This is a genomic window from Streptomyces sp. NPDC046805 (assembly GCF_040645355.1).
Taxonomy (GTDB): Bacteria; Actinomycetota; Actinomycetes; order Streptomycetales; family Streptomycetaceae; genus Streptomyces.
The window spans coordinates 1-224233 of record NZ_JBEYYC010000001.1 but is presented as its reverse complement, the minus strand read 5'-3'; the positions used below and the strand labels follow the sequence as shown (position 1 = coordinate 224233).

The 224233-nt window shown below is 70.8% G+C and carries 229 protein-coding genes, 7 other RNA genes and 6 pseudogenes (1 of these 242 cut by a window edge); 110 read left to right on the top strand and 132 right to left on the bottom strand.

Annotated elements, in window-relative coordinates:
* From ABZ910_RS01210 to ABZ910_RS01195, 4 genes are all read right to left on the bottom strand, one after another.
* On the bottom strand, nt 1-20 hold the start of the coding sequence (locus tag ABZ910_RS01210) for a M20/M25/M40 family metallo-hydrolase (RefSeq protein ID WP_361357245.1). 1285 nt of this gene lie to the left of the window's left edge; the window shows 20 of its 1305 coding nt (coding positions 1-20); its start codon is at nt 18-20; the stop codon falls past the left edge of the window.
* Nucleotides 13-846, bottom strand: a complete 834-nt coding sequence (locus ABZ910_RS01205) for a M55 family metallopeptidase (RefSeq protein ID WP_361357242.1) — start codon at nt 844-846, stop codon at nt 13-15. Before ABZ910_RS01205 ends, ABZ910_RS01210 begins: the two co-directional genes overlap by 8 nt.
* Nucleotides 847-880: 34 nt before the next feature.
* Entirely contained in the window at nt 881-1030 is a 150-nt protein-coding gene (locus ABZ910_RS01200; protein WP_361357241.1) for a hypothetical protein, read from the bottom strand.
* A 287-nt stretch (nt 1031-1317) separates the two neighbouring features.
* Nucleotides 1318-1812 (bottom strand): PaaI family thioesterase, encoded by a 495-nt coding sequence (locus ABZ910_RS01195; protein ID WP_361357240.1) that lies wholly within the window; start codon nt 1810-1812, stop codon nt 1318-1320.
* 93 nt (nt 1813-1905) lie between these two features.
* On the opposite strand from ABZ910_RS01195, the gene ABZ910_RS01190 reads away from it, so the two are divergent.
* The gene (locus ABZ910_RS01190; RefSeq protein WP_361357238.1) at nt 1906-2373 is read left to right on the top strand and encodes a helix-turn-helix domain-containing protein; all 468 of its coding nucleotides are present in this window, start codon (nt 1906-1908) and stop codon (nt 2371-2373) included.
* A 50-nt stretch (nt 2374-2423) separates the two neighbouring features.
* Here ABZ910_RS01190 and ABZ910_RS01185 read toward each other — a convergent pair whose 3' ends face one another.
* The 4 genes from ABZ910_RS01185 to ABZ910_RS01170 form a co-directional block, all read right to left on the bottom strand.
* The gene (locus tag ABZ910_RS01185; RefSeq protein ID WP_361357236.1) at nt 2424-3146 is read right to left on the bottom strand and encodes a class I SAM-dependent methyltransferase; all 723 of its coding nucleotides are present in this window, start codon (nt 3144-3146) and stop codon (nt 2424-2426) included.
* A gap of 172 nt (nt 3147-3318) precedes the next feature.
* Nucleotides 3319-5772, bottom strand: coding sequence for a SpoIIE family protein phosphatase (locus ABZ910_RS01180; RefSeq protein WP_361357233.1), 2454 nt, complete (start codon nt 5770-5772; stop codon nt 3319-3321).
* Nucleotides 5773-5956: 184 nt separating this feature from the next.
* Nucleotides 5957-8353, bottom strand: coding sequence for an MFS transporter (locus ABZ910_RS01175; RefSeq protein ID WP_361357230.1), 2397 nt, complete (start codon nt 8351-8353; stop codon nt 5957-5959).
* A 150-nt stretch (nt 8354-8503) separates the two neighbouring features.
* Complete coding sequence (locus ABZ910_RS01170; protein ID WP_361357227.1) at nt 8504-8947, bottom strand: SRPBCC family protein; 444 nt, start codon at nt 8945-8947, stop codon at nt 8504-8506.
* A 158-nt stretch (nt 8948-9105) separates the two neighbouring features.
* Between ABZ910_RS01170 and ABZ910_RS01165 the strand changes: the two genes are divergently transcribed.
* Together ABZ910_RS01165 and ABZ910_RS01160 are read left to right on the top strand one after the other, a co-directional pair.
* Complete coding sequence (locus ABZ910_RS01165; RefSeq protein WP_361357225.1) at nt 9106-10197, top strand: Rv2578c family radical SAM protein; 1092 nt, start codon at nt 9106-9108, stop codon at nt 10195-10197.
* A gap of 135 nt (nt 10198-10332) precedes the next feature.
* Nucleotides 10333-11919 carry an alpha/beta hydrolase gene (locus ABZ910_RS01160; protein WP_361357222.1) on the top strand — a complete coding sequence of 529 codons (1587 nt, stop codon included), beginning with the start codon at nt 10333-10335 and terminating at the stop codon, nt 11917-11919.
* A 176-nt stretch (nt 11920-12095) separates the two neighbouring features.
* Here the strand turns inward: ABZ910_RS01160 and ABZ910_RS01155 are convergent, their stop codons facing one another.
* Nucleotides 12096-12671, bottom strand: a complete 576-nt coding sequence (locus ABZ910_RS01155) for an adenylosuccinate lyase (RefSeq protein ID WP_361357220.1) — start codon at nt 12669-12671, stop codon at nt 12096-12098.
* Between the two features lie 375 nt (nt 12672-13046).
* On the opposite strand from ABZ910_RS01155, the gene ABZ910_RS01150 reads away from it, so the two are divergent.
* A complete protein-coding gene (locus ABZ910_RS01150) occupies nt 13047-14852 on the top strand; it encodes a 3-hydroxyacyl-CoA dehydrogenase family protein (RefSeq protein ID WP_361357217.1) in 1806 nt (601 codons plus the stop codon).
* A 217-nt stretch (nt 14853-15069) separates the two neighbouring features.
* Nucleotides 15070-15888 carry a TetR family transcriptional regulator gene (locus ABZ910_RS01145; protein WP_361357214.1) on the top strand — a complete coding sequence of 273 codons (819 nt, stop codon included), beginning with the start codon at nt 15070-15072 and terminating at the stop codon, nt 15886-15888.
* Nucleotides 15889-15898: 10 nt separating this feature from the next.
* Here ABZ910_RS01145 and ABZ910_RS01140 read toward each other — a convergent pair whose 3' ends face one another.
* Nucleotides 15899-16792 carry an FAD-binding oxidoreductase gene (locus ABZ910_RS01140; RefSeq protein WP_361357211.1) on the bottom strand — a complete coding sequence of 298 codons (894 nt, stop codon included), beginning with the start codon at nt 16790-16792 and terminating at the stop codon, nt 15899-15901.
* A gap of 363 nt (nt 16793-17155) precedes the next feature.
* On the opposite strand from ABZ910_RS01140, the gene ccrA reads away from it, so the two are divergent.
* From ccrA to pssA, 7 genes are all read left to right on the top strand, one after another.
* Nucleotides 17156-18493: a crotonyl-CoA carboxylase/reductase gene (gene ccrA / locus ABZ910_RS01135; protein WP_361358086.1), complete on the top strand. Its 1338-nt coding sequence runs from the start codon at nt 17156-17158 to the stop codon at nt 18491-18493.
* An 18-nt stretch (nt 18494-18511) separates the two neighbouring features.
* A complete protein-coding gene (locus ABZ910_RS01130) occupies nt 18512-20560 on the top strand; it encodes a protein meaA (protein WP_361357208.1) in 2049 nt (682 codons plus the stop codon).
* The gene (locus ABZ910_RS01125; protein WP_361357205.1) at nt 20557-21522 is read left to right on the top strand and encodes a CoA ester lyase; all 966 of its coding nucleotides are present in this window, start codon (nt 20557-20559) and stop codon (nt 21520-21522) included. Before ABZ910_RS01130 ends, ABZ910_RS01125 begins: the two co-directional genes overlap by 4 nt.
* A 2-nt stretch (nt 21523-21524) precedes the next feature.
* Nucleotides 21525-22037, top strand: a complete 513-nt coding sequence (locus tag ABZ910_RS01120) for a MaoC family dehydratase (protein WP_307624278.1) — start codon at nt 21525-21527, stop codon at nt 22035-22037.
* Entirely contained in the window at nt 22037-23242 is a 1206-nt protein-coding gene (locus ABZ910_RS01115; RefSeq protein WP_361357202.1) for an acyl-CoA dehydrogenase family protein, read from the top strand. The genes ABZ910_RS01120 and ABZ910_RS01115 overlap by 1 nt, the downstream gene beginning before the upstream one ends.
* A gap of 173 nt (nt 23243-23415) precedes the next feature.
* Complete coding sequence (locus tag ABZ910_RS01110) at nt 23416-24075, top strand: phosphatidylserine decarboxylase (protein ID WP_361357200.1); 660 nt, start codon at nt 23416-23418, stop codon at nt 24073-24075.
* 22 nt (nt 24076-24097) lie between these two features.
* The gene (gene pssA, locus ABZ910_RS01105; RefSeq protein WP_361358083.1) at nt 24098-24916 is read left to right on the top strand and encodes a CDP-diacylglycerol--serine O-phosphatidyltransferase; all 819 of its coding nucleotides are present in this window, start codon (nt 24098-24100) and stop codon (nt 24914-24916) included.
* Nucleotides 24917-25237: 321 nt separating this feature from the next.
* Here the strand turns inward: pssA and ABZ910_RS01100 are convergent, their stop codons facing one another.
* Nucleotides 25238-26407: a glycerate kinase gene (locus ABZ910_RS01100; protein ID WP_361358080.1), complete on the bottom strand. Its 1170-nt coding sequence runs from the start codon at nt 26405-26407 to the stop codon at nt 25238-25240.
* A 196-nt stretch (nt 26408-26603) separates the two neighbouring features.
* Between ABZ910_RS01100 and ABZ910_RS01095 the strand changes: the two genes are divergently transcribed.
* The 3 genes from ABZ910_RS01095 to ABZ910_RS01085 all read left to right on the top strand — a co-directional run bounded on the left by ABZ910_RS01095 (nt 26604) and on the right by ABZ910_RS01085 (nt 29128).
* On the top strand, nt 26604-27677 hold the full coding sequence (locus ABZ910_RS01095) for an ADP-ribosylglycohydrolase family protein (RefSeq protein WP_361357197.1): 1074 nt from the start codon (nt 26604-26606) through the stop codon (nt 27675-27677).
* A gap of 74 nt (nt 27678-27751) precedes the next feature.
* A complete protein-coding gene (locus ABZ910_RS01090; RefSeq protein WP_361357194.1) occupies nt 27752-28246 on the top strand; it encodes an NUDIX hydrolase in 495 nt (164 codons plus the stop codon).
* A gap of 144 nt (nt 28247-28390) precedes the next feature.
* Nucleotides 28391-29128 carry a Sir2 family NAD-dependent protein deacetylase gene (locus ABZ910_RS01085; protein ID WP_361357192.1) on the top strand — a complete coding sequence of 246 codons (738 nt, stop codon included), beginning with the start codon at nt 28391-28393 and terminating at the stop codon, nt 29126-29128.
* 43 nt (nt 29129-29171) lie between these two features.
* Here the strand turns inward: ABZ910_RS01085 and ABZ910_RS01080 are convergent, their stop codons facing one another.
* A complete protein-coding gene (locus tag ABZ910_RS01080; RefSeq protein ID WP_361357189.1) occupies nt 29172-30602 on the bottom strand; it encodes a selenium-binding protein SBP56-related protein in 1431 nt (476 codons plus the stop codon).
* A gap of 228 nt (nt 30603-30830) precedes the next feature.
* On the opposite strand from ABZ910_RS01080, the pseudogene ABZ910_RS01075 reads away from it, so the two are divergent.
* Nucleotides 30831-30981 (top strand): annotated as a pseudogene (locus ABZ910_RS01075) (NAD-dependent deacetylase); the annotation flags it as partial.
* A 48-nt stretch (nt 30982-31029) separates the two neighbouring features.
* Here the strand turns inward: ABZ910_RS01075 and ABZ910_RS01070 are convergent.
* Nucleotides 31030-32250 (bottom strand): MFS transporter, encoded by a 1221-nt coding sequence (locus ABZ910_RS01070; RefSeq protein ID WP_361357186.1) that lies wholly within the window; start codon nt 32248-32250, stop codon nt 31030-31032.
* Between the two features lie 90 nt (nt 32251-32340).
* On the opposite strand from ABZ910_RS01070, the gene ABZ910_RS01065 reads away from it, so the two are divergent.
* Complete coding sequence (locus ABZ910_RS01065) at nt 32341-33330, top strand: helix-turn-helix domain-containing protein (RefSeq protein ID WP_361357183.1); 990 nt, start codon at nt 32341-32343, stop codon at nt 33328-33330.
* A 203-nt stretch (nt 33331-33533) separates the two neighbouring features.
* A complete protein-coding gene (gntA, locus tag ABZ910_RS01060) occupies nt 33534-34217 on the top strand; it encodes a guanitoxin biosynthesis heme-dependent pre-guanitoxin N-hydroxylase GntA (RefSeq protein ID WP_361357180.1) in 684 nt (227 codons plus the stop codon).
* 48 nt (nt 34218-34265) lie between these two features.
* On the opposite strand, the gene ABZ910_RS01055 is transcribed toward gntA, so the two are convergent.
* From ABZ910_RS01055 to ABZ910_RS01030, 6 genes and pseudogenes are all read right to left on the bottom strand, one after another.
* Nucleotides 34266-34586 carry an SHOCT domain-containing protein gene (locus tag ABZ910_RS01055; protein ID WP_361357177.1) on the bottom strand — a complete coding sequence of 107 codons (321 nt, stop codon included), beginning with the start codon at nt 34584-34586 and terminating at the stop codon, nt 34266-34268.
* A gap of 23 nt (nt 34587-34609) precedes the next feature.
* On the bottom strand, nt 34610-35056 hold the full coding sequence (locus ABZ910_RS01050) for a DUF6325 family protein (RefSeq protein WP_361357175.1): 447 nt from the start codon (nt 35054-35056) through the stop codon (nt 34610-34612).
* Between the two features lie 164 nt (nt 35057-35220).
* Nucleotides 35221-35412, bottom strand: a pseudogene (locus ABZ910_RS01045) (MGMT family protein); the annotation flags it as partial.
* Between the two features lie 36 nt (nt 35413-35448).
* Nucleotides 35449-36612, bottom strand: coding sequence for an NAD-dependent formate dehydrogenase (locus tag ABZ910_RS01040; protein ID WP_361357172.1), 1164 nt, complete (start codon nt 36610-36612; stop codon nt 35449-35451).
* 175 nt (nt 36613-36787) lie between these two features.
* Complete coding sequence (locus tag ABZ910_RS01035) at nt 36788-37270, bottom strand: methylated-DNA--[protein]-cysteine S-methyltransferase (RefSeq protein WP_361357169.1); 483 nt, start codon at nt 37268-37270, stop codon at nt 36788-36790.
* Nucleotides 37271-37283: 13 nt separating this feature from the next.
* The gene (locus ABZ910_RS01030; RefSeq protein ID WP_361357167.1) at nt 37284-38819 is read right to left on the bottom strand and encodes an AlkA N-terminal domain-containing protein; all 1536 of its coding nucleotides are present in this window, start codon (nt 38817-38819) and stop codon (nt 37284-37286) included.
* A gap of 97 nt (nt 38820-38916) precedes the next feature.
* On the opposite strand from ABZ910_RS01030, the gene ABZ910_RS01025 reads away from it, so the two are divergent.
* On the top strand, nt 38917-40107 hold the full coding sequence (locus ABZ910_RS01025) for an MFS transporter (RefSeq protein ID WP_361357165.1): 1191 nt from the start codon (nt 38917-38919) through the stop codon (nt 40105-40107).
* 34 nt (nt 40108-40141) lie between these two features.
* Here the strand turns inward: ABZ910_RS01025 and ABZ910_RS01020 are convergent, their stop codons facing one another.
* The 6 genes from ABZ910_RS01020 to ABZ910_RS00995 all read right to left on the bottom strand — a co-directional run bounded on the left by ABZ910_RS01020 (nt 40142) and on the right by ABZ910_RS00995 (nt 46401).
* Nucleotides 40142-40756: a GPP34 family phosphoprotein gene (locus ABZ910_RS01020; RefSeq protein ID WP_361357162.1), complete on the bottom strand. Its 615-nt coding sequence runs from the start codon at nt 40754-40756 to the stop codon at nt 40142-40144.
* 274 nt (nt 40757-41030) lie between these two features.
* Entirely contained in the window at nt 41031-41414 is a 384-nt protein-coding gene (locus tag ABZ910_RS01015; protein ID WP_361357159.1) for a lactococcin 972 family bacteriocin, read from the bottom strand.
* A gap of 193 nt (nt 41415-41607) precedes the next feature.
* Nucleotides 41608-42117 (bottom strand): O-acetyl-ADP-ribose deacetylase, encoded by a 510-nt coding sequence (locus ABZ910_RS01010; protein WP_361357156.1) that lies wholly within the window; start codon nt 42115-42117, stop codon nt 41608-41610.
* Entirely contained in the window at nt 42114-43523 is a 1410-nt protein-coding gene (locus ABZ910_RS01005) for an NAD(P)/FAD-dependent oxidoreductase (RefSeq protein ID WP_361358077.1), read from the bottom strand. Before ABZ910_RS01005 ends, ABZ910_RS01010 begins: the two co-directional genes overlap by 4 nt.
* Nucleotides 43524-43628: 105 nt before the next feature.
* Nucleotides 43629-44474 (bottom strand): inositol monophosphatase family protein, encoded by an 846-nt coding sequence (locus ABZ910_RS01000; RefSeq protein ID WP_361357154.1) that lies wholly within the window; start codon nt 44472-44474, stop codon nt 43629-43631.
* Between the two features lie 91 nt (nt 44475-44565).
* Entirely contained in the window at nt 44566-46401 is a 1836-nt protein-coding gene (locus ABZ910_RS00995) for a gamma-glutamyltransferase (RefSeq protein WP_361357151.1), read from the bottom strand.
* Nucleotides 46402-46637: 236 nt separating this feature from the next.
* Here ABZ910_RS00995 and ABZ910_RS00990 point away from each other — a divergent pair, with 236 nt between their 5' ends.
* A complete protein-coding gene (locus ABZ910_RS00990) occupies nt 46638-47306 on the top strand; it encodes a hypothetical protein (protein WP_361357148.1) in 669 nt (222 codons plus the stop codon).
* Nucleotides 47307-47411: 105 nt separating this feature from the next.
* Here ABZ910_RS00990 and ABZ910_RS00985 read toward each other — a convergent pair whose 3' ends face one another.
* The 8 genes from ABZ910_RS00985 to ABZ910_RS00950 all read right to left on the bottom strand — a co-directional run bounded on the left by ABZ910_RS00985 (nt 47412) and on the right by ABZ910_RS00950 (nt 58459).
* Nucleotides 47412-48950, bottom strand: a complete 1539-nt coding sequence (locus tag ABZ910_RS00985; protein ID WP_361357146.1) for an NCS1 family nucleobase:cation symporter-1 — start codon at nt 48948-48950, stop codon at nt 47412-47414.
* 157 nt (nt 48951-49107) lie between these two features.
* Nucleotides 49108-50127, bottom strand: coding sequence for a TIGR03842 family LLM class F420-dependent oxidoreductase (locus ABZ910_RS00980; RefSeq protein WP_361357143.1), 1020 nt, complete (start codon nt 50125-50127; stop codon nt 49108-49110).
* Between the two features lie 71 nt (nt 50128-50198).
* Nucleotides 50199-51599, bottom strand: a complete 1401-nt coding sequence (gene hydA, locus ABZ910_RS00975; protein ID WP_361357140.1) for a dihydropyrimidinase — start codon at nt 51597-51599, stop codon at nt 50199-50201.
* A gap of 133 nt (nt 51600-51732) precedes the next feature.
* Complete coding sequence (locus ABZ910_RS00970; protein ID WP_361357137.1) at nt 51733-52575, bottom strand: nitrilase-related carbon-nitrogen hydrolase; 843 nt, start codon at nt 52573-52575, stop codon at nt 51733-51735.
* Nucleotides 52576-52730: 155 nt separating this feature from the next.
* Nucleotides 52731-54314 carry a PucR family transcriptional regulator ligand-binding domain-containing protein gene (locus tag ABZ910_RS00965; protein WP_361357135.1) on the bottom strand — a complete coding sequence of 528 codons (1584 nt, stop codon included), beginning with the start codon at nt 54312-54314 and terminating at the stop codon, nt 52731-52733.
* A gap of 127 nt (nt 54315-54441) precedes the next feature.
* Nucleotides 54442-55725 (bottom strand): aspartate aminotransferase family protein, encoded by a 1284-nt coding sequence (locus ABZ910_RS00960; protein ID WP_361357132.1) that lies wholly within the window; start codon nt 55723-55725, stop codon nt 54442-54444.
* Nucleotides 55722-56564: a nitrilase-related carbon-nitrogen hydrolase gene (locus ABZ910_RS00955; protein ID WP_361357129.1), complete on the bottom strand. Its 843-nt coding sequence runs from the start codon at nt 56562-56564 to the stop codon at nt 55722-55724. The genes ABZ910_RS00960 and ABZ910_RS00955 overlap by 4 nt, the downstream gene beginning before the upstream one ends.
* Before the next feature lie 158 nt (nt 56565-56722).
* Complete coding sequence (locus tag ABZ910_RS00950; protein ID WP_361357126.1) at nt 56723-58459, bottom strand: hypothetical protein; 1737 nt, start codon at nt 58457-58459, stop codon at nt 56723-56725.
* Nucleotides 58460-58911: 452 nt separating this feature from the next.
* On the opposite strand from ABZ910_RS00950, the gene ABZ910_RS00945 reads away from it, so the two are divergent.
* Entirely contained in the window at nt 58912-61602 is a 2691-nt protein-coding gene (locus ABZ910_RS00945) for an ATP-dependent Clp protease ATP-binding subunit (protein ID WP_361357123.1), read from the top strand.
* A 47-nt stretch (nt 61603-61649) separates the two neighbouring features.
* Here the strand turns inward: ABZ910_RS00945 and ggt are convergent, their stop codons facing one another.
* Nucleotides 61650-63464 carry a gamma-glutamyltransferase gene (gene ggt, locus ABZ910_RS00940; protein WP_361357120.1) on the bottom strand — a complete coding sequence of 605 codons (1815 nt, stop codon included), beginning with the start codon at nt 63462-63464 and terminating at the stop codon, nt 61650-61652.
* A 165-nt stretch (nt 63465-63629) separates the two neighbouring features.
* Between ggt and ABZ910_RS00935 the strand changes: the two genes are divergently transcribed.
* Together ABZ910_RS00935 and ABZ910_RS00930 are read left to right on the top strand one after the other, a co-directional pair.
* On the top strand, nt 63630-64388 hold the full coding sequence (locus tag ABZ910_RS00935) for a hypothetical protein (RefSeq protein WP_361357117.1): 759 nt from the start codon (nt 63630-63632) through the stop codon (nt 64386-64388).
* Between the two features lie 134 nt (nt 64389-64522).
* On the top strand, nt 64523-66091 hold the full coding sequence (locus ABZ910_RS00930; RefSeq protein ID WP_361357114.1) for an alpha/beta fold hydrolase: 1569 nt from the start codon (nt 64523-64525) through the stop codon (nt 66089-66091).
* 49 nt (nt 66092-66140) lie between these two features.
* Here ABZ910_RS00930 and ABZ910_RS00925 read toward each other — a convergent pair whose 3' ends face one another.
* From ABZ910_RS00925 to ABZ910_RS00850, 16 genes are all read right to left on the bottom strand, one after another.
* Entirely contained in the window at nt 66141-67019 is an 879-nt protein-coding gene (locus ABZ910_RS00925; protein WP_361357110.1) for an amino acid ABC transporter permease, read from the bottom strand.
* A complete protein-coding gene (locus ABZ910_RS00920) occupies nt 67016-67660 on the bottom strand; it encodes an amino acid ABC transporter permease (RefSeq protein ID WP_361357107.1) in 645 nt (214 codons plus the stop codon). Before ABZ910_RS00920 ends, ABZ910_RS00925 begins: the two co-directional genes overlap by 4 nt.
* A gap of 11 nt (nt 67661-67671) precedes the next feature.
* Nucleotides 67672-68595 (bottom strand): glutamate ABC transporter substrate-binding protein, encoded by a 924-nt coding sequence (locus tag ABZ910_RS00915; RefSeq protein ID WP_361357104.1) that lies wholly within the window; start codon nt 68593-68595, stop codon nt 67672-67674.
* Between the two features lie 18 nt (nt 68596-68613).
* Nucleotides 68614-69357 carry an amino acid ABC transporter ATP-binding protein gene (locus ABZ910_RS00910; RefSeq protein ID WP_361357101.1) on the bottom strand — a complete coding sequence of 248 codons (744 nt, stop codon included), beginning with the start codon at nt 69355-69357 and terminating at the stop codon, nt 68614-68616.
* Nucleotides 69358-69492: 135 nt separating this feature from the next.
* The gene (locus tag ABZ910_RS00905; protein ID WP_361357098.1) at nt 69493-69912 is read right to left on the bottom strand and encodes a DUF6278 family protein; all 420 of its coding nucleotides are present in this window, start codon (nt 69910-69912) and stop codon (nt 69493-69495) included.
* A 74-nt stretch (nt 69913-69986) separates the two neighbouring features.
* Nucleotides 69987-70766 carry an exodeoxyribonuclease III gene (locus tag ABZ910_RS00900; protein WP_361357095.1) on the bottom strand — a complete coding sequence of 260 codons (780 nt, stop codon included), beginning with the start codon at nt 70764-70766 and terminating at the stop codon, nt 69987-69989.
* A 55-nt stretch (nt 70767-70821) separates the two neighbouring features.
* Nucleotides 70822-71457: an MBL fold metallo-hydrolase gene (locus ABZ910_RS00895; protein WP_361357092.1), complete on the bottom strand. Its 636-nt coding sequence runs from the start codon at nt 71455-71457 to the stop codon at nt 70822-70824.
* Nucleotides 71458-71513: 56 nt separating this feature from the next.
* Nucleotides 71514-72833, bottom strand: a complete 1320-nt coding sequence (gene pcaC, locus ABZ910_RS00890) for a 4-carboxymuconolactone decarboxylase (RefSeq protein WP_361357089.1) — start codon at nt 72831-72833, stop codon at nt 71514-71516.
* A 136-nt stretch (nt 72834-72969) separates the two neighbouring features.
* Complete coding sequence (locus tag ABZ910_RS00885; protein ID WP_361357087.1) at nt 72970-74988, bottom strand: SWIM zinc finger family protein; 2019 nt, start codon at nt 74986-74988, stop codon at nt 72970-72972.
* Nucleotides 74985-77834: a DEAD/DEAH box helicase gene (locus tag ABZ910_RS00880; RefSeq protein WP_361357084.1), complete on the bottom strand. Its 2850-nt coding sequence runs from the start codon at nt 77832-77834 to the stop codon at nt 74985-74987. Before ABZ910_RS00880 ends, ABZ910_RS00885 begins: the two co-directional genes overlap by 4 nt.
* Before the next feature lie 99 nt (nt 77835-77933).
* Nucleotides 77934-78515, bottom strand: coding sequence for a sugar kinase (locus ABZ910_RS00875; protein ID WP_361358075.1), 582 nt, complete (start codon nt 78513-78515; stop codon nt 77934-77936).
* A gap of 17 nt (nt 78516-78532) precedes the next feature.
* On the bottom strand, nt 78533-79678 hold the full coding sequence (locus ABZ910_RS00870; RefSeq protein WP_361357081.1) for an ROK family glucokinase: 1146 nt from the start codon (nt 79676-79678) through the stop codon (nt 78533-78535).
* 116 nt (nt 79679-79794) lie between these two features.
* On the bottom strand, nt 79795-80586 hold the full coding sequence (locus ABZ910_RS00865; RefSeq protein ID WP_361358072.1) for an ATP-binding cassette domain-containing protein: 792 nt from the start codon (nt 80584-80586) through the stop codon (nt 79795-79797).
* A gap of 14 nt (nt 80587-80600) precedes the next feature.
* Nucleotides 80601-81647 (bottom strand): ABC transporter permease, encoded by a 1047-nt coding sequence (locus ABZ910_RS00860; protein WP_361357079.1) that lies wholly within the window; start codon nt 81645-81647, stop codon nt 80601-80603.
* Entirely contained in the window at nt 81644-82657 is a 1014-nt protein-coding gene (locus tag ABZ910_RS00855; RefSeq protein ID WP_361357076.1) for a sugar ABC transporter substrate-binding protein, read from the bottom strand. Before ABZ910_RS00855 ends, ABZ910_RS00860 begins: the two co-directional genes overlap by 4 nt.
* Before the next feature lie 209 nt (nt 82658-82866).
* Nucleotides 82867-83604, bottom strand: coding sequence for a GntR family transcriptional regulator (locus tag ABZ910_RS00850; RefSeq protein WP_361358069.1), 738 nt, complete (start codon nt 83602-83604; stop codon nt 82867-82869).
* Nucleotides 83605-83734: 130 nt separating this feature from the next.
* Here ABZ910_RS00850 and ABZ910_RS00845 point away from each other — a divergent pair, with 130 nt between their 5' ends.
* Entirely contained in the window at nt 83735-84865 is a 1131-nt protein-coding gene (locus tag ABZ910_RS00845; RefSeq protein WP_361357073.1) for a Gfo/Idh/MocA family oxidoreductase, read from the top strand.
* Between the two features lie 31 nt (nt 84866-84896).
* Here ABZ910_RS00845 and ABZ910_RS00840 read toward each other — a convergent pair whose 3' ends face one another.
* Both ABZ910_RS00840 and ABZ910_RS00835 read right to left on the bottom strand, forming a co-directional pair.
* Nucleotides 84897-86081 carry a cytochrome P450 gene (locus tag ABZ910_RS00840; RefSeq protein ID WP_361357071.1) on the bottom strand — a complete coding sequence of 395 codons (1185 nt, stop codon included), beginning with the start codon at nt 86079-86081 and terminating at the stop codon, nt 84897-84899.
* A 133-nt stretch (nt 86082-86214) separates the two neighbouring features.
* A complete protein-coding gene (locus tag ABZ910_RS00835; protein WP_361357068.1) occupies nt 86215-87417 on the bottom strand; it encodes a TIR domain-containing protein in 1203 nt (400 codons plus the stop codon).
* A gap of 361 nt (nt 87418-87778) precedes the next feature.
* On the opposite strand from ABZ910_RS00835, the gene ABZ910_RS00830 reads away from it, so the two are divergent.
* The 5 genes from ABZ910_RS00830 to ABZ910_RS00810 all read left to right on the top strand — a co-directional run bounded on the left by ABZ910_RS00830 (nt 87779) and on the right by ABZ910_RS00810 (nt 96694).
* Nucleotides 87779-88939, top strand: a complete 1161-nt coding sequence (locus tag ABZ910_RS00830; protein WP_361357065.1) for an FxsB family cyclophane-forming radical SAM/SPASM peptide maturase — start codon at nt 87779-87781, stop codon at nt 88937-88939.
* Between the two features lie 264 nt (nt 88940-89203).
* On the top strand, nt 89204-90487 hold the full coding sequence (locus ABZ910_RS00825; RefSeq protein ID WP_361357063.1) for a hypothetical protein: 1284 nt from the start codon (nt 89204-89206) through the stop codon (nt 90485-90487).
* A complete protein-coding gene (gene fxsT, locus ABZ910_RS00820; protein ID WP_361357060.1) occupies nt 90484-94431 on the top strand; it encodes an FxSxx-COOH system tetratricopeptide repeat protein in 3948 nt (1315 codons plus the stop codon). The genes ABZ910_RS00825 and fxsT overlap by 4 nt, the downstream gene beginning before the upstream one ends.
* On the top strand, nt 94424-95470 hold the full coding sequence (locus ABZ910_RS00815; RefSeq protein WP_361357057.1) for a hypothetical protein: 1047 nt from the start codon (nt 94424-94426) through the stop codon (nt 95468-95470). Before fxsT ends, ABZ910_RS00815 begins: the two co-directional genes overlap by 8 nt.
* A 36-nt stretch (nt 95471-95506) precedes the next feature.
* Nucleotides 95507-96694: a hypothetical protein gene (locus ABZ910_RS00810; RefSeq protein ID WP_361357054.1), complete on the top strand. Its 1188-nt coding sequence runs from the start codon at nt 95507-95509 to the stop codon at nt 96692-96694.
* Between the two features lie 15 nt (nt 96695-96709).
* On the opposite strand, the gene ABZ910_RS00805 is transcribed toward ABZ910_RS00810, so the two are convergent.
* The 4 genes from ABZ910_RS00805 to allB all read right to left on the bottom strand — a co-directional run bounded on the left by ABZ910_RS00805 (nt 96710) and on the right by allB (nt 100913).
* Nucleotides 96710-97357 carry a dihydrofolate reductase family protein gene (locus ABZ910_RS00805; protein ID WP_361357052.1) on the bottom strand — a complete coding sequence of 216 codons (648 nt, stop codon included), beginning with the start codon at nt 97355-97357 and terminating at the stop codon, nt 96710-96712.
* Nucleotides 97358-97455: 98 nt separating this feature from the next.
* Nucleotides 97456-98271, bottom strand: a complete 816-nt coding sequence (locus ABZ910_RS00800) for an AIM24 family protein (RefSeq protein WP_361357049.1) — start codon at nt 98269-98271, stop codon at nt 97456-97458.
* 101 nt (nt 98272-98372) lie between these two features.
* A complete protein-coding gene (gene alc / locus ABZ910_RS00795) occupies nt 98373-99491 on the bottom strand; it encodes an allantoicase (RefSeq protein ID WP_361357046.1) in 1119 nt (372 codons plus the stop codon).
* Nucleotides 99492-99575: 84 nt separating this feature from the next.
* A complete protein-coding gene (gene allB / locus ABZ910_RS00790) occupies nt 99576-100913 on the bottom strand; it encodes an allantoinase AllB (RefSeq protein WP_361357043.1) in 1338 nt (445 codons plus the stop codon).
* Between the two features lie 254 nt (nt 100914-101167).
* Here allB and ABZ910_RS00785 point away from each other — a divergent pair, with 254 nt between their 5' ends.
* Entirely contained in the window at nt 101168-101959 is a 792-nt protein-coding gene (locus ABZ910_RS00785) for an IclR family transcriptional regulator (protein ID WP_361357040.1), read from the top strand.
* Between the two features lie 49 nt (nt 101960-102008).
* On the opposite strand, the gene ABZ910_RS00780 is transcribed toward ABZ910_RS00785, so the two are convergent.
* Nucleotides 102009-102323, bottom strand: coding sequence for a DUF5955 family protein (locus ABZ910_RS00780; RefSeq protein ID WP_361357038.1), 315 nt, complete (start codon nt 102321-102323; stop codon nt 102009-102011).
* A 186-nt stretch (nt 102324-102509) separates the two neighbouring features.
* On the opposite strand from ABZ910_RS00780, the gene ABZ910_RS00775 reads away from it, so the two are divergent.
* Both ABZ910_RS00775 and aceB read left to right on the top strand, forming a co-directional pair.
* Nucleotides 102510-103109, top strand: a complete 600-nt coding sequence (locus ABZ910_RS00775; RefSeq protein WP_361357035.1) for a nucleotidyltransferase family protein — start codon at nt 102510-102512, stop codon at nt 103107-103109.
* A 94-nt stretch (nt 103110-103203) separates the two neighbouring features.
* Nucleotides 103204-104829, top strand: coding sequence for a malate synthase A (aceB, locus tag ABZ910_RS00770; protein WP_361357032.1), 1626 nt, complete (start codon nt 103204-103206; stop codon nt 104827-104829).
* A 16-nt stretch (nt 104830-104845) separates the two neighbouring features.
* Here the strand turns inward: aceB and ABZ910_RS00765 are convergent, their stop codons facing one another.
* Genes ABZ910_RS00765 through ABZ910_RS00755 form a run of 3 tightly spaced genes read right to left on the bottom strand, consistent with a single transcriptional unit; the run spans nt 104846 to nt 107639 of the window.
* Nucleotides 104846-105157, bottom strand: coding sequence for a SelT/SelW/SelH family protein (locus ABZ910_RS00765; protein WP_361357029.1), 312 nt, complete (start codon nt 105155-105157; stop codon nt 104846-104848).
* The gene (locus ABZ910_RS00760; protein ID WP_361357026.1) at nt 105154-106068 is read right to left on the bottom strand and encodes a HipA family kinase; all 915 of its coding nucleotides are present in this window, start codon (nt 106066-106068) and stop codon (nt 105154-105156) included. The genes ABZ910_RS00765 and ABZ910_RS00760 overlap by 4 nt, the downstream gene beginning before the upstream one ends.
* Nucleotides 106069-106091: 23 nt before the next feature.
* The gene (locus ABZ910_RS00755; RefSeq protein WP_361357023.1) at nt 106092-107639 is read right to left on the bottom strand and encodes an IucA/IucC family protein; all 1548 of its coding nucleotides are present in this window, start codon (nt 107637-107639) and stop codon (nt 106092-106094) included.
* Nucleotides 107640-107827: 188 nt separating this feature from the next.
* Here ABZ910_RS00755 and ABZ910_RS00750 point away from each other — a divergent pair, with 188 nt between their 5' ends.
* Genes ABZ910_RS00750 through ABZ910_RS00740 form a run of 3 tightly spaced genes read left to right on the top strand, consistent with a single transcriptional unit; the run spans nt 107828 to nt 111540 of the window.
* Entirely contained in the window at nt 107828-109387 is a 1560-nt protein-coding gene (locus tag ABZ910_RS00750) for an IucA/IucC family protein (protein ID WP_361357020.1), read from the top strand.
* A gap of 9 nt (nt 109388-109396) precedes the next feature.
* Nucleotides 109397-110716 carry a VWA domain-containing protein gene (locus ABZ910_RS00745; RefSeq protein ID WP_361357017.1) on the top strand — a complete coding sequence of 440 codons (1320 nt, stop codon included), beginning with the start codon at nt 109397-109399 and terminating at the stop codon, nt 110714-110716.
* Nucleotides 110716-111540 (top strand): hypothetical protein, encoded by an 825-nt coding sequence (locus ABZ910_RS00740; protein WP_361357014.1) that lies wholly within the window; start codon nt 110716-110718, stop codon nt 111538-111540. The genes ABZ910_RS00745 and ABZ910_RS00740 overlap by 1 nt, the downstream gene beginning before the upstream one ends.
* A gap of 82 nt (nt 111541-111622) precedes the next feature.
* Here ABZ910_RS00740 and ABZ910_RS00735 read toward each other — a convergent pair whose 3' ends face one another.
* Entirely contained in the window at nt 111623-112282 is a 660-nt protein-coding gene (locus tag ABZ910_RS00735; RefSeq protein ID WP_361357011.1) for a helix-turn-helix domain-containing protein, read from the bottom strand.
* A gap of 81 nt (nt 112283-112363) precedes the next feature.
* Here ABZ910_RS00735 and ABZ910_RS00730 point away from each other — a divergent pair, with 81 nt between their 5' ends.
* Entirely contained in the window at nt 112364-113572 is a 1209-nt protein-coding gene (locus tag ABZ910_RS00730; RefSeq protein WP_361357008.1) for a pyridoxal phosphate-dependent aminotransferase, read from the top strand.
* A 69-nt stretch (nt 113573-113641) separates the two neighbouring features.
* Here ABZ910_RS00730 and nadE read toward each other — a convergent pair whose 3' ends face one another.
* Entirely contained in the window at nt 113642-114472 is an 831-nt protein-coding gene (nadE, locus tag ABZ910_RS00725) for an ammonia-dependent NAD(+) synthetase (protein WP_361358066.1), read from the bottom strand.
* Between the two features lie 301 nt (nt 114473-114773).
* Here nadE and ABZ910_RS00720 point away from each other — a divergent pair, with 301 nt between their 5' ends.
* Genes ABZ910_RS00720 through ABZ910_RS00710 form a run of 3 tightly spaced genes read left to right on the top strand, consistent with a single transcriptional unit; the run spans nt 114774 to nt 116220 of the window.
* Nucleotides 114774-115295: a hypothetical protein gene (locus ABZ910_RS00720; RefSeq protein ID WP_361357005.1), complete on the top strand. Its 522-nt coding sequence runs from the start codon at nt 114774-114776 to the stop codon at nt 115293-115295.
* Nucleotides 115296-115346: 51 nt separating this feature from the next.
* Complete coding sequence (locus tag ABZ910_RS00715; protein WP_361357003.1) at nt 115347-115769, top strand: thioesterase family protein; 423 nt, start codon at nt 115347-115349, stop codon at nt 115767-115769.
* A gap of 34 nt (nt 115770-115803) precedes the next feature.
* The gene (locus ABZ910_RS00710; protein ID WP_361357000.1) at nt 115804-116220 is read left to right on the top strand and encodes a nuclear transport factor 2 family protein; all 417 of its coding nucleotides are present in this window, start codon (nt 115804-115806) and stop codon (nt 116218-116220) included.
* Between the two features lie 17 nt (nt 116221-116237).
* On the opposite strand, the gene ABZ910_RS00705 is transcribed toward ABZ910_RS00710, so the two are convergent.
* The 6 genes from ABZ910_RS00705 to ABZ910_RS00680 form a co-directional block, all read right to left on the bottom strand.
* A complete protein-coding gene (locus ABZ910_RS00705) occupies nt 116238-117626 on the bottom strand; it encodes an 8-oxoguanine deaminase (protein WP_361356997.1) in 1389 nt (462 codons plus the stop codon).
* Between the two features lie 16 nt (nt 117627-117642).
* The gene (pucL, locus tag ABZ910_RS00700) at nt 117643-118542 is read right to left on the bottom strand and encodes a factor-independent urate hydroxylase (RefSeq protein WP_361356994.1); all 900 of its coding nucleotides are present in this window, start codon (nt 118540-118542) and stop codon (nt 117643-117645) included.
* 5 nt (nt 118543-118547) lie between these two features.
* Complete coding sequence (gene uraH / locus ABZ910_RS00695) at nt 118548-118901, bottom strand: hydroxyisourate hydrolase (RefSeq protein ID WP_361356991.1); 354 nt, start codon at nt 118899-118901, stop codon at nt 118548-118550.
* 3 nt (nt 118902-118904) lie between these two features.
* Nucleotides 118905-119417, bottom strand: coding sequence for a 2-oxo-4-hydroxy-4-carboxy-5-ureidoimidazoline decarboxylase (uraD, locus tag ABZ910_RS00690; RefSeq protein ID WP_361356988.1), 513 nt, complete (start codon nt 119415-119417; stop codon nt 118905-118907).
* Between the two features lie 125 nt (nt 119418-119542).
* Nucleotides 119543-119911 carry a helix-turn-helix domain-containing protein gene (locus ABZ910_RS00685; RefSeq protein WP_361356985.1) on the bottom strand — a complete coding sequence of 123 codons (369 nt, stop codon included), beginning with the start codon at nt 119909-119911 and terminating at the stop codon, nt 119543-119545.
* Nucleotides 119908-120216, bottom strand: coding sequence for a hypothetical protein (locus tag ABZ910_RS00680; protein WP_361356982.1), 309 nt, complete (start codon nt 120214-120216; stop codon nt 119908-119910). The genes ABZ910_RS00685 and ABZ910_RS00680 overlap by 4 nt, the downstream gene beginning before the upstream one ends.
* A 255-nt stretch (nt 120217-120471) precedes the next feature.
* Here ABZ910_RS00680 and ABZ910_RS00675 point away from each other — a divergent pair, with 255 nt between their 5' ends.
* From ABZ910_RS00675 to ABZ910_RS00605, 15 genes are all read left to right on the top strand, one after another.
* Complete coding sequence (locus ABZ910_RS00675; RefSeq protein WP_361356979.1) at nt 120472-121560, top strand: lytic murein transglycosylase; 1089 nt, start codon at nt 120472-120474, stop codon at nt 121558-121560.
* Nucleotides 121561-121662: 102 nt separating this feature from the next.
* Nucleotides 121663-122700 (top strand): sigma-70 family RNA polymerase sigma factor, encoded by a 1038-nt coding sequence (locus ABZ910_RS00670; RefSeq protein WP_361356977.1) that lies wholly within the window; start codon nt 121663-121665, stop codon nt 122698-122700.
* A gap of 149 nt (nt 122701-122849) precedes the next feature.
* Nucleotides 122850-123794 carry an ABC transporter ATP-binding protein gene (locus ABZ910_RS00665; protein ID WP_361358063.1) on the top strand — a complete coding sequence of 315 codons (945 nt, stop codon included), beginning with the start codon at nt 122850-122852 and terminating at the stop codon, nt 123792-123794.
* A complete protein-coding gene (locus ABZ910_RS00660; protein WP_361356974.1) occupies nt 123791-124561 on the top strand; it encodes an ABC transporter permease in 771 nt (256 codons plus the stop codon). The genes ABZ910_RS00665 and ABZ910_RS00660 overlap by 4 nt, the downstream gene beginning before the upstream one ends.
* A gap of 3 nt (nt 124562-124564) precedes the next feature.
* The gene (locus ABZ910_RS00655; RefSeq protein ID WP_361356971.1) at nt 124565-125389 is read left to right on the top strand and encodes an ABC transporter permease; all 825 of its coding nucleotides are present in this window, start codon (nt 124565-124567) and stop codon (nt 125387-125389) included.
* Entirely contained in the window at nt 125389-126636 is a 1248-nt protein-coding gene (locus ABZ910_RS00650; protein ID WP_361356968.1) for an MCE family protein, read from the top strand. Before ABZ910_RS00655 ends, ABZ910_RS00650 begins: the two co-directional genes overlap by 1 nt.
* Complete coding sequence (locus ABZ910_RS00645) at nt 126633-127670, top strand: MlaD family protein (protein ID WP_361356965.1); 1038 nt, start codon at nt 126633-126635, stop codon at nt 127668-127670. The genes ABZ910_RS00650 and ABZ910_RS00645 overlap by 4 nt, the downstream gene beginning before the upstream one ends.
* A complete protein-coding gene (locus ABZ910_RS00640) occupies nt 127667-128851 on the top strand; it encodes an MCE family protein (RefSeq protein ID WP_361356963.1) in 1185 nt (394 codons plus the stop codon). Before ABZ910_RS00645 ends, ABZ910_RS00640 begins: the two co-directional genes overlap by 4 nt.
* Nucleotides 128848-130008, top strand: coding sequence for an MCE family protein (locus tag ABZ910_RS00635; RefSeq protein ID WP_361356961.1), 1161 nt, complete (start codon nt 128848-128850; stop codon nt 130006-130008). Before ABZ910_RS00640 ends, ABZ910_RS00635 begins: the two co-directional genes overlap by 4 nt.
* Nucleotides 130005-131285, top strand: a complete 1281-nt coding sequence (locus ABZ910_RS00630; RefSeq protein ID WP_361356958.1) for an MCE family protein — start codon at nt 130005-130007, stop codon at nt 131283-131285. Before ABZ910_RS00635 ends, ABZ910_RS00630 begins: the two co-directional genes overlap by 4 nt.
* The gene (locus ABZ910_RS00625) at nt 131282-132553 is read left to right on the top strand and encodes an MlaD family protein (protein WP_361356955.1); all 1272 of its coding nucleotides are present in this window, start codon (nt 131282-131284) and stop codon (nt 132551-132553) included. The genes ABZ910_RS00630 and ABZ910_RS00625 overlap by 4 nt, the downstream gene beginning before the upstream one ends.
* Nucleotides 132526-133056, top strand: a complete 531-nt coding sequence (locus ABZ910_RS00620; protein ID WP_361356952.1) for a hypothetical protein — start codon at nt 132526-132528, stop codon at nt 133054-133056. The genes ABZ910_RS00625 and ABZ910_RS00620 overlap by 28 nt, the downstream gene beginning before the upstream one ends.
* A 22-nt stretch (nt 133057-133078) precedes the next feature.
* Nucleotides 133079-133891, top strand: a complete 813-nt coding sequence (locus tag ABZ910_RS00615; protein WP_361356949.1) for a hypothetical protein — start codon at nt 133079-133081, stop codon at nt 133889-133891.
* 86 nt (nt 133892-133977) lie between these two features.
* On the top strand, nt 133978-134217 hold the full coding sequence (locus ABZ910_RS00610) for a hypothetical protein (RefSeq protein ID WP_361356946.1): 240 nt from the start codon (nt 133978-133980) through the stop codon (nt 134215-134217).
* 55 nt (nt 134218-134272) lie between these two features.
* Complete coding sequence (locus ABZ910_RS00605) at nt 134273-135103, top strand: hypothetical protein (protein ID WP_361356943.1); 831 nt, start codon at nt 134273-134275, stop codon at nt 135101-135103.
* A 13-nt stretch (nt 135104-135116) separates the two neighbouring features.
* Here ABZ910_RS00605 and ABZ910_RS00600 read toward each other — a convergent pair.
* Nucleotides 135117-136019 (bottom strand): annotated as a pseudogene (locus ABZ910_RS00600) (AMP-binding protein); the annotation flags it as partial.
* 33 nt (nt 136020-136052) lie between these two features.
* Between ABZ910_RS00600 and ABZ910_RS00595 the strand changes: the two are divergent.
* Nucleotides 136053-137468 carry a recombinase family protein gene (locus ABZ910_RS00595; RefSeq protein ID WP_361356941.1) on the top strand — a complete coding sequence of 472 codons (1416 nt, stop codon included), beginning with the start codon at nt 136053-136055 and terminating at the stop codon, nt 137466-137468.
* Nucleotides 137469-137550: 82 nt separating this feature from the next.
* On the opposite strand, the gene ABZ910_RS00590 is transcribed toward ABZ910_RS00595, so the two are convergent.
* The 35 genes from ABZ910_RS00590 to ABZ910_RS00420 all read right to left on the bottom strand — a co-directional run bounded on the left by ABZ910_RS00590 (nt 137551) and on the right by ABZ910_RS00420 (nt 149518).
* On the bottom strand, nt 137551-137739 hold the full coding sequence (locus ABZ910_RS00590) for a hypothetical protein (RefSeq protein ID WP_361356938.1): 189 nt from the start codon (nt 137737-137739) through the stop codon (nt 137551-137553).
* A complete protein-coding gene (thyX, locus tag ABZ910_RS00585; RefSeq protein ID WP_361356934.1) occupies nt 137736-138449 on the bottom strand; it encodes an FAD-dependent thymidylate synthase in 714 nt (237 codons plus the stop codon). The genes ABZ910_RS00590 and thyX overlap by 4 nt, the downstream gene beginning before the upstream one ends.
* Nucleotides 138446-138754 (bottom strand): hypothetical protein, encoded by a 309-nt coding sequence (locus tag ABZ910_RS00580; RefSeq protein ID WP_361356932.1) that lies wholly within the window; start codon nt 138752-138754, stop codon nt 138446-138448. The genes thyX and ABZ910_RS00580 overlap by 4 nt, the downstream gene beginning before the upstream one ends.
* The gene (locus tag ABZ910_RS00575) at nt 138755-139090 is read right to left on the bottom strand and encodes a hypothetical protein (RefSeq protein ID WP_361356929.1); all 336 of its coding nucleotides are present in this window, start codon (nt 139088-139090) and stop codon (nt 138755-138757) included.
* Nucleotides 139087-139215 (bottom strand): hypothetical protein, encoded by a 129-nt coding sequence (locus tag ABZ910_RS00570; RefSeq protein WP_361356926.1) that lies wholly within the window; start codon nt 139213-139215, stop codon nt 139087-139089. The genes ABZ910_RS00575 and ABZ910_RS00570 overlap by 4 nt, the downstream gene beginning before the upstream one ends.
* Before the next feature lie 139 nt (nt 139216-139354).
* Nucleotides 139355-139861, bottom strand: coding sequence for a hypothetical protein (locus ABZ910_RS00565; protein WP_361356923.1), 507 nt, complete (start codon nt 139859-139861; stop codon nt 139355-139357).
* On the bottom strand, nt 139858-140130 hold the full coding sequence (locus ABZ910_RS00560; RefSeq protein ID WP_361356920.1) for a hypothetical protein: 273 nt from the start codon (nt 140128-140130) through the stop codon (nt 139858-139860). Before ABZ910_RS00560 ends, ABZ910_RS00565 begins: the two co-directional genes overlap by 4 nt.
* Nucleotides 140127-140333 carry a hypothetical protein gene (locus ABZ910_RS00555; protein WP_361356917.1) on the bottom strand — a complete coding sequence of 69 codons (207 nt, stop codon included), beginning with the start codon at nt 140331-140333 and terminating at the stop codon, nt 140127-140129. The genes ABZ910_RS00560 and ABZ910_RS00555 overlap by 4 nt, the downstream gene beginning before the upstream one ends.
* A 12-nt stretch (nt 140334-140345) precedes the next feature.
* Complete coding sequence (locus ABZ910_RS00550) at nt 140346-140918, bottom strand: hypothetical protein (RefSeq protein WP_361356914.1); 573 nt, start codon at nt 140916-140918, stop codon at nt 140346-140348.
* A gap of 1 nt (nt 140919) precedes the next feature.
* Nucleotides 140920-141222 carry a hypothetical protein gene (locus ABZ910_RS00545; RefSeq protein WP_361356912.1) on the bottom strand — a complete coding sequence of 101 codons (303 nt, stop codon included), beginning with the start codon at nt 141220-141222 and terminating at the stop codon, nt 140920-140922.
* Nucleotides 141215-141505: a hypothetical protein gene (locus tag ABZ910_RS00540; RefSeq protein WP_361356909.1), complete on the bottom strand. Its 291-nt coding sequence runs from the start codon at nt 141503-141505 to the stop codon at nt 141215-141217. The genes ABZ910_RS00545 and ABZ910_RS00540 overlap by 8 nt, the downstream gene beginning before the upstream one ends.
* Before the next feature lie 2 nt (nt 141506-141507).
* Nucleotides 141508-141834: a hypothetical protein gene (locus ABZ910_RS00535; RefSeq protein ID WP_361356906.1), complete on the bottom strand. Its 327-nt coding sequence runs from the start codon at nt 141832-141834 to the stop codon at nt 141508-141510.
* Between the two features lie 16 nt (nt 141835-141850).
* Nucleotides 141851-141914: hammerhead ribozyme type II (locus tag ABZ910_RS00530), an RNA gene on the bottom strand.
* A 15-nt stretch (nt 141915-141929) separates the two neighbouring features.
* Nucleotides 141930-142661: a DUF2786 domain-containing protein gene (locus ABZ910_RS00525; protein ID WP_361356904.1), complete on the bottom strand. Its 732-nt coding sequence runs from the start codon at nt 142659-142661 to the stop codon at nt 141930-141932.
* 17 nt (nt 142662-142678) lie between these two features.
* Nucleotides 142679-142744, bottom strand: an RNA gene (locus ABZ910_RS00520) — hammerhead ribozyme type II.
* A 15-nt stretch (nt 142745-142759) separates the two neighbouring features.
* Nucleotides 142760-143149 carry a hypothetical protein gene (locus tag ABZ910_RS00515; protein ID WP_361356901.1) on the bottom strand — a complete coding sequence of 130 codons (390 nt, stop codon included), beginning with the start codon at nt 143147-143149 and terminating at the stop codon, nt 142760-142762.
* Complete coding sequence (locus ABZ910_RS00510; protein ID WP_361356899.1) at nt 143146-143430, bottom strand: hypothetical protein; 285 nt, start codon at nt 143428-143430, stop codon at nt 143146-143148. The genes ABZ910_RS00515 and ABZ910_RS00510 overlap by 4 nt, the downstream gene beginning before the upstream one ends.
* Complete coding sequence (locus ABZ910_RS00505; protein ID WP_361356897.1) at nt 143427-143639, bottom strand: hypothetical protein; 213 nt, start codon at nt 143637-143639, stop codon at nt 143427-143429. The genes ABZ910_RS00510 and ABZ910_RS00505 overlap by 4 nt, the downstream gene beginning before the upstream one ends.
* 3 nt (nt 143640-143642) lie before the next feature.
* A complete protein-coding gene (locus ABZ910_RS00500; protein ID WP_361356894.1) occupies nt 143643-144011 on the bottom strand; it encodes a hypothetical protein in 369 nt (122 codons plus the stop codon).
* Nucleotides 144012-144131: 120 nt separating this feature from the next.
* Entirely contained in the window at nt 144132-144557 is a 426-nt protein-coding gene (locus ABZ910_RS00495) for a hypothetical protein (RefSeq protein ID WP_361356891.1), read from the bottom strand.
* Nucleotides 144558-144574: 17 nt separating this feature from the next.
* On the bottom strand, nt 144575-144718 hold the full coding sequence (locus tag ABZ910_RS00490; protein ID WP_361356888.1) for a hypothetical protein: 144 nt from the start codon (nt 144716-144718) through the stop codon (nt 144575-144577).
* 79 nt (nt 144719-144797) lie between these two features.
* Nucleotides 144798-145052: a hypothetical protein gene (locus tag ABZ910_RS00485; RefSeq protein WP_361356885.1), complete on the bottom strand. Its 255-nt coding sequence runs from the start codon at nt 145050-145052 to the stop codon at nt 144798-144800.
* Complete coding sequence (locus ABZ910_RS00480) at nt 145049-145258, bottom strand: hypothetical protein (RefSeq protein ID WP_361356882.1); 210 nt, start codon at nt 145256-145258, stop codon at nt 145049-145051. The genes ABZ910_RS00485 and ABZ910_RS00480 overlap by 4 nt, the downstream gene beginning before the upstream one ends.
* The gene (locus ABZ910_RS00475; RefSeq protein WP_361356880.1) at nt 145255-145590 is read right to left on the bottom strand and encodes a hypothetical protein; all 336 of its coding nucleotides are present in this window, start codon (nt 145588-145590) and stop codon (nt 145255-145257) included. The genes ABZ910_RS00480 and ABZ910_RS00475 overlap by 4 nt, the downstream gene beginning before the upstream one ends.
* A gap of 17 nt (nt 145591-145607) precedes the next feature.
* An RNA gene (locus tag ABZ910_RS00470) (hammerhead ribozyme type II) lies at nt 145608-145672 on the bottom strand.
* 16 nt (nt 145673-145688) lie between these two features.
* Nucleotides 145689-146306 (bottom strand): hypothetical protein, encoded by a 618-nt coding sequence (locus tag ABZ910_RS00465; protein WP_361356877.1) that lies wholly within the window; start codon nt 146304-146306, stop codon nt 145689-145691.
* Nucleotides 146307-146324: 18 nt separating this feature from the next.
* An RNA gene (locus ABZ910_RS00460) (hammerhead ribozyme type II) lies at nt 146325-146406 on the bottom strand.
* 300 nt (nt 146407-146706) lie between these two features.
* Nucleotides 146707-147087, bottom strand: a complete 381-nt coding sequence (locus tag ABZ910_RS00455) for a hypothetical protein (protein WP_361356875.1) — start codon at nt 147085-147087, stop codon at nt 146707-146709.
* A gap of 17 nt (nt 147088-147104) precedes the next feature.
* An RNA gene (locus ABZ910_RS00450) (hammerhead ribozyme type II) lies at nt 147105-147167 on the bottom strand.
* 129 nt (nt 147168-147296) lie between these two features.
* Entirely contained in the window at nt 147297-147518 is a 222-nt protein-coding gene (locus tag ABZ910_RS00445; RefSeq protein WP_361356872.1) for a hypothetical protein, read from the bottom strand.
* Nucleotides 147515-147691, bottom strand: a complete 177-nt coding sequence (locus ABZ910_RS00440; protein WP_361356869.1) for a hypothetical protein — start codon at nt 147689-147691, stop codon at nt 147515-147517. The genes ABZ910_RS00445 and ABZ910_RS00440 overlap by 4 nt, the downstream gene beginning before the upstream one ends.
* 19 nt (nt 147692-147710) lie before the next feature.
* An RNA gene (locus ABZ910_RS00435) (hammerhead ribozyme type II) lies at nt 147711-147774 on the bottom strand.
* A 2-nt stretch (nt 147775-147776) separates the two neighbouring features.
* Nucleotides 147777-147846: hammerhead ribozyme type II (locus ABZ910_RS00430), an RNA gene on the bottom strand.
* Between the two features lie 28 nt (nt 147847-147874).
* The gene (locus ABZ910_RS00425) at nt 147875-148252 is read right to left on the bottom strand and encodes a hypothetical protein (RefSeq protein WP_361356866.1); all 378 of its coding nucleotides are present in this window, start codon (nt 148250-148252) and stop codon (nt 147875-147877) included.
* A 1071-nt stretch (nt 148253-149323) separates the two neighbouring features.
* Complete coding sequence (locus tag ABZ910_RS00420; RefSeq protein ID WP_361356863.1) at nt 149324-149518, bottom strand: hypothetical protein; 195 nt, start codon at nt 149516-149518, stop codon at nt 149324-149326.
* Nucleotides 149519-149957: 439 nt separating this feature from the next.
* Here ABZ910_RS00420 and ABZ910_RS00415 point away from each other — a divergent pair, with 439 nt between their 5' ends.
* The 26 genes from ABZ910_RS00415 (at nt 149958) to ABZ910_RS00290 (ending at nt 171918) form a co-directional block, all read left to right on the top strand.
* Nucleotides 149958-150272 (top strand): HNH endonuclease signature motif containing protein, encoded by a 315-nt coding sequence (locus ABZ910_RS00415; protein WP_361358060.1) that lies wholly within the window; start codon nt 149958-149960, stop codon nt 150270-150272.
* Between the two features lie 125 nt (nt 150273-150397).
* Entirely contained in the window at nt 150398-150637 is a 240-nt protein-coding gene (locus ABZ910_RS00410) for a hypothetical protein (protein ID WP_361356860.1), read from the top strand.
* Nucleotides 150556-150894, top strand: coding sequence for a thioredoxin family protein (locus ABZ910_RS00405; protein WP_361358058.1), 339 nt, complete (start codon nt 150556-150558; stop codon nt 150892-150894). The genes ABZ910_RS00410 and ABZ910_RS00405 overlap by 82 nt, the downstream gene beginning before the upstream one ends.
* A gap of 109 nt (nt 150895-151003) precedes the next feature.
* Nucleotides 151004-151342, top strand: a complete 339-nt coding sequence (locus ABZ910_RS00400; protein ID WP_327424350.1) for a hypothetical protein — start codon at nt 151004-151006, stop codon at nt 151340-151342.
* An 11-nt stretch (nt 151343-151353) separates the two neighbouring features.
* Nucleotides 151354-153003, top strand: a complete 1650-nt coding sequence (locus ABZ910_RS00395; protein ID WP_361356857.1) for a terminase — start codon at nt 151354-151356, stop codon at nt 153001-153003.
* Between the two features lie 33 nt (nt 153004-153036).
* A complete protein-coding gene (locus ABZ910_RS00390) occupies nt 153037-154524 on the top strand; it encodes a phage portal protein (protein WP_361356854.1) in 1488 nt (495 codons plus the stop codon).
* Nucleotides 154521-155627, top strand: coding sequence for a hypothetical protein (locus ABZ910_RS00385; protein ID WP_361356851.1), 1107 nt, complete (start codon nt 154521-154523; stop codon nt 155625-155627). The genes ABZ910_RS00390 and ABZ910_RS00385 overlap by 4 nt, the downstream gene beginning before the upstream one ends.
* A 2-nt stretch (nt 155628-155629) precedes the next feature.
* Nucleotides 155630-156157, top strand: coding sequence for a hypothetical protein (locus tag ABZ910_RS00380; RefSeq protein ID WP_361356847.1), 528 nt, complete (start codon nt 155630-155632; stop codon nt 156155-156157).
* Between the two features lie 65 nt (nt 156158-156222).
* Entirely contained in the window at nt 156223-157269 is a 1047-nt protein-coding gene (locus ABZ910_RS00375; RefSeq protein ID WP_361356844.1) for a hypothetical protein, read from the top strand.
* 74 nt (nt 157270-157343) lie between these two features.
* Complete coding sequence (locus tag ABZ910_RS00370) at nt 157344-157844, top strand: hypothetical protein (protein ID WP_361356841.1); 501 nt, start codon at nt 157344-157346, stop codon at nt 157842-157844.
* Nucleotides 157845-157849: 5 nt separating this feature from the next.
* On the top strand, nt 157850-158182 hold the full coding sequence (locus ABZ910_RS00365) for a phage head-tail adapter protein (RefSeq protein ID WP_361356838.1): 333 nt from the start codon (nt 157850-157852) through the stop codon (nt 158180-158182).
* A complete protein-coding gene (locus ABZ910_RS00360) occupies nt 158182-158643 on the top strand; it encodes a DUF5403 family protein (protein ID WP_361356835.1) in 462 nt (153 codons plus the stop codon). Before ABZ910_RS00365 ends, ABZ910_RS00360 begins: the two co-directional genes overlap by 1 nt.
* Nucleotides 158643-159140, top strand: coding sequence for a hypothetical protein (locus tag ABZ910_RS00355; protein WP_361356832.1), 498 nt, complete (start codon nt 158643-158645; stop codon nt 159138-159140). Before ABZ910_RS00360 ends, ABZ910_RS00355 begins: the two co-directional genes overlap by 1 nt.
* A 12-nt stretch (nt 159141-159152) precedes the next feature.
* Nucleotides 159153-159890, top strand: a complete 738-nt coding sequence (locus tag ABZ910_RS00350; RefSeq protein WP_361356829.1) for a hypothetical protein — start codon at nt 159153-159155, stop codon at nt 159888-159890.
* A 130-nt stretch (nt 159891-160020) separates the two neighbouring features.
* Complete coding sequence (locus ABZ910_RS00345) at nt 160021-160362, top strand: phage tail assembly protein (protein ID WP_361356826.1); 342 nt, start codon at nt 160021-160023, stop codon at nt 160360-160362.
* A 65-nt stretch (nt 160363-160427) separates the two neighbouring features.
* Nucleotides 160428-160751, top strand: coding sequence for a hypothetical protein (locus ABZ910_RS00340; RefSeq protein WP_361356823.1), 324 nt, complete (start codon nt 160428-160430; stop codon nt 160749-160751).
* A gap of 3 nt (nt 160752-160754) precedes the next feature.
* Complete coding sequence (locus tag ABZ910_RS00335) at nt 160755-164837, top strand: hypothetical protein (protein ID WP_361356821.1); 4083 nt, start codon at nt 160755-160757, stop codon at nt 164835-164837.
* Between the two features lie 22 nt (nt 164838-164859).
* Nucleotides 164860-165699, top strand: coding sequence for a phage tail family protein (locus tag ABZ910_RS00330; RefSeq protein ID WP_361356818.1), 840 nt, complete (start codon nt 164860-164862; stop codon nt 165697-165699).
* A complete protein-coding gene (locus ABZ910_RS00325) occupies nt 165700-166914 on the top strand; it encodes a siphovirus ReqiPepy6 Gp37-like family protein (protein WP_361356815.1) in 1215 nt (404 codons plus the stop codon).
* A gap of 3 nt (nt 166915-166917) precedes the next feature.
* Nucleotides 166918-167223, top strand: coding sequence for a hypothetical protein (locus ABZ910_RS00320; protein ID WP_361356812.1), 306 nt, complete (start codon nt 166918-166920; stop codon nt 167221-167223).
* The gene (locus tag ABZ910_RS00315) at nt 167223-168842 is read left to right on the top strand and encodes a hypothetical protein (protein ID WP_361356809.1); all 1620 of its coding nucleotides are present in this window, start codon (nt 167223-167225) and stop codon (nt 168840-168842) included. The genes ABZ910_RS00320 and ABZ910_RS00315 overlap by 1 nt, the downstream gene beginning before the upstream one ends.
* Nucleotides 168843-168853: 11 nt before the next feature.
* Complete coding sequence (locus tag ABZ910_RS00310; RefSeq protein ID WP_361356807.1) at nt 168854-169240, top strand: hypothetical protein; 387 nt, start codon at nt 168854-168856, stop codon at nt 169238-169240.
* Between the two features lie 18 nt (nt 169241-169258).
* On the top strand, nt 169259-170533 hold the full coding sequence (locus tag ABZ910_RS00305) for a tail fiber domain-containing protein (RefSeq protein WP_361356804.1): 1275 nt from the start codon (nt 169259-169261) through the stop codon (nt 170531-170533).
* Nucleotides 170533-170871, top strand: a complete 339-nt coding sequence (locus ABZ910_RS00300; RefSeq protein WP_361358055.1) for a DUF2746 domain-containing protein — start codon at nt 170533-170535, stop codon at nt 170869-170871. The genes ABZ910_RS00305 and ABZ910_RS00300 overlap by 1 nt, the downstream gene beginning before the upstream one ends.
* Nucleotides 170872-170890: 19 nt before the next feature.
* Nucleotides 170891-171709: a CHAP domain-containing protein gene (locus ABZ910_RS00295; protein WP_361356801.1), complete on the top strand. Its 819-nt coding sequence runs from the start codon at nt 170891-170893 to the stop codon at nt 171707-171709.
* On the top strand, nt 171706-171918 hold the full coding sequence (locus ABZ910_RS00290) for a hypothetical protein (protein WP_361356798.1): 213 nt from the start codon (nt 171706-171708) through the stop codon (nt 171916-171918). Before ABZ910_RS00295 ends, ABZ910_RS00290 begins: the two co-directional genes overlap by 4 nt.
* 54 nt (nt 171919-171972) lie before the next feature.
* On the opposite strand, the gene ABZ910_RS00285 is transcribed toward ABZ910_RS00290, so the two are convergent.
* Nucleotides 171973-172299, bottom strand: coding sequence for a hypothetical protein (locus tag ABZ910_RS00285; protein ID WP_361356796.1), 327 nt, complete (start codon nt 172297-172299; stop codon nt 171973-171975).
* A gap of 117 nt (nt 172300-172416) precedes the next feature.
* Between ABZ910_RS00285 and ABZ910_RS00280 the strand changes: the two genes are divergently transcribed.
* From ABZ910_RS00280 to nrdJ, 18 genes are all read left to right on the top strand, one after another.
* Nucleotides 172417-172875 carry a hypothetical protein gene (locus tag ABZ910_RS00280; protein ID WP_361356793.1) on the top strand — a complete coding sequence of 153 codons (459 nt, stop codon included), beginning with the start codon at nt 172417-172419 and terminating at the stop codon, nt 172873-172875.
* A 258-nt stretch (nt 172876-173133) separates the two neighbouring features.
* Nucleotides 173134-173436, top strand: a complete 303-nt coding sequence (locus ABZ910_RS00275) for a hypothetical protein (protein ID WP_361356790.1) — start codon at nt 173134-173136, stop codon at nt 173434-173436.
* Nucleotides 173433-174377 (top strand): hypothetical protein, encoded by a 945-nt coding sequence (locus ABZ910_RS00270; protein ID WP_361356787.1) that lies wholly within the window; start codon nt 173433-173435, stop codon nt 174375-174377. Before ABZ910_RS00275 ends, ABZ910_RS00270 begins: the two co-directional genes overlap by 4 nt.
* A 137-nt stretch (nt 174378-174514) precedes the next feature.
* The gene (locus ABZ910_RS00265) at nt 174515-174994 is read left to right on the top strand and encodes a hypothetical protein (RefSeq protein WP_361356784.1); all 480 of its coding nucleotides are present in this window, start codon (nt 174515-174517) and stop codon (nt 174992-174994) included.
* 76 nt (nt 174995-175070) lie between these two features.
* Entirely contained in the window at nt 175071-175508 is a 438-nt protein-coding gene (locus tag ABZ910_RS00260; protein ID WP_361356781.1) for a hypothetical protein, read from the top strand.
* Between the two features lie 74 nt (nt 175509-175582).
* A complete protein-coding gene (locus ABZ910_RS00255) occupies nt 175583-176056 on the top strand; it encodes a deaminase (RefSeq protein WP_361356778.1) in 474 nt (157 codons plus the stop codon).
* The gene (locus ABZ910_RS00250) at nt 175993-176871 is read left to right on the top strand and encodes an AAA family ATPase (RefSeq protein WP_361356776.1); all 879 of its coding nucleotides are present in this window, start codon (nt 175993-175995) and stop codon (nt 176869-176871) included. The genes ABZ910_RS00255 and ABZ910_RS00250 overlap by 64 nt, the downstream gene beginning before the upstream one ends.
* A gap of 62 nt (nt 176872-176933) precedes the next feature.
* Nucleotides 176934-177311: a hypothetical protein gene (locus ABZ910_RS00245; RefSeq protein ID WP_361356773.1), complete on the top strand. Its 378-nt coding sequence runs from the start codon at nt 176934-176936 to the stop codon at nt 177309-177311.
* The gene (locus tag ABZ910_RS00240; protein ID WP_361356770.1) at nt 177308-177460 is read left to right on the top strand and encodes a hypothetical protein; all 153 of its coding nucleotides are present in this window, start codon (nt 177308-177310) and stop codon (nt 177458-177460) included. The genes ABZ910_RS00245 and ABZ910_RS00240 overlap by 4 nt, the downstream gene beginning before the upstream one ends.
* The gene (locus ABZ910_RS00235; RefSeq protein ID WP_361356767.1) at nt 177457-177888 is read left to right on the top strand and encodes a CHC2 zinc finger domain-containing protein; all 432 of its coding nucleotides are present in this window, start codon (nt 177457-177459) and stop codon (nt 177886-177888) included. The genes ABZ910_RS00240 and ABZ910_RS00235 overlap by 4 nt, the downstream gene beginning before the upstream one ends.
* Nucleotides 177889-177902: 14 nt before the next feature.
* The gene (locus tag ABZ910_RS00230; protein ID WP_361356764.1) at nt 177903-178565 is read left to right on the top strand and encodes a toprim domain-containing protein; all 663 of its coding nucleotides are present in this window, start codon (nt 177903-177905) and stop codon (nt 178563-178565) included.
* 2 nt (nt 178566-178567) lie between these two features.
* Nucleotides 178568-178897 (top strand): hypothetical protein, encoded by a 330-nt coding sequence (locus ABZ910_RS00225; RefSeq protein WP_361356761.1) that lies wholly within the window; start codon nt 178568-178570, stop codon nt 178895-178897.
* Entirely contained in the window at nt 178894-179082 is a 189-nt protein-coding gene (locus ABZ910_RS00220; protein ID WP_361356758.1) for a hypothetical protein, read from the top strand. Before ABZ910_RS00225 ends, ABZ910_RS00220 begins: the two co-directional genes overlap by 4 nt.
* A gap of 207 nt (nt 179083-179289) precedes the next feature.
* On the top strand, nt 179290-180480 hold the full coding sequence (locus ABZ910_RS00215) for a hypothetical protein (RefSeq protein WP_361356755.1): 1191 nt from the start codon (nt 179290-179292) through the stop codon (nt 180478-180480).
* Nucleotides 180477-180836, top strand: coding sequence for a hypothetical protein (locus tag ABZ910_RS00210; protein WP_361356752.1), 360 nt, complete (start codon nt 180477-180479; stop codon nt 180834-180836). The genes ABZ910_RS00215 and ABZ910_RS00210 overlap by 4 nt, the downstream gene beginning before the upstream one ends.
* Entirely contained in the window at nt 180833-181222 is a 390-nt protein-coding gene (locus ABZ910_RS00205) for a hypothetical protein (protein WP_361356749.1), read from the top strand. Before ABZ910_RS00210 ends, ABZ910_RS00205 begins: the two co-directional genes overlap by 4 nt.
* On the top strand, nt 181215-181598 hold the full coding sequence (locus tag ABZ910_RS00200; protein WP_361356746.1) for a hypothetical protein: 384 nt from the start codon (nt 181215-181217) through the stop codon (nt 181596-181598). The genes ABZ910_RS00205 and ABZ910_RS00200 overlap by 8 nt, the downstream gene beginning before the upstream one ends.
* Nucleotides 181599-181691: 93 nt before the next feature.
* Entirely contained in the window at nt 181692-183758 is a 2067-nt protein-coding gene (gene nrdJ / locus ABZ910_RS00195; protein ID WP_361356743.1) for a ribonucleoside-triphosphate reductase, adenosylcobalamin-dependent, read from the top strand.
* 100 nt (nt 183759-183858) lie between these two features.
* Here nrdJ and ABZ910_RS00190 read toward each other — a convergent pair whose 3' ends face one another.
* The 5 genes and pseudogenes from ABZ910_RS00190 to ABZ910_RS00170 all read right to left on the bottom strand — a co-directional run bounded on the left by ABZ910_RS00190 (nt 183859) and on the right by ABZ910_RS00170 (nt 188151).
* Nucleotides 183859-184098 (bottom strand): hypothetical protein, encoded by a 240-nt coding sequence (locus ABZ910_RS00190; RefSeq protein WP_361356740.1) that lies wholly within the window; start codon nt 184096-184098, stop codon nt 183859-183861.
* Complete coding sequence (locus ABZ910_RS00185; RefSeq protein WP_361356737.1) at nt 184095-184343, bottom strand: hypothetical protein; 249 nt, start codon at nt 184341-184343, stop codon at nt 184095-184097. Before ABZ910_RS00185 ends, ABZ910_RS00190 begins: the two co-directional genes overlap by 4 nt.
* Before the next feature lie 93 nt (nt 184344-184436).
* Complete coding sequence (locus tag ABZ910_RS00180; RefSeq protein ID WP_361356734.1) at nt 184437-185666, bottom strand: helix-turn-helix transcriptional regulator; 1230 nt, start codon at nt 185664-185666, stop codon at nt 184437-184439.
* Between the two features lie 86 nt (nt 185667-185752).
* Nucleotides 185753-186487, bottom strand: a pseudogene (locus ABZ910_RS00175) (AMP-binding protein); the annotation flags it as partial.
* Nucleotides 186484-188151, bottom strand: a complete 1668-nt coding sequence (locus ABZ910_RS00170) for an AMP-binding protein (RefSeq protein ID WP_361356731.1) — start codon at nt 188149-188151, stop codon at nt 186484-186486. The gene ABZ910_RS00170 and the pseudogene ABZ910_RS00175, both read right to left, overlap by 4 nt.
* A 152-nt stretch (nt 188152-188303) precedes the next feature.
* Here ABZ910_RS00170 and ABZ910_RS00165 point away from each other — a divergent pair, with 152 nt between their 5' ends.
* From ABZ910_RS00165 to ABZ910_RS00155, 3 genes are all read left to right on the top strand, one after another.
* Complete coding sequence (locus ABZ910_RS00165; RefSeq protein ID WP_361356728.1) at nt 188304-189140, top strand: helix-turn-helix transcriptional regulator; 837 nt, start codon at nt 188304-188306, stop codon at nt 189138-189140.
* 236 nt (nt 189141-189376) lie between these two features.
* A complete protein-coding gene (locus tag ABZ910_RS00160) occupies nt 189377-192277 on the top strand; it encodes an AAA family ATPase (protein WP_361356725.1) in 2901 nt (966 codons plus the stop codon).
* 189 nt (nt 192278-192466) lie between these two features.
* Nucleotides 192467-193258, top strand: a complete 792-nt coding sequence (locus tag ABZ910_RS00155; protein ID WP_361356722.1) for a serine protease — start codon at nt 192467-192469, stop codon at nt 193256-193258.
* A 134-nt stretch (nt 193259-193392) separates the two neighbouring features.
* On the opposite strand, the gene ABZ910_RS00150 is transcribed toward ABZ910_RS00155, so the two are convergent.
* The 8 genes from ABZ910_RS00150 to ABZ910_RS00115 all read right to left on the bottom strand — a co-directional run bounded on the left by ABZ910_RS00150 (nt 193393) and on the right by ABZ910_RS00115 (nt 200996).
* Nucleotides 193393-194361, bottom strand: a complete 969-nt coding sequence (locus ABZ910_RS00150; RefSeq protein ID WP_361356719.1) for a sensor histidine kinase — start codon at nt 194359-194361, stop codon at nt 193393-193395.
* Nucleotides 194358-194711, bottom strand: a complete 354-nt coding sequence (locus ABZ910_RS00145; RefSeq protein ID WP_361356716.1) for an STAS domain-containing protein — start codon at nt 194709-194711, stop codon at nt 194358-194360. The genes ABZ910_RS00150 and ABZ910_RS00145 overlap by 4 nt, the downstream gene beginning before the upstream one ends.
* 106 nt (nt 194712-194817) lie before the next feature.
* A complete protein-coding gene (locus tag ABZ910_RS00140) occupies nt 194818-197610 on the bottom strand; it encodes a BTAD domain-containing putative transcriptional regulator (RefSeq protein WP_361356713.1) in 2793 nt (930 codons plus the stop codon).
* Nucleotides 197611-197734: 124 nt separating this feature from the next.
* Nucleotides 197735-197932: a DUF397 domain-containing protein gene (locus tag ABZ910_RS00135; RefSeq protein ID WP_361356710.1), complete on the bottom strand. Its 198-nt coding sequence runs from the start codon at nt 197930-197932 to the stop codon at nt 197735-197737.
* On the bottom strand, nt 197919-199112 hold the full coding sequence (locus ABZ910_RS00130) for a helix-turn-helix transcriptional regulator (RefSeq protein ID WP_361356708.1): 1194 nt from the start codon (nt 199110-199112) through the stop codon (nt 197919-197921). The genes ABZ910_RS00135 and ABZ910_RS00130 overlap by 14 nt, the downstream gene beginning before the upstream one ends.
* A 58-nt stretch (nt 199113-199170) precedes the next feature.
* Complete coding sequence (locus tag ABZ910_RS00125; protein ID WP_361356705.1) at nt 199171-199686, bottom strand: ATP-binding protein; 516 nt, start codon at nt 199684-199686, stop codon at nt 199171-199173.
* A 183-nt stretch (nt 199687-199869) separates the two neighbouring features.
* Complete coding sequence (locus tag ABZ910_RS00120) at nt 199870-200343, bottom strand: TIGR03668 family PPOX class F420-dependent oxidoreductase (RefSeq protein ID WP_361356702.1); 474 nt, start codon at nt 200341-200343, stop codon at nt 199870-199872.
* Between the two features lie 11 nt (nt 200344-200354).
* The gene (locus tag ABZ910_RS00115; RefSeq protein ID WP_361356699.1) at nt 200355-200996 is read right to left on the bottom strand and encodes a phosphoribosyltransferase family protein; all 642 of its coding nucleotides are present in this window, start codon (nt 200994-200996) and stop codon (nt 200355-200357) included.
* A gap of 126 nt (nt 200997-201122) precedes the next feature.
* Between ABZ910_RS00115 and ABZ910_RS00110 the strand changes: the two genes are divergently transcribed.
* Nucleotides 201123-201563 carry an SRPBCC family protein gene (locus ABZ910_RS00110; RefSeq protein WP_361356696.1) on the top strand — a complete coding sequence of 147 codons (441 nt, stop codon included), beginning with the start codon at nt 201123-201125 and terminating at the stop codon, nt 201561-201563.
* Here ABZ910_RS00110 and ABZ910_RS00105 read toward each other — a convergent pair.
* From ABZ910_RS00105 to ABZ910_RS00085, 5 genes and pseudogenes are all read right to left on the bottom strand, one after another.
* Nucleotides 201550-201714 (bottom strand): annotated as a pseudogene (locus ABZ910_RS00105) (XdhC/CoxI family protein); the annotation flags it as partial. The gene ABZ910_RS00110 and the pseudogene ABZ910_RS00105 overlap by 14 nt on opposite strands.
* Nucleotides 201715-201720: 6 nt before the next feature.
* A pseudogene (locus tag ABZ910_RS00100) lies at nt 201721-201837 on the bottom strand (XdhC family protein); the annotation flags it as partial.
* Nucleotides 201837-204218, bottom strand: a complete 2382-nt coding sequence (locus tag ABZ910_RS00095) for a molybdopterin cofactor-binding domain-containing protein (RefSeq protein WP_361356693.1) — start codon at nt 204216-204218, stop codon at nt 201837-201839. The gene ABZ910_RS00095 and the pseudogene ABZ910_RS00100, both read right to left, overlap by 1 nt.
* A gap of 2 nt (nt 204219-204220) precedes the next feature.
* Nucleotides 204221-204781: a (2Fe-2S)-binding protein gene (locus tag ABZ910_RS00090; protein ID WP_361356690.1), complete on the bottom strand. Its 561-nt coding sequence runs from the start codon at nt 204779-204781 to the stop codon at nt 204221-204223.
* On the bottom strand, nt 204781-205680 hold the full coding sequence (locus tag ABZ910_RS00085; protein WP_361356689.1) for a xanthine dehydrogenase family protein subunit M: 900 nt from the start codon (nt 205678-205680) through the stop codon (nt 204781-204783). Before ABZ910_RS00085 ends, ABZ910_RS00090 begins: the two co-directional genes overlap by 1 nt.
* Nucleotides 205681-206022: 342 nt before the next feature.
* On the opposite strand from ABZ910_RS00085, the gene ABZ910_RS00080 reads away from it, so the two are divergent.
* Both ABZ910_RS00080 and ABZ910_RS00075 read left to right on the top strand, forming a co-directional pair.
* Nucleotides 206023-207705 carry a PucR family transcriptional regulator ligand-binding domain-containing protein gene (locus ABZ910_RS00080; RefSeq protein WP_361356687.1) on the top strand — a complete coding sequence of 561 codons (1683 nt, stop codon included), beginning with the start codon at nt 206023-206025 and terminating at the stop codon, nt 207703-207705.
* Nucleotides 207706-207846: 141 nt separating this feature from the next.
* Nucleotides 207847-208641 carry a hypothetical protein gene (locus tag ABZ910_RS00075; protein WP_361356684.1) on the top strand — a complete coding sequence of 265 codons (795 nt, stop codon included), beginning with the start codon at nt 207847-207849 and terminating at the stop codon, nt 208639-208641.
* A gap of 87 nt (nt 208642-208728) precedes the next feature.
* On the opposite strand, the gene ABZ910_RS00070 is transcribed toward ABZ910_RS00075, so the two are convergent.
* Complete coding sequence (locus ABZ910_RS00070; protein ID WP_361358053.1) at nt 208729-209493, bottom strand: GntR family transcriptional regulator; 765 nt, start codon at nt 209491-209493, stop codon at nt 208729-208731.
* Nucleotides 209494-209758: 265 nt separating this feature from the next.
* Between ABZ910_RS00070 and ABZ910_RS00065 the strand changes: the two genes are divergently transcribed.
* Together ABZ910_RS00065 and ABZ910_RS00060 are read left to right on the top strand one after the other, a co-directional pair.
* Nucleotides 209759-210637 (top strand): (2Fe-2S)-binding protein, encoded by an 879-nt coding sequence (locus ABZ910_RS00065; protein WP_361356681.1) that lies wholly within the window; start codon nt 209759-209761, stop codon nt 210635-210637.
* A 212-nt stretch (nt 210638-210849) separates the two neighbouring features.
* Entirely contained in the window at nt 210850-211896 is a 1047-nt protein-coding gene (locus ABZ910_RS00060; protein WP_361356678.1) for a DUF2637 domain-containing protein, read from the top strand.
* A 48-nt stretch (nt 211897-211944) separates the two neighbouring features.
* On the opposite strand, the gene ABZ910_RS00055 is transcribed toward ABZ910_RS00060, so the two are convergent.
* From ABZ910_RS00055 to ABZ910_RS00045, 3 genes are all read right to left on the bottom strand, one after another.
* Complete coding sequence (locus ABZ910_RS00055; protein ID WP_361356675.1) at nt 211945-212397, bottom strand: ATP-binding protein; 453 nt, start codon at nt 212395-212397, stop codon at nt 211945-211947.
* 205 nt (nt 212398-212602) lie between these two features.
* Nucleotides 212603-214345 (bottom strand): pyruvate dehydrogenase, encoded by a 1743-nt coding sequence (locus tag ABZ910_RS00050; protein ID WP_361356672.1) that lies wholly within the window; start codon nt 214343-214345, stop codon nt 212603-212605.
* Nucleotides 214346-214427: 82 nt separating this feature from the next.
* On the bottom strand, nt 214428-215741 hold the full coding sequence (locus ABZ910_RS00045) for a protein phosphatase 2C domain-containing protein (RefSeq protein WP_361356669.1): 1314 nt from the start codon (nt 215739-215741) through the stop codon (nt 214428-214430).
* Nucleotides 215742-216079: 338 nt separating this feature from the next.
* Between ABZ910_RS00045 and ABZ910_RS00040 the strand changes: the two genes are divergently transcribed.
* Together ABZ910_RS00040 and ABZ910_RS00035 are read left to right on the top strand one after the other, a co-directional pair.
* Nucleotides 216080-217096, top strand: a complete 1017-nt coding sequence (locus ABZ910_RS00040) for a helix-turn-helix transcriptional regulator (protein ID WP_361356666.1) — start codon at nt 216080-216082, stop codon at nt 217094-217096.
* Between the two features lie 36 nt (nt 217097-217132).
* A complete protein-coding gene (locus tag ABZ910_RS00035) occupies nt 217133-217615 on the top strand; it encodes a DUF456 domain-containing protein (protein WP_361356663.1) in 483 nt (160 codons plus the stop codon).
* 4 nt (nt 217616-217619) lie between these two features.
* On the opposite strand, the gene ABZ910_RS00030 is transcribed toward ABZ910_RS00035, so the two are convergent.
* The 5 genes from ABZ910_RS00030 to ABZ910_RS00010 form a co-directional block, all read right to left on the bottom strand.
* Nucleotides 217620-218864 (bottom strand): SGNH/GDSL hydrolase family protein, encoded by a 1245-nt coding sequence (locus ABZ910_RS00030; RefSeq protein ID WP_361356660.1) that lies wholly within the window; start codon nt 218862-218864, stop codon nt 217620-217622.
* A gap of 150 nt (nt 218865-219014) precedes the next feature.
* On the bottom strand, nt 219015-219530 hold the full coding sequence (locus ABZ910_RS00025) for a methylated-DNA--[protein]-cysteine S-methyltransferase (protein ID WP_361356657.1): 516 nt from the start codon (nt 219528-219530) through the stop codon (nt 219015-219017).
* On the bottom strand, nt 219527-220966 hold the full coding sequence (locus ABZ910_RS00020; protein ID WP_361358052.1) for an AlkA N-terminal domain-containing protein: 1440 nt from the start codon (nt 220964-220966) through the stop codon (nt 219527-219529). The genes ABZ910_RS00025 and ABZ910_RS00020 overlap by 4 nt, the downstream gene beginning before the upstream one ends.
* Nucleotides 220967-221078: 112 nt before the next feature.
* A complete protein-coding gene (rsgA, locus tag ABZ910_RS00015; protein ID WP_361358049.1) occupies nt 221079-222173 on the bottom strand; it encodes a ribosome small subunit-dependent GTPase A in 1095 nt (364 codons plus the stop codon).
* Between the two features lie 1043 nt (nt 222174-223216).
* Nucleotides 223217-223438: a hypothetical protein gene (locus ABZ910_RS00010; protein ID WP_361356655.1), complete on the bottom strand. Its 222-nt coding sequence runs from the start codon at nt 223436-223438 to the stop codon at nt 223217-223219.
* Nucleotides 223439-223640: 202 nt separating this feature from the next.
* Between ABZ910_RS00010 and rpoA the strand changes: the two genes are divergently transcribed.
* The coding region (rpoA, locus tag ABZ910_RS00005) for a DNA-directed RNA polymerase subunit alpha (protein ID WP_361356652.1) at nt 223641-224233 on the top strand (593 nt) is incomplete at its 3' end.

Genomic DNA, 224233 nt, shown 5'->3' with positions numbered 1-224233 from the left:
AGTGCCAGCTCGTCAGCCATACTGCTCCTCCACGGCGGCCGAGACGATCGTGGTGACCGCCTTGAACGTGCGGATCGCCTCGTACATGGTGTCGCTGGTGTACGCCACCTTCCGCTCCCCGATCCGCTCGACCCCGGGCACGACGGTGGCGGACAGGGCCAGGTGCTCGGCGTCGAACTCAACGGCGACGGTGAACGGCCCGCCCTCGACGGGCCGGTGGCGCACCGCCAGCGCGGCCGCCTCCTTGGCGGCGGCCCGGACGTCGGCGGCGGTCCTGGCCGGGGTACGGCACACGGCCGTGTACCGCGACACATGGTCCTTGACCGCGACCTTGAGCGCCTCGGGCGCATAGCCGAGCGCGTCCTCGCAGGCCAGGTCGTCGCCGGTGACGAGAACGACGGGCACCCCGTACTCGGCGACGACGTGCGCGTTGAGCAGGCCCTCGCTCGCCCGTACGTCGTTCAGCCACACCCCGGTGATCGAGTTGGGCAGGTAGGTGTGCGCGAGCACGCCCTCCATGCCGGCGCCCGTGTGGTAGCCGATGAACGCGACGCCGTCCACGTCCCCGTGCTGCACGCCTTCGACCATGGACAGCGACTTGTGCCGCCCGGTGATCATCTGCACCCGGTCGTCGAGCTGCTCCAGGAGCAGATTGCGCATGCTCCAGTGGGCCTCGTTGACGAGCACCTCGTCGGCGCCGCCGTCGAAGAAGCCGAGCGCGGCGGCGGCCACGTCCGAGGTGAACATCGACCGGCACCGCTCCCACTGCGGCGTCCCGGGCAGCACGTCGGCCGGCCAGGTGACGCCGGTGGCACCCTCCATGTCCGCACTGATGAGGATCTTCATGGTGCTTCACGTTACGCGTCGACGAGGGAACTTCCTACGAGCCGGAGCGGAGCGGTCTCGGGTCAGGCCGGGCCGAGCGGCGCCACAGCAAGGCCCTGGCCATCAACGCCACTTCCACATCCATCCGGCCCTCGGTCAACGGCCGGCCGCGCAGTTGCTCGGCCTTGCGGATGCGGTAGTGCACGGTGTTCTTGTGCAGGTGAAGTCGCGCCGTGGCCTGGGTGTAGCTGCCCCCCCGATTCCAGGAACACCCGTACGGTGTGGCGCAGTTGAGGATGACCTGGGTCGTCGGCCGCGAGGCTGCCGAGTACCCGTACGATCCAGCGCTCGAGGTCCTCGGACTTCTGGGTGAGCGACGATGTCAGCACGAGGGACACCAGGTAAGGGCGCCGTCGGGGCCGGTGGCTGCCTGGCCGCGGGGCCCGGCCGCCGTCCGGCGCCGCGGCGCGGCCTGGGCGGCGCAGCCTCTCCTCAGGCGGCGGGCATCGGGAACAGCATGCAGCTGCTGGTGGCATGGGCCAGCAGGCGGTCGTTCGCGTCGACCAGCCGGGCCTCGGCGAGCGCGGTCTGGCGGCCCCGGTTGAGCACCGTGCCGATGGCCCGCACCCGGCCCGTGTCCACCGTGATCCGCTTCAGGAACTTCACCGTCAGGTCGAGCGAGGTGTAGCCCATGCCCGGCGGCAGCGTGGAGTGGACCGCGCAGCCCGCCGCCGAGTCGAGCAGCGTGGCGTAGACGCCGCCGTGCACGCTGCCGATCGGGTTGTAGTGCTCCTCGCCCGGCAGCAGGGAGAACACAGCGCGGCCCTCGTCCACCTCGTCAAGGGTGAAGTCCAGGGTGGCCGCGACCGGCGGCCCCGGCGTACGGCCCGCCTGAATCTCACGCAGCAGGTCCAGGCCGGAGGAGAGTCCGACGGCCGCCGCCGTGACCGCGGGGTCCTCCCACTCGTACGTCCGTGTGCGTCCCATGCCCTCGCTACCTCCCGGCTGACTTCGACGATCGAAGCTAGCCGGGCGGTCATCTGACTGTCAACGGCGAAGCCAGGCCCCTACCATGGCGGGATGGAGTGGCTTGAGGTGAGCACGGACACCTGCAGCGTCCAGCGCACGCTCGAGGTGGTCGGCGAGAAGTGGACCTTCCTGATCCTGCGCGACGCCGCCAACGGCGTGCGCAGGTTCGACGACTTCAGGCGCCACATCGGCCTGTCGGAGGCGGTCCTGAGCGATCGGCTCCGGAAGCTGACCGCCGCCGGCATCCTCACCACCGTCCCCTACCGGGAGCCGGGCAGCCGCTCCCGCAAGGAGTACCGGCTGACCCGCAAGGGATGGGACCTCTGGCCCGTGCTCATCGCCCTGCGCCAGTGGGGCGAGACGTACGCCCCCAGCCCCGAGGGCCCCGTCCTGGACATACGCCACGCCGAGTGCGGAGCGCCGGTGCGGGTCGTCGTCGAGTGCGCGGAGGAGCACCTAGCGCTGACCCCGAAGGACGTCTCAGCTCGGCCGGGGCCCGGCGCCCGCCGCCGGACCTGACGGGCCTACGGGCTCACAGGCTGATCTCACCCCAGGCTCACGGGCGGATCTCAGCCCACCCCCGCCACCAGCCACTTCGACGGCAGCTCGATGAGTGTGCCGTCCGGCGCGAACTCGGTGGTGACCAGGGGCAGTTCGCCGCTCGCCAGCACCGTGAGCCCGGCCGCCTCCAGGTACTTGGGCACGGCGGCGTCGGCGACCTCGCCGGGGGCGATGCCGTGCCGGAAGATCGGCGCGAGCTTGGGCGGGGGGCCGGCCGGGCTCTGGGCCAGGCCCAGCAGGACGGGGCGGGCGGCCTCCGACAGCTCGACCAGGAGGGCTCGGCCGCGTTCGCCGACCAGGGCCGCGAGGCCGTCCACCAGCGACTGGCGGTCGTCGGGCTCGGTCTGGTGCAGCACGCCCCGCATGTAGACGTTGGCGTCGCCGAGCTCCGCGTGCAGCAACTGGGCCTCGCTCGTCTCGGCGGCGTCCAGCAGCCGGTACGTCGCCAGGCGCGCGGGGTCGGCGTGCCGGGCGTGGTCGAGGGCCGCCTCGGCGATGTCGGCGCCGAGGACGCGCGTGAAGCGGCCGGCGAGGAACCGGGTCTGGGTGCCGTTGCCGCAGCCGAGGTCGACCAGGGGCAGGCCGGGGTCGGCTAGGCGCGGCTCGAGGAGACCCAGGTGGATGCCGGCCGTCAGCGCGGGCTCGGCATCCCAGAGGACGGCCCCCGGCTCGTCGGGCGCCTCGCGCCAGAATCCCTCCCAGGCCTGCCGGTACCGACTCGTCACGCTCATGCCCAACTCCTCGGGGTGCGACGCCGATCCGCCATCAGTGACGGGACAGTACGGTCTATCGCGCGCCGGTGTCGGCCACAAGCGCCCGGGGTGTTCCTTCGCCCCACCCTTTACCGCGCGTTCGATACGCGTACGCCGGCGCGCGAGGCGACACGGCACGCTCCGTCCACGGTCAGCGTCGCCGCGAACTCAGCTCGAACCAGACCGTCTTCCCGGCGCTCGTCCGGCTGGCGCCCCACTCCCGAGCCAGGGTGCTGACCACGCGCAGCCCTCGCCCGCACTCGGCGCTGAGCAGCGTCGGCAGGGTCTGGTCCTCGTCGTCCACCTCGCACAGCAGCGTGTCGCCCCGCACCAGCCGCAGCTGGACGTGACGGCCGTGTGCGTGCCGTACGGCATTGGTGACCAGCTCGCTGACCATCAGCTCCGCGGGGTCCGTAAGCCGGGCGAGATCCCAGTCGTGCAGCTGCTCGCGGACCACCGCGCGCGCCCGGCCGACCTCGATCGGGTCGCGGGCGAGCCGCCACTCGGCGACGTCCTCGGGCGCGATGCCTCCCAGGCGGGCCATCAGCAGGGCCACGTCGTCCTTGCGGCCGCCGCGCGTGTTGAGGGCGCGGATGATCGTGTCGCAGGCGTCGTCCATGGACGCGGCCGGATGGGCGGCGGACTCGCACAGGGTCGCGAGGCCGACGCCGATGTCCTCGCCGCGCACCTCCACCAGGCCGTCGGTGCACATGACCAGCCGGTCGCCGGGCTCGACCCGCACGCACACCGACTCGAAGGGCACCCCGCCGACGCCGATGGGGGCGCCGGTCGGCAGGTCGAGCAGGCCGCTGCGGCCGTCCGCGGCGCGCACCAGCACGGGCGGGATGTGACCCGCGTTGGCGAGGTGCAGCTCGCTCCCGATCGGGTCGTAGACGGCGTACAGGCAGGTGGCGAGGTAGGTGTCGCCGAGGCGCTGGGCCAGATCGTCGAGGCTGCGCAGGAGTTGGGCGGGCGGCAGGTCGAGGGCCGCCATGGTCTGTACGGCCGTACGCAACTGGCCCATCATGGCGGCCGAGTTGAGGCCGTGGCCCATGACGTCGCCGACGACGAGGGCGGTGCGGGCGCCGGGCAGCTTCACCGAGTCGAACCAGTCGCCGCCGACCCGGCCGAGCAGCGTGCCGGGGAGGTAGCGGGTGGCGATGTCGCAGCCAGCCATGCGCCGCGGGATGTGCGGCAGCATGCTGTCCTGGAGGGTCTCGGCGACGCTCTCCTGGTAGGTGTACATGCGCGCGTTGTCGAGCACGAGGCCCGCGCGGGCGGCGAGTTCGGCGCCGGTGACCCGGTCCATGTCGTTGAACACGGGGCGCTCGGGGTGGCGCAGCAGGATCATGAAGCCGAGGACGACGTCGCGCGCCTTGAGCGGGACGACCAGCATCGAGCGGCCCGTGATCAGCGGTCTGATGTCGCGCTTCTCGAACTGCGCGGCGATGGCGTGCCCCGCCTGCTCGCTGATGCGCGGTACGAGCACGGGCTCGCCGCTGGTCATGCACTGGAAGAACGGGGTGTGCGCCGGAAACGGCATGGCCTCGCCGACCGGGACGACGTCGTCCCAGCGGCCGGGTTCGTCGGTGTGCTCGACGGCGACCCGGTGCCACAGGGTGGTGGTGTCGGGCACGCCGTCGGGGAACCCCTCGCCGGCGACGACCTGTTCGCGCAGGTAGGTACCGGCGACATCGGTGAAGCGCGGTACGACGGCCCGGCTGACCTCGGTGATCGTCTGCGCCAGGTCGAGGGAGGTGCCGATCTTTCCGCTGACCTCGTTGAGGAACTCCAGGTGTTCGCGTACGGCGGCGTACTCGAGGTCCTCGCCCTCGTCATCGGCGGCGAGTTCCTCGGGCAGCGGCAGGCCCTGCGCCAGGGCCCGTGCGGCGCGCTCGCGGCGCGCCTTGCGCTCGGTGCGCCGGGCCACGCCCCAGTCGGGGGTGACGGGAACCCGGTCGCTCTGGCTGAACTCCAGGACGGGATAGCCCAGTTCGAGGACCTGCCCGACGATGCGGGCGCCGTCGTCGACGCTCATGCTGGGCAGGATCTCGGGGAGCTTGCGGGCGAGCTCCTCGGCGCCGGGGAAGTCGGTGTGCAGCGCGAAGCCGGGCGCGATGCGCTCGAACGCCTCCGCTGTCCGGTCGTCCGGAGCGTCCGGCATGTCCGGGCGCAGTCGCTCGGCGTCGGCGGCCAGCACCAGCAGGCGCTCCTGCCCCGGGCCCACCAGCGGGTACGCCCACCACAGCACGTCGACGCGGTCGCGGCCGGGCACGGTGAGCCGGGCGCGGCCCGCCGCCGGGTAGTTCAGCCGCCCGTCGAGGGAGGACTCCAGGCCGGGCCCGAGACCGTCGTAGGCCGCGTACGCCCCGTACGGGGTGATCTCGTCGTCCTCCGGGAGCGCGCCGGAGACGGGCAGCAGGTCGAGCGCGGGGCGGCCGATGGCCTCGCTTTTGGCGGCGCCGAACAGCCGCCGGGCGCCGCTGCTCCAGTGGGACACGAGGCCGCCGCGGTCGACGACGACCACGGCCAGCGGGATCCGGCCCGCCGCGTCGCCCCCGGCTCCGCCACCGGGAGGCGCGTCCGTCTCAGTGCCACGATCCATGGCCCCGGCCCTCCCTCCCCACGGCTCCGCGCTGACGCGATGATCTGTGCCGCCCTCACTACCGTACGGCTGCGGCCGGTTGCGATGTGTGGCAATTCTGGAATTGATTCCACTGGTTCGCACCGGTTCGCAGGTCAGCGCCTCAGGGGGACCGGGTGGGCTCCGGGCCGACCCGGCGGGCCCCTCAGTCCTCGTGTCCCAGCTGGAGGTCCCGCTCCGTCCGTCCCCCGCCCGCGACTTGAAGGACGGTGGCGACGGGCGGGTAACCGGCAGCGATGACGGTGTACTCGCCCGAGGACAGGTCGATGAACCGGAACGTTCCGTCGGCTCCGGTGGTGAGCGTGTCCACGACGTTCCCGGCCGCGTCGAGCAGCGTCACGCGCGCGTCCTCGACGGGCCGTCCGCCGCCGGCCCGCACGGTGCCGCGCAGCACGGCGCCGCCCGCGAGTTCGACGTCCTGGCGGGTCTCCCGGGCCGCCTGCACGCTGACGGGGAGCGCGGCGGGGCGGAAGGCGGGCGCGCTGGCGGCGAGGGTGTACTCGCCCGCGACCAGTTCGGAGATGACGTAGCCGCCCTCGCGCCCGCTGCGGGTGGTGGAGACGACCTCGCCGTGCACGTTGGTGAGGGTGACCGTGGCATCCCGCACGGGGCTGCCGTCCGCGGTCAGCACGGTGCCCGCGAGGCGTCCGGCGCCGCCGAGGACGACGTCGAGTTCGACGGGCCGCTCGCCGACGGTCACGGAGACGGCTTGCGGCTGGTGACCGCCCGCGGCGGCGATCAGCACGTACGACCCCGAACCGGGCGTGGACAGCGCGTATCGCCCGTCCTCGCCGCTCGCGCCCCGCCCGATCTGCTGCCCGGCGACGTCGATGAGGGTGAGCGCCGCGCGGGGCACCACGGTCCCGTCGGGGTGCTGCACCGTGCCGCAGACGGGCACTCCGGCGGCATACGGCGAACGGGCTTGCGGGATCGAGGCGTGCGCGCTCGCGGGCTCTGTTGCGGCGGCGTTGTGGGACACCAGCGGTCTCTCCTTGAGGAAGAAGGCGATGAGCAGGCCGAGGACGAGCACCGGAACGAGGTACAGGAAGATCCGGGGCATCGCGTCGGCGTAGGCGCGGATGTAGGCGTCACGCAGGGCGGGCGGCAGGGCGTGGACGAGCTGCGGGGTGAGCGACTCGGGGTCGGGGAGCACGGCGCCCTCGCGCGCGGGCAGCCGCTGCCGCAGGGCGTCGGCGAGCCGGTTCGCGAACAGGGTGCCGAAGACGGCGGCGCCGACGCTGCCGCCGATCTGCCGGAAGTAGTTGTTGGCGCTGGTGGCGGTGCCGAGGTCGGAGGGGCGCACGGAGTTCTGCACGGCGAGGATCAGGACGGGCATCACCAGGCCGATGCCGGCCCCGAGGACGGCCATCCAGATGCTGTAGTGCAGCCGGGGCGTATCGATCGAGAGCCGGGAGAGCAGCCACATCCCGGCCGCGGAGAGCGCGCCCCCGACGATCGGATACACCTTGTAGCGGCCCGTGCGGCTGATGAGCTGCCCCGAGATGATCGACGCGCCGACGATGCCGCCCATCATGGGCAGCATCAGCAGGCCCGACGCGGTGGCGGAGGCCCCGTCGACCATCTGCAGGAACGTCGGCAGATAGCTGGCCGCGCCGAACAGGGCGACGCCGACGACGAGTCCGACCAGGCCGGTGACGTTGAAGACGGGGTCCCTGAACAGCCGTAGCGGGATGAGGGGTTCGACCGCGAAGTGCTCGACGACGAGGAAGAGGACGGCCGCGGCCGCCGCGCCCGCGCCGAGGCCGAGGATCTCGCGCGAGCCCCACGCGTACTCGGTGCCGCCCCAACTGGTCAGCAGCACCAGGCAGACGGAGACCGCCGCGAGCAGCAGCGCGCCGAGGACGTCGAACCGGCGCCGGATCGCGGGCCTCGGGAGTTTGAGGACGGCGCTGACGACGGCCAGGGTGACCAGGCCGAAGGGGACGTTGATGTAGAAGCACCAGCGCCACGAGACGTGGTCGGTGAAGTAGCCGCCGAGGAGCGGTCCGGCGACGGAGGCGAGGCCGAAGGCGGCACCGATCAGGCCCATGTAGCGGCCGCGCTGCCGGGGCGGCACGATGTCCGCGATGATCGCCTGCACGCCGATCATGAGCCCGCCCGCGCCGACGCCCTGCACGGCGCGGAAGACGATCAACTCGTCCATGTGGTGCGCCCGTCCGGCGAGCGCGGAGCCGGCCACGAACACGAGGATCGCGAACTGGAAGACGCCCTTGCGGCCGAGGAGGTCGCCGAGCTTGCCGTAGAGGGGCAGACCCACCGTGGCCGTGAGCAGATAGGCCGTGATCGCCCACGACATCCGGTCCAGGCCGTGGAGTTCGCCGACGATCTTCGGCAGCGCCGTGGCCACGATCATCTGGTCCAGGGCGGCGAGGAGCAGGGCGAGCATCAGCCCGAAGAAGACCAACCGGACCCGGCGCGTGCCGAGTTCGGGGTCCGGGGCGGCCGGCGGGGCCGACGGCGGCTGCCCGGCGTCCGGGGGCGCCGTGTCCGGTTCGTCCTTCACCAGGGTGATCCCGCCCACGTACCGCTCCCCTCGTCGCGCTGCCGCACAGTTCCCGCGTAAGGCGAGAACTACCTGCGAGCGCGACGAGTTACGGCGATATGCCGGAGGGCGCGGAGATCCACTCGAACCGGTGAGGGATCAACGCGCCTTCGTCAGCTGCCCTTTGGGCTACTTCTCGACCTCGGCGGCGAGCTTGGCGAGCACCGCGTCGTAGATCCGGCCGAGGCCCTTGGGGGCGAAGGTCCGCTCGAAGAAGCCGCCGATGCCGCCGGCGCCCTTCCAGGTGGTGGTCACGACGACCCGGGACCTGCCCTCGTCGGCCGGGGTGACGCGCCAGGTGGTGACCATCGTGGAGTTGCGGTCCTTCTCGACCAGCTCGCCGTCGGTCGGCTCGGTGACGTCGAGCAGGCAGTCGCGGACCCGCTTGCTGGTGGCCTGGAGCTTCCAGTGGACGAGGGTGCCCTCGCCGTCGCCTCCCTCGCGCACCTCGTACTCGCTGAAGTGCTCGGGCAGCAGCTTCGCCCGCGTGCCGGTGTAGTCGGCGAGGGCGTCGAACACATCCTCCGCGTTCGCCGCGACGATCCGCTCCGTAGTGGCCTCGACCTGCGCCATTGCGTTCCTCCAGCACGTGGGTTCTCGGGGTCGGCACAAGCCAACCACCCCGGCCCCAGGCCTCCCAAATCGGGGTGCCGGAAGTGGTCGGAAACCGTCTTGCACGATCATGCGAACAGTTGTTCTATTGTGTGGGTCGACGCTACCGAGGAGGCGTGATGCGCTGGGAGAACCTCACCGCGGAGACCACGGAAACCGTGGATACTGCAGAGACCGCGGGGTCCGGGCACGGCCGGACGGCCGACGCCGCACTGTTCGGCGCGGACGCCGTGACCACTCGTACGTTCGACACACCCGAATTCCGTGGAATCACCTTCCACGAGGTCCGGGCCCGCTCGATCCTCAACCGGGTGCCGGGCGCCTCACGGATGCCGTTCGAGTGGACGGTCAACCCGTACCGCGGCTGCACGCACGCGTGCGTCTACTGCTTCGCGCGCAAGACGCACAGCTATCTGGACCTCGACACGGGCATCGGCTTCGACAGCCAGATCGTGGTCAAGGTGAACGCGCCCGAGGTGCTGCGCCGCCAGCTCGGCTCCCGCCGCTGGCAGGGCGAGCACGTCGCCATGGGGACGAACGTCGACTGCTACCAGCGCGCCGAGGGCCGCTACCGCCTGATGCCGGGCATCATCTCCGCCCTGACCGACCACGCGAACCCCTTCTCGATCCTGACGAAGGGCACGCTGATCCTGCGCGACCTCGACCTGCTGAAGCAGGCGGCCGAGGTCACGGACGTCGCCGTCTCGGTCTCCGTCGGCTTCACCGACCCGGACCTGTGGCGCACCGTCGAACCCGGCACGCCCGCGCCCGAGCGGCGCCTGGACGTCGTACGGACCCTCGGCGAGCACGGCATCGGCTGCGGTGTGCTGATGGCGCCGGTGATCCCCTTCCTGGGCGACGACCCGGCCCAACTGCGGGACACCGTACGGTCGATCGCGGCCTCCGGGGCCACCTCCGTCACACCGCTGGTGCTGCATCTGCGGCCCGGGGCCCGCGAGTGGTTCATGGCGTGGCTCGGACAGCATCACCCCCACCTCGTGCGCCGCTATGAGCGGCTGTACGCGGAGGGCGCGTACGCGCCCAAGTGGTACCAGCGCCGGATCACCCGCCAGGTGCACGACCTCGCCCGGGAGTACGGGATCGGGCCCACGCGCGCGAGCGAGCACCGCCGGATCCGCCCGCCCGCTCGGGCAGAGCGGCCCGCGCACGGCACGGACACGTCGGAACCGACTCAACTCACGCTGATCTGAGCGCGTTCGAGGGCATCCCGCGGCCCAATCGGGTCAAGTGTGGCCAGAACGCGTTCCTCCGGATGCTCTTGCCGGGACTATGCGGCCGAGACCGTGACCCTCGCGGTCCGAAGCCCCGCCGTCCTGGGAGGACCGATGAGAACACGCGCAGCCGTGCTGTGCGGTGCCGCCGTCGTCGTGGCCGGGTCGCTGGCGACCGCCCCCGCCGACGCGGGCACGCGGCCCAGCGCTCCGACCGCCGGGACCACCCGGGCCGCGGGCCTCGCCTGGAAGAAGTGCGGCACGACCGAGTACCCGACGCTGCAGTGCGCGTCCCTCAAGGTGCCGCTCGACCACGCGGCCCCGGACGGCCGGCAGATCACGCTCGCCCTGTCCCGCGTCCGGCACACGGCCAAGACGTCCCAGGGCCCCCTGCTGGTCAACCCCGGTGGACCGGGCGGCAGCGGTCTCAAGCTCGCCGGATTCGTCGCGTCCGCACTGCCCAAGACGGTCGCGGCCCAGTACGACGTCATCGGCTTCGACCCGCGCGGCGTCGGCAAGAGCACCCCCGCCCTGGACTGCTCCCCCGGCTACTTCGGCCCGGTGCGCCCGGACTCGGCCGCGGGCACGCCCGCGCTCGAACAGGCGGGCCTCACGCGCGCGAAGTCCTTCGCCGCCGCCTGCGGCAAGAAGTACGCGAGCGTGCTGCCATACCTCGACACCCGCAACACCGCGCAGGACATGGACGCGATCCGGAGGGCCCTCGGCGCGCGGAAGGTCAGCTACTTCGGCTACTCGTACGGCACCTATCTCGGCGCGGTCTACGCCCGGCTGTTCCCGGAGCGGGTGCACCGCCTGGTGCTGGACTCGATCGTCGACCCGACCGGCGTCTGGTACGACGACAACCTCGCGCAGGACTACGCCTTCGACGCCCGCCACCGCGCCCTGATGGCGTGGATCGCCAAGAACGACACGAAGTACAAGCTCGGCACCGATCCGGCGAAGGTCGAGGCCAAGTGGTACGCGATGCGGGCCGCGCTCGCCAAGAAGCCGGCGGGCGGCAAGGTCGGCGCCTCCGAACTGGAGGACACCTTCATGCCGGGCGCCTACTACAACGGCTACTGGCCCTACCTCGCCGACGCGTTCGCCTCGTACGTGCGGGGCAAGAAGTCCGACGCGCTGGTCGACGCGTACGAGAAGTTCGCCGCCGTCGACGCCTCGGGCGACAACAGCTACAGCGTCTACACAGCGGTGCAGTGCCGCGACGCCTCCTGGTCGCGCGACTGGAAACAGTGGCGCGCGGACACCCGTGCGGTGCACGCCAAGGCACCCTTCATGGCCTGGAACAACGCCTGGTACAACGCGCCGTGCGCGTTCTGGCCGGTGCCCTCGCTGGAGTCGGTGAACATCGCCAACGGCGAGCTGCCGCCGGCGCTCCTCTTCCAGGCCACGGACGACGCGGCCACCCCGTACGAGGGCGGCACCCGGGCCCACCGCCTGCTGCACGGCTCCAGCCTGGTCGTCGAACAGGGCGGCGGAAACCACGGCATCACACTGAGCGGCAACTCCTGCCTGGACAAGCACCTCGCCGCCTACCTGACCAACGGCAAGGTGCCCCACGGCACCGGCGAGATCGACGCGGTCTGCGCAAAGACCCCCGACCCGAAACCACAGACCCCGAAGGCGGCGCGCACGTCGTCCCGCGGCACGACCTTGCACACTCTGCTGGGCTTCCGCGACTGAGCGGGGGCCGACGGCACGGCGACCGGCCGTGGTGACCGGATAACGACCGGGCACCACGGCCGGTCGCTCTCCAAGGTGCCGTCATGGACGACACGCGCCTTCGGATCCGCCCTTCGCGGTGGACGGCGTGAGCGTGCCCGAGGTGCGGTACGTGAAGGAGGCGGCCCGTTGACGGGTCACCTCTGCTTCGGGATGCGGGCCAGTGCGTTCACCGCCGCCTCCGCCAGCGCCGGGTGGGCCAAGGCCTCGTTCAGGACGCGGCGGGCGCGGGTGTCGCCGAGTGTGCCGAGGCCCTCCACGCAGGCGAGGGCCACCCTGCGGTAGGGGTCCTGCGGGCGCAGTCGGCGCTCCAGGGTGGTGATCAGGGCGGGCACGGACTCGGGGGCGCGCAGTTCCACCAGGAGCCGCACCGGGTGCAGGGCGTAGGCGACGCGCAGTTCGTTGGTGGCGAGGGCGGCGGCCGCGCGGGCCGTGCGGGGGTCCTGGAGGCGGGCCAGGGCGTACGCGGCCGAGGCGCAGCGCGGCGGATCGCGGTGGTTGAGCAGCAGCACGAGGGCCTCGAAGGCGCGCCGGTCCCCCGCCACGCCCAGCCGGAACGCGGCCAACTCCCTGGCCCACAGCGGCTGTCCGACGGCGGTGAGCACGTCCGCCAGTTCGTCGTGGTCCCCGGTCGCGGCGAGGCGCTCGTACGCCGCCGTGCCCTGGGACTCCTGCCGTAGACGCTCCGTGAGCGATCGCAACTCTTCGTCCACGAAGCCCAGCCTAGAGGCGTCGTCCTACGACCGGGTCCCGGATCACAAACTCCGGGGGCTGGCGCGCTCGTTACTCACCGGTTAAGCTCATACGAGCGAGTGACCCACTCGCACATCTGCTCGCGACGGTTTGGTGACGCAGCCGTCGTGAGTGCTGGTCGGTTCGGTACACCAAGTACCGCAGTACGACCCGGCTTCGGGACAGAGCCGGTCGGTCTCACCGCACTCGGGCGTGTGCACGCCCGCGGCAATCACCACCGGGCGTGTGCGCTTGCAGCCCGGAGACACCCGCACTCCATTCCGCACCCCGTGCGCCCCTCGGCGCACCCCCGGGGCGCGTTTCCAGTCGTCACCCTCATTTCCTGGAGTCCCGCGATGGCCGCTCCCCAGTCCGACACCCCTCTGTCCCCCTTCACGACCGTCGCCGTCGTCGGCCTCGGCACGATGGGCACCGGCATCACCGAGGTCCTCGCCAAGGCCGGCCGCGAGGTCATCGGCATCGACGTCAGCGAGGCCGCCGCCGCGCAGGCGGTCGACATCCTGAAGTCCTCCACCGCCCGTGCGGTGGAGCGCGGGCGGCTGACCGAGCAGGAGCGCGCGGACATCCTCGCCCGCGTGCGCACCGGCACCGATCTGCGGGCCGCGGCCGACGCCGACCTCGTCATCGAGGTGGCCCCGGAGTCGTACGAGATCAAGCAGCAGATCTTCCGCGAACTCGACGGCATCGTGCGGCCGGAGACGATCCTCGCGACCGGCACCAACGCCCTCTCCGTGACCCGCCTCGCCGCCGACTCGGCCCGCCCCGAGCGCGTGCTCGGCCTGCACTTCTTCAACCCGGCCCCGGCCATGCGGCTCGTCGAGATCGTCTCCTCCGTGCTGACCGGACCCCAGGCCGTCGCCGCGGTCACCGACCTCGCGCTCGACCTCGGCAAGGAGCCCGTCGCGGTCGGCGACCGCCCCGGATTCGTCGCCGACGGGCTGCTGTTCGGCTACCTCAACCAGGCCGCCGCGATGTACGAGGCCAAGTACGCCTCCCGCGAGGACATCGACGCGGCGATGAAGCTGGGCTGCGGGCTGCCGATGGGGCCGCTCGCCCTGCTCGACCTGATCGGCGTCGACACCGCGCGGACCGTCCTGGAGGCCATGTACGCCGCCTCCCGCGACCGGCTGCACGCCCCGGCCCCGATCCTGAAGCAGCTCAGCGGGGCCGGCCTGACCGGCCGCAAGTCCGGCCGCGGCTTCTACACGTACGACGCCCCGGGCAGCGCCACCGTCGTGCGGGACGCGCTGACGCCGCTGGAGGGCGGCGCGCTGACGCCCGGCCGCAGCGTCCGCTCCGTCGGTGTGGCCGGTTCCGGCACGATGGCGTCCGGCATCGCCGAGGTCTTCGCCAAGGGGGGCTACGACGTCGTCCTGGCCGCCCGCAGCGAGGAGAAGGCGCAGGCTGCCAAGGCCCGTATCGGCAAGTCGCTTTCGCGCTCTGTCGACAAGGGGCGGATGACCGCCGAGGCCGCCGCCCAGACCCTGGACCGGATCACCCCGGCGGGCTCCTACGACGCCTTCGCCGACGTCGATCTGGCCGTCGAGGCCGTCGCCGAGGACCTGGAGATCAAGCGGCAGCTGTTCGCCACGCTGGACAAGGTCTGCAAGCCGGGCGCGGTGCTGGCCACCACGACCTCGTCGCTGCCCGTCGTCGCCTGCGCCCGCGCCACCTCGCGCCCGCAGGACGTGATCGGCATGCACTTCTTCAACCCGGCGCCGGCGATGAAGCTGGTCGAGGTCGTCCGTACGGTGTTGACGGCGGACGACGTCCACTCAACGGTCCGCGAGGTCTGCGTCAACATCAAGAAGCACGCCGTCGACTGTGGTGACCGTGCGGGCTTCATCGTCAACGCGCTGCTCTTCCCGTACCTCAACAACGCGATCAAGATGGTGCAGGAGCACTATGCGTCTCTTGACGACATTGACGCGGCGATGAAGCTGGGCGGCGGCTACCCGATGGGCCCGTTCGAGCTCCTGGACGTGGTCGGACTCGACGTCTCCCTGGCGATCGAGAAGGTTCTGCACCGCGAGTTCCGCGACCCGGGGCTGGCGCCCGCGCCGCTCCTGGAGCACCTGGTGGCCGCGGGCTGCCTCGGCCGCAAGACCGGCCGTGGCTTCCGCGAATATGCCCGCCGCTGAGCATCCCGGCGACTGGTTCGCCGGGAACGGCCGGGGCGGCCGGAACGGCGGAGACGGCGGAACCGACGTGACTGACGCGTCCGACGCGATCGACGGGACCGCCGGGGACAGCGAATGGGGCGGACTGCTCGACCCCGCGGGAGGCCCCCCGCTCTTCCGGAGCGGGGGAAACCCCAGGCCTGCGCATCGCACTGCGCGTATGCAGTACGTTCGGGTCATGTCCCAGCCCGCCAAGTCCTCACGTACACCCACCAGGCCCGACGCGCCGGAAAGTGCCGCAGGCAGTCGTGCCGCCGCCCAGCGGCTGAAAATGCGCAGAGAACTGGCGGCCGCCGCGATGGAGCTCTTCGCGACGAAGGGGTACGAGGCGACCACCGTCGACGAGATCGCGGCCGCGGCCGGGGTCGCGCGCCGCACCTTCTTCCGGCACTTCCGCTCCAAGGAAGAAGCGATCTTCCCGGACCACGACGACACGTTGATCCGGGCGGAGGCCGTGCTCAACGCGGCGCCCGCGCACGAGCACCCGCTCGACACCGTGTGCCGCGGCATCAAGGAAGTCATGAGGATGTACGCGGCCAGGCCGGAGATCTCGGTCGCCCGCTACAAGCTCACGCGGGAGGTGCCCACCCTGCGCGAGGCCGAGATCGCCTCGGTGGCCCGCTACGAGCGCCTGTTCACCCGCTATCTCCTCGGCCACTTCGACGAGCACGCGCACGACGACGACGCCAACGACGACCCGCTGCTCGCCGAGGTCGCCGCGTCCGCCGTCGTCACCGCCCACAACCATGTGCTGCGGCGCTGGCTGCGGGCGGGCGGCCAGGGCGATGTGGAGGCCCAGCTCGACCACGCCTTCGCCATCGTCCGCAAGACGTTCGGCAGCGGGATCGGAGCCGGCCGCAGCACCGCGGGCCAGCCGGCCGCGACCCCGGCGACGGTCTCCCACCAGGGCGAGGTCCTGGTGACGGTGGCCCGCACCGACGCCCCGCTCGACGAGGTCATGCGCACGATCGAGGAGGCCCTGAAGGAGCGGTCGTAGGGGGCTCGCCTCACGCGGCTCTCCCCAGCCCGATCCCGGCGCGGCCGGGCTCGAAGAGGGCCGCCAGGGCCCGGTCCGCCTCGCCCGTGAGCAGCCCGGCCACCAGCCGTCCCGCGGCCGGGGCCAGCATCAGGCCCAGCATGTTGTGGCCGGTGGCGAGGAGGACGCGGCGGTGACCGGGGAGCGAGCCGATCAGGGGCAGGCCGTCCGGGGTCATCGGGCGCGGGCCCATCCACTCCTGCTCGCGCCGCTCCCAGTCGGCGCCGGGCAGATACGGCCGCGCCGCCGCCACAATGGCGTCCACGCGGCCCTGCCGCAAGCGGTCGGGGTCGCGGTCGAACTCCATGGTCCCGGCGACCCGCACGCCCTTGCCGAGCGGCGTCAGCACCGCCTTCGCCGTCCCCAGGTGCACCAGTCGGCGCGGCAGCGGATCGGCGGCGACGCAGAAGCCGTAGCCCTTTCCGGCCGCGAGATCGAGCCGTGCGCCCAGCGAGCGGCAGACCTCGCGTGACCACACCCCGGCGGCGACCACGACCGCGTCCGCGCCGTACGTCCCGGCGCTCGTCCGCACCTCGACGCGCCCCGGCTCCTCGCGCACGCCGGTGACCCGGGCGCCCTCGACCAGCTCGGCCCCGTCCCGGCGCAGCCGCTCGGCCAGCGCGTCCACGAACCGGCCGGGGTCCAGGGACCACTGGCGTTCGACGAGGAATCCGGCGCGGGCGGCGGGCCCGAGGGCCGGTTCGAGCTCGGCCAGCGCGGGACCCCGCAGGACGCCCTCGGCCGCGACCGGGGCACCGAGCCGGCAAAAGCCCGCGAGCCCGTGCGCCGCGTCCTCGTACGACGGGTAGGCGAACAGGAAGCCGTTCTTCTCGGCCCCGCCGTCGAAGCCCACAAGACCGGCCATTTTCCCCCATCCGACGGGCACTTTGATCGATCATCGCTCATTTGTTACGTAAAGATTTCATCTGAGGCGAACTTCTGGCACTCAGTGCCTTGTCAGCTGACACGCGGTGTCATACGTTGAAGGTGTCCGGGCGGTCGGCGCGCAGAGAACATTCGCGCGTCGGCTGTCCCCGCAAGCCTCGGCCTGCGCGCCCGGACGCCTGCGTCACAGGCAACCTCCTGCGCCACAAAGCGCTGCCGAAGCACCATCCGCCGAACCGACGGCACCACCCTCACGCAAGACCTCAAGCGCTCTTCCAGCACCGACGAACCCCCAAGCGCCCCTCCCTCAGGGCGCTTCACCGCCGGAGGCAACACCGTGACCGTGAAGGAAATCCTGGACGCGATCCAGTCGCCGGACTCCACGTCCGCCGACTTCGCCGCTCTGCCGCTTCCCGACTCGTACCGCGCGATCACCGTGCACAAGGACGAGACGGAGATGTTCGCGGGCCTCGAGACTCGCGACAAGGACCCGCGCAAGTCGATCCACCTGGACGAGGTGCCCGTGCCCGAACTGGGTCCGGGCGAGGCCCTGGTGGCCGTGATGGCCTCCTCGGTCAACTACAACTCCGTGTGGACCTCGATCTTCGAGCCGCTGTCGACCTTCGGTTTCCTGGAGCGCTACGGCAAGCTCTCGGAGCTCACCAAGCGCCACGACCTGCCGTACCACATCATCGGCTCCGACCTCGCGGGCGTCGTCCTGCGCACCGGCCCCGGCGTCAACGCCTGGAACCCCGGTGACGAGGTCGTGGCCCACTGTCTGTCGGTCGAGCTGGAGTCCTCCGACGGCCACAACGACACGATGCTCGACCCCGAGCAGCGCATCTGGGGCTTCGAGACGAACTTCGGCGGTCTCGCCGAGATAGCCCTCGTCAAGTCCAACCAGCTGATGCCGAAGCCCAAGCACCTCAGCTGGGAGGAGGCGGCGGCCCCCGGCCTCGTCAACTCCACCGCGTACCGCCAGCTGGTCTCGCGCAACGGCGCCGGCATGAAGCAGGGCGACAACGTGCTCATCTGGGGCGCGAGCGGCGGGCTCGGCTCGTACGCCACGCAGTTCGCGCTCGCGGGCGGCGCCAACCCGATCTGCGTGGTGAGCAGCCCGCAGAAGGCGGAGATCTGCCGCGCCATGGGCGCCGAGGCGATCATCGACCGCAACGCCGAGGGCTACAAGTTCTGGAAGGACGAGCACACCCAGGACCCGAAGGAGTGGAAGCGCTTCGGCAAGCGCATCCGCGAACTCACCGGCGGCGAGGACGTCGACATCGTCTTCGAGCACCCGGGCCGCGAGACGTTCGGCGCCTCGGTCTACGTCACGCGCAAGGGCGGCACGATCGTCACCTGCGCCTCGACCTCGGGCTACAACCACGAGTACGACAACCGCTACCTGTGGATGTCCCTGAAGCGGATCATCGGCTCGCACTTCGCCAACTACCGCGAGGCCTGGGAGGCCAACCGGCTCATCGCGAAGGGCAAGATCCACCCGACGCTGTCGAAGGTCTACTCCCTGGAGGACACCGGCCAGGCGGCCTACGACGTGCACCGCAACCTCCACCAGGGCAAGGTCGGCGTGCTGTGCCTGGCCCCCGAGGAGGGCCTGGGCGTGCGCGACGAGGAGATGCGCGCCAAGCACGTCGACGCCATCAACCGCTTCCGGAACATCTGAGGACAGCGGAGGTCATAGATGACAGAGCGTCAGAATTCCGATGGTGTGCGCGAGAAGGACCGGCCGTGGCTCATGCGCACGTACGCCGGTCACTCCACGGCCGAGGCGTCCAACGAGCTGTACCGGCGCAACCTCGCCAAGGGCCAGACGGGCCTGTCGGTCGCGTTCGACCTGCCGACGCAGACCGGCTACGACCCCGACCACATCCTCGCCCGCGGCGAGGTCGGCCGGGTAGGCGTCCCCGTCTCGCATCTCGGTGACATGCGCCGCCTCTTCCAGGACATCCCCCTGGAGCAGATGAACACCTCGATGACGATCAACGCCACCGCCATGTGGCTGCTGGCGCTCTACCAGGTCGTCGCCGAGGAGCAGGGTGCGGACATCACCAAGCTCCAGGGGACGACCCAGAACGACATCGTCAAGGAGTACCTGTCCCGCGGGACGCACGTCTTCCCGCCGGGGCCGTCGCTCCGCCTGACGACGGACATGATCGCGTACACGGTCTCCCACATGCCGAAGTGGAACCCGATCAACATCTGCAGCTACCACCTGCAGGAGGCCGGGGCCACGCCGGTACAGGAGATCGCGTACGCGATATCCACCGCGATCGCCGTGCTCGACGCCGTACGCGACTCCGGCCAGGTGCCGCAGGAGCGCATGGGCGACGTGGTGGCCCGCATCTCCTTCTTCGTCAACGCGGGCGTCCGCTTCGTCGAAGAGATGTGCAAGATGCGGGCGTTCGGCCGCATCTGGGACAAGATCACGCGCGAGCGGTACGGCATCGAGAACCCCAAGCAGCGCCGCTTCCGCTACGGCGTCCAGGTCAACTCCCTGGGCCTGACGGAAGCCCAGCCGGAGAACAACGTCCAGCGGATCGTCCTCGAGATGCTGGCCGTGACCCTCTCGAAGGACGCACGCGCGCGTGCCGTACAACTCCCGGCCTGGAACGAGGCACTGGGCCTGCCCCGTCCCTGGGACCAGCAGTGGTCGCTGCGCATCCAGCAGGTGCTGGCGCACGAGAGCGACCTGCTGGAGTACGAGGACATCTTCGAGGGCTCGCACGTCATCGAGGCGAAGGTGAGCGCCCTCGTCGAGGAGTCCCTCGCCGAGATCGACCGGATCCAGGAGATGGGCGGCGCGATGGCCGCCGTCGAGTCCGGCTACCTCAAGTCGCAGCTCGTCTCCTCGCACGCCGAGCGCCGGGCCCGTATCGAGTCCGGTCGAGAGAAGATCGTCGGCGTCAACATCTTCGAGACGACCGAGCCGAACCCGCTGACCGCGGACCTGGACACGGCGATCCAGACGGTCGACCCGGCCGTCGAGGCCCGGGTCGTGTCCGCGCTCGGCACCTGGCGCGACACGCGCTACCAGCCGCCCTTCAACCATCCGCGCCCGTGCAAGGCGCTGGAGCGGCTGAAGGAGGCCGCCAAGGGCACGGGCAACCTCATGGATGCCACCCTGGAGTGCGCCCGCGCCGGCGTGACGACCGGCGAATGGGCCGGCGCGCTGCGGGAGGTGTTCGGCGAGTTCCGGGCGCCGACCGGTGTGTCGTCCGCGCCCGTCGCCGTACCGGCGGAGGAGGGCTCGGCGCTGGCCGACGTACGCCGCAAGGTGGAACTGACGGCCCGCGACCTGGGCTCCGGCAAGCTGCGCTTCCTGGTCGGCAAGCCCGGTCTGGACGGCCACTCCAACGGCGCCGAGCAGATCGCGGTACGCGCGCGTGACGCCGGTTTCGAGGTGGTCTACCAGGGCATCCGTCTGACGCCCGAGCAGATCGTGGACGCGGCCCTCGCCGAGGACGTGCACGCGGTCGGCCTGTCCATCCTCTCCGGCTCGCACGCCCAGCTGGTGCCGGACGTGCTGGAGCGACTCCGTGTGGCCGGTGCCACAGATATACCGGTGATCGCCGGTGGCATCATCCCGAATGGTGACGCCGAAGAACTGCGGGCCGCGGGAGTGGCCGCGGTCTTCACCCCGAAGGACTTCGACATCACCGGGATCATCGGCCGCATCGTCGACGAGATCCGGAAAGCGAACAAGCTCGACCCCCTGGAGGTCCCCGCATGACCACCCCTGTCAACCGCCTTCGCCCGCGGCGTTCCTGCCTGGCGGTACCTGGCTCGAACCCCCGCTTCCTGGAGAAGGCGCAGGGCCTCCCCGCCGACCAGGTCTTCCTCGACCTGGAGGACGCGTGCGCGCCGCTCGCCAAGCCCGAGGCGCGGCACACCATCGTCAAGTTCCTCAACGAGGGTGACTGGACGGGCAAGACGCGTGTCGTGCGCGTCAACGACTGGACGACCGAGTGGACGTACCGCGACGTCGTGACCGTGGTCGAGGGTGCGGGCCAGAACCTCGACTGCATCATGCTGCCGAAGGTGCAGAACGCCGAGCAGGTCGTGGCGCTGGACCTGCTGCTCACCCAGATCGAGAAGACGATGGGCTTCGAGGTCGGCCGCATCGGCATCGAGGCGCAGATCGAGAACGCCCAGGGCCTCAACAACGTCAATGAGATCGCTCAGGCCAGTCCCCGGGTCGAGACGATCATCTTCGGCCCGGCCGACTTCATGGCGTCGATCAACATGAAGTCGCTCGTCGTGGGCGAGCAGCCGCCCGGCTACCCGGCGGACGCCTACCACTACATCCTGATGAAGATCCTGATGGCCGCCCGCGCCAACAACCTCCAGGCGATCGACGGCCCTTACCTGCAGATCCGCAACGTCGAGGGCTACCGCGAGGTCGCCCAGCGTGCCGCGGCCCTCGGCTTCGACGGCAAGTGGGTGCTGCACCCGGGCCAGGTCGAGGCGTCCAACGAGATCTTCTCGCCGTCGCAGGAGGACTACGACCACGCCGAGCTGATCCTGGACGCGTACGACTACTACACGTCCGAGGCGGGCGGCAAGAAGGGCTCCGCGATGCTCGGCGACGAGATGATCGACGAGGCCAGCCGCAAGATGGCCCTGGTCGTCTCGGGCAAGGGCCGCGCCGCCGGCATGCAGCGCACCAGCAAGTTCGAGATTCCGGAGGCGTGAGCATGCAGTTCGGGCGCACCTACGAGGAGTTCGAGGTCGGGGCGACGTACAAGCACTGGCCGGGCAAGACGGTCACGGAGTACGACGACCACCTGTTCTGTCTCCTCACCATGAACCACCACCCGCTCCACATGGACACCAACTACGCCGAAAAGACAACGGACTTCGGCAAGAACGTGGTGGTCGGGAACTACATCTACTCCCTCCTGCTCGGCATGTCCGTCCCGGACGTCTCCGGCAAGGCGATCGCCAACCTGGAGATCGAGTCGCTCAAGCACGTGGCGCCGACCTTCCACGGCGACACGATCTACGGCGAGACGACCGTCCTCGACAAGTGGCCGTCGAAGTCGAAGAACGACCGCGGCATCGTCCACGTCGAGACCAAGGGCTACAAGCAGGACGGCACCCTGGTGTGCGTGTTCCGCCGCAAGGTGATGGTGCCGACCGAGACGTACATCAAGGAGCGCGGCGGCGAGCAGCCGGGCCGCCCGGAGCTGAAGGCGCAGGAGAAGTAATGGCCCGTCTCGCCCAGACCGCCGGTCTGAACGAAGTCCAGCAGGAGATCGTGTCGACCGTCCGCGACTTCGTGGACAAGGAGATCATCCCGGTCGCGACCGAGCTGGAACACCGCGACGAGTACCCGCAGCAGATCGTCGACGGCCTCAAGGAACTCGGCCTCTTCGGCCTGATGATCCCCGAGGAGTACGGCGGCCTGGGCGAGTCCCTGTTGACATACGCCCTGTGCGTCGAGGAGATCGCCCGCGGCTGGATGTCGGTCTCCGGCATCATCAACACGCACTTCATCGTGGCGTACATGCTCAAGCAGCACGGCACGCAGGAGCAGAAGGACCACTTCCTGCCGCGCATGGCGGCCGGCGACATCCGCGGCGCCTTCTCGATGTCGGAGCCGGGCCTGGGTTCCGACGTGTCGGCGATCACGTCGAAGGCGGTCAAGGACGGCGACGAGTACGTCCTCAGCGGCCAGAAGATGTGGCTGACGAACGGCGGCACGTCCTCGCTCGTGGCCGTTCTGGTCCGCAGTGACGAAGGCCACCCGGAGGGCACGGCCCCGCACAGGTCGATGACGACCTTCCTCGTCGAGAAGGAGCCGGGCTTCGGTGAGGTCCGCCCGGGCCTGACCATCCCCGGCAAGATCGAGAAGATGGGCTACAAGGGCGTCGACACCACCGAGCTGATCATGGACGGCCTGCGGATTCCGGCCGACCGTGTGCTCGGCGGCGTCACGGGCCGAGGTTTTTACCAAATGATGGACGGGGTCGAGGTCGGCCGCGTGAACGTGGCGGCGCGTGGCTGCGGCGTCGCTCAGCGTGCTTTCGAGCTCGGCGTCTCCTACGCCCAGCAGCGCCACACGTTCGGCAAGCCGATCGCCCAGCACCAGGCGATCCAGTTCAAGCTGGCGGAGATGGCCACCAAGGTCGAGGCCGCACATGCGATGATGGTGAACGCGGCACGTAAAAAGGACTCCGGGGAACGAAACGACCTTGAAGCAGGGATGGCGAAGTACCTCGCCTCCGAGTACTGCAAGGAGGTCGTCGAGGACGCCTTCCGGATCCACGGCGGCTACGGCTTCTCCAAGGAGTACGAGATCGAGCGCCTCTACCGTGAGGCCCCGATGCTGCTCATCGGCGAAGGTACCGCCGAGATCCAGAAAATGATCATCGGGCGACGGCTGCTCGAAGAGTATCGATTCCAGGGCTGATTGTCCGGATACGGGGTGTTTCCTTCGAGAAGAAGATCACACCCCGTAGGTACACTTCAGCCGCCGACTCGGCTTCCTGGCTTGCCCAGTTGTGGCCCGCGACCGGTACGATCCCCGGAAAAGCCGCCGTCCCCGAACAGTCAGCGCGGCATCATCCGCTACGAAGGTCATCCATGCCCCACAGCCAAACCTCTGCACCTCGCGACAGCCTGGTCGGCGGCGTACGCCTCGCGCGCGGAGCATCGCCGTGGCTTCTCCCGACTGTCGCCACCGCAGCACTCAGCCTGGCCCGCGCGCGCCGCTCCGGCGCCGCCAAGGCCATCGCCGTGCCCGCCACCGCGCTCGCGGCGGGCATGCTGTGGTTCTTCCGCGACCCCGAGCGTGAGATCGCCCCCGGACGAGTCATCTCGCCCGCTGACGGTGTGGTGCAGAGCATCATGCCGTGGAAGGACGGCCGCACCCGCGTCGCGATCTTCATGAGCCCGCTCAATGTCCACGTCAACCGCGCGCCCATGGCCGGCACGGTGACGTCGGTGGAGCACATCCCCGGTGGCTTCGTTCCCGCCTTCAACAAGGAGAGCGAGAACAACGAGCGCGTAGTCTGGCATTTCGACACCGAACTCGGCGACATCGAGATGATCCAGATCGCCGGCGCGGTGGCCCGCCGCATCGTCCCGTACATCCCGCGGGGGACGAAGGTCGAGCAGGGTGACCGGATCGGTCTGATCCGCTTCGGTTCGCGTGTCGACATCTACCTGCCCGAGGGCGTGGAGGTCGACGTCGAGGTCGGACAGAAGACCGTGGCTGGGGTGACTCGAATTGACCGTGATTGATCCTGAGACACAGGCGGGCTGGGTGCCCGAGGCGGAAGAGACGCACGAAGAAGAGGAGATGCCCCTCTCTCTGCGCCTGTCGATAGCCGACACCCTCACCCTCGGCAACGCCACGTGCGGCTTCATGGCGGTGTACTTCACCACCACCGGCATCCTGATCCCGCACCTCGTCGGCAGCCAGGAATCCGGCATGGCCCGCCACAGCGCGGCCACGGCGGTCATCCTCATGCTGTGCGCCGCGGTCTTCGACCTGTTCGACGGCCTGGTGGCGCGCAAGCTGCGCTCCTCCCCGATGGGCGCGGAGCTGGACAACCTCTCCGACCTGATCAGCTTCGGCCTGGCCCCGGCGTACTTCGTCCTCGTCTACGGCATGGTCGCGGACGACGCGCACCAGAGGATGGCGGCACTGGGCGCGATCGTGGTGCTGCTGGCCGTGGTGCTGAGACTGGCCCGCTTCTCGTGCGTGACGCTGAAGGACGGCATGTTCCAGGGCATGCCCTCGCCCTTCGGCGCGCTGACGGTCGTCTCGATCGTCCTGCTGGAGCTCCCCTTCGTGGCCACGCTCCTGGCGATCCTGGGCACGGCCTGGCTGATGGTGAGCCGGGTGGAATACCCGAAGCCGCAAGGCCGCCTGGCGGTGGCCATGCTGTCCTGGATCGTTCTCTCGATGGGCCTCCTGGCGGCCTGGGCCTTCGACGCCCCCAGCGGCAAGCTCCTCCTCCAGACGGGCTGCGCCCTGCAGCTGGTCATGGGCGCGGTGATCCCGCTGTTCGCCACGGCCCGCCGGGTGAACAACTTCCGCGACAACCGACGCGAGGCACGGGCCGCGCAGGTGCCGTAGAAGCGGCGGCTGGACAGAGCAAAAACGGAGGGCGCCGAACCTGATGGGTTCGGCGCCCTCCGTTTTGCGTGGTTCGGGTGGTGCGTTGCGTGAGGACGCGGCGCTGGAGGCCCGCCTCCCCGGGGTGCGGGTGCGGAGCCCCGCCGGGGTCTTGGGGCAGAGCCCCCGGGGGGCGCAGGGGGCGGGAGCCCCCAGGGGTGCAGGGGCGGGAGCCCCCAGGGGTGCAGGGGCGGGAGCCCCAGGGGTGCAGGGGCGGGAGCCCCCAGGGGTGCAGGGGGCGGAGCCCCCGCCGGGGTCTGGGGCGGAGCCCCAGGGGTGGGGTCAGCTCTCTGCCGACCGAGACGGGTGGGTGGGCGGGCAGACGAAGTCCCGCGCGATCCGCGAAGCGACCCGCTCCAGGATCGCCCCCGCCTCCGCCATGCAGGCCGCCACGTCCGGCTCGACCTCCGTCAGCGGGTACGCCCGCCGGATGCCGGCCCCCTCCAGCGCCTCCGGCGTGAGGGCCAGCCGCCCGCACACCGCGACGACCTCCTTCCCCGCCGTACGAGCCGCCGCGGCCACCCCCGCCGGCGCCTTGCCGTGCAGGGTCTGCTCGTCCAGCGAGCCCTCGCCGGTGATCACCAGCGACGCCCGTTCCAGCGCGGGCGCGAAGCCCAGCACGTCCAGCATCACCTCGATCCCGGGACGGAACCGCGCGCCGAGCAGCAGCGCGCCGAAACCGATCCCGCCCGCCGCACCGGCCCCCGGCGACTGCGCGTACCGCGCCGCCCCCGGACCGACGACCCCCGCCAGCACGTCCGCGAAATGCGCCAGCGCCGCGTCCAGCACCGCCACGTCCTCCGGCGAGGCACCCTTCTGCGGCCCGTACACCGCCGGCGCACCCTTCGGCCCGGTCAGCGGATTGTCCACGTCGCTCGCCAGCACCAGCTCGACGGACGCCAGTCGCGGATCCAGCCCGGACAGATCGGCCCGCGCGAGACCGGCCAGCCCACCTCCGCCCGGCGCCACCGGCTCCCCGTGCTCGTCCAGGAACCGCGCCCCCAGCGCGGCCAGCATCCCGGCCCCGCCGTCCGTCGTGGCGCTGCCGCCGACACCGAACACGATCGTCCGCGCACCCGCGTCCAGCGCGGCCCGCAGCAGCTGCCCGGAGCCGTACGTGGATGCCGTGAGCGGCGCGAAGACTCCGGCCGGCAGCCGCTGCAGCCCGCTCGCCTCCGCCATCTCCACCACCGCGGTGTCACCGCGCAGCGCGAACGCCGCGGTCACCTCCTCGCCCAGCGGCCCCGCGACCCGCACCTCGCGCCGCTCGAACCCGGCGGCGACGGCCGCGTCCACGGTGCCGTCGCCACCGTCGGCGACCGGCAGCGCCTCCACCTCGATCCCGGGCACGATCCGGCGCAGGCCGGCCGTCACCCGCTCCGCGACCTGCACGGCCGTCAGCGAACCCTTGAACTTGTCCGCGGCGATGAGCACCCGTCGGGTCTCGTCCACTCCAGCGTCCGTCACCTTGCGTCTCCTCGATCAGCAGGCCCTCGTACGTCCGGGCCAGTAGCGCCGCAGCGACCTTAACCGGAGCCCACCCCGGGCGTCATGCCCCGCCCAACCCCGCGGTTGGCCTGGTTGACCTGGCAGAACCAAACCCGGAACGACCGGCTCTCGGCCCGCGGAACCGGGGTAGGTGGAGGGCATGACCCCCTGGGACACCGACCCAGCACTCGCCGACCGCATTCTCGGGGGCTGGCTGGGCCGGATCGCCGGCAACATGCTCGGCAAGCCGGTCGAGCAGGGCGACCTGTGGACGCGCGACCGCATCGACCGCTACCTCCGGAAGGCCTCCGCCCTCCCGCTCACCGACTACCTCCCCGAGCCCGCCGACGAGAACGACGCCGTCGAGCTGCGCCCCGAGTGGCGCAGCTGCGTCCGCGGCCGCATCCAGGGCAGCTGCCGCGACGACGACGTCGACTACGCGATCCTCGGCCTGCACCTCCTGGAGACCCACGGCTTCGGCTTCAGCACCGAGCAGGTCGGCGACCTGTGGCTGCTCCGCCTGCCGTACCTGCAGACCTTCACGGCGGAAAGAGCCGCCTACCGCAATCTCGCGGGCGGCCTGAAGCCGCCCGTCACCGCGACGTACGACAACCCGTACCAGGAGTGGATCGGAGCCCTGATCCGCGCCGACATCTACGGCTGGACCTGCCCCGACGACCCACGCCGCGCCGCGGCCCTGGCCCGCCGGGACGCCGTACTGTCGCACACCGGCAACGGGGTGTACGGCGCGATGTGGGCGGCGGCGCTGATCTCGGCGGCGTTCACGGCCCCGACCGTACGGGCCGCCGTGGACACCGCGCTCACCGTGATCCCGGCGAGCAGCCGCCTGGCCCGCACCGTACGCCGGGTGGCCTCCCTCCACGAGACCCGCCTGAGCTGGGAGGACACACTCAGCACCATGGCCGAGGAGACCGCCCGGCTCGGCTGGATCCACACGATCCCGAACGCCGCCGTCCTGACCGCCGGCCTCCTGTACGGCGACGGCGACTTCACCCGGACGGTCGCCCTCACCGTCCGCGCCGGCCTGGACACCGACTCCAACGGCGCGACGGCGGGCTCGGTGGCCGGAGTCCTGACCGGTGCGGCGGCGATCCCGCCCCAGTGGAAGGACCCGCTGGAGGACACGGTCCGCAGCGCCGTGTTCGGCTTCGACGGCGTACGGATCACCGACCTCGCCGAACGCACCCTCCGCCTGGCGCAAGCGGAACACTGAACACTGATCGCCGGTGAGCCGCGGGCCCGGCCTGGCGCGGAGAGCGACCGCGCACACTGACTACCCTTCCTTGAATGACCACCACTCAGGACTTCGCCACGTACATCGCGGGCCTCCCCCGCGTCCTCGCCGGAGCCGCGGCCCTGTTCCGGGACGCCGAAGGGCAGGTGCTGCTCGTCGAGCCCAACTACCGTGAGGGATGGGCGCTTCCGGGCGGCACGATCGAGTCCGACGACGGGGAGACCCCGCGTCAGGGCGCGCGCCGCGAGACGGCCGAGGAGATCGGCCTCGACCGCGAACTCGGCCGCCTGCTCGCCGTGGACTGGGTGCACGGGACGGCACGGCCGCCCCTGGTGGCGTATCTGTACGACGGCGGCGTCCTCGGCGACGACGACTTCAAGGCGATCCGCCTCCAGGAGGAGGAACTGCTGTCCTGGCGCCTCGTACCGCGCGCAGACCTCCCCACCTACCTGCCCGACGCCCTGGGCCGCCGCGTCCAGGCCGCCCTGGACGTCCTGACCCAGGACACGGGAACGGCCGAGCTGGAGAACGGCCACCGGGTGGCCTGACGGGATGTCCCGGACGCCGACGGCACGCACCGGGCACGGTGATCCGCTCGGTCATGGGCCCCCGCATGGCAGCACAACCGCTGGTCGAGGGGTGCGCTCCGATATCCGTTCGCTCCGAGCAAGCAGGCGTCCTACGCTCGGCCCATGAACAGGCCTCTCGTCGCCATCCTCAGTGGCGCCGGCATCTCCACCGATTCCGGGATACCTGATTATCGCGGGCCGAACGGCCTGTGGCGCAAGGATCCCGAGGCCGAGAAGCTCGTGACGTACGAGTACTACATGGGTGATCCGGAGATCCGGCGGCGGTCGTGGCAGATGCGGCGCAAGAATCGGACGCTCAAGGCCCAGCCGAACGCCGCGCACCGGGCCGTGGCCGAGTTGGAGCAGTCCGGGGTGCCCGTGCGGGTGATCACGCAGAACGTGGACGGACTGCACCAGCTCGCCGGGATGCCCGCCCGCAAGGTGCTCGAACTGCACGGCAGCGCACGGCAGTTCGTGTGCACCCAATGCCATGCCCGCGGGCCGATGGAGGACGCGCTGGCGCGCGTCGAGGCCGGTGACGAGGATCCGCCGTGCCTGGAGTGCGGCGGCATCCTGAAGTCGGCGACCGTGATGTTCGGGCAGCGGCTCGACCCCGTCGTCCTCGGTGAGGCCGTCGCCATCACCAAGGCCTGCCAGGTCTTCATCGCCGTCGGCACCAGCCTTCAGGTCCAGCCCGCCGCCGGGCTCGCCGGTGTCGCCGCCGACAACGGCGCCCGCCTGATCATCGTCAACGCCGAGCCGACGCCGTACGACGAACTCGCCGACACAGTCGTACGGGAACCGATCGGCACCGCGCTGCCCGGAATCCTGCGCAGGATCAGCACTGAGGGCACCCTCTAGCCTCGACCCCGCTCGCGGAGCGTAAGCGGTCAGCGGTCAGCGGTCAGCTGCGGTAGCAGTAGGAATCCGAGGATGCGTCGCCGCCCTGGAGGCGCGTCTGGTGCACGCGCAAGTCGAGGAAGTCCGGGCCGTGCGGGAAGAATCGGCTGTCGACGGAGAGCCCTCCGTGCGTGGTGTCGGCGTCGAGTTTGACCATCCACGGGTCGATTCCCGCGGGAAAGAGCTGCGCGTCCCAGGCGGCGTACAGGGAGTTCGTCAGATACACACGCCGCCCGTCGCGGCTGACCTCGACCATCTGTGCTCCGCCGGTGAGCGGCATGTCCGGCTCGGCGGGGTGCGGCTGTGGGCCGACGACGCCGCCGACACGCACGGACGCGGTCTGCCTCGGATGGAACGGGTCGCTCACGTCGTACTGGAGCAGGTCGCCGGTTCCCCAAGCGGATACGTACAGCCACTGGTCGTCCACCGAGAGGTCGATGTCGGTGATGAAGGGGGGCACGGCGCCGAACGGCTGAAGCGCCGGGGGCAGGTCCTCCGTCCGCGCGGGCTCGGCAGGGATGGTGATCACCTTGCGGACCACGTAGTCCTCGCCCTCCCGGTTCCACAGCCACACAGACGCCGAGAGGTCCTCCACGTCGACCACGGTGCTAGCGAACCCCCACGTCGCCTCGGGGTCATGCGCGGGACGCAGTTCCAGCACCATCTGGTTCTCGTCCCCCAGATCGACGCGCTGCAGATGCCGGCCGGAGTCCAGCTCCCAGAAGTGCAGTGAGTGGCCGTATTGGCGACCCAACAGCAGTTCGGGTACGAGGCCGTCCTCGATCATCGAGGGGGTACCCCACTCGCTGGTCACAGCGATGTTCTGGCGCAGGTGCCACCAGACGTCGTAGGCGAGCCACTGTGGTCCGCGGTCGCTCTCCCAGGCGCGCAGCACTTCGAAACTCTCATGGTCCAGCAGCGCGATGCCGCCGGGCCCGTCCGCGCCGTCCGCGCCGCCCAGGCAGGACAGGAACATTCCGTCGGGGCCGCAGTGGAGTGTGTGGGGACGCGAATATCCGGCCTTGGCGGCCAACTCCTCGGCCTCGACCACCTTGACCAGGCGGGGGCGGGCGGGATCGGGGCTGGTGTCGAGGACGTGCAGCCGGGAGGAGCGCAGTCCCGGGACGATGAGGTAGCGCCGAGCGGCGTGATGATGACCGGCGTGCGCCAGCGCGCTGGAGCAGGCGTTCCAGCCGAAGTGGTGCAGTTCGTTGCCCAGGTCGGGCAGCTCGGTCCGGGAGATCACACGGCCGTATGCGGGGGATTCGGGGTCGGTGTCGACGGTGAACAGCGCGTCCGCGCGCTGTGCGGTCGGGGAGAAACCGACGACGTAGGCGAGCTTCTCCGGGGGTGCGGCGACGGCGTCCGCCGGAGTGCGGTACAAGGTGGGGTCACTGTGGTCGCCGCGGTCGTGAGGCTGATCGGTCGTCGTCATCGCTGTTCCTTCTCCCGAACGGGAGCCAGGAATCTGGGGATTCCCTGGAGGCAGCCGGGCTCACCCGTTCAAGATCGATGTACAGATGCCGGACGTATACGCCGTAAAACCAGCGTTTCACAGCGCCGAAACAATGCCAACGCGGCGGCGCGGCGGCGCGGACCGCCTCAGTGTGGGGCGCGTCCGCGGCACGCCCGAGAGCGGCGGCGCCGAGCGCAACCGGGCCTTCCGGCCGCCGTGCCGGGGCTCGCTGGCGTCGCCGCCGGCCACGACGCGGTTGATCATCGCCAACGCCGAGCCGACGCCGTACGACCAACTGGCCGACGAGGTGATCAGAGAGCCGATCGGCACCGCGCTGCCGCACTGCTGCACCGGCTGAGCGCCGGAGGCGGCCACTGCGAGATCCCCTGCTGACGGGCCCCGGGTCCTAGTCCGTGGCGGCGGGTTCCGACAGGGCGTCCCGGCGCGTGCCGGGGGCGGTCGGCTGTCGTTCCTCGTGTCTGCCCAGCGCCGCGAGGGTCAGGGTCACGGTGACCGATGCGGCCGCCATCAGCGTCATCGCCGTGGCGGGGGAGGTCAGTTGGGCCATCGTGCCCGCCAGGGCCGCGCCGACGGCCTGCAGGGTGGACATGCCGACGAAGTGCAGGCCGAGGGCTTGGCCGGCGAGGTCGTCGGGGGTGAGGGACATCAGGCGCTCCTGCAGGACCAGGCTCGCCGCGAAACCGACGGAGGCGACCGCGGTGGCCACGGCCGACAGCGCCACTCCCGGCCGTAGGACGAAGAACAGGTACGGCGCCGCCAGCAGCAGGCGCAGCGGGACCGCGAGACGGGGGCGCACCGCGGGCGGTACCAGGCGGCCCACCGTCACGTCGCCCACGAACATGCCCACCGCCCCGCACGCGAACAGCGCCCCGGCCGCCCGTGGGTTGTAGGAGACGAAGAGCGAATCGCAGCCGACCACCAGGCCGTTGGGGACCCACAGGCCCAGGTACGTCAGGCGGCGGGGGCGCGAGGACCACAGAAGGGCGTTGGTGCGCCAGGTCGCCGAGACGGACGGGCGGCCGGAGGAGCGCGGCGGGCGGGCCGTGAGGCCCAGGCGGGTGACGAGGGTCGACAGCACGTACAGCGCCGCCGCCAGGAGCAGACACGTCCTCGGGGTCAGGAGCGTCAGCAGTGCGCCGCCCGTCGCGAAGCCGGCCACCTGCATCAGGCCCCAGAGCATGTTGAACACGGAACGGCCCAGGACATAGCCGTCTTTCGAGAGGATCTCGTTCATCAGTCCCGCGCGCACTCCTCCGCCCAGGGACGCGATCAGGCCTTGCGTCAGGACGACCGCGAAGACCGCGGCGACCGGCAGGGCGGGCAGCGCCAGCAGCGCCGTACCGGCCGCGAAGGCGAGGTCGAGGCCGGAGAGGATCGCGCGCGGGGGCAGGCGGTCGGCGCCCGAGAGCAGGAACGTGGCCCCCAGCAACTGCGCCAGCTGCGGGCCGAACATGCTCAGCGCCGTCAGCAGCGGGGAGCCGGTGGCCCGGAAGACCAGCGTGCCGAGGGCCAGGCTGCCGATCGTCTGGGCCGCGGCGTGGGCGGCGAAGGCGAGGAGGAACGGGGTGAACTCCGGGGTGCGGAACAGGGTTCGGTAGCTGCGCATGCATCGGAGTCTCGGAGCGGCCCGGGGGCCGTGGTTATTGTTTCGCCGACACGCGAAAGGCCGAAGGCCGGAAGGTGGAAGGTCATACGCATGGGCTTATGGCAGATCGACACCGACACCCTCGCCCGTAGTCGGTTCGTGCTCTCGCCGTTCGCCGAGACCTTCGCGAGCCTGAAGCTGCTGTACGCCGGGACCGGTACCCATCCGGGCGAGGAGGCCTGGCTGCGCGCGCACCTGCCCGGCTACCGCGCGCGCCTCGCGGCCGACCCGGTGACCGCGCTGCTCGTGCGGGCGGCGATCAGCACGTCCTGGATCGCCGACTTCTTCTGCCCCACCTCGTGCGTCGGGGAGAACTTCGAGGAGACGGTGGCCCGGGTGCGGGCGGCCGGGGCCGGAGAGGCGCGCGCCAACCTGCGCGTATCTATCCAGGGCCCGCTCCCCACCGCCCTGGAGCGGGACGACCTGCCCGAGCGGGGAGCCTCGCTCCTGACATACGTCTGGGAGGAGACCGTACGGCCGTACTGGCAGCGTCGGCGGCGCGTCCTGGAGGCCGACGTGGTCGCGCGGACGGCGCGGGTGAGCCAGGGCGGCTGGGCGGCGGTGCTGGACTCTCTGCAGCCTGGCACGCGGTGGCTCGGGGCGAGCCGGTTCCAGGTCAATCCGCACGCGTATCCGCCGCGGGAGATCGCCGCCGGGGCCGAGTTGCTGTTCATGCCGGTGACACCGAGGACCGGATGGGTGTCGTGGGAGGGACGGGAGCGGTACGCCGTCGTCTACCCGTGTCTCGGGGTGCTCGCCGAGGACCACGACCGTCGCCCCGTCCCGGCCGGACTCGGGGTGCTCATCGGGACCGCGCGGGCCGGAGTGCTGGTGCTGCTCGGGACTCCCCTGAGCACGACCCAGCTGGTCGCCGTGACCGGGCAGGGGCTCGGGTCGGTGGGCCGGCATCTGCGGGTGCTGCTGGACGCGGGGCTGGTGGAGCGGCGGCGGGCCGGGCGGTCGGTGCTGTACGTGCGGACGGCGGCCGGGGAGGTGCTCGTGGAGGCGTCGGGGGCCGGTACCGGAGAGCGGTACCGGTGAGCGGGAGCCGGAAGCGGTGATCCCCTGCCCAGGGCGTCCTTGTCACCGTACGCAGCGGAAACGGAGGGGCGGATTTCGTCGATCGGCCCGTCACCGCGACAATCACCGGGGCGCCTCTCCTCTCTCCCGGGACGGAGGCCGTCGACATGTGTGCACGAGCCGATCTCCCTCGGAGAGGGATGCAGCAGGAAGGAGGGCCGGCCATGACTGCGCATGCACGTGGTGAGGTCGAGAAGTTCATTCTGGGAGACAGGTTCTCCTGTCTGGCGGGCCGCTCCGCTTGGCGTCAGGGCGGCATCACGCACCGTCACTACACCCACATGGGCAGCGACGACTCGGCCCGGCTCATGGCTCAGGATCTCGAGGCGTACGTGCAGTCGGCGGACTGGGGCGCTCGGTCGTTCACCAGCTTCATCGCGACGTTCGAGGAACCTCGCGGCGTCGACGAGCTGGAGTTCGAGCGGCTGCTCTGGCAGCAGCTGCAGTTGCTGCACGAGTACGACACGGAGTCGCACCGCTGGGCCGAGGGCTACTCCTCCGACGCCCAGTCCGGAGAATTCGCGTTCAGCGTCGCGGGGCATCCGTTCTTCGTGATCGGGCTGCACGAGACCCATGTCCGGCTCGGCCGACGGCCTCCCTTTCCGATGCTGGCGTTCAACTCCCACCGGCAGTTCTCCCGCATCAAGGGTGCCGGGATGTGGGAGCGGCTGGTGGACAAGATACGTAAGCAGGACATCAAGCTTCAGGGTGACATCAACCCCAACCTGCACGAGTACGAGCAACTCTCCGAGGCCCGCCGCTACTCCGGCCGCCCGAAGCCCGCGGACTGGCAGTGCCCGTTCGCGGCGCGCGAGGCGGAGCGGGAACTGAGCGCCGCCAGAGGCTGAGCACGCAGCACGGGAGGCCCTGGCGGCTGTGCGCACGTTCCCTCGGCGTCAGCCGATGATGCGGCGCTTCTGGACCTCGAACTCCTCATCCGTCAGGACTCCTTGGGCTTTCAGTTCGCCCAACTGCTTGAGCTGCTCGATCTTTTGGCCCATGTCATCGGCCGCACCGGGCGGCGGTGCAGCGGGCGACGGTGCCGGCTGAGCGGGTGCCGCCGCCTGCATACCCGCCTGAGCTCGTTCTCTTTCCTGCATCTCTGCGTCCTGCTGCGCCCACCGGCCCGCCTGGCGCCGAGACACGCGGTTCGACACCGCGGTGGCAGTGCCGGAGATGACCGCGGTGCGGGCGACACCGCGAAGCAGTCCGGGCATGTCCACTCATCTCCCTCGGGTGTTCACCGCGCCGGAGGTGCGGCCTCGACGGCCTCCAAGGAGGCCAGCAGCGCCTGTACGGGAATGCGTCCGCTCGCGACCATGCGGGCGCCGCTGCGCCTCAGCTCGCGTGCCAGAGGCGCGGCCCAGGTGTTCTCGTAGACGAGGATCGCGGCGGAGTTGCCCGGTTCCAGCACGGCTCCGGCTTCGTCGATGTCCGCCTGGTCCATCAGACCGGAGGAGGCGCCCTCGAAGACGGACAGGTCGACCTCGTCCCCGAAGTCCGTCAGCTCCGCCATGGCCACCGATCCGTCCTCGTCCTTGCGGACGAAGAGGAGGTCGAGGACGCGGATGATGCCGCGGTCGACGAGGTCGACGAGCAGCGGGAGGCCCTCGCCTGTCATCCGGTTTCCGGGGAACTCGAGGACGAGATAGTCGACGGGGCCCATCTCTTCCAAGTCGTCACTCATGGTCACTCCTCACGGGCGGAGGGAGACCGGGACCCCGTCGGGGGCTGTCGGCAGGCGGCCGACGCGGCCCCATGCACACCGCCTCACGCTCCATTCCACCACCGTGGTGGACAGGGCGCACATCGGCTGTGGCGGCCGGGAGGCGGAGGGCGTGAGAAGCCCAACTACCGTGTGGACCGGGCGGTTACCGAGCGAGCTGGAACAGCGACGCCCCTCGCTCGAAGTCCAAGGGCCTCGGCGAGTTCGCCGTACGAGTGGGTCTCGCCGCAGGGAATGCGGCAGAGCCGTTCCCAGACGCTGCGCTGGAACGGGGTCCCGTGCAGGCGCAGTTCGAGGGAGAACTCCTTCAACTCGCCGGGGTGAGGAGGCCGTACCAGTCTCCGCGGTACACCTCACCCGGCGACCGTGTAGGACCGCGCTCCCGAGCCGGCGAGGCCGCCGCCCTCGACGATCAGGTACTCCTGGCGGATGGGGCGCCCGTCGAGCCAGCACTCCAGGATCTCCCGGGCGCCGGCCGCGTAGCGGGCCTGCGCCGAGAGGGTCGAGCCGGACACGTGGGGCGTCATCGCCTCGTGGGGCATGGTGCGCCACGGGTGGTCCTCCGGCGGCGGCTGCGGATACCAGACGTCACCGGCGTAACCCGCCAGTTGCCCGCTCTCGAGCGCCCGTACCACGGCGTCCCTGTCGACGATGAGCGCGCGTGCGGTGTTGACGATGTACGAACCACGCTTCATGGCGCCGATCAGTTCCTCGTCGAAGAGGTTCTGCGTCTGCGGATGCAGCGGAGTGTGGATCGACAGCACGTCGACCGCAGCGGCCAGCGACTGCGGGTCGGGGTGCCAGATCAGCCCCAACTCCTCCTCGACCTCCTCGGGCAGCCGGTGCACGTCGTGGTAGTGCAGGCGTACGTCGAACGGCTTGAGGCGGCGCAGTACCGCCTGGCCGATACGGCCCGCGCCGAGGACGCCGATGTCCATGCCCTCGATGTCGTACGAACGCGAGACGCTGTCCGCGATGTTCCAGCCCTTCTTGCTGGTCACCCACTCGTGGGCGGGCATGTAGTCGTGCACGAGGGTGAGGATCTGCATCACGGCGTGCTCGGCCACGCTGATGCTGTTGCTGTACGTCACCTCCGCCACGGTCATGTCGTGGGCGATGGCGCTCGGCAGGTCGACGTGGTCCGACCCGATCCCCGCGGTGATCGCGAGGCGGAGCCGGGGGGCCGCGTCGATCCGCTCGGCCGTCAGATAGGCGGGCCAGAAGGGCTGCGAGATCACCACGTCGGCATCGGCCAGTTCGCGGTCCAGGGTGGAGTCGGGGCCTTCCTTGTCGCTGGTCACGACAAAGGTGTCGCCTCGGCTCTCCAGGAAGTCGCGCAGTCCCAGGCCTCCCGAGACGCAGCCGAGGAGCTCGCCCGGGTTGAAGTCCACGGCTTGCGGGGTCGGCGCGGTCTGTCCGCCCGGATAGCCGGTGACGCGGGGAATATCGTCGCGGGCGTAATTCGGAGGGTAACCGCCCACGGGGTCGGGATAGAGCACCGCAAGAATCTTCGCCATGGCCGTCCTCCATCGGCGAGGTGGCTGATCCGCTGAACCGGAACGAACACCGATGATCTTGTAAGTTTAGTCGCGGATGCGTCGGCCCTGCAATCTCCGCAGATAATGCGACATGGGGGGCGCTGATATAGACGCGGAAGTGCAACAACGGAGGTACGACGCAGGTCGTAGGCGCTCAGAACAGTGACGTGCCCCGCTCGAAATTCAGCAGCCGCTGCTTGCGGTCCAGGCCGCCGCCGTATCCCGTGAGGCTGCCGTTGGCTCCGACCACGCGGTGGCACGGCACGATGATGCCGATCGGGTTCTTGCCGTTCGCCAGGCCCACGGCCCGCGAGGCGGCGGGGTTGCCGAGAGCCTCGGCGAGTTCGCCGTACGAGCGGGTCTCGCCGTAGGGGATGCGGCAGAGCTGTTCCCAGACGCTGCGCTGGAACGGGGTGCCGTACAGGCGCAGTTCGAGGGAGAACTCCTTCAACTCGCCCGCGAAGTAGGCCGCGAGCTGTTCTTCCGTCTCACCGAAGGGGGTGTCGTCGCGGTCACCGAAGGTCTCCTCGGGTGGGCGGTGGCGCTGCTCGGTCATGTAGAGGCCGCACAGGGCACCGTCGTCGGCGACGAGGGTGAGGGGACCGTACGGGCTCTCGATCACGGTGTGCTGCTTCATGGACGTTCCTGCCTTACACGGGAAGGAAGTTGATCGGGTGGCCGTCCGTCGCCCACAGGTACTGGACCGCGTACGCCCGCCAGGGGCGCCAGGCCGCCGCGCGTGCGGTGAGGGCGGCCGGTGTGGAAGGCAGGCCCAACTCCCGGGCCGCGCGGCGGATTCCGAGGTCGGTGGGGAGGAAGGCATCGGGGTCGCCGAGGGCGCGCATGGCGATGACGTCGACGCTCCAGGGGCCGAAGCCGGGCAGTGCGAGGAGACGGCTGCGGGCCTCCGCCCAGTCGCTCTCGACGCCCAGATGGAGGGAGCCGTCGGCGAGTTGGCGTACGAGCGTGGTGAAGGTGGTCCGGCGGGTGCGCGGCATCGCCAATGACTCCGGGTCGAGGTCCGCGAGTGCCTCCGGTGCCGGGAACAGGTGAGTGAGGCCGCCCTCGGGGTCGTCCACGGGCTTGCCGTGCGCGGTGACCAGCCGGGCGGCGTGGGTACGGGCGGCGGCCGTGGAGACCTGCTGGCCGAGTACGGCACGGACGGCGAACTCGGCCTCGTCGACCGTGCGCGGAACGCGTCGGCCCGGGGCCTTGTCGACCAGGGGTGCGAGCAGCGGATCCGTGCGCAGCTGGTCGTCGACGGCGACCGGGTCGGCGTCCAGGTCGAGCAGCCGGCGGCAGCGGCTGATGGCGACGGTCAGGTCGCGCAGGTCGCTGAGGGTGAGGCGGCAGGCGACGTGATCGGGCTGCGGGGTCAGCGCGACGATGCCATGGCCGTACGGCAGCCGCAACGTCCGCCGGTAGGCGCCGTCCCGCCACTCCTCCACGCCCGGTACGGCGGTCGCCGCCAGGTGGCCGAAGAGGTTGTCGGGGTTGAGCGGGGCGCGGAAGGGGAGCCGCAGGGACAGCGCTCCCGGAGTGCCGCCCGGGGCTCCCGCCGATCCCGCCGCTCCCGCTGGGGCGCTGCGCGGGGTGTCGCCCGGGCTTCTCCTCGGCGCCCGGGTGCGCAGTTCGCTCGGGCTCAGGGCGAACACCTCGCGCACGGTGTCGTTGAAGGTGCGGATCGAGGAGAAGCCGGCCGCGAAGGTGATCTCCGCCATGGGCAGCGCGGTCGTCTCGATGAGGAGCCGGGCGGTCTGGGCACGCTGGGCGCGGGCGAGCGCGAGGGGGCCCGCGCCCAGCTCGGCCAGCAGCTGGCGTTCGATCTGCCGGGTGCTGTAGCCGAGGCGGCCGGCGAGTCCGCCGACGCCCTCGCGGTCCACGACGCCGTCGGCGATCAGCCGCATGGCACGGGCCACCAGGTCGGCGCGCTGGTTCCACTCCGGGGAGCCGGGGCTGGCGTCGGGCCGGCAGCGCTTGCAGGCCCGGAACCCGGCCTGCTGGCACGCGGCCGCGCTCGGATGGAAGGTCATGTTCTCCGCCTTGGGCGGCACGACCGGACAGCTGGGCCGGCAGTAGATGCGCGTGGTCAGAACGGCCGTGAAGAACCATCCGTCGAACCGCGCGTCCTTGGACTGCACGGCACGCACACACCGCTCCCGGTCGAGGTGCATCCCTTTCTGCATGCGTCCAGCATCGGTGACGGCGGGAGCGGCCGCTGGCGGGAATCCGACACGTAGGTGGGGGGAGCGGCCCGCCGCGTGCGATGAGTACGCTGCGCCCATGGCGCAGCGAGCGGTCCGCCGGTCCGCAGGTCCACAGGTGTGGCCGCTGTACGCGGCCGGTTTCACGACCGCGTTCGGCGCGCACGGCGTCGCGGCGAGTCTGGGCGCACGCTCCGCGGACGCGGTCACCTCGCTCCTCGTCCTCGGCGGTCTGCTCGCGCTGTACGACGGCGCCGAGGTGGTGCTGAAGCCGGTGTTCGGCACGCTCGCCGACCGGGTCGGCGCGCGTCCGGTCCTGCTCGGCGGGCTGGTCGCCTTCGCCGCCGCGTCCGCGCTGTACGCCGTCGCGGGCAGCTCCGGCTGGCTGTGGGCCGCGCGTCTCGGCCAGGGCGCGGCAGCCTCCGCGTTCTCCCCCGCCGCCTCCGCCCTGGTGGCGCGGCTCAGCCCGCCCGTCGGGCACGGGCGGGCGTTCGGCCGTTACGGCTTCTGGAAATCCGTCGGCTACACGCTGGGTCCGCTGCTCGGCGGCGTGCTCGTCTGGGCCGGCGGGCTGCGACTGCTGTTCGCCGTGCTGGCGGTGACCGGCGCGGTGGTGGCGGGGTGGGCGCTGGCCGCCGTACCGCAGGTGCCCCCGCTCCCCCGTGCCCGGCAGACCCTGCTCGACCTGGCGCGGCGCCTGGCCGACCCGGTGTTTCTCGTACCGACGGGGGCGCTGGCGGGGGCCACCGCCGCGCTCTGCGTCGGCGTCGGTTTTCTGCCCGTCTCGGGGGCGGCGGCGGGGCTCGGCACGGTGGCGACCGGTGCGGCCGTGTCGGTGCTGGCGGCCTGTGCGGCCGTGGTCCAGCCGTATGCCGGGCGGGCGCTGGACGCGGGGCGTCTGACGGCCCGCGTCGGGCTGTCCTGCGGGCTCCTGGTCGCGGCGGCCGGGCTCGCGTGCGCGATGCTGTCGGGCCTGACCGGTGTCCTCCTCGCCGCCGCCCTGATCGGTGTCGGCACGGGCCTGATCACTCCCCTGGGCTTCGCGGCCCTGGCGTCCGCCACGCCCCGGGAGCGGCTGGGACAGACCATGGGCGCGGCGGAGCTGGGGCGCGAACTCGGCGATGCGGGCGGGCCGTTGCTGGTCGCGGGCGTGGCTTCGGCGGCGGCCCTGCCGTACGGCTACGCGGTGCTCGCGCTCCTCCTCGCGGCCGGGCCCGCGGTGGCGGCGGTGGCGACCACGGTGGCGTCGGCCCGGCGATCCACCACGTGAGCGGCCCCTGGCCTCTGCTCGCAGACCACCGTGGTCACTCGCCCCGCCAGATGTTGTCGAAGGCGGCCTCTTCGATGGCTCGGCGTTGCCGTGCGGCTTCCAGCTCCATCACCGCGTCGTTGACGGCGGCCAGCACGGTCACGACAGCCTCGTCGGCGAGCCCCGTGAGGTCTTCGGTCGATTCGTCGCGGATGCCGACGGCGACCGCGAGCCCGGCGAGGACGGGCTCGCCCGACGCCCAGCGCTCCGCCGCGTGGCGACGGTCCGGCGAGTCGGCCAGCGCCGTCGGGGCGGTCGGGGCCGTCCGCAGCGGGAACCAGCCGTGGCGTTTCCGGGTGACCTGGCCTTCCGCCTCCAGGGCGGCGAGGTAGGTCGCCGCCAGGCCACGGCCGCGACGCCACAGCCAGTCGTCGACGGTCTCGTACGGCTCCTGCCGGACGAACGACGACACGGCGTGGTCCAACAGGCGGTCACCGGTGGCCGGTTGGAGGTTGGGCAGGATGCGGTCGCCGTCCAGGGTGACGGCCTCGGCTTCGACGAGGTCCACCAGCTCGGCCCCGGCGAGGGCGAGCGAGAGGTCTCCCTGCTCGACGGGATGGTCGGGGGAAACGTCCAGGGTGGCGATCAAGAGGTCGCGCGGGGTGGTCATGTCGGGCTCCACGTCAGAGACGGCTGGGGCGCTGCCCGCAAGTGCGGGGTGTCGCACCGGCGAGACATGTCGCACCACCACCATGTGCCGCGGGAAGCCCGAGCGCAGCCCGGCGGCGAGCGGTCCGGCCGGCCACGAGGACCGGGACGGAGTCCGGGATCGGTACGTGGCGGCGCAATCCTGCGGGCGCGGCCGGGCCGCGCCCGCAGGAATCAATGCTGACTCGCTTTGCTCGTCGACCTACTCGTCCTGCTCGTCGACTTGATCAAACGACTTACTCGTCGACGCTCCAGAACGCGTAGCACTCGTACGCGGCGCCCGCCGTCCTGCTGGCCTTGGCCGTCTGTCCGGCGAAGCCGTAGGCCGAGGTGGAGGCGTTGGCGATCTTCGCGGTCGCGTGGTGCATCTTCGAGCCGTGGAAGTAGTACGAGAAGCAGCGCTTGCCGCCGGTCGTCAGCTCATAGCCGTACGTCCACGAACCGCCGCCGACATCCTTGGTGGTCTTCACCGAGGGCCTGGACGGGTCGACCTTGATGGCGACCACACCGCTCTTGGGCTGGGCGACGGCCGCGCCGGCCGACGTGGCGGGAGCGAGGACTCCCGCGGCCAGGGCCGCGGTCGCGGCGGCGAAAGTGAACGATTTACCGAGAAACTTCATGGTGTCGAATTCCCCCAACTGATCTGTTGCTGATCTGTTCTGAGCTGTTTGGTCGAACAGCAAGCAAGATCCTGGAAGGTTTGCGCTCACGAAGTAAAGACATCGTGGCGGTAATGGCTCAAAACCATTACCTGGGCTGACCGGATGACCGGATCCGGGCACGGCCGTCAGCGGCCTTGGCCAGCGGTCCCTGTCAGCCGACCTGCCGGGCGAACGCTCCGTACGCCGCCTCGTCGAAGAGGACGAACCGCACCTCTTCGACCGCGGTCGGAGTGTCGCGCACCGTCTCGACCGCGATGCGGGCCGCGTCCTCCATCGGCCACCCGTACACGCCACTGGAGATCGCCGGGAACGCCACCGTCCGGGCACCCAGCTCGTCGGCCACGCGGAGCGCCTCCCGGTAGCAGGACGCCAGCTGCGCCGAGCGGTCGTCGGCGGACGACCAGACCGGGCCGACCGTGTGGATCACCCAGTCGGCGTCCAGTTCGCCGGCCGTCGTGGCGACCGCCTGGCCGGTGGGCAGGCCCTTGCCGTAGCGCGAGTCGCGGAGCTTTTGGCAGTCCTCCAGGATCGCCGGGCCGCCGCGCCGGTGGATCGCGCCGTCCACACCTCCGCCACCGAGGAGGGAGGAGTTGGCCGCGTTGACGATCGCGTCGACCGACTGCCGGGTGATGTCCCCCTGGACGAGCGTGATGGTGGTCATGCCTGTCTCAGCCTCCTCCATACGGCCTTCGCCGCGTTGTGCCCCGACATGCCGTGCACGCCGGGGCCCGGCGGCGTGGCCGACGAGCAGATGAAGACCGCGGGATGCGGCGTGCCGTACGGGAACAGGGACAGCTTGGGGCGCAGCAGGGTCTGGAGCCCGGAGACCGCGCCGGTGCCGATGTCGCCGCCGACGTAGTTGGCGTTGCGTGCGGCGAGTTCGGGCGGGCCTGCCGTGGCGCGGGCGAGGACGCGGTCGCGGAATCCAGGGGCGAAGCGCTCCAGCTGGCGCTCCATGACGTCCGTGAAGTCGCCCGTCCAGCCGTTGGGAACGTGGGCGTACGCCCAGAAGACCTGCTTGCCCTCGGGGGCCCGGGTGGGGTCGGCGACGCTGGGCTGCACGGTGATGAGGAACGGCGGCTCGGGCGCCCGGCCCTTGCGGGACGCCGCGCGCAGGGCCGCGCCGATCTCCGCGCTGTCCGCGCCGATCTGGACGGTCCCGGCGATGCGCGCCTCCGGCGCCGTCCAGGGCACCGGGCCGTCGAGGGCGTAGTCGATCTTGAAGACACCGGGTCCGTAGCGGTAGTTCTCGTAGTAGTTGCCGAGGCCGGCGATGCGGGCCAGGGCGGTGGGCGAGGTGTCGAAGACGTACGCGCGCGCGGGCGGCAGGTCGTCCAGGCGCTTGACCTCGTAGTCGGTGTGCACGGTGCCGCCGAGGTCCTCGAGGTAGGCGGCGAGGGCGTCGGAGATCGACTGGGAGCCGCCGCGGGCCACGGGCCAGCCGCGGGCGTGCGCGGCGAGGGCGAAGACCAGGCCGATCGCGCTGGTGGCGATGCCGCTGAGCGGGGCCATGACATGGGCCACGAGGCCGGCGAAGAGCGTGCGGGCCCGGTCGTCATGGAAGCGGCGCATCAGCCAGGTGGACGGCTGCAGTCCGGTCAGACCGAACCGGGCGAGGGTGCCCGGGTCGCGGGGCAGCGCGGTGGCCGGCAGGGACATGAAGTCGCGGGCCAGGGTGTCCCAGTGCGCGAGGAACGGCTCGACGAGCCTGCGGTACGTCCCCGCGTCGCGCGGCCCGAACGACGCGGCCGTCTCGGCGACGGACCGGGCCAGCACGGCGGCCGTTCCGTCCGGGAACGGGTGCGCCATGGGCAGGTCGGCGTGCAGCCACTCCAGGCCGTACCGCTCCAGGGGCATCGCGCGGAACGCGGGCGAGTTGACGCCGAGGGGGTGGGCCGCGGAGCAGGGGTCGTGGCGGAAGCCGGGAAGGGTGAGCTCTTCGGTGCGGGCTCCCCCGCCCACCGTGTCGCGGGCTTCGAAGAGGGCGACGGAGAAGCCGCGGCGGGCCAGCTCCACGGCAGCGGTCAGTCCGTTCGGCCCTGCTCCCACCACGACCGCATCGAGCATCGACGGCACCTCAGGACTCCTTCGTCAGCCGATGGCCACTCGGAAGCAGCATATGCCGGGGCACCGACGGCGCCCCGGCTCGGGTCGGACCCGATCCGCGCCCGGTCAGGCCGCCTTGTTCAGCAGCTCCACCACCCGTCGGGCGGTCTCCTCGTCCCGCGCCGCCGTGAACGGAAGGGCGTTGCCGCCGGTGATGCGGAACGGCTCGCCCGTGAGCGTGCGGTGGGCGCCGCCCGCCTCCTCGACCAGGAGTATGCCCGCGGCATGGTCCCAGGCGGCCTCCCAGGAGAACGCGGTGGCGTCCAACTCGCCGCGGGCGATGGCGAGATACTCCAGACCGGCGGAGCCGCAGGGGCGTGGGGCGACGCTTTCGGTCCGCAGGCCGAGCAGCGCGCGCTTCTGCTCGTCCGTCGTGTAGTCCGGGTGGGAGTGGGCGATGCGCAGGTCCGCGCCGGGCGCGGGCGAACCCGCGGTGAGCCGCTCGCCGTTGAGGTACGCGCCCTGGCCCCGCACGGCCGTGGCGAACTGGTCGGGCACCGGCGCGTACGTCCAGGAGGCGAGCGGGACGCCCCGGTGGGCGAGCGTGACCAGCGTGCAGAAGCCGGGGTCGCCGTGCACGAACTGCCGTGTGCCGTCGACCGGATCGACGATCCACACCGGCGCGTCGCCCCGAATCGCGTCGTACGTCGCGGGGTTGGCGTGCACCGCCTCCTCGCCGACCACGACGGAGCCGGGCAGCAGGTCGCCGAGCGTCTCGGTGAGGTACTGCTCCGCCAGGCGGTCGGCGTCGGTCACCAGGTCGTGCGGGCCGCTCTTCTGGTCCACCTCGTGTGCGGCGAGGCTGCGGAAGCGGGGCATGATCTCGGCCGCGGCGGCCTTGCGGACCGCCTCCTCCACATCGGCCGAGTGCTGGGCGAGAAACTCCTCGATGGTTTCCATTTCCTCGATCATGCCTCCATAAGAGCACGCGCCACTGACAATCCCCACCCAGCCGGTGAACGGCACATGGAATCGGGATGAAGAACGGGATTCGGGCGACCGCTCAGCGCCCCACGGCGTACCCCTGCATCCCGCGCGGATTCGCGGCCGCGGACAGGACGCCGGTCTCCGGGTCCCGGGCCACCGCGCACAGGCGCCCCTCGGACCAGCCGTGGGCGACCGTGACGTCGTGGCCGCGGCGGCGGAGCTCCTCGACGACCTCCGGGTCCATGCGCGACTCCACGGTGACGCTGCCGGGATGCCGGCCGCGCGGGTAGAAGGAGCTGGGGAAGCTGTCGTTGTGCCAGTTCGGGGCGTCGATCGCGCCCTGGAGGTCGAGTCCGCCGCGGACCGGGCCGCGCAGGGCGACGGCGAGGAAGAAGTGCGTCTGCCACTGGTCCTGCTGGTCGCCGCCGGGTGTGCCGAACGCCATGACGGGTGTGCCGTCCCGCAGCGCGATCGACGGCGTGAGGGTGGTGCGGGGGCGGCGCCCGGGGGTGAGGGAGTTCGGCAGGCCCTCCTCCAGCCACGTCATCTGCAGCCGTGTGCCGAGCGGGAAGCCGAGTTCGGGCACGACCGGGTTGGACTGGAGCCAGCCGCCGCTGGGCGTGGCCGCGATCATGTTGCCCCAGCGGTCGACGACGTCGAGGTGGCAGGTGTCGCCGCGGGTGCTTCCGTCGGCGGCCACCGGGGGCTCTCCGGGAAGCCTCGCCACGGTCGGCTCGCCGACGCCCATCGGGTTGAAGCCGTCGCTGCCCGCCGGGTTGCAGCCCGAGTCTCCGTCCGCCACCACGCGCGCATGCTCGGGCAGTCGCGGAGTGCGACCACCGGGGCTGCCGGGACGCAGCTCGTACGAGGCCTTGGCGCCGACAAGCGCCCGCCTCCCGGCGTTGTACGACTCCGAGAGCAGGTCGGCGAGGGGCACCTCGGCCGCGTCCCCGTACCAGGCCTCGCGGTCGGCCATGGCGAGCTTGCAGCCCTCGATCAGCAGATGCACGTAGTCGGCGGAGCCGTACGCGGGCAGCTCGGGCGGGAGCAGGGCCAGCTGCTGGAGGAACGCCGGGCCCTGGCTCCAGGGGCCCGCCTTGCACACGGTCCAGCCGTTCCAGTCGTACGTCGCGGGGGTCTCGTAGGTCGCGGACCAGCCGGCCAGGTCGGCGGCGCCGAGCGTGCCGCTGTGCCGCTCGCCGCTGGTGTCCATGGTGGGCTGCCGGGCCTGCCGTACGAGCGCCTCGGCGATGAATCCGGAGCGCCACACCTCCCTGGCGGCCTCGATCCGCGCCTCCCGGTCCCCCGCGCCCTCGGTCTCGGCGAGCAGCCGCTTCCAGGTGGCGGCGAGGGCGGGGTTGCGCAGCAGCCGGCCGGGCCTGGGCGCCTCTCCGTCCGGCAGGTACACCTCCGCCGACGAGGTCCACTCGGTCTCGAACAGCTCCCGCACGCTCTCGACGGTCGCGCCGACGTTCTCCACGGGCGCGTGCCCGTGCTCGGCGTACCCGATGGCGTACTTCAGCACGTCGGCGAGCGACTTCGTGCCGTAGTCGCGCAGGAGCAGCAGCCACGCGTCGAAGGCGCCGGGGACGGCGGCGGCGAGCGGACCGGTGCCGGGCACGAGATCCAGGCCGAGCCCCCGGTAGTGGGCGACCGTCGCGCCCGCCGGTGCCATGCCCTGCCCGCACAGCACGCGCACCTCGCCGCCCACCGGGGCGAGGAGGATCGGCACCTCGCCGGCGGGCCCGTTGAGGTGCGGCTCGACGACGTGCAGCACGAACGCGCCCGCCACGGCGGCGTCGTAGGCGTTGCCGCCGTCCTCCAGCACGGCCATCGCCGACTGCGAGGCCAGCCAGTGCGTGGAGGACACCATGCCGAAGGTGCCCTGGAGTGTGGGGCGGGTGGTGAACATGCGGTTTTCCGTCCTTCGGAGAGGTGAGGTACGTGCGGACACTGACTACCTGTACCCACCATCGGGGCCGTTGCCCTGCCATGAGCCGGCCCTGACGCGCACAGTTCTTCAACAACACTCCACCGTCATCACACAGGTCCACGCCGGGTTGGCACTTCCGCCCCACAGGGAGTCATGTGACACTGGCGTCCCGCCCTCAGTGCGGACCTCCTCCGCCGACCCTGACGAGAAGTGCCGTGCGTGATCTTCCTCTGCCGCTCGCTCTCACCGCGCGTCTGTCGCCGGTGGCCGTGCTGGCCACAGCCGGCTGGGTGCTGACGTCCGGTCCGGCCGCAACGTCCGCCGCCGAGCAACAGCCGAGCGAGGCGTCGGCCGGCCAGCCGGCCTCCGTCCCGTCGGCGTCGGCCGCGGCGAAGACGTACGCGAGCCCGCCCGCCCCGTGCGGCAGCATCAACGTGGCGACCGTCAAGTCCCTTGTGCCGGGCGCCAAGACGGCCGGCAAGGAGATCCCCTCGACGGACACGAAGCGGCGCCGCACCTGCTCCTGGAACGCGCTCGACGGCTACGACTACCGCTGGCTCGACGTCTCCTTCGAGATCACGGACTCGAACCAGGCGGCACAGAAGGAATACAAGAAGCGCATCACGGAGAAAAGCGGCGGAGGGAGCGTTCCGGGCGTCGGCACCAGCGGCTACTCGGTCGTGAACCTCACCACCGAGGACAAGCAGCAGACCCGTGAGGGCATGGTGCTGATCCAGGACGCCAACGTGCTGGTGATCGTCACGTACAACGGCAGCAACTTCGAGACGAAGAAGGCGCCGGACACGGACGAGATCAACAAGGGCGCCATCAAGGCCGCCAAGGACGCGGTGGCCAAGCTCGAGAGCGGCCCGAAGAACGGCTGACCGGCCCTCGCCGCACCGGCGGGGCGTCCCCGTGCGAGTGGAGGAGCGGAACGGGGCCGAGTACGGCAACCGACACGGCCCCACCGCCGACCAGCTCTACGCCGATCAGGACGCCGCGCGGCTGCCTGCCCGCGCCGCGCCCGTCGCCGCCATCAGCACCAGGTACAGCACCAGCGAGGTCCCGAGCCCCACGGCCCACCCGTAGTCGGCCAGCGGCGCCAGCGCCGGAACGGGCCTGCCGTCGACCAGCGGCCGGAAGCTGGCGCCGCCCACGGCCAGCACGCCGCCCACGACGAAGGCCACGACCGCCCGCCAGTTCCAGCCGCCCGCGTACCAGTAGCGGCCGCCCGTGCGGTACAGGTCGGTCAGGTCGAGGCGGGTGCGGCGCAGGAACCAGTAGTCGGCGATGAGGATGCCCGCGACCGTGCCGAGCAGGCCGCCGACCAGGCCGAGCCAGGTGAAGATGTAGCCCTGCGGGTCGGCGTACAGCTTCCACGGGAAGATCAGGACGCCGAGCACACAGGTGATAAGGGCTCCGGTGCGGAAACTCACCTTCCGGGGCGCGATGTTGGAGAAGTCGAAGGACGGCGAGACCAGGTTGGCCGCGATGTTCACCGACAGCGTCGCCACGAGGACGGTCACCAGGGCGTACAGCAGTCCGACCACGTTGTCCGTCCGGGCCGCCAGCTGCACCGGGTCCCAGATCGGCTGGCCGTACACCGCCTGCGACCCGGACGTGACCAGCACGGACAGGAAGGCGAACAGGGTCATGGTCGTCGGCAGGCCGAGGGACTGGCCCCAGGTCTGGGCCTTCTGGCTCCTGCCGTAGCGGGTGAAGTCCGGGATGTTCAGCGACAGGGTAGACCAGAAGCCGATCATGCCCATGAGCGAGGGCCAGAACAGCTTCCAGAAGGACTCGCCCCAGCCGAGCTTGGAGGGCTGGCCGAACAGCGGGCCGAAGCCGCCGGCCTTGCTGCTCATCCACCACAGCATCACGAACGCGCCGACGAGCACGAAGGGCGCCGCCCAGTTCTCGAAGCGACGGATCGTCTCCATGCCCCGGTAGATGATGGCGACCTGGATCGCCCAGAAGATCGCGAACGACAGCCACATCGTCCAGGCGTAGCCGCCGACATGGGACGCGTTCGACCAGCTGCCCCCGATCAGCTTCCCGGCGAGGAAGAAGATCGCCTCGCCGCCGATCCAGGTCTGGATGCCGAACCAGCCGCACGCCACCAACGCCCGTACGACGGCGGGCAGGTTGGCGCCGCGCACGCCGAAGGACGCGCGAGCGAAGACCGGGAACGGGATGCCGTACTTGGGTCCCGCGTGCCCGGTGAGCAGCATCGGGACGAGCACGACCAGGTTGGCCAGGGCGATGGTGAACACCGCCTGCTTCCAGTCCATGCCCACGGCGATCAGACCCGAGGCGAGGGTCCAGGAGGCGGTGTTGTGGGCCATGCCGACCCACAGCGCGGAGAAGTTGTACGTCGTCCAGGTGCGCTTCTCGACCGGGACCGGGAGCAGGTCCTGGTTGGCGTACGGGCCGCTGGGCTGCGGGGTGCCAGGGGCGATCTCCACCCGGCCGTCGGCGAGGGTGACTTGGGAACTCGGCGGTATGGCCGTGGGAGCGGTGTCGGTCATGGCAGGCCAATCGGATGAGGTGGGACGGGAGAGGCCGTGCGGGTGGCGCCGATGGGGGGTGCGCCCCTGGCGGAGGAACAGGGAGCAGCGGGGAGCGTCCTGGGCCTCCTTCCCCCCCGGGACGAGGGGAAGGTGGCGATCAAGGTACAGAAGGCGGTCAGCTGTTGACGGCCGGGATCACCTTCGTGCCGTAGGCGTCGATCGTCGCCTCCTGGGCGTCGTGCATGTCGTAGACCGCGAACTGGTCGACGCCCAGCTCGCGCAGGGCGTTCAGTTTCTCGATGTGCCGCTCGGCCGGGCCGATGAGGCAGAAGCGGTCCACGATCTCGTCCGGGACGAACTCGGTGTCCGGGTTGCCGCTGCGCCCGTGGTGGGAGTAGTCGTAACCCTCGCGTGCCTTGATGTAGTCGGTGAGTTCGTCGGGTACGGCGACCGAGTGCTCCCCGTACTTGGCGACCAGGTCGGCGACGTGGTTGCCGACCATGCCGCCGAACCAGCGGCACTGGTCGCGCGCGTGGGCGAGCGCCTCGGGCGAGTCGTCCTCGGTGACGTACGCCGGCGCGGCGACACAGATCGTCACCTCGGCGGGGTCACGGCCCGCGGCCGCGGCCGCGTCCCGTACCGCCTTGACCATGTACGCGGTGAGGTAGGGGTCCGCCAGCTGGAGAATGAAGCCGTCGGCCTCCTCGCCGGTCATCTTCAGGGCCTTGGGGCCGTACGCCGCCATCCACACCGGGAGTTCGGCGCCCGGCTTGGTCCACGGGAACCTGACGACCGTGCCGCCGAGGTCGGCCTCCTCCCCCCGGCCCAGCGCCCGGATGACCTTCATGGCCTCGCTGATCCGGGCCAGCGTGTTGGGCTTGCGGCCCGCGACGCGCATCGCCGAGTCGCCGCGGCCGATGCCGCAGACGGTGCGGTTGCCGAACATGTCGTTGAGCGTGGCGAAGGTGGAGGCGGTAACCTCCCAGGTGCGGGTGCCCGGGTTGGTGACCATCGGGCCGACCTTCAGCTTCGACGTGTTGGCCAGGATCTGGCTGTAGATCACGAAGGGCTCCTGCCAGAGCACGGCGGAGTCGAAGGTCCAGCCGTACGTGAAGCCGTTACGCTCGGCCCGCTTCATCAGGCTGATGACGCGGGAGGCCGGGGGGTCGGTCTGCAGGACGAGTCCGAAGTCCATGGCACCACTCCTGGTCGGTCGGAGAAGCTCGGGGATGGTCGGAGACAGCGGTCGGAGAGAACGCGGAGAGGTCAGAGGAGGTACTGGCAGGTGGAGCGGGGCGTGTAGGCCCCGTGGCCCGCTCGGCCGGTGAACTCCCGCTCCGTGATGACCGGTTCGCCGCGCGACAGCACGGTCTCCACCCGGCCGGTGACGCGCTTGCCCTCGTACGCCGAGTAGTCGACGTTCATGTGGTGCGTCTCGACCGACATGACCTGCTCGGCGTTCGGGTCGTAGATGACGATGTCCGCGTCGGCGCCCGGGGCGATGGTGCCCTTCGTCGGGTACAGGCCGAACATGCGCGCCGGGGTGGCGCAGGCGATCTCGATCCAGCGGCGGCGGGAGATGTGCCCGTCGACGACGGCCTGGTGGAGCAGGTCCATGCGGTTCTCGACGCCCGGAAGGCCGTTGGGGATCTTGGAGAAGTCGCCGCGGCCGAGCTCCTTCTGGCCCTCGAAGCAGAAGGGGCAGTGGTCCGTCGACACGACCTGGAGGTCGTTGGTGCGCAGGCCCCGCCACAGCGCCGCCTGGTGCTCCTTGGGGCGAAGGGGCGTGCTGCACACGTACTTCGAGCCCTCGAAGTCGGGCTCGGCGAGGTTGTCGGTGGACAGGAAGAGGTACTGCGGGCAGGTCTCGCCGAAGACGTTCAGCCCCTCGTCGCGCGCCCGGGTCAGCTCCGCGACCGCCTCCGTCGCCGAGACGTGCACGACGTACAGCGGGGCGCCTGCGACCTGCGCGAGCTTGATGGCGCGGTGGGTGGCCTCGGCCTCCAGGAGGGCCTTGCGGACCTCGCCGTGGTAGCGGGGGTCGGTCTCGCCGCGGGCCAGGGCCTGCTCCACCAGGACGTCGATGGCGATGCCGTTCTCGGCGTGCATCATGATCAGGCCGCCGTTCTCGGCGGAGCGCTGCATGGCGCGCAGGATCTGGCCGTCGTCGGAGTAGAAGACGCCGGGGTAGGCCATGAACTGCTTGAAGGAGGTGACGCCCTCCTCCACCAGCAGGTCCATCTCCTTGAGCGTCTCCTCATTGACGTCGGAGACGATCATGTGGAAGCCGTAGTCGATCGCGCAGTTGCCCTCGGCCTTGGCGTGCCAGGCGTCCAGGCCCTCGCGCAGGGTGTGGCCGACGCTCTGGACGGCGAAGTCGATGATCGTGGTCGTGCCGCCCCAGGCTGCGGCCCGGGTGCCGGTCTCGAAGGTGTCGGAGGCGAAGGTGCCGCCGAACGGCAGCTCCATGTGGGTGTGGGCGTCGACCCCGCCCGGGATCACGTACCTGCCGGAGGCGTCGATGACCCGGTCGGCGGTGAAGGCCTCGGCGGCCGGGGTGCCCGAGGCGGCGAGGGCGGCGACACGTCCGTCCTCGATCAGGACGTCGGCGTGGATCTCGTCGGACGCGGTGATGACGAGGCCGCCACGGATGACGGTACGGCTCATGCTCCCTCTCCTTCCGGTCATGCGTGCGCTGCGGTGAACTCGTTGTTCATGCAGGGGACTTGGCACTGGTAGGGCTGAGGCACCCCGCGGGTCCGTCCCCGTGGCCCGGACCCGCGGGAGTACGGGGCGTCGGTCAGGGTGCGGTCAGCGGGGCGTACGTGCCCGGCGCGCGGTCGCGGTAGAACTGCCAGCGGTCGCGGACCTCGCGCAGCTTGGCCATGTCCAGGTCGCGGACGACGAGTTCGGTCTCCTTGTCGCTCGCCACCTCGCCGACGAACTGGGCCTCCGGATCGACGAAGTAGGTCGTGCCGTAGAAGTCGTTGTCGCCGTACTCCTCGACGCCGACCCGGTTGATCGCGCCCACGAAGTACTCGTTGGCCACGGCCGCCGCCGGCTGCTCCAGCTGCCACAGGTAGGAGGACAGGCCGCGCGAGGTGGCCGACGGGTTGAAGACGATCTCGGCGCCGCCGAGCCCCAGCGCGCGCCAGCCCTCCGGGAAGTGCCGGTCGTAGCAGATGTACACGCCGATCTTCCCGACGGCCGTGTCGAAGACCGGCCAACCGCCGTTCCCGGGACGGAAGTAGAACTTCTCCCAGAAGCCGGCGACCTGCGGGATGTGGGTCTTGCGGTACTTGCCGAGATACGAGCCGTCCGCGTCGATCACGGCCGCGGTGTTGTAGAGGACGCCCGGCTGCTCCTCCTCGTACATCGGCAGGACGAGGACGATGCCCAGCTCCTTGGCGAGCGCCTGGAAGCGGCGCACGATCGGCCCCTCGGGGATCTGCTCGGCGTACTCGTAGAACGCCTTGTCCTGGACCTGGCAGAAGTACGGTCCGTAGAACAGCTCCTGGAAGCACAGGACTTGAGCACCCTGCGCGGCCGCGTCGCGGGCCGCCCGCTCGTGTACCTGGATCATCGACTCCTTGTCGCCGGTCCAGGCGGTCTGGAAGAGGGCGGCACGGATCACTCTGCTCATCGGGACCTCCGGTCGCTCGGTGTCCTGGGAGCCTAGGAAGTCCGACGGTCGGCTTTGAGTGGCAGCGTGTCACGTCTGGGGCAGCACGGCGTGCCACCGTGTCACGCTCGCACGGGCCCATGTTTCACCGCCGTTTTCCCAGCTCGTCGCATGTTTCACCCCTGTTGCGCATCGTGCGCGAGGAGTGCGATGTGCACCGACGCCGCCTGCTCGAAGTCGTCCAGGTCGACGCCCAGCCGCCCCTGTATCGCCTCCAGGCGCCGGTAGAGCGCGGGCCGGGAGACGTGGTGCAGCTGGGCGGTCCGGGACTTGTTGCGGCCGGTGGCGAGGTAGGTGCGCAGGACCGGCAGCAGGTCCTCGTCGGGCCCGCACAGCAGACCGTCCAGCTCCCGCTCCGCGAAGGACTGCACATGCGGGTCGTCACGCAACAGCCGGATCAGGCCGCGCAGATGGACGTCCGCGAGGCGTACGACGGCCGGGAGCTCCCGCGCGCGCGAGGAGTCGGCCACGGCGTCCGCGACGTGCCGGGCCTCGCGCAGTCCGGCGGGCACCTCGTCCCAGGCGGTCAGCGAACCGGCCGCGGCGACGATCGTCTTCGGCGAGCCCGTCTCCGTCCGCAGCCGGGCCGCGAAGTGCGCCGCCAGCGCCTGCGGGTCCTGGTCGCGGGCGAGGCTCAGCAGGACGGCGGCGGCGCCGTCGGCGAGTTCGGCGACGATTCCGGGCAGGCCCAGCATCCGCAGCACGCGCTCCAGTCGGGCCGGTTCCCCGTCCCGTACGACCAGCGGCACGAACGTCCGCCGGTTGACCGGCAGCCCGGCCGCCCGCGCCCGCGGCAGCAGTTGCCTGGCCGGTACGACGCCGGAGACCAGGTCGGTCAGCAGGCTCTGCGCGGACTGCTCCTCCCAGGTGGGGGCGGAGTTGCCGGCGAGCATGCGGTGCAGGACGAGGGCCTCGGCGGCCCGGTCGGCGAGCAGGCGTCCGTCGGCCGTGTCGCCCCGGTACCCGCACAGCACGAGCTGCCCCCAGCGCTCGCCGCACCCGCCGAGTTCGGCCCGGATCCAGCCGTCGCCCTCGCTGCCGCCGGCCTGCCGGGCGATGCGCTCCCAGTCGCGCAGCACGTCGTCCACCGCCGACCGCTCCCCCGCCGTGGCCAGGACCCGGTGGGCGAGGTTGGTGACGACGACCGGGCAGGCGCTGTGCGAGGCGACCTCGTCGAGCAGCCGCTGCAGCGGCGCACCCGCGGTGATGAGCGCCGTGAGCGCGGTCCGTACGGCCTCCGAGAGGCTGACGGCGGCGAACTTCCGCCGTACCAACCGCGATTGGACCTCTTCCGTCAACTCCGCGAAGGGAAAGGGGCGGTGGAGGACGACCATGGGCAGCCCGCACCGCTCGGCGGCCCGCCGCATGACGTCCGGCGGGGACGGGAATGCCCGCCCCAGGCCCAGCACGACGGCCGCGGCCTCCGCCCGGTGCAGGGAACGGATGTACTCGGCCTGCTTGTCCTCGTCGCCTGCGAGCAGCACCCCGGTGGTGAGCACCATCTCGCCGCCGGTGAGCATCACCCCGACGTCGGCCGCCTCGGCGACGTGCACCCAGCGCACCGGCCGGTCGAGCTGGCCGGAGCCCGCCACCACCTCGGGCTCCCCGGCGAGCACGCGTTCCAGACCGAGGACCTGGCGGACCGACAGGGCGGGTGCCGGGGGCCGGTGGAAGGTCGGGGGTTCCGAGGTCGTGGTCATGGCGGTGTTCCCTTGCTCGGTGGTGCTCGACGGGCGCTCGGGGCTGCTGCCGTGCTGCTCGGGTTCGGCCGGAGTCGTCGCTACGACGCACGCCCGTACAGCGCGTGTCACTACGACGCAAGTGTCGCTACTGCACGCTTCTCAGGGCCCGTTCGAGGATCGCGGCGCCCTCCTCGGCCTCCGTGACGGTGAGCGAGAGCGGCGGTGCGACGCGCAGCGCGCTGGTGTTGTGGCCGCCGCCCTTGCCGACGAGCAACCCGCCCTCGCGGGCCGCCTCCAGCACGGCGGAGGCCGCCTGCGGATCGGCCTCGTCGGTGCCCGGTTTCACCAGCTCGACGCCGATCATCAGCCCGCGCCCGCGCACCTCCCGTACGCCTGGCAGCTGTGCGGCGACGGCCCGCAGCCGCTCGATGAGGAGCCCGCCGACGCGCCGGGCGTTGCCCTGGAGGTCGCGTTCCAGCAGGTACGTCAGGTTCGCCAGGCCCGCCGCCATGGTGATCTGGGTGCCGCCGAACGTCGAAATACTGTTGGCGTCCAGGCAGTTCATGATGTCGGCGCGGGCGACCACACCGCCGATGGACATGCCGTTGCCGATGCCCTTGGCGAAGGTGAGGATGTCCGGCGGACCGCTGCGCCCGTGTGCCTGCCAGCCCCAGAAGTGCTCGCCGGTGCGGCCCCAGCCGGTCTGCACCTCGTCGGTGATCCACAGGATGCCGTGCTCGTCGAGCACCTCGCGGAAGGCCGCGTACAGGCCGTCGGGCGGTGAGGTGAAGCCGCCGACGCCCTGGATCGGCTCGGCGATCAGGGCCGCGGGCGGACGGGTCTGGCCGAGGAGGTCCCTCAGGTCCTCGACACAGGCCGCGATGAACGCGGCGTCGCTCAGCTCGGCGTACGGTCCGCGCGTGCGGACGCCTCCGTGGACGTACAGCGTCTGCAGCGGGGACAGGGAGGTCGGGGACCAGCCGCGGTTGCCGGTGATGCCGACCGCGCTGAAGGAGCGGCCGTGGTAGCTGTTGCGCATCGCCAGGATCGTGTTGCTGCGCCGGTAGGTGGTCGCGAGCAGCAGGGCGGTGTCGTTGGCCTCGGTGCCGGAGGTGGTGAAGAAGACGCGGGCGTCCGGGATGCCGCTCAACTGGGCGATGCGCTCGGCGAGTTCCACCATCGGGCGGTTGAGGTACAGGGTGGACGAGTGGATGATCCGCCCCGCCTGCTCGCCCACCGCCTTGGTGACCTCCGGCAGCGCGTGCGCGGTCATGGTGGTGAGGATGCCGCCGAAGAAGTCGAGGTAGCGGTTGCCGTGCACGTCCCAGACATGGCGGCCCTCGCCGTGGGTGATCTCGAGCGGGTCCTCGTAGTAGAGGGCGAGCCAGTCGGGCAGGACGCCGCGGTGGCGGGCGTAGAGGTCGTTCACGGCTGCACCAGCCCTTCGTAGGCGTCGGGGCGGCGGTCGCGGTAGAAGGCCCACTGCTGCCGCACCTCGTCGATCAGGTCGAAGTCGAGGTCGCGGACGACGAGTTCCTCGACCTTGTCGCTGGCGACGTCGCCGACGAACTGTCCGCGCGGGTCGACGAAGTAGCTCGTGCCGTAGAAGTCGTTGTCGCCGTACTCCTCCCGGCCGACGCGGTTGATGGCGGCGACGAAGTACTCGTTGGCGACGGCCGCGGCGGGCTGCTCCAGCTGCCACAGGTAGGCGGACAGACCGCGCGAGGTGGCGGACGGGTTGAACACCAACTGGGCACCGTTGAGACCGAGTTGCCGCCACCCTTCCGGGAAGTGCCGGTCGTAGCAGATGTAGACACCCACCTTGCCGACGGCGGTGTCGAAGACGGGCCAGCCGGCGTTGCCGGGCTTGAAGTAGTACTTCTCCCAGAAGCCCTTGACCTGCGGGATGTGGTGCTTGCGGTACTTGCCGAGAAAGGTGCCGTCGGCGTCGATGACGGCCGCGGTGTTGTAGTAGAAGCCGGACTGCTCCACCTCGAAGACCGGGACGACGATCACCAAGCCGGTCTCGCGCGCGAGGTTCTGCATCCGGCGCACGGTCGGTCCGTCCGGCACCGGCTCGGCCCAGCGGTAGTGTTCCGGCTCCTGGACCTGGCAGAAGTAGGGGGCGTTGAAGACTTCCTGGAAGCCGATGATCTTCGCGCCCTGGCGGGCCGCCTCGCGGGCGTGCTCCTCGTGTTTCGCCACCATGGACTCGGTGTCGCCGGTCCAGGTGGCCTGGACCAGAGCGGCACGTACGACGTTGGCCATGAGCTGCTCCTTCGACGGGACGTCAGAGCCTCTACGCCCGTAGACGCAGGCGGTAGAGGGACGAACGTAAGCCTCGTGGCAGTCCTTGCCAAGACCATCGTCGTGAACCCGCAGAGTCGATCATGATTGGCACTCCTGTGGGTGAGTCGCGGTGCCGGTCAGACGGTGAATCCGGCCACGCGGAGGGCGTGCACCAGGTCCCATCGTCGCTCGTCCGAGACGCCCTGCGCGGCCTCCAGGAGCAGGGGGACGAGGCGCTTCGGGTCGGCGGCGACGCTGCGGGCCGCCTCCTGGGGGGTGCGCATACGGACGTACGCGTCGAGCAGGGCCCGTACCTCGCGCCGCTGCCCCTCGTCGTCGAGCCCGAGCACGGCGTCGCCGATCTCGGCGGCGGGCCGCACCACACCCTGGCGCAGGATCTGCTGCCCGTCGGCCGCCCGCCCCGCCGCGTCCAGCGCGGCGGCCGCGGCCACCAGACGGTCGGCGGACAGCGAGGCCGCCTCCCACAGCAGGGTCGCCCAGTCGGCACCGAGCCCGGCGCGCTGCAGTTCGGCGGCGAGCAGCGGAAGGCGTTCGGCGGGCCAGTGCGCGGCCTCGACGAGCAGGGCATGCGCCTCGCCACTGCGCCCCTCCCGCCGCAGCCGCTCCAACGCCCCGACGGCTCCGCCCACGACCCGAGCCGCCGTGCCCCCTGCTCCCGAGTGCGATGGGGGTTGAGCAGGGGATGCGGGGGAGGCGTCATCGGGAATGGGGCGTGCGTCGCGCCCGCTGGGCGCCCCGGACTGTGCCGGAGAGCCGCCGTCGTACGGTCCCCGACGGCCGCCGGGGGCCGCGGGCTGTGCCGCGTAGGGGTCGCCGCCGGGCCCCGGGGGCCATCCGTCGGCCTCCGCCGCCTCTTCGTCGGCCGTCCGCCACACGTCGTACACGCCGGACACCGCGGGCTCCGCCGGGGAAGCGTCGTCGGGGCCCGGGCGCCATCCCTCGGCCTCCGGACCCTCCGTCGCCTCCGTCGCCTCCGTCGTCCCTTCGCCGGGCGTGCGTCGCGCGTCCTGTCCGTCGGGTGCCCCGGGCTCCGGCGCGGAGTCGCCGTCGGGACCCCGGCGCCAATCGGCGAGTTCGGCCGCCTCCCCGGCCATGTGCCGCGTGTCGTGGCCGCCAGGAGGGTCGGGCTCCGCCAGGGGGACGGCGTCGTCCGGGCCGCGGTGGGCGGCGGTGGCCGGTAAGCCGTACGACAGCGGCCCGCTCTCGGGAATGTCCGAGGAGGCCGTCGGCGACAGACCTTCCGAGTAGCCCGCCGGGAACGGGTCACCGAGGTCGGCGAAGCGGGCCACTCCTCCCTCGGCGCCGCGGGGGATCGGCTGGATCTCCAGGGCGCGACCGCCGGGGCCGTGTCGGTCCAACTCCTCCATCCGCGCGCGGAGTTCGGCGCACCGGGCGGATGCCCGTTGCTGGTCGTCGCGGGCCCAGGCCAGGTCGACGCGGAGGGTCTCGGACTCCTGGGGCGTGGCCGCGGCGGCGAGTCGGCGGTTGAGTTCCGACCGGCGTTCGGCGGCGTACCGCTGTTCGCGGATCATGATGTCGAGGCGGTCGCCGAGGTCCTCGCGGGCGCCCGGGCGGGCATCGGACGCCCGGACCGCGGCCGCGTGCAGAAGCCGGCCCCGTTCCCGTTCCGCCCCGGCGGTCTCGGGGCCGTATGCCGCGCCGAGGTCGTGCAGGAGCGTCTCCACCACGTCCCACGGCGGCAGTTCGCGCCCGTCGAGGCAGGCCTGCATGCCGTCCGGATCGCGCTGCCAGAACACCGCGCACCAGCCGCCGCCCTGGTCGGCACGCGTCAGAAGACCGTCCAGGTAGTTCGCGAACTCCCTTATGGATACCGGAGATCGATCCGCTGCCATCGCCCAACTCCCGCCAGACCGGAACACTCCGGTCGGTAGGAAACACCGGCCGTGTTACAGGAGGGCTACGGGGAGCTTGCGCACATCTCCGCCGCAGACACCTCCACCGGCGCGCAATGCCCCCGCCGGCTCGACCATCGACGGCTCGAAGCGTACGGGTCGGCGCGGCGACGGTGAAGAGGTCTGCGTGGGCGCCCCCGGTCTCGATCTTGCGATCCGTTCCGCGGCTGAACAAGGGACGGCCGAGCCGGGGCCTTCCCCCGCGCCACGGCCAGGTACCCGCCACGGAGACGGGCCCGCTCATCGTCACGCAGCGCATCCGGCAGCAGCGGCAGGACGGGCGCCGGAGCGCTCACAGCCCCCTCGCGGAAAACCCCGCACGTGCCCTCCGCAGGAGATCGTGCCATCGTGGGGTAGGTGTCCCCGTACGACCGGATGGTGAACGGATCGACATGACCAACGGCTTCAAGGGGCCGGAAGGATACGGCCCGGACCCCTTCGGTGAGTTTCTCTCCCGTTACTTCGGCGGCACCGGCCCCCATCCCGGTCCCCGTCAGATCGACATAGGGCGGCTGCTGAGCGAGCCGGCCCGGGAGCTCGTGCGGGGTGCGGCCCAGTACGCCGCCGAGCACGGCAGCCGGGACCTGGACACGCAGCACCTGCTGCGCGCGGCCCTCGCCAACGAGCCCACCCGGAGTCTGCTCAGCCGCGCGGGCGCGAACCCGGAGTCCCTCGCGACGGACATAGACGCGCGGTCCGGGCCGGTCCAGCACCCGCCGGGTGAGGTGCCGCCGCCGACCTCGCTGTCGCTCACGCCCGCCGTGAAGCGCGCCCTGCTGGACGCGCACGACATGGCCCGGTCGAGCGGCGCCGGGTACATCGGTCCCGAGCACGTGCTCAGCGCGCTGGCCGCGAACCCCGACTCGGCCGCCGGGCACATCCTGGCCGCCGCCCGTTTCGCGGCGAGCAAACTGCCGCCCGAGAAGGGCTCGCGGGAGGGCGAACGGACGCGCACCGAACGGCAGCGGCCCAGTCCGACCCCGACCCTGGACAAGTACAGCCGCGATCTGACCGACATGGCCCGGCAGGGGCGCATCGACCCCGTCATCGGGCGGGACACGGAGATCGAGCAGACCGTCGAGGTCCTCTCCCGGCGCGGCAAGAACAACCCCGTGCTGATCGGCGACGCGGGCGTCGGCAAGACCGCGATCGTGGAGGGGCTGGCCCAGCGGATCGTCGACGGGGACGTGCCCGACAACCTCGTCGGGCGCAGGGTCGTGGCGCTGGACCTGACCGGCGTGGTCGCGGGAACCCGCTTCCGCGGGGAGTTCGAGGAACGCCTGAACAACATCGTGAACGAGATCCGGTCGCACTCCGACCAGCTGATCGTCTTCATCGACGAGATGCACACCGTCGTGGGCGCCGGTGCGGGCGGCGAGGGCGGGGCGATGGACGCGGCCAACATCCTCAAGCCGGCGCTGGCCCGCGGCGAGCTGCACATCGTGGGGGCGACCACGCTGGAGGAGTACCGCCGGATCGAGAAGGACGCGGCACTGGCCAGGCGGTTCCAGCCGGTGCTGGTGCCCGAACCGACGGTCTCGGACGCGATCGAGATCATGCGCGGACTGCGCGACCGGTACGAGGCCCACCACCAGGTCCGCTACACCGACGACGCGCTGGTCGCCGCCGTGGAGCTGTCGGACCGGTACATCAGCGACCGGCGCCTACCGGACAAGGCGATCGACCTGATCGACCAGGCGGGCGCGCGCGTACGCCTCGGGGCCCGCACGAAGGGCGCGGACGTACGCACCATGGAGCGCGAGATCGAGCAGCTCACCCTCGACAAGGACCAGGCGGTCGCGGAGGAGCAGTACGAGCGCGCCACGCAGCTGCGCGACCGCGTCATGGAGCTGAAGCGCCGGATCGAGGAGACCAGCGGCGAGGTGGAGGCCGACGAGGGGCAGCACCTGGAGGTGACGGCCGAGGCCATCGCCGAGGTGGTGTCCCGGATGACCGGCGTCCCCGTCAGCCGCCTCACCCAGGAGGAGAAGGAGCGGCTGCTCGGCCTCGAGGAGCACCTCCACGAGCGCGTGGTCGGGCAGGAGGAGGCGGTCGGCGCGGTGTCCGAGGCCGTGCTGCGCTCGCGCGCCGGGCTCGCCCGCCCGGACCGGCCGATCGGGAGCTTCATGTTCCTGGGCCCGACCGGTGTCGGCAAGACCGAGCTGGCCCGCGCCCTCGCCGAGGCCCTCTTCGGCAGCGAGGACCGGATGGTCCGGCTGGACATGAGCGAGTACCAGGAGCGCCACACCGTCTCCCGGCTGGTCGGCGCCCCGCCCGGCTACGTCGGCCACGAGGAGGCCGGCCAGCTCACCGAGGTGGTGCGCAGGCATCCGTACTCGCTGCTCCTCCTCGACGAGGTGGAGAAGGCGCATCCCGACGTCTTCAACATCCTGCTCCAGGTCCTCGACGACGGGCGGCTGACCGACGCGCAGGGCCGCACGGTGGACTTCAGCAACACGGTCATCGTGATGACCAGCAACCTGGGCTCCGACGTGATCGGCCGCCGCGGCGCGGGGATCGGGTTCGGGGCAGGGGGTGAGGAGGCCGACGAGGAGGCGCGGCGCGAGCAGATCCTGCGGCCGCTGCGCGAGCACTTCCGGCCGGAGTTCCTCAACCGCATCGACGAGATCGTCGTGTTCCGCCGGCTCAGCGCCGAGCAGCTGCGGCGGATCACCGACCTGCTGCTGGACGAGACCCGTCAGCTGCTGCGCTCCCAGGGCATCGAGATCGAGGTCACCGACGCCGCCGTGGAGTGGATCGCACAGCGCGGCCACCAGCCGGAGTACGGCGCCCGGCCGCTGCGGCGCACCATCCAGCGCGAGGTGGACAACGAACTGTCCCGGCTGGTGCTCGACGGCCGCCTCGGGGAGGGCAGCCGGGTGACGGTGGACGAGGCGGACGGGAAGCTGACCTTCCAGACGACCGCCCCGACCCAGGCACCGGCTCAGGCGCCCGCCCGAGCCCAGGCGCCCGCCGCGGGCAAGCCACCCGCCACGGACAAGCCGTCCGCCGCACGACCGGACGGCGCCGACGACGCGCCGCCGCCCGGTGCGGATGCGGGAGGTGGCTCCCCCGAGCCGTGACGGCGGTGACCGTCGAGCTCGGGGAGCCTGGAGCGGTTCGAGAGCGGTTACGGCGCCGGGTCCACCACCATCGCCGAGCCGCCGCCGCGCCGTACCTTCTCGGCCGCGGCCAGCCACTTGCCGTTCGGCAGCCGCTGGACGCCCGTCGCCGCGCCGATCTCCGGGTTGAGCGTGAACGAGTGCCCGATGGCCTCCAGCTTCCCCCTCAACTCACTGTCGTACAGCCCGGGTTCCAGCTCGGTGCGGGCCGCGTTGCGCTGGCTGGCGCGCGGTGCGGCGATCGCGTCGACCAGCGGCAGATGCCGGTCGAGGAACCCGGTGAGGGTCTGCAGCACCGTGGTGATGATGGTCGCGCCGCCGGGCGAACCCACCGCCACGACGGGCCTGCCCCGTGCGTCGAGGACGATCGTCGGCGAGATCGAGGAGCGCGGCCGCTTGCCCGGACCGGGCAGGTTCGGGTCGTGCACGGCCGGGTTGGCGGGGGCGAAGGAGAAGTCCGTCAGCTCGTTGTTGAGCAGGAAGCCGCGACCGGGGACCGTCATCGCGCTGCCGCCGGTCTGCTCGATGGTGAGCGTGTAGGAGACGACGTTGCCCCACTTGTCGGCGACCGTGAGGTGGGTGGTGTTGTCGCCCTCGTACGTCGTCGGGGCCGCCGTGCCCGCGGTGGAGCAGGCCGCCGGATGGCGCGGATCGCCCGGCGCGAGCGGGCTGGTGAGGACCGCGTCGTCCTTGACGAGGCAGGCGCGCGAGTCGGCGTACTTCTGCGACAGCAGCTGCTGTGACGGTACGTCCTCGAAGGCGGGATCGCCGACCCAGCGTCCGCGGTCCGCGAACGCGATCCGGCTCGCCTCGATGAAGTGGTGCAGGTACTGCACCTCGCTCGCCTTCGAAAGGTCGGTCTTCTCCAGGATGTTGAGGGCCTCGCCGACGGTGGTGCCGCCCGAGGAGGAGGGGGCGATCGAGTAGATCTTCAGGCCTCGGTACGACGTCTTCGTGGGCGCCTGGAGCTTGGCGCCGTAGGCCGCGAGGTCCTGCGCGGACAGCTTGCCGGGGCGGGCGTTCCAGCCCGAACCGGGGTCCACCTTGGGGTGGTTGACGGTGTCGACGACCTCCTTGCCGAGGTCGCCGTGGTAGATCGCATCCATCCCCTTGCTGCCCAACTCGGTGTATGTGCGGGCCAGTTCGGGGTTCTTGAAGGTGGAGCCGACCGCCGGGAGCTGCCCGTTCGGCAGGAACAGCTTCGCGGTGTCGGGGAAGTAGCGGAAGCGGGTCTCGTTGGACGCGGTCTGCGCACGGAAGGTGTCGTCGACGGTGAAGCCGTCGCGGGCGATCCGCTCGGCCGGCTGCAGGACGGTGCCGAGCTTCGCGCTGCCCCACTCGTCCAGCGCCCGCTGCCAGGTGGCGGGCGTGCCCGGCGTGCCGACGCTTAGGCCGCTGCTGACGGCGTCGGCGAAGGCCAGCGGCTTGCCGTTCTCCAGGAACAGGCCGGAGTCGGCGGTCAGGGGTGCCGTCTCGCGGCCGTCGATGGTGTGCACCGCATGGGACTTGGCGTCGTAGTAGACGAAGTAGCCGCCTCCGCCGATGCCGGAGGAGTAGGGCTCGGTGACGCCGAGGGCGGCGGCCGTGGCGACGGCCGCGTCGACCGCGTTGCCGCCCTTTCTCAGCACCTCGATGCCGGCCGCGGAGGCGTCCGGGTCGACGCTGGCGACCGCGCCGCCGTAGCCGACGGCCACCGGGGTCTTCGCCGGGGTGCTGCCCGTGGCGCCGGGTGGAGCCGCTCCCGGCGGGGCGGCGGCTCCCACCGACACCACAGCGGCCGATACCGCCAGGATCGCCAGTTTCCGCAAGACAGGCCGACGCATGAGCACCTCCGGGCTGCTTCCATGGCTCGGTTCGCCTCGATCGTCCGCGCAGCGTAACCAGATAGCAGTAGGCCCCGACAGCCCCTGTGCGACCGTTGTCATGTCAGCGTCTCACGTCGAACACCGGTACGCCTCCAGCGCGCGGGACCGCTACCATGCGCGCCCATGAATGACGACGTGCGCAACATCGTCCTCGGTGTCGTGGCCGCCGGTATCAGTGCCGCGCTCGGTTGGCTGGCCCGCACCTACCTGTGGAAGCGCAGGCTGCGGCGCAAGCAGGCCTTCTTCGGGCTGCCGGACAACTCCGAGTCGCTGCTCGTGGTGAACCGCGCGGCCGGCGGTACGGAGCTGACGGTGAAGCGGCACGACGTGTTCGCCCTGCTCGAACTCGCCGCCCTCGTCAAGGACTGCAACGCGGCCGTACAGGTCGTCGCACACGACGTGGCCCAGCAGGGCTTCGGCGAGCGCACGGAGTTCTGCGTGGGCGGGCCCGCGTCCAATCGCCGGATGGCGGCGCACCTCGCCTCCCTGCTGCCCGGCGTGCAGGTCAGCACGGACGGCGAGCCCGGCCCGGACCGCGACGCGCTGCGGATCGGCGGCGAGCGCTATCTGCCGGAGCCCGGCCGGAGCGAGTACGTGCTCCTCGCCCGGCTCACCGCGGGGCAGGGGCGGGAGTCCCGTCCCGTCTTCCTCTTCTGCGGGCAGCGCTCGATCACCAATCAGGCCGCGACCCGCTACCTCGCCCGCAACCACGAGCGGCTGTCCCGCAAGCACGGCGGCGGTTCCTTCGCCCTGCTGCTGAAGGTGGTCAACTCGCAGGCCTACGGGCCGGACGTCGTCGAGCTCGTGGCGGACGTGACCCGGGCCGCGCAGGCGCCGCCGCCGGCCGCGGAGGCACAGCGCACCTCGCACCGGGCGTCGTAGCGCGCCACCGCCGTGGCCTGCCCTCTGAGCCCTCAACAATCTTTACCGGCACGTAACTTACCGACGGGTATCCCCGGTGGGAAACAGCGGCTAGCGTCGGGGCGCCCCCGCCGGCACGAGTGAGGAGTGACCCCGTGGGACGAGGCCGCGGCATCTTACGCACGTCCGCCGTAGGAGCCGTGTCGGCGGCTCTGCTCGCCACGGCCGTCGTCGGCCTGGCCCCGGCCGCCCAGGCCGGCACTTCGTCCGTCCGCTTCGTCGACATCACCGGCGACGGCGGCACGGTGCTCAAGGCGAACGTCGTCACTCCCGCGGGCGCCGAGGCCTCCCGCGCGTACCCGCTGATCGTGCTGCCCACGAGCTGGGGTCTGCCGCAGGCCGAGTACCTCGTCCAGGCGCACAGGCTCGCCGACTCCGGTTACGTCGTGCTCAGTTACAACGTCCGCGGGTTCTGGCAGTCCGGCGGCGAGATCGAGGTGGCGGGTCCGCCCGACGTGGCCGACGCGTCCAAGGTGATCGACTGGGCGCTCGCCCACACGCCCGCGGATCCGCGGCACATCGGCATGGCGGGCGTCTCGTACGGCGCCGGGATCAGTCTGCTCGCGGCCGCGCACGACCGGCGCATCAAGGCGGTCGCCTCGCTGAGCGGCTGGTCGGACCTGACCGGCTCCATCTACTCCGGCCGCACCCAGCACGTCCAGGCGGCCGCGCTGCTGGACGGCGTGGGCACGGCCGTCGGCCGCGAGAGCCCCGAAGTCCGGCGGATCTTCGACGAGTTCTACGCCTCCGACCTGTCCAAGGAGCAGGAGATCGCCGACTGGGGGCGCAGACGCTCCGCCGGGACCTACGTCGACCGGCTCAACAGGAACGGCCCGGCGGTCCTGCTCGCGAACGCCTGGGGCGACTCGATCTTCCCGGCCAATCAGTTCGGCGACTTCTACGAGAAGCTGACCGTCCCCAAGCGGCTGGAGCTCCGGCCCGGCGACCACGCCACCCCCGACCTGCCCGGCCTGTTCGGGCTGCCCAGCGATGTGTGGACGGACACCGGGCGCTGGTTCGACCACTACCTCAAGGGCGTGGACAACGGCATCGACCGGGAACAGCCGGTGCGTCTGACGTCCCGTAGCGCGGACGGCTACGAGGGCTATCCGGACTGGAAGTCGGTCGGCGCGACCCGGCGGAAGATCGCCCTCGCGGACTCCGCCACCCTCCGTGCGAACGTCGACTCGGGCGCGGACGGCGGGATCGTCTACCTCTCCAGCCTCCTCGACCAGCTGGCCCATCTCCCGCCGGTCGTCTCGGTCCCGCTGCTGCCGAGGCGCTGGGCCGCGGTCTGGCAGTCGCAGCCGTACGCCGCCGTCCAGCGGGTGCGCGGCACCGCGACGCTGCACACGACGCTCACGCCGAGCGCGGAGAGCGGCACCCTCGTCGCGTACCTCTACGACGTCGGTCCGCTCGGCCTCGGCAAGCTGGTCACCCACGCGCCGTACACCTGGCACGGGCGGACCCCCGGCGAGCCGTTCGGGGTGGACCTGGACCTGTTCTCCACGGCCTACGACGTGCCGGCGGGGCACCGGCTCGCCCTGGTCGTCGACACGGTCGACCCGCTCTACATCGAGCACAACCCGTCCGGCGCGCAGCTGACCTTCTCCTCGCCGGCGAACGACCCGTCGTACGTGTCCGTTCCACTGCGCGAGCAGTGATCTCCGGCTGCCGCCGGCCGGGTCTGGCCCTGTGAGCCGCTGCCCGGCCCTACGGTGTCGGACCCGTGGGGTGCCCCCCACTCGGCAGCAGCGTCCCTGGCTCAGCCGGGGCGACTTCCGCGGCCTTCGTCTTGGGACTGCGCTGCTCCCACCGGGACACCCAGCCGGCGAACCAGGAGAGCAGCATGCACATCCCGATGTAGATCGGTGAGATCACCATGACTACGGGGATGAAGGGCAAATCGTAGTCGAGGTTGGAGGCGATGAGTTTCCCGGCATGGAGAAACTCCTCATATGTGATGAGATAACCGAGCGACGTGTCCTTCAGCGCGACCACCAACTGGCTGATGATGGCGGGCAACATGGCCCGTACGGCCTGCGGTACGAGGACGTACGTCATGACCTGCGTCTTGCGCATGCCGAGCGCGTACGCGGCCTCCCTCTGGCCGCGGTCGACGGCGTTGATGCCTGAGCGGAACACCTCGGCGAGCACGGAGCCGTTGTAGAAGGTGAGTCCGGCCACCAGCGCGGGCAGCGGCTGCACTTTGAGCGCCACGAAGATGAAGAAGATCATCACCAGCACGGGCATCGCGCGGAAGAACTCGACGACGAGCGTGGCCAGCCAGCGCACCGCCCGGTGCTCCGACAGCCGTCCTACGGCCAGCAGCCCGCCCAGGGCGAGGGAGAGGACCGCCGCGATCGCGAACGCCTTGAGCGTGTTGCCGAGGCCGCGCAGCAGCAGCTCCTGGATGCCCTTGTACTCGAACGGCATCCACTTCGTGTAGGTGAACTGGCCGGTGTCGAACAGGAGGTAGAGGATCCAGGCGAGGAGTCCGAGGATCACGACGGCGGACAGGACGCCGTAGAGGGTGTGCCGTTGCCGGGTCTTCGGTCCCGGGAGGTCGTAGAGCGCGGTGGCCCCGGTCATCGGGCGATACCCCACTTCCGTTCCAGCACGTTGAACAGGGCACTGATGGCGAGGGTGATGATGAGGTAGCCGACGGCGATCCAGACGAACGTCCAGATGATGTTGTAGCCGAGTTCGCTGAGGATCTTGTAGGTGCCGAGCAGTTCGGTGACGCTGAACGCGCCCGCGATCGCCGAGTTCTTGGCGAGCGCGATAAGGGTCGAGCCCACCGGCGGGATGACGGACCGGAAGGCCTGCGGCAGCACCACCAGCGAGAGGACCTGACTGAAGCTCATGCCGAGGCTGCGGGCCGCCTCGCCCTGCCCCCTGGGCACGGTGTTGATGCCGGAGCGGAGCGCCTCGCAGATGAACGCCGAGGTGTAGCAGCCGAGGGCGAGCACCGCGAACACCTCGAAGGGCAGCACGATCCCGAACCGGGGCAGCCCCAGGAGCACCGCGAAGAACAGCAGGGTGAGCGGGGTGTTGCGCAGGACGGTGACCCAAGCCGTGCCGAAGACGCGCAGGGAGGCGACGGGCGCGACCCGGAAGGAGGCCATGAGGAAGCCGAGCACGAGCGCCAGCAGGGAGGCGTAGACGGTGAGTTCGACGGTGCCGAGGAAACCCTGGAGATAGATGGGGAAGTTGTCGATCAGTACGTTCATGCCGTCCTCGCTCAGCTCGCCGGATAGCGATCGATGGCGGGCGGTTTCGGGGCGGGCACACCGGACAGGCCGAGCGTCGCGTCGTACGCCTTCTTCCAGTCGCCGTTCTTCTCGCGGGCCTCCAACGCGTCGTCGAGGGCGAGGCGCAGGGCGTTGTCGCCGTGCGGGACGCCGATGCCGTACGGCTCCTCGGAGAAGGGTCTGCCGACGACCTTGAGCTCGTTCGGGGCCTTCGCCGCGTAGCCGATGAGGATCGCGTCGTCGGTGGTGACGGCGTCGACCTGGTAGGTGAGCAGGTTGTCGACGCACACCGAGTAGGTGTCGTAGGAGACCAGGATCGCCTTCGGGTAGTCGGCCTTGATGCGCTGGTAGGGGGTCGAACCGGTCGCCGAGCAGACGCGTTTGCCGTCGAGGTCCTCGGGTCCGTGGATGTCGTTCTCGTTCTTGCGCACCAGCAGCGACTGACCGGCCATGTAGTAGGGGCCGGCGAAGCCGACGAGCTTCTTGCGTTTGTCGTTGATGGTGTAGGTACCGACGTAGAAGTCGATCTGGCCGTTCTGCAGGGCGGTTTCACGGTTGGCGGAGGCGATGGTCCGGAAGTGGACCTTGTCCTGCGGGAAGCCGAGCGAGGCCGCCATCATCTTGGCGATCTCGATGTCGAAGCCGGAGTAGGTGCCGGTCGCCGGGTCCCGCTCGCCGAGATACGGCTGGTCCTCCTTGACGCCGACGCGGAGGTAGCCGCGCTTCTTCGCGCGGGTCCAGGTCGGGGAGTCGGGCAGTTGGAAGTCCTTCGCCACCTCGTACTCGGGAAGTCTGCTCTCGGCGGGCCCCTTGCCGGGCGGGCTGCCCTCCTTGCCGCAGGCGGCGGCGAACAGCACGGCGAGCAGTACGGTGAGGACGGCGAGGACGCGGGGCAGACGTGCGGTACGGGACATGGGTCGCACTCCCCCGGTTCAGTGCTTGAGGATCTTGGAGAGGAAGTCCTTGGCGCGCTCGCTCCGCGGGTTGGTGAAGAACTCCTCCGGGGTGCGGTCCTCGACGACACGGCCGTCGGCCATGAAGACGACGCGGTTGGCGGAGGCGCGCGCGAAGCCCATCTCGTGCGTGACCACGACCATGGTCATGCCCTCGCGGGCGAGTTGCCGCATGACCTCCAGGACCTCGTTGATCATCTCCGGGTCGAGCGCCGAGGTCGGCTCGTCGAACAGCAGGGCCTTGGGCTCCATGGCGAGGGCGCGGGCGATGGCCACGCGCTGCTGCTGACCGCCGGAGAGCTGGGCCGGGTACTTGTCGGCGTGCGCCAACAGGCCCACGCGGTCGAGGAGTTCGCGCGAGCGGCGGTCGGCCTCGTCCTTCTTGCGTCCGCGGACCTTGACCTGCGCCAGGGAGACGTTCTCCAGGACCGTCTTGTGGGCGAACAGGTTGAAGGACTGGAAGACCATGCCGACGTCGGCGCGCAGCTTCGCAAGTGCCTTGCCCTCCGCGGGCAGCGGCCGCCCTTCGAGGTCGATCGTGCCGGACTCGATGGTCTCCAGCCGGTTGATCGTCCTGCACAGCGTCGACTTCCCCGACCCGGACGGGCCGACGACCACGACCACCTCCCCCTTGCCGACCGTGAGGTTGATGTCCTGGAGGACATGCAGGTCCCCGTAGTACTTGTTGACGTCCCGCAGCTCGATCAAAGGATCGACGGCCATCCGCAGCCCTACTCACTCTCAGCTGTGTCGTGGTGCCGCAAACTATCCAGACGAGAGTGGCGTTAATACCCGACACGCACTTTGCGGGCATTAGCCGTATTTATGCCCGGTGACGGGTTTCCCGTCAGCCGCGGGTCAGTCCTCGGCGACCTCCGCGTACAGCTGCGAGAGCTGCGGTACGCCGCTGGAGGCCCACCCCCGGCCGGACTCGACGACGTCGAACTGGCGCCCGGAGGCGAGCCGTACGACGGGCTGGCCGTCGGGCCAGATCTCCCAGGCGGCGCCGGGCACCGTGCGCACGATGACGGTGCCCAGGTACAGACCCGCGTCGTTCGCAAGCCACGGCAGCGACTCCTCGTCGTCGCGCCAGCGGGGCAGCAGCTGGTCGAGCGCCTCCAGTGAGGCCGCCGAGTCGTCGAGGCGGACACCCGCCAAGGCCGCCTGGGCGCGCAGCAGCTCGCACTCGGACAGAAGCCCGGCGACAGCCTCGGGATCGACGGGGAACACCGTCTCACCGCTCTTCTTGCGCCGACTGCCCAGGAAGGGGATGTTCATAGGCCCCAGCCTGACACCGGCGACGCCCTGCGCACCACAGGGCGGACGCGGGTGTCGCACGGGAGCGCGCCGCGCTACACCTCCAGGTCCACCACGACCGGGGCGTGGTCCGACGCGCCCTTGCCCTTACGCTCCTCGCGGTCCACGTACGCGTCCTGGACGGCCTTGGCGAACGGCTCGTTGCCGTACACGAGGTCGATGCGCATGCCGCGGTTCTTGGGGAAGCAGAGCTGGCGGTAGTCCCAGTACGTGAACGGGTGCTCGTACTTGAGGGGGCGCGGGACGACGTCGGACAGGCCCGACTCGCGCAGGGCGGCCAGGGCGGCGCGCTCGGCGGGGGTGACGTGGGTCGCACCCTCGAAGGCGGCCACGTCGTACACGTCGTCGTCGGTCGGCGCCACGTTGTAGTCGCCGAGGACCGCGAACGGGCGGCCGCCCGCCGCGTCGCCCGCGACGGCCGCCTTCAGGGCCTCGAACCACTGGAGCTTGTAGGCGTAGTGCGGGTGGTCCACCTCGCGGCCGTTCGGCACGTACACCGACCAGACGCGGACCGGGCCGCAGGTCGCCGAGACGGCGCGGGGCTCCTGGACGCCGTCGTAACCGGGGTCGCCGGGCAGGCCCTTGACGACGTCTTCGAGGCCGACGCGGGAGAGCACCGCCACACCGTTCCATCGGCCGGTCGCGTGCACCGCCGCCTCGTAGCCCAGCTCGCGCAGCGCCTCGAACGGGAACTGCTCCTCGGCGATCTTGGCCTCCTGGAGGCACAGCACGTCGGTGCCGCTGCTCTCCAGCCAGGCCAGCAGCCTCGGGAGACGGGCGGTGATCGAGTTGACGTTCCAGGTCGCGATGCGCATGTCTCACAACCTACCGGGCGGGACTGACAACGCCGTCCCGCCCGGTTCGCCGCCCCTATACGTCGGCCGAAGCCCCCGGCGTCAGCCGCAGGTGCTCCGCGCCGCCCAGGGCGCCGATCTGGCGGTCGTAGATCGGGCGGGCGAGGTCGGTGAGCAGGGCGTCGTGGATGTCGTAGGCGCGCTGCGGCCGGACCTCGCGGACGTAGTCGATGACCTCGGAGATCTTGTTCCAGGGCGCCATCACCGGGAGCATCAGCGTCTCGACCGGGTGGTCGGGGACGGTGAGGGCGTCGCCGGGGTGGAAGACGCGGCCGCCGTCGACCAGGAAGCCGATGTTGGTGATGCGCGGGATGTCCGGGTGGATCACGGCGTGCAGCTCGCCATGGACCTGCACGTCGAATCCCGCGGCCGTGAAGGTGTCTCCGTGGCCGACGGTGTGGACGCGGCCGGGGAAGGCCGCCGCGATCTGCTCCGCGACCGACTTCAGCGTCCAGATCTCGGCGTCCGGGTTGGCCTCCATGGCGGCGCGCAGCCGGCCCTCGTCGAAATGGTCCGGGTGCTCGTGCGTGATCAGCACGGCGTCCGCGCCTACGGCCGCGTCCTCCTCGCTGTATCCCCCGGGGTCGAGGACGAGCGTCCGCCCGTCCTTCTCCAGGCGGACGCAGGCATGGGACTTCTTCGTCAGCTTCATGGCGTCCATCCTGCCCGCGCCCACCCCCGCATGGGCCCTCTCCCCCGCGCCCCGGCTCACTCCTCCGGCGTAGTCTCCTCGCGGATGACCTGCTGGGCCACCTTGAACGCGCTGTTCGCCGCCGGCACACCGCAGTAGACGGCCGTCTGCAGCAGTACTTCCTTGATCTCGTCCGGGGTCAGGCCGTTGCGCAGGGCGGCCCGGGTGTGGAAGACGAGCTCGTCCAGGTGACCGCCCGCGACCAGCGCGGTGAGCGTGACACAGCTGCGCATGCGGCGGTCGAGGCCGGGGCGGTCCCAGATCTCGCCCCAGGCGTACCGGGTGATGAACTCCTGGAAGTCCCCGGAGAACTCGTCGGCCTGGGCCAGCGCCCGGTCGACATGCGCGTCGCCGAGCACCTCACGGCGGATCTTCAGCCCCGTGTCGTACGCGTCGGAGCGCCCCGCGGGCTCCGGCGTTACGGCGGACGCGGCGATCTCGGCCCTGCGCGCCGGCTGCGCGGGGGCCTGCGAGGCGGCGGACGGAGCGGCGACCAGGGCCGACTTCACCGGGGGCGCCGCGATGGCCATATGGCCGGTGGTCGTGTCGTAGGCGGGCTGCCAGGCGGTGGAGAAGTGCCGGACCAGCAGGTCGGTGAAGGCCACGGGCTGCTCGACCGGGACGAGGTGGGAGGCGCCGGGGACGACCGCGAGCCGGGCGTCCGGGATGCCGGCGACCAGGGTGCGGGCCTCGGCCGGGCCGGTGACCTGGTCGTCGGAGCCGACCAGGACCAGGGTCGGCGCGCCGATGCGGCCCAGTTCGGCGCGGGCGTCGAACCCGGCCAGCGCCTCGCACGAGGCGATGTAGCAGCCGGGGTCGGTGGTGCGGACCATCTGTACGGCCCACTCGGTGATCGCGGGCTGCGCGGCCGAGAATCCGCTGGTGAACCAGCGCTCGGGCGAGGTCCGGGCGATGGGGTCGAGCCCGTTCGAGCGCACGATCACCCCGCGCTGGCGGAACTCGTCGGCCGAGCCGAACCGCGGCGAGGCGGCGACCAGGGCGAGCGAGGCCAGCCGCTCCGGATGGCGAAGGGCCAGCTCGATGCCGATCGCGCCGCTGAGCGCGCAGCCCGCGAAGCCGAAGCGCTGGACGCCGAGTCCGTCGAGCGTGGCGAGCAGCCGGGCGGCCAACTCGGCCACGGAACCGGCCGGATGGGCGGGCGCGCCACCATGTCCCGGCAGATCGAACCGGAAGACGCGCCACTGCTTGACCAGTTCCGGGATCTGGCGGTCCCACATGTGCCACGTCGTCCCGAGCGAGGGACCGAGAATGAGGACAGGGGCGTCTTCGGGTCCGTCGAACCGGTACTGGAGGGCAGGGGTCTTCGTCTCACTCACTGCTCCACGCTAACCGCCGCGCGTGCGCTTCCGGTCGCGGGGCCCCCACTCTCCACACCTGGCACCCCGAAAACACCGATGAACTCTCACACCTCGTTCACGTGTGCGTTCATATCGATCACATGCCGCTCGCCGGTCACATGTCGCCCGCCGTGTCGTCCTGTGCGTCCAGTCCGGTCAGCGCGCCCACCGGATCCAGGTCCGGGGTGCCCCTGGGCCACCAGTCGTCGTGGTCCGGTTCCGATTCGTAGGCGTACCACAAGCCGTCGTGGCCCAGGCGGAGTTGGACGTGGCCGCGGGGGTGGGTGAGGCGGTTGCGCCACGGGCGGAACGCCGGGAGACCGGCGGCGAGGAGCAGCGGGCGCGCCCGGTCGAAACGGCCCGCGGGCGGATCCCACGGCTCCTCGAGTACGGCGATCCCCTCCAGCCCGCCCTGTCGCCAGGCGGCGACCCCGCGCGCCAGCTCGGCCGGGGTGCGGCCGGCCGCGGAGGCCAGCGAGGAGTACAGCGCCCGCGTGGCGGCGGTCAGCCCGGAACCGGGACGGGCGGCGGCCAGGCGTACGGCGTCCTGCCACAGCGTCAGTTCGCCGACCGGGTCGCGTCCGGTGCCCAGCAGCGCGTGGGCGCGAGCGGCCGCGTCCGTCGCCAACTGGTCCAGCGCGAAGGGGTCCGGGCCGCCCGGGGCCGCCGGGTAGACCGGGGGCTGCTCCGGGTGCCGGGGTATCGGCAACGGGGCGGGGAGCGGCGGGAGTTCGCGCGGGGCGAGGACCTCGGAGGCCCGCACCCCGGGGAGGGAGGCCGGTTGCCGCTCCCGCGCCGTGCGGGCGGCCTCGGCGGCGCTGCGGCGGGACAGCGTGTCGAGCAGGTCGCGTTCGCCTCGGCCGCGCAGCAGGAGCAGCAGGAAGGGATCGGCGTCGAGCAGGCGTGCCGTCTGGTAGCAGAGGGCTGCCGCGTGCTTGCAGGGGTGGCCGGAGTCGGGGCAGCTGCAGCGCGGTTGGAGGTCGCCGACGCCGGGCAGCAGGGGCACTCCGCCGTCGGCGAGGGACTGCGGCAACTCCTTGTCGAGCAGCGCGGCGAGGTGACCGGGCCGGGCGGCGGCCGCGTCCAGCAACCGCTCCCACTCGGCGTCGCCGAACGTGCGCAGCCGCAACTGCACCCGGTACGGCCGCGCACGGCTGCCCTGCACATAGGCGAGAACGAGCCCCGGCGTCACGCTGATCGCGTCCACGTGTCCCCGCTCCGCGTACCCGTGCCCGCGTGCCAGCCGCCCGACGTCCAGCGCGCCCTGCTCCAGCGCGGCGACCCAGGCATTGCCCCACCAGGTCTCGGCGAAGCCCTCGCCCGGCGACGTCCGGGGCGGGAAGGCGGGGAAGGTACGGCGCAGTTCGCCGTCGCGGTCAGGGGTGGCCATGGTGGGGACGGCGGCGACTCGCTGCGGGACGGCAGGTCTCCTCGGGACGGCAGGCCTGCCGGCGCCGGCAGGGCCAGTGGCCGAAGTGGTCCGGCGCGCCTGGGCATTGGCGTCCGGAACCTCCAACGGGCCCTCCACCTGTCCCTCCGCTTGCCCCTCCACCAGGCCCTCGCCCCGGCCTGCGTCCGAGCCTTCGTGCGCGCCTGCTGCCGGGTCGTCGTCCGGGGCGTCCGCCGTCGGCGGCATCCGGAACGCGGTCGCCAGGAACTCCCGTACCTCACGGGCCACTTGTCTGTGGTCGACGCCCCCGGCCGTCGTACCGGCTCCCTCTTGCGACGCGGTCGCCTCGGGACGGGGCGTGGTCCGCGGCGCGCGGGGAGCGGCCGCACCGGTCCGCGGCCCCTGACCCTCCTTGCGGGCGGCGCGCAAGGCCTCTCGTGCGGCATCGCCGGGGCGGGCTGCCGGGGCAGGCTGAGGTGCGGCTCGGCCTCCTCTGTCGGCTTCGGGGGTGCCGTCGGCATCCGTCCCGGCACGGTGCCGTGTGGACGCGGCCAGCCTGAGCGCGGCACGGGCGGCGTCGGCCGGCCTCGGTTCGCCCGCGGCGGGCTCCTCGGCCCTCGCGGCCGCATCGTCGGCCCGCTCCGACGCCGCCCGCAGCGCACGCCGGGCGGCGTCTCCGGGGCGCTGTTCCGCCCCGGGTTCCGCGGCGGGGTGCGCGGCGGTGCCGGGGTCCGTGCCGGTCATGACGTCCTCCGCAGCGACACCAGGTCGGACAGCTCGCGGTCCGTCAGTTCCGTGAGGGCCGACTCGCCGGAGCCGAGGATCGCGTCGGCCAGGGCGCGCTTGGATTCCAGCATCTCGGCGATGCGGTCCTCGACCGTGCCCTCGGTGACCAGGCGGTGGACCTGGACCGGCTGGGTCTGGCCGATGCGGTAGGCGCGGTCGGTGGCCTGTTCCTCGACGGCCGGGTTCCACCAGCGGTCGAAGTGGACGACGTGGCTCGCGCGCGTGAGGTTCAGGCCCGTGCCCGCGGCCTTCAGGGACAGCACCAGGACCGGGGTCCGCCCGCTCTGGAAGCGGTCGACCATCTGCTCGCGCTCGGGGACCGGCGTGCCGCCGTGCAGGAGTTCCACCGGCACCGCGCGGGCGGTCAGGTGGGAGGTGATGAGGCGGGCCATGCCGACGTATTGCGTGAAGACGAGCGCCGAGCCGTCCTCGGCGAGCAGCGTGTCCAGCAGCTCGTCGAGGAGGGCCAGTTTGCCGGAACGGGCGGCCGGGTGGCCGGCGTGTGCCTCCTCCTTCAGGTACAGCGCGGGGTGGTCGCAGATCTGCTTGAGCGCGCCCAGCAGCTTGAGCACCAGGCCGCGGCGCGCGATGCCCTGGGCCGTCTCGATGGCCAGCATCGACTCGCGCACCACCGCCTCGTACAGCGCGGCCTGCTCGCGGGTGAGCGGGACCGGGTGGTCCGTCTCGGTCTTCGGAGGCAGCTCGGGGACGATGCCGGGGTCGGACTTCTTGCGGCGCAGGAGGAACGGGCGTACCAGCCGGGCGAGCCGGGCCACCGCCTCGTCGTCCTCGCCGTTCTCCACCGCGCGCGCGTGCCGGGCGCGGAAGGACTTCAGGGAACCGAGGAGTCCGGGCGTCGTCCAGTCCAGGAGGGCCCACAGCTCAGAGAGGTTGTTCTCCACGGGGGTGCCGGTGAGGGCCACGCGCGCGGGGGACGGGATCGTGCGCAACGCCTTCGCGGTCGCGGAGTACGGGTTCTTGACGTGCTGCGCCTCGTCGGCCACGACCAGGCCCCAGGGCCGCTCGGCCAGGCTCGGTGCCGTCGACCGCATCGTGCCGTACGTGGTGAGGACGAAGCCGCCCTGCAGGCCGTCCAGGGTGCGGTCCGGGCCGTGGAAGCGGCGCACGGGCACGCCGGGCGCGAACCGGGCGATCTCCCGCTGCCAGTTGCCCAGCAGCGAGGCCGGGCAGACCACCAGGGTGGGCTCCGTGCGCGCCCGCTTCAGATGCAGGGCGATGACGGTGATCGTCTTGCCGAGGCCCATGTCGTCGGCGAGGCAGCCGCCCAGGCCGAGGGAGGTCATGAGGTCGAGCCAGGCCAGTCCCCGCAGTTGGTAGTCCCGGAGGGTGGCGGCGAGGCCGGCGGGCGGCTCGGCGGGCCGGATGCCGGCCGTGAGACGGTCGCGCAGGGCGGCCAGCGCGCCGACCGGCACGGCCTCGACCGTCTCGCCGTCCACCTCGGCGGTGCCGGTGAGCGCGACGGACAGCGCATCCACCGGGTCGAGCAGGCCCAGTTCGCGCTTGCGGGCCTTGCGGACGAGCGCGGGGTCGACCAGCACCCAGCGGTCCCGCAGCCGTACGACCGGGCGGTGGGACTCGGCCAGCGCGTCCATCTCGGATTCCGTGAGCGGCTCGCCGCCGAGCGCCAACTGCCAGCGGAATCGCAGCAGTTCCTCGGCTTCGAAGAAACCGGTCCCGTCGGTCGCCGAGCCGGGCGCGGGCCGTACCACGGCCGTCGCGGTCAGGTCCTGCGCCAGGTCCCGGGGCCAGTGCACGGCGACCCCGTTCGCCGCGAGACGGGTGGCCGCCGCGCCGAGCAGGTCGCCCACCTCGTCCTCGGACAGGGCGAGCACGTCGGGCACCTCCTGGTCGGAGAGCCGGTCCAGGGGCGCCCACACGCGAGCCGCCCGGCGCACGGCGAGGGCCGCGTCCACCCGCGCGCGGGGGCCGAACGTCGCGTCGGCCTCCCCCGCCCAGAGCGCGGCCGCGTCCGACACCAGGGTGGGGTCGGCGAGGCTGTGCACCTGGACGATCGCGGCGCCCGCCCGGCGCCCCCCGTCGCCGTCGACCTCTCCGACCCGGTCGAACACGTCGTCCGCGGAGAGGTCCAGGCGGAGCGAGATCCGCACGCCCGCGTCCATGCCCGCGGCGACCTCCGCGGCCCAGTCGTGGGCGTCGGGGAGGAGCTGGGGCTCGCGCGCGGCGAAGGGCTTGCCGACGGTGTGCGGCGCGGCCGGCGTGCGGGGCAGGGTGTCCGCGACCGCGTCCAGGAAGGAGCGCATCAGCGCCTCGGGCTCGGGCAGCCGGAGCGGGCCGGGTCCCGCGAGCGGCACGGCGTGGCCCTCGGCTGGCAGCGCCGCCGCCACCGCGCGCAGGTGGGCGATGTCGTCGGGTTCCAGAGGGCCCGCACGCCAGGCGTCGTGGCCGGTCGGGGTCAGGCCGGGCAGCAGGCGGCCGCGGGCGGCGAGCCGCAGTGCGTGCAGGGTCGCCGCGCCCCAGCACGCCGTGGCCGGATGGGCGGCCGGATCACGCCGGGCCCGCACGAGCAGCGGGAGAGCCTCGCGGAGCGGCAGGGACAGCGCCGGTACCGTCCTGCGCCGTACGCCCGCGCCATGCCGTCGTACGACGGTGAGCTCGTCGGCCGCGACCGCCGGGAGCGGGTTGCCGTCGGGGTCCCAGAAGGCGATCCGGCCCTCGCGCGGGAGGGGTGCGGGCAGATAGACGGCGGGCAGGTGCAGCGGGAGCGGCTCCCCGGTCTCCCGGGGTCCCCCCGCGCGCTCGGCCACCGCGGCCGTGCCGCTCATACGTTCTGCCACCTCCCGCCCGTGTGTCGGATCAGACGTCTACGACTGTACGGGCGGGGTCTGACAATCGGCCCCGGCGGCCGTCCGGAGCCGGTCCGGTCAGGGAACGGTGCGCGAGACGACGTACACCATCGGGGAGCTCGGGTCGGACATGTTCACGACCACGTCCTGGGTGGGCGTCGGGTTCTTCTGCGCGTGGACGAGACCCCACCAGGAACCGGAGCCGGTGAGGTTCCAGCCGGTGATCCTCCGGTCGCGAGCGCCGATGCTGATATCGCCCTTGTTGAGGTCGTCGCGGGACACGCCCGTCGCCTCCAGGAAGCCGTCCAGGCCGGCCGGGGTGGTGCGGAACTGGACGTAGAGACGGCTGGTCTTCCAGTTGTTCGTCTCGTAGTAGGCGACGTAGTCCGCGGGGTGCGGAACGTTCACCTGGTACAGGCGGCGCTGCACCTTCGACGGCCAGTTGGGCGTGAGGCCGGTCGCGGAGTACTTCGCCTCCTTGTCCTTGCCGCTGTCACGGCTCTGGTTGGCGGAGATCACCAGGTATCCGGCCGGGACGCCGATGAGCAGCACGATGATCAGCAGGGTGAGGGCCCGGCGGCGGAGCATGTGCCGGCGGTTCTCGGGCGGCCGGATCGGCTCGTCCGGGGGCGTGGCCTGGCGGGGCAGTGTCGCGGTCATGCGTTCCTGGGTTCCGGTCATGCGGTGTCCTGGGTGCGGCGAGCCTGCGCGTAGCGCTCGTAGCGCTCGTACCGCTCCACCCGGCGCCGCTTGGCGCGGCGGAAGCGCCGGGCGACCAGGCGGGCGAGGTCGGCGGCGCCGACCATGCCGGCCTCGGGGCCGAGCTGGGCGCGGGTGATGCGGGCCTCGGGGCGGTAGCCGCGGCCGGTGAGATGGCGCTTGAAGGCGTCGCGCGCGGGGCCGATGAGCAGGTCGTCGGCGGCCGAGACGCCGCCGCCGATCACGAAGCAGGACGGGTCGAGCGCCGCCGCCAGGTTGGCGATGCCGACGCCCAGCCACTGGCCGATGTCCTGGAGCAGCTCGATGCACATCGCGTCGCCCTCGCGGGCCAGCTCGGTGATCATCGGGCCGCTGATGTCGGCGATGTTGCCCTTGACGTGCTCGATGATCCCGTACGCCACCGGGGAGTCGGCGGCGGCGAGCTCCTTCGCCTCGCGGACGAGGGCGTTGCCGGAGCTGTACTGCTCCCAGCAGCCGCGGTTGCCGCACGGGCAGCGGTGGCCGCCGGGCACGACCTGCATATGGCCGAACTCGCCCGCGACGCCGTACTTGCCCCGCTTGACCTGGCCGTCCTCCAGGATCGCGCCGCCGATGCCGGTGCCCAGCGTGATCATGACGAGGTGGTCCTCGCCGCGGCCGGCGCCGAAGCGCCACTCGGCCCAGGCGGCGGTGTTGGCGTCGTTGTCGACGAGCACGGGCACCGACAGGCGGTCCGAGATGCGGTCCCGCAGCGGCTCGTTGCGCCACGACAGGTGCGGCGCGAACAGCACGCGGTTGCGGTCGGCGTCGACCCAGCCGGCCGCGCCGATGCCCACGGCGTGCACGTCGTGCCGGTCGGACAGGTCCAGGACCAGCTCGACGATGGTGTCCTCGACGACCCTCGGGCTCTTGGACTTGTCCGGGGTCTCGGTGCGGACCTTCTCCAGGATGTTGCCGTCGGCGTCGACGACCCCGGCCATGACCTTGGTGCCGCCGATGTCGATCCCCACCGTGGGCACGCGGGGTGCCGTCAGGTGCGAGCGGCGTTCCCGGGTGCCGACAGTGCGGAGCGCCGGCGCGCGGCGGGAGCCGATGGGGGCGGTGAAGGTGCCGTAGGTGCTCATCAGGGCCGATTCTGCCTCACCGCGGGGACCGGCGGGGTACGGGAGAGCGAGGGCGGGTGCGTGTTCGGCCGCGGCTGCGGGAGGCGGTGCGGAGGCTCGGCCGGCCTCCCGCGGCCCTAGGCCCGCTGCAGTTCGTGGCGTAGATCGTCCAGGTCGTTTCCGCCTGCCATCTGCCTTGTCAGCTCGTCCAGGGTGATCTCGTCCCGGGTGTGACTGCCCACCATCGTGCCCCGCCTCAGCAGGACGAACCTGTCTCCCACGAGGTATGCGTGGTGCGGATTGTGGGTGATGAGAACAACACCCAGACCCTGGTCACGTGCCGCCGCCACATACTTCAGGACGACCCCGGACTGCTTCACACCGAGGGCCGCCGTCGGCTCGTCCAGGACCAGGACCTTGGCGCCGAAGTACACGGCCCGCGCGATCGCCACGCACTGGCGTTCGCCACCCGACAGGGTGCCGATGGGCTGGTCCACGTCGCGGAGGTCGATGCCCATGCGCAGGAGCTCGGCATGCGTGGTGCGGCGCATGAAGTCGACGTCCATGCGCTTGAAGGGGCCCACGCCCTTGCGGGGCTCGGAGCCGAGGAAGAAGTTCCGCCACACCGGCATGAGCGGTACGACGGCCAGGTCCTGGTAGACCGTGGCGATGCCGCGGTCCAGGGCCGCGCGCGGGGACGCGAGGCGGGTCTCCTCGCCCTCGACGCGCAGGGTGCCCCCGTCGTGCTGGTGCAGGCCGGCGATCATCTTGATCAGGGTCGACTTGCCCGCGCCGTTGTCGCCCAGGACACAGGTGATCTCGCCGGAATAGACCTCCAGGGAGACGCCTTCCAGGGCGCGGACGCTGCCGTAGTGCTTGCTGACTTCGGACAGCTCGACGAGCGCGGTGCGCTCCGCGGTCTGCGTCATGTCATCGGTCTCGGTCACTTGGTCGCCTCCGCGCGCTTGCGGACCCAGGCGTTGAGCAGGGTCGCGAGGAGCAGCATCGCTCCGAGGAAGAACTTGAACCAGTCGGGGTTCCACTCGGCGAAGACGATGCCCTTGCTGGTCATGCCGAAGATGCACGCCCCGATCGCCGACCCGACCGCGCTGCCGTAGCCGCCGGTGATCAGACAGCCGCCGATGACGGCCGCGATGATGTAGATCAGCTCGTTGCCGACGCCCTCGCCGGACTGGACGACGTCGTACGAGAAGAGCAGGTGCTGGCCGGAGATCCAGGCGCCGAGCGCCACGCCCATGTACAGGCCGATCTTGGTCTTGGCGACGGGGACGCCGACCGCGCGGGCCGCGTCCTTGTTCCCTCCGACCGCGAAGATCCAGTTGCCGGCGCGGGTGCGCAGCAGGATCCAGGAGGCGAGGGCGACCAGGCCGAGCCACCACAGAATGGTGATCTTGAAGTCGACGCCGCCGAGGGTGAGGGTCGAGGCGAACACGGCGTGGGCCGTCGAAAAGCCCTCCATGTCGGCGATCGTCTTCGTGGAGACGGTGCTGTCGATCAGCTTGGTGAAGCCGAGGTTCATGCCTGTCAGCATCAGGAACGTACCCAGCGTGATGATGAAGCTGGGCAGCTTGGTGCGGGTGAGCATGAAGCCGTTGAAGGCGCCGACCGCCAGGGTGGCGAGGAGCGAGACGCCGACGCCCACCCAGACGTTCGCCGTCATCTGGTAGCTGAACATCGACGAGATCAGCGCCGACGACGTCACCAGCACGCCCGCCGACAGATCGAACTCGCCGCCGATCATCAGCAGCGCGACCGGGACCGCCATGATGCCGATCGTCGAGGACGCGTACAGGACGGTGCTCAGGCTCGCGGGCTGCAGGAAGCTGTCGGCGGCGCAGGCGAAGAAGACGAAGACGGCGATCCCGCCGACGATCGAGCCCAGCTCGGGGCGGCCCAGCAGCTTGCGCAGCGGGGAGGTCTTGAGCAGCCGTTCGTCGGTGGACTCGGTGGACGGGGTGGTCGCGCTCATCGGGTGCCCCGATCCGTGTACGCCGCCAGCGCGCCCGCCTGGTCCTTGGTGATGATCTGCGGGCCGGTGAGCACCGGCTTGCCGCCGCCGAGGACGTCGCGGTTGTACTTGTACAGCCACATCAGGTCGACGGCCTGGTAACCCTGGAGGTACGGCTGCTGGTCGACGGCGAAGCCGAGGGTGCCGTCCTTCAGCTCGGCGGCGACCTTGGCGTTGAGGTCGAAGGTATCGACCTCGGCCTTGCTGCCCGCGTCGGCCTTCGCCTTCACGGCGGTGTCGGCGTAGGGCGCGCCGAGCGTGACGACGGCGTCGACCGACTTGTCGGCCTGGAGCTTGGCGCCGATGGCGGACTGCACGTCGGGCATGTTCGTGCCGTTGACGTAGAGGTTCTCGACCTTGCCGTGGAAGGTCTTGGCCACTCCGGCGCAGCGCTGCTCGTGGCCGACGTTGCCCTGCTCGTGCAGGACGCAGATCGCCCTCTTCTTGCCGCGCTTGTTCAGCTCGTCGCCGACGGCCTCACCGGCGATCGTCTCGTCCTGGCCGACGTGCGTGAGCGCACCGAAGGCCTTGGACTCCGCGGAGCCCGAGTTCACCGTGATCACGGGGATGCCGGCCTTCTCGGCCCGTGCCACGGACGCCTTCAGGGCGTCGGGCTTGGCGAGGCTGACGATGATGCCGTCGACCTTCTTGTCCACGGCCGCGTCCACGAGCTGCGCCTGCTGCTGGGCCTCGGCGTCGTGCGAGTACAGGAAGTTGATGTTGTCCTTGCGGGCGGCCTGCTCGGCGCCGCTCTGCACGATGTCCCAGAAGGTGTCGCCGTCTCCCGAGTGAGTGATCATCGCGAAGGTCCAGCGCGGCGTGTTCACCGCCGCCTTCCCCTGGGCCACGGCCGCCTTGCGGGCGTCCTCGGCCCGCTTGCCGCCGGTGCTGCTGCACCCGGACACCGACATGCAGGCCACGCCCAGCGCCCCTGCCACCGCGATGCCTACCCAGGTTCGAAACCGTGCCACAGGCCGTGCCCTTCTTGCTGTGCTCTGACGTACGCATGGGGCTGGTGATCGACTCGGCGGTCCCATCAGCAGTCCCAAACGTCCCATTGTCGGACACAGGGGTGGCATATGCCGCGGCCGGGGCAGACGGTCCGGTCACATTGTCCTGACATCGTGACGTGCATGGCGCGCGTACGGCAGGCGTACGGCAGACGCACGACGCACGGCTCTCAGGAGCGTACGAGCAGCTGGAAGTCGAAGGAGTAGCGGGTCGGGCGGTAGGCGTGGTCGCCGAACTCGACCGCGCGGCCCGTGTCGTCGAAGGTGGTGCGCCGCATGGTGAGCAGCGGGGCGCCCTCGGCCTCGGAGAGCCGCTCCGCCTCGGCGGCCGTGGCACCGCGGGCGCCGATGGACTGCCGGGCGCTGTGCAGCGTGATCCCGGAGGCGCGCAGCAGGCGGTACAGGCCGGTCGCCTCCAACTGTGCCGTGTCCAGGTCGAGCAGGCCGAGCGGCAGATGGTTGATCAGGTACGCCATCGGTTCGCCGTGCGCCAGTCGCAGCCGCTCGACGCGATGGACGTCACTGCCCTCGGCGACGCCGAGCGCGCCCGCGACCTCCGCGGACGCCGGGATGACGGCGTTGACCAGGACCGTGGTCGCCGGGCGCTGACCCGCCGCCTCCAAGTCGTCGTAGAGGCTGCTGAGTTCGAGAGGGCGCTTGACCTGGCTGTGCACGACCTGGGTGCCGACGCCGCGCCGGCGGACCAGCAGGCCCTTGTCGACGAGCGACTGGATGGCCTGGCGGACGGTGGGCCGGGACAGGCCGAGCCGCGCGGCCAGGTCGATCTCGTTGCCGAGCAGGCTGCCGGGAGTGAGGCTCCCGTGCTCGATCGCGGCCTCCAGCTGCTGGGACAGCTGGAAGTACAACGGCACCGGTGAGCTCCGGTCCACACTCAGGTCGAGCGACACGGTCGGATTCACGTCAGGTTTCGGCACGAGCCCGAGCGTAGCTGCGTGGCCGGTTGACGGGAAGTCGTGTAGTCCGGTTGTCCGGACATATTGATTGACAGCGCGGGGGGTGGCCCCTCACTTTGTTTCCATGCGCATCGGGGTCATCGGTACGGGCCGTCTCGGCACCGTTCACGCGAGCACGCTCAGCCGCCATCGTGACGTGGGATCCCTGATCCTCACGGACGCGGATCCGGTGCGGGCCCAGGAGCTCGCGCACCGCTTGGGGGAGACGGCGGCTCCGAGCGTGGACGAGATCTTCAAGTGGGGTGTGGACGCCGTGGTGATCACCACGTCGACGTCGGCCCACGCGGACCTGATCGGCCGGGCGGCACGCTCCCGCCTCCCGGTCTTCTGCGAGAAGCCCATCGCCCTGGACCTGGCGGGCACGCTGCAGGCGCTCGCGGAGGTCGAGGCGGCCGGCACCGTCCTGCAGATGGGGTTCCAGCGGCGTTTCGACGCGGGCTACACCGGGGCCCGCGAGGCCGTACGCTCCCGGCGGCTCGGCCGGCTGCACACCGTACGGGCGATGACCTGCGACCCGTCCCCGCCCCCCGCGGACTGGCTGCCGCTGTCCGGCGGGCTGTTCCGGGACACGATGATCCACGACTTCGACGCGCTGCGCTGGGTGACGGGACGCGAGATCGTCGACGTGTACGCGACCGGATCGGACGCCGGTCCCGCGATGTTCCGGGCGGCCGGTGACGTCGACACGGGTGCGGCCGTCCTCACCCTGGACGACGGCACGCAGGCCACCCTGACGGCGACCCGTGTCAACGGGGCCGGCTACGACGTGCGGATGGAACTCGCCGGGGAGCAGGACACCGTCGTGGTGGGGCTGGACGACCGTACGCCGCTCGCCTCGACCGAGCCCACCGGTCCACCGGCCGCTGACAGGCCGTGGACCGGGTTCCTGGAGCGCTTCGCGGCCGCGTACGAGGCCGAACTGCGCGCTTTCGTCGAGCTCCTGCACGGGGAGCGGCCCAACCCGTGCGACGGGCGCGAGGCACTGCGGGCCCTGCTCGTCGCCGAGGCCTGCGAGCTGTCCCGCCGTGAGCGAAGACCGGTGCGGCCGGCGGAGATCCTGGGGGAGATCCCTCCACCGGCCGGGCCCTTACGGTCCTCGGGCGCTTCGGGCGCCTCGGGCGCCTCGGGGTCCGCGCGACCCTCAAGCTCTTTCGGGCCCTCAACCTCCTTCGGTCCCTCCGAGGTCCGCGGATGAGCCGGCTGCGCGCCGGACGAGTCCTCAGGCCCTACCAGCGCACCGGCAGGGTGCGCACGCCCCGCATCAGCATCCCCGGCAGCCAGTCGCCGGGCCCGCCGTCCAGGGCGAGGCCGGGAGCGCGCTCCAGAAGGGAGCGGATCGCCGTACGGGCCTCGACGCGGGCCAGGGGTGCGCCCAGGCAGTAGTGGATGCCATGGCCGAACGCGAGGTGACCGCGGTTGTCACGGCGGATGTCGAAGCGGTCGGGGTCGGGATGGCGGGCCCCGTCATGACCGGCCGCGGTGAGACCGACCAGCACCGCCTCGCCCGCCGCGATGGGGGTACCGCCGATCTCCAGAGGCTCCGCGGCGAACCGGAACGTGGCGTTCTCCACCGGCCCCTCGTAGCGCAGCATCTCCTCGACCGCGCCGCCGAGGAGGCTCATGTCGCCGCGCAGGGCGGCGAGTTGATCGGGGTGCGTGAGCAGGGCGAGGACGCCGTTGCCGATGAGGTTGACGGTGGTCTCGTGGCCGGCGATCAGCAGCAGGAAGGCCATCCCGCGCAGCTCCTGCGGGGAGAGCCGGTCGCCGTCCTCGGCGGTGGTGCGGACGAGATCGCCGAGCAGGTCGCCGCCCGGACCGGCGCGCCGCTTGTCCTCGATCAGCTCCGTGAAGTACTCGGCGAGCCGGGAAAAGGCGTCGTACTCGCTCTCCGAACTGGTGGGCGCGACCACCTCGGTCGACAGCTTGCGGAACTCCGCGCGGTCCAGTTCGGGGACGCCGAGCAGTTCGCAGATCACCGTGATCGGCAGTGGGTAGGCGAGGGATTCGACGAGGTCGGCGCGGCCGCGCGGGAGCATCTCGTCGAGCAGCCGGTCGGTGATCTCCTGGATCCGCGGCCGCAGTTCCTCCACCCGGCGCGCCGTGAACGCGCGCGTGACGAGCCCGCGCAGACGGGTGTGCTGCGGCGGGTCGACGACCAGCAGGTGCCGGCCGATGAGCTCCTCGTCCAGGAAGGTCGTCCCGACCCTCCTGCCGTCCTTCACCAGCCGCGGGTCGGCGAGCGCCGCGCGCGCCTCCTCGTACCCCACGACGAGCCAGCTCTCGTGGTGCCGGTCGCGGGCCGGGAACCGTACCCGGTGCACCGGTCCGAGCTCCCGCAGGCGCGCGTACACGGGATGCGGGTCCCTGCGGAACCCGTCCCCGAACTCCCCCAGATCGATCACCTGTGTCATGCCCCGCCCCTTCCGGACATCCCCGAAGCCCTCACGAGCCCGCGCGGACCGATCCCGGTGACGGGCCCGGTGTACTGACAACGCGCCAGGGGCTCCCTCGGTGCCCGAATCGGACGCCGGACGAGCGCGAGCGTCATGACGGCGCCGGGCCTCGTCTCAGATACCGCAGCAGGCTGTCCAGATCGTCGCCGCCCGTGACGGGGTCGACCCGGTAGACGGTGACGGAGAGGGAGCCGGGGAAGCGGGGCAGCGCCTCCTCGTCGAACCTGGGGAAGAGCACCCGGAGGATGCGCTTCTCCCAGGAGCTCGGATTCTCGTACACCTCGTCCAGGACGTAGCCGCCCTCCCAGGTCGCTCCCCGACCTGTCCCCGGCCTCTCCCGCTGCTCCACGCGGCGCCGGTACGCCGGGGACGCGACCGTGAGGACGAAGTCCGCCGCGTTCAGTTCCTCCTGCATCCAGCGCAGCCAGTTGCGCGGTTCGTCGTCCGCGTCCTGGTCCAGCCGCACGTCGACGCCCGCCCGCTTCAGCAACTCGGCCAGCGACTTGACCTCCTTGCGGTGCCGGGTGTCCTCGTGCGCGTACGAGATGAACACGCGCGGCGGGGACGGAGTCTCGACCGACTCCGACGCCCGGATCGGCTCGGACGCCAGGATCGGCCCCGACGGCCGGACCGGCGGCTCCGGCGTCCGGACCTGCTGCGAAGGCCGGATCGGCTCCGGCTGCCGGACCTTGTCCGCTCTCCTCGGCGGGGGCACGGTGGACCGGGCGGGACACGGCCAGGGGGAGGCCTGCTCCGGGAGGAGCCGCTCGTCGGCGGGCAGCGGCGGGAGGGACGCCGTGAACCCCGCGCGGACCAGGCCGGCCAGTTGCCGCAGGACATGGCCGTAGGCGGACGAGTCGGGCCCCTGCTCCCGTACGACCCGGTAGAGCCCCAGCTTGTTGTAGTCGTCGACCACGTCCCCGGCGATCATCGGCGGCCGGGGCAGGCCGGGCGGGAGGGCCTCGACGGGGCGCCAGCGGACCAGCACCCGCATGGGCGGGGCCGCGGCCGGGCCCCGCTGGCCGGGAATGCTGTCCAGCCGGCGCTGGAACAGCACCCAGTCGCCTACGCAACCGCGGTCGTCGTAGTAGTCCGGCGAGCACAGCACGACCAGCACGCCGGTCTTGGCGACGAGCGACCGGCGTTCGTCGGCCGACAGGGTGCGGTCGCACTTCCGGGCGTCGACCTTCCTGCCCAGCTGCCGGCTCACCTCCCTGGCCAGGTCGTCGTGGAAGCGCGCCGCGTACGAGGGATTCTCGGCGTCGGCGAAACTCGTGACGAAGTAGCTCGCCATGGACAACCCCTTTCGCTCCCCTGTGTCCACCCGGCGCCCCTGGCCGATCCGCGCGCCGCGAACGTTGGCCAGTTGACGCCTCACCGCCCACGAGGTGTTCCGCCTACGCTCGACGGGGGGCTGCCATCGCCATGTTGCCGATCATTTCGGCCCAGGGATGCATGTGCTCCCCATGGGGCCGAACGGGGGGCAGAGATTGACGAGCTTACACAACCGCCTTTCGGAGAAAGCGGCTTCGATTTCGCCCACTTCCCATTCGCCCGTTCGCATACTCCCTGACAGTACGTCAGCTGCGGCTCCGTCGCACAGGTGGCAGGGCCCTACTTTCGAACAAAACTGCCCGCCTGCCAACCATTGGCCAATGCCTCGCGTATCCGTGACACGGGACGGGCGCACAACGCTGACGGCATTCGACCAATTCATCGTCAAGCTGCACAGCAGATGCAATCTCGCGTGCGACTACTGCTACGTCTACGAATTGCAGGACTCCGGATGGCGCGCGCGTCCGCGGACGATGCCCGCGGCCGTTCGTCACCGAGTGGTGCGCCGGATGACCGAGCACGTACGCCGGCACGGTCTGCGCCGGGTCAGAGTGGTGCTGCACGGCGGCGAACCCCTGCTCGCCGGCGCCGCCGTGATCGACGAGTTCGCCACCGCGGTACGCCGGTCCGTCGGCGCCGCGGGCGCCCATGTGCAACTCGCCGTCCAGACCAACGGAACCCTGCTCTGCGACGACATGCTGGACGTCCTGCTGCGGCACGACATCTGCGTCGGCGTCAGCCTCGACGGCGACCAGCAGGCCCACGACCGGCACCGGCACCGACGGGGAGCGGACGGCGGCGAGCGCCGCGGCAGCCACGCCCGGGTGGCCGCGGCCCTCGCCCGGCTCGACTCGCCCCGCCATCGGCGGCTGTTCGGCGGCCTGCTGTGCACGGTGGACCTGGCCAACCCGCCCCGGGAGACCTACGACGCACTGGTGGCACACGGGCCGCCCGCCGTCGACTTCCTTCTGCCACACGGCACTTGGGATGCACCGCCGACGGGCGCGGGCGGCACGCGGGCGCCCTACGGGGACTGGCTGTGCGCGGCGTTCGACCGCTGGGACGCCACCGGCCGCGGGGTGCGGGTGCGGCTCTTCGAGTCGGTCATCGGTCTGTGCCGGGACGGCACCGGCAGCAGCTCCGAGCTGCTCGGCACGCTGCCCGCCGCGGTCGCGGTGGTCGAGACGGACGGAGCCCTCGTCTGGGCGGACTCCCTCAACGCGGTCGCCGACGGCGCCTCACACACCGGTACGAACGTATTGAGCCATTCCTTCGACGACGTGCTCGCGCTGCCCGGCGCCCCGGAACACGGCATCGGGTCCCTGTGCCCCACCTGCCGCTCATGCCCCCTGGTCGACGTCTGCGGCGGTGGACTCCGTGCGCACCGCTACGGGCGTGGAGGGGGTTTCGCCAATCCCTCGGTGTACTGTCTGGACCTCACCAGACTCATCCGGCACATCCACCGACGGGCAGCCCGGTGAACCGCGTCGAAACACGCGCCCGAAATGGACGGCCGATCAGCACAGACATCCGGAATTTCAAGCCACTTCAAGGGGACCCGAGAGATGGCTCGGTTTCAAACCGGCTCCCATGTGGGCAAAATTGCCTATCATAGACCCGAATTGGTGTCGATGCGCACGCTCGGGCAGACCAATGCGCTTACCGATGCGGATGTGGGCCAATGGAGCGGTGACAGGCCGACGACGTTCGGGAGGCGGGTCCCTGGGGGGGTTGCTGTGGGGCCGATGTTCTACACCAGTTATGCCGGTTCGACCGGGGACAGAGGCCCGGTCCAGCGGTTCCACTTAGATGTCCAGAACGAGATCTACAGCGTGCTCGGGCGCCGCCCCCAGAACCAGGGGCGCCTCCAGCACGCCGAACCCGCGTCCGGCCCCGACCCCGCCGTGCTCAGCTGCCGGTCCCTGCTGGTGCTCTACTCGGCCGACTATCTGAAGGACCCTCAGTGCGCCCTGGAGTGGTCCGTCTTCCGCGAGCGCATGGAGCGGCGGCGATGGCGGACCGGGGAGCCCGCGGACGCTCTGATCGGCGTGCTGTGGCGGGCCGACTCCCTGGTGCTGCCGCGCGCGGTGGCGAACACGGGACAGCTCCTGGACGACCTGGGAGAGGGCTACCAGGGCCCGGGCGTGGCCGGTCTGCAGCGTGATCCGAGCGTCTGGGAGCGGTACCGCATGCTGGTGCGCCGGGTCGCCGAGCGCCTCATGCGGGCCGCGAAGACGCCGCTGCCCGCCATGGCGGAGGCGGACGGCGACGCGGTGGAGCCGTACTTCGGGCCGGGGTACGGCCGCCGCCCCGTCCGGCGCCCTGCGCCGCCCCCGCCGTCGCGGAGCGCGGAGCGTCACCTGGTGCTGGTCCTGCTGGCCGGCACCCGGACCGGGATGGAGCCGCTGCGCGAGTCCGCCGACACCTACGCCGAGACGGCCGAGGAGTGGTGCCCCTTTCGGCCGTACAGCGACGAACCCGCGGCCGCCGTCGCCGCCGGAGCGGCCCGCGCCTGCGGTGTCGACCGGCTGACCGTCGTCACCGACGACGACACCGGCCCGGATCCGCTGCGCGACGTCGACGCGTCCGCCGTCGTCGTGGCGCTGGTCGATCCGTGGCTGACCGACGACTCGTCCTTTCCGGTGCGATGGGAGCGGCTGGCGCGTTCGGGGGCACGTGTCGCGGCGGTCATCACCGTGCTGCCCCGCCTGGACGAGGAGAGCCGGCGCAGTGCGGACCGGCTGCGCGACGCGATGGCGCGTACGCCGGCGCGGCAGCTGGGCGCCTCCCACCACGAGGCGGGCTCCCCGGAGGCGCTGAGGCACGCCGTGGCCGCGGTGGTGGCCGACGCCTTCGCCTACGCGGCGGACGAGGACCCGGCACCGGGCAGAGCGGACGAGCTGCGGCCCGAGGGCACGGCGGAACGGCTCCTGCGCCGACAGCGCGAGCGGGCCGGCTGGCTCAGGCACAGGGCGTCCTGGTCCCCGTTGGTCAGCGGCACTCCCAGCGAATCCTGGGGCGGAGGATGACCACTCCCGGCCGGCAGACGAAGATCATCACGTTCTACTCCTTCAAAGGAGGCACGGGCCGCACCATGGCCCTGGCCAACATCGCCTGGATCATGGCCAGTCAGGGCAAGTCGGTCCTCACCATCGACTGGGACCTGGAGGCTCCCGGGCTGCACGTCTACTACGCGAAGTACCTCCCGGACCCCGACCTGAGCGGGAGCGACGGGATCCTGGACATGTTCTCCACCTTCGCCACCACGGCGGCGAGCCAGGAGCAGCAGTCCGAGCACCTGCGCGAACTGCACCCCGAGCACACCGACCTCAAGCGCTACGACGTCGACGTCCACTACACGTTCCCGAACGGCGGCCACCTCTACTACCTCGGCCCCGGACGCAACGACGGCGGCTACTTCGACCGGCTGCACGACTTCAACTGGGCCCGGTTCCAGGACACCCCCGACGGCAAGGAGTTCCTCGCGGCGCTGCGGACCCGGATGCGCGAGAGCGCGTACGACTACATCCTCATCGACAGTCGCACCGGGTTCTCGGAGGACGCCGGCATCTGCACGCTCGCGCTGCCCGACACCGTGGTCATCGGCCTCAATCTGAACCGGCAGGGCATCGAGGGGTCGAGGGACATCGCCCGGCGCATCAAGGAGCACCCGAGACCCATCGAGCTCCATGTGGTGCCGATGCGCGTCGACACGACCACCGAGGCGTCACGCATCGAACGCGCCCTCGCCGACGCCCGTACGGCACTCGACCCCTACCTCGGCCTCACCGAGGAGAACGTGCTGGACGCGTACTGGAACGAGGTGCTGATCCCCTATCAGCCGCGGTTCGCCTTCGGCGAGGAACTCGCCGTCATGGTCGAGAACCCGCGCCAGTCCCACACCCTGCTGCACGCGTGCGTCAAGGCCGCCAAACGGATCACCGACGGTGCCGTGGACGGCTTCGAGGCGGCGCCGAAGGAGCAGCGGGAGGAGTACGCCACCTGGAAGGACCGTACGGACCAGGACGTCACCCCGCTGGCCGTGACCGTGCTCAACGCCCCCGATGACCAGCTGTGGGCCGACTGGATCGGCGAACAGCTCATCGCGGCGGGCATGAAGGTGCAGTCGGAGCAGCCGGAGGCGGAGCCGCTCCCGAACGGCTCGGTGGAACGCGACGAGTTCTCCGGCCTCCCCCTCACCCCCGACGCCGACTACGTCGTCGCGCTGCTGTCGAGGCGTCTGGAGGGGACCGCGGCGGGGCGGACGATCGCGAGTCTCGCGGTGGGGGCGCCCGTGGGCGGCGCCCAGCCGCCGAAGACCGTGGGGCTGCGGGTCAGCACCGCCCGGCTCGTCCCGCACTTCGACTGGCCGGACGCGATCAACCTCGCCGGGCAGGACGAGGAGGCCGCGCACCGGGCGCTGCTCTCGCGCTTCTCCCATGAGGTCGGCAACGTCCCGTTCACCGCCGCCGAACGGACCCGCTTCCCGGGCCGCCAGCCGGAGGTGCTGTCGCTGCCCATGCGCAACGCCCACTTCTTCGGACGCTCCCGTCAACTCGCCCAGATCCAGGCCGGGTTCGACTTCTCGACGGCCGACCACACGGCTCCGCGCGTCCTGTGGGGCATGAAGGGCGTCGGCAAGCAGCACGTGGCCCTGGAGTACGCGCACCGCTTCGCCTCCCAGTACGACCTGGTGTGGTGGATCCCCGCGACCAGCGCGGACGGCATCCGGGCCGCGCTGCGGGATCTGGCCCAGGCCCTCAACGGCGCCACGCGCGGAACGCGCAGCGGCGACGACCCGGCCGCCCTGATCACGGACCTGCGGACCGGGCGCTACTGCTCCCGCTGGCTGCTGGTGTTCGACGGGGCGGAGAGCAGCGAGATCGTCGAGCCGTTCCTGCCGCCCACCGGCCCGGGCCACGTCCTGATCACCTCGCGCACCCCGCAGTGGCCGACCGGGTACGAGACCCAGCAGGTGGAGCCGTTGGCCCGCGAGGAGAGCCTGCACCTCCTGCAGAACGGGCTTCCCGGGGCGGACGTCGCCGCCCTGGACCGGCTCGCCGAACGGCTGGGCGACCTGCCGCTGATGCTCAACGCGGCCGTCGCCGAGCTGAGTTCCTATCCGGCCCGTACGGACGACTACATCGCCCTCATCGACAGCCGGGAGAGCGACGCCCCGGACGACGTCCTGCCGGAGTACCGGACGATGGACACCGTCTACCGGGGCATCTACGAAGGACTGCGCCGCCAGTCCCCCGCCGCCGCCCGGCTGCTGGAACTGTGCTCCTTCCTGTCGGCGGACGGCGTGGGCATGAAGGTCATCGAGTCGCCGGGCATGATCAGCCGGCTCGTCCCGCTCGACCCGAGCCTGGAGGACGCGCTGCGGCTGCGGTTCGTGGTGAACCAGCTCTCCCAGGCGACGCTGGCGGTGGTGGACCAGAAGGCCCAGCGGCTGAAGGTGCACCGGGTGCTGCAAGACCTCGTGCACGGCTGGATGACCCCCGAGGACCGGGCGGCCACCCGCGCGGAGGTCCTGGCCGTGCTGGCCGACATGGTGCCCTCGGACCTGCAGCGGCACGAGCCGCAGCATCGGTCCACCTTCGCCGAGCTCGACCGGCACCTGGAGCCGTCCGGCGCGCTGGAGAGCTCCGACGCGCGGGTGCACCGCTGGCTCGTCAGCCAGGTCTACCACCGGCGGACGTCCGGGCTGTGGGCCGAGGCCCGCGTGCTGGGCGAGCGCATCCTGGAGCGCTGGCGGGCGGACGAGAGCATGGGCGACAGCCACACCATGGTCCTGCGCATGGAATCCGAGGTGGCGGCGGCCTGCCGGGCCCTCGGCCATTACAAGTGCGCGCTGGAGCTGTCCCAGCACTCGGTCAAGATCCTGCGCGAGCGGGACAGCGACGACGTCTACACCCTGATGGCGGCCCGCGGCTACGCGGCCGACCTGCGCGCCACCGGCCGCTTCCAGCCGGCCTTCGACGAGGACAGCCGCACCTATCTGGGCCTGGCCAGGGCGATCGGCGAGGAGCACAACGCCACGCTCGACGCCTCCACCAACCTCGCGCTGTCCAAGTTCTACATGGACGCCGTCCAGGCCGCCGTCGACCTGGACCGAAACGCCTACGCCATCCGCAAACGGCAGTACGGCGAGAACGACTTCCGGCCCTGGATCTCCTTCGCCCACCTCGGCACGTACTGCCGCGAGCTCGGTGAACTGGACGACTCCGAGCGGTACCTGACCCGCAGCTGCGAGCGTTTCCTCACCCTCACCGGAAAGGACTCGCACCGGTACCTGAACGCCCTGGCCAGCCTGGGCATGACCATGGTGCGCAAGGGCGACACCGACGAGGGGCTGCGGCGGCTGCAGGACGCGCGCAGGGGGTTCAGCCGCCAGTGGGGGGACCGTCATCCCCGCACCATGGCCTGCGAGTTGTCCATCGCGATCGGGCTGCACGCCGCCGGCCGGTCCGCCGACGCGGCGGACAGCATGCCGGACCTGTACGAGCGCTACCAAGAGGTGTTCGGCCCCAGCCATCCCTTCAGCAGCATCTGCCTCAACAACATGGCCGTTTATCTACTGGCGACCGGTGACCCGGACACGGCACTCTCCCACGCGCGGACGGCGGTCTACCAACTCGGGGCGGTGTTCGAACCGGACCACCGGTACTCGCTCGTCGCGCGGATGAACCAGTTCAACTGCCTGAACGTATTGGGGAGAGACACCAGTACCGATGACATGGGGATCCACGAGGACTGCCGACGGCCGACGGCGTGGGGGGAGCGGCATCCGGTGACACTGACCGCGCTGGCCAACCGGTGGGCTTCCGGGGCGGGCGACGAGAGCGAGCCGCGCGCGGACCTCGAGCGCGCGGTCCTCGCGCACCTCCCGAGCGGCCATCCGCTCGCCACCGCCCTGCTGGCCGATCCGTACCAGAGGGTCGGCGCGGACCTGGAGGTGCAGGATGTCTGACCCCCTGGGCATCTCCGACCCCCTGGGCGTCGCCATGCACGCCTCGCCTCGATTTCCGGATGGGGATACGCCACAGATGGCTCAACTCGCCGCACAGTTACAGGGGTTGCTGCGCCACGACGGCCTGGCCCACTTGGTGCTCTACGACGGCGATGCGGCAAAGGTCGTTCTCGACGCGGCGCATCCGTCCACCGGTGCACTCACGATGTCGGCGGATTCCGCCTCCCACGAACGGACGGGACGCCAGCTCTATTACATCCTCGAGGAACTGGCCCCGGATTTTACCGCGTTGCGCACCGGCGCGCTCATTCGCACTGTATTACGCGTGCCGACGGGCGCCGTTCTCTATTACCTCGTCGAGCCCGGATTCCATCTCTACGGCGCCACCGCCGCCGTGGACCGCCTCGGCGAACTGGACGCCAGGATGGCCGAATGCGTCAACGGCCTGCGCCTGCCCGCGCGTTACAGTCCGCTGAACTACGGCTCCTGGTTCAACGACGAGCCCTGGGTGCAGCAACCGGCCACCCCCCAGGGCACCGCGGACCCGGACAAGGACCCGGGCGCAGCTTCCTCCCCGGACACCTCGCTCCCCGTCGGCCCCTACGTGGCCGAGAACCGACCGCACACCGCCTCCGCCCCGCCGCCCGGCGCCGAGGAGGCCCTGCGCTCGGCGCTCGGTGTCGAGGGCCTGCACTATGTGGCGTACCACGAGTCCCCGACGACCGCCTGGGCCTACGACATCTTCGACCACCCCGGGCTCGGCGACTTCTTCCGCGTCCAGACCCCGGACCGGCGCCGCGGCCGGTACGGCCGGATGGGCCAGCTCCTGCCCGGCGTCACCGGCCGTATGAACCTGTCCCTGCAGGCGATCCTGCAGGGCGAACTGCTTCAGGTGGTCCTCGACGTGGAACAGGGCGCCGTGTACTTTCACTCCCTGCCCGGCCGGCGCTTCCTCATGGGGGTGACCCTCGACCAGTCCAGGGTCACGGAGGCGGACCAGCAGGTCTCGCGGCTCGGACGCGACCTGGTCGACGGCTGACCCGGCGCCGCGGTCCCGGCCCGAAAGGAAGTGGTCGTGGAACCCCGTGCCGCTCACCCGGAAGGTGCTCGCGCCGCCCTGAGCACCCTTCTCCTCCCCGTCCTCCTCCCCCTGTCCCTCGCCGCCGTCGGCTGCCTCGTCGGCCAGTGGCTCACCCTCGACGTCCGGGCGCACGGCGGGCTCTACGGCTGGCTCAGCTCGGGCCTCCTGGCGGTCGGGCTGTACGGCAGCGCCCAGGGGATCTCCCGCCCGCACACGCGCGGCGACGTCTACCGGATCGTGGTCGCGATCACCTTCGGGGTGGTCGCCAAGGCCGCGTTCATCGCGGGCGTGCTGTGGCTCGCCTTCCCCGACCGTCCCGAGTACCTCGTCCTCGCGGTCGCCATGGCGCAGATCGACCCCCTGTCGGTGTCCGCGATGCTGGAGAGCCGCGCCATGTCACCGCGCGCGAAATCCCTGCTCGCGGCCTGGGCCTCGTTCGACGACCCGGTGACCACCGTCCTGGTGGTGATCCTGGGATCGATGGTCCTGGACGACACCCCGGGTGTCGCCTCCGGCGCCCGGGACTACGCGACGACGCTGCTCGGCAACCTCGCCCTGCTGGTGGTCGCGGCGGCGGTGTGGGCGGTGCTGCGGGAGCGCGGCCCGGCCGACGAAGCACCGCTGCGCGACCTGCGCGGGCCGCGACGGGTCCTGCGGATGCTGCGGTACGTCGCCCTGCTGGCCCTACTGGCCGCGGCCACCTGGCAGTTCCTCATGCTCGGGCTCGCCCTGTCGGCGCTGTTCTTCCGGCCCGCGCTCGGCGCGTGGCTGGGCCGGGCGACCAACGCCGCGCTGGTCGTGGCCACGTTCCTGCTGGGCATGCTGCTGGCCGGGGGTGCCGACCTCGCCGTGGGCGCGCTGCTGGGGTGCGCCACCTTCCTGGCGCAGATCCTGGTGGCCGCGGTGGTCGGTCTCGGATTCTCGCGCCGCGACCGGGTCGCGCTGTGTCTGAGCCAGCAGAACGGCATCACGGCGATCATCCTGGCGCTCCTGCTGGAGCCCCGGCTGCCCGACGCCGTCGCGATCGTCGCGCCGGCGATCCTCGTCGTCAACGTGCTGCACCTGACGTCCACCGGCCTGGCGGCCCGGACCCGCCGCGGCAGGACGCCGAAGCCGCCCGCGAACGCCGCCGCGTCATCGGGCCCCGTGCCTCAGCCGCGGCCAAGGGTGCCAAGGGGCTAGACGGCGCCCCAGCGCCTAGGCGTTCTCCGGGAATTCGTACGAGCCGAACTCGGGGCGGCCCACGATGTCGTACGACTGGATGGAGACGCCCGCCCTCGTGACGTGGCCGCCGGTGTGCCGGAAGGCGGTCGGGGTGATGCTCTCCTCGAACAGGCGGAGGCCCGTGCCCAGCACGACCGGAAAGGTCAGCAGATGGAGGGTGTCGACGACGCCGAGGCCGAGCAGGGAGCGCACGAGCGCACCGCTGCCGTGGACCTGGAGCTCGCCGTCCGTCCGCTCCTTGAGGGCGGTGACCTCCTTGGCGAGGTCGCCGCTGCCCCCGACGACGATGGTGCCGGGCCACTCGGGCGCCTGGAGGGTCGAGGAGGCGACGTACTTCGAGGCGACGTACTTCGGCAGGGTGTTCAGCCGAGAGGCGATCGGGTCGGCGGGGTCGGTCATCTTCGGCCAGTACCCGGCGAAGATGTCGTACGTCCGCCGCCCGAGCAGGAAGGCGCCCGCGCGGTCGAACACCTCGGAGACGAACCGGCCGAACTCCTCGTCGCCGTACGTGAAGCTCCAGCCGCCCTGGGTGAAGTCGCCGCGGGTGTCCTCCTGGGGGCCGCCCGGTGCCTGGTAGACGCCGTCGAGGGTGACGAAGATGGTGGAGACGAGCTTGCCCATGGTGGGTGCCTGCTTCCTGAGGTGGGGTCTGGTGTCATCACTACAGACCCCACGGTCGACCGCAACTCATCGCTCCGCCGGTTCATCGGGCGGCCGCCTCACCCCACGTTCGTCGAGAACAGGCCGCCGGTCGGGCCCTGCTTGTCGCCGCCCTGGGCCTTCTTCAGGGCGTTGGCGAGGCTCTCGATGGTGAGGGACTGCAGGATGACGCGGCCGTTGCCCTCCAGGGTGGCGAGCGACAGCCCTTCGCCGCCGAAGACGGCGTTCATGATCCCCTGACGGTTGAGGCCGCCGACGCGCTGGACGCCGTACTGGATGCCCTCCTCGAAGGCGACCACGCAGCCGGTGTCGACCTCGATGCGTCCGCCGAAGTCGGCCGGGTTGAGGTCGATGAAGTTGCCGGCGCCGGCGATGATCACCGTGCCGCGCCCGGTGAACTTCTCGAGGATGAAGCCCTCGCCGCCGCCCATGCCGGTCCGGCCGCCCTGGAAGGCGATGCCGAAGTCGACGGTGGACTCGGCGGCCACGAAGGCGTCCTTCTCCGCGAACCACGCGCGCGTGCCGTCGAGTTCCAGGGCGCGCATCTCACCGGGAAGCACGCCCGCGAAGCCGACGGTGCCCTGACCGCCCTGCGCGCTGAAGTACTGGAACGCCAGCGACTCGCCGGCGAGCATGCGCTGGCCGACCTGCATCGCGGTGCCCATGGCCTGGCGCAGCATGCCGCCCATGCCGCCGCCCCCGCCGTCCTGGGGCCGGCCGCCGTTGCCGGACGGGCCGGACAGGCGCGTCTCCATGGACACGTTCGTCGTCTTGAACAGGAACTTCCCGGCCTCGCAGTACACGGTCTGGCCGGGATCGAGGTTGACGACCGCCATCTGCATGGCGTTGCCGACGATTTCTTGCTGAAGGGTCACGAGGGGAGAACGCGGGAGGTGCGGTGAAGAGTTCCGGCTGCCGGAGATCGGGGGCCGATCGGGGGACGGGCGGGGGCCTTGTCGGAGTACTCCCGTGGGTGTCAGCCGCCGCCCAGTTCCTGGTGACGGGCCGACAGGCGGGCCGCGCCCTCCTGTGTCAGGGAGCCGAACAGGCGCACGCGGGAGAGGCCGCCGTCCGGGTAGATGTCCACGCACGCGTGCGTGCCGACGGCCGGGTCCGGGAGGACGAAACGGTGGTTGGTGTCGGGCTGCAGACGGGTGCGCGGAAGGATCTCGTGCCACGCGCCCTGATCGCCGTCCCGCACCGACACCGACGCCCAGCCCGCGCTGTTGCCCTTGAGGCAGGCCGTGTCGATCTCGATGGCGCGGATCCGGGCCTGGGCGGCCAGCCGGTAGCGGATCCAGTCGTGGCCCCGGTCGCGGCGGCGGCGCGTCTCCCAGCCCTCGTCCATCGTGCGGGAGCGGCCCGGCTGGATGGTGTTGACCGCGGGCGAGTAGAAGCGGTCGGAGGCGTCCTCGACCCGGCCGCCGTTCTCCAGGGCGACGACGTCGAAGGTGCCGAGGGCCGCGAGCCACTGCGGATCCGGTACGACCTCGCCGTACACGCGCAGGCGCGCGATGCCGCCATCGGGGTGCTGGTGGACACGCAGGTGGGTGAAGCGCTGTTCGGCCAGGACCTCGAAGCCGTTGGCCGCATGGCCGCCGACCGGGGTGCGCGGGACGAGGGTGGTCCACTTCACGTGGCCGGACAGGAGCTCCCGCGGTGACGGGGAGCCCGGCATCGCGGTGCCCTCGATCGACACCGCCTGCGGGTGGTTGCCGCGGAAGTGCGCGGTGTCGACGACGATGCCGCGGATCACGCCGGGGGCGCCCAGCCGGACCAGCGCCCAGTCGTGGTCCTCGGCGGTGGGCCAGGGGTGCTCGGCGGAGGAGCCGCGGCGACGGCGGGTCTCCCAGCCGTCCATGATCTTGCCCTTGTGCCCGAAGCGCTCGGGGTCGAACTCCGCCCGCCCGGGCACCAGCAGGTTCTCGCGCTCGGCGAAGAACTCGTCGTTGGCGGCGATGACACCCGCGCCGAGCCGACGGTCGGCGAGGTCGACGTGGTGTGTGAAAGGGAAGTCGGCGGTGCGGTAGTCCGCGTACGGGTCGCCGCCTCCGTAGGGGTTCGCGTCGCCGGTGAAACGGGGAATCGCCGTCACGGTGATCAGGTCTTCCTTCCTGGGACCACTTGGTTCGCCGGCCTCCCGCGGTGCGGTGCGGCGGTCAGGGGTGCGGTGGGGCGATCAGGGCGTGCGGGCGAGCAGTCGCCCCCTCGGCTCGGTGAACTCGCCGTCCGCCATGATGCGTTCGCCGCGCAGCCAGGTGGACTTCACAACGCCGTACAGCGTCCTTCCGGCGTAGGCCGTGACGCGGTTGCGGTGTTCGAGGTGCGCCGGGTCCACGGTGAAGGTCTCGTCGGGGGCCAGGACCGCGAAGTCGGCGTCCCGTCCCGCCTCGATGGCGCCCTTCTGCGGCAGGCCCACGAGTTCCGCCGTACGCGACGCCATCCAGCGGACGACGTCCTCCAGGCCGTGCCCGCGCCGCCGCGCCTCGGTCCACACGGCCGCCAGGCTGAGCTGCAGGCCCGAGATGCCGCCCCAGGCGGTCGCGAAGTCGTCCGTCTTCAGGTCCGCCGAGGACGGCGAGTGGTCGGTGACGACGCAGTCGATCGTGCCGTCCGCGAGCGCCTGCCACAGCAGGTCCCGGTTGGCCGCCTCGCGGATGGGCGGGCAGCACTTGAACGCGCTGGCGCCGTCGGGGACTTCCTCGGCGGTCAGGGTGAGGTAGTGCGGGCAGGTCTCGACGGTGGTCCTGACGCCCTCGGCCCGTGCGGCGGCGATCAGCGGCAGCGCGTCGCTCGACGACAGGTGCAGCACGTGCACGCGCGCGTGGAGGCGCTTCGCCTGCGCGAGGAGGTTCGCGATAGCCGTGTTCTCGGCGCCGCGCGGGCGGGAGGCGAGGAAGTCGGCGTACTTGGGGCCGCCGCGCTGCGGGGCGGCGGCGAGGTCGTGCGGGTCCTCCGCGTGCACGATCAGCAGGCCGCCGAAGCCGGCGATCTCGGCCAGGGACCGGGCGAGTTGGTCCTGGTCGAGGTGCGGGAACTCGTCGACGCCGGACGGCGAGAGGAAGGCCTTGAAGCCGAAGACGCCGGCGTCGTGCAAGGGCCGCAGGTCCTTGGTGTTGTCCGGTAGCGCCCCGCCCCAGAAGCCGACGTCGACGTGCGCCTTGTCGGCGGCCGTCTCCTGCTTGGTACGGAGATGGTCGACCGTCGTGGTCGGCGGAAGGGAGTTGAGCGGCATGTCGACGAGCGTGGTGATGCCGCCGGCCGCCGCCGCGCGCGTGGCGGTCCAGAAGCCCTCCCACTCGGTGCGGCCGGGGTCGTTGACGTGCACGTGGGTGTCGACCAGGCCGGGCAGCAGGACGTCGTCACCGAGGTCCTCCAGGCGCGCCCCGGACGGTACGTCGGCATCGTACGGCAGTACGCCCGTGATCCTCCCGGCGGAGACCGCGACCGCGGCGGGGCGCGTCCCCTCCGGGGTGATGACGCGCGTGGAGCGCAGCACCAGTTCGTCGTCGGACACCCGGGAGCCCTCTTTTCAACGTTCTGTTGAAGGAGTCTTCGAGTCTTCCCTCGCGTGCGTGCGCCGTCAAGGGCGTCTGGATGCCTCCGCACAGCGGAATTAGAATTCCGGTCAGCAGAACGTGGCTGCGTGCGGAAAGGAGGCTCATCGCCTCCCCGGTAGGCTTCTGCCCCGCCCATCAGCCCGACGCCCGTAGCCGTCAGCCGCCCGTCAGCCGCCTGCCAGGTGGCCGCCCGTCCCGAAAGGATCGCGCCGTGCCGACGTCCAGCGCCAGCAGCAACGGCTCCGCCAAGTCCGCCGGCGGCGGGGTCCAGTCCCTCGAGCGCGCCTTCGACCTGCTCGAAAGGATGGCGGACGCGGGCGGCGAAGTCGGCCTGAGCGAGCTCTCGGTGAGCAGCGGGCTGCCGCTGCCGACCATCCACCGGCTGATGCGGACGCTCGTCGCCTGCGGGTACGTCCGCCAGCAGGCCAACCGCCGGTACGCGCTCGGCCCGCGCCTGATCCGGCTCGGCGAGTCCGCCTCCCGACTGCTCGGCACGTGGGCACGCCCCCACCTCGCCCGCCTCGTCGACGAGACCGGCGAGACCGCCAACATGGCGCTGCTGGACGGCGACGAGATCGTGTACGTGGCCCAGGTGCCCTCCCGGCACTCGATGCGGATGTTCACCGAGGTCGGCCGGCGGGTCCTGCCGCACTCGACGGGCGTCGGCAAGGCCCTTCTCGCGAACCTCCCCGACGCCGAGGTCCGCGCCCTGCTGTCCCGTACCGGCATGCCGGCCGCCACGGAGAAGACGATCACCACGCCGGACGGCTTCCTGGCGGCCCTGGAGGAGGTGCGCCGCCTCGGGTACGCCGTCGACGACAACGAGCAGGAACTCGGCGTCCGCTGCCTGGCGGTCTCCGTGCCCGACTCCCCCACCGCCGCCGCCATTTCCATCTCCGGCCCTGCCGGGCGCGTCACGGAGTCCACGACGGACACGATCGTGCCGGTGCTGCAGCAGGTGGCGATGGAACTGTCCGAGGCGCTGGCCGGTTCGGGCGCGTGACGCCGTACATGCAACCCGCGTGACGTCGCACGCGTGATCGGGTCCCGGGTCAGCTCTGAGGCGGGTCCCCGAACAGCTCCACGGCATCCCGTACGTCCGACAAGCCCCGCGACAGCGCGCTGACCGAACCGATCGCGCCCGCGATCAGCAGCAGGGAGCGGCGCAGCCGCGGGATCTCGGGGACGCCGCCGGACGTCATCGCGGCCAGGACCGCCAGCTCGTCCTCGGCGATGATCCGATCGCTGAACTCGGCCGGGTGCGCGGCGAGTTCGCGGCGCAGCCGGGACACGGCGGTCCGCAGTTCCGCCACCCTCGGGTCCTCGTCGCCGCCGATCACTGCCCTCTGCCCCAAGCTCCGCAACACAGCCCTCCCCCTCACACGTCCTCGTGGGCCCGCGCCTCGCGCTCCCACCCGGCCCCCGCGGCGTTGGTCGGGCACCCGGAGACGCGGGCCAGTAAACGCCACCCGGCACGGGCTGCGCCACCGCACGGACCGAAATTCAGCCCACCGGAGCCGGGCGCGCGCCTCTCCGCCGGGTATGCAGGACGCATGACGGACAATCACGGCCGGCCCGCCGGGCTGCTCCTCGCCGCGGGCGGCGGCAGACGGCTCGGCGGACGGCCCAAGGCGCTGCTCTCGCACCGGGGGCGACCGCTGGTGGAGCACGCGGTCGGGGTGCTGCGCGCCGCCGGGTGCGACCGCGTCCATGTGGTCCTCGGGGCCGGGGCGGACGCCGTACGGGAGCGGGCCGACCTGTCCGGCTGCGTGCTCGTGGACAACCCTGACTGGGCCGAGGGCATGGGCTCGTCGTTGCGGGCGGGGATCGACTCGCTCGCCCGTACGGGCGCCCCGGCCGCGCTGGTCGCGCTGGTCGACCAACCCGGCATCGGAGCGGAGGCGATGGCCCGGGTGCTGGCCGCGTACCGGGACGAGACGTCCCTCGCCTCGGCGGCGTACGACGGTGTGCGCGGCCACCCCGTCCTGCTCGGCGCCGCGCACTGGGCGGGCATCGCCGCGGCCGCGACCGGCGACCGCGGCGCCCGCGACTACCTGAGGGCGCACGCGGACGCGGTGACGCTCGTGGAGTGCGGCGACGTGGCACGGCCGTACGACATCGACACGGAGGCCGATTTGACGCACCTTGAGTAGGCATTGAAGTTCCACGATGAGGAAATTAATATCCACTACACCCGGTTCACTCGCTCAAGGATCCCGGTGCCCTCGCTGAAGGAAGTGACAGCTCATGTCCGCAGCAGCGTCGTCCCCGCTGACCGTCGTCGACGCCGAGCCCCTGCCCCGGCAGGAGGAGGTCCTCACCGACGCGGCGCTCGGCTTCGTGGCCGAACTGCACCGGCGTTTCACGCCGCGCCGTGACGAACTCCTCGCCCGCCGCGCGGAACGCCGCGCCGAGATCGCCCGCACCTCGACGCTCGACTTCCTCCCGGAGACCGCCGCGATCCGCGCGGACGACTCCTGGACGGTGGCCCCCGCGCCGGACGCCCTGAACGACCGCCGCGTCGAGATCACCGGGCCGACCGACCGCAAGATGACCATCAACGCCCTCAACTCGGGCGCGAAGGTCTGGCTCGCCGACTTCGAGGACGCCTCCGCTCCCACCTGGGAGAACGTGGTCCTCGGCCAGCTCAACCTGAGCGACGCGTACCGCCGGAACATCGACTTCACCGACGCCGTCTCCGGGAAGTCGTACGCCCTGAAGGCCGATGACGAGCTCGCCACCGTCGTCATGCGTCCGCGTGGCTGGCATCTGGACGACCGTCACCTCGTCGACGCGGACGGCAGGCAGGTCCCCGGCGCCTTCGTCGACTTCGGGCTGTACTTCTTCCACAACGCCCGACGCCTGCTCGACCTCGGCAAGGGCCCGTACTTCTACCTGCCGAAGACCGAGTCGCACCTCGAAGCCCGCCTGTGGAACGACGTGTTCGTCTTCGCGCAGGACCGTCTCGGCATCCCGCAGGGCACCATCCGCGCCACCGTCCTGATCGAGACGATCACGGCGGCGTACGAGATGGAGGAGATCCTCTACGAACTGCGCGACCACGCCTCGGGGTTGAACGCCGGCCGCTGGGACTACCTGTTCTCCATCGTCAAGAACTTCCGTGACGGCGGCGCGAAGTTCGTCCTGCCGGACCGCAACGCGGTCACGATGACGGCCCCGTTCATGCGCGCGTACACCGAACTCCTCGTCCGCACCTGCCACAAGCGCGGCGCGCATGCGATCGGCGGCATGGCGGCCTTCATCCCGTCGCGGCGCGACGAGGAGGTCAACAAGGTCGCGTTCGAGAAGGTCAAGGCGGACAAGGACCGCGAGGCGGACGACGGCTTCGACGGCTCCTGGGTCGCCCACCCCGACCTGGTGCCGATCGCCATGGAGTCCTTCGACCGGGTCCTCGGCGACCGGCCGAACCAGAAGGACCGGCTGCGCGAGGACGTCCGGGTCGAGGCCGCCGACCTGATCGCGATCGACTCGCTGGACGCCGAGCCGACGTACGGCGGTCTCGTCAACGCCGTCCAGGTGGGCATCCGTTACATCGAGGCCTGGCTGCGCGGTCTCGGCGCCGTCGCCATCTTCAACCTCATGGAGGACGCGGCCACCGCCGAGATCTCCCGCTCGCAGATCTGGCAGTGGATCAACGCGGGCGTCGTGTTCGAGAACGGCGAGCGGGCCACCGCGGAGCTGGTCCGCAAGGTCGCCGCCGAGGCGCTGGCCGACATCCGCGCGGAGATCGGCGAGGAGGCCTACGCGGCGGGGCACTGGCAGCAGGCCCACGACCTGCTGCTCCAGGTCGCGCTCGACGAGGACTACGCGGACTTCCTCACGCTGCCCGCGTACGAGCGGCTGGAGGGCTGAGACTCAAGACCGAGACTCACGCGGATGTGTCCGAGTGGCCCAGGGACCTGCCCGGGGCCACTCGGTCGCGTACGAGCCGCTTCACGGCCGTGGGCTCCGGGAAGCCGTGCTCCCGCCGGTCCCACACCACCTCGTCGCCCACGCGCACGACGAAGACGCCGCCGGTGCCGGGCTTGAGCGACAGCTCGGTCAGCTCGGACTCGAACGTCGTCAGCAGCTCCTGTGCCAGCCAGGCCGCGCGCGGCAGCCAGCGGCACTGGGTGCAGTACTCGATCTGGACCCGGGGCTCGGGCTGGACCCGGTGCTCGTGCGAGAGGCCGTCCGTCATCCCAGGTGCACCGACCAATCCTGTTCCGCCGCCGGCTTGCCGTGCAGGTCGGGGACCCGCTTGAGCCAGTCAGGGCGGCCCTGCTGGGTCTTCCGCGCGCGGGCGGCCTCCTCGGCGGCGAGTTCCTCGCGGCCCGGAAAGTCCGTGGGCAGCCACTTCGCGGACGCCTTCACGCGTGCGAGGAGGTAGTCGACGTAGGCGCCCCGGACCTCGTCGGGCGTGCCGAAGCCCGGCTCGTCCGTCAGCCACGCGTCCGGAACCTCCGCCAGGATGCCCCGCAACAGTTCCTCGGTCACCTGGGGCGCCAGTTCGGCGTCGGCGGCCCGCACGTCGGGCGTGTAGTGGCCGAGCGCGTGGTGCCGGAAGTCGTAGGCCTTGGTGGGATCGGTCCCGCCCCAGCGGTGGTGGAAGACGAGGGCGGCGCCGTGGTCGATGAGCCACAGGTGCGGCGGCGCGGTGCCGAACGTGGGCCAGACCATCAGGTTGGAGCTGTGAATGGTGCGGTCGACGTTCACGGTCAGGGCGTCCAGCCAGACGATCCGGCCCGCCTCCAGCGGGTCCACCGGGAACGCCCCTGCGACCTCGGGCGTGAAGTCCTTCGCGCCCGGCAGGAAGTCCATGCCGAGGTTGACGCCGTGGCTCGCGTCGAGGAGGTCCCGTACCTCCTGGTGCGGCTCGTCGCGGGCGATCGCCGGGTCGAAGTGCACGAGGACCAGCTCGGGGAACCGCAGCCCGAGCGCCCGCGCGAGCTCGCCCACGATCACCTCGGCGACCAGCGCCTTGCGCCCCTGCGCGGAGCCGCTGAACTTCACGACGTACGTCCCCAGGTCGTCGGCCTCGACGATTCCGGGCACGGAGCCGCCGGCCCGCAGCGGGGTCACATATCGAACAGCGGTCACATCGCGGAGCACACCGGCCAGCCTAAGACCTCGGGTCAGGCACCCGCGAGCGGATTCCGCAGCGGCCGGTAGCGGGCGTCGGCGCCGTCCGCGCCGGTCCAGCGCAGCAGCAGGTTCGTCTTGCCGGGCAGGGTCGGCGAGACGAGCAGGGCGGCGATCTCGGCGAGGTCGTGGCGGGCGAGGTCGCGCGCGAAGGCACGGCGGGCGGCGGGCCACGGATCCAGGCCCGGGTGGTGCTCGGCCAGGGCGGCGGCGATCTCGCTCAGGTGGTTGACGACCAGGCAGTACACCAGCCGCTCCCATCCGGCTTCCCGGGACACGTCCGGCAGCAGCTTGACGCCCTCCGCGTCCCGGAAGAGCGCCTGTACGGGCATGCCGGACGCATCCACGGCGACCAGGGTGTTCTGCAGATGTGCCTCCAGTACGACGCCGTGATCGGCAAAGGCCGCGAGGGCGGGCGGGACGACCTGCCCCAGGTACGCCTCCCACCAGGCCTCCGGCTCGGCGGTGGCGGCGAGCGGACTGCCCTCGAAGCCCTCGGCCAGCCCGGCCGCGAGCAGCGGGGTGGCGCCGGGCAGGAGATGGCCGCGCAGCCCGTCGCGGACGAGGACGGCCAGCTCCTCGAAGGCGAAGGCGGCGGTGCGGTAGCCGCGGTCGCCGAGCCAGGCCGCGGGGCCGTCGAACGCGGCGAGGGCGTGCGCCGCGGCCGCGTCCGTACGGCGCAGTTTCCGCAGGTCGTGGCGCCACAGTCGACGGATGTCGTTGGTGATGCGCACATCGAGGCTGAACTTCAGGAACAGGTCGCGCCGGGGCTCGTACAGCGTGCGCACCGCCGCCGTCGGCCACGCCTCGAACGCGGTCGTGCCCAGCCGCACCAGGCGGCCGTCGGCGAAGGCGGGGGCGAGGTCGCGGGCGACGAGATCGAGCTGCCAGGGGTGGGCGGGCAGCAGCCGGTAGCCGGGCGGGACCGTGCCGGGCACCCCCCTTGCGTCCCGCGTGGCCAGCGCATCCAGTGCCGAGGTGTCGCCCTCCTCGACGACCTGGTCCTCGCGAACGCCGAGCAGCGCCAGTGGGAAGCGGGCGTGCGCCTCGGGCGCGTACGGCAGCCAGGCGGCGACCGGGCCGGCGCCGCGGGCCTTGGGCGCGGGGTGGTAGGGATGGCCGGTGATGAGGGACTGCTCCGAGCGCAGATACGGGTCGCCGGGCGCCGTCGCCCGCTCGCGGGCGCTGAGCAGCGCGGCGACCGCGTCACGGCTGTCGATCATCTCGATGGGCAGCTCGTCGTTCGACAGCCCCGTGTACCCGCGCAGCTCCTCGGCGACCAGTTTCACCAGCTCCGTGTGACCGACGCGATGCCAGGCCCCGTCCGCGTACGCCTCGGGATCGGCGGGCCGCCGCCCACCCCGCACCCGCAGCAGCCGGTCGCTGCCCGGCAGCCGGTACACACGCCGCTCACCCTCCCCGGAAGCGGCCAGCGGCTGGGCCACCTCCCGGAGCAGGCAGTTGAGCAGCGGCGCGGCGGCGTACGCGTCGGCGCGTTCCGCGACGTCGCCGCCGGGGAGGATGAGGTCCACGCGATCCATTCGTTCCCTTGTGTTGCCTTGTGTCCATACGGCCCGATCGCGATCAGTATGTCTGTCGTACACGGCCGCCGTGACGGCCGCCCTCCGTGACGGCTGTCCTCCCCGACCTTGACGGCTGTCCTCCCCGACCGTTGCGCGTGGGCCGTGAGACCGTCGTGACGTCGTAGCCGTACCCGAGGAGTCCGCCCGTGCACCGTCCCCCCACCGCCGAGCAGCAGGTCGCCGCGGAGCTGGCCGACGTCCGGCCCGGCCTCGTGCCCCGGTACGCGGCCGAGCTGCCCGGCGCCCGGGCGGCCGTGCTGACCCGCCTGTGGCGGGCGCTGGCGTACGAGCCGCTGCCCTGGATCGCCCGCCGGACGGCCGGGGCGTACGGCCTGGCGCTGCGCCTCGCCGACGGCCGCACGCTGGACGGGCCGCCCGCGGACCCGTACGCGACCGACGCGTACGTCACCGCCGTACGCGTGGACGGCGTGACGTACGACGACCCCGCACGCCTGATGACGGACCTCGCCGTGCCGCACGCGGCGGGCTTCGCGGCGGAGCTCGGGCACAGCGTCGCGTCGCTGGCGCTGTCTCGGGCCGGGCAGCCGGCCGGGGCGGCTGGGTGGCCCGAGCGGGACTGGGAGTGGGAGCAGCGGGTGGTCGACGGGCACCCGTACCACCCCAACTGCCGTGCACGGCCCGGCTTCTCGGCGGCAGAGCAGTTCGCGTACGGCCCCGAGCACCGGCCCGTGGTGGAGCTGGGCACGGTTCCTGTCCGCCCGGAGGAGTGTCTGCTGACGGGGTCGTGGCCGGAGGAACTGCGGGACGGGGAGCGTCTGTTGATCCCGGTACACCCCTGGCAGGCGGCGCACGTCCTGAAGATCCCGGACGACGGCGCACCGGCCGCCGGGGCAGGCGACGTCGGCGCCGGCGAGGTCGGCATGGCCGCGCACCCGCTGATGTCCCTGCGCACCCTCGCGCTTCCTGGCGGCCCGCACATCAAGACCGCGCTCAGCGCCCGGCTGACCTCCTCGGTGCGGGACATCTCGGTGTACTCGGTCGGCGCGTCCGCGACCCTGTCGTCCTTCGCGCAGGACCTGGTGGCCCGCACCGACGGACTGCTGCACGCCACCCGCACCTTGGGCGCGATCACGGCCGACTCCCCCGACCTGGCGGCGATGCTGCGCGAGTCGCCCGAGGCGTACGCGGCGCCGGGCGAGCGCGTGCTGCCGGTGGCCGCCCTCGCCACCACGGAGCTGCCGAACTCCCCCGAGTGGCTGGCCGAGTTCGCACGCCTGGCCCTCACGGTGGGTCTGCGCCTGCTGGACCTGGGCGTCGCCCTGGAGGCACACGGACAGAACCTCCTCGTGATCCTCTCCGCGACGGGCAGACCTCTCCGCCTCGTCTACCGCGACCTCGCCGACATCCGCATCAGCCCGGCCCGTCTGGCCCGGCACGGCATTCCCCGGCCGGAGCTGACGGGCCGCCTGATCACGGACGACGAAACCACCCTGCGCCGCAAACTGTTCGGCTCCCTGGTGGCGGGCGCGCTGGCCGCGACGGCCGGTTCGGCCCCGGCGCTTGCCGCCGCCCTGGAGACGGCCGTACGAGATGTCCCGTCCACCTCCGACCTGACGGCGCTGCTCGAAGGGCCGCTCCCGACCAAGGCGTTGACGCTGATGCGACTGTCTCCCGAGACCCCGGGCGACCAGTGGGCCACCCTGCCTCACCCGTACGTTTTGGAGTGCGGCACATCCGGTCAATAAGATCCGCCGATGATCAGAAGACAACGGCTGGCGGCGGGCATATGTGCCCTGCTCGCCGCCCTGGCTGCGGGGATCGCGTTCCCCGCAGGAGCGGTCGCCGACGAGACCTCGGCACAGAACGCGCCCAAGGTGGACCTGGTCCTCGACGTCAGCGGTTCGATGCGGGCGCGCGACATCGACGGTCAGTCCCGGATGGCGGCGGCCAAGCAGGCGTTCAACGAGGTACTCGACGCCACGCCACAGGACGTGCAGCTCGGCATCCGCACCCTGGGCGCCAACTACCCCGGCAACGACCGTAAGACGGGTTGCAAGGACACCGCCTCGCTCTACCCGGTCGGCCCGCTGAACCGCACCGACGCCAAGACGGCGGTCGCGACGCTCGCGCCGACCGGCTGGACCCCGATCGGCCCCGCACTGCTCAAGGCCGCCGACGACCTCAACGCCGGTGGCGGCAGCGGCGAGACCGCCGGCACCGGCACCAAGCGCATCGTGCTGATCAGCGACGGCGAGGACACCTGCCAGCCGCTCGACCCGTGCGAAGTGGCCCGCGCCATCGCGTCTAAGGGCATCGGCCTCACCATCGACACGCTCGGCCTGGTGCCGAACACCAAACTGCGCCAACAGCTCAGCTGCATCGCCGAGGCGACCGGCGGCACGTACACCTCGGTGGAGCACGCCAACCAACTCACCGACCGCGTGAACCAGTTGGTCGACCGGGCCGCCAACCCGGTGGTGACGCCGGTGGCGACGCGGGGCACGAACCAGTGCACCGACGCCCCGTCGCTCAAGTCCGGCCTGTACACAGACCGCGAGGAGTTCGGCCAGCAGCGCTGGTACAAGGTGAACGTCAACCCCGGTCAGGAGCTGCGCACTTCGGTGAGCGTGTCCGCCGACCGGGCCGTGAACCCCGACTACGGCGTGCTGCTGCGGGCCGTCACGACCCGCGGCCGTGAGATCGTGCGCGGCGAGTCGTCGGGCACGGGCCGTACGGACGTCATCTCGACGGGCCTGCGCTACCCGAAGCCCGAGACCGACGACGCGTCCACCGACGGCTCCGGCAGCGATGACGGCACGGTGACTCCCGAGACCGTGTGCCTTCAGGTCACCCAGTCCTTCTCCGCGGCCCCCGGTGTGAAGACGACCCCGGGCCTGCCGCTGGAGCTGACCGTCGACGTCGTGGACGGACCGGACCAGGCGAGCGACGTGGCCTCCTTCGGCCTGGGACGCGGCTGGTGGCTGCTCGGCGCACTGGTGCTGACCGGCTTCGTCGCGGGTCTGCTGTGGGGCTGGCTGTCGCGCTGGCGGGTCGCGGTCTGGAGGACCAACTGATGCGAATCACACGTGCGTTGAGCGCGGCCCTGCTGACGCTCGGACTGGCGGCGGCACCGGCCGCGGCCGACTCGTCCCCCTCCCCCAGCGCCTCGGCCGACAGCAAGGCCCCCACCCAGGCGGGCACGTCGTTCCGTACGGCGACCGAGCTCGACCAGGGGCAGACGGCCACCGCGAGCGGCTCCGCCGGTGACTACCTGTACTGGTCGTTCCCGGCGGACGCGGGCCAGCGCCCGACCGTCCACGCGACCGTGAAGCTCCCGGCTTCGCACACCGCCGAGACCTGGCAACTCGACGTGTACGACGGCCTGCGCCGCCGCCAGTCCTGCCAGTACGGCGCCCAGACCCGCACGTCCCCGCAGGGCACCCCCTCCATCGAGCTGGCCTGCGTCCTGCGCACGGTCCGCGCCTGGTCGGAGCCGTGGGCCAACGACCCGCTGCCCGGCACGTACTACGTCCGGCTGACGGTGGTGGACCTGGCCGCGTCCGACCTGGGCCTTCCGGTGAACACCGAGGTGAAGGTCGACTCCAAGGACATCGGCGGCTCGGCGGCGGTGGACGGCTCGCTGGCCAAGCCGCTGGTCCCCGGGATCGCGCTCAAGTCGGCGTCCGACGCGGATGATTCGAGCGGATCCGGTTCGAGCACGTCGAAGCCGGCTGTGCTGTCCGCCATCGAGCCCGACGACGGCTGGTCCTCCGGTTGGTGGACCGACCGCTGGGTGTGGACGGCCATCGGCGGCGTCCTGGCCGCGCTCGCCGGAATCGGCGGCTACGCACTGACGCGCGGCTCGGGCCGCCCCTCGCGGGTGCCGCCGGACGTCTGAGCCGAAGGGCCGAAGGACTGAAGGCAGGCCCGCCATCGCACGTACGGCGATGGCGGGCCTGCCTTTTCACATGTCTCATATGTCAGCGCCGCCCCTCCCGCAGCGCCTTGGCCGCCACCCCGTCCCCGGTCACGGAAATACGGCCAGCCCGCACCGCGTCGAGCACGCCCAACTCGCCGCGGGTGACGGCCGTACAAGTGTCGGCGTCCAAGGCGAGTCGCGCTTCGGGGGCGGAGGGTGCGGGGCCGTCGCCGTACACCGGGGCGCCGTCCTCGGGGCCGATGTGGAGGTGGAAGTGGCCTTCCTCCAGCTCGACTTCGAGCAGGCACTCCCCCTCGATCGCCCCTTCCAGCGCTTCTTCGATCGCGTGCAGCAGCGGCAGGGCGAACCAGTGCGCCCGTACGGCGTCCGTGGGGCGCCGGTCTCCCAGTGCGGGGCGGCCCCACTCCCCAAGCGCCTGCAGTATGGGCAGCAACTCCCGACCCCGTGGTGTGAGTTCGTACACGTAGGCCACGCCCGGCGGAGGCAGGCGTCGGCGTGTGGTGAGGCCGTCGCGCTCCATGTCCTTCAGGCGGGACGCCAGTACGTCGGTGCTCACGCCGGGGAGGTCCGCGTGCAGGTCCGTGTAGCGGCGGGGGCCGGCGAGCAACTCCCGGACGATCAGCAGGGTCCAGCGGTCGCCCACGAGATCCAGGGCGCGGGCGGCGGAGCAGTACTGGTCGTAGCTTCGGCGAGGTGGCATGCGACGCAGTCTAGACGTGTCGTTGGACTTTCCAAGCTCAAACTTGGTAAAACCAAGTAACACCAGTTACTGGAGGGGCGCATGGAGTTCCGGCAGTCGAACAAGCTCAGCGAGGTCTGTTACGAGATCCGCGGCCCGGTGATCGAGCACGCCGACGCGCTGGAGGCGGCGGGGCACAGCGTGCTGCGCCTGAACACCGGCAACCCCGCGGTGTTCGGCTTCGAGGCGCCGGAGGAGATCCTCCAGGACATGATCCGGATGCTGCCCCAGGCGCACGGCTACACCGACTCGCGCGGCATCCTCTCCGCCCGCCGGGCCGTGGCCCAGCGCTATCAGGACCGCGGCCTGGAGGTCGGCGTCGACGACGTGTTCCTCGGCAACGGCGTCTCCGAGCTGGTGTCGATGGCCGTACAGGCGCTGGTGGAGGACGGGGACGAAGTCCTCATCCCCGCACCGGACTTCCCGCTCTGGACGGCGGTCACGACCCTCGCCGGCGGCAAGGCGGTCCACTACCTGTGCGACGAACAGGCCGACTGGTACCCGGACTTGGCCGACATGGCCTCGAAGATCACGGACCGCACCAAGGCCGTGGTCATCATCAACCCCAACAACCCCACCGGCGCGGTCTATCCCAAGGAGATCGTCGAGGGCATCCTCGATCTCGCCCGCCGCCACGGCCTGATGGTCTTCGCCGACGAGATCTACGACCAGATCCTGTACGACGACGCCGTGCACCACTCGGCCGCCGCACTCGCCCCCGACCTGGTCGTCCTCACCTTCTGCGGCTTGTCGAAGACGTACCGCGTGGCCGGCTTCCGTTCGGGCTGGCTGGTGGTCACCGGTCCGAAGCAGCACGCGAAGAGCTATCTGGAGGGCCTGACCATGCTGGCCTCCATGCGACTATGCCCCAACGCGCCCGCCCAGTACGCCATCCAGGCCGCGCTCGGCGGCCGCCAGTCCATCCACGAACTCACCGCTCCCGGCGGCCGGTTGCACGAACAGCGCGACATGGCCTGGGAGAAGCTCAACGAGATCCCGGGGGTGTCCTGCGTGAAGCCCAAGGGCGCGCTGTACGCCTTCCCGCGCATCGACCCCAAGGTCCACCCGATCCACGACGACGAGAAGTTCGTCCTCGACCTGCTGCTGCGCGAGAAGATCCAGGTGGTCCAGGGCACCGGCTTCAACTGGCCGACCCCCGACCACTTCCGGATCCTCACGCTGCCGTACGCCGATGACCTGGAAGCGGCGATCGGGCGGATCGGGCGGTTCCTCGGCGGGTATCGGCAGTGACGATCCGGATCCATACATCCGTACGATCCGCTGGGGCCCTTTAGGGCGCTAAAGGGCCCTTCGAGGCCTTCAGGGAGCGACGGGCAGCCGGCGCTTGTGCTCCGTGAGCCGGTAGCGGCGGACGATCGTCTCGAAGGCGCGCTCCTCGACCGGCTTGCCCTCCAGAAAGTCGTCGATGTCGTCGTACGTGACACCGAGCGCGTCCTCGTCGGCCTTGCCCGGGTCGAGGGTCTCCAGGTCGGCCGTCGGCGTCTTCCACACCAGCTCGGCGGGCGCGCCCAGCGCCTCCGCGACCGCGCGCACCCGGCGCTTGGTCAGGCCGGTCAGCGGGACGACGTCTGCGGCGCCGTCGCCGAACTTGGTGAAGAAGCCGGAGACCGCCTCGGCGGCGTGGTCGGTGCCGACGACCAGGCCGTCGTGGGCGCCGGCCACCGCGTACTGCGCGATCATGCGCTGCCGGGCCTTGATGTTGCCGTGCACGAAGTCCTGGTGGTGGGCGTCACGGAAGCTCACGCCTCCGGCCCGCGCGGCCTCCAGCGCGGCGTCGCTCGCGGGCTTGATGTCCACGGTCAGGACGTGGTCGGCCTGGATGAAAGAGAGCGCGAGCTGGGCGTCGCCCTCGTCGGCCTGGACGCCGTACGGCAGCCGCATCGCGTAGAAACGCGCCTCGTGCCCGGCGGCGCGCGCCCGCTCGACGGCGAGTTGGCAGAGCCGACCGGTGGTGGTGGAGTCGACGCCGCCGCTGATGCCGAGCACGAGGGACCGCAGACCGGTGGAGGTCAGCCGCTCGGCGAGGAACGCCACCCGGCGCTCGATCTCCCGCTCGGCCTCGAAGGTCTCGGCGACCTGGAGATCCCGGGCGATCTCCCGCTGCAGGGCCATGGACGCCGGCTCGCTCACGTCTGCTCCTTGTTTCCGGTTCACGATGCGTGTTCCGCCCACCCTACCCAGGCGGGACACCGCAACGGACGGCACGGGCGGTCGGGCGAGGGCGACCTCACACCAGACCGCCTTGGTGTACGGGTCGCCGCACGCCGTCGAGGCCCGCTCGGCGGCGATATCGGCGTTCATGTCACTCAGCGTGGTCGGCTGTCTCTACGCTGAAACAGCGACGGAGACGGTACGCAGCGTCATTGTCCGGTCGCCGTCCGGCACTGTTCGGGTGGCGACGCGTGACGCGGCGCACCGGCGGGGAGTTGGGGTGAGTCTGCGCCGTCCGCTCGGGGGCAGGATGGTGATGCGCAAGCAACTCGAAGACCTGCTGGGAATCGGCCAGAGGCGCAACGTGGAGATCACTGACGCAGGGAGCCATGGAGTGACGGTGTTCGCGGCGCGGGTCGGGGGCGAGGACGAGGACGACAGTGGCTCGGGTGCGGCCCGGGTGCGTGAGGTGCGGAGCGCCTGGGCGGGGCTGCTGGAGTTGCGTCGGATGACCAATGCGGACGGGGCCACGGACCGGCCGTGCACGTGGGAGCGTACGCATCTGGTGCGGGCCGCCGCGCTCGCCCTGGAGGCGGCCGGGCACCGGCCGGCGGGGAGGGAGTCCGACGGCTACCGGGTGCGCGCGACCCCGCAGCCGGAGGCGGTCGCGGTGTACGCGCCGGACGGCGAGGCCCTGCGGGCATGCGCGTCCACGCTGGAGGGGGCGGGGTGGCAGGCCGGTGAGTACACGGAGCCGAGGACCAGAGCGAGGTATCTGCTCGCTTCCCCACGCCGGGTGTGAGGAGCATGCCAAGATCGGTGGGTAAGCCAACGAACGCACGAAGGGGCAGCAGTGAGCGAGCCGTTCTCCGTCCGGGTCACCGTCCGAGGCTACGAAACCGATGTGCTGGGGCACGTCAATCAGAGCGTGTACCTCAACTACGCCGAGCACGCCCGCTGGTCGATGTTGCACGCGACGGGCATCAGCCAGGCCAAGATGCTGGCCAAGGGGGTGGGACCGGTCGCGCTGGAGACGACCATCCGCTTTCGGCGAGAGCTTCTCGCCGGTGACGACGCCGATGTGACCTGCGCGTTCGAGTGGGACGGGGGCAAGACGTTCCGGATCGAGCAGACGATCCGCAAGATGGACGGCACCGTGGCCGCCGAAGTCACCGCTCTCGTCGGCATGTTGGATCTCAAGAACCGCAAGCTGCTGGCCGACCCGCAGGACTGTTTCAAGGAACTCGCGACGGACGCGAGCCTGTTCGGGCTGTAGATCCTTCCGAACGGCCGGGCCGGAGGGGGCGTGTGTGTCACTCAGCGTTGAAGATCGCTTCGTCATCACCGAGTTGGTCTCGCTGCACGGTCATCTCGTCGACGAGGGACGGCTCGACCGGCTGGAGGAGGTGTTCACGCCGGACGTCGTCTACGATCTGATCGACTTCGGTCACGGTCCGCTGGTGGGGGTGGCCGCCATTCGCGAAGCCGCCCTCGCCCTCGGATCCGCCAACCCCGTGGCGCACCACGTCACCAACGTCCTCGTCACCGAGTCGAAGGACGGCCGGGTGCAGGTCCGGTCCAAGGGCCTGGGCATCAAGGCGGACGGCTCATGCGGTTCGGTCACCTACGACGACACCGTGGTGCCCACCCGCAACGGCTGGCGGATCAGCCATCGAAAGGTACGGGCGCGGCGTGAGCCGTTGAACGGTGCGCCGATGCCGGATTGACCATCGGCTTCAGCTCCTCACCCCTCCGCTGCGATGCGCGCCAGCCGCCGCGCCTCCTCTCGTGTGGAGCGGGCGATCTCGTCCTCGTCGGCGTGCAGCAGGCGCCCGTTCTCGACGATCTGGCGGCCGCCCACGAACGACGCCGTGACCGGGGCCGCCGCGCCGAGGACCAGGGCGGCCACCGGGTCGGCGATCGAGGCGTGGGCCAGGGTGCCGAGGTTCCACAGCACCAGGTCGGCCAGCTTGCCCGGCTCCAGAGAACCGGTCTCGCCTGCCCGGCCCAGGACTTGGGCGCCGCCGTACGTTCCCAGGCGCAGCGCCTGGCGGGCGTTCAGCGCGGCTTCGCGGTGGGCGCCGAGGCGGTTGATGAGGAGGGCGTTGCGCAGTTCGGTGTGGAGTTCGCCGGACTCGTTCGATGCCGTTCCGTCGACGCCGAGGCCGACCGGGACACCGGCCGCCAGCATGTCGGGCACGCGGGCGATCCCGGCCGCCAGGCGGGCGTTGGAGGAGGGGCAGTGGGCGACGCCCGTCTGCGTGCGGGCGAAGGCGGCGATGTCTGCGTCGTTCATGTGGACGCAGTGCGCCATCCAGACGTCCTCGCCGAGCCAGCCCGTCGACTCGAAGTAGTCGGTCGGGCCCATGCCGAACAGCTCGTGGCAGAACTTCTCCTCCTCGACCGTCTCCGAGCCGTGCGTGTGCAGCCGTACACCGAGACGGCGGGCCAACTCGGCGCCCTGTCGCATCAGTTCGGTCGAGACGGAGAAGGGTGAGCAGGGGGCCACTGCGACCTGGGTCATCGCGTCGAAGGAGGAGTCGTGGTGCTGCCGTACCGTCTCCTCGGTCGCCGCGAGCGCGCCCTCCAGGGTCTCGACGGCGAAGTCCGGCGGCAGACCGCCGTCCGCCTCGCCGCGGTCCATGGAGCCGCGGGCGAGGGTGAAGCGGACGCCCAGCTCGCGGGCGGCGCGGATGACGGCCCCAGAGAGGTCGCCGGCGCCCCGCGGGTAGACGTAGTGGTGGTCCATGGCCGTGGTGACGCCGCCGCGAGCCATCATCGCGAGCGAGCCCTGCGCCGCCGCGTACACCATCGGCTCGTCGATGCGGGCCCAGGTCGGATACAGCGCGACCAGCCAGTCGAAGAGGTTGTGGTCGGTGGCGAGGCCCCGGGTGAGCCACTGGTAGAAGTGGTGGTGGGTGTTGATCAGGCCGGGCGTCACCAGGTGCCCGGTCGCGTCGATGCGCCGTACGACGTTCTCCAGGCCCTCGGGGGCCCGGCCCGCGCCGAGCGCCTCGATGCGGTTGCCGGCGATGACGACGTACCCGCTCGCGTACTCGGTGTCGTCCGCGTCGACCGTCGCGATCGCGCAGTTCTCGATCACGGTGCGCGGGGGTGCTGCCTCGGCTGCCATGGTTCGCCCTTGAGAGTCAGAGGTTGGGGAGGTCCACCGGGATGCGCGGCTCGTGGCCGTCCCGCAGGACGGTGGCCTCGATCAGGCCGTAGGGGCGGTCGGCGGCGACGTACACCTCGTTGTCGTTCTTCAGCCCGAAGGGTTCGAGGTCGACGAGGAAGTGGTGCTTGTTGGGCAGGGAGAGGCGGACCTCGTCGATCTCGTCCTGGTTGTCGATGATCCGGGAGCCCATCTGGTAGAGCGTCTGCTGGAGCGAGAGGGAGTACGTCTCGGCGAAGGCCCGGAGCAAGTGCACCCTGGCCTGCGCGTAGGACGCGTCCCAGTCGGGCATCGGCCGCTCGCCATCGGCCCAGTCGAAGCGCCAGCGGGCGGAGACCTCGGTGGCCAGGATGCGGTCGTACGCCTCGGGGAGCGTCGTGTACTTGTCCTTGGCGTAGCCCCAGAACTCGGAGTCGGTCGAGTTCAGGACGGTCAGGTCCTTGAGGCCGGACACGACCTCCCACCGCTCACCGTCGTACGTGATCTGCGTCAGCCGGGTCTCCTGGCCCTTCCGTACGAAGGAGTGCTGGGCCTCGTCGGCTTCGGCCGTCTCGATCCGCTCCCAGGCGTACTCCTCGATGCGTATACGGGCGCGGCTTATCGACTCCTGCGAGGTGACGAAGTGGCGCGCGAGGTGGATGCCGAAGCTCTCGGCGGACTCGATGCCGTGCTCCTTGGCGAGCGCGTACACCGTGTTCTTGGTGGTGTCGGTCGGCAGGACGTTGGCGTTGGAGCCGGAGTAGTGGACCTCGTCCATGTCACCGCTGAGGGAGACGGAGACGTTCAGGTCCTTGATGTGGTGGGTGGCGCCGTTCCGCGTGATTCTGACGACTCGGCATTCGGCCTTGCCGTACTGGTTCTGTCCCAGGGTGGGCATCTGCGTCAGCTCCCTCGGTATACGGAGTAGCCGAACGGGTTGAGCAGCAGCGGTACGTGGTAGTGCTCCCCGGCCTTGACGGCGAAGGTGACCGCCACCTCCGGGAAGAACGCTTCCGCGGCCCCGCTGTCCAGGTACTGCTCGACCGCGAAATCCAGCCGTACGTGAGTGGTGCCCGCCGGCAGGGCCGGGAGGTCCTTGCAGCGACCGTCGGCGTCGGTCGCGGAGCCGCCGAGCGCCCGCCAGTCCGCGTCCCGGCCGGCGCGGGCCGAGAGCCGGACGGGGACGCCCTCGGCGGGGCGGCCGACGGACGTGTCCAGGATGTGCGTGGACACGGAGGCGGTGCTGCTGGTGGCCATGGCTCAGGTGCCCCCTTCGACGAGTCGGGCCAGTCGGATGCGGTTGATCCTGCCCAACTCGGTGCGGACGATCTCGCGTTCCCGCTCCGGCGCGTTGCCGATCCGCTCCCTGACCGCGTCCCGCATCTGCTCGGCGGTGCGGCCGGTGGCGCAGATCAGGAAGACGTGTCCGAACTTCTCCTGGTAGGCCAGGTTGAGTTCGAGCATCTCCGCCCTGAGCTCCGCGGAGGCTCCGGCCATGCCTTGCTGCTCCCGGGCCGAGGTCGCGTCGCCCGGCTTGGGCCGGCCGATCGGCGGGTGCCCGGCCATGGCCTCCTCCAGGTCCGCGGGGGTCAGCCGGGCCATGGCGGCGTCACTGGCGGTGTAGAGGTCGTCGGGGGTGGCGTAGGGGCGGGTGGCGAGCAGGCGCCGGGCCCAGGTGGCGGAGGCGCACACTTCGTGGAGTACGGCGAGGGCAGCGCGCTCCTCAAGGGCATTGAACCGGGCCAGACCCAGGGGCATGGAAGTCGACGTCACGGGAGCCTCCGTGGCCGCGAGCGGCCTTCGCGCTGCTGACGGGCTGCGGCCAGCTAACGCCTTCCCGAGGCACAACGTCAACACTTTGTTGAAAATTCGGGGTGACGGCGCCGGGGCGGTCGCACTCAGGCCTCTTTGTCGCGATTGAGGTAGTTGTAAACAGTGAACCGGCTGACGCCCAGGGCGCCGGCCACCGTCTCCACTCCGTGGCGTACGGAGAAGGCGCCGCGCGCCTCCAGCGTCCGTACGACCTCCTGCTTGGCCTTGCGGTCCAGCTCGGCCAGCGGCCTGCCGCGTTTGCGTTCCATGGCGGCCAGGATGTGGTCGAGGGAGTCCGCGAGCTGCGGGAGCCGTACGGCGACCACCTCGGTGCCCGCCCAGGAGAGCACCACGTCGTCGGGGCCGGCCTCGTCGGGTGGGAGCATCACTCCGCCCATGGCGTCGACCAGGGGTTTGACAGCCGCGATGAACGGCTCGTCCCCGTTGTCCGTCACGGTCCCTCCTCCCCGGTGACGTTCTCCTCCTCGGTGGCGCCCTCGTTCCCTTCCTCGGTGACGTCCCCGATGACGTTCACCTGGAGCGAGATGCGGGTCGCGCCGGCCTCCAGGGATCTGCGCAGCAGGGTGTCCACGGCGCCGAGCACGGCGTCGGCGCCGCCCTCCACCGTGTTGCCGAAGGGGCCGACGTCCACCGAGTCCAGTTCGGCCGCCTCGATGACCTCGCGGGCCACCAGCGCGTGGGCGGGCGCCTCGTCGAGGTCGAAGGGCTCGGTGGTGAACTCCACTCTCAATCGGCTCATGCGCACTGTGCCCCCATGGCATCTGCTCGGGCCGTTCCGAGCCCTTCCGGCGTTACGGCCGCTCCGGCTGCTCGGTGAGACCTTAGCGGACACGTGTGCGCCCCTCCCGTCCCGTAGGTGGCGGGCCGGATCAGGCACACCAGGGCCGGGCCCCGATGCGCTTCTTCCCACGGCAACAGCGACGGACGGGGCGCCCTGGCGCGTAGAGCCCATGTAGGGCAAAGGACGGAATCCGTACGGGAGAAGGGGCGCAACGTGAAAGGTCACGGACGCAGCGGAGCACTCGGAAGCGCCAAGGGCACGGCCGTCGCGGCGGTCGCCATGGTCGCGCTGACCGCGTCGCAGGGGCCGGGGTCGGTCCCGGCAGGGGCCTCGGAGCCCGCACGGGAGGCGGGGGCGCCCGCCGAGCACGCCCCCAGCGTGTCCGGCGACGCTCCCTACCGCACCGACCTGCCCCCGCTGCGGACCGGTCAGGCGCAGCGCAACTCGGCCCCGGGCGCACAGGATTCGGCGCCGGGAGTGGCGGCGAGCGCGCTGCCCGCGAGCGTGTTCGCGGCGTACCGGCGCGCCGAGGCGGAGCTCGCCCGCAGCGCCCCGGGCTGCCGCCTGCGGTGGCAACTGCTGGCCGCGATCGGCCAGGTGGAGTCGGGGCAGGCACGGGGCGGCCGGGTGACGCCGGACGGTACGGCCGTACCGTCGATCCTCGGGCCCCGGCTGACGGGCGGCGGCTTCGCCGTGGTCCGGGACAGCGACGGTGGTGCGTACGACGGGGACGCGGTGTACGACCGTGCGGTCGGGCCGATGCAGTTCATCCCGTCGACCTGGGCCCGCTGGGGCACGGACGGCAACGGCGACGGACGGTCCGACCCGGACAACGTGTACGACGCGGCGCTCGCCGCCGGGCGTTATCTGTGCGCGGGCAGCCGGGACCTGTCCCAACCGGCGGAGATGGACCGGGCGATCCTCGGCTACAACCACTCGGAGACGTATCTGCGCACGGTCAGGGCCTGGTACGCCTACTTCCTGACCGGGCATCGGGTGGTGCCGGACCTGCCCGCCGGGTCCGCGGGCGGGCCGACGGAGCCGGTGCGCGCGCATGCGCCGAAGCCGCCGCGGAAGCCGGCGGTCCGAGGGGCGGACACGAAGGCTTCTCGTCGTGTTCCGTCACCGTCCACTCCTCCTGGCTCACCCGGCCCCTCCTCGCCCACACCCACTCCGACCCCTTCCCCTACAGTGGGCGCGAAGGTGACGCTGCCACCCTCCGTCCCCGTGCCCGAGGTGAGCCTCACGGTGCCCGGGGGTCACGTGCTCGGCGGGTCCGGGCCGCTGACCAGCAACAGCTAGGAAACGATGGCCGTCCGCCCCCTCCACAACCGCTGATACTCGGCGGTAATGTCGCCACCCTCCGGAAGCACAGAACCGGCAGGTGAGCGCGAGGGGACCCCCATGGCGACGGACATGCCCGAGGACATGCAGGCCGCCGACGAACGGTGGCAGCGCATGTGGAGTCATCGGGAGCAACTGCTCAAGGTGGCGCGGCGCCGGTCGATGAGCCTGGAGGATGCCGAGGACGCGGTCCACGAGGCGATGCTGCGCGCGGCGGAGCGCCCGGATCTCGACGACGAGCGTCTCGGGGCATGGCTGACGACGGTGACGATGCGCTTGTGCGTCGACCGGTACCGGCAGGTCAACCGCGAGTCCGCGGTGCGCGCCAGCCCGCCGCTGCACGCGCCGGGCCCGGTGCCCGTCGAGGAGGCGGTGTGCGACCGGGACGAGGCACGGTGGCTGGCCGACCGCAGTGGGGAGTTGCCCGCCCGGCAGGCCGAGGCGCTGCGGCTGAAGTCCGAGGATCTGGACGTCGGTCAGGTCGCGGTGCGGATGGGCCTGAGCTACCGGACCGTCGAGTCGCTGCTGGCCCGCGCCCGGCGGACGCTGCGCGCCTCGCTGGCCGGGACGCTCGGGATCCTGCTGTTCCTGATCGGACGTGCGCGGCCGCGTCTCACCGGGAGGGCGCAGGCGGTGGTGGCCGTCTCCACGGCGGCGAGTCTGGCGGTGGCCGGATTGGTACTGCCGTACGCGCTCGACGGGGGCGGTCACGGGCACGCTCCGCCGCCGGTGCCGGCGGTGTCGGACTCGGCTCACGCGCTGCGGACCGACGGCACCGGCGGGGTGGGCTCTCCGGGCCCGGGCAGCCCGGTGCCCTCCGCATCGGGGTCCACCGGGCCGACGGCCACTCAGTCTCCGACCGGGGATTCCCTCATTCCCCTGCCCATGCCGGACGTGTCCGTCCCGACGCTGCCCGATGTCTCCTCCGCCCCGCTTCCGAAGGTGCCGACGCCGGCGGTTCCCCGGGTGCCGAAGCTGCCGACCGTCTCCTCACTCCCCTCCCTTCCGTCTCATCCGCCGCTCCCGTCGGTCACGGGCGCGCCCGACGTCCCGTCCGCGTCGCTGCCCTCGCCTCCGGCGGCCGTGCGGCGGCCGTAGCCCCCGCCTGAGCACGTCGGACCCGCGGTGACGCCGGGTAAACCTCCGCCGAAAAAAACCCGCCACCGGCGCGACGGACGCCCCGCCTCTCCCCGTAGAGCAGATGTCGGAGCTGCTCCATGGGCGACACGGGCGAAGGGTGGAACCGGATGGGTGTCGAGATCTGCGTGGAGGGACTGACCAAGTCCTTCGGTCACCAGGTCATCTGGCAGGACGTCTCCCTGACCCTGCCCGCCGGGGAGGTCTCGGTCATGCTCGGCCCCTCGGGCACCGGCAAGTCGGTGTTCCTCAAGACGCTCGTCGGACTGCTGAAGCCGGAACGCGGCTCGGTCGAGATCGCGGGCCAGGACATCACGAAGCTGCGTGAGCACGATCTCTACGAGGTACGGAAGTTGTTCGGCGTGCTCTTCCAGGACGGCGCGCTGTTCGGCTCGATGAGTCTGTACGACAACATCGCCTTCCCGCTGCGTGAGCACACCCGCAAGTCGGAGAGCGAGATCCGGCGGATCGTGCTCGAGAAGATGGACATGGTCGGGCTGATCGGCGCCGAGGAGAAGCTGCCCGGCGAGATCTCCGGTGGGATGCGCAAGCGGGCGGGGCTCGCACGGGCCCTGGTGCTCGACCCGCAGATCATCCTGTTCGACGAGCCGGACTCGGGCCTGGACCCGGTGCGCGTGGCCTACCTCAACCAGCTCATCGTCGACCTCAACGCGCAGATCGACGCGACCTTTCTGATCGTCACGCACGACATCGCCTCGGCGCGCCAAGTCCCGGACAACATCGGATTGTTGTTCCGGCGCGAGCTGGTCATGTTCGGGCGCCGGGAGGAGTTGCTGAGCAGCGACGAACCGGTCGTGCGCCAGTTCCTCAACGGGCGGATGCAGGGGCCGATCGGGATGGCGGAGGAGAAGGACGCCGCCCAGGTCGAGGAGGAGCTGGCGCTGCTCGGCGACGCGGACCGCAAGGCCCGGCACGTGGGCAACGACCTGACGCCGCGCCTGCTCCCGGGCCCCGGCATCGCCCGCCCTGCCCGATGGGAGGCGATCGCGAGACGGGAGGCCGAACTGCACCGGAAGGAGGTGAACGGCGTATGAGCCTGTCACCGACCGCCGCGCTGCGGCACTCGGGCAGCCTGTTCGCGATGGCGCTGGACGTGGTCCGCACACTGCCCCGACGGCCCTTTCAGGCACGGGAGTTCATCCAGCAGGCGTGGTTCGTCGCGAGTGTCACCATCCTGCCCACCGCCCTCGTCTCGATTCCGTTCGGGGCGGTCATCGCGCTCCAGATCGGAAGCCTCACCCGGCAGCTGGGCGCCCAGTCCTTCTCCGGTGCCGCCTCGGTCCTCGCGGTGCTGCGGGAGGCCTCCCCGATCGTCACCGCGCTGCTGATCGCGGGCGCGGGCGGCACGGCGATCTGCGCGGACCTCGGGGCGCGCAAGATCCGGGACGAGATCGACGCGATGCAGGTGCTCGGGATCGACCCGGTCCACCGGCTCGTCGTGCCCCGTGTGCTGGCCTCCATGGTCGTGGCCGTGCTGCTCAACGGCCTGGTGTCGGTGGTCGGCGTCGCGGGCGGCTATTTCTTCAACGTCGTCCTCCAAAACGGCACGCCCGGCGCCTACTTGGCCTCGTTCACCACCCTCGCGCAGCTGCCCGACCTGTGGGCGGGCGAGCTGAAGGCGCTGGTGTTCGGGGCGATCGCCGCGATCGTGGCCTCGTACAAGGGGCTGAACGCGAGCGGCGGTCCGAAGGGTGTGGGCGATGCCGTCAACCAGTCAGTGGTGATCACCTTCATGTTGCTGTTCGTGACCAACTTCGTGATGACGGCGGTGTACTTCCAGGTCGTCCCGCAGAGGGGTTAGCCGATGCGACCTCAACGACTCCTCGAACGCCCGCTGCGCTCCCTGGAAGAGCTCGGCGCCCAACTCTCCTTCTACGGGCGCTCGCTCGCGTGGACCGGCCGTACGCTGCGCCGCTACAAGAAGGAGGTCCTGCGGCTGCTCGCCGAGGTGAGCTTCGGCCGCGGCGCGCTCGCCGTCGTCGGCGGCACGGTCGGTGTGATCGCCTTCCTGTCGTTCTTCACCGGCACCGAGGTGGGGCTCCAGGGCTACGCGGCCCTCAACCAGCTCGGCACCTCGAACTTCGTCGCCTTCCTGTCGGCGTACTTCAACACCCGTGAGATCGCCCCGCTGGTGGCCGGGCTCGCCCTGTCCGCGACGGTCGGGGCCGGCTTCACCGCGCAGCTCGGCGCGATGCGGATCAGCGAGGAGACCGACGCGCTGGAGGTGATGGGCGTCCCCTCGCTGCCGTTCCTGGTGACGACCCGGATGATCGCCGGCTTCGTGGCCGTCATCCCGCTCTACGTGATCGGGCTGCTGTCCTCCTACCTCGCCGCCCGCACCATCACCACCTCCTACTACGGCCAGTCGGCGGGCACGTACGACCACTACTTCCACCAGTACCTGCCGCCGGTCGACGTGCTGTGGTCCTTCGGCAAGGTGATCGTCTTCGCCGTGCTGATCATCCTCGTGCACTGCCACTACGGCTACTACGCGAGCGGCGGTCCGGCGGGCGTCGGCGTCGCGGTGGGCCGTGCGGTGCGCACGTCGATCGTCGCCATCAATGTCCTGGACTTCTTCCTGAGCCTCGCGATCTGGGGCGCCAACACCACCGTACGGATTGCGGGTTGATGCGGGTGAGAGTGCTCCGACTACGGGTGTACGGCATCGTCTTCCTCGCCGTGCTCGCGCTGCTGCTGTCACTCGCCGTCGCCGCCTACCAGCAGGCGTTCACCCCGGTCGTGCGGATCACCCTGCAGGCCGACAGGCTCGGCAACCAGCTCGATCCGCGCGCCGACGTCAAGCTGCGCGGGCTGCTGGTCGGCGAGGTGCGCGCGGTGCACTCCGACGGCAGCAAGGCCACGCTCGACCTCGCGCTCGACCCGGACGAGGTCCGCTTCATCCCGGCGGACGTGCACGCCCGGCTGCTGCCCAAGACGCTGTTCGGCGAGAAGTACGTCGACCTCGTCCCACCCGCCCGCTCCGCGGCCCGGGCCATCCGTGCGGGAGACGTCATCACCCAGGACCGTACGAAGGTCGGCATCGAGGTGCAGCAGCTGATGAACGACCTGCTGCCGCTGCTGCGCACGGTGAAACCGGGCGAACTCAACGCCACGCTCTCGGCGTTCGCGACCGCCCTGGAGGGCCGCGGCGACCGCATCGGCGACAACCTCGCCCGGGTCGAGGGCTATCTGCGCCGCCTCAACCCGCATCTGCCGTCCCTCAAGGAGGACATCACGCGTTTCGCCGACGTCGCCAAGGTGTACGGCGATGCCGCGCCCGATCTGATGCGGATCCTGCGCAACACCGTCACCACCAGCCGCACGCTCGTCGAGAAGCGGGACCAGCTGGCGGCGGCGCTGCGCACGACCGCGACGGCCGCGGACACGGCACAGGGCTTCCTCGACGACAACGGCGACCGGCTGATCACCCTCGGCCGGGTCTCCCGCCCGACGCTGGAGCTGTTCGCCCGCTACTCCCCCGAGTACCCGTGCATGTTCGCGGGCCTGGTGCACCAGGAGGAGGCGGGCGAGAAGGTGTTCCAGAACGGCGAGATGCACATCACCCTCGAGGCCGTACGGACGCAGAAGGCCTACCACCCCGGCGAGGAGCCGCGGTACGGGGAGCACGCGGGGCCGTTCTGCCTCCGCCATCCGCCGGTCCCCGTGCCGAAGCCCAAGCTCGACGACGGTACGTCCGGCAGTGGTTCGGGCGGCACGCTCCCCGGAGGTGACCAGGTGTCCGCCACCAAGGCCGAGCAGCGGGCCGTCGGCTCACTGGTGGCCCCCGCGATGGGCGTCTCCGCGGACCGGGTGCCGCCGGTGGCGACGCTGCTGTTCGGGCCGCTGGCCCGGGGAACGGCGGTGAGCGTCGCATGAGGACCACAGGAGCCCGGCAGGCCGCCGCGCCGCTGATCAAGTTCAGCCTCTTCGCGCTGGTGACGATCGCGGCGACGACCCTGCTCGCCGCGACCATCGTCAACATCTCCTTCGCGCCGAAGGACACGTACCACGCGGTGTTCAGCGACGTGACGGGGCTGGAGCAGGGCGACGACATCCGGGTGGCCGGGGTGCGGGTCGGCGAGGTCGAGGACATCCGGATCGAGCACCGGACGCTGGCCGAGGTCACCTTCACGGTCACCGCGGACCGTCCGCTGCGCATGAGCACGAACGCGGTCGTCCGCTACCGCAACCTGGTCGGCCAGCGGTACATCGCGCTGACCGAGGGCGTGGGCGACGGCACCCGGCTGCGGCCGGACGGCACCATCCCGCTGTCGCGGACGCGGCCGGCGCTGGATCTGAACGCGCTGCTGAACGGCTTCAAGCCGCTGTTCGCCGCGCTGAGCCCGAGCGACGTCAACCAGCTGGCTACCGAGATCATCAGGACGCTGCAGGGCGAGGGCGGGACGGTGAACAGCCTGCTGGCGCACACCGCGTCGCTCACCACGACCCTCGCCGACCGCGACAAGCTGATCGGGTCGGTGATCGACAACCTCAACACCGTCCTGCAGACGCTCGACCAACGCGGCGCCCGCTTCTCGGAGTTGCTCAAACAGCTGCGGCGGGTGATCTCCGGGCTGTCCGCCGACCGCAAGCCCATCGGCGAGTCCCTGGTGAACATCGCCGACCTCAGCGGGGCCACCGCGGGGCTGCTGCGCGACGCGCGTCCGCCGCTGAAGGACGACATCGCCGGGCTGACCGATCTGACCGGAACGCTGAACAACAACCAGACGACCGTGGAGGGCGTCCTGAAGCGGCTGCCGAACAAGCTCAACAAGTTGACCGGGACGGCGTCCTACGGCTCCTGGTTCAACTTCTACCTCTGCGACTTCGACGGCCGGATCGTGCTGCCGAAGACGAAGCAGGTGCTCACGCCGGAGCTGCACGTGGCACGGGCGAGGTGCGGCACATGACGCCACGCAACGCGCAGCGCCGCAGGCCCGAGCCTCTGGTGAAGGTGCGCACGCTCCCGCCCAGACTGCTGCCGAGGCGGCCGAAGCCCCGGACCGACAACCTCCCCGCGAACAAGCCCAGGCCCGCGTCCCGGCGCCCCGAGCCACTGGTGAAGGTGCGCACGCTGCCGCCCAGGCTGCCCCGACTGCGCCGCCCGCGGCTCAAGCCGTTCCGCGAGCGCAACCCCGTCGTGGTCGGCGTCGTCGGTCTCACCGTGCTCGCGCTGCTGACCCTGGCCGCGTTCAACGCCGACAACCTCCCGGTGATCGGCGGTGGCGACATGTACAGCGCGGCCTTCTCGGAGGCGGGCGGCCTCAAGGCGGGCGACGAGGTGCGGATCGCCGGGGTCAAGGTCGGCAAGGTGGAGGGCGTCGACCTGGACGGCGACCACGTCAAGGTCGACTTCAAGGTGAAGGGCGACCCGGCCTTCGGCACCGAGACCGGCGCGGCGATCCGGGTCAAGACCATCCTCGGCCAGAAGTACCTAGCGCTGTACCCGAAGGGCCCCGGCCAGTTGAAGGCGGGCAGCCAGATCCCGCTGCGGCGGACGGTGTCGGCGTACGACGTCGTGCAGGCCTTCACCGACCTGACGACCACCAGCGAGAAGGTCGACACGGGCCGGCTCGCGAAGGCGCTGGACACGATCTCCGTCACCTTCCAGGACTCCCCCGCCGAGGTGCGGGCGTCGATCAAGGGACTGTCGCGGATCTCCAGGACCGTCGCCTCCCGCGACAAGGCGCTGCAGGAGCTGCTCGACCACGCGAACGGGGTCACCGGCACGCTGGCCGGGCACACGAAGGACTTCTCCGCGCTGGTGAAGGACGGCGACGCCCTGTTCCAGGAGATCAGCAGGCGGCGCGAGGCGATCCACCAGCTCCTCAAGAGCTCCGCCCTGCTGGGCATCCAGCTCTCCGGTCTGGTCGACGACAACCGCGCGCAGCTCGGGCCGGCCCTCAAGAACCTGAACATGTTCGTGAGGATGCTGGAACGCAACCAGGCGAGCCTCGACCGCAGCGTCCGGCTGATCGCGCCCTACGTGCGGCTCTTCTCCAACACCCTGGGCAACGGCCGCTGGTTCGACACCTACGTCCAGAATCTCGTCGCCGCCCCGGTGGTGCCCCGTACGGGAGGCTCTCGATGACCGCACCCCTCAAGGCACCCCGACGCCTCAAGGCGCGCCGGCTCGTCAGAGTCCTGGCGCTGCTCACCGTGCTCGCGGTCGCCGCCACGCTCGCCGTCAGGCTGTGGCCGCACCCCGAACCCGTCCGCGTCACGGCGTACTTCCCGCGCACCGTCGGCCTCTACCCCGGCTCGGACGTCCGCGTCCTCGGTGTCCGCATCGGCGAGGTCAAGAAGATCACGCCGGAGGGCCGCCGGGTGCGGGTGGAGCTGGAGTACGACCACGGGCGCAGGGTCCCCGCAAACGCCCAGGCCGCCATCGTCAACTCCTCTGTGGTCAGCGACCGTTACCTGCAGCTGCTGCCGGTGTACCGCAAGGGCCCGGTGCTGCGGGACGGTGCCGTCATCCCCGAGTCCCGTACGGCCGTACCGGTCGAGCTGGACCGGGTCTTCGACAGCCTGCACACCACGTCCGAGGCCCTCGGCCCGAACGGCGCGAACAAGAACGGCGCGCTGGCGCGGCTGCTCGGGGTGAGCGCGGACAACCTCAAGGGCCAGGGCAAGAACCTCAACCAGTCGCTGGAGGACCTCTCGCAGGCCGTCACCACGCTCTCCCACGGCCGGCGCGACCTGTTCGGCACCGTGCGCAACCTTCAGGTGTTCACGGCCGCGCTGGCGGCGGACGACAAGAGCGTGCGGTCGTTCAACAGCAACCTCGCCGACGTGGCGGACCAGCTCGCCGGGGAGCGCAAGGACCTCGCGGCGGCGCTCAAGTACCTCGCCCAGGCGCTCGGCGACGTGGCCGACTTCGTGAAGCACAACAAGAAGGCGCTGACCTCGGACGTCCAGGGCCTCAGCAAGGTCACCAAGGTCCTCGTCACCCAACGGGCCGCACTGGAGGAGCTGTTGGACGTCGCGCCCACGGGCCTGTCGAACCTGTACAACACCTACAACCCCTCCTCCGGCACCCTCGACACCCGCAACAACGCGCAGGCGCCGCAGGATCCGGCGTCCGTGCTGTGTTCGCTGCTGAAGACGACCGGCGACGAGGGCGGCAAGAACCCCGACTGCGCCGACCTGAAGAAGCTCTTCGACTCCCTGCCGAAGGTGCCGGCGGCCCCGGCGGCGACGGGCACGGTCGACAAGACCCTCGGCGGAATCCTGGGGGCCCGGGCATGAGCGTGCCGCGCAGGGCCCGGATGGCGGCCTGGACGGTGGTCGGTTCGCTGCTGCTGACCGGCTGCGAGTTCCACGGCTGGTACGACGTCCCGCTCCCCGGGGGCGCCGCTTCGGACAGCAGCGCCTACCACGTCACGGTCGACTTCCGGGACGTCATGGACCTGGTGCCGCAGTCGGCGGTCAAGGTCGACAACGTCACCGTGGGAGCGGTCGAGAAGGTCGAGCTGGTCGGCTGGCACGCGCGCGTGCGGCTGCGGATCGACCCCTCGGTGAAGCTGCCCGGCAACGCGATCGCCGGGCTGCGGCAGACCAGCATGCTCGGCGAGAAGTACGTCGCGCTGTCCGCGCCGACCGGTGTGGCGCCCGTGGGACGGCTGCGCGACGGCGACCGCATCCCGCTGTCCCGCAGCGGCCGCAACCCGGACGTCGAGGAGGTGCTCGCCGCCCTGTCCGCGCTGCTCAACGGCGGCGGGGTGGCCCAGCTCAAGACGATCACCGTCGAGCTGAACAAGGCTCTCGACGGGCGCGAGGACCGGGTCAGGTCCCTGCTGAAGCAGCTCGACACGTTCCTCGGCGGCCTCGACCAGCAGCGCGCCGACATCGTCCGCGCGCTGCAGGGCATCGACCGGCTGTCCAGGCGGCTGAAGAAGGAGAAGAAGACGATCGCCCAGGCCGTCGACACCATGCCGCCCGCCCTGAAGACCCTCGCCGACCAGCGCCGCGACCTGACGAAGATGCTCACCTCGCTGTCGAAGCTCGGCAAGACCGGCACCCGGGTGGTGAACGCCTCGCGGGACGACACGGTCGCCGACCTCCAGCAGCTGAGGCCCATCCTGCAACAGCTGAACAAGGCGGGCGACGACCTGCCCAACTCCCTGGAGATCCTGACCACTTACCCGTTCCCGCGGAACGCCACCGACGCCGTCAAGGGTGACTACGTCAACCTGAAGATCACCGCAGACCTCGATCTGGCGGACGTCTACGGCAACCTCGCCGGCAAGCCCCGTCACGACGGCTCCGACAAACCCGGGACCCCGGACCTGCCGGACGTCCCTGGGCTGCCGAAGTTGCCCACTCCCGCCCCGCTGCCGTCCACCCCGCACCTGCCGGACACCCCGAGCGTTCCCGACAAGCCCCCCGCGCCCGGCCACGGCGGCGGCCCGCTGTGCCCACCGGTGTGCACGGCGGCCTACGGCACGGGGGACGGCTCCCGGCGCCTGCCGCGGGGAGTCGACGTCGACCTCGCCGAGCTCATGCTGAAGGGGATGCTGCCGTGATCTCACGTATGGTCAAGGCCCAGTTGCTCGCCTTCGCGGCCGTCACCGCCATCGGGGTGTCGTACGTGGGCGTCGCGTACACGGGTCTGGCGGACGACGTCCTCGGCGGCGGCTACACCGTGCGCGCGGACTTCGCCGACTCCGGAGGCGTCTTCCCCGGCGCCGAGGTCACCTACCGCGGGGTCCCCGTGGGCCGGGTCGGCCAACTGCGGCTGTCCGGCTCCGGGGTGTCGATCCCCCTGAAGATCGACGACGGAGCGCCGCACATCCCGGCCGACACGCTGGCGGTCGTCGCCAACCGGTCGGCGGTGGGCGAGCAGTACGTCGACCTGCAGCCGCGGCGCTCCGGCGGACCGTATCTGATGGACGGCAGCCCGATCCCGCGCGGTCATACGCGGACGCCGTTGCCGGTCACCGACATGGTCCTCAGCCTCGACCGGCTGGTGAAGTCGGTCAAGAAGGATGATCTGCGCACCACCGTCGACGAGTTGGGCAACGCCTTCGCGGGCACCGGACCGAACCTGAGTCGTCTGGTGGACTCCGGCAACACGCTGGTCGAGTCGGCATCCCAGTCCCTGCCCGAGACGGTCTCGTTGATCGAGGACTCACGGACGGTACTCAAGACGCAGGCCGACGAGGGCTCGGCCATCAAGTCGTTCTCGCACGACCTGGCCGACCTCTCCGCACAGATGAAGTCGAGCGACCCGGACCTGCGGCGGCTGATCGGCAACGCCACGCCCGCCGGTCAGCAACTCGACTCCCTGCTGAGGTCCACCCGGCCGGACCTGCCGGTCCTGCTGGGCAACCTGATCAGCGGCGGCCAGATCACCGTGGCGAGGCTGCCCGGCGTGCGGCAGTCCCTGGTCACCCTGCCGCTCATCATCGCGGGCACCGACACCGTCTCCCCCGACGGCACGGCCCACTTCGGGCTGGCCGTGAACGTCGACGACCCCCCACCCTGCACCCAGGGCTACGGGACACAGCGCCGTGACCCCGCCGACACCGGCACGCGCCCGGCGAACACGGGCGCGCGCTGCACGCTGCCGCGGGGCAGCGCCTCGTCGGTCCGCGGCGCACAGAACGCCCCCGGCGCACGGACCGGTTCGTCCGGCGCCGACCAGACCGCGTACGTCACCCCGTACGACCCGGAGACCGGGAACGCGACCGGCCCGGACGGAACCCCCGTCTCGATCGGCTCGACGGGCGGCGAACAGAGCGTGTTCGGAAAGGAGTCGTGGCAATGGCTGCTCGTTGGACCGATGGCGTGAAGGGGTGGCACCCCGGACGAGGGTGGCACCCCAGGGCGCTGTCGATCGGGCTGGTCCTCGCGACCGTGCTGACGACGGTGCTGTGCGTGTGGCTGGGCCTGCGCGTGGCCGACCAGCGCGCGGCGGAGCAGCGCCGCCAGGACGTCCTGGCGGCGGCCCGGCAGTCCGCGCTGAACTTCACCTCGCTCGACTACCGGCACTACGGCCGGGACAGCGGCAACGTGCTGAAGGGCGCCACCGGCACCTTCAAGAAGCAGTTCGCCGCGCAGACCGCGGAGTTGACGAAGCTGGTCGCGCGGAACAAGTCGGTGTCCGAGGGGCAGGTCCTGGAGGCGGGCATCGTGCGCTCCGACGAGCGCAGGGCCCGCGTCCTGGTCGTCGCCGACAGCAAGGTGACCAACACCGCGGCGCCCCAGGGGCAGGCGCGTACGTACCGGCTCCAGCTCGACCTGGAGCGCGTGGACGGCCGATGGCTCACCTCCGACGTCGCGTTCGTGGGCTGACCCGCCAGTGAGGAGAATGACCGTGCCCAACCCGACCTCCCGCATCCGCGGCACCGGCTCCCCGGCCCGCCGCACGATTCCGGCGGCCGCCCGCGCCGCGGCCAAGCGCGCCAGGCGACCGGAGCCCCCGGCTCCGGACCAGGGCCGGGACCCGAACCTGGACCGCGATCAGGACCGGGACCAGGGCCGAGAGCCGAACCGGGACCGCGATCAGGAGCGCGACCCGAACCGGGACCTTGACCGGTCCGACGCGCGCACCACCGCGTCCGAGCCGAGGTCCGAGGACCCCGCACCGGAGTCCGGCCCGGCGGAGAGCACCCCCGCGCAGGGGGCGGGGCGGCACCTGCGCACCGCGGTGCTCGGCCTGCTGCTCGTGGCCGGCCTGGTCGCGGTCGCCGTGCTCGGCTGGCGGTACGAGCAGGGGCGGCGGACGGACCAGGCCCGGGAGGAGGCCCTCGCCGCGGCCCGGAAGGCGGCACCGGTCGTGCTGTCGTACGACTACCGGCATCTGGACCGCGACTTCGGCCGGACCCGGGCCCTGCTGACGGGGTCCTTCCTGAAGGAGTACGGCAAGACCACGAAGACGGTGGTCGGGCCGACCGCGAGGAAGTACCACGGGGTCGTCAAGGCGACGGTGGCGGCACCGAAGGACGGCGGGGCCCCCGCCGCGTCGGTCGTGTCGGCGGCGCCCGACCGGGTCGTCGTGCTGCTCTTCGTCAACCAGAGCACCCGCAGCACGCAGGTGTCGGGCTCCCGGGTGGATCTCAACCGGGTGCGGATGACGCTCACCCGCACCTCCGGCGGCTGGAAGGTGAGCGCGGTGGACGCGCTGTGACCGTCGGACCGGCAGGCCCGGCCGCCGACGGGACCGGCACGCTCGACCAAGGTGCGGAACCGTCCGCCCCGCAGGAGTCTGAAGGCATGACCTATCCACCGCCGGAGTTCCCGCACATCGTGGTGCACACCCCCGCCCTCGACGGCTCCCGCAGGGTCACCGAGGGCGATGTGACCCTCGGCATCGCGTCCCATCTGGACGACGTGGTCGAGATCCTGCGCATGGCCGACCTGGACCGGATCGAGGTCGAGGAGAGCGACCTGATCGAGTGGCAGGGCGGGGGACCGGACGAGTGGCCGGGGTTGACCGACGTGGAGGGCATGTAAGGGGGGTGCACGGACGTCGCCAAGAGACGGACAAGCAGGGCGAAGCAGGAGCAGGATGGTGGGCCTGCCCTGCCGCGACGCCTGGGAGAGGGCCATGTACGAGAGCGTGCCCGTGCGCTGCCCGGCCTGTCGGCGCGAGCACGTCTACGCCGCGCCGGAGTACCCCTGCGCGTGCGGCGCCCCGGTCGCCCCGGCACTGGACCTGCGGGCCGCCCCGGTACCGGTCGTCCACCGCGCCTGGGACGAGGACTGGGTCACCGTCCACTGCCCGTCCTGCGACCGCCGGGACGAGTGGCCCCACCCGGAGCTGGGGTGCCCGTGCGGGACGGTGCTGCGGATTCCGGTGTCGGGGGCAGAAGAGGTGGTGGGGCCGGGCCCGGAGGCGGGATCAGGGGCGCCGTCGGAGCCCGGCAGGTCCAGCCAGTCCCCGTCGCTCCCGTGTCAGTCCCCGTCCGACGCAAGGCACGAGCCGGCCACCGAGGCAGGCCCCGCGCCCGAGCCCGTCCGCCCCGCCTTCCGGCCCGTGGCCATCCGGACCGCACAGGACGCGGTGACGGCCGCCGCGCTCTATCTGCGCTGGCTCGGCTACCGGGACATACGCCGGGCCGACCAGCGGCCCCCGTCCGGTATCGGCCTCGCCGCCCGTGGGCTGCTGGCCCAGGTCGATCCGACCGTCCAGCCGGCCTCGCTGCGCGACGTGGAGTGCCTGTGGCTGACGGCCATGTCCGACTCGGCGGACTGCGTCTACTTCTCCCTCTCCGGGTACGCCGACGACGCCCGCTCCCGCGCCGACGCCCTCGGCGTCCCGCTGTTCGTGCTGGACCTCACGGGCACCCCGCAGCCGGTGAACCGCCCCGCCGACGACCTGTCCGCGAAGGGCACGTGAGGTCCGGCGGGCGCTACTCCCCGTACCCCTCCCGCAGTTCGATCTTGCGGACCTTCCCGGACACCGTCATCGGGAAGGAGTCGAGTGTGCGCAGCCTGCTCGGGATCTTGTAGTGCGCCAGCCGGCCCTCGCAGTAGGCGCGCAGCTCCCCCAGCGTCAGCGGGTCGTCCGCGTCCTGCGGGATGACGCAGGCCAGGACCTCCTCGCCGTACAGGTCGTGCGGCACCCCGACGACCTGTACGTCCCTGATCTTCGGGTGGGCGTAGAGGAACTCCTCGATCTCGCGCGGATAGATGTTCTCGCCGCCCCGGATGATCATGTCCTTGATGCGGCCGACGATCTCGACGTAGCCGTCCTCGCGCATCAGCGCCAGGTCGCCGGTGTGCATCCAGCGGCCGGCGTCGACGGCCTCGGCGGTCTTCTCGGGTTCGTTCCAGTAACCGAGCATCACGCTGTAGCCGCGGGTGCACAACTCACCGGCCACGCGTCGAGGTTGGGTCACGCCGTTCGCCGGGTCGACGACCTTCACCTCCAGGTGCGGGAGCACGCGGCCCACCGTGCCGGTGCGGTGCTCCAGGTCGTCCTCTATCCGCGTCTGCAGGGACACCGGCGAGGTCTCGGTCATGCCGTAGCAGATGGAGACCTCCGCCATGTTCATCTCGGCGACCACCCGCTTCATCACCTCCACCGGGCAGGGCGAGCCCGCCATGATGCCGGTGCGCAGGGAGGACAGGTCGTACGCCGCGAAGTCGGGGAGGTTCAACTCCGCGATGAACATGGTCGGGACGCCGTACAGCGAGGTGCACCGCTCCTGACGCACCGCCTCCAGCGTCGCCTTCGGGTCGAAGGACGGCGCCGGGATGACCATGCACGCGCCGTGCGAGGTGGCGGCCAGATTGCCCATCACCATGCCGAACCAGCGGTACACCTTGGGGGTACGATGCGCAGCATGAACATGCGCGGTTCCGGACAGCAAGCTGAGTGCGACATCTACGTCCGGATCAGCCAGGATCTCACGGGCGAGGAGCAGGGTGTCCAGCGGCAGGAGGACAAGTGCCGGGAGCTCTGCGAGCACCTCGGCCTGAAGGTCCGCTACGCGTGGGTCGACAACGACCTGAGCGCCACGAAGAAGGACGTCGTCCGTCCCGACTTCGAGGCCCTGCTCCAGAGCAAGCCGCAGGCGATCGTCTGCTGGCACACCGACCGCCTCATCCGCGTGACGCGGGACCTGGAGCGGGTGATCGACCTCGGCGTGAACGTCTACGCGGTCGAGGCCGGACACCTGGATCTCTCGACGCCGGCCGGGCGTGCAGTTGCACGCACAGTGACGGCCTGGGCGACGTACGAGGGCGAGCAGAAGGCGGCCCGACAGAAGCTGGCCAACCAGCAGGCCGCCGCGCAGGGCCGTCCGTACACCGCGGGCATCCGGCCCTTCGGCTACGGCGACGACCACATGACGATCATGGCGGAGGAGGCGGCGGCCATCGTCCAGGGCGCCCAGATGATCCTCTCCGGGGAGTCTCTGTCGGCCGTCGCGCGGACGTGGACGGCGGCTGGCCTCCGCTCGCCTCGCGGCCTGGCTCGGGGCGGGGATGCGTGGACCCTGCGCGGGGTGAAGAAGGTGCTCACCTCGCCGCGGTACATCGGGCAGTCCACGTACCTGGGTGAGGTCATGGGCAAGGCGCAGTGGCCGCCGATCCTGGACCCGGACGTCCACTACGGGGTCGTCGCCATCCTCAACAGCCCGGAGCGGTTCTCGGGCGGGCCTCGGACGGGGCGCACGCCTCAGACCCTGGTCTCCGGGATCGGGATCTGCGGTGAGTGCACGGAGACGGTGTCCGGGCGTGGCTACCGGGGTGTCCCGGTGTACGGGTGCCGCAAGACGCACACCCACACGCCGCGGAGCATCGTGGACGACCGCGTGAGCAAGGCGACGCTCGCCCGGCTGGTGTTCCCCGACTTCCTCGGGCAGATCCTCAGCTCGCAGACGGCCCAGGACGGCGTCTCCAGCGCCCATCTCCAGGCGGAGGCCCAGGTACTCCGGGAGCGCCTCGACGGGCTGGCTACGGCCTACGCAGAGGGCGCGATCAGCCTGTCGCAGATGACCGCGGGGTCGTCGGCACTCCAGAAGAAGCTCGAAGCCATCGACGCGGAGCTGGTGAGCACGGCCGGCATCCCCCCGATCGACCCGGTCAAGGGGGTGGCTGGTCTGATCGCGGACTGGCCGAACCTGCCGCTTCCGACGCGTCGGGCGTGGGTGGACTTCTGCCTGGTGGTCACGCTGAACCCGGCGAAGGGTCGGCACCTGACCAGCATGTCCGTGGACGACCACGTCACGATCGAGTGGCGTGACGTGAGCGAGTAGCAGGTACGACAAAGCCCCGGCTACCCCCATTCAGGGGTGCCGGGGCTTTGTCTTGTCTCACTCCCCCCGTTCGGGGGTGGTGTCAGTTGTGGTGGCCGCTCTCCAGGCGGTCGATCTCTTCGAGCGCGTCCTCGTAGCGGCTGGCCTCCTGCATGAGGAGGAGGCGGAGGTCGGCGAGCTTGGCTCGTGCCCACTTCGGGAGCCGGGCCTCGCGCTCGGAGCTCATGAGGGTGGGGTACCGCTGGATCAGGTACTCGGGCCGGGTGGTCACGGGGCGACGCGTCCGTTGCGGTTGAACGCGGCGTAGGTGAGGGGCATCTGCTCGGCGAGGTGGTCTTCCATCTTCTCGGCGACCATCTCGATCTCGCGCTGGGGGAAGGAGGGGAAGGAGGCGATGTGGCTCTGGGTTCGCAGGCCGAGGAAGTGCATCAGGCTGCGGGCGTTGGTGGTGACGTAGTACGAGGTGAAGATCCCCACCGGCAGTGCCATGCGGGCCACCTCTCGGGCGATGCCCGCCTTCAGCAGGTTGGTGTAGTCCTCGTACGCGTCCCGGTAGGTGTTGGTCAGGATGTTGTCGACGAGGAACTGCTGCTTCTCGGTGCCGGGGGTGAAGGTGTAGGCGCCGGGCTTGCCGACCTGTACGAGGTCGCGGTTCGCGGCCGGCACGTAGAAGACGGGGGCCAGTTCTTTGTAGCGTCCCGACTCCTCGTTGAACGAGTGGCCAGCACGGTGACGCATGTGCTCGCGGGCCGCGAAGAGCGGGGCCTCTACGTAGAAGGTGAACGAGGTGTGCTCGAAGGGGCTGCCGTGCCGGTCGCGCATCAGGTAGTTGATCAGGCCCTTGTCGCGGGCGAGGTCGACGACGTTCTCGTGACTGCCTCCGATGGTGGACACTCGGGCCGCAGTGGCTACGTCGGAGTCGGTGGCGCTGTGCTTGACGAGCTCGACGGTCACGTCACTGCGGGTCTGGATGTCGGTCACGGGGTGGGGATCTCCTGTTCGTCGTACATGTAGAGCTCGTTCACGTGGTGGATCTTGGTGCCGTACTTCCACTCCAGTAGCTGGAGCTCGCGCCTCAGTCGGTCGGCCTCCCTGCTCAGGCCGAGGCCGGTGTGGAACACCCGCTTGGGTTCGCGTCCGCGGAGCCGGCCGAAGGCGGCGACCCCGTGCAGGGTGTAGACGTTGTCGCGGTTGAACTCGGGGTAGAGGCGGGCTTGGTGGAAGCCGTAGACGATGAGGATGTCCTCGTCGGTGACGGGCTCAAGCGGTCCGAACATGTGCGTCACTTACACACCCTCCCCGAGGTGAGTCAGGGCCTCATGCAGAGCGGCCACCGTCTTGGGTCCCGCGGCAGTGAGCTGCGCGATCCGTGCGTTCAGCCGCTTCACCTCGTCGCCCAGGCGTACGGCCTCGTAGCCCGAGGCGCAGTGGCCGGCGCGGCAGATGTCGACCTCGTTCTTCAGGGCGTGGACCTCGTCCACGAACCCGGCGGGCGGGGCCGGCGTGGTCCTCGGCTGGTCGTCGAAGACGATGGACTCGGCCTTGATGGCGGCGACGTCTACGCCGCGCGCCTGTGCTGCGATGCGCTGTCCCTCAGCGATCCAGTCCCATCCGTTGCTCACTTCCATACCTCCCGTGTCATGCGGTTCTCGGTGTAGCTGTCGTACGAGGAGCGGGACTGGGACGTCAGGTGGAAGCCACCCTCGTCGCACTGGTACCAGCGGGACTCCACCTTCAGTCCGCGCATGGTGCCGCGTGCTTCACCCTGTCGGCTCCGCTTGGCTCGGGCTCGGCCGAGCGCCTTCTCCGCGTCTCGTTCGCTCAGGAACCCGCGCTTGACTCCGCACGGGCAGGCCCTCCACTCGCAGTTGCCCACGTCGTTCTCCTTACAGTTCGTTGACGCCCTTGGCGGCGCTCGTCTTCTTCTTCGCCGTCGTCTTCCTCGCCTTCAGGCTCGGGTCATCCTTGACGAAACGGTCACACTTGCACTCCACGAGGTGGCACTTGCCACGGCTGGAGCCGTCGATGGCGTGGTTGCTGGGGCTGTGCCCGCACTCAGGGTTCCAGCAGTAGCCGGGCCACCCGTCCTGCTTGCCCTCCACGTTGGCCAGGATGATCCCCGAGGACGTCAGGGGTACGACCCGGCCCGTGCCCCCGATGCTCACCTTCTTCGCGAAGCTCTCGGCTTCAGCGACGGCGCCGAAGGGGCCGAAGTTCAGGCCCTTCTCGCCACCCGCCCAGGTGTGGACCAGGACGTAGAGGTCACGCATCTGGAGCATGTCCCCCACCTCCTTGATCACGGCCTTGGCCATCTGCTCAGGGCTCTCGAAGGTGGGGTCTTCGAGGATGTCCACGACCTTGCGGAGTTCGTGCGCCCTCGGGGTGATCCTCATGCAGTCAGCTCGGTGAGCCGGCGCAGCAGGCCGCTCAGGTCGTCGTCCGCTTCGAGGGCCGCGTCGGTGCGGCGCTCGTCCAGCTTGGCGTAGTCACCGTCGATGGGCTCGCCGTCCTCGTCGCGCAGGTGGTCGAGCTCGGCCTGGCGCCGGTCCTCGCGGGCCTGGTACTCGGCGACCAGGGCGCGGACCTGGCCCGTCAGGCTGGCGGCCTCCTCCTCGATCTGCTGCCGGATGACCCGCTTCAGGTTCTCCAGGGCGTCGTTCACTGGTGGGTTCCTCTCTCGATGACCCGCGCTCCCCAGCGTCGGGCGTTGACGTAGACGTAGACGTTCCATGTGGACTCGGGTGACTTGCTGGCGTCTCGCCAGTGGCCGTCGCGCTTGGTGCGGAGGCTGCCCCGTCTGTCCAGGATCTCGATCGTTGTGCCGTCCGGCAGTTCGTCGAGCTCGCTTGGCCTTGTGAGTGTCACAGTATCACACCGTCACACTTGCACAAGTTCGGCGACGCCGTGCAGCTTGGCGTGCAGATCCCGCACCGACCCGTCGTTGACCAGCACGTGGTCGAAGGGCCAGTCATCCAGGCTGGTCTCACTCACGTGGGCTCGGCCGTACCTGTCCCGCGCCGGGCCCACGCCGGGCCTCTCGACCCGGATCATCACGCCGCCCTGCTTGGCCACGGCCTGCGCCTCGTTGGGGAAGCGGCAGTCCGTCACGACCAGGGCCGGCGCATCAGCGTGCTCGGTGAACAGGGCATCCACCCACACGTCAGACCCGAGCACCTTGCGGCCGGCCTCCGTGCCCGTGCGCTGGAGCAGGGACCGCACCTCCGGGTACGTCACCTTCGCGTAGTCCCAGCCGGTCGAGTCGACGAGCTGGCGCAGGCGCAGGTTCCCGGCACCGTAGTGCCCAGGGATCAGGGGGTTGACCGCGTACAGGAAGTCCTTCAGCTTGTCGGCGAACGCCGCCTGCCTCCAGCCCCGCTCGATCAAGGCGTTCGCCGCCTCGTCCTTGCCCGACCTCGCGTACCCCGCGAGCCCGATGATCAGGTCGCTCACCTCAGTCCTCCTCGTCGTACGAGGGGTCGAAGTCGATGATCACTCGGGCGATGCGCCCGCCTTCGAGCTCGGCGTACACGGGCCAGGAGCCGTCCCCGTACAGGGTCGGGATGCTCAGGCCCAGGCCGTGGCCGGCGGGCTCGTTCACGTCGTACTGCTCCTTGCCGAAGGGCGACCTGTCGCACCACTCGGACCAGGTCTTGATGTGGTTGCTCGCATCACCCGTCGCGGTGTAACACGGGTCGCCCACGAACACGGTGCCCGAGTCCACGTACACGGTGCCGATCTCTACGCGCTCACTCACTGCTGTTCTCCTCGGGGTAGTCGGGGGTGATCAGGTTGGCGGCGTACTCCACGCCCAGCGGCACGTAGAAGTCAGCGCCGAGCGGGTCCTTCACCTCGTGCTTGCGCAGCAGCTCGGCGGCGTCGCGCTGGGCTGCACGCACCAGGTCGTCGAGCTCGCGCCTGCGCTGGTCGTGCTCGTCGCCGTAGAGGCCGCCGAGGATGTTCGCCATCTGCACCCCGACGGTCGGAGCCCAGCGCGGGCGCCCGTCCACGTACTCCCAGCCGTCACGGTCTCGCGCCACGCTCAGACCCCGGCGAAGTAGAAGGACTCGTTCAGGTCGGCCGCCCGGACCAGCTCACCCGCGAGGCCGGCGAACTCACGGTCCACGGTGAGGGCGACAGCCTGAACGCGGGCCCGGCCCTCGACGAACCCGATACCCAGGTCCGTGATGGACCACCTCTGCTCGGTCTCCCTCTTGGCCAGGCCGAACCAGGCCAGCTTCGCGAACACCGCGTACTCCGCGTTGGTCAGGCCCAGGTCGTCACGCTTCAGGCCCTGCCCGCCGTGCAGGTACAGCTTGCCCAGACCCGAGACCTCGTTCTTGCCCAGTCGGCTGCGCTTCTCGCTCACGGTCGTGCTCCTCTCGATGACGTGGCTCATCAGGGCGTGGGCCGTCACCCCACACCAACCACCTCCCGGTGGTTTCGCCTCGTTGGTTGCTCGACTCAGACGGCCAGCGCCTTGCGGGTCCGGCCGATCTGTCGGCCGCCGATGTCGGCGCGCTCCCCCGCCGCCTTGCCCGCCTGCCACCCGGTGCCGGTCAGTCGGCGCCGCGGTGCGACCTTGAGCTTGGGGTGGGCCCGCTTGAAGAACACCTCGACCGCCGCCTCCCGCTTCACCAGGACCAGCTCGGTGCTCGCGCCTCCCGCCTCGTGCCGGGCCTCCTGGAGGGCCGTCTCCTCGGCCTGGGCCAGGCGCTTGCGCACCACGCTGGCGAAGCCAGCCATCCAGCTCTTGCGGTAGGACGTCACCGACTCCCCGTACTGGGGGCGGGCCCGCTTCATGCCGTTCAGGGCCTGGAGCTGGAGCGTGCTGAACAGCAGCTCGATGCGGTCGAGGGTGGACTGGTGGGCGTACACCCGCACCTTGCGGTACCGCTTGCGGGTCGCCGAGTCGGTCAGTCCCCAGTACACGTTCTGCGCACCGAGTGCGTGGGTGATGGAGAAGAGCAGGGCCGAACGGTCGGGCACGTACTTGCCCTTGATGTCGAACACCTTCGAGGTGATCTCGTCCGTGCTCGGCTGCGCCTCGGCGAGCAGGGCCTGGTCTATCCCGTACTTGGCCATGAGGTCAGCGGCCCGTCCGAAGTACGCCTCCGCCTCCTCGGGCGAGGCGGCCGGGTCCTCGGCCTTGGCCAGGAGCGCCTTGATCTTCGCGAGCTTGGGGTTCTGGTCCATCAGTCACACCTTCACAGTCATGGCTGCCATCATCAGGAGGCAGGAGCCACCCCACCCCGACCCCCCTTCAGGAGGTTTCGGCACACTTGCACAGTTGGTCAGGAGGTTTCGCGGTGACCGTCGAAGCAGTAGACGTACGAGGTGTCGCCGACCTTCGCCCAGCACAGGCGGTGCCCCCACACGGTGCCCCAGTACTCACGGTGCGCGGCCTTGTTGGTCTTCACCCAGGCCGCGCGCTTGGCCGGGTCGTTCAGCTTGGGGTTCAGGTACGTCACGTTGTTCGAGCGGTCCACGATGTAAGCCGGGCCCGCCCCGTCCCAGTAGCAGTTGCGGTCGTCGTGGTCGTCGGCGCACACCCGCGTCGGGAGGGTGGTCACCTTCGCGGCCACCGGCTGCACCTTGATGGGCTCGGCCGAGGTCGAGGTCGCAGTGCCCAGCACGAGGCCGGCCGCGAGGGCGAGGGTCGCGAGGATCTTGGTGGTCTTCATCGTGCGTTCTCCTTGGTCAGGTTCAGCGGGGGAAGGGTGATCGCTCCGGTTCTCGGCGGCTGCCAGAGGGGCGGGAGCTCGAACTTGAAGGCGGTCAGCCTCGGGATCTCGTGCGGCCGGGCGACGCCGTTCTCGACGGCCACCCGGTACGTCAGGGCGAACTGGGCGACGGCCTGCTTGATGATCTCGCTGTAGCTCAGGCCCGTCGGGGCGAGCGTCTGGATGTGGCGGGCCAACTCCTCGTCGACACGGGCGCTGAGCTGTCGGGGCAGTGTGGTCATGCGGGCACCAGCTCCGTGATGATCTCGCCGTCGGGGGTGATGATGCCCTGGTCGATCAGGGCCTGGGCGGTCCGGCCGTACGAACCCTGGAGGGTCCACGCCAGGCCGCTGAGGATGAGGGTGGCGAACAGTTCGAGGATCTCGTCGACCTCCAGCTCGTCCGCCTCGTAGCTCATGACGTCGATGGCGATGTCCTTCATGCGTCCCATGTCTCAGCCCTTCTGGATCTCGTCGAGCAGTGCACTGGCCAGCCGGAACCCGATGAAGTACAGGGCCAGGTCGGCGTGCCCTTCGGGGGTGTCCGGGATGGGGCGCCCCGCCTCGGTCAGGTTCTCCTTGTAGGCGCTCAGGTCCACGAACCGGCGCCACTTCACGCCCGGCTCCGCGTCCTCGCCCACGTTGGCGGCGGCGTCCTGGATGTCCTCGCGGTGGGCGCCCGCCTCGGCCAGCTCGACCACCTTGTCCCGCACCAGGGCGAGGAAGTCGGCACCGTCGCTCACGTGGGAGTCAGGCTCGGCGCACTGTGCGAGCTGGGCCAGGATCGGCGGGGCGTAGTAGTTGATGCGCTCGATGGTGTTCATCGGTCTCGCTCTCACAAGGGTTGGCTCATCGGGGACGGAGATCCACTCCGCCCGACCACCTCCCGGTGGTTTCGCCTTGATGTGGTTACAGTATCACAGGTGCGCAGGTTACACACTCACTCATCCGTAGCGGATCTCCCCCAGCGCGGCGAGCTGGACGATGACGTCCGCCGTGCCTGCGTCGATGTGTCCCGCGTCGATGCCCTGCTTGTCGTCCCGGTCCATCCACGACTCGATGATGTAGCCGTGGTACTCCCGGTTCACGTACGGCTGGTCGATGTCGAGCAGCTTGGCGTACGCCCCGCGGATGTCGTCCGCGTTCAGGTAGTGCACACCCTCGACCTCACGCACGTCGTCGAAGGCGAAGATGGGGTGCGGCGCGGTGCCCTCGGTGATCGTCCACGTCTTGCCCTCGGGCAGGCCGGCGAACTCCTCCTCGGTGGGCGCCGTCGCCCAGTAGGTGATCCCCCCGTACGAGGCCGTGTCGATGATGTCCTGGGCCACATTGTCGGTGACGTACCGCTGGATGTCCTCGGTGCTGGGCACTGTCTGTCTCCCCTGGATCAGGCGTTGGCGGTGATGCGGACGACGGCTTCGTTGCTCTCGTACTTGTTCTCGCGGACCGCCTTGCGGGCCAGCGTCCTCGCCTTGTCGGTGCGGCGGGAGTCACGGACGTTGCTGTCGTGGGTGCGGAACTTGGGGGTCACTGGGGTCTCCTCATGGTTGGCTCATCAGGGACGGAGATCCACTCCGCCCGACCCCCCTTCAGGGGTTTCGCCTTGGGGTCTAGTAGCCGAACTCGAAGGTCAGGCCGAAGAGTTCAGGTGCCGTGGACTCGACGATCTCGACGTCGTACCAGGCGTCGCCGCTCTCGTTGCCGGTCCCGGTGTGCGGGAAGATGTGCTCGTACTCCCAGTCGGTACGGTCGCCCGTGTCCTCGTCCGGGATCGGGAGGGGGACCGTCGCGATCCCCGACGTCACGACCTCGACCCCGTCCTCGTACGTGTTCTCGATGCGCAGCTTGACGATCGCGGTAGTCACAGGCCCATCAACTCGATCAGCTCATCGACCGTCGGGGTCGGCTGCAACTCCCAGGGGAGGGCCAACAGCAGGCCCTCAACCTGCTCGGCCAGCTCGACCAGGGTCAGCCACTCCGGGGTGCCGGGGTCCTGCTCGGTGCGCCACTCCTGCACCTCCTTGACGAGGTCACGCAGCTTGGTGGTGCGCTGTCTGATCTCGGCGCTCATGCCAGGTACTCCTTCACGTACGCGGCGACCTCGTCCTCGGTGAAGGCGTGGCCCTCGTCGTCGTCGCCCTCGTAGTGCCAGTGGTCGTCGCCGCCGTCGTCGCCCGAGGCGTGCCCCTCCAGCCAGGTCTCGGCCGCCCCGCTGTGCCCGGCCAGGACCAGCACTCGGGCGATCGTGTCCGCCTCCGTGCAGGTGAACGTCGACCCGGTGCCGTCGGCCGTCATGCCGTCCCCGAACACGCCCGCCAGGGCGTCCAGGGCCTCACTCAGTGCGTCGTGCTGGACCACCAGGGTCGGGGGCTGCACGGTCTTGCGCTTGCGCCAGAACTTCATCGGTCACACCTTCACACTCTCGGCTGCCATCATCAGGAGGCGGGAGCCACCCCACCCCGACCACCTCCCGGTGGTTTCGGCTTGGCACACTTGCACAGTTACGCGGCGGTAGCGAACATGGTTCCCCTCGTGGACGTCCCGACCAGGCGGTCCCGCCAGACCACCCAGGTCACGGCCTGCACCGTCGAGGGCAGCTCGCCCAGGCGCTGGGCCGCCTCCCGGTAGCAGTGCGCGATCAGGGCGTACCTCCCCTTGGAGCTCAGCCCGCGGTCCTTCGCGCCGTACTCCTCCCCCACCGCAATGTCGTGGGCGTGCCGGTCGACGCAGACCGCGTCCGCGTCCGTCGGGTCGAGTATCGAGCGGTAGAAGTGGCCGGTCTTGCGGTCCATGGGCAGCACCTCGACCGGGTCGGCACCCGCCAGGATCTTCGCGGCCTTGGCCAGGCAGTCTCCCGTGTGCCGGGCCGGGGTGCCCGAGGCGTACGCCTCCGTGGCCAGCTCGATGTTCAGCCACCAGGCGGTCTGAGGGGACAGCGCGGCCAGGAGGCCGGCCCCGATCTGGACCGAGCCTCCGGCCAGCTCTCCGGCCAGGCGGTGTGCGCTCGGGTACCAGTCCCGACCCTGCAACTCCTGCTCGGCCGAGGCGTCCAGCCACGTGTTGACGATGTTCCGCACGTACTGCTCGCGGGTCCGGGCGTCGGTCTTGATCGGGATCATGGTCTCTCATCTCTGGGTAGGTGGCTGCTCATCAGGACCAGGCCGCCACGCCTGGCCAACACCCGGCCTACTGAGGGCAGTTGGTCCGGATGTTTCACATCGGGTGTTGCTTGCGGTCCCGAGCTGGGGGCATCGGGACGGCGGAGGTAACGCAGTCACTGCCTGGGAGCCGGATGCCTAAAGAAGGCAACCTCCCAGTTGCTGCCGTCACGGAATCCACGACGGTCGAGCATCAGCGTCTGGCGCACGGTGACCTGCATGTTTGGCCTTTCAGCCTCGTTGTGATGTGACACGTGGGGGGTGGCTCATCAGCGGCCGGGTACCGATCCCGGTCCGTACGCCCTCTCGATGGCGTTTCGCCTTCCATGTGACAGTATCACAGCGTGCGCAGGTTACACACTCAGACCAGGGACATGAACACAACGTCGGGTTCACCCGGCGTCCAGTTCGCGACCCGCTCCGTCTCCTGGAATCCGAACTGCTTGTAGAACTCGGGCAGGAACCCGTCGAAGCAGTCCAGCTTGGTCGCACCCTTGTGGTTCACCGCGTCCCACACCAGGTCCGTACCGCGACCCTTGACCGTCGAGAACAGACCGATCATCGTGCCGTCCCCGGCCACCCCGAACCCGGACTTGAAGTCGGGGGTGAGGTAGTAGCTCGCCCCGCGGGGCATCTCGTGCGGCTCGGAGGTCGCCTCCGCGATCCTCTTGCTGCTGTCCCGCGCCCACTCCAGGGCGGCGGTGTACTCGTCCCATGCTGCGGGCTGTACGTAGATCGTCACTACGGCTCCTCACATCGAGCAGGCTGGCTCATCAGCGATCGGCTACCAGCCGACCGGACCCCCTTCCAGGGGTTTCGCCTTTGCTCACCGGGGTGTCACGCGCTCCAGCACCTCCGGATCGTTCACCTTGTGCCAGTCCTCCCAGCACCCCTCCGAGCAGAAGTCCTCGTACCTTCTGGTCGGGGCACCGCACCCGTTGTTCTCACACATCACTTGCCTCCGTTGGGGGGTGGGGTGGGGATGCCGTTCTGCACCATCACCCAGGTACAGGCGTCCTCGAATCCGCGCTCGCAGTCGTCCTGCTTGGAGTCGGCGAACCCGTCGTTGAACGTGCTCACGACCGAGGCCGGAGCCTGGGAGGAGGCGGCCAGGCCGAAGCCCAGACCTCCCCCCAGGACCAGGCCGGCGAGCACACCGGCCAGCACCTTCATCGGGCGAGCACCGCGGCCTTGTACTCCTCGAACGCCTTGACCTCGGCGTCGTGGATGCGCTCGCCGAACCAGAGCGACAGGCCGATCAGGTTGTTCTGCCGGAGCGCGGCATTCACGTGCGCCCTGTACCGGCCGTACTGGATCGAGTGGGTCGTCTTGTCGAGGGAAACCATGGGGACTCCTTGGGTATCGAGCAGGCTGGCTCATCAGCGACCAGGAACCACCTGGCCGGACCCCCCTTCGGGGGGTTTCGCCTTGTCTGGGCAGGCTCATCAGCGCCGGGCTGCCCAGTGCCCGGCGAACCGCCCTGGGGGAGGCGGTTTCGCCTTGGCGACGTTGCTACACTCTCACACTTGTCACACTTGCACAAGCGGGAGAACGGTGACCCTCGTCGCCTCGTACGTCAGGAGCTGCACCGACTGGTGCGCCCGGTACGGCTCCCATGCCGCGTCGGCCAGGAGGTACTTGTCGTCGCACCCGAGGACGGCCAGCCACTCCTCGGCCTGGTTGCCCTCGAAGGGCCAGACGTCGGCGACCTGGTCGCCCAGGCCGGAGCCGTCGAACGCGTTGATCAGGTAGCCGTACTCCGTGCGCCACGGGTCCGGCGTGATCTGGACCAGGTACTGCGGGTACCCGAAGCCGGCCTCGCAGCGGGCGCAGAGGTACCGGTGGTAGCCACCGGCGGTGAGGTAGTAGTGCGTGGCGATCTCGCCGTCCGTGCAGAACTGCTGCATCGGGCTCTCCTTCGTGCTGGTTGGTACACTTGCACACTTGGCGCAAGCTGTCAACCGGCGGGTGCCGGGTGACGTGGCACCCCCCTTGGCATTCGATGCACGGGCCCCGCTCCCGTGGTGGCGAGCGGTCCCGAGGGGGGTTTTGCGGGAGCCCGTAGGGGCGCTCCCCCGGCCCCGTAGGGGCGGCCGGTACTGCCCGGTCCCTTGCGGGACCGGTACTGCCTGCCCTCCCCGCTTGCTTCCTTCCGTACTGCCGTCCCGCGCCGTTCGGCGCGTTCCGTTTCCGGACTGTCCGGGGAGGACAGTTGGGCCCTGGTTCGCGTCCGTTCACCCCCGACACCCTGGATCGTGTGGCATCCCACTCACCAGGACAGCGCCTCAGAGGCTTACTCGCGCTCGCTGTACCCTGACGTTCGCCGGAGGAGCGGGTTCCCTACTCACGTTCGGACTGCGCCGGATACCCGGCCCTCACGCTTCCGTTTCCCCACGCTCTCAGTCACCGTCTACACCGCTTGCGGTGCGTCGTACCAAGTTCGTGTCTTGCTGTGTTGCTGAAGCGACAGTATCACACTCGCTTCGGGTTGTGCAACCTGCGCTTGCTTGGCCTGGCTGCTGTGCAGGTGAGCCGCTGTTCGCCACTCGGTAACCGTTCCCCGGACCATCGACATCCCGGTTCACTCACCCGCTGTGCTGCCTTGCTGAGCTCGACTGTACCCGAAGGTTCGTCGATGTGCAAGTGTCGCTGTCTGGTCTGGCTCGCTTGGCTTGCGCCTTGCTCGCCGTCCCGTCGTGGCGACAGACAGAAGCTTGCGCCACTTGCACGCTCTTTGTCAAACCCGCAGGCCAGATGCCCTTTCCGAGGGGCTGAGAGCCGTTCTCCGGGCCGTTCCGGGGTCCCTTGGGCAGTTGGTCCAGGGAAGGTGCGAAGGGGCGCGCGAGGGTACGTGAGGACGCGTGAGTGTGCAAGTGTGTGCGTGGTCACGTTGACAGGTCGGCATGGGGTGGGGTAGGACCCCCGGAGCGCGAGCTTGCTGACCGCCACGTCTTACCGGCCAAGATCGCGCCACGGTTTCAGGGTCGATCGGAGGAGCGCACCAGCGTGCCGTCGATCGCGGCCTGGACGTGCTTGCCCCGCAGCTTGACCCCAGGATTGGCGGCGGCGAAGAGACGCAGCCGGCCGAGCGGGGAGTCGGGGGACAGGGGCGTGCGGGCCAGCTCGGCGCCAGCCATCTGGAGGGCGAAGCGGAGGTCAGTGTCGTCGCTCATGCGTGCAAGTGTAGGCGGTAGGACTGACAGCCGGCACTGGATTACCGGGGCGCGGCAGCGCCCCCAGGTCGTAAGTGGCTCTGCTCTGGGGCGCCCTCCGGGCGCTTCGCCCCTGTATCCCTTCGCCGTCGCTCCAGGTCAGGCCGGCCGCCGCCAGGCGGCCCAGCCTCGAAGCCTCACTGTGTAAGTGTGACCACGGTCACTCGGAAGGGATGGAAACTTTTCCAAGATCAACTCCTACCAGTAAGTGTAAGGGTAAGTACGAAGTGCGAGGTAGAAGGCTTGAGGCCCTGTCGGGCCTCGCTGACCGAAGCTCCTTACTCCTTACGTAAGTGCAAGTGGGAGGACGAAGACTCCCTCGGGTTGACAGCTTCGGGCAGCCGCCTCTTCAGGCGGGACGTCACCGAGGGTTCAACGTTCCACGTCGGGGGTGATCCAGATGCCGAACTGGGAAGGGTCTGACAGGCGCTCGCGCCTGCCGGCCGACTGGCCCAAGATCCGGCTCCGGGTCCTGCGACGCGATGCAGGGCAGTGCACCGCGCTGAACGAAGCGGGTGCGCGCTGCACCGAGGTCGCGACCGACGTGGACCACATCAAGCCGGGCGACGATCACAGCATGGGGAACCTACGGGCCCTGTGCTCGTGGCATCACCGGCAGAAGAGTGGGGCTGAAGGTGCGGCGGCGAAGGCCGCCAGACGCCGTGCGCTGGAGAAGAAGTTCCGGCGCACCGAGCGGCACCCCGGCCTCCTGTAAGACCGCGCTCCAGGCCCTCCCCGCCTGTTGAGCGTGTGCGCCCCCGAGCCCTCCTCTCCTCGGGTGAGGCGCCGGCCCCTGGCTCACCACCGGGGGCCCGAGACTTCCGCACTACCGATCAGGAGGTGGTCCGTTTGACCGGCTGGTCCTGGGCGTGGATCGCCTGGCTCGCCGCGTTCCTCGCGATCGAGGGCAAGGCCCTCTTCAACAAGACCAAGGGCGACACCCTGAGCGAGCATGTGTGGCGCTGGTTCGGTACCGACAAGCTGACGCAGCCCTCGGGCTGGGTCCGGCTGCGGCGCTTCGTGCTGCTCGCGTTCATGGCCTGGCTGTCGGTGCACTTCCTGACGGGCGGGATCTTCTGAACGTCCTCTACTTCACGTCGGCCACCTGCCGGCCCTGCCGCTCGTTCGGGCCCCTGCTGATGCGGGAGCTCGCCGAGCTCGGGGTCGAGCCGGAAGTGGTGCGCGTGGACACAGACGCCGGCCTCTCGAAGGCCGACTCCTACGACGTGTCGAGTACACCGACCGTCGTCATCGAACGGTATGGCGAGGAGACCACCCGCTTCACAGGGGCACTCCTCGGAGATTCACTGAAGGACGCGCTCAGCGTCCTCCGATGAAAGGAGGTGACCGGTGGGCGCTCGCGGCCCCGTACCGAATCGTGAATCAGACCTCGCGCGCCCCCGGTCGCGCAAAGGCTCTGACGAGCAGGACACCAAGAAGGGCCAGATGCGGAAGGTCACGGTCCCCCGGCCTGACCCCGACTGGCACCCCATCGCCACGAAGCTCTACAACTCGCTGAAGACGTCCGGCCAGGCCGACTTCTACCAGAACAGCGACTGGGCTCTGGCGTACGCCCTGTGCGATGACCTGTCCCACTACAAGAAGTCGGGCAAGCGTTCCGCGCAGATGGCACAGACCTTGTACTCCGCCTTCGGAAACCTCCTGGTGACCGAGGGCGATCGGCGCCGTGTGCGCATCGAACTGCAAGAGCCCGAGGAAGAGACCACGCCGGCCTCTGTCCTCGCCATCGCGGACTACCGACAGGAGCTCGGGCTCTCCGACTGAGGAGGTGAGCCTTGGCTCCGAAGCAGGCTGAGCTCACAGCCGAAGAGATCGAAGAGCTCCCCCCGACGTTCCTCGGCCCGACGTGGCAGAAGGACAGCCTCGGTGCCTGGGTGCTGCCCAAGCGCACCCTGGGCTGGCAGATCGCCGGCTGGGCTGCGGAGTACCTGCAAGCGGAGAACGGCGGCCCCTGGAAGTTCACCAGGGAGCAGCTCCGGTTCGTGCTGCACTGGTACGCCGTTGACGAGAACGGCCGGTTCACCAACCGCAAGGGTGTCCTCCAGCGCATGAAGGGCTGGGGCAAGGACCCCCTGCTCGCGGTGCTGTGCCTGGTCGAGCTGGTCGGCCCGTCGCGCTTCTCCCACTGGGACAAGGCCGGCGAGCCGGTAGGCGTCCCCCACCCGCGTGCGTGGGTGCAGGTGACCGCGGTGAACCAGTCGCAGACGACGAACACCATGGCCCTGATCCCGTCCCTGATGACGGACCACTTCAAGGCCAAGTACGGCGTGAAGGACGGCGCGGTCCTCATCCGCGCGAACGGCGGCAAGTGCCGCCTTGAGGCAGTGACTTCCTCGTACCGTGCGCTCGAAGGTAAGCGAACGACCTTCACCCTGCTCAACGAGACCCATCACTGGGTGAGCGGGAACAACGGCCACAAGATGTACGAGACGATCGACGGTAACGCGACCAAGCAGGACAGCCGTTACCTGGCGATCACCAACGCTTACCTGCCCGGCGAGGACTCTGTCGCCGAGCGGATGCGCGAGTCGTTCAACAAGATCCTCGAAGGCCGGATGGCCGACATCGGGTTCATGTACGACTCGATCGAGGCGCACGCCAAGACCCCGCTTACGGCGCTCGCGCTGCGGATCGTGATCCCGAAGATCCGCGGTGACGCGGTCTGGCTGAACGTCGACTCGATCATCCAGTCCGTGATGGACGCGACGATCGCGCCCTCGCGCTCTCGGCGTATGTGGCTGAACCAGATCGTCGCCGAGGAAGACGCGATCTACGGGCCGGCCGAGTGGGACCCCCTGGTGGATGAGTCCAAGACGCTGAAGCCTGGGGACGAGATCGTCCTCGGCTTCGACGGCGGCAAGAGCTCGGACGCAACAGCGCTGATCGCGCTGCGCGTTCGGGACATGTGCGCCTTCGTGCTCGGCGTCTGGGAGAAGCCGGACGGCCCGCAGGGCGAGGACTGGAACGTGCCTCGCTCGGAGGTCGACTCCGAGGTTCATGAGGCGTTCCGCCTCTTCGACGTGCGGGCGTTCTTCGCGGACGTCGCGCTGTGGGAGTCGTACATCTCCGACTGGTCGGAGGCGTACGGTGCCGGCCTCGCTGTCTCTTCGCCGTCGGGCAAGGACGCGATCGGCTGGGACATGCGTGGTTCGCAGAAGACGGTCACCCTGGCGCACGAGCGCCTGATGCGCTCGATCTTCGACGCGAAGCTGGCCCACGACGGCGACCTGACGCTTCGGCGTCACGTGCTCAACGCCCGGCGCCGGACGAACAACTACGGCATCAGCTTCGGCAAGGAGTCCAAGGACTCCCCCCGCAAGATCGACGCCTACGCCGCCCTGATGCTCGCGCACGAGGCGCTGTACGAACTCCGCGCCCGCGGCAAGAAGGTCCGCAAGCGGACCGGTCGCGGTTACTTCATCTGACCCTGTGCAAGTGTGACCGAAAGGTGGTGAGGCATGGCCGACACCAGCCCAGCAGCCCTGGCGAAGGAACTCCTCGCCATCCTCGACCGTGATGAGCGCCGCATCGAGCGGATCGACGACTACATCCACGGCCGGCACGACGACCCGTACATGCCGCCCCAGGCGGACGACGAGTACCGGCTGCTCGCCAAGCGCGCGGTGTCCAACTGGATGCCCCTGCTGATCGGGACGCCGGCCCAGGCCCTCTACGTGGACGGCTACCGGGCTGGCACCGCGGGTGCCGGCCTGCCCAAGGCTTCGTCCTCGACGAGCACGCAGTGGGCCCACTGGCAGCGTTCACGCATGGACGCCCGCCAGGCCGCGGTCTACCGCGGGGCGCTCGGCTACGGTCACTCCTTCGTCCTGACGGAGAAGACCAAGAAGGGCGTCATGTCCAAGGGCCTGTCGGCCAAGCGGACCGCGGCCCTGTTCGAGGACCCCGCGAACGACGAGACGCCGTACGCCGCGATCACCGTGGTGTCCAAGCCCCGCGGTGAGATGCCGGGCAAGGCCCGGCTCTTCGACGGGCGCAACGAGTACCCGGTCCAGTTCAAGTCGTACACCGATCCTGACTCGGTCCGGGTCGGGACCGGCAAGCGGCACGGTGCCAACGAGTGCCCGGTCACCCGGTTCGCCGCCTCGGTCGACCTCGAAGGTCGCACCATCGGCGTCGTCGAGCCGATGATCCCGCTCCAGGACCGCATCAACCAGACGATCTTCGACCTCCTGGTCGCCCAGACGTACACCTCGCACGAGGTGCGGTACGTGACCGGCATGGCTCCGCCTCTCCAGATGGAGATGCTCGACGAGCAGGGCCAGGTCACCACCGATCCGGCGCTCGCGGTCGACAGCCGCCCCAAGCTGGACGCGGCCGGCAACCCCATCCCGGCTGCCATCAACCACAACGCGCGGCGCTTCCTCTTCGCCGAGGACCCGGACGTCAAGTTCGGTTCGCTGCCCGCCGGTCCGATCGGCTCGCTCATCGACTCCGTCGACATGAGCATCCGGCACCTGGCCGCGGTCAGCCAGACCCCGCCGCACCACTTGCTCGGGCAGATCGCCAACCTGTCTGCCGAGGCCCTGCTTGCTGCGGAGACTGCACTGAGTCGCAAGATCACCGAGTTCCAGTCCATCTTCGGCGAATCGTGGGAGCGAGTCTTCCGCCTGGCCGCCGAGATGGAAGGCGACACCGCCGCGCAGGACGACTTCTCCGGCGAGGTCCAGTGGCGAGACATGGAGTCCCGCTCCCTGGCCCAGGCCGCGGACGCGCTCGGCAAGCTGGGCGACCAGCTCGGCATCCCGAAGCGCGGCCTGTGGAAGCGAGTGCCCGGCGTGACCCAGACCGAGTACGAGGACTGGGAGCAGATGGCCGAGGACGACGACTCCGTCGGCCAGCTCGCGACCGCCCTGACTCGGGCCACCCCCGATACGGCATCGACCTCGGTGCCGGCCTCACCCGACAGTGAGGCGGTCGCCGCGTGACCAGCCCGGCCCGACAGGCTGAGGCTGACCGCGCTGCGATTGCGTTCCAGACGGCACTCACCGAGATCGGTGCAGGCACCGTTGCTGAGGCGCTGAAGCTGTGGGAGGACGTCCCGGTCACAAGCCGGGCGTCCACCTCCGCCTCCTGGTTGAGGCGGGCCATCACGCTGGTGATGGGCAGACGGCGCCAGTCGCGGGACCTTGCCCGCGCTTACTACCGCCTCGTCCGCGCGCTGCGGACGGGGACCACGGTGGCTGATCCCTACCACCCCGAGCCCAGGTACGTGACTGTCACGACCCTGCGGCAGGAGTTCAACGAGCTGGTCAAAGGCGCTGAGCGCCCCCAGGAGGGGCGTGCAAGTGACGCCCCCACCAACTCCTCGGACTCCTCCTCGTCGGCCGCGACCGGCCAAGCTGGGGAAGCTGACGAGGCCAAGCTGACCGATCCCGACGCCGACCGTGAGTCGGAGCTCGACCGCATCCTGGTCGAGGAGATCGCGCAGCTTCGGGAGTCGGAGGAGCGGATCGAGCGCGAGGCGGAGCAGGAGCTGCGCCTGGTCCTCGAAGCGCTGGGGAGCAACAACCTCCAGAAGAAGGTCGACGCGATCGACGGCGCCAGGAGCGCTGACGATGTCGACCAGGAGCGGGAGGAAGCGCACCAGCAGGCCGGCGCCCGCCAGGCCGCAGCCGCAGAGCGCGTGGCCCTGAACGGTGGTCGCTCAGCGATCTGGAACCACATGTCGCGGGACCGTCGAGTCCTCGGCTACATACGACTTTCGCGTACCGGAACCCCTTGCGGGTGGTGCGCGATGCTCATCTCTCGTGGGCCCGTCTACCGCTCGGTGAAGTCCGCTGAGTTCGCCGACGGGGACAAGTACCACGACAACTGCCACTGCTACGCGGAGCCCGTGTTCTCGCAGGAGCAGTACAACGGCTCGTCCACCTACGAGCTGAATCGCCGGTACGAGGAGCTGTGGCCCAAGGTCACACGCGGCCTGTCCGGCAAGGCGGCTGTGTCCGCCTGGCGCCGGTTCATCCGGCAAGAACAGCAGGCCGCAGCCCAGGAGGCTCGGCGATCCACAACGAGCGTCCAGGAGGCGTGACAGTGCCCGAGCAGGAAACCCCCAGCACCGAAGAGACCACCGTCGAGGAGACCGTCGAGACGCCCCCGGAGGGCGAGACCCCCAAGGGCGACGAGACCGGTTCGACGGAGGAGAAGCCCACCGAGGAGGGCGTGCCGGCCGAGGTGCTTCGCAAGAAGCTGACCGACGCCAACGCCGAGGCGGCGAACTACCGCACGAAGCTCCGTGAGACGGAGGCCAAGCTCAGCTCGGCCAAGACCGTCGAGGAGTTCGAGGCGGCGACCGCCGATCTCAAGGGCCAGATCGCAGCGCTGGAGCGGTCCATCCTGCTCAACAACGTGGCCGCCAAGTACGAGCTTCCGCCCGCCCTCGCCAAGCGCCTGACCGGCGACGACGAGGCCGCGCTGGAGGCCGACGCGAAGGAGCTCCAGAAGCTCGTCGCGCCCGAGCAGCCGCAGTCCCTGTCCGGGGGCCTGACCCCTGAGACGGACGGGGACGACTTCGACCCGGTCAAGGCCGCACAGGAAGCGCGCCGTAGCCGTCGCTACTGACCACCCCCTGGCAAGTGTGCAAGTTGCGCACGCCGTCCTCCCCTACCGAACGGAGCAAGTAACCCGTGGCTGAACACATCGTCGTCAAGCCGGAGAAGATCGCCGCGACCGCGGCGGTCGCTCTGGAGCAGTCCCTCGTCGTGCCCGCGCTCTTCCAGCGCGAGGGCATCGACCAGTACAAGGGTGCCAAGAACGACACCATCAACGTGCGCGTCGAGGGCGTCCTGCCCTTCCGGTCGTACGGCTTCCGCAACGCGCGGTCCGCCCCGATCACCTTCGACGAGTACTCCGAGAAGACGGTCTCCGTCACCTTCGGCGGCGACATCTACTCCGCCGTCAAGCTCACCGACGAGCAGCGGGACTTCGACCTCGCGGGCTGGGCCAAGCTCATGGCCAAGCAGACCGAGGCGATCGGTCGCGGCCTGGAGCGCCAGGCTGTCGACGCCCTGCTCGACGAGGACTACGCCGTCGTCCTGGGTGGCGCCAAGTCCGGCCGTGACCTGCGGGCCACGCTGATCCGTGCCCGTGACGTGCTGAACAAGTTCCGCGTCCCGCTGGAGGGTCGCGTCCTGGTCGTCGGTTCCGGCTGGGAGCTCGCGCTCCTGACGGACGACAAGCTGAACCTCGCCGGTAACGTCGGCGAGCAGGAGGCGGTCTCCGCTCTGCGTGAGGCTTCCATCGGCCGGCGCTTCGGCTTCGACATCATCGTCTCGCAGGAGGTCCCCGCGGACGCTGCGTTCGCGATGCACCGCTCGGCGTTCATCTTCGCGACCGGCGCCCCGTCCGTCCCGTCCTCGGTGACCGGTGGCTCTGCCGCTCACAACGGTGTGGCCCTGCGCTGGATTCAGGACTACGACGCGAACTACCTGACCGACCGCTCGGTGGTCAACACCTACAAGGGCTTCCGCTCCGTCAAGGACGAGCTCCTGGGTGTCGACTCCGGCACCAACCAGGCGTTCGTCTCGCAGTACGAGCACTTCGTCCGCGCGATCAAGCTCGACCTCGACGCGACCGCGGACGTCCTGCCCGACCCGGACGGCCCGGACGCCGCGCAGCAGGAGCTGGCCGCGATCACTGGTGTCGCCGGTACCGCTGACGGCCCGACCGTCTGATCCATCGGCTGAGTGGGGCGGGGTGTGCAAGTGACGCACGCCCCGCCCCTCCCCGTGAGTGAAGGAGAACCACCTTGGCGGACTTCGCCACACTCGATGAGCTGAAGGCCCGTCTCGACTGGACGCTCGACACTGACGAGGAGCGTATCGCGACCTCGGCCCTGGAGGACGCTTCCGACCTGGCCACGTTCCACGCTGGCCGCGACTGGCCGGACGGCGCCGCCCCTCGCCTGGTACGGACTCTGGTCCTGAAGGCGTGCAAGCGGTACATGACCAACCCCTCGGGCTACACGCAGTCCCGAGCGGGCGACGAGACCCTGGGCTGGAACGACACCCAGGGCGAGAACGCGGGCACCGTCTACTTCACCGACGAGGAGCAGAAGCTCCTCGCAGAGATCGGCGGCCGGAAGGCCGGCCTGGTCTCGGTGGGCGTGAGCGCGTGGGACTCGAACATCCGGCGCTACCGCAACCGTCCCCGGCGCCACCACCGCGGCAACGACCTCCCGCTCGGCTTCGTGCCCTCGGAGTCCGGCAAGGACTTCCCGCTGTACGCCAGTGAGGACGACGTCTGGTGAGCTCGATGCAGCGCAGACGCGGCGTCGATGCCGTGATCTACAAGAGCCGGTACCACACCGACAACCGCGGCAATCAGATCCTGGTCGCCGACGACGACGGCCCGTACCGCGTCAAGTGCGCGCTGATTCCCCAGCGTTCGGCCCGTGCCGAGATCCCCGGTCAGCAGCAGATCAACATCACCCGCATGATCGTGGCCCACGACCTCGAAGGCGTGGAGCTGTGGTCGCGGGTCGAACTGCTCGGCAAGGTCTGGGACATCGTGACCCCGCCGGCCTACCACCACGGCGAGCGCAAGACGCGGCACTGGGCGATCGACATCCGCGAGAGGCCGAGCTGATGGCCTACGTCTACAAGGGCCTGAACGGCAAGACGATGGGCGACATCATCGCCGACATCGACGGCGTCCAGGCCGAGGTCGACGCGCGAGCGTTCGAGATCGGCATCCGCGCGGAGGAGCTCCTGCTCCAGCACCGCGCCGAGGGCATCGCCCAGATCGACATCGTCAAGGGCGACGTCGATGCGTACGTCGTCCTTGCCGACGCCAACGGTACGAACGCCAAGTCCGGCGCCAACTCGGCCGCCTCGATCGAGTTCGGCCGCTCGGCCTACGACGTCGAGGTCGTCGACGAGCAGGGCCACTACGTCACCGAGTACACGGTCGGCGCGATGCAGGGCCTCCACATCCTGGAGCAAGCCTCGCACCTGCCGAAGAAGTCGGGCCCCGCGGTCAAGGTCAAGCGCCAGAAGGTCCGGATCATCCGGCGCAAGAAGAAGAAGCGCGGGGGTGGTAGAGGCTGATGGCCGGAGTACCCCCGGAGATCAAGGCACTTGCCGAGCTCTCCCCCGTCGAAGACCTGATGCTCGCGATCCTGCGCGAGGGTCTTCCGGGGATCACGGTGAAGTCCCTGATCGCCAAGAACCAGACGTTCCCCCTCGTCCTGGTGCGCCGCGACCCCTCCTTCGGGAACTGGTCCGGCGACACCCGATTCCTCGACGCAGCTCGCGTCGCGGTGCACGTCTTCTGTCAGGACCCTGACGGTGACGAAGACGCCGCGATCCTCTCCGAGGCCGTGCGTGTGGTCATCCGCAACGCCTGGCTCTCGCAGAAGGTCGTGCCCTCGCGCGGCCACATCACTCGGGTCGACCTCGCCTCCGCTCCTCGTCGGGTCACCGACTGGGCGACGAGCACCGGCCCCGTCCAGTACGCGGATCTCCCCACTGGTGTCTGGCGCTACGAGTCGACCTACGACATCGAGATCCGCAAGCCGCGCAACCGCCCGTATCCCATCCCGTAAGGAGTCCCCTCAGTGGCACTGAACGACAACGCCACCCTCGTCATCGGTAGTGGCAACTACCTGACCGCCCCCGTCGGAACCGACCTCCCCGAAGACCTGCTCGTCCCGACCTCTCCGTGGGCGACCGTGGGTCACACCTCCCTGGAGGACATCCTCTCGATCTCCTCGGAGGGCGGCGAGGCCACCACCATCGGCACGCTCCAGAACAAGAGCCTGCGCACCAAGTACTCGGCCCGCACCGAGACCATCGCCCTGACCCTCCAGCAGTTCGACATCGCCGGCCTCAAGCTGTACTACGGCGCGAACGCTCCGGTCCTGGCGAACGGCACCGTGGGCGTGCCGACCGAGCCGACCCCGACCGTCGCCGCGTTCCTCGCGGTGTTCGTGGACGGCGAGAACTACTTCGCGATCTACGCCCCGAAGGCCGAGATCTACCGCGCGGACGACATCTCCATCGGAGACACGGAGTCCCTCGCCGGCCTGCCGATCGGTGTGAAGCCGATCGCCCTGGGCTCGAACACCTACACCTACGCGATCACCCCGCTTGGTGCAAGTGTCGCAACCGGCGCTTCCGCTGGTACGCCTGGCTCCTTCAGCCCGGACGGCTCGGTCGTCCCGGCCAACATCGCCGCGCTGGCCTCGGTCATCGCGACGCCTTCCTCGGCCTGGACCGTCGGCCAGTACGTCACCCTCGGCGACGCCAGCAAGGCGCACTGGGACGGAACGTCCTGGGTCACCGGAACGGCCTGATCAGACCTCACCTGATCTTCCCCGCTGTGCAAGTGGTGCGGACCTCCTTGCACAGCGGGGGCCCTTCGGGGCTCTTCGCTCGACGGTCCGCGCTCTGTTCCCCCCCCTACCTCTGGAGGTCCGCAACCCCATGGCCGTTTTCTCTCTCGACAACATCCGTGCCGCCGCTGAAGCGAAGTACGGTTCCACCGACATCGAGCTCGGCGACGGCTTCGTCGCCCGACTGCTCAACCCCCTGCGCCTCCCGAAGGAGAAGCGCGCCGAGCTGCTGAAGATCCAGGAGAAGCTGGACGGCGACGACGCCGACCAGGAGCAGGTGCTCGCGGACGCGATCCGCCTGGTCGCCGAGAACGACACCGCGGGCGAGAAGCTGCTCGACGCGGTCGGCTCCGACCTCGCGGTCCTGGCCCAGATCTTCGCCTCGTACAGCGAGGGCACGCAGGTGGGGGAAGCCTCGGCCTCGGAGAGCTGATCGACAAGTACGGCGAGGGCATCTACCCCGACCTGCTGCTCCACTACGGAGTCGACCTCACTGAGGTGATCGCAGGTCGGGGGCCCGCGCCGGCACTCGTCCTCGCTCTCGTCCAGGGGCTACCCGACACGTCCCTCACGATCGCCCTCGCGTCGGGCGGACGTGAGCACCACGGCTGGGGCGTCGACCGCCACATGGCCGCGGACATCTTCGACGCGATCAACCAGAACACCAGGGCCACCGGCCAGTGGGGCAAGGGCAAGGCGCCCAAGATCCCGCTGTGGCCCCGCCCCAAGCCGGCCAAGAAGGACGCCGGCACCGAGGGCAAGAAGGGCCGTCGCGTCTCCGTGGCGGATCTCTACAACAAGTTCAACGCCAAGCGGAGGTAAGCGATGCCCCAGGGCCAGGTCATCGGACGCGTCAGCGTCCGCGTCCTCCCCGACACCAGTGACTTCCGCAGACAGGCGAGCAAGGAGCTGGACAGGGAGGAGAAGCGGCTCAAGGTCGAGGTCCAGGTCGTGCCCAACATGACCGGCTTCGAGCGCCAGTTGCTCACCGAGGTCTCGAAGATCAGCCAGCGCAACCGGCAGTCGGATGCGCGCAAGGTCAAGATCTACACCCGGATCGACACGAGCACCATGTCCGGCGAGCTGGCCAAGGCGATCCGGAAGTACAGCGACAAGGCCAAGACCGGCGACAAGGTGCAGCTCCAGTCGGAGCTCGACGCCGGGGACATCAAGCTGAAGATCAGCGAAGAGTCCCTGCGCGAGATGACGCACCAGCTCAAGAAGTGGCGGGACAACAACTCCCCGCAAAAGATCACGATCCAGCCGGACCTGTCGGCCGTCAGCAACGCCACCACCTCGGCCCGCCTGGGTGTCCTGACCCGGCCCCGCAAGGTCTCGATCGTCCCCGAGCTGAACAACGCCGCGGTCGCCAAGGTCGCTACCGCGCTGGCCGCACTGTCCGGCGCCCGCGTGCTGAACAAGATGTTCAGCGAGTTCGGCGAGTTCCTCTCCAACCTCGACCGCTCCGTCCCGATCATCGGCACGATGGCCACGGCCATCGCCGGCCTCGCAGGCGTGGCCCTCGCAGGCGCGAGCAACCTCTTCGCCCTGTCGGCCTCGCTCGCTCAGATCGGACCGACGGTCGCCCTGCTGCCCGGCCTGATGGGCGGCTTCGCGGTCGGACTCGGCGTCACGATCGCCGCGTTCAAGGACTTCAACAAGGTCATCCCCGAGGTCAAGCAGACCCTCTCGGATCTCCAGAACACGATCAGCACGAACTTCTGGGCCAAGGCCGAGGCACCGATCCGCAGCATGGTCGACAGCCTCCTGCCGGCCTTCCGCAAGGGTGTTGCCGACACGGCCACCGAACTCGGCGGATTCTTCGGCTCGTTCGCCAAGAACCTCGGGACGTCCCTGTCCCCCGCGATGGGCCAGATGTTCGACGACCTGTCGAGCTCGATCACCATCGCGACCGGCGGGACGCAGGCGTTCGCCGACATCATCGCCACCCTCGGCAAGGTCGGCACCTCCTACCTGCCGCAGCTCTCGCAGTGGTTCGTCAACATCTCGAAGCAGTTCGCCGACTTCTTGAAGAAGAAGGGCGAGAACGGCATCAAGGCCGAGATCGACGAGGGCATCCAGGCCCTGAAGGATCTCGGCGGCGTCCTCTACAACACGTACGGCATTCTGTCCGGCGTCGCCCAGGCGGCGACCGAGGCGGGCGGTACGTCGCTGGGCTCGCTGAACGATGCGCTCGCAGCCATCCACAAGACGGTCGACTCCCCCGGCTTCCAGTCCGGCCTGGTGGACGTGTTCAACGCGGCGCACGTCGCGATGAACAACATCGCCGGCCGCTCGGGTCCTGCCGTCAAGCAGCTCTTCACCGAGCTCGGCGGCCTGATGACCACGGTCCTGCCGCAGGCTGGCGAGATCATCGGTACGGCGCTCGGCGCTGTCGCCAAGGCGCTCGCCCAGCCGGCCGTGACTGACGGCATCAAGAACCTGTTCACCGGCCTCGACGGCGCGGTGACGGCTCTCGCTCCCGCGATGGCTCCGCTGGGCCAGGCGCTCGGCGCGATCCTCTCGATCGTCGGTACGGCGCTGCCCGTGTTCGCGCAGCTCATCTCCGCGGCGATCATCCCGCTCGCGGGTGCGTTCTCGCAGCTCGTCCCGCAGCTCGCCCCGATCATCCAGCTCCTGGGTGGTGCACTGACGCAGGCGTTCAACGCGCTCGCGCCGGTCATCCAGCAGATGGTCCCGGTCGTCGGTCAGATGCTGGGCGCTGCGTTCCAGTTTCTCGGGCAGCTCCTGCCCCCGATCGCGGCGATCTTCCAGCAGCTTCTCCAGGCGGCCATGCCGCTGGCCAAGGCGTTCATGGACGCTCTGGCTCCGATCCTGCCGGTCCTCGCCGACGCGCTCGGCCAGGTCATGTCGGCGCTCCAGCCGCTCATCGCGGTCGCGCTTCAGATCATCTCGGCCGTCATCACCCCGCTTCTGCCCATGCTGTCCGAGGTCATCCAGTCGGTTCTGCCGCCCCTGGCTGACGCGGTCCAGCGTGTGGTCGAGGCGCTCCAGCCGTTCCTCGAAGCGCTGCTCGCGGTCGTGAACTTCCTGATGCCGATCCTCGTACCGGTCATCCAGTTCATCGTCGAGCTGCTGGCCGGCGCCCTGGTCGCCGCCATCAACGGCGTGGGCCTGGTCCTCGAAGGACTCAAGGAGTACTTCGTCGGCCTGTGGGAGTACGTCTCCGGATGGTTCCAGCTCTTCGTCGACCTGTTCTCGGGCAACTGGAGCAAGCTCGGCGACGACGCGATGCAGATCTGGAACGGCATCGTCGACATGCTGCACGGCGTCTGGGACGTGATCCTCGGCGCGCTGGAGTTCTTCTTCAACGTCGGCATTCTCGGCGCTGCGGGCAAGGCCATGAAGGGCCTGGGCGCACTGTTCGAGGCTGGGTGGAAGGCTGTCACCGAGCTGTTCACGGGAGCCTTCGCGGCGATCCGTGGGTACTTCAGCCTCTTCATGACCGGCGCCAAGGGCCTGGCCCTGGACGGCATGAAGGCGATCGGGAAGTTCTTCTCGGACGGATGGTCGGCCGTCACCGGCTACTTCCGCCTGTTCTTCTCGGGTGCCAAGCAGCTCGTCCTCGACGGCCTGTCGGCCATGAAGAAGTTCTTCGTGGACGGCTGGAACTCGATCAAGACGACGGCCTCGGCCAAGCTGAGCTCGCTGGTCTCCACGATCTCCGAGTGGATCGGCAAGGCCGTCACCAAGATCAAGGAGCTGCCCGGCAAGGCGAAGTCCGCACTGGGCTCGCTCGGTTCGACTCTGCTGTCCGCCGGTAAGGAGCTGATCAAGGGCTTCATCTCCGGCATCAGCTCGATGTTCAGTGCGGTGAAGTCCAAGCTCGGCAGCCTCACCGACAAGCTGACGGACTGGAAGGGCCCGCTCCCCAAGGACAAGGTCCTTCTCTACAACGCCGGTGTCGTGATCATCAAGGGTCTGATCAAGGGCCTTGAGTCGCAGTACGACAACGTCAAGAAGTCCCTGACCGGACTGACGGACCTGATCGGCAAGGCGAAGCTGAGCAAGAGCGTGACCGCCAAGGTCAAGTCCGACCAGGCGCAGTTGAACAAGCTGCTCGCCTCGTACGACAAGATCAAGGCGAAGCTCGACGACGCCAAGAAGTCCCTCGCGGATCTGAAGCAGGCCAAGGCCGACTACGCCGCGCAGGTCGCCCAGAAGATCGTTGATGACGCCAACGTCACCAACATGGAGGGCGGCTTCACCGGGATCATCGAGCAGCTCAAGCAGGCTGTCGCCCAGACGAAGCACTTCGCTGACGTCCTGGCCAAGCTGAAGAAGCTCGGGCTGAACGCGACGACGTTCGACCAGCTCGCGCAGGCGGGACCCGAGGCCGGCATGGCTGCGGCCGAGGCGATCCTCAACGCGGGCCAGGCGGGCGTCAACTCGGTCAACGACCTGGAGAAGCAGCTCGACGCGGCGGCCACCAAGGTCGGCAACACCGCGGCCCAGGTGATGTACGACAACGGCATCCACATGGCTGAGGGATTGGTCAAGGGTCTGGAGTCGCAGGCCGACAAGATCGAATCCCAGATGCTGAAGATCGCGGACTCGATGGTGAAGGCCATCAAGAAGGCGCTCGGCATCCACAGCCCGTCGAGGGTGCTGGCCAAGATCGGCGCCTACGTCGGCCAGGGCTTCCGCAAGGGTCTGCTGTCCGAGCAGGCCGGCATCGCTGCGGCGGTGGAGGACAGCCTCATGATCGGCCAGACCACCAACTCCACGGCACGCAACATCGCTTCCGCGGTGGGCAGCGCCCTGGGGTCCGGCTCCTCGACCGGAGGCAGTTCGAAGGTTCTCAACTACTACGCGGCACCCGGCTCTTCCCTCGGCACCGAGGAAGACCTGTTCGCCGCCGCCAACCGAGCCCGGATGGGATGGTGAAAGTGTGCCAAAGCTCCTGCTCGTGAGCGGCGCGGATACGGTCGACCTCAACGAGATCGACGAGCTCGGGATCGGGTTCCAGGCCAAGTCCGGTGTGACTGGCCTGGGCCTGCCGCCCGTGTCAGTGCAGTGGTTGGAAGGCGCCGGGGACGGCGCCGTCTTCCGAGGGACCAGAGTCCAGACCAGGGACATCGACATACCCATCGAGATCCTGGCGCTCGACCGCGGCGACCTCCAGGCGAAGCTCTCCCGGCTGGCACTCGTGCTGGCCGGGGGGTGCTCCCTGGTCCTCCAGGACGAGGACGGTACGCAGTGGGCCACGGACGTGTGGCGCGTCGGGGGTGGCGAGTACACCTACGGCGGCGACACGATCGGCAAGAACGAGTTCCAGACGGTCCTCACCCTGCGGGCCGGCGACCCGTACTTCACCAGCTCTCAGCAGCAGGTGCGGACGATCTCCGGCGCCGGCACCGCGGCCCCGTTCCTGTCGGCGCTGGTGACCATGACGGTCGCCCCGTCGCAGGCGATCGGCTCGATCGACCTGACCAACACGGGCGACGCTCCGGCGTATCCGGTGTGGGAGGTCCGCGGCCCCGGCGACCACTTCATCGCGACCTCGCCCACGGGTGAGGTGATCAAGTGGAACGGCACCCTGACCTCCGCCCAGAAGCTGGTCATCGACACCCGCAAGGGGACGGTGACTGACGGGACCGGCGCCAACCGGTACGACCTGTTGGACACCGCCCCACGCTTCTGGACCGTGGAGCCCGGCGACTCCACCGCGGGTGCGTCTCTGTCCAACACCACCAGTGCTTCGCAGATCACCTGCTCCTGGTATCCCCGGAAGTGGATGGTGATCTGAGTGCGCCTGCAAGACATCACCGTCGAGGTGCGTGACAAGGGCCTGACCCGTCGGGGCATCATCCGCCCCGAGGAACTGGTCCTCGAACTCACCGACAACTTCAACAACCTCGGCTCCTGGAAGCTGAGCCTGGCGTCCGAGCACCCACTGTGTGACACGCTCCGGACGCCCGGCTCGGGCCTCATCGTGACCGGCCCGGATGACGTCCTGTTGTCCGGGCCGATGGTCACGTCGGAGTTCTCCTCGACGCCTACCGACCCTGCGGGCACGGTGTCCTTCGAGGGCGTGTCTGACACCGTCATCCTGGCTGACGCACTGGCCTACCCCCAGCCGTCAAACGCTGACGCCACCAGTCAGACACAGGCGCATGACGACCGCTCCGGTGTGGTGGAGACCGTCATGCACGCGTACGTCAACGCGAACATCGGTCCGGCAGCACCGGCCGCCCGGCGCAAGACGGGGCTCATCATGGGCGCCGACGGAGCGCGCGGGCCGATCATCAGCCAGTCCGCCCGGTTCCCCGTGCTCGGCAACCTGCTGACCGAGATCGCCCTCCTGGGCAGCCTCGGCTTCCGGGTCGTGCAGCGCGGCAGCAACCTGGTCTTCGAGACGTACGCGCTCACCGACCGCACCGCCTTCGTCCGGCTCGACGTCCGCAACGGGACACTGTCCGGACAGAAGGTCGGCATCTCCCCGCCCGGCCTCACACGCGCCATCGTCGCGGGCCAGGGCGACCTCACCGACCGGCAGTTCCTCGAAGCGGACACCGACGAGTCCGTCGCCGCCGAGGTCGAGTGGGGCCGGCGCATCGAGTCGTTCATCGACCAGCGCAACACCTCCGACTGGGCCGAGCTCCAGCAGGCCGGCGACGAGGCCCTGGCCGACTCCGGCTTCACCGCGGTCAACGTCCAGGTCGTACCGATGGAGGACAGCACCGCCCGCTTCGGCAAGGAGTGGGGGCTGGGTGACCAGCTCGTCGTCATCGTCGACGACCAGGAGCTCAAGTCCACCGTCACCGGCTACGTCATCAAGGCCGACCGGGACGGCTTCAAGCTCGGCGCCCTCCTGGGCGACCCGACCGGCTTCGACGCCAGCGCCGCGCTGAACAAGCGCGTGACCAACACCGAGACCCGACTGTCCGCGCTGGAGACCAGCTCGACGGGCGGCGGCTCGTCCGCAAGCGATCAGATCATGCACATCATGGGGGTGTGGTAACCGATGGCGAACACGCCGAAGCGTCTGTCCAGAGGTAACACCTCGACGACCCTTACCAGCATCTACACCGTGCCGACGGCCACGACGACGATCGTCACGAACATCGTGGTGACGAACTCCGGCACGAGCGCGGCGACGATCCTGCTCCAGCTCGCCGGCCTGTCGATCATCCCGAACACCTCGCTCCCCGCGAACGGCATCTTCACCCTGGACATCTCCCAGGTGATGGATGCGGGCGACACGGTCAAGATCCAGGGCAGCTCCACCACCTGCTCGTACTTCATCAGCGGAGTGGAGGTGACAGCCTGATGGGCTTCTCCGTAATCCCGGAGCCTGCCATCTCCGGCTTCACCGGAGCGACCGGCGCAGCCGGTGCTACCGGTCCGGCTGGTGCGGCCGGCCTCGTCCAGTCCGTCAACGGCAAGAGCGCGGCGAGCATCACGCTGACCGCGGCCGACGTCAACGCCCTGCCCTCGAACGCGAACGCCACCGTGGCGGCGACGTACCTGAGCGTCGACAAGGCGCCGGGCAACTACCGCGTCTTCCGCTGGATGAGCAGCGCTGTCTCCCGCTGGGAGGCGCAGGTCGACGACGTCGCCGAGGACGGCACGGGTGCCGGCTCGGACTTCCGCCTGTCCGCCCGCAACGACGACGGCACGTTCAACAAGACCGTCATCCACGCCCGGCGTTCGGACGGCACGATCACCTTCGGCACGACGACGCACCACGGCAGCGCCCAGGTCACCTCGGCCGGCGCGCTCGGCCTGCGCGACATCACCGCCGATCCGGCCACCACGACGAGCGGTGTCTTCCTGTACTCGAAGGCCGGCCTGCCCTACATCAAGCAGGCAGACGGCACCGTCTTTCAGGTCGGGGCCGGAGGCGCGGGCGCTGTCTCCTCGGTCAACACCAAGACCGGCGCGGTCGTCCTGGCCGCCTCGGACGTCAACGCCCTGCCGTCCAACGCGGACGGCACCTCGACCGGCAGCCTCACGCTCGGGGGCAGCCTGACGGCCGGCTCGACGAGCACCTTCCCCAACCTGCGCGTCGGCGCGTCCGGCACGTTCGGCGGAGGCTCGGGCAGCGTGCTCGCCATCGCCGAGGCCACGACCGTCCCCAGCTCTGCGCCGCAGGGCGTGGTGATGTACGTCGAGGGCGGCGTGCTCAAGGTCCGGCAGAAGGACCAGACGGTCGTCGTCGTCCAGAACCCTCCGGTCACCTCGGTGAACGGCAAGACCGGCGCGGCTGCGCTGACGGCGTCCGACGTCTCGGCTGTCCCGTCCTCCTCGGTCGGCGCCGCCTCGGGTGTTGCCTCGCTCGACTCCGGCACGAAGGTTCCGATCGCTCAGCTCCCCGATCCCTCGGTCCCCTCCGGGTTCACGCCCGAGGCCCTGGGCGTGAAGGCGTGGGCGGGCGACCCGGACTACTGCAACTCGGGCTCCGACTACTCGGGCGTAGGCTCGGGCCGCCTCACGGGCATCTACATCAACCGGTCCATGACGATCTCGAAGATCGTGTGGCACATGATGGGCTACTCGGGCGGCCTGCTGACCGGCTCCTGGGCCGGCATCTACGACACGGCCGGGACGCTGAAGGCCGCGACCGGCGACATGTCCACCACGACGTACAAGCCGGCCACCCAGTCCCTCGCTGGTGGTGGCTGGTCGAGCTCGCCCCTGACGTCGTCGGTCACCCTGGCGCCCGGCGTGTACTACGTCCTCTGGCGCTTCAACTACACCGCCTCCCCGGTGGACGGCCCGGCCCTGGCCCGCTACGAGAGCGCCTCGACCTGCCAGTCCGTGATGGGCAACGGCGTGACCGTATGGCGGCACGCGAGCTACACCACGTCGGCCACCTCGGCGCCGTCGACCATCACCATCGCCAACCTCGTCCGCGACCCGATCCGCTTCTGGGTCGCCCTCGCGTAAGGAGTGTGCAAGTGGGAGCGTCGCTCTACCCGCCCCCGGTCGCCCCGGACGCCACCCCAACGGTCGTCACGAGCGGCCTGACCGCAGGCTCCGGCGTCACGGTCAACAACTTCCAGGCCAGGAAGATCAACGGGGTCTGCTCGTTCGCCTTCGACCTGGCCATCACCACCAAGTTCGACGCGGGCTCGACCGCCCCGTACAACCTCGCCGACGTCGTCATCGCCACTCTGCCTGCCGGGTACCGCCCGGCCCGCACGGTCACGGCGATCTACTCGACCGGCTACGCGGACGGCGAGTGCGACGTCGAGGCCGGCGGCGCAGTCACCATCCGGACCACGAACACGTACAGCCTGAACGTAGGCGAGACGATCCGCTGCTCTGGCGCATTCGTCCTGTAACCCAAGGAGGCCCGCCAAGTGGCGATCACGTCTTACCCCTTCGACAGCCAGGCTGTCACCGAGACCGACTACTCCCGCCTGTTCCGGGAGTTCCAGACCACGGGCGTCGCCGACACCGTGGGAGGCGGCGGCTTCTCCACCTACGCAGACGGCACCGGCATGACCGTGAAGGTCAGCGGTGGCTTCGCGATCGTGCGCGGCCATGCCGTGTACTCGACGGCGACCGAGGTGCTGACCATCGCAGCCGCGGGCACGTCCTCCCGCGTGGACCGCGTGGTCCTCAAGCTCGACCCGACCGCCAACTCGATCACCCTCGCGGTGAAGACCGGCACGGCCGGCTCGTCCACTCCCCCGGCGCTGACCCAGACGGACACAGGTGTCTGGGAGTTCTCGCTCGCCAAGGTCACGGTCGGCGCGAACGTCACCTCGATCTCCGCGGCCTCGGTGCAGGGCGAGCGCAAGTTCCTCGGCGCCTCGGTCGGCGCCTGGACCACGGACACCCGGCCCGACTCCCCGCGCATGGGACGCCTCGGCTACAACCAGTCGACGACCACCTGGGAGTTCTGGAGCGGCACGGCCTGGACGAACCTCACCCAGGCGATCGACTGGCTGGCCGTCGTCAACAAGCCGGCCACGTTCGTCCCCGCGGCGCACACGCACCCGTGGACCGACGTCACCGGCAAGCCCACGACGTTCGCTCCGTCCGCTCACTCGCACCTGTGGGCCGACATCAGCGACAAGCCGAGCACCTTCACCCCGGCCACCCACTCGCACACCTGGTCCTCGATCACCTCGAAGCCGACGACCTTCACCCCGGCCTCGCACTCCCACTCCAGCTACCTGGAGTCGGGCGACACGATCTCCTGGGCGAACGGTTCGAAGAAGCCGCACGCCAACTCGGTGTCCGGGTCGGGCACTTACTACGCGGTGTGGGTCGAGGGTGACGGCACCTTCGCCCGCAATACGTCATCGGTACGTTTCAAGGAAAACGTACGGGACTTCGCGATCGACCCGGATGACGTACTGAAGCTGCGCCCGGTCATCTACGACCGCAAGGACGTGGAGCGGGAGGACGGCACCGTCCGCGAGGGACGCAAGGATGAGGTCGGCCTGATCGCGGAGGAGACCGAGGCGGCCGGCTTCGGCTGGCTGGTCAACTACCTCGACGGCCAGGTCGACGGCCTGCGGTACGACCTGCTCGGGGTCGCCCTGGTCCCGGTCGTGCAGCGCCAGGCCAAGCAGATCGAAGACCTCGAAGCGCGCCTGGCTCGCCTGGAGGCGCTGGCCTCGTGATGGAACCGAGTGTGCAAGTGGCGCTGGTGACGACGGGCGGCACCGTGTGTGTCGCTGTCGTCGGTGTCCTCATCGAGATGATGCGGCGCCAGGCGAACGCCATGACCGAAGTGCGCGAGAACGTGCAAGTGGCGCGCGACCACGTCGCGAACACGCACAGCACCAACCTCCGGGACGACCTCGACTCCGTGATGCACCGGCTCGACCGGGTCATCGACGGCCAGGAGCGGCACAGCCGCGACCTCCTGGCCCTGCGCGAGGACATCGCCCACGAACGCCGCGAGCGCCTCGCCGTGGCCGAACGACTCGACGAACACGTGGCCGCGACCGCGGCCTGACCTCGAAGGAGACACAGCAGTGAGCAACCCCACCAAGATCCTCTCGATCGCCAAGGCCGAGGTCGGCACCCACGAGAAGTACGCCGACGGCCACTGGGTCAACGGCTCGAAGTACAACATCTGGTACGGCAAGATCCCCGGCTACGGCACGGACGGCCTCGACTACCCGTGGTGCGCGGTGTACGTCGCCTGGTGCGCGGACAAGGCCGGCATCGCCAGCCTGTACCCGAAGACCGCGGGCTGCGAGACGGCTGTCGCCTGGTACCGCAAGAAGGGCCGCTTCTCGGAGTACCCCGCGATCGGCGCGCAGTTCTTCCTGGGCGCGGGCGGCGGCACGCACACCGGCATCGTCTACGACTACGACGCCAGCTACATCTACACGTACGAGGGCAACACCAACACGTCCGGGAGCGCGGAGGGCGACGGGGTCTACGCGAAGAAGCGCACCCGCGCGAGCGTGTACGGCTACGGCTACCCCGAGTTCAGCGAGGGCATCAAGTCGGCCGACCCCAAGTACGCCGACCAGGCGCCGAAGGCGGCCCCGGCCCCGGTGAAGACCCCGGCCAAGCCCGCGGCCTCGAAGCTCGTCGCGCTGAACGCTGCGGTGAAGCCGGGCGCCACGCACGCCCAGGTGAAGGATCTCCAGCACTTCCTGGTGAAGGCCGGCTACGGCCCGATCCCTGGCGCGTACAGCACCTTCTACGGTCCCGAGACCCAGAAGGCGGTCGCCCGGTTCCACAACAAGAACCCGCAGTTCCGTACGGCCGGCGTCTCCTACGACCCGAAGATCGGCCCGTCCGGCTTCAAGGAGCTCCAGAAGGAGGCGGGCGTCAAGTGAGTCGCCACGCGAAGGTGTCGAGCAAGGGCCTGGCGCGCATCGCCGGGGCCCTGCCCACCAAGTACAAGTCCAAGGCCGGCCTCGTCGCGGCGGTCATCGGTGTGGCTCTGTCCCTGGCCACCTACTTCGGCACCGACTACCCGCAGGTCGCCCTCGTCATACAGGCGCTGACCGCGTTCGGGTTCGTCGAGCAGACCGACTCGGAATGAGAGAAGCCCCCGCTGGCCTGATGGCTGGCGGGGGCTCTCTTTGTGTCTGTGTCACTACTGGTTCTTGCTGGCTTCGATCTCCGCGAAGCTGGTGATCTTCGCCCGGCGACGAGCGGGCACCGCGGTCTTCTCTGCCGTCTTCTTGGCCGGGGCCTTCTTGGCGGCGGCTCGCCTGACCGGCACCGTGGGGGCCGCCTCGGGCTCGGGCTCCGGCTCGCTCTCATCCCCGCTGACCTCCAGCTCTTCGAGCAGGTCTTCCAGGTATCCGGCGTGCTCCTCACACAGATCCTTGGAGATCTTCCGGCCGTCGCTGACCTCGATCGTGTACGTCTTGGCCGGCACCTGCTGGTCGACGTCGCACGCGACAACCTGAATCTTCATGCTGCCCTCCCGGTGTGATCCTTGCGCTGTTCTTACCCACAATACCTGTGCAGTGTTGACTGTGCTGCGGTACTGTGGAAGTGTTACAGAGCAAGATCACCCGGAGCGAGGAGGCACATGGGTAAGCGCAAGATCGTGGACGAGTCGGAGGTCATCCGCTGGTTCGAGGAAGGCAAGACCTACCAGTGGATGATCGAAGAGTACAAACGCAAATACAACATCGACACCGTCTCGTCGATGTGGGGCAACTTCCGGCGACGCCGGGGGCTGGACCGGCGGATCGTCCGGGATGACGAGCTCATCCCCTGGTTCGTGAAGGAGGAGCACCGCTGGGCCTACCCGCTCGCGATGCTCCGGGCGGAGGCTCGACGCCGCGCCGGCAAGGATCTGACGGAGACCGACGAGGGTCGGCTCAAGAACTGGAAGGAGATGTTGAAGGAGGAGGACGCGGTCGTCCACTACGACCCGGAGACTGAGGACGGCTTCTTCTACGTCCCCCGCCAGGAGGGCGACGATGACCTCATCCACCAGCCAAAGCTCAAGACGACACCGCGTCCCAACGCGGATCGTGACTGATCCACCACCGACGAGAGCCCCCCGCATCCGAACTGCGGGGGGCTCTTCGCATTCCAAGGGTACAAGACCATGTGAACCTTCAAAGATTCTGTACTTTGCGGTTACAACCTTTGCTTCCCCTCCGGAGTCTCCTGTTCAGTATGTGAAAAAATTGTGGGTGCCGTGTGCACCTTGTCGGTAATTGGATGTTGACATTCCAGTTACTGCCGTGTTGGATGGATCAAGTCAGCGACACTTGCACATGAGGAGGTCTGGTAGATGGACTACCGCCAGGGGGACGGCACCACTCCTGATGACGGAGGGTGGGTCGGCGAGTTCACCTCGGCTGACGGCCAGATCAAACTGGTCGTGAATGACCCTGAGTACGACTGGCACATCGATGCCAGGCTGGACCACAGGCCCAGCGTGATGAGGCAAGTGCTGACGCTTGCGCGTATGCATGGATTCGAACTGATGGACGAAGACGAAGGAGACCCGGAGTTCGTGGACGACGAGACGATACGCATCTACCTGGCACCGAGGGCGGCTGCTGAGCCGCTGCTTCGGGTGGTGGCCGCTTGACCCTGAACCTGATCGAGATCCCGCAGGCGCCCAAGCCTCTGCACCCGAACCTCTCGGTACCGCGCGACGGCTGGGGCCGGCCGCTCATCGTGCCGGAGGCCGGCGGCAAGCCGAAGGGCCACACCCGCACCACCACGTTCATCGACTGCATCGAGGACAAGTCGAACCTCATCGACTGGCAGGGCCGCATGGTCCTGATCGGAGCAGCCAACCGCCCCGACCTTCTTGAGCAGGCCCGCCTCCTGGACCCCGAGGACGGCGCCGACAAGAAGAAGCTGAACGCCCTGACCGAGCAGGCCAAGGACGCAGCGGGGGCGAACGAGAAGTCGCGCAAGGGCACCTACCTGCACGACCTGTCGGAGTACGTGGACCGCGGTGACCCCCTGCCCAAGGCGATCTCAGGTGCCGACCTGGACGACATGGCCGCGTACATGATGGCCACGTCCGTGCTCACGGTGGTCGCGATCGAGCAGTTCGTCGCGGTGCCCGAGCTGTCGGTGGGTGGGACCTTCGACCGGTTGTCGTACTACGACGGGCCCGGCCCGGACGGCAAGCCGATCAAGGGCAACTTCATCACCGACACCAAGACCGGCAGCATCGAGTACGGCAAGCTCAAGATGGCATCGCAGCTCGCGGTGTACTCCCGCGGCAAGCTGTACGACCACACCAGGTTCCCGGTGGACCCTTCGGAGAGCAGGGGTTTCGCCGCCTGGAAGAAGACCGAGTTCACAGCAGAGCAGGCGGCCGAGGCTTACTCGCCGCTGCCTCCCGTGAACCAGGACTGGGGCATCATCGTCCACCTGCCGGCTGGCACGGGGACGTGCGCGCTGTACTGGGTCGACCTGAACATCGGGTGGGCACTGGCCCAGCTCGCGCTCACGATCCGCAAGGCGCGGTCGACGAAGGGTGCAATGAAGCCCTTCGTGACGCAGCACACATGACCTCGGGTTGCTTTCAATCCCGAGAGTGTGTAAGTTGGACAACGTCAACGAGGGCGACCTCGGGGCACGGAGTTGCGAAGGTTGCACACCGGTGATACGGTAGGCGACGACAGCGAGTGAGAGGAGAACGGCACACAGTGAGCGAACTGAGCGTCACGATCAAGTACGACAAGGGACACGACGCCACCTGGGCGGTGTTCCGCGGGACGACCGGGGAGATCAGGGCGGACATCCTGGACTTCTTCGGGATGGACCCGGCCACGCAGGTCGGCCTGAGCCTGAGCAGCGTGGTCACGAACGCGACGCAGATCGCGCACGGCAAGGGCCTCATCGCTACGGCCCTGGGTGCCACGGTGGTCGAGGAGACCGCTGTACCGGCCAAGCCCACCGACGACCCGTGGGCGGCGGCCTCGGCTGCGCAGTCCTCCGGCCCTTGGCCGGGGAGTGCAAGTGTGACCGAGGAGAAGAAGGAAGACCCCAACGCGTACATCCTCGGGGAGATCGAGAAGCAGACCACGGTCGACGGCCTGAAGAAGCTGTGGGCCGGCAACCAGTCCTTCTTCGCTGACCCCGCCGTCATGGCGGCCTGGAAGGCGAAGGGCAAGTCGCTCCAGTAGGAGCGCACCGCAGTACCAACACCTCACATCACAACGTAACTGCCCGCGTGGGCAACGAACGAAGGAGATCAACACAGTGGCTCTCAACCTCATCGACATCCCGGTCCAGGGCGGCGGCTGGTTCAAGCCGAAGGACAACCTCACCGCGCCGGCCATCCTCGTCGAGGTCCACCAGTTCGAGCGTCAGCGCCCCACCCCGAACGGCCCGAAGGACTCCGTCCTCGCGGACGTGACCGTCTTCAAGGACGGCGGAGCGCTCCAGGCCGGCACCCCCGAGGTGACCAAGGGCCAGAGGATCGAGCAGACCATCCTCGCCCGTGACCTGGAGACCATCGTCGGCGGCGCCACGATCGTGCGCCTGGAGCAGGTTCCCCCGAAGAAGCCCGGCGCGCACCCGGCGTGGGTGTGGCGTCCGGTGACCGACTCGGCCGTGCGCAACGCGGTCGTCGCGTACGCCGAGAAGCGGGAGAAGGCCGCGGAGGCTGCCGTCGCCGACGCCCCCGACTTCGACTGATCTGACTGTGTAAGTGTCGCGAGCGAGAGAGGGGAGGGGATGAGCGGGCGCCAGCCCGCAGGAGGGAGGGTCGAGTGAGACCTTCGAGAGATGAGTGGGCGCTCGGCATTGCGGCCGAGGTCGCCACGATGGCTGACTGCACGCGCTCCCAGGTGGGCGCCGTAATCCTGAACCGCCGGAAGCGGCTTCTGGGCGTGGGCTACAACGGCCTGCCGCCCGGCATCCCCGGCTGCAAGACCGCGGGGAACTGCCCGCGAGGACGGCTGTCTCGTGAGGACTGTGCTCCGGACAGCGACTACGCCAACTGCGCGGCCGACCACGCCGAACGCAACGCGATCCGGGACGTGCTCGACAAGGGCATCCACCCCGACGAGTTGAAGGACTCGACGCTCTACATCACCCGCAAGCCGTGCCCGGCCTGCCAGACCCTGATCGAAGCCGTAGGTATCGGACGCGTCGTCGTCCGTGGAGAGGAGGACAGCAAGTGCTCACCCCCGGAAGGTCCCTGGCGCTCCATGCTGCAAGCGGCCGTGAGCTCCCGCGAGTAGAGGCGTTCGACGACCTCTACGCGATGGGCGTTCGGCCCCGGCATGGCGAGGTCGTCATGGTGGCCGGCCGGTCTGGCACGCAGAAGTCGGGCTTCGCCCTGTTCTGGGTGGCCCAGATGAATCTGCCGACGCTGTACTTCTCCGCGGACATGAGTGCCTTCACGGCGAGCTCCCGTCTCGCGTCCATGGCCACGATGGACACGACCGAGATGGTCGAGGCCGGCATGGCGGAGGGCGGCAAGTACCGGCAGGCGTACATCGACGCGCTGGCCGACTCGAACATCACCTTCAGCTTCGGCTCGCCGATCTCCTGGCGCTCGGTCGACGAGGAGCTGGAGGCGTACGTCGAGCTGTGGGACCGGTACCCGGAAGTCCTGGTGTTCGACAACCTCATGGACTTCGAGGGCGCTGAGAGCGACTACACGGAGCAGATGGCCGTGATGCAGGGCTGCACCGAGATCGCCCGGCACACGGGCGCGACGGTGATCATCCTTCACCACGCGAGCGACAAGAACTGGGAAGCCAAGACGAATCCGTGGGCTCCCCCGTCGCGTGACCAGGTCAAGGGCGGCCTGTCCGAGAAGCCCGAGCTCTCGCTCTCCGTGGCTCTGGACCCGACCTCGCTGGCCTACAACGTGGCCTGCATCAAGCAGCGTATGGGCCCGTGTGACCCGACGGCTGGCCGCTACGCGACGATGATCTGCCAGCCGGAGTACACGCGGTTCAAGAAGGCGGAGAAGCGGGAGATCATCGCGTCCGCCAAGCCGGCCGAGGAGTGGTCGCCGGTCAAGGTGGCGTTGTCCCTTGGCTCGTAGTGTGATACTGTCGCAGACTCAGCCGGGCGCCAGCCCGGCCATTCGAATCGGAGGTGTGTAAGTTGAGCAACAGCATCGCGGCGCGGAACCGGCGCAACAAGCGCAAGGGCGCGGACTGGGAGTCCGACCTGCGTGACGGCCTCCGCAGCGAGGGCTTCGACGTGGAGTCCCTTCGACTGGCCGGCGCCGAGGACGAGGGCGACATGGTCATCCGCGAGGGCGACGGCAAGTACCTGGTGATCGAGGCGAAGAACGCCAAGTTCGAGCCGGGTGTCTTCCTCGGGCAGGCCATCGTCGAGCGCGAGAACTTCGCCAAGCATCGCGGCCTGGACCTGGAGAACGTCGAGTCGGTCGTGGTCGTCAAGCGGCGCGGGAAGAACTGGCGCCAGGCGTTCGTGCTCACCACGGTCGAGGACTACCTCGGGCTGGACCCGAAGTGATCGGGTTCATGGGCGGCGACCTGACCCAGGCCGAGCTCGACGAACTGCACGACGAGACCGAGGCGTTCTTCGCCTACATCGAAGACCCGGAGTCGGACCTCACCGTGATCCTCGCCGTCGAGGAGGCGTACGGAGTGGTCCACCCGTGAGGTTCCACCGCATCGACTCCGACCGCTCGGGCGGTGAGACCAGCAAGCCCACCCTCGACGCCGTGATGCACCACTTCGACGTCGACTTCAACGACCAGCGCAACACCGGCATGGCCAAGTGCCCGCTCCACGACGACAACACCCCGTCCATGTCCTACCGGCTCGACGAGGGCCTGTGGAACTGCCACTCCTGCGGCAAGGGCGGCGACTCCTTCTCGATGATCCAGGAGTACCACGCCGAGCAGCTCAACAAGCAGCTCAGCTTCCCGGACATCAAGGCGTACGCCAAGGAGCAGGGCCTCGAAGAGGGTGCGGTCGCCAAGCAGGACAGCTACGTCAGCCGCTACGGAGGCGGCCACCGGGCGGCCAGCAAGAAGCCCGGACAGAAGCCAGGCGGCGGCTACGTGCCGGCCTGGAAGAGGAAGTAAGGAGGAGACCCAGCTTGGCCGAGCACGAACCGCTCACACCGCTCTCGACGTCCCAGAAGGAGATGCTGGAGGAGGCCGTGGCCACCTACCAGGCGCACCTGACGGCCGAGACCGCCGCCTACCTGATGGCCCGAGGCATCGGGCGGGACGAGGCCCTGGCCTTCCGGCTCGGGATCGTCGCCGACCCCGCTCCGGGCCACGAGAAGTACCGCGGGATGCTCGCCATCCCCTACCTCGGCCGTGACGGGCAGCCGCTCACCGTGCGCTTCCGCTGCCTGAGCGAGCACAACCACCGCGACTACTTCCACGGGAAGTACAACACGGTCAAGGACGACATCCCCCGGATGTTCAACGTGGGCGCCGTCCACCGGGCGGCCGAGGAGATCCACGTCACCGAGGGCGAGCTCGACGCGATCATCCTGAACAAGCTCGGCCTGCACGCGGTCGCCATCCCCGGCGCCAACATGTGGTTCGGCCGGCACCGCCGGATGCTCGCAGGCTTCAACCGCGTGTGGACCTGGGCCGACCCCGACGACGCGGGCGCCGAGCTCACCGGCAAGATCACCCGCCAGCTTCGCTCCGCCAAGGCGGTGCGCTTGAAGGCTGACGTAACCGACACCTACCTGGCCCACGGAGCCGAGCACGTGCTCTCCCTGGCCCAGAAGAAGGAGGACTGACAGTGGCAGAGACCGTGACCGCGCAGCCGAAGAAGGCGCCCCGCAAGCCCGACCCGATGGCCCGCATCCTGGCCGACGTCAAGGCCGAGGCGAAGAAGATCACCGAGTTCGACGTCTCCCCCGTGCCCGCCAGCCGGGCCCAGGTCCACGACGGACGGTCCGCAGCGTGGGGCCGCCAGTACGCCAAGGACAGCAGCTTCGACGCCCTGCTCCTGTCGCTCGCCTTCGAGGCGCTGGCCGGCCTCAACGACGTCGAGGTCAGGTACTCGCTCACCCAGCTCGGCGCCGTCGTCCTCGACCGCATCGCGCAGATCGACGAGGCCGGCAAGTGAACGAGGAGGAGTTCCCCGAGGTCGTCGAGGCGGAGCCGGTCATCGACCACTTCGCCCACACCAAGCGGGCCGCCTCCATCGTGGGCGACCTGCGGGCCTCGCTTCGCGCCGAGGGCTTCACCAAGGAGGAGACCTTCGAGCTCGTCTCGATGTTCTGGGCCTCGGAGCTGGGGGTGTTCGGCTGAGCGCCGTACTGCCCGGCACGCCGGGCCCCACCCTCATCGACATCTGGTCGGTACTGACCGACGAGGAGCGCGAGGCACTGGTCCCCCACCTGATCGGCCAGACCTCGGCCGACTGGCTCGCATCCATCCTGCGCATCCACGGGCACGACGTGTCCGCCACCACCATCCGCACGTACCGCCGGGCACTCCGGCAGGAAGGAGGCTCCAGTGAGCGAGCTGCTTGACGGACTCCTCGCCAAGCCTGTCGGCCCCGCGGTCCCCGTCCGGACCACCGATCCCGACAAGGACTTCACCCGGCAGATCGAGGTCAAGGGCGACTCGGCGGACGTGACCGTCCGGGCCGAGACGTTCGAGCAGACCGAGTCGGCTGCGACCGACGTGCTCCGCGGCCAGGGCCTGGACCCTGCCGAGTGGACCGTCACCGGGTTCCGCTCCTCGGAGTGGACGATGGCCAACGGGGACACGGGCGTGAGCACGCGCTTCTCCTTCGCCCGTTGTGCAAGTGTGACCGAGGTGGGTGGGCTCCCCCTCGACGAGCTCCTGGCCGCGATCGACTCCAGCCCCGTCATCCAGCGCGACGAGCAGGCCGGCGAGCACACCTTCCTCGTGCTGCTCGGCGACATGCAGTTCGGCAAGATCGACGGCGACGGAGTCGAGGGCACCCTGCGCCGCACGGTCGAGTGCCTGAACGAGGCGGCCCGCCTCCTCGCCGAGTACCGGCTGCGGTTCTCCATCGCCCACGTGCACATCGCCTGGCTCGGCGACCACATCGAAGGCTTCGTCTCGCAGGGCGGCGCCAACACCTGGCGAACCCGGCTCACCCTCAACGAGCAGATCCGCCTCACCCGCCGGGTGATGCTCCACGCGCTCCTGCTCTTCGCGCCGATGTGCTCGCGGCTCACGATGGTCGCCGTCCCCGGCAACCACGGCGAGGCCGTCCGGATCAACGGCAAGGGCGTCACCCGCTACGACGACAGCCACGACACCGAGTCCCTGATCGCCGTCAAGGACGCCGCCGAGCTCAACCCCGACCGGTTCGCCCACGTCGAGTTCTACGTCCCCGACACCGACGAGCTGATCGTCGTCGTCGAGTGCTCGGGCACCGTCGTCGGCCACGCCCACGGCCACCAGTGGAGGCCGGGCAAGCACTTCGAGTGGTGGAAGGGCCAGGCGTTCAACCAGGCATCGCCCATGCACCTGGTCGACCTGCTCCTGGCCGGCCACCTGCACCACGAGTTCCTCGACACCGACGGATGGCGCACGTTCATCCAGCCCCCAGCCATGGAGTCCGAGTCCACCTGGTGGCGCCACGCCAAGGGCACGACCGGAGCCCCCGGACTGATCGTCGCCGTGACCAAGGACGGGCGCGTGCCCGTAAAGGAGGTAGTAAGCAAGTGACGCTCAACCTGATCGAAGTGACCAACGCCTACGACAGCGCTGAGCAGGCGCGCGTCGACTGGTCCGTCATCGAGATCCCCGCAGTGACCGGAGCCGCCCGCAGTGCGGCCTACGCCTTCGCCCGTGACTACGACGGCGTCGTCGAGCGCGAGGACATGGAGCAGGAGCTCCTGCTCGCCTTCGCCGAGAGGCCGGGCATGGTGCGCGAGGTGATGGCCGAGGCCGACAACCCCGCAGGCGTCCTGAACTTCCGCGGCTACCGCATCCTGCGGGACAAGTTCAAGACGAAGGCCACCCACGCCCGCAAGCAGGTGTCCTACGAGGCCAACGCCGAAGCCCTCGGTGAGGCCGAGTGACCTGCTACAACCGAGCGCTCGTCGAGCACATCCTCCCGGCCGCCTGGGACAGCGCGGCGGCCTACGGCATCAAGGCCGAGCAGACCCCCGACGCGGACATGCCGCGCGGCCACAAGGACCCGAAGAAGGGCAGCCCGCTCTTCGTCCACATCGCCGACATCAAGCAGGCGTGGAAGCGGACCGAGCTCACCCTCGTCGAGCGCCAGTCCCTCGTCCTGCGCTACGGCCTGGACTACTCCTACGAGGAGATCGGCTCCCTGCGCGGGGTGCAGAAGTCCGGAGCGCAGCGGGCCACCGAGCGGGCCGTCGGCAAGGTCACGGCCTGGCTGAACGGAGACCAGTACATCGACGGATACGACCAGTTGGAGGCAGACACCAGTGAGTGAGACCACCCCCACCCCGATCGCCCCGCCCGCGGAGATGACCGAGGACGCCCGCGAGTTCTGGGACAACGACCGCGGCCTGTACTTCTGGCGCAACCCCGACGACGGGCAGGTCTACTCCCGCCCGTTCAACGACGACGAGATCGCGAGCGTCGCCAAGCGCCGGGCCCTGGACGGGCTGCGCATCCAGGCCGAGGCCGCGATCCCCTACCTCGACGAGCGCATCGACCTGAGCCTGGCGTTCCTCGCCAACCCGGCGCCGACCGCGGAGGAGACGGCGGCCCAGATCAAGGTGCTGTCCGACCTCGCGGCATACAGCGCGGGCACGTTGAAGCGCCTGATCGTGGTGCTCGGCGAGCTGACCGGCCGCCCGCTGTAGCGGACCAGGTGTGCAAGTGACGCAGGCGGCAGTCCTTCGGGGCTGCCGCCTTGAGGCAGTGAACGACATCAGACTTCAAGGAGGACCCACCCAGTGAGCAACACCTTCGACGTTCCCTTCGGCCCGACCGGCGAGCTCGTCTACAACCGCACGTACTCCCGGACCCTGGCCGACGGGTCGAAGGAGACCTGGCCCGACACCGTCCGCCGCGTCGCGGCCGGCAACCTCGCCCTCGTCCACGGCACCGACCACACGGCCTGGAGCGACGACGTACGGGCCGAACACGACGAGCTGGTCTCCTTCATGGACCGGTTCGCGATCATCCCCGCAGGGCGCCATCTGTGGGCGACAGGCGTGAAGGGCCGGCAGTACCTGTTCAACTGCCACGTCGCACCGTGGGGCGACAAGCTGAGCCGGCACTTCGAGTTCACCTTCATGCGCCTCATGGAAGGCGGCGGGGTCGGCGGCAACTACAGCTCGAAGTACCTGCGCCCCTTCGGTGCCCCGCGCCGCGAGCTCGACGTCCACGTGGTGTGCGACCCGATGCACCAGGACTACGAGGAGATGAAGGCCGCGGGCCTGCTCTCGACGGAGTACGACTCGGACTGGGCCGGTGCCTTCGAGGTCGAGGACAGCCGCGAGGGCTGGTCGGATGCGCTCGTCGACCTGATCGACACGTTCATGACTGACGGCGAGGTCAAGCACCGGGCCCGCGTCTACGACGTGAGCCGTGTCCGCTGCAAGGGCAGCCGACTGAAGACCTTCGGCGGCACCGCGAGCGGCCCTGGCCCCTTCGCGCGGATGCTCCAGGAGGTCGGCCGCATCCTGTCCGACTCCAAGACCGAGCACGTCACCCCGACCGAGGCCATGGAGATGGACCACGCCATCGCGGAGTGCGTCGTCTCGGGCGGCGTCCGGCGCTCGGCCCGCATGGCGATCTGCGCCTGGGACGACCCGTACATCAACGCGTTTCTGGCGTGCAAGGCGGACGGCTCGAAGCACTGGACGACCAACATCTCGGTCGAGATCGACGCCCGCTTCGAGCAGGCCCTGAACGAGGTCACGGACGGCCGGCACGCGGAGGCCGTCGAGGTCCACAGCCGGGTCATCGAGGGGATGCTCCGGAACGGCGAGCCCGGCTACTGGAACTCGACCCGCTCCAACGAGGGCGAGGTCAACGAGGTCATCGCGACCAACCCGTGCGGCGAGATCGCGCTCCCGCCGACCGGTGCGTGCGTCCTCGGCCACGTCAACCTCGACGCCTTCGCCCCCGCGGTGAAGGGCGGACCGATCGACAGCGCCGGGCTGACGCGGGCGCACGAGCTGATGACCCGCTTCCTGATACGCGCCACCTACGGCGACATGACGGACGACCAGCAGCGCGAGGTCATGCACTCGGAACGACGCATCGGCGTCGGCCACCTCGGGGTGCAGTCCTTCCTCGCGAAGAACGGCATCAGGTACAGCGACGCGCCGCACTCGTACTGGTTCCGGAACCTGCTCAACGACTGGTACGACACGGTCCGCGAGGAGGCCCGCGAGTACGCCTTCGAGCGCCGGGTCCCGGAGCCCGTGAAGGTGACGACCGTGGCGCCGACCGGCTCGATCGCGAAGATGCCGGGGGTGACCGAGGGGGTGCACACGATCTACGCCCGCTACTTCCTCCGCCGCGTCCGCTTCTCGATGACCGACCCGGCCCAGGTCGCGATGGTCCAGGACGCGGTGAACGCCGGCCTCCTGGTCGAGCCGTGCATCTACGACCAGTCCGGCAACACGATGGTCGTGGCCTACCCGACCAAGGAGAAGCTGGTCGCCGAGGTCGAGGACATGGGCTACGACCCGGCGATCGTGGAGTCCGCGGACGAGGTCGACCTGAACGCGATGCTCGCCTTCCAGGCCATGTACCAGACCGAGTACGCGGACAACGCCGTCTCGTTCACGGTGAACTTCCCCGAGGGCAAGTACGAGCTCGACGAGGCCGCCGCGATCATCGCGAGCTGGCTGCCGGACCTGAAGGGCACGACCCTGATGCCCGACGGCACCCGAGAGCAGGCCCCGTACGAGCGGCTGACCGCCGAGCAGTTCGCCCAGTACGAGGTGACGTCCGTCGAGGACGGCATCGACGAGGACTGCGCGACCGGCGCCTGCCCGGTCCGCTGACCGCATGACGAAGACCCCCTGGCCTCACGGCTGGGGGGTCTTTCGTCGTTTGGGGCCCCGCCCGAGCGTCACGGGGGAACGGCGCTGGGACGGGGCGGTCTCAGGTGTGCATGAACGTCCGCCACGGACGGCTGATGACCTCGGTGTACGAGTGGTGCGACGGGTTCTGCCCCGAGTGGTTGAGCACCCAGGTCTGGGGCGGCTCCCACGATCCGTCCTCCCCGGACTGGTCCCCGCAGACGTCGCACTTCATCTGGTGCGTGACCGGCTTGGCGTCGGGCTCGCGGTCCGGCTGTATCGTCCAGGTCTCGTGCCGGATGATCGACTTCGGCCCGCTCACAGGCCCTTCCTCGTCGCGTCGTTGCGGGCCGCGAGGTGCAGGCTCAGCTCCTCGCGCGAGGTGAGGGGCCGCAGCCTGCTGGCGTCCCACTCCCGGCCTCCGGCGACTGCCCGGAGCTGCACTCGGTCACCGCCGACGTGCCCCATGACTACGCCGGGCAGGTCTTTGCCGATGTCCCACACCGTCGAGCCGACCTCGCATTCCTCCGGCCTCAGCGTCGTCTGTTCTCTGTCCGTCGTGGTCATGGTTCGACGGTACGAGGGTGATACGTGCCAGCCCAGACACGCAGCGTGGTAGTTCCGTGACTGATCGCAGAGAACTACTACGGAGGATGGTAGTTACCCGGCGACGCCCAGGTGGGTGGCCATCTCGCGCATGTCCTGGGTCAGCGTGCGCTTGCGGTGGGCGAGGATGTCCCGCATTACGTGACGGGCCATGCCCTGGTGCTTCAGCCACTCCGCGGCCTCGGCCTTGACGCCGATCAGCTCGTCCATGCCGTCCTGGTGGGAGCCGAGCAGCACGTGGGCCCGCGCGACGTCGAGGCGGTGCCTCGCCCAGTTGTTCCGGCTCGGCCGGCCCAGCTTCTTCAGCCCCTTCAGTCCTACGGGGCCGTCGTCGGCGCGGTTGAGCACGCCGCGGGCGTCCCCGATCAGGGACAGGTCTTCGATCCTCTTCGTCTCGGCCGTCACCGGCCCGAACGAGGACCAGTGCTGGGTGAAGTTGGTGTGCTCGGCGTCCAGCCCGCTCGCGGCCTGCGCAGCCATGCGCCGGGCCTCCTTGGCGACGTCCGGGCGGTTGTTCCGGATGGCGGCGGAGGCGACGCGCTGGTGCAGCTCTCCCCACACGGCCAGCTCGCCCGGTGTGGCGGTGGACATGCGCGGCTCGACCTCTTGCGCGGTGGTGGCGGCCAGTTGCTCGGCCTCGTCGAAGCGGTCCTGTCGCAGGAGCAGCCAGCCCATGCCGACGATGCCGGTGGCTGCGAGCTGGACCTGCCCGGCCTCCCGAGCGTCCGTGATGGCCCGCGCAAGGGCGTGGTAGGCCATGTCGTAGCGGCGGACCTGGGTGAGGTACTTGCCTGCGAGGAGGAATGCACTCGCACGGGTGATCACGGCTCGTTGACGGGCTTCGCCGTCACTCAGCGCGACGGCTGTCTCGGAGGCGCGGAGGATGCTGGGCAGGGCCCGCGCGACGGAGTCGTAGCGGTCGGCGTGGTACAGGGAGTGGGAGTCGTCGATGTCCCGCTGGATGGAGACGAGGTCTCGGATCTCGGTGGGCTCGGTGAGCACGGAGGACAGTCCGACGGGGGGCATGAGCGCGCGGCGCAGCTCTGTCAGCTTGGGGCCGTCGCCCTCGGTCTCGTGGACTGGGGCCGGTGCCTCGGAAGCGAAGAGGCTGGAGGTCGTGGTCTCCAGTGCGCGGGCGAATGCATGGATGGTCTCGACGGAGACGGTCCCGCCCTGCTCTGCCTTGCGGACGACGCCGACGGAGACTCCTGCTTCCTCGGCGAGCTGTTCCTGAGTCCAGCCCAGGCGGCGCCGGTGGGCTCGGACGTTCTCTTGCAGCGACATCGAATCACCTCTCAACCAGCGTACGCTGCTTGGCGATTCGTGTGCGGGACCCGCGGTGGGTCGTGTACCCTCAAGCTGTAACACTCGAAGCAGTGGTAGAAGGGCACGGGGATGCAGATCCGGTCCTGTTCGGTGTAGGCGACCATCTCGCCGACGAAGTAGCCGTTGTTGAGGATGTTGTGGTGGGAGAGCGTGGCCCCCTTCGGGAAGCCCGTCGTCCCCGACGTGTACTGGATGTTGATGGGGTCGTCGCAGGACAACTCGGCCGTCCGCGCGCGCAGTTCCCCCCGCAGGGCGTCGGTGCCGTTCGCCCCGCGGCCGACGAACTCCGCCCAGCCCGCGTCGCCGATGTAGACGGTCTCGCGCAACTGCGGGCAGTTGCCCCGCACTTGCTCGACCATCGCCCGGTAGTCGCTGCTCTTGTGGCTGACGGAGGCGAACAGCAGGGGGATTCCCGCCTGGTTGAGGACGTACTCGACCTCGTGCGTGCGGTAGGCGGGGTTGATGTTCACCATGATCGCGCCGATGCGGGCGGTGGCGTACTGGACCAGCACCCACTCGGGGCAGTTGACCGCCCAGATGCCCACCCGGTCGCCCTTGGCGATCCCGCTCGCCAGCAGCGCGTACGCCAGCTCGTCCACGTCCGCCGAGAACCGGGCGTACGTCCAGCGCCGCCCCGACGGCATGTCGACCAGCGCGTCGCGGTCGGGCCAGGCCTCGACCGCCCGGTCGAGGTTGGCCCCGATGGTGTCGCCGAGCAGCGCGGTGCCGCTCGTGCCATGCGCGTACGACGACGCGCTCGGCTCTCTCGACTCGCTCACCGGAAGTCCTCCTCGCGGTACTCGTGGTGCGAGCCCGCGGCCGTGGCCTCGCGCAGCTCGATCCGGCGGATCTTTCCGGAGACGGTCTTGGGCAGCTCCCCGAACTCCAGCCGGCGGATGCGCTTGTAGGGGGCGAGGATGTCGCGGGAGTGCTCGAAGAGCACCTTGGCGGTGTCGGGCCCCGGCTCCCAGCCCTCGGCGAGGACGACGTACGCCTTGGGCACGGCGAGGCGCAGCTCGTCCGGCGCGGGCACGACGGCCGCCTCGGCCACCGCCTCGTGCTCCAGCAGGGCGCTCTCCAGCTCGAACGGGGAGATCTTGTAATCGGAGGCCTTGAAGACGTCGTCGGCGCGGCCGACGTAGGTGATGTAGCCGTCGGCGTCCCGGGAGCCGATGTCGCCGGTGCGGTAGTAGCCGCCGGCCATCGCCTCCGCCGTACGCTCGGCGTCGCCGTGGTAGCCGGTCATCAGGCCCACCGGACGGGCCGACAGGTCGAGCGCGATCTCGCCCTCGTCGGCGCCGGGGGCACCGGTGACCGGGTCGAGCAGTTCGACGCGGAAGCCGGGGCTGGGGCGGCCCATGGAGCCCGTCTTCAGCTGCTGGCCGGGGCTGTTGGAGACCTGTACGGCGGTCTCGGTCTGCCCGAAGCCGTCCCGGATCGTGACGCCCCAGGACCGGCGCACCTGCTCGATGACCTCGGGGTTGAGGGGCTCGCCCGCGGCGACGGCCTCGCGGGGCGGGGTGGCCAGCTGGCTGAGGTCGGCCTGAATGAGCATGCGCCACACGGTCGGCGGGGCGCAGAAGGTGGTCACTCCGGCCCGGTCCATCTCGTCCATCAGGCGGGCCGCGTCGAAGCGCGTGTAGTTGTGGATGAAGACGGTCGCCTCGGCGTTCCACGGGGCGAACAGGTTGGACCAGGCGTGCTTGGCCCAGCCGGGCGAGGAGATGTTGAGGTGCACGTCGCCGGGCTTGAGGCCGACCCAGTACATGGTGGAGAGGTGGCCGACCGGGTACGAGGTGTGGGTGTGCTCGACCAGCTTGGGGCGGGCGGTGGTGCCCGAGGTGAAGTAGAGCATCAGCGGGTCGTCGGCCCGGGTCGGGCCGTCCGGGGTGAAGTCGGCGGAGGCGGCGTACGCGTCCTCGTAACGCCGCCAGCCCTCGGGCGCGCCGCCGACCGCGATGCGCGTGTAGTCGCCGGGCACCTCGTCGAACTTGCCGGTGTCGGACGCGCGCACCAGCACGTGCCGCACCCGGCCCCGGTCGACGCGGTCGCGCAGGTCGGCCGGGCCGAGCAGCGGGGTGGCCGGGATGACGACGGCGCGCAGCTTCATCGCGGCCAGCGCGGCCTCCCACAGCTCGGCCTGGTTGCCGAGCATGACGAGGACGCGGTCGCCCGCGGCCACCCCGCGCTCGCGCAGCCAGTTCGCGACGCGGTCCGAGCGGTCGGACAGCTCGGCGAAGGACAGCCGGGTCTCGGTGCCGTCCTCCTCGACGATGTGCAGGGCGGTGCGGTCGTTGCCGTCCGCGATGACGTCGAACCAGTCCAGGGCCCAGTTGAAGTGCTCGGGGCGCGGCCAGGCGAAGCCCTCGTAGGCGGTGACGTAGTCCTCACGGTGTTCCAGCAGGAAGTCCCGCGCACCGCGGAAGAGCTCGGTTGCCGTCATATGTCCCTCCACTCCTTTTTCGGTCGTGCGCCGGACCATTGCCGGGCGGCTCCCTGGCATCGTGTAATCCGTGATGCAGATCTCACTACCCCCGAACGGGGGTGTGGGCCGCACACATGCCGCGAGGGATGCCGCGACGGAAGGGCGAAGACGTGGGTGCAGACGCCACCGGGTCGGTGGAGATACGGGGCGCGCTGGCCCTGATGCGCCGTACGACCGGGCTGCCGGTCGCCTTCGGCGGCGTGGTCGAGTCGGGCCGGGCACGCGTGCGCATCAGCGAGTTGAGCGGCACGGCGACCGAGGCGCTGCGCTCGCTCGCGGTGACCGCGGGCAACGGTCTGGGCGGCAAGGCGGTGGCGCTCGCGCGCCCGTGCGCGGTGACGGACTACTCCTCGTCGCGGCAGATCAGCCACGAGTACGACATCCCGGTCGCCGTGGAGGGTATCCGCTCGGTGCTCGCCGTGCCGGTGGTGGTACGGCGGCGGGTGCGGGGCGTGTTGTACGGGGCGCTGCGCACGGCCCAGCCGCTCGGCGACCGTGCGCTGAGCGCGGCGGTGGCGGCGGCGCGGGACGTGGAGCAGTCGCTCGTCGTACGGGAGGAGGCGAAGGGGCTGCTGGCGGCGGCGCGGCCCGGGGAGGCCGCCGCCGATGCGGGCGCCGGTGCCGCGTGGGAGCAGGTGCGGGAGGCGCATGCGGCGCTGCGCGCGCTGGCGCCGCGGATCGCGGACCCCGCGTTGCGGGCCGAACTTCTCACCGCCTGCGGGCTGTTGACGACGACGGGCGCGGGGCGGAGGCCGAATCTGGCACCGCGCGAGCTGGATGTCCTGGCCTGCGTGGCCGCGGGCGCGACCAACGGGGCGGTGGCACAACGCCTGGGTCTGCGCCCCGAGACGGTCAAGAGCTACCTGCGTTCGGCGATGCGCAAGCTGGGCGCCCATACGCGCGGGGAGGCGGTGGCGGCGGCCCGGCGCGCGGGGTTGCTGCCGTGACCTCCGCAACTACGGTGGGGGGCATGGGCGTTGCTGTACCGGTGTGCGTGGGCCGCTCCCGCGCGCGTGCGCCGTGCCCGCGTGCGGGGGCGCCGTAAGGCAGCTTTCCTATTCACCGCGGGGGCGTTGGAATTCGCCCCTGCGGACCTGCTGTAATTTCCCTCACCACGCCTTCCGTCCGAATTTCGGGGTTCGTTGCCTAGAATTTGGCCCGGACACGACACACGAGGGGAGCGGTGACCGTGCGACGGGACTTCCAGGAGCCTGCGAGATGCCGCCCCGACCTGGTCATCGGCCAGGAGGAGGCGATCGCGGCCGCGCGTGAGCAGCTCGCCTCGGGGGGCAGCGTGCTGCTCCACGGCCCCGCCGGAATAGGGAAATCGACTGTGCTGCGGGCACTTGCCGCCGAATACGCCGGCGCCGCCCGGACCGTGTTGCGCTGCTCGGCCACGGAGTCCGAATCCCACCTCCCCTTCCTCGCGCTCGCCGACCTCCTCGGCCTCGTCCTCGACCAGGTCTCCGGACGGCTCCCCGCGGCCCAGCGCACGGCCCTGGAGTCGGCCCTCACCGGCCGCGGCGAGTCCACCCTCCAACGCGACGGACTGGCGCTGCGGTTGGCGGTGCTGTCCGCGCTGCGCGCGCTCGCCGCCGAGGGCACCGTCCTGATCGTCGCCGACGACCTGCAGTGGCTGGACCCGGCCAGCGCGGAGCTGCTCGGCTTCGCCGCCCGCCGGCTGGGCGGCACCCCGGTGCAACTGCTGTGCGCGGTCCGCACCGAGGGGCCGGAGTACGACGACCGGCATCTGCGGGCGGCCCAGCCGGACACCGTGGCCGTCCGGCTGGGCCCGCTCTCCCGCGCCCAGGTCTCCTCGCTGCTCGACCATCGCGGCCACACGGGGCTGCCGCGTTCCACGGTCCGCGAGATCCACCGCACCAGCGGAGGCAACCCGCTCTTCGCCCTGGAGCTGGGCCGCGCCCTCGCCGAGAACCCGGCCACGCCGCGCCCGGGCGAGCCGCTGCCGGTGCCGACCTCGCTGCGCGCGCTGGTGCTCAGCCGCCTCGACATGCTGTCGGTCGAGGCCCGCCGCACCCTGCTGGTCGCCAGTGCCGGCGCGCGTCCCACGCCCGCGCTGCTGCTCGCGGCCGACCGGGAGAACGCCGAGGCCGAGTGCGCCCAGGCCGTCGAACTCGGGCTGCTGGCAACGGACTTCGACCACTCCGACAGCACCGCGGGACCCACCGTACGGTTCGCGCACCCGCTCATATCGGCCGCGCTGTACGCCGAGGCGCCCGCCCACGAGCGGCGCGCGGCCCATGCCGCGCTGTCCACCGCGGCCTCCGATCCGATCGAGCGGGCCCGCCATCTCGCCCTGGCCAGCACCGGCACCGACCCGGAGGTCGCCGACCGGCTCGCCGAGGCCGCCGCACAGGCGCGGGACCGCGGGGCGCCGTCCGTGGCGGCGCAGCTCGGCCTGCTCGCGGCCCGGCACACGCCGGACGGCGCGCGGCCCGCCCCGGACGAGCGCCGGCTGCAGGCCGCCGAGGACGCCGCCACCGCCGGGGAGGTCGACCTCGCCCGGGACATCGCCCGCGAGGTGCTGACCCGGGCCACCGTGCCCGCGGAGCGGGTGCGGGCCTGGATGATCGTGGTCGACGCGGCGGGCCACAGCCTGACGGAGGTCGACGCCGTCTTCCCGCAGGCCCTCGCCGACGCCGGCGACGATCCGCGGCTGCTCGCCCTGGTCCACTACCAACTCGCCTGGCGGGCGCTGATCGTGGCGGGCGACTTCACGGAGGCCCGGGAGGCGGCGGAGCACGCGGCGGAGCTCGCGGCGCGCGGCGGCGACCGGTACACCGAGCTGATGTCGCTGTCCTTCCAGGCCCAGGCCGAGACCCTGATGGGCCATCCGGACGCCCCCGAGACCATCAAGCGCGCGCTGAAGGAGCCCCAGGACCCGCGGGTGGCCTGCCATCACAACGGCGGGGGCAGCGCCCGGTTCCGCTGGCTGGTCATGGGCGACCGGCTGACCGAGGCCCGGGCGACGGTGACCGCTCTGCTGCGCGAGGTGCGGCGGCGCGGGTCGGTGGAGAGCGAGATGCACTTCCTGCGCGGGCTGACCGAGACCGAGTTGCAGGCCGGGCACTGCGGCCGGGCGCTCGAAGTGTCCCGGGAGAGCCTGCGGCTGGCCCGGGACTCCGGGATCGGTGAAACGGCCTCCGCCGTGTTCGCCTCGCTCGCCGAGGCGTCCGGCGGGGACGTCGACCGGGCGCTGGCGCTGGCCCGGGAGGCGGCGGAGCACGCCGAGGAGGACGGCGACCAGATGTACCTGTCCCGGGCCCTGGGCGCCCTGGGATACGCCCAGTTGGTGGCCGGGGACCCGGCGGGCGCGGTCCGCTCGCTGCGCCGGGTGCGCGAGCTGGAGCGGGGCCTCGGCATCACCGACCCGGCCCGCGGCCGCTGGCACGGCGACCTCGCCGAGGCGCTGGTCCGGATCGGTGAGCGGGCCGAGGCGCAGGACGTCATCGACGTCGCCCGCGAGCACGCTCTGCGGCTCGGGCGGCAGAGCGTGCTCGCCGTCCTGGACCGGGCCGAGGCGCTGGTGCGCGCCGCCCGCGGCGAACACGAGGCCGCCGTCGCCCAGTTGACGTCGGCCCAGACCCGGCTCGCCAGGCTGGGCTACGGCCTGGAGGAGGCGCGGGCCGCCTTCGCGCTGGCCTCGCTGCGCGCCCGGCGACCGGGGCCGGGCGGCGGTGCGCTCGCCGCGGGCTTCCGCGCACCGGCGGCGCGGCCCGGGGGCCTCGGCAGCGCGTCGCCGTACGACGAGGCGACGCGGCTGTTCCGCCGTTGCCGCGCGCTGCCCTGGCTGCGGCAGGTGGACGAGGCGGCCTCGGCGCCCGAGCCGGAGCCGTCGGCGCCCGCACCGGTGGCGCTCGTGGACGGCCTGGAGGGGCTGGCATCGACGGAGCGCCAGGTCGCCGCGCTCGTCATGGAAGGTGCGACCAACCGGGAGATCGCGGCCCGCTTGTTCGTCAGCGTCAAGACGGTCGAGGCGACCCTGACCCGGGTCTACCGCAAGCTGGGCATCCGCTCCCGGGTGGATATCGTCCGATTGGCGGCGGGGCGCCGCACGAAGTGACAGGGCGGCGGGTTTACTGAGCCGGACCGAGGGTTTTCCCTGCCCTGCGCCCCTAGGGGGTTCCCTCATTGGGAGGAGGGGGTTCCGGGTCCTAGCGTGAGGGCCGTGCCGCTCGCCCGGGCACACGGGGACCCGTGCCAGTCCCCCCACCCGTGCGAACCCCCACCGGCCACCCCACTGAGGAGACTCATGTTCGGGCTCACACGTGTCAGACAGACCGCCGCCGTGCTCGTGGCGACCGCCGCCACGGCCGCGACGGCCCTGATCGCCGCCCCCTCGGCGGCCGCGGCCCCCCTGCCCATCGTCGGCGGCACGACGACCACGACGACCGCGTACCCGTTCATGATGCAGATCACGGACGCCGCGGGAAGCCAGTTCTGCGGCGGCACCCTGGTGGCGGCCCGGAAGGTCGTGACCGCCGCGCACTGCATGACCGGTGAGACCACCGGCGGCATCCGCGTGGTCGGCGGCCGGACCTATCTGAACGGCACGAACGGCACGGTCAGCCGGGTGAGCAGCATCTGGGTCCACCCGAAGTACTCGGACGCGGCGAACGGCAACGACGTGGCCGTGCTGACGCTGTCGACGCCGATGTCGTACAGCCCGGCGTCGTACGTCTCCTCCTCCCAGACGAGCGTGTACGCGGCCGGCACCACGGCCCGCATCCTCGGCTGGGGCACCACCGCGGAGAACGGCGGTGCCTCCAACCAACTGCGCACCGCGACCCTTCCGGTCGTGTCCGACTCCACTTGCAAGAGCTCGTACGGTTCGGACTTCGTCCAGACCGACATGGTGTGCGCCGGATATCCGTCCGGCGGCGTAGACACCTGCCAGGGCGACAGCGGCGGTCCCCTGATCATCGGGGGCGTCCTGGCAGGGATCACTTCCTGGGGGGAGGGGTGCGCGGAGGCGGGTCACCCGGGTGTCTACACCCGGCTGACCACCTTCTCGGACCTCGTGACCGCACAGGTCAAGTCATGAAGGTGAACGACTCCTGAGCGTTGCTCAGGCACAGACCAGGGGGGCGTTGCGAGCCACCACGAGCAGCCCGCAACGCCTCCCTATCCAATGTCCGGGACCTCACCGATTCCCGGGCGCTCATGGGCCGTACGGCCTCAGGCGCACGACCTCAGGCGCACGGTGGTCCCCTTGGTCCCCGTGCGCACCTGCACGGTGTCGCACAGCATCCCGGCGCCCCAGAGTCCGAAGCCGGTCTCCGAGGCGGACTGCGGTGGCTGCCAGGTGATGAGGTCCTCGGGCTGCCAGTGGCCGGAGTCGGTGATCTCGCAGACCAGGCCGTTGTCGGGCCAGGTGCGCAGGGTCACCGGGGCGTTGCCGTGGCGGATGGCGTTGGTGGCCACCTCGGTCACGGCGACCAGCACGTTGTGCAGCGCGTCGCCCGCCAGGCCGCAGCGCGTGGCCTGCTCGGTGACGAAGGCCCGTACGGTGTGCAGGTCGGTGGGCCGGATCTCCATCGAGGGGGCCGAGCGCGGTGACGGCGACAGCGGCTTGCTGTCGATCTCGGCCACGAAGGACGCGGTGTCGGTGTAGTCCGGGTTCTCGCGCAGCGCCCCGCCCTCGTGGACCTTCAGGTGCGTCCGGCGCAGCAGCGCGATGACCTCGTCCGACAGGGCGGTGCTGTCGTAGCAGCAGTACCCCTGGACGTCCACGTCGGCGAAGGCCAGGTTGCAGATCGAGTCGTACCGCAGCCACTCGAACACGTCCGGATACCGCGACCAGTCCTCCGCCATCACGACCCACGCGGGGCGCGGGCCCAGCGTCCGGGCCATGGCGGTGAAGGCGGCCAGTGCGCGCACCGGGTTGCGGTAGAACTCCGCCGGTTCGAAGAACTGCACGGCGGAGGCGTCCTGTCCGAGCGATTCGCGCAGGATCTCGGTCTGCCTCCCGGCGGTCACCGCGAACGTCGGGTCGTCGGCCTCGATGCCCGCGCGCAGGAGGGGAAGGGCGCCGGCGAGGAACTCCTGCTCGTCGCTGTACAGCATCGCGTGGTGCTGGAATGCGCGGTACGAGCTGCCCCTGCCGTCGTCTCGCACGGTCGCGTCCCTGCGCGCCCCGGTCGTCATGACGCTCCTTTCCGGCCCTGGACGAGCCCTGGCAGACGTTCCCAGCCCACGGTCTCGATGAGGTTCTCCACATCGGGAGAGAGGTGGTCGAGGACGAGCCGGACCGCGCCGCCCCCGCGTTCCGCGAAGCTCGTCAGCAGGCTCAGGGCGCCGAGGTCGATGAAGCTCAACCGGTCCAGGTCGAGCCGCACTTCACGGGCGCCGTCGCCCAGCGCGGACAGGGCCTCGGCGAGGTCGCCGTGCCGTGTGGCGTCGAGTTCTCCCTCCAGCCGTAGGCCGGGGGGATCGGTGGTCGGGGTGATCCGGAGGATTGTGTCGTCGGCGTGTGCGACGGCTTCCATGGCTTCCATGCGGTGGCGGCACCTCCCTGGACGTTGCGCGCGCCTGGCACCGGTGGTGCTCCCACTCTGCGCGCGACCGGTAGAGCGGCGGTAGATCGCGGGTTCCCGCGGTGCGTCAGAGCGGCGGCGGGTCAAGGGACTCGGGGCCCGTCCGCAGTTTCAGGAAGGCCGGGAAGAACGCGCTCCACGCGTGTCCGCGCCAGCTCACGTACGCGCTGGTGCCCCCGCCGCCCAAGTCGACCGTGCGGCTGAGGTGTTCGCGTGCCTCCTGGAGTCTGCCGAGGTCGACGTAGACGAGGCTGATCTCGTGCAGGGCCAGGCCCTGCAGGGTCCGGTCGCCGAGCTCGCCCGCCAGCCGCAGGCTCTCCTGAAGGCACTCCAGGGCCTCCTCCGCACGGCCCAGCCCCCGGTACGCGCGCCCGAGACCGCCCAGGCACGTCACCTGGGGGAGGCGATCACCCGTCTCGCGGGCCACGGTGAGCTGCCGCCGCTGGACGGCCACCGCGTCCTCGTAGAGCTCCAGTTCGGCCAGTGCGTCGCCGAGGTTGCCCAGCGAACGCAGCTCGCCCGCGCGGTCGCCGATCTCGCGCCAGATCGCCAGCGCCGCCTCGAGGCACGCGCGCATCTCGTCGTAGCGACTGTGCAGCCAGTACACGGCGGACAGCTGGTCGAGGCCCCACGCCTCGCTGCCGCGGTCGCCGAGGCGGCGTGCGGTGCGGACGGCCAGCTCGCCCAGGGTCCACAACTCGGGGGCGCGGGCCTGCGGGTAGAGGTACCACTGCAGCGGCCTCGTCAGCCCCACCGCGAGGCGCGCCGCGGCGTCGGACCGGGTGGCGGCGTGCGTGACGGCGGCCATCAGGTTCGCGCGCTCGCTGTCCAGCCAGGCCTCGGCCGCGCGACGGCTGGTGATCCGGGTCCTCGGGAGGCCGGCGGTGAGAGCGTCGTCGGTGTGCGAGGGCTCCGGCGATCGCGGGGCCGGCTGCGGCGGTACGTCGAGGAAGCCCGCCGCCTGCCGTGCCGTGGCGAGATAGAACCCCAGCACCCGTTCCAGGGCCCGCTCCCGCTCGGCGGCCGGTTCCTCCGCGCGCACCTGCTCGCGCGCGAACAGGCGCAGCAGGTCGTGCATCTGGTAGCGGGCGGGGGCCGGGCTGTGCAGCAGATGTGCGTCCACGAGCCGTTCCAGCGCGTCCTCGGCCTGCCCGGCGGGCACTCCGAGCAGCGCGGCCGAGGCGTGCAGGCTCATGTGCGTCCCCGGCACCACTCCGAGCAGCCGGAAGGCACGCGCGGCGGCCCGGTCGACGGGGTTGCCGCTGCGGCGGATCGCGTCGTAGCTCGCGTGGAAGCCGGCGCGCACCGACACGTCGCCGACCCTGATCTCGTCGAGGCGGCTCTGGGCGTCGGTCAGCCGCTCGGCGAACGCGCTCAGGGGCCAGCTCGGGCGCGCCGCCAGCCGGGCGCCGACGATCCGCAGCGCGAGCGGCAGCCCGCCGCACATCCTGACGATGGCGTCCGCGGCGTCGGGCTCGGCCGCGATCCGCTCCGCGCCGACGAGCCGCTCCAGCAGTGCCGTCGCCTGGTCGTGGAACATGACGCCGAGATGCAGATGGGTGGCGCCTTCGAGGGCGGTGAGCATCTCCCGGCTGGTGATCAGCACGGCGCAGGCCGGTCCGGCGGGCAGCAGCGGGCGGACCTGGTCGGCGTTCGCGGCGTTGTCCAGTACGACGAGCAGACGGCGGTCGGCGACCAGGGTGCGGAACTTGGCGGCCGCCTCGTCGGTGTTGGCGGGGACGGCCACCCCCGGCACACCGAGGGTGCTGAGGAACCGGCCCAGCACCTCGTGCGGTTCCAGCGGGGTCAGCCCGACCGTGGCGCCGTGCAGGTCGACATAGAACTGGCCGTCCGGGAAGCGGTCGGCGAGCCGGTGGGCGGTGTGGATCGCCAGGGCGGACTTGCCGACCCCGCTGGTCCCGTCGATCGCGGCGATCGCCACCTGTCCCTCACCGCCGCGCTCCAGCAGCTTGAGCAGCACCGAACTCTCCCCGGCCCGCCCGATGAAGGCGGTGCTGACGTGGGGCAGCTCCTTGGGCACCAGGGGCGGCGGCCGTACGGGGGTCTCGGGGCGGTCGGCGGCCGGCTCGGGTGCGAGGAGCAGCGCGCTGTCGGCGGTGAGGATCCGCTGGTGCAACTGCTGCAGCGACGGGCCCGGTTCGATGCCCAGCTCCTCGGCGAGCCCCTGCCGCAGATCCCGGTAGGCGGCCAGCGCGTCGGCCTGCCGTCCGGCCCGGTACAGCGCCAGCATGAGCTGGCCTCGCAGCCCCTCACGGAGCGGGTGTTCGGCGACCAGCGCCTCGACCTCGTCGAGCACGGCGTCGTGGCGGCCGAGTCGCAGCCGCGCCTCGACGAGCAGTTCCTGCGCCTGGAGGCGGGCCGCCGCCAGCCGGGTGGCCTCGGCCTCCAGCACGGGAGTCGGCGGTACGTCGGCGAAGGGGGCGTCGCGCCACAGGTCCAGCGCCTCGCCGAGCCGGGTGGCGGCCGCCTCGGCCGAGCCCCGGTCGAGTTCCCGGCCGCCCTGCCTGATCAGTTCCACGAACCTGTGCGCGTCGACCTCGTCCGGGCCCACGACCAGCCGGTAGCCGTGCGCACGGTAGCCGTGGACGTGCGTCACCAGCAGCTGCCCCGCCTCGTCGCCCAGCGCGCGCCGCACCCGCGAGACATAGCCCTGCAGGAGCTTGCTGACACTCTGCGGCGGCTTCGGGCCCCACAGCTCCTCGACCAGCCGGCCCGTGGAGACCACCTGGTTGGCGTCGCACAGGAGCACCGCGAGGAGCATCCGCCACTTCGCCGCGGACAGCGGGATCCGCTCGCCGCCGCGCCACAGCCCGAGCGGCCCGAGTATCCGATACCGCACACCACACTCCGTACGTCGTCACCCGGCCCGGTCCCTTCCGGAAGCGACGGGAGCGGAGCGCGGGAGTCCGCAATTCTCCTGTTCAACTCCCCTGCAACGCAAGGAGGTTGATGCAACATCCGCATCAGTCTTCTGTCGCGTCGCGGCCGAGGGCCGTGACGAAGCGCCGCCACGGTGCGCGGCCGAACGCGAGGACCGGCCCGCCGGGATCCTTGCTGTCCCGCACCCGGGTGGAGCGCTCGCCGTCCGCCACTTCTACGCAGTTGCCGCCGTTTCCCATGCTGTAGCTGCTCTTCCGCCACAGGGGGTCAGTCTGATCCACGTTCGATCTCCTTCTTCAGCTCGCGTATGAACACACGTGAGTCGTCGCGGGAGAGCGCCTTGGACTGGATGAGGCTGAAGGCCAGCTTGTGCTGCTGGACCTGTTCGGAGTCGTGGGTCGTCCGACCGCCCATGAACGTCTCCCCGTAGACCACGTCCGGGCCTTCGCAAAACCCCATCACCCGGAACGGCGTCATGCCGCCGGGGTGGTCCCGCACGCTGAACGGGAGCACCTGAAGGTGCACCTTCGGCAGGTCGGCACTGCGCAGCAGATGCCCCAACTGCTCGCCGACGACGGCTCTTCCGCCGATGTGCCGGCGCAGCACCCCCTCGTCCAGCGTGATCACGAGCTGCGGCGGTTCCGGCCGGGTGAGCAGGCGCTGCCGGTCGATGCGAGCGGCCACGAGCTGGTCGATCCGCAGCTTCGTGGCCACCGGGTTGGCGGCGGTGAAGAGTGCGCGCGCGTAGGCGTCCGTCTGCAGCAGGCCGGGAACGGCGACCGTCTCCAACTCCTGGATGAAGGTGGCCTGTTGTTCCAGCTCGATGACCTTCCAGAACCAGTCCGGGTAAGCGCCGCGGATGAGTGCGGGCCACAGTCCCACCAGCGCGCCGTCCCCGCCGAGCAACCGGTCGGCCTGCTGGGCGAACGCACGCGAGGGCATCTCCCGGGCGGTCTCGATGCGCGCGACCAACTCGGATGTGCAGTGCGCCCGCTCGGCGAACTCACTTCGGCCGAGTCCGGCCAGGATGCGGTACCGCCGTATCTCGCCCCCGAATCGGGTCAGTTGGGACGAGATGCTGCGGACGGGGGGCGGCGCCGTCGCCGTCGGCTCGTCTCCGGCCTCCTCCGTGCCGTCCTGCCGGCCGCCGTGCGGCAGCCAGGTGACCGTGCCGTCCGGTCCCGGCGCCGCCCAGGCCAGCGGAGTGCGGAGCCACGCCGCACCCGGCCCGGTCGGCGCCGCCGGCATCCGGCTGAGCAGCCCCCAGGCGTACGTGCCCGGACCGACGGTGGCGGACAGGGCCGCCTCGGTGCAGGCGCGCGCACAGGCCTCGGTCGTACAGGTGCCGCACGGCCCGTGCTGGTGGCCGTTGTCGGAGATGTGATGGATGTCCCATCGGTAGAGGCTGGCGTCCCGGGGTGCGGGCGCGCCCCGGTCCCTGTCGTGCGTTCCGCCGTTCACTCGACCTCCTCGTGGGCGCCCGCGCGGTCGGCGAGGGCGCCGGCATCAGTGCGGCGCATCAGTTCAGCGGTTTCGCCTCGTCGGGGTTGCCGTCGAGCGCGAGCGTGCACCACGTGGTCTTGCCGCCGCGGGCGTCCCGACGCGCACCCCATGCCGACGCGACCGCCTGCACGAGATACATCCCGCGGCCCTGCTCGTCCGCGGTGTCGGCCTGCTGGACCGCGGGGCGTACGGAGGACGCGTCGGTGACCTCCAGGAGCAGCCGGTCGCCGGCCTGCAGCAAGTTCACCGTGATCCAGGTGTCGGGCCCGTGCCTGACCGCGTTGCCGACCAACTCGCTGGCGAGCAGCACGCTGTCGTCGACGGCCCAGGACGGACAGCCCCATGCGAACAGGGCGGTACGGACCGCCTGACGTATCTTGCGCACCTCCTCCGGCGCCGGGAGCAGATGGAGGTGCAGATGCCGGGTGAAGGCCAGGTCGCAGTCGGCGCACGGGACGTTCGGCACGCCCCTCGCTGCGTCGCCACCACCGACGGTTCTCCACCATCCCGCTTCGAAGTCAAGAGAGGTCATGTCGGCTCCCCGGAGTGGGCGGCGTGGTGGGCCGACGCGACGTCCCGTGATCGATGGCCCTCCGGACGAGGCGCCGCCGACAGCCCGTGAGGAGCACGATGCGGGATGCGGGGCGAGCGGTGGTAGATCGGCGGTAAGCGCGCGGCGGGCCGCGAGGTCCGGCGGTCCGCGGGTGCCGCCGCTTCAGCGCGCCCCGTCGCGGGCCGAGGCGCGCCAGCCGGTCCAGCGGCGGACGGCGATCACGATCAACGGGCCGGTCGGCGGCCGGTTCCGGTACGGCGGGTACTTGTCGCGCAGGTGGGCGACGGCGGTCGCGTACGCGGCCCGTTCCGACAGGTCCGCCGCATCGGGAGGCAGGACGTGTGCCTCGCCGTCGGCCCGTACCCACCACAGCCGGTCCCAGTCCTCGTCGTCGTACGCGTCCACCAGCAGGCACACGGACGGGTGAGCGGCGATGTTGCGCAGCCGCTTCAGCCGGACGGTGGTCTTCGGTTTGTGGTCGACGGCGGTCACGATGCGGTCGGTGCCGCCCGTGGCACTCTGCGCGAACACGACCGGCACCAGGTGCGGACGGCCCGACTCGTCCACGGTCGCCAGCCGCGCCACCCGGGCACCGGCGAACCGCCGCCGCGCCTCGTCCGCCGACATCGCGGGCACCCCCGGCCTCCTCAGCGCCCGTAGAGCGCGTCGAGCACGTCGGCGTCCGAGAGTTGCCCGAAGTCGTCGTACCACTGGCCGACCGCGCTGAAGGAGTACGGAGCGTAGAGGCAGAGCACGTCGTCGGCCTCGGCGCTCAGCGTGCCGAGGGACTCGGGTGCGCCGACGGGGACGGCCAGGACGAGACGCCCGGGCGCCCTGCGTCGCACGTGGCGCAGCGCGGCGCGGGCGGTCGAGCCGGTGGCCAGACCGTCGTCGACGACGATGACCGTGCGTCCTTCGAGGGCGGGCGGCGGGCGGCCCTGGCGGTAGCGCTGCTCGCGGCGGTGCAGTTCCTTCCGCTCCCGTTCGACCGCGGAGGCGAGGGACTCCTCGCTCAGGCCGAGCAGGTCCAGCGTCTCCGCGTCGTACAGCGGAGGGTCGTCGCCGACGATCGCGCCGACGCCGAACTCCTGGTGGTGCGGGGCGCCGATCTTGCGGACGAGCAGCACGTCGAGCGGTGCGCCGAGCGCCCGCGCGACCTCCACGGCCACCGCGACGCCGCCCCGGGGCAGCGCCAGGACGACGGGGTCGGGCAGCTCGCCCTTCTCCTGCCGGACGCACAGCTGCTCGGCGAGTTCCCGCCCGGCCTGCTTTCGGTTCTGGAAGCGCATGGGTCCTCACTCCCCGGCGGAGGTCGGCCTCCCCTTCCATGGTGATACGGCGCGCGGCGATACGGCGTGCGGGGCCCTCGCCGCGCGCGCCCTGCTCAGGGGGCTCCGCTTCCCTAAGATCGTTGCGTGGTCACCTTCCATCTCGTCCGTACGGCGCCCCTGTCCCCCGACGAGGCCTGGCGCCGGCTCACTGAGTGGTCCCGGCACGGCGACGTGGTCCCGCTGACCCGCGTCACCACGGCCACTCCCCCGCCGACGCGCGTGGGCACGGTCGTCGTGGCCCGCTCGGCATGCGGCCCGCTCGGCTTCGACGACCGGATGGAGGTCACCGTGTGGCGACCGCCGGCGGACGGCGTGCCCGGTCTGGTCCGCCTGGTCAAGCGGGGCCGGGTCGTGCTGGGCTGGGCCGAGATCGAGGTGCGCCCGGGGCCGGGCGGCCGGGCGCGGGTGATCTGGCGGGAGGAGCTGCGGCTGCGGTTCGTGCCGGGGTTCTTCGACCCGCTCGTGGGCGCCGCGGGCCGAGCGGTGTTCGGGCGCGCGCTGAACGCACTGCTCAGACGGGCGTGAGGCGGGGCGGCGCCGACGACACCTCATGGTGGATGGGCATACGTCCCCCGGTCAGCGAGGCGCCGCTGCCGCCGCGCGCGCCGGCGACGATCTCCGACGCGATCGACAGGGCCGTCTCCTCGGGTGTACGGGCGCCGAGGTCCAGGCCGATGGCGTCCACGGCGAGGGCGGCGCCGGGCCGGCGGGGCGCGCTGCCGCCGGCGGCCACCACGGTGGCCACGGCGAAGTCACGCCCCTGCTCGGCCCATTGCAGTTCCCCGGCGATGTCCAGCATCAGGCCGTGCCCGTCAGGTGCTCGGGGCGCACCGGCGTCCGGTCGAGCTCCAGGCCCGTGGCATCGCGAATCGCCGCCAGTACGGCGGGAGTCGACGACAGCGTGGGTGCCTCGCCGACGCCGCGCAACCCGTACGGGGCGTGGTGGTCGGCGAGTTCGAGCACGTCGACCGGGATGGTCGGGGTGTCGAGGATGGTGGGGATGAGGTAGTCCGTGAAGGAGGGGTTGCGGACCTTCGCGGTCTTCGGGTCGACGACGATCTCCTCCATGACGGCGATGCCCAGGCCCTGGGTCGTGCCGCCCTGGATCTGGCCCTCGACCGACAGCGGGTTGAGCGCCTTGCCGACGTCCTGGGCGCAGGCCAGCTCGATGACCTTGACCAGGCCGAGTTCGGTGTCGACCTCGACGACGGCGCGGTGCGCGGCGAAGCTGTACTGGACGTGGCCGTCGCCCTGTCCGGTGCGCCGGTCGAAGGGCTCGGTCGGCCGGTGGCGCCACTCCCGCTCCACCTCGACGGCCTCGTCGCCGAGGACGTCCACCAGGGTGGCGAGCACCTCGCCGCCGTCGGTGACCACCTTGCCGCCCTCCAGGAGCAGTTCGGCGGTGGCCCAAGCGGGGTGGTACGCACCGTACTTGCGCCGCCCGAGCTCCACCACCTTCGCGCGCACCAGCTCGCAGGCGTGCTTCACGGCGCCGCCGGTGACGTACGTCTGCCGTGAGGCCGAGGTCGAACCGGCGCTGCCCACGCGGGTGTCGGCGGGATGGATGGTCACGCGGGCCACGCCGAGCTCGGTGCGGGCGATCTGCGCGTGGACGGTGGTGCCGCCCTGGCCGACCTCCGCCATCGCCGTGTGCACGGTGGCGACGGGCTCGCCCGCGACGACCTCCATGCGGACCCTGGCGGTGGAGTAGTCGTCGAAGCCCTCGGAGAAGCCGACGTTCTTGATGCCCACCGCGTAGCCGATGCCCCGTACGACGCCTTCACCGTGCGTGGTGTTGGACAGGCCGCCGGGCAGCTGCCGTACGTCCACGCCCTCGCTGCTCTCCCACTCGCGCTCCGGCGGCAGCGGCAACGCCTTGACTCGGCGCAGGAGTTCGGCGACGGGGGCCGGGGAGTCGACGCGCTGGCCGGTCGGCATGACGCTGCCCTGCTCCATGGCGTTGAGCTGCCTGAACTCCACGGGTTCCATGCCGAGTTGCCGGGCCACCTTGTCCATCTGCGCCTCGTACGCGAAGCACGCCTGGACCGCGCCGAAGCCGCGCATGGCGCCGCAGGGCGGGTTGTTGGTGTAGAGGGCGAGGGCCTCGATGTCGACGTCGTCGACGACGTACGGGCCGACGCCCAGGGAGGCGGCGTTGCCGACGACGGCCGGGCTGGAGGAGGCGTACGCGCCGCCGTCCAGGACGATGCGGGCCTTGACGTGGGTGAGCTTGCCGTCGTTGGTCGCCCCGTGCTCGTAGACCAGCTTGGCCGGGTGGCGGTGGACATGGCCGAAGAAGGACTCGAAGCGGTTGTAGACGATCTTGACGGGCTTGCCGGTGCGCAGGGCCAGCAGGCAGGCGTGGATCTGCATCGACAGGTCCTCGCGGCCGCCGAACGCGCCGCCGACCCCGGACAGCGTCATCCGGACCTTGTCCTCGGGCAGTCCGAGCACCGGGGCGATCTGGCGCAGGTCGGCGTGCAGCCACTGGGTGGCGATGTAGAGGTGGACACCGCCGTCCTCCTCCGGCACGGCGAGCCCGGACTCCGGGCCGAGGAAGGCCTGGTCCTGCATGCCGAAGTGGTACTCGCCCCTGACGATCACGTCGGCCCGCCGCGCGGCCTCCGCCACGTCGCCGCGGACGACCGGCTGACGGTGCAGGACGTTCGGGTGCGGGACGTGGGCGGCGTGGAAGTCGGTGCGGTGCTCGTGGAGGAGGGGGGCGTCCGGGGCGGTCGCGGAGGCCTCGTCGGTGACGAGGGGCAGCTCGCGGTACTCGACCCTGATCCTGGCGGCGGCGCGGCGGGCGGTCTCGGGGTGGTCGGCGGCGACGAGGGCGACCGGTTCGCCGTGGTGACGCACCTTGCCGTGGGCCAGGACGGGGGTGTCCTGGATCTCCAGGCCGTAGTGCCTCACGTCGGCCGGCAGGTCGTCGTACGTCATGACGGCGTACACGCCGGGCGTGGCGAGGGCCTCGCTCGTGTCGATCGACACGATGGCGGCGTGGGCGACGGGCGAGCGCAGGATCTGGCCCCAGAGCATGTCCTCGTGCCACATGTCGGACGCGTACGCGAACTCGCCGGTGACCTTGAGGACGCCGTCCGGGCGGAGCGTCGACTCGCCGACGCCGCCCTTGGTCAGCGAACCCTGGGTGATCTTCGTGGGCGCACCGTTGGGCATGGTCAGACCCCCTCGGACTGCCGGGCGGCCGCCAGCCGGACCGCGTCCATGATCTTCTCGTAGCCGGTGCAGCGGCACAGGTTGCCCGACAGGGCCTCGCGGATGTCGGCGTCGGCGGGGTTCGGGGTGCGCTCCAGCAGCTCGTCGGCGGCGACCAGCAGGCCCGGGGTGCAGAAGCCGCACTGGACGGCGCCGGCGTCGATGAACGCCTGCTGGACCGGGGAGAGTTCGGCGCCCGGGCGGCTCGGTGCGGCCTCCCACCGCTGGGCCTCCTGGAGCGACGTGCCGCCGGCGCCCGTCCCGCGGGAGCGCTGCCCGGCGTACTCGGCGAGCCCCTCGACCGTGACGACCTCGCGGCCTTCGGCCTGCCCCGCGGCGACCAGGCAGGCGCACACCGGCACGCCGTCCAGGCGGACCGTGCAGGAGCCGCACTCGCCCTGCTCGCAGGCGTTCTTGGAGCCGGGCAGGCCGAGGCGCTCGCGCAGGACGTAGAGCAGGCTCTCGCCCTCCCAGACGTCGTCGGCCTCCTGCGGACGCCCGTTGACGGTGAAGTGGACGCGCATCAGGCGACTCCCTCCGAGGTGCGGCGGGTGCCGCGGTACGACTCCCAGGTCCAGGTGAGTGTCCGGCGGGCCATGACGCCGACCGCGTGGCGGCGGTAGTCCGCGGTGCCCCGGACGTCGTCGATGGGGTTGCAGGCGGCGGCGCACAGCTGCGCGAACTGCTTGAGGGCCGACGGCGGGATGGCCTTGCCGCTGTCCCAGAGGCCGCCCTCGTCGAGCGCCGCGTTCAGGAATTCCTCGGCGGCCCTGGCGCGGACGGGCGTGGGGGCGGCCGAGCCGATGCCGGTGCGGACCGTGCGGGTGCGGGGGTGCAGGGCGACGCCGAAGGCGCAGACCGCGATCACCATCGCGTTGCGGGTGCCGACCTTGGAGAACTGCTGCGGCCCGTCGGCCTTCCTGATGCGCACGGCCCGGATCAGCTCGTCGGGGGCGAGCGCGTTGCGCTTGACGCCGGTGTAGAAGTCGTCGATGGGGATCAGGCGGGTGCCGCGCACCGAAGCCGCCTCGACGTCGGCGCCGGCCGCCAGCAGGGCGGGGTGGGCGTCGCCGGCCGGGGAGGCGGTGCCGAGGTTGCCGCCGACGCTGCCGCGGTTGCGGATCTGCGGCGAGGCGACGGTGTGCGAGGCGAGGGCGAGGCCCGGCAGCTCGGTGCGGAGGTGCTCCATGATCCGGGTGTAGGGGACGGCGGCGCCGAGGCGTAGGGTGTCCCCGTCCTCCGCGGCGGCCTCCCATTCGTAGAGGTCTGCGACACGGTTGAGGTCGAGGAGGTGCGCGGGCCGGCGGTGGTCGAAGTTGATCTCGACCATCACGTCGGTGCCACCCGCGATGGGCACGGCGGTGGGGTGCTCGGCCTTCGCGGCGAGCGCCTCCTCCCAGCTGGCGGGGCGAAGGAAGTCCATGACCGGCTCTCTGCTTCGTTTCGAGGATCGTCCGGATCGAGCCGATCCGTCTGCGGCGGTCCCGGCTCGTCATGTGCTGTTTACGCGGGGCGGGGTCAGTACACAGCGCCGTACTCCGACGGGGTCAGTCACCGAAACCATGAAGGAGTTGGCTGGCCAGGGCGGGCATCTTGTAGATTCGTATGAACGGAGGTCATCGGAAACCCCTCCGTTTTCGCGTGGAAACACAGGAAACAGCCTGGCCATCGAAGCGTGCGGCTCACGTCCCGGTCGTCGGGTCACTCCCGCGGCTCCCACCAGGATTCATCGTAGATTTCGAGACAAAGAACGGCGGCGACGAGAATGCGGCTGCGCGCACTGCTGGACACCGACGCGCTGGGCCTGCGGCTGCTCGGCGGCGAGGACGAGCTGGACCGGACCGTGCAGGGCGTGATGACCACCGACCTGCGGGACCCCAGCCGATATCTCTCGGGCGGTGAGCTCGTCCTGACGGGTCTGGCCTGGCGGCGCGACGCCGCGGACTCCGAGCGGTTCGTGCAGATCCTGGTGCAGAACGGGGTGGTGGCGCTCGCGGCCGGCGAGGCCGAGCTGGCCGGCGTACCGGACGACCTCGTGGTGGCCTGCGCCCGGCACCGGCTGCCGCTGTTCGCGGTGGACGAGTCGGTGGCGTTCGCGGCGATCACCGAGCACGTCGTACGGCAGGTGTCCGGCGAGCGGGCCGGGGACCTCGCCGCCGTGGTCGAGCGGCACCGCCGGATGATGACCTCCGGCCCGGCGGGCGGCGGCCCGGACGTGGTCCTGGACCTCCTCGGCTCCGACCTGGACCTGCGGGCCTGGGTGCTCTCCCCCACCGGCCGCCTGATAGCGGGCACCAAGGTCGCGGGCCCGGGGCTGCCCGCCGAGACCTGCGCCCGGCTGGCCGCCGAGCAGTTGGCGGCCACTCGCACCGGCCGGCCCGGGCCGCATCGCACGGTGGTGGACGGGACGACGTACTCGCTCTTCCCGATACGCGGCGGCCGCACCCCGCAGGACGCCCGGGAAGCCCGCGAGACGCTGCTGGCGGACTGGCTGCTGGCCGTCGAGGCGGACGCCGGGGAATGGCCGGAGGAGCGGCTGGACCTGCTCCAGGGCGTCACCCAGCTGATCGCGGTGGAGCGGGACCGGCGGGAGGCGGCGCGCACGGTGCGGCGACGGCTCGCGCAGGAGATCCTCGAACTGGTGCAGGCGGCCGCGCCGCCGGCCGAGATCGCCGCGCGCCTGCGCGTCGCGGCTCCGGTGCTGCTGCCCGGGCTCGGTGCCGCCCCGCACTGGCAGATGGTCGTGGCACGCGTCGAGGGGGAGGACGCCAAGGGCGAGGGCGGTGCCGCGACCGTCCAGTCGCTGCTGGAGGAGATCCTGGCCGACCCCCTCGCCACCGGGCCCGAGCCGGCCGACCGCGTCGCCGTGGCCCACCTCGGGGACGAGGCCGTGGCGCTGGTGCCACTCCCGGCCGTCTCGGCCGTCTCCGCCGAGCACGACGGATCGGAGACCGGGATCCTCGCCGACGCGCTCCTGGAGTCCGTACGGGCCCCGCTGTCGGCCGGGCTCAGCGACGACGGGCGGGTCACGATCGGCGTCAGCGCGGCCGTGCACTCGGCGGAGGGACTGCGCGGCGCCCTGGAGGAGGCGCGGCACGCCCGGCGCGTCGCGGCCGCGCGCCCCGGCCGGGTGAGCGCGGCCGGCCACCAGGAGCTGGCCTCGCACGTGTTGCTGCTCCCGTTCGTGCCGGACGACGTCCGCCGCGCCTTCACCGCCCGTCTGCTGGACCCGCTGCGCGACTACGACCGCCGCCACCGCGCCGAACTCATCCCGACGCTGGAGGCGTTCCTGGACAGCGACGGCTCCTGGACCCGCTGCGCCACCCGCCTCCACCTGCACGTGAACACGCTGCGCTATCGGGTGGGCCGCATCGAGCAGTTGACGGGCCGAGACCTGTCGCGCCTGGAGGACAAGCTCGACTTCTTCCTTGCGCTGCGCATGAGTTGAGGTCACGGGGGCCTCCCGGGCCCGCCTCCCCGCCCCACGACTTTGTGAAATCCTTCACCCAGCCCCTTGGCCCCACCCGGTGATCGGTGCTGGAATGCCGCCACCACTCAACAGCTCGACGGCGCGCTCGGGGAGGGCAACGTGGCGCATTCCGCCATGTCTGGAAACGGAACGACCACCAGTGACGATCCGCTCCAGACCGCGGTATGGCGGCTGCGCTCGCGGGCCTGCTGGGTCGACGCGGCCACCCTGCTCCGGCCGGACACCGCGGCGGCCGCCCTGCAGCGGGTCACCCTGCTGACCGAGCGGTGCCTGTACACCGAGCGCGGCTGGGAGGACGCCGAGGACGCGCTGCGTACGGCCGAGGCGCTGGCGCGGAGCGACGAGGAGCGGGGCGCGGCCGCCTGTGAACGCGGTCAGCTCGCGTACGCCGCCACGCTGCACGGGGTGCGGGACCGGGCGGACGAGGCGAGGGCGGCGCTGGGCCGGGCGGCGGCGCTGATTGCGCCGGGCGCGCCGGGCCGGGCCCTGCTGGACTTCCGCCGCGGCCTGCTAGCCCAGAACCTGGCCCACTCCCCCCAGGCGGCCCGCGCCGCGTACCGCCGCGCCCACGCGGGTGCGGCCGCCAACGCGGACCCGCTGCTGCTGTCCTTCACCTGGCGCCATCTCGCCGGACTCTCCCTGCGGGACGGCGAGTTGGCCGAGGCCCGGCACGGCTTCGCCGAATCCCTGCGCATCCGGGAGGAGTTGGGCTACTTGGTGGGCACGGCCCCCGCCCTGGTCTCCCTGGCCGACGCGGAGTCGGAGCCGGCGGCGTCCCGGCTGCGGGAGGAGGCCCGGCGCCTGTTCAAGCTCCTCGGGGGCGTACCGACGTGGCTGGCCGCCCAGTTGGCCCCTCCGGCGACGGGGGCGGCCGCGGAGGCGGCCACGGCATAGGGCCCGAGACACAGGAGCCGAGGCGCCGGGCCCGAGAAGCATGGGCCCGAGGCTCAGGGGCCCGAACGCCCGCGGCGGACGGGCGGGTTACGCCGACCCGGCGAAGTGTTCCGCCACCAGCGACTGCACCACGTCCAGGTCGCCGGCGATCAGCGCCTCCAGCAGGGCCGTGTGCTCCGCCGCGTCCGCGACGAGGTCGGCGCGTGCCTGGCGCACCGGGCTGTCGACCAGAGGCCACTGGGACCGCCGGTGCAGGTCCTCGGCGATGCGGACCAGCTGCGCGTTGCCGGAGAGAGCCAGCACCGCGTGATGGAAGGCGCGGTCGCGCTCGGCGTACGTCGCCCGGCAGCCGCTGGACGCGGCGCGCACGGTCTCCTCGGCGACGGGCCACAGCTCGGCCCACCGCTCGGCGGGCACCGTACGGGCCAGCCGCAGCATGACCGGCACCTCGATCAGTGCCCGGATCTCGGCCAGTTCGGCCAGCTCCCGCGCGCCCCGCTCGACCACCCGGAACCCGCGGTTCGGCGCGACCTCGACCGCGCCTTCCAGCGCGAGCTGCTGCATGGCCTCCCGTACGGGCGTCGCGGACACCCCGAACCGCTCGCCGAGGGCCGGCGCCGAGTAGACCTCACCGGGCCGCAGTTCGCCCGCCACCAGCGCGGTGCGCAGGGCGGTCAGGATCTGCCCGCGCACCGACGAGCGCTGGACGACGGGACGCGGCCGCGGAATCGGCCGCTCGCTGTGGGTGTGCTCGCCGCGGACCTCCTGCGGGGCGGCGCCCCGCTCCCGGTCGGCGCGCACGGCGCCGCGGGCACCGACGGCGTCCGCCGCGTCCGCGGGCCGCGGCTGCACCGGAACCCGGGGCCTCCCCGCCGAAAACTCCGGGACCCCGGTCGTCCCCGCGTCCCCCGTCTCGGCGGAGCCGTGCGCGTCACGCTTCACGGGATTCCTCCTCCAGGGTTGCCGGTACGTCGGTACTTGGGGTCATTACGGCGGGTTGCCACCTGCGCGTCAAGCACCTTAGGCGCAGGAGGCGACAGTTCAAACTCCGATCAGGACAGGTAAGGTAAGGCTTACTTATCTCGCTCCGCCCGCGCTCACTGATCGGTGGTTCCGCATGCCCGCTGCCGCCTCGGCCCTCTCCGCCGCGTACTCCCGCCTCACGGAGGCCTACCCCGGACTGACCGTCGCGGAGCGGGGGCCCGCGGACCCGGCACCCCGGGGCGGCGGCTGGGTCGGCGCGACCGCGCTCGCGGAGGGCGGAGCGGACCTGGACGCCTTCCTGGCCTGGGACGAGGCACAGGTGCGCCGGGACTACGGGCAGCGGGCCCGCCCGGACGTCGTGGCGAGCTTCGGCCTGCGCCGCTACGCCTGGCCGGCCTGCCTGCTGATCACGGTCCCGTGGTTCCTGCACCGCCGGGTGCCCCGCCTCCCCGTGACCCACGTCTCGTACGACCGCGGCGCCGGCCGCATGGCGGTCCGTGCCGCGTCCTTCGCCTGCCTCCCGGGCGACCCGGCGGCCGCGCTGCCCGGCGCGGTCGTCGTGCCCGACGAGGAGGCGCTGCGGGCACGGGTGCGGGCCTCGGTCGCCGAGCATCTGGAGCCGGTGCTCGCCGCGTTCGGACCGCGGATGCGGCGGCGCGGGCGGGCGCTGTGGGGCATGGCCACCGACGAGCTCGTCGAGGGGCTCTGGTACGTCGCCCAGCTGCTCGGTGAGCCGGAGCGGGCGCGGGCCGTGCGCGAACTGGAGCTGCTGCTGCCGGGGGCGACCACGCCGTACGTCGGCTCCGCCGCCTTCCGCGTGCTGACGGGACCCGAAGCGAGCGTCCCCCAAGCCCTCGACTCCGCTCGAGCAGGGGGTGCCCCCATCCTCACCCGGGACCGGGCGAGCTGCTGCATGTTCTACACCGTGCGGCCGCAGGACACCTGCGTCACCTGCCCGCGCACCTGCGACGCGGACCGCATCAGCAAGCTCACCGCCCCGGCCGCCGCCTGAGGGACTGCCGGGACCGCACGGAACCACCCGTGCAGATGGCCTTATTCGAACGCAACTCCCTTCTCTCAAGCGGTAGTTCGAGTGAAACACGCCGCCGGTCGACCCCTTGCACCTCCTTGGCGGCGTCTTGCCCCGAAACCCCCTGAGGGCCGACGGGTCTGGGCCACCATGACGGGCGTCACGCCCTACCCCCAAGGCAAGGGACCCCCCTGATGAGACTGACCGACATATCGCTGAACTGGCTCCTTCCGGGCGCCGTGCTGCTCCTGGGCATGCTGGCGGCGGTCGCGGTGCTCACGCGCGGCAAGCGCTCCTCCGGGGACGGCGCGAGCGCGGACGACTCGTGGGAGCGCAGCGAGGAACGGCGCAGGCGCAAGGAGGCCGTCTACGGCACCGCCTCCTACGTGCTGCTGTTCTGCTGCGCGGCGGTGGCCGCCGCCCTGTCCTTCCACGGCCTGGTCGGCTTCGGCGAGCAGAACCTCGGGCTCGGCGGCGGCTGGGAGTACCTGGTGCCGTTCGGCCTGGACGGTGCGGCCATGTTCTGTTCCGTGCTCGCCGTGCGCGAGGCCAGCCACGGTGACGCGGCCCTCGGCTCGCGGATCCTCGTGTGGACGTTCGCGGGCGCCGCGGCCTGGTTCAACTGGGTGCACGCGCCCCGGGGCATCGGCCACGACGGCGCGCCACAGTTCTTCTCCGGCATGTCCCTGTCGGCGGCCGTGCTCTTCGACCGGGCGCTCAAGCAGACCCGCAGGGCCGCCCTGCGCGAGCAGGGTCTGGTCCCGCGTCCGCTGCCGCAGATCCGTATCGTGCGCTGGCTGCGGGCTCCTCGGGAGACCTACAGGGCCTGGTCGCTGATGCTCCTGGAGGGCGTGCGCAGTCTGGACGAGGCGGTCGAGGAGGTGCGCGACGACAAGCGGCAGAAGGACGAGACCCGGCTGCGGCGGCGCGAGCAGCACCGGGTCGAGCGGGCCCGGCTGAAGGCGATCAGCCGGGGCCACCGCGGGTTCGCCGGCCGCGTCGGCGGACGGCAGTCGGAGGCGCAGGCGACACTGGAGCGGGCCTCCGCCCAGGCCGCCGCGGAGCCTGTCCTACCCGCGGCGGAGCAACTGCCCGTACGCACCAGGCCCTCCCTGCAGCCGGTCCGGGGCGGAGCCGATCCGATCACGGTCGACCTGACGGCGGAGGACGACACGGCGGCGCTGCCGCGGCTCGACTCCCTGGAGCGCAAACTCAAGGACCTGGAGCAGCAGTTCGGCTAGGGCAGTGCCTGGCGGGGCGCGGCCTGCGGGCTCGCGCCCCGTCCCGTCTCAGGCAGCCTCCGCGTCGAGTTCGAACCACACCGACTTGCCCACCCCGTGCACCCGTACGCCCCAGTCGTCCGCCAGGGACTGCACCAGGACCAGGCCCCGGCCGTGGGTGCCGTCGTCGGTGTTCGGTGCGCGCAGCCGCGGTCTTCGGGCCACGAAGTCCCGTACCTCCACGCGCAGTCCACGCGGTCCGACCACGGCCGTGAGGACGGCGTCCTGGTCGGTGTGGACGAGCGCGTTGGTGACGAGTTCGCTGGTGAGCAGTTCCGCCACCTCGGAGCGGCCCGGTTTCCCCCAGTGCCGCAGGAGTTCACGCAGTGCCCTGCGCGCCTCGGGCACCTCGCGCAGGTCGGTCCGCCCCAGCCTGCGCCTCAGTCGAGGTGCCGGTGCCCGATCCGTGACGTTGTCGGTCTCTTCCTCCGCTGTCTTCACCGAGGTGGCCCCGCCGTCCACGGGACCGCCCCCTCGTGCATGCCTCGTCATGACCCCCGCCCGCACGCTCTTGCCGGTATCCCTCACGGTCGAACGCGTTCACCGGAATCCATGCCCGTTCCGGCCCGCGCCAGTCATGGCGTGCCGTCGATGTCCAGGGTTCGGCGAAGCTGACCGGAATTCGCCCCCACCGCACGGCGATTCGGTGGCCGGAGGCCCATGCCTGCTATGGGCGCGGCACGTTGCGCAGGTTGGAGCGGGCCATCTGGAGCATGCGGCCGACCCCGCCCTCCAGCACCATCTTGGACGCGGACAGCGCGAAGCCGGTGACCATCTCGGCGCTGATCTTCGGCGGAATGGACAGGGCGTTGGGGTCGGTGACGACGTCGACCAGGGCGGGCCCCTTGTGCCGGAAGGCGTCCTTCAGCGCGCCGGCGAGCTGCTTGGGCTTCTCGACCCGCACACCGTAGGCACCGCAGGCGCGGGCCACGGCGGCGAAGTCGGGGTTGACGTTCGTCGTGCCGTACGAGGGCAGGCCCGCGACGAGCATCTCCAACTCGACCATGCCGAGGGAGGAGTTGTTGAACAGGACGATCTTCACGGGCAGGTCGTACTGCACCAGGGTCAGGAAGTCGCCCATCAGCATGGCGAATCCGCCGTCGCCGGACATCGACACGACCTGCCGCCCGCGGTCGGTGAACTGCGCCCCGATCGCCATGGGCAGCGCGTTCGCCATCGAGCCGTGCGAGAACGAACCGATGACGCGGCGGCGGCCGTTGGGTGAGATGTAGCGGGCGGCCCAGACATTGCACATCCCCGTGTCGACCGTGAACACGGCGTCGTCGTCGGCGACTTCGTCGAGGACGGAGGCCACATATTCGGGATGGATGGGCACATGCTTCTCGACCTTCCGCGTGTACGCCTTCACCACCCCCTCCAGCGCGTCCGCGTGCTTCTTCAGCATCCGGTCCAGGAACCGCCGGTTCCCCTTGGCCTTCACGCGCGGGATGAGGCAGCGCAGTGTCTCGCGCACGTCGCCCCACACGGCCAGGTCGAGGCGGGAGCGGCGCCCGAGGACCTCCGGCCGCACGTCGACCTGGGCGATCTGCACGTCGTCGGGCAGGAAGGCGTTGTACGGGAAGTCGGTGCCGAGCAGGATCAGCAGGTCGCACTCGTGGGTGGCCTCGTAGGCGGCGCCGTAGCCGAGCAGACCGCTCATGCCGACGTCGTACGGGTTGTCGTACTGGATCCACTCCTTGCCGCGCAGGGCGTGCCCCACGGGCGACTTGATCTTCTCGGCGAACTCCATGACCTCGGCGTGCGCGCCCGCGGTGCCGCTGCCGCAGAACAGGGTGATCTTGTCGGCCGCGTCGATCATCCGGACCAGCTCGTCGATCTCGGTGTCGCCGGGGCGCACGGTCGGCCGCGAGGTGACGAGGGCGGACTGGGCGGGCTCGTCCGGGGCCGGCTCGGAGGCGACGTCACCGGGCAGTGCCACCACGCTCACGCCGCTCTGCCCGACCGCGTGCTGGATGGCGGTCTGCAGCAGGCGCGGCATCTGCTTCGGGTTGGAGATGAGCTCGCTGTAGTGACTGCACTCGCGGAACAGCTGGTCGGGGTGGGTCTCCTGGAAGTAGCTCAGTCCGATCTCGCTGGACGGGATCTGCGAGGCGAGGGCGAGCACGGGCGCCATGGAGCGATGGGCGTCGTACAGGCCGTTGATGAGGTGGAGGTTGCCGGGACCGCAGGAGCCGGCGCAGGCGGCCAACTTCCCGGTGATCTGGGCCTCGGCCCCGGCCGCGAAGGCGGCGGTCTCCTCGTGCCGTACGTGGATCCAGTCGATGGCGGCGTTGCGACGCACCGCGTCGACGACCGGGTTGAGGCTGTCGCCGACGACGCCGTACAAGCGGCGTACACCGGCGCGGACGAGGATGTCGACGAACTGCTCGGCGACGTTCTGTTTGGCCATGACGCGCGCGTGCCCCTTCGGTCTGCAGTCGGTCTCCTGTCGGGTGCCCGGGGAGGATTCCATGAATTCACAGGGGCCGGGATTACGCCTCCCAAACGGCCGCCGCCGTGCGGTCGTCGGCGTATCCCTTCACCCGCACCTGGGTGTCCACGAGGAACGCGGCCAGCCCGGGCGGGGGGCCCTCGGACCAGCGCCGGGCGAGGTGGGCGCAGAGGTCGGGCTCGCCGCGCAGGGGGTCGGCCAGCCCCTCGCTGCACATCAGCAGGGCGTCACCCGGGCGGGCTATGGAGGCGCGGAAGCGGAAGGGTCCGCGGGGCGGTTCAGGGGCCGGTTCGGCAGGTTCGGCCGGTTCATAGGGGCTCGGAGGCGTGGGGATGCCGAGGTCCATGGTGAGCCGGTCGCCGTCGGGGGTCTCGGCCGGCAGCGCGCCGAATCCGACGACGGGCTCCTCGATGGTGTCGGCGGCACCGGCGCGCGGTTCGATGTCGCGCCACGCGCCGTCCCGCAGCCGGAACAGCCCGCCCCCGCCGACGCCGAAGAACACGCGCGTACGGCACTGGGGATGGGCGGGCAGCAGCAGACAGCGGAGGCCGGCGGCGTACTCGTGCGGGTCGACGCCCTGCTCGGCGGCGTCGGCGCGGAGCTTGCCGAGGCTGCGGTCGGTGAGCCGGTGCAGCCCGGCCTTCAGGTCAGCGCGCCGGGCGGCCCGGATGTCCTCGGCGAGCCGGGCATGGCTGCGCCCCACGGACTGCCCGATCCGCCGGCATGCCTCGGCCGCCGCCCGGTGCGCGCCCGGCGTGGCCCGCGCTCCGGTCGCCATCGCGACCAGCACCAGCGCCTGCTCCCCCGTCCCGAACCGGGCGACCAGCAGCGCGTCGCGCCGCGGCTCCCCCCGGTACCGCGCGGAGTCGCCCCGCGCGGACACGGCCCGCAGGGTGCACCCCCCGTACCGGGCCCCGTCCAGCACCGTGTCCGCGACCGGATCGCCGAGGCCGTCCGGGTCGGCGGGCGGAAGCGCGGTGGGTTCGGGGTCGTAGGTGGGCGGGCCGGAGCCGACGTAGCCGGGAAGGGGCGAGCGGGGCGGTAACGGGGGCGCGGAGGAGACAGGGGTGGGGGCGGCTCGCTGTGCGGGGATCTCGGTGCGGGGTGGGGGCGGTGCGGGGTCCGGCTCCGGCTTTCGCCCTGCCTCCGGCTCGGGCGCCGGCTCGGGCTCCGGGAGGAGCGCGCCGGGCTCGTCGCCGGGCGGTGGTGAGGCCACCGCGCCCGCCGCCGAGGCGTACCGGTCGTCCAGGGAATCGGCCGCGGCCGTGGACCCGGCGTCCTCGGTGGAGTCGTCGTACAGCTGACCCCACCAGTCGTCCTCGCGTCGGGTGGGCCTACCCCCCTGCTGGCTCATGCCTCTGATTGTCCACCGCACGGGCCGGATGAAAACGGGGCATCCCGAAAATCGGGGGACGCGCGGAACAGCCGTACGAGCCAAGGGGATACGGAGCGGCGGTACGGCGGGAGGCAGCCGGACGGTTCTCCCCCCGTGGAAGAACCGTCCGGCCGTACGACGACCGCGGTGGTCGTGGTGATCCCGGTGTGGCCCCGGTGATCACTGCGGCCGCGGTGACGACACCTTGGCAGAGTGGCGGGTGGAACGGGGATGATGTGCCGAGGCGGGTTTACGCCGTGGCCGATCTCCGCCACGGCCGTGCCCGGGGCCGGGGCTTCGGGGAGGGACGTGGGCTGATGCTGGCAGCGATAGGGCTCGACGAGACGCACGAGACGGCGTACCGGGCACTGGTGTCCGTCGGCGCCGCCGACGTTCCCGATCTCGCGCGGCGACTGTCCCTGGCCGAGCACGACACCGAGCGTGCCCTGCGCCGGCTCGAACGGCACGGGCTCGCCGCCCAGTCCTCGGCCCGCCCGGGCCGCTGGGTCGCGGCGCCCCCCGGCGTGGCCTTGGGCGCGCTGCTCACCCAGCAGCGGCACGAGCTGGAGAAGGCGGAGCTGGCGGCGGCGCTGCTCGCCGAGGAGTACCGCTCGGCGGCGGTCGAACCGGCGGGGCACGACCTGGTCGAGGTGGTGACCGGCGCTGCCGCGATCGCCCAGCGCTTCCTCCAGCTGCAGCTCGGCGCGAGCGACGAGGTGTGCGCGCTGGTCACCGGCAACCCGCTGGCCGTCTCCGCCACCGAGAACGACGCGGCCGAGGAGCAGGCGGCCGGGCGCGGGGTACGTTACCGCGTGGTGGTCGAGCGGCACGTGCTGGACCTGCCGGACGGGATCACCGGGGTGACGGTGGCGCTCGGCCGGCAGGAGCAGGTGCGGGTGGCGGACCGGGTCCCGACCAAGCTGGTCGTGGCCGACCGTTCGCTGGCCATGGTGCCGCTCACCTCGCGGACCGCCGAGCCGACCGCGCTGGTGGTGCACGCCAGCGGCCTGCTGGAGCTGCTGTCCGGCCTGTTCGAGTCGGTGTGGCGGGACGCGTTGCCGCTCAGGCTCGGGACGTCCGGCGTCGTCGAGGGGCAGCCGGACGGTCCGGACGGCACCGATCTGGAGGTCCTGTCGCTGCTGCTGGCCGGGATGACGGACACGAGCGTGGCCAAGCAGCTCGACCTGGGCCTGCGCACCGTACAGCGCCGGGTGAAGCGGCTGATGGAGCTGACCGGGGTGACGACGCGGCTGCAGCTGGGCTGGCACGCGTACGAGCGGGGCTGGATCTCGCGGGCCGCCCTGCCCGCGTCCTACGGCCCGACCGGCGCATGATCTGCGCGTTCTCCCCCGCTCCGGCACCCTGAGCAGATGGGAGTGTGGGAACTCCTGCTGGTCGGCCTCGTCATCGTGCTCGGCCTGTGCGGAGTGCTTGTTCCCGGGGTGCCGGGGTCGTGGCTGGTGTGGGCCGCGGTCCTGTGGTGGGCGCTCCAGGATCCGCGGCCGCTGGCCTGGGCCGTTCTGGTGGGGGCCACCGTGGTCCTGTTCCTGTCCCAGGTGGTGCGCTGGGCGCTGCCACCTCGGAAACTGCGCGCGAGCGGCGCCACGCCCCAGTTGGGGGCGTACGCGGGAGTCGGGGCGTTCCTCGGTTTCTTCCTGGTCCCGGTGGTGGGCGCGATCCCCGGCTTCATGGCCGGGATCTACCTCCACGAGCGCCTGCGCCTCGGCCGCCACGGCGAGGCCATGGCCGCGCTGCGCACGACGATGCGCTCCGGCGGGTCGAGCGTGCTGACGGAGCTGTTCACCTGCCTGCTGATCATGGGGGCGTGGCTGGGCGCGGTGATCTGGGGCTGATGGTTCACCGCACGGTGGACAGGTCGACGCTCCCGGCCAGGGCCCGCATGCCCGCGTCGTTGAAGTGGAGGTGGTCGCCGGGGTCGTAGGCGGCCCGGATCCATTCGGGCCGGAGCGGGTCGCGCACGACGGCGTCGAAGTCGGCGACGGCGTCGAAGACTCGGCCGCCGCGGATGAAGGCGTTGACCCGCTGCCGTAGGTCCTCGCCGGCCGGTGTGAAGGCGGAACACCCGGCGTACGGCGTGATGGTGGCCCCGACGACCTTGATCCCGCGGGCGTGCGCGCGGGCCACGATCGTGCGGTACGCCGCCTCGTAGGCGCGGACGTCGGTCGCCTGCGGGGTGCCCTTGATGTCGTTGATGCCCTCGAAGACGATCAGCGTGCGCACCCCGGCCCGTGACAGGGCGTCGGCGTCCAGACGGGACAGGGCGTTCGGCCCGGTGCCGTCGACGAGGAGGCGGTTGCCGTTGATCCCGGCGTTGAGGACGCCCAGCCCGCGGCTGCGCAGGCGGTCGGCGAGCCGGTCGGGCCAGCGGTGGTTGGCGTCGCGGGTGGAGCCGGCGCCGTCGGTGAGGGAGTCGCCGACGGCGACGACGCTGCCGACGGCGGCCGGGCCGCCGACGTCGACGCCGGTGACGTAGTACCAGTGGCCGGTGGTGACGGTGTAGGCGCCGCCGCCCTCGTCGTCGGCGGCCGGCCCGCCGCCCCGCAGGGCCACATAGCTGGTCTGCAGGGCCGCCCGGTGGTACGTCGCGGGGCCGGAGTCGGTGGGTGTGTGGACGGTGACGAGCAGGTCGGCGGCGGCCGGTACGGCCAGCCGCACGGGGTCGCTGACCAGGTCGCGGCCCGCCGGGACGACCGCCGTCGGCGCGCCCCCGAAGGTGGCGGTGCGCATCGAGCCGGGTACGGCGTCCGGCCCGGCCGCCCGCCGCAGGGCCACCGTGACCGCGCCGAGCGTCAGCGGCCCGGTGCCGAACCGGTTGCTGAGGCGCACCCGAAGAACGCGCCCGCCGGCGCTGATGTGCACGACGTTGCGGATGGCGGCGCCGGGAAGCGCGGGGGCGGTCCCGGAGGGGGCGGCCTCCCAGGTGCCGGTCCAGGCGGAGAGGGGCGCGGTGGCGGACGGGGGCGCGATCGCGGACCGAGGCGCACTGTCCCGTGCTGATGTGGCTTCGACCTGGTGTCCGGCCGTGGCCGTGCCGAACGGCAACAGGAGGAGTGCCGCGAGGAAACGCCCGGCCTTGACCATGCGCGCGTCCGCCCTTCCGGATGGCCCACAGAATGGACCACAGGAGGCGACGGTGACACACGCGCGGGCCTTCGGCAAAAGATCACCGTGGGTGACAAACGCCAGTACATTCGCACGCCGGACGACGCCGAAGGAGGTCTTGTTCGCCGGTTACCCGGCCAGCGCCCCTTCCAGCGTGAGCAGCCGTACCTTGCGCTCGAGGCCGCCCGCGTAGCCGGTCAGGGAGCCGTTCGCACCGATCACCCGGTGGCAGGGGCGGACGATCAGCAGCGGGTTGGCGCCGATCGCGCCGCCGACGGCCCGCACGGCGACGCCGGAGGCGCCGATGCGCGCGGCGATCTCGCCGTACGTCGTGGTCGCCCCGTAGGGGACGGAGTCGAGGGCGGCCCAGACCCGCTCCCGGAACTCGGTGCCGTTCGTCCTCAACCCCAGCCGGAATTCCTTGAGTTCCCCGGCGAAGTAGGCGGCGAGCTGCCCCTCGGCCGCCCGGAAGGGCCCGCGGTCCTGCCGCCAGTCGTCCCGCACCGTACGCCCGCCCTTCTGCCCGGGCACGGAAAGCGAGGTCAGCGCTCCGTCCGGGTCGGCGGTGAGGAGGAGGGGGCCGAGGGGCCCGTCGACGGTCGTCCAGTACGTCAGCTCGGTCACCTCAGTCGGTTCGGTGGTCATGATGACTCCAACTCCCCTTCCACATCGTCCCTGTCATCCGCATCGCCCACATCAAGGTGCCCTACGGCATACGATCGCCACGGCCGCAATCGGTCCGGTACATCCCGCATGTACGCACCCGGCGGAACCACGTCCGGATCGCCCAGCGCGCGGGTGCGGATCGTCGCCACGACGGCCGGGGTCATGCCGGGCAGGGCGAGCAGGGCCGCCTCGGCGTCGTCCCGGTCGGCGCCCGGGTCGAGCCGTACGGTGCCGTCGGCGAGCACGGCGGACAGCGCGCCCAGGGTGCCGTGCGGCTCGGCCTCCGCGAGCACGGCGGCCTCGGGGAACAGGTGGGTGAGGCCGCCCGTGGGGGCGTCCAGCGTCTTGCCGTACCGCAGCACGAGCCGCTCGGCCTCCCGGCTGCCCACGAGGGAGCGCACCGCGAGCTCCGCGGGGTCGACGGTGCCGGGCGAGCGCAGTCCCGGCCGGGCGGCGACCAGCGGGGCGAACCGCGGGTCGGCGCCGAGCCGCTCGTCGACGGCGTACGGGTCGGCGTCGAGGTCGAACAGCCGGCGCAGCCGCTGCACGGCGGTGGTGAGGTCCCGCGGGTCGGTGAGCCGCAGCCGGGCGTCGAGCCAGCCGCCGGGATGCGCGGTGCGCCCCGCTCGGCTCGCCGCCCCGGTCCGCTCCTCGACGGCGACGGTCCCGGTGCCGTACGGCAGCCGCAGCGTGCGCCGGTAGGTGCGGCGCCCACTCGCGCCGGTCACCTCCTCGACCCCGCTCACGGCCTCGCGCTCCAGCAGGTCGAAGACGGCGCCGGACCGGTAGGGCCCCCGGTGGGCGAGCCGGAGCGGGATGCCCGCGCCCGGGGCGGCGGGGTGGACGCCGCGCGCTCGCCCGGGCGCGGTGGCACGCACCTCGCTCGGTGTCGCGGCGTACACGGCCCGGATCGTGTCGTTGAACTGCCGCACGCTGGCGAACCCGGACGCGAACGCGATCTCCGTGACCGGCATGCCGGTCGTCTGCAGCAGCACGCGTGCGGTGTGCGCCCGCTGCGCCCGGGCGAGCGCGACGGGGCCTGCGCCGAGCTCGGCGGTGAGCTGTCGCTGGACCTGCCGCGCGCTGTATCCGAGCCGCGCGGCGAGCCCGGCGACGCCCTCCCGGTCGACCACGCCGTCACCGATCAGGCGCATGGCCCGGCCGACGACGTCCGCCCGGACGTTCCAGTCCGCGGAGCCGGGCACGGCGTCCGGGCGGCACCGGCGGCACGCCCGGAAGCCGGAGCCCTGCGCGGCGGCGGCCGTGGCGAAGAACCGTACGTTCCGCCGCTTCGGCGTCACCGCCGGGCAGCTCGGCCGGCAGTAGATCCCGGTGGTCTCGACGGCGAAGAAGAAATCCCCGTCGAACCGGGCGTCCCGGCTCCGCACGGCCTCGTACCTGGTGTCTTCGTCCATCACGCCCTCCAGTGTGGGCGACGGCCGAAGGTGGGGCTGGCGGAAATCAGACATGGCGCTACCGCGCGGCGGCTTCACCGGACCGGGACACACGAACCCCACGAGGCCGGAGTCAGCGCACGCGCCCCCTCTTCACCTCCATCGCCGCCTTGCCCTCGGCGCCCCTCCGCTTCCACTCCTTGCGGAGTTCGGCCCTGACACGCTGGTCGGTCTTGGCGACGATCCACTGGTTCTCGCGCATGAGCTTGCGGTAGCTCTCCAGCCGCCGCACGGACAGCGCTCCCGACTCGACGGCGCCCAGCACCGCGCACCCGGGCTCGCTCTCGTGGGCGCAGTCGTGGAAGCGGCACTCCCGCCCCAGTTCCTCGATCTCGGAGAACACCTGGCCGACGCCCGTCTCGGCGTCCCAGAGGCCCACGCCGCGCAGTCCCGGCGTGTCGATCAGCACGCCTCCGCCCGGCAGGGCGAGCAGGTTGCGCGTGGTGGTCGTGTGGCGTCCCTTGCCGTCGACGTCCCGCGCGGCGTGGACCTCCATCACGTCCTCCCCGTGGAGCGCGTTGGCAAGCGTCGACTTGCCCGCGCCGGACTGCCCGAGCAGCACGGACGTACGCCCGCCGACCAGCGCGAGGAGGACGTCGAGCCCGCCCCCGTGCACGGCACTGACGCCCAGCACCGGCACCCCGGGCGCCGTGGCCTCCACGTCCTGCACGAGGTGCGCCAGCGTCACCGCGTCCGGCACGAGATCGGCCTTGGTGAGCACGACCACGGGCTGCGCACCGGACTCCCAGGCCAGGGCCAGGAAGCGCTCGACGCGTCCGAGGTCGACCTCGACGGCCAGGGACACCGCGACGATCGCGTGGTCGACGTTGGCCGCGAGGATCTGCCCCTCGGACCGCTTGGAGGAGGTCGACCGCACGAAGGCGGTACGACGGGGCAGCAACGTCCGCACGTATCGCGGATCAGCGCCCTCCGGGTCGACAGCGACCCAGTCCCCCGTACACACGACCTTCATCGGATCGCGGGGGACGACGAACTCGGTGTCGGCACGGACAGTGCCGGCAGGGGTGACGACGTCGCACAGGCCACGGTCGACACGCACGACACGGCCGGGCAGGAAGCCCTGCTCGGCGTAGGGAGCGAACTCCGACTCCCAACCCTCGTCCCAGCCGTACGGCACGAGCGGATGCGAGGAGGACGACGAGCCCATGGAAGAAGAGAAAGACAAGGGGTGACCCTTCGAAGGGTGGCCCCGGCACACGCGCGTCGGCGCGGGAAGGAAAGGTCAGCCGGAAGCCACGGAGGTGAAATGGATGAGCGTCCGGATGCGTGCAGCACCCACCACAGAGACAGCCATCAGTCACACCTCCTCGACAACGCTGAACTACCGCGACAACTCGACAGGCTGCCGCGCGAACACAGACGACCCTAGAAGCAACGGGGACCGGACGCCAACGAATTACTCCCCCACTCGGCAGCGCCGACTTGCCGATCTTGCGGATGGAACTCTGCAGCCCTCAGAGCTGCTCGCCCGCCCCGGGTCGTGGACCGGCCGGGGCGTCGATGACGCGCGAGCCGCATCAACATCGGCGCCATGAGACCTCCGGACGTCCGCCGGGGACAGGTCCGAGCAGGCGGCATCCGCGCGTGCGCGGGGACCAAGCATCCCGGCCGGCAGAGGCTGCCGACTTCTCGAGCGCAACGACTCCCCGGACTGCCGAAGCGGTCCGGGGGTTCGATCAAGGCGGAGGATGCGAGATTCGAACTCTTGAGGGATTGCGCCCCACACGCCTTCCGACTGTGCTGGTGGGGTGCTGGGTTGTGTGCAGAGGCGTTCACCTGCGTCCGTGGGCGGCTTGCCTACGGGAAGGGCCCGGCACACGGTCTCGGCTGAACGACAGTGCACGGGGCCGCATGAGACGGGGACTGGAGACGGCCGCGCTCCTCACCGCAGCACCGGTGACGGTCCGCGGCCGGCTGTCGAGACCACGACACTCGTGGGAGCTAAGTTGTCTTCGGCTGCGCGGCACGCATGCCCGAGGCGGGCCCCTGTACGTCCTTGGGCAGGAAGGTCTTGTCTTCCCCGAAGTCCGGGGCCTGGAAGGGGTTTGTCGCCGGAGGTGGCGATGCTGCAGTGGCACAGCGGGTTTGCCCTTCCAGGGCAGAGAACAGCAACGTCAGATCGATGAGAGGTCTCGCTTTCGTTACAGGTCCCTGAAGGGGCCTGGCGTGCCGTGACCGGGCACAGCGGTCCTACAGCTTGGTCATCTTGGAGTACGGGCTCAAGATCCGCATCTTCTCCGAGCCGAAATCCACGAGCGCTGCGATTCCGTCCTCGATGCCGATCACCCGGCCGAGGCCGTACACGTCGTGTGTGATCTGGTCGCCCACGGCGAACTGCTTGGGAGCAGGTGTGACCGGGGCCTTGAAGGGGCTGGTGGGCAAATGTCGCTTCGGTGCAGCAGGCTTTGTCATCGCCCCCAGTATGCGCTTATGAAATGCTCTGGTGGCCGCCTCGCTGATCGTCGGACTCCGCTCCAGCGAGAGCTGAACCTGTCGACCGGTCGACAGACGGGCGGGGTCGGGCGGCTCGACCTCGTAGGAGGCCGAACCGCCGTACCCTTTGTGGTGTCTATGGCGTCATATAGCAGGCGCCGAATACTGGAGGCAATACCTCGTGCTGATTGCTCAGCGTCCGTCACTGACCGAAGAGGTCGTCGACGAGTTTCGTTCCCGGTTCGTGATCGAGCCGCTGGAGCCGGGTTTCGGCTACACCCTCGGCAACTCTCTCCGCCGCACCCTCCTGTCGTCGATCCCCGGCGCTGCTGTCACCAGCATCCGCATCGACGGTGTCCTGCACGAGTTCACCACCGTGCCGGGCGTCAAGGAGGACATCACCGACCTGATCCTCAACATCAAGCAGCTGGTCGTCTCCTCGGAGCACGACGAGCCGGTCGTGATGTACCTGCGCAAGCAGGGCCCGGGTCTGGTCACCGCCGCCGACATCGCGCCCCCGGCCGGTGTCGAGGTGTACAACCCCGACCTCGTCCTCGCCACGCTCAACGGCAAGGGCAAGCTGGAGATGGAGCTGACCGTCGAGCGCGGTCGCGGCTACGTCTCCGCCGTGCAGAACAAGCAGCTGGGCCAGGAGATCGGCCGTATCCCGGTCGACTCGATCTACAGCCCGGTGCTGAAGGTCACGTACAAGGTCGAGGCCACGCGTGTCGAGCAGCGCACCGACTTCGACAAGCTGATCGTCGACGTCGAGAC

What these genes read in the sequence shown, in the direction of transcription:
- uraH (WP_361356991.1), bottom strand. Translation starts at nt 118,901, where the DNA reads ATGGCCACCAGCAGCACCGCCTCCGTGTCCACGCACATCCTGGACACG.
- ABZ910_RS01120 (WP_307624278.1), top strand. Translation starts at nt 21,525, where the DNA reads ATGCAGTTCGGGCGCACCTACGAGGAGTTCGAGGTCGGGGCGACGTAC.
- ABZ910_RS01185 (WP_361357236.1), bottom strand. Translation starts at nt 3,146, where the DNA reads ATGAGCGTGACGAGTCGGTACCGGCAGGCCTGGGAGGGATTCTGGCGC.
- ABZ910_RS01150 (WP_361357217.1), top strand. Translation starts at nt 13,047, where the DNA reads ATGGCCGCTCCCCAGTCCGACACCCCTCTGTCCCCCTTCACGACCGTC.
- gntA (WP_361357180.1), top strand. Translation starts at nt 33,534, where the DNA reads ATGACTGCGCATGCACGTGGTGAGGTCGAGAAGTTCATTCTGGGAGAC.
- ABZ910_RS01095 (WP_361357197.1), top strand. Translation starts at nt 26,604, where the DNA reads ATGACCCCCTGGGACACCGACCCAGCACTCGCCGACCGCATTCTCGGG.
- ABZ910_RS01130 (WP_361357208.1), top strand. Translation starts at nt 18,512, where the DNA reads ATGACAGAGCGTCAGAATTCCGATGGTGTGCGCGAGAAGGACCGGCCG.
- ABZ910_RS00630 (WP_361356958.1), top strand. Translation starts at nt 130,005, where the DNA reads ATGAGCGTGCCGCGCAGGGCCCGGATGGCGGCCTGGACGGTGGTCGGT.
- ABZ910_RS00870 (WP_361357081.1), bottom strand. Translation starts at nt 79,678, where the DNA reads ATGAGCACCTACGGCACCTTCACCGCCCCCATCGGCTCCCGCCGCGCG.
- ABZ910_RS00095 (WP_361356693.1), bottom strand. Translation starts at nt 204,218, where the DNA reads ATGCCCAACGGTGCGCCCACGAAGATCACCCAGGGTTCGCTGACCAAG.
- ABZ910_RS01065 (WP_361357183.1), top strand. Translation starts at nt 32,341, where the DNA reads ATGGGCTTATGGCAGATCGACACCGACACCCTCGCCCGTAGTCGGTTC.
- ABZ910_RS00730 (WP_361357008.1), top strand. Translation starts at nt 112,364, where the DNA reads ATGGAGTTCCGGCAGTCGAACAAGCTCAGCGAGGTCTGTTACGAGATC.
- ABZ910_RS00595 (WP_361356941.1), top strand. Translation starts at nt 136,053, where the DNA reads ATGAACATGCGCGGTTCCGGACAGCAAGCTGAGTGCGACATCTACGTC.
- aceB (WP_361357032.1), top strand. Translation starts at nt 103,204, where the DNA reads ATGTCCGCAGCAGCGTCGTCCCCGCTGACCGTCGTCGACGCCGAGCCC.
- ABZ910_RS00345 (WP_361356826.1), top strand. Translation starts at nt 160,021, where the DNA reads ATGGCCGTTTTCTCTCTCGACAACATCCGTGCCGCCGCTGAAGCGAAG.
- ABZ910_RS00500 (WP_361356894.1), bottom strand. Translation starts at nt 144,011, where the DNA reads ATGAACACCATCGAGCGCATCAACTACTACGCCCCGCCGATCCTGGCC.
- ABZ910_RS00445 (WP_361356872.1), bottom strand. Translation starts at nt 147,518, where the DNA reads ATGAAGGTGCTGGCCGGTGTGCTCGCCGGCCTGGTCCTGGGGGGAGGT.
- ABZ910_RS00010 (WP_361356655.1), bottom strand. Translation starts at nt 223,438, where the DNA reads ATGACAAAGCCTGCTGCACCGAAGCGACATTTGCCCACCAGCCCCTTC.
- ABZ910_RS00425 (WP_361356866.1), bottom strand. Translation starts at nt 148,252, where the DNA reads ATGCAGCAGTTCTGCACGGACGGCGAGATCGCCACGCACTACTACCTC.
- ABZ910_RS01090 (WP_361357194.1), top strand. Translation starts at nt 27,752, where the DNA reads ATGACCACCACTCAGGACTTCGCCACGTACATCGCGGGCCTCCCCCGC.
- ABZ910_RS00060 (WP_361356678.1), top strand. Translation starts at nt 210,850, where the DNA reads ATGAGACTGACCGACATATCGCTGAACTGGCTCCTTCCGGGCGCCGTG.
- ABZ910_RS01020 (WP_361357162.1), bottom strand. Translation starts at nt 40,756, where the DNA reads ATGACCACCCCGCGCGACCTCTTGATCGCCACCCTGGACGTTTCCCCC.
- ABZ910_RS00645 (WP_361356965.1), top strand. Translation starts at nt 126,633, where the DNA reads ATGAGGACCACAGGAGCCCGGCAGGCCGCCGCGCCGCTGATCAAGTTC.
- ABZ910_RS00420 (WP_361356863.1), bottom strand. Translation starts at nt 149,518, where the DNA reads ATGAGCGACGACACTGACCTCCGCTTCGCCCTCCAGATGGCTGGCGCC.
- ABZ910_RS00510 (WP_361356899.1), bottom strand. Translation starts at nt 143,430, where the DNA reads ATGACCACACTGCCCCGACAGCTCAGCGCCCGTGTCGACGAGGAGTTG.
- ABZ910_RS00875 (WP_361358075.1), bottom strand. Translation starts at nt 78,515, where the DNA reads ATGACCGCGACACTGCCCCGCCAGGCCACGCCCCCGGACGAGCCGATC.
- ABZ910_RS00670 (WP_361356977.1), top strand. Translation starts at nt 121,663, where the DNA reads ATGGCGACGGACATGCCCGAGGACATGCAGGCCGCCGACGAACGGTGG.
- ABZ910_RS00475 (WP_361356880.1), bottom strand. Translation starts at nt 145,590, where the DNA reads ATGAAGTTCTGGCGCAAGCGCAAGACCGTGCAGCCCCCGACCCTGGTG.
- hydA (WP_361357140.1), bottom strand. Translation starts at nt 51,599, where the DNA reads ATGAGCCGTACCGTCATCCGTGGCGGCCTCGTCATCACCGCGTCCGAC.
- ABZ910_RS00275 (WP_361356790.1), top strand. Translation starts at nt 173,134, where the DNA reads ATGGACTACCGCCAGGGGGACGGCACCACTCCTGATGACGGAGGGTGG.
- ABZ910_RS00125 (WP_361356705.1), bottom strand. Translation starts at nt 199,686, where the DNA reads ATGACCTCTCTTGACTTCGAAGCGGGATGGTGGAGAACCGTCGGTGGT.
- ABZ910_RS00775 (WP_361357035.1), top strand. Translation starts at nt 102,510, where the DNA reads ATGACGGACAATCACGGCCGGCCCGCCGGGCTGCTCCTCGCCGCGGGC.
- ABZ910_RS00920 (WP_361357107.1), bottom strand. Translation starts at nt 67,660, where the DNA reads ATGAACGTACTGATCGACAACTTCCCCATCTATCTCCAGGGTTTCCTC.
- ABZ910_RS00480 (WP_361356882.1), bottom strand. Translation starts at nt 145,258, where the DNA reads ATGAGCGCCGAGATCAGACAGCGCACCACCAAGCTGCGTGACCTCGTC.
- ABZ910_RS00065 (WP_361356681.1), top strand. Translation starts at nt 209,759, where the DNA reads ATGCCCGCTGCCGCCTCGGCCCTCTCCGCCGCGTACTCCCGCCTCACG.
- ABZ910_RS00635 (WP_361356961.1), top strand. Translation starts at nt 128,848, where the DNA reads ATGACCGCACCCCTCAAGGCACCCCGACGCCTCAAGGCGCGCCGGCTC.
- ABZ910_RS01025 (WP_361357165.1), top strand. Translation starts at nt 38,917, where the DNA reads ATGGCGCAGCGAGCGGTCCGCCGGTCCGCAGGTCCACAGGTGTGGCCG.
- ABZ910_RS00705 (WP_361356997.1), bottom strand. Translation starts at nt 117,626, where the DNA reads ATGGCAGCCGAGGCAGCACCCCCGCGCACCGTGATCGAGAACTGCGCG.
- ABZ910_RS00900 (WP_361357095.1), bottom strand. Translation starts at nt 70,766, where the DNA reads ATGCGCATCGCGACCTGGAACGTCAACTCGATCACCGCCCGTCTCCCG.
- ABZ910_RS00440 (WP_361356869.1), bottom strand. Translation starts at nt 147,691, where the DNA reads ATGGTTTCCCTCGACAAGACGACCCACTCGATCCAGTACGGCCGGTAC.
- ABZ910_RS01030 (WP_361357167.1), bottom strand. Translation starts at nt 38,819, where the DNA reads ATGCAGAAAGGGATGCACCTCGACCGGGAGCGGTGTGTGCGTGCCGTG.
- ABZ910_RS00985 (WP_361357146.1), bottom strand. Translation starts at nt 48,950, where the DNA reads ATGACCGACACCGCTCCCACGGCCATACCGCCGAGTTCCCAAGTCACC.
- ABZ910_RS00320 (WP_361356812.1), top strand. Translation starts at nt 166,918, where the DNA reads ATGGCGAACACGCCGAAGCGTCTGTCCAGAGGTAACACCTCGACGACC.
- ABZ910_RS00995 (WP_361357151.1), bottom strand. Translation starts at nt 46,401, where the DNA reads ATGTTCACCACCCGCCCCACACTCCAGGGCACCTTCGGCATGGTGTCC.
- fxsT (WP_361357060.1), top strand. Translation starts at nt 90,484, where the DNA reads ATGACCACTCCCGGCCGGCAGACGAAGATCATCACGTTCTACTCCTTC.
- ABZ910_RS00840 (WP_361357071.1), bottom strand. Translation starts at nt 86,081, where the DNA reads ATGACACAGGTGATCGATCTGGGGGAGTTCGGGGACGGGTTCCGCAGG.
- ABZ910_RS01195 (WP_361357240.1), bottom strand. Translation starts at nt 1,812, where the DNA reads ATGGGACGCACACGGACGTACGAGTGGGAGGACCCCGCGGTCACGGCG.
- ABZ910_RS00655 (WP_361356971.1), top strand. Translation starts at nt 124,565, where the DNA reads ATGCGACCTCAACGACTCCTCGAACGCCCGCTGCGCTCCCTGGAAGAG.
- ABZ910_RS00525 (WP_361356904.1), bottom strand. Translation starts at nt 142,661, where the DNA reads ATGGACCAGAACCCCAAGCTCGCGAAGATCAAGGCGCTCCTGGCCAAG.
- ABZ910_RS00815 (WP_361357057.1), top strand. Translation starts at nt 94,424, where the DNA reads ATGTCTGACCCCCTGGGCATCTCCGACCCCCTGGGCGTCGCCATGCAC.
- ABZ910_RS00035 (WP_361356663.1), top strand. Translation starts at nt 217,133, where the DNA reads ATGGGAGTGTGGGAACTCCTGCTGGTCGGCCTCGTCATCGTGCTCGGC.
- ABZ910_RS01050 (WP_361357175.1), bottom strand. Translation starts at nt 35,056, where the DNA reads ATGAGTGACGACTTGGAAGAGATGGGCCCCGTCGACTATCTCGTCCTC.
- ggt (WP_361357120.1), bottom strand. Translation starts at nt 63,464, where the DNA reads ATGCGTCGGCCTGTCTTGCGGAAACTGGCGATCCTGGCGGTATCGGCC.
- ABZ910_RS00400 (WP_327424350.1), top strand. Translation starts at nt 151,004, where the DNA reads ATGCGGAAGGTCACGGTCCCCCGGCCTGACCCCGACTGGCACCCCATC.
- ABZ910_RS00925 (WP_361357110.1), bottom strand. Translation starts at nt 67,019, where the DNA reads ATGACCGGGGCCACCGCGCTCTACGACCTCCCGGGACCGAAGACCCGG.
- ABZ910_RS00610 (WP_361356946.1), top strand. Translation starts at nt 133,978, where the DNA reads ATGACCTATCCACCGCCGGAGTTCCCGCACATCGTGGTGCACACCCCC.
- ABZ910_RS00570 (WP_361356926.1), bottom strand. Translation starts at nt 139,215, where the DNA reads ATGCGCGGACTGAAGGTGGAGTCCCGCTGGTACCAGTGCGACGAGGGT.
- ABZ910_RS00045 (WP_361356669.1), bottom strand. Translation starts at nt 215,741, where the DNA reads ATGAGCCAGCAGGGGGGTAGGCCCACCCGACGCGAGGACGACTGGTGG.
- ABZ910_RS00830 (WP_361357065.1), top strand. Translation starts at nt 87,779, where the DNA reads ATGCCTCGCGTATCCGTGACACGGGACGGGCGCACAACGCTGACGGCA.
- ABZ910_RS00025 (WP_361356657.1), bottom strand. Translation starts at nt 219,530, where the DNA reads ATGACCACCGAACCGACTGAGGTGACCGAGCTGACGTACTGGACGACC.
- ABZ910_RS00355 (WP_361356832.1), top strand. Translation starts at nt 158,643, where the DNA reads ATGGCCGGAGTACCCCCGGAGATCAAGGCACTTGCCGAGCTCTCCCCC.
- ABZ910_RS00735 (WP_361357011.1), bottom strand. Translation starts at nt 112,282, where the DNA reads ATGCCACCTCGCCGAAGCTACGACCAGTACTGCTCCGCCGCCCGCGCC.
- ABZ910_RS00880 (WP_361357084.1), bottom strand. Translation starts at nt 77,834, where the DNA reads ATGAGCGGCACGGCCGCGGTGGCCGAGCGCGCGGGGGGACCCCGGGAG.
- ABZ910_RS00415 (WP_361358060.1), top strand. Translation starts at nt 149,958, where the DNA reads ATGCCGAACTGGGAAGGGTCTGACAGGCGCTCGCGCCTGCCGGCCGAC.
- ABZ910_RS00335 (WP_361356821.1), top strand. Translation starts at nt 160,755, where the DNA reads ATGCCCCAGGGCCAGGTCATCGGACGCGTCAGCGTCCGCGTCCTCCCC.
- ABZ910_RS01070 (WP_361357186.1), bottom strand. Translation starts at nt 32,250, where the DNA reads ATGCGCAGCTACCGAACCCTGTTCCGCACCCCGGAGTTCACCCCGTTC.
- ABZ910_RS00885 (WP_361357087.1), bottom strand. Translation starts at nt 74,988, where the DNA reads ATGACCGGCACGGACCCCGGCACCGCCGCGCACCCCGCCGCGGAACCC.
- ABZ910_RS00280 (WP_361356793.1), top strand. Translation starts at nt 172,417, where the DNA reads ATGGGTAAGCGCAAGATCGTGGACGAGTCGGAGGTCATCCGCTGGTTC.
- ABZ910_RS01005 (WP_361358077.1), bottom strand. Translation starts at nt 43,523, where the DNA reads ATGCTCGATGCGGTCGTGGTGGGAGCAGGGCCGAACGGACTGACCGCT.
- ABZ910_RS01140 (WP_361357211.1), bottom strand. Translation starts at nt 16,792, where the DNA reads ATGGCCGGTCTTGTGGGCTTCGACGGCGGGGCCGAGAAGAACGGCTTC.
- pucL (WP_361356994.1), bottom strand. Translation starts at nt 118,542, where the DNA reads ATGCCCACCCTGGGACAGAACCAGTACGGCAAGGCCGAATGCCGAGTC.
- ABZ910_RS00090 (WP_361356690.1), bottom strand. Translation starts at nt 204,781, where the DNA reads ATGCGCGTCCACTTCACCGTCAACGGGCGTCCGCAGGAGGCCGACGAC.
- ABZ910_RS00955 (WP_361357129.1), bottom strand. Translation starts at nt 56,564, where the DNA reads ATGGCCAACGTCGTACGTGCCGCTCTGGTCCAGGCCACCTGGACCGGC.
- ABZ910_RS00505 (WP_361356897.1), bottom strand. Translation starts at nt 143,639, where the DNA reads ATGGGACGCATGAAGGACATCGCCATCGACGTCATGAGCTACGAGGCG.
- ABZ910_RS00980 (WP_361357143.1), bottom strand. Translation starts at nt 50,127, where the DNA reads ATGGACTTCGGACTCGTCCTGCAGACCGACCCCCCGGCCTCCCGCGTC.
- ABZ910_RS01125 (WP_361357205.1), top strand. Translation starts at nt 20,557, where the DNA reads ATGACCACCCCTGTCAACCGCCTTCGCCCGCGGCGTTCCTGCCTGGCG.
- ABZ910_RS00895 (WP_361357092.1), bottom strand. Translation starts at nt 71,457, where the DNA reads ATGAAGCTGACGAAGAAGTCCCATGCCTGCGTCCGCCTGGAGAAGGAC.
- ABZ910_RS00080 (WP_361356687.1), top strand. Translation starts at nt 206,023, where the DNA reads ATGCGGCTGCGCGCACTGCTGGACACCGACGCGCTGGGCCTGCGGCTG.
- ABZ910_RS01160 (WP_361357222.1), top strand. Translation starts at nt 10,333, where the DNA reads ATGAGAACACGCGCAGCCGTGCTGTGCGGTGCCGCCGTCGTCGTGGCC.
- ABZ910_RS00085 (WP_361356689.1), bottom strand. Translation starts at nt 205,680, where the DNA reads ATGGACTTCCTTCGCCCCGCCAGCTGGGAGGAGGCGCTCGCCGCGAAG.
- ABZ910_RS01055 (WP_361357177.1), bottom strand. Translation starts at nt 34,586, where the DNA reads ATGCCCGGACTGCTTCGCGGTGTCGCCCGCACCGCGGTCATCTCCGGC.
- ABZ910_RS00170 (WP_361356731.1), bottom strand. Translation starts at nt 188,151, where the DNA reads ATGACGGCAACCGAGCTCTTCCGCGGTGCGCGGGACTTCCTGCTGGAA.
- ABZ910_RS00825 (WP_361357063.1), top strand. Translation starts at nt 89,204, where the DNA reads ATGTTCTACACCAGTTATGCCGGTTCGACCGGGGACAGAGGCCCGGTC.
- ABZ910_RS00755 (WP_361357023.1), bottom strand. Translation starts at nt 107,639, where the DNA reads ATGGATCGCGTGGACCTCATCCTCCCCGGCGGCGACGTCGCGGAACGC.
- ABZ910_RS00865 (WP_361358072.1), bottom strand. Translation starts at nt 80,586, where the DNA reads ATGACGCAGACCGCGGAGCGCACCGCGCTCGTCGAGCTGTCCGAAGTC.
- ABZ910_RS00970 (WP_361357137.1), bottom strand. Translation starts at nt 52,575, where the DNA reads ATGAGCAGAGTGATCCGTGCCGCCCTCTTCCAGACCGCCTGGACCGGC.
- ABZ910_RS00650 (WP_361356968.1), top strand. Translation starts at nt 125,389, where the DNA reads ATGCGGGTGAGAGTGCTCCGACTACGGGTGTACGGCATCGTCTTCCTC.
- ABZ910_RS00765 (WP_361357029.1), bottom strand. Translation starts at nt 105,157, where the DNA reads ATGACGGACGGCCTCTCGCACGAGCACCGGGTCCAGCCCGAGCCCCGG.
- ABZ910_RS00145 (WP_361356716.1), bottom strand. Translation starts at nt 194,711, where the DNA reads ATGGAAGCCATGGAAGCCGTCGCACACGCCGACGACACAATCCTCCGG.
- ABZ910_RS00150 (WP_361356719.1), bottom strand. Translation starts at nt 194,361, where the DNA reads ATGACGACCGGGGCGCGCAGGGACGCGACCGTGCGAGACGACGGCAGG.
- ABZ910_RS01170 (WP_361357227.1), bottom strand. Translation starts at nt 8,947, where the DNA reads ATGGCGCAGGTCGAGGCCACTACGGAGCGGATCGTCGCGGCGAACGCG.
- ABZ910_RS00300 (WP_361358055.1), top strand. Translation starts at nt 170,533, where the DNA reads ATGGAACCGAGTGTGCAAGTGGCGCTGGTGACGACGGGCGGCACCGTG.
- ABZ910_RS00910 (WP_361357101.1), bottom strand. Translation starts at nt 69,357, where the DNA reads ATGGCCGTCGATCCTTTGATCGAGCTGCGGGACGTCAACAAGTACTAC.
- ABZ910_RS00640 (WP_361356963.1), top strand. Translation starts at nt 127,667, where the DNA reads ATGACGCCACGCAACGCGCAGCGCCGCAGGCCCGAGCCTCTGGTGAAG.
- ABZ910_RS01145 (WP_361357214.1), top strand. Translation starts at nt 15,070, where the DNA reads ATGTCCCAGCCCGCCAAGTCCTCACGTACACCCACCAGGCCCGACGCG.
- ABZ910_RS01190 (WP_361357238.1), top strand. Translation starts at nt 1,906, where the DNA reads ATGGAGTGGCTTGAGGTGAGCACGGACACCTGCAGCGTCCAGCGCACG.
- ABZ910_RS00660 (WP_361356974.1), top strand. Translation starts at nt 123,791, where the DNA reads ATGAGCCTGTCACCGACCGCCGCGCTGCGGCACTCGGGCAGCCTGTTC.
- ABZ910_RS00680 (WP_361356982.1), bottom strand. Translation starts at nt 120,216, where the DNA reads ATGAGCCGATTGAGAGTGGAGTTCACCACCGAGCCCTTCGACCTCGAC.
- ABZ910_RS00905 (WP_361357098.1), bottom strand. Translation starts at nt 69,912, where the DNA reads ATGAACATCCCCTTCCTGGGCAGTCGGCGCAAGAAGAGCGGTGAGACG.
- ABZ910_RS01205 (WP_361357242.1), bottom strand. Translation starts at nt 846, where the DNA reads ATGAAGATCCTCATCAGTGCGGACATGGAGGGTGCCACCGGCGTCACC.
- ABZ910_RS01165 (WP_361357225.1), top strand. Translation starts at nt 9,106, where the DNA reads ATGCGCTGGGAGAACCTCACCGCGGAGACCACGGAAACCGTGGATACT.
- ABZ910_RS00665 (WP_361358063.1), top strand. Translation starts at nt 122,850, where the DNA reads ATGGGTGTCGAGATCTGCGTGGAGGGACTGACCAAGTCCTTCGGTCAC.
- ABZ910_RS01035 (WP_361357169.1), bottom strand. Translation starts at nt 37,270, where the DNA reads ATGAAGCAGCACACCGTGATCGAGAGCCCGTACGGTCCCCTCACCCTC.
- ABZ910_RS00515 (WP_361356901.1), bottom strand. Translation starts at nt 143,149, where the DNA reads ATGAAGACCACCAAGATCCTCGCGACCCTCGCCCTCGCGGCCGGCCTC.
- ABZ910_RS00745 (WP_361357017.1), top strand. Translation starts at nt 109,397, where the DNA reads ATGATCAGAAGACAACGGCTGGCGGCGGGCATATGTGCCCTGCTCGCC.
- ABZ910_RS00390 (WP_361356854.1), top strand. Translation starts at nt 153,037, where the DNA reads ATGGCCGACACCAGCCCAGCAGCCCTGGCGAAGGAACTCCTCGCCATC.
- ABZ910_RS01015 (WP_361357159.1), bottom strand. Translation starts at nt 41,414, where the DNA reads ATGAAGTTTCTCGGTAAATCGTTCACTTTCGCCGCCGCGACCGCGGCC.
- ABZ910_RS00360 (WP_361356835.1), top strand. Translation starts at nt 158,182, where the DNA reads ATGGCCTACGTCTACAAGGGCCTGAACGGCAAGACGATGGGCGACATC.
- ABZ910_RS01010 (WP_361357156.1), bottom strand. Translation starts at nt 42,117, where the DNA reads ATGACCACCATCACGCTCGTCCAGGGGGACATCACCCGGCAGTCGGTC.
- ABZ910_RS00565 (WP_361356923.1), bottom strand. Translation starts at nt 139,861, where the DNA reads ATGAGGATCACCCCGAGGGCGCACGAACTCCGCAAGGTCGTGGACATC.
- ABZ910_RS00020 (WP_361358052.1), bottom strand. Translation starts at nt 220,966, where the DNA reads ATGGACGAAGACACCAGGTACGAGGCCGTGCGGAGCCGGGACGCCCGG.
- ABZ910_RS00605 (WP_361356943.1), top strand. Translation starts at nt 134,273, where the DNA reads ATGGTGGGCCTGCCCTGCCGCGACGCCTGGGAGAGGGCCATGTACGAG.
- ABZ910_RS00050 (WP_361356672.1), bottom strand. Translation starts at nt 214,345, where the DNA reads ATGGCCAAACAGAACGTCGCCGAGCAGTTCGTCGACATCCTCGTCCGC.
- ABZ910_RS01110 (WP_361357200.1), top strand. Translation starts at nt 23,416, where the DNA reads ATGCCCCACAGCCAAACCTCTGCACCTCGCGACAGCCTGGTCGGCGGC.
- ABZ910_RS00945 (WP_361357123.1), top strand. Translation starts at nt 58,912, where the DNA reads ATGACCAACGGCTTCAAGGGGCCGGAAGGATACGGCCCGGACCCCTTC.
- ABZ910_RS00860 (WP_361357079.1), bottom strand. Translation starts at nt 81,647, where the DNA reads ATGAGCGCGACCACCCCGTCCACCGAGTCCACCGACGAACGGCTGCTC.
- ABZ910_RS00965 (WP_361357135.1), bottom strand. Translation starts at nt 54,314, where the DNA reads ATGACCACGACCTCGGAACCCCCGACCTTCCACCGGCCCCCGGCACCC.
- ABZ910_RS00185 (WP_361356737.1), bottom strand. Translation starts at nt 184,343, where the DNA reads ATGACCACGACGGACAGAGAACAGACGACGCTGAGGCCGGAGGAATGC.
- ABZ910_RS00915 (WP_361357104.1), bottom strand. Translation starts at nt 68,595, where the DNA reads ATGTCCCGTACCGCACGTCTGCCCCGCGTCCTCGCCGTCCTCACCGTA.
- ABZ910_RS01115 (WP_361357202.1), top strand. Translation starts at nt 22,037, where the DNA reads ATGGCCCGTCTCGCCCAGACCGCCGGTCTGAACGAAGTCCAGCAGGAG.
- ABZ910_RS01085 (WP_361357192.1), top strand. Translation starts at nt 28,391, where the DNA reads ATGAACAGGCCTCTCGTCGCCATCCTCAGTGGCGCCGGCATCTCCACC.
- ABZ910_RS00845 (WP_361357073.1), top strand. Translation starts at nt 83,735, where the DNA reads ATGCGCATCGGGGTCATCGGTACGGGCCGTCTCGGCACCGTTCACGCG.
- ABZ910_RS00115 (WP_361356699.1), bottom strand. Translation starts at nt 200,996, where the DNA reads ATGCGCTTCCAGAACCGAAAGCAGGCCGGGCGGGAACTCGCCGAGCAG.
- ABZ910_RS00155 (WP_361356722.1), top strand. Translation starts at nt 192,467, where the DNA reads ATGTTCGGGCTCACACGTGTCAGACAGACCGCCGCCGTGCTCGTGGCG.
- ABZ910_RS01080 (WP_361357189.1), bottom strand. Translation starts at nt 30,602, where the DNA reads ATGACGACGACCGATCAGCCTCACGACCGCGGCGACCACAGTGACCCC.
- ABZ910_RS00315 (WP_361356809.1), top strand. Translation starts at nt 167,223, where the DNA reads ATGGGCTTCTCCGTAATCCCGGAGCCTGCCATCTCCGGCTTCACCGGA.
- ABZ910_RS00030 (WP_361356660.1), bottom strand. Translation starts at nt 218,864, where the DNA reads ATGGTCAAGGCCGGGCGTTTCCTCGCGGCACTCCTCCTGTTGCCGTTC.
- ABZ910_RS01040 (WP_361357172.1), bottom strand. Translation starts at nt 36,612, where the DNA reads ATGGCGAAGATTCTTGCGGTGCTCTATCCCGACCCCGTGGGCGGTTAC.
- ABZ910_RS00620 (WP_361356952.1), top strand. Translation starts at nt 132,526, where the DNA reads ATGGCTGCTCGTTGGACCGATGGCGTGAAGGGGTGGCACCCCGGACGA.
- ABZ910_RS00465 (WP_361356877.1), bottom strand. Translation starts at nt 146,306, where the DNA reads ATGATCCCGATCAAGACCGACGCCCGGACCCGCGAGCAGTACGTGCGG.
- ABZ910_RS01180 (WP_361357233.1), bottom strand. Translation starts at nt 5,772, where the DNA reads ATGGATCGTGGCACTGAGACGGACGCGCCTCCCGGTGGCGGAGCCGGG.
- ABZ910_RS00740 (WP_361357014.1), top strand. Translation starts at nt 110,716, where the DNA reads ATGCGAATCACACGTGCGTTGAGCGCGGCCCTGCTGACGCTCGGACTG.
- ABZ910_RS00835 (WP_361357068.1), bottom strand. Translation starts at nt 87,417, where the DNA reads ATGGCGAGCTACTTCGTCACGAGTTTCGCCGACGCCGAGAATCCCTCG.
- ABZ910_RS00040 (WP_361356666.1), top strand. Translation starts at nt 216,080, where the DNA reads ATGCTGGCAGCGATAGGGCTCGACGAGACGCACGAGACGGCGTACCGG.
- ABZ910_RS01000 (WP_361357154.1), bottom strand. Translation starts at nt 44,474, where the DNA reads ATGATCGAGGAAATGGAAACCATCGAGGAGTTTCTCGCCCAGCACTCG.
- ABZ910_RS00805 (WP_361357052.1), bottom strand. Translation starts at nt 97,357, where the DNA reads ATGGGCAAGCTCGTCTCCACCATCTTCGTCACCCTCGACGGCGTCTAC.
- rsgA (WP_361358049.1), bottom strand. Translation starts at nt 222,173, where the DNA reads ATGGGCTCGTCGTCCTCCTCGCATCCGCTCGTGCCGTACGGCTGGGAC.
- ABZ910_RS00365 (WP_361356838.1), top strand. Translation starts at nt 157,850, where the DNA reads ATGCAGCGCAGACGCGGCGTCGATGCCGTGATCTACAAGAGCCGGTAC.
- ABZ910_RS00935 (WP_361357117.1), top strand. Translation starts at nt 63,630, where the DNA reads ATGAATGACGACGTGCGCAACATCGTCCTCGGTGTCGTGGCCGCCGGT.
- ABZ910_RS00950 (WP_361357126.1), bottom strand. Translation starts at nt 58,459, where the DNA reads ATGGCAGCGGATCGATCTCCGGTATCCATAAGGGAGTTCGCGAACTAC.
- ABZ910_RS00180 (WP_361356734.1), bottom strand. Translation starts at nt 185,666, where the DNA reads ATGTCGCTGCAAGAGAACGTCCGAGCCCACCGGCGCCGCCTGGGCTGG.
- ABZ910_RS00285 (WP_361356796.1), bottom strand. Translation starts at nt 172,299, where the DNA reads ATGAAGATTCAGGTTGTCGCGTGCGACGTCGACCAGCAGGTGCCGGCC.